The following is a 221,510-nucleotide window of genomic DNA, read 5'->3' as shown; positions in this document are numbered from 1 at the left end:
CGCTTGACCAGCTCCAGGGCACGCTCGCGAATACCGTGGCCGCGCCAGAACCAGGCGGCGATGGCGGCACACAACAGCAGCAGGGTCAGATCGGTCAGGCTCAGCATGACAACTCCAGCGTTAACCCAGGCAGCTTAACCGATCCTGTTGATCGCGCTCAGCCCAGCTTGCGATCAGCGGTGTTGTTGGTTAGCGTCCGCGCAGTGCTGAGACGAGGGTGGATATGCGGGTGATCAAGTGGCTGTGCGGGCTATGCCTGGTGCTGGGCTGTGCCGGTGGTGCCTACCTCTGGTTGCGCGACGAGCCGCCCAGTGCCGAAGTGCAGCAATGGTTGGAGCAGGCGCGCAGCCAGCCGACACAGAGCGCCGCCTATGTGTTCCTGGCCGGGCTGGATGCACCGTTGCGGCATTCGCCGGCAGCCCTGGGCGCGGCCCGGCTGCAGGCCTACGAACAGTGGCTGGCGAGCCATGGCCCGGTGCAGGGCTTCAAGCCTGCGGCGCAAGCCAGCTTGATCCTGCCTGCTGGTGCCGAGTTCTGTTCGATCGAGGCGCCCAGCTGCTTTACCAGCCTGCTGCAACGTCAGGAGCGCTTGCCCCAGGTACTGGCCGAACACGCGGCATTGCTAAGCCGCTATCGCTATTTTCTGCGCTTGCAGGACTACCGCACGCTCAGTTCGCCAGGGCTGGCCGAACCATTGCCGCCGCTGCTGTACCTGGCGCGCGCCCAGCAGCTGCTGAGCTTGCAGGCCCTGCAGCTGGCGTTGGCTGGTGAGGGCAAGGTTGCGCTGGCCTTGCTGGAGGAGGATCAGGCGGGCATACGCCGCCAACTGGGCAAGGCCGATCAGCTGGTCATGAAGATGACCCTGGTGGCCATGCTCAACCGCAACCTGGAGTGGCTGGTGCGCCTGCATCGCGCGGAGCTGGTGCCGCAGCCCACCCCGTTGGTTAAGTTGAGGCCGGCCGAGCGTTCTCTGGTCCTGGCCATGCAGCGCGAGTTTCTGCTCGGTGCGGTGATGCTGGAGAACCTGCGCGAGGAGGATATTCCGTCGCTGCTGGAAGAGGCTTCGCTGTGGCTCGACTACAAACCGCAGATGACTATCAATGCCAGCCTGCTGCCCCATCGCCAGGTGATCCAGTTGTCACGCACCGAACCCGCGGTCTTCGCCGCACTGGTGAAAAAAAGACCTCAGCTGCCAGTGCCCAATACCGGTCTGCGCAACCGTGTCGGCAATATCCTGCTGGATATTGCCGGTGCCGACTTCGTCGAATATGTCGGCCGGGTGCAGGACCTCGACAGCAAGATCAAGCTGGTCAACCTGAGTCTGCAACTGCCGTCCGGGCCCGTGACGGCAGCACAGCTGGCTGCGCTGCGGCACCGCGGCAATCCGTATTACGCCAAGCAGCCGCCGCGCCTCGATGAGCAGAACCGTCTGTGTTTCGACGGGCCGTTGCCACAGAAGGATTTTGGGCGCTGCGTGCAGCTCTGATGGCCGGTAGCCTTTCCTTGGCTATGCTTCTGCCCGCACTGCTGCTGGTTTAGCATGGCGCCACTTTCTCCCCCGGCCAGCCGAGTAACCCGTTGACCCACTGCAGACCTACAGGCTCCGGCATCCGCCTCGCCCTGCTGGCCATGTTCCTGCTGGCATTCGGCCCGTTGTTGTCGCAGGCGCTGGTGCCGGCGGAGCAGGGCGCCGTGCCGGGCTGGATGAGCGAGCTGAGTTGCGCGGCCGAGGATGGCAGTTCGCACGCGGCCGGCGACCACGATGCGCTGTGGGCCAAGTGTGGTTACTGCACCCTGCTGTTCACCTCGCCGGCGCTGACCTCCAGCCTGCCACCGGCGCTGGCCCGCGCCCCGCTGGCCGCCGTGCCTGTGGTGCAGCGCCAAGTCGCGGTGCCGCACGCCGCACCGCCTTTTCCCGCCTCTCATCCACGCGCGCCGCCCGTTCTGTCGAGCTGATTCGCTTGTGTCCCGCCCGCGTGCCCCGCTTCTGCATGGCCGTTGGCGTACCGTGCCGCCGCCCCGTCCAGCGGGCGCTGGCGCCGAAGCTGTTCGATACGAGGCAACTGCTCCATGACTGTACGCACCCCGTCTTTCTACAACCTGGCCTGGCGCTGGCACTTCTATGCTGGCCTGTTCGTCATCCCGTTCATGCTGATGCTTGCGCTGACCGGCATCGTCTACCTGTTCAAGCCGCAGCTCGACCAGCTGATGTACCCCGAGCTGCTCAACGTGCAGCCGGGCGGCGCGGCGCTGTCCGCCGATGCGCAGTTGCAGCGCCTGCAGCAGGCCTACCCGCAGGCGCAGGTCAGCCAGTACCTGCCAGCGCCCGCCGCCGATCGCAGCGCGCAGTTCGTTGCCACCCTGGATGGGCGCAAACTCAACCTGTTCCTCGATCCCTACAGTGGCGCCGTACTCGGCACGCAGGATGCCCAGGACAACCTGCAGGCCATCGCCCGCGCCCTGCACGGTGAGCTGCTGATCGGCACTGTCGGTGATCGGCTGATCGAGCTGGCCGCCGGCTGGGGCGTGGTGCTGGTGGTGTCCGGCCTGTACCTCTGGTGGCCACGCGGCCAGGGTGGCGCCGGTGTCTTGTGGCCGCGCCTGTCTGCCCGTGGGCGTCTGCTGTGGCGCGACCTGCATGCGGTCAGTGGCTTCTGGGGCAGCGCCCTGTTGTTGTTCATGTTGCTCACCGGGATGACCTGGACCGGTTTCTGGGGCGAGAAATTCGCCGGCGCCTGGAACCACTTCCCGGCGGCGATGTGGACCGATGTGCCGACCTCGACCGTGCAGGCACGCAGCCTCAACAGTGCGGCGGATCAGACCGTGGCCTGGGCGGTGGAAAACACCCCGCTGCCGGTTTCCACCGGCCATGCTGCGCACCACGCCGAGGCTGGCGTGGCGCCGGCGGCCAGTGGACGCATCGCCCTGCAACAGGTGGTCGACACAGCCAATCGCCTCGGCGTGGCCCCCGGCTACAGTGTGACCCTGCCGGCAGATGAAACCGGTGTGTTCACCGTCGCTCTGTTCGCCGACGACCCGCGGCATGACGCCACCCTGCATCTCGATCAGTACAGCGGCCAGGTGCTGGCCGATATCCGCTGGGCCGACTACGGCCTGGTGGCGCGCACGGTGGAGAGCGGGGCAATGCTGCACGAGGGCAAGCTGTTCGGCCTGGCCAACCAGTTGGTCATGCTCGGCGTTTGCCTGCTGATCCTGCTGGGCTCGCTCAGCGGATTGGTGATGTGGTGGAAGCGACGTCCGCAGGGGCGTTTCGGTGTGCCGCCGCTGCGGCATGACCTGCCGCTGTGGAAAGGCGGGGTGGCGATAATGCTGCTGCTCGGCGTGCTGTTCCCGCTGGTAGGTGCTTCGCTGCTGCTGATCTGGGCGCTGGAGTGGCTGTGGTCGCTGCGCCGGCAGGCCGAGGTGGTGCCGGGTTGAGGGGGTGCGCCCCGGCATTGCGCCGGGGGCAGCCTACGCGATCGCAGTCGCTATCTAGCCTTCGGCGTTCAGTACCCGATAGCGCTGCTCCAGCTCTTCGCGGATGGCCCGGCGTTGCTGGGCTTGGGCGAACCGGCGCTGCTCGTCGGCCGTCGCCGGCTGCAGGGTCGGTACCATCTGCGACTGGCCGTTGTCGTCCACGGCGATCATGGTGAAGAAGCAACTGTTGGTGTGGCGCACCGAGCGTTCGCGGATGTTCTCGGTGATCACCTTGATGCCGATCTCCATCGAGGTGCGCCCGGTGTAGTTGACCGAGGCGAGGAAGGTCACCAGCTCGCCGACATTGATCGGTTCGCGGAAGATCACCTGATCCACCGACAGGGTCACCACGTAGCTGCCGGCATAGCGGCTGGCGCAGGCATAGGCGACCTGGTCGAGGTACTTGAGCAGGGTGCCGCCGTGGACTTTCCCGGAAAAATTGGCCATATCCGGGGTCATCAGCACTGTCATCGACAGTTTGTTGGTTCCAAGTTCCATGCGTTTCTCATAGGCAGATAAGGTATGTGCTGGCGCATGCAGTCCTGCGGGGGTCTGCTTGTTGTTATAGGTGCTGCTCTCGATCTTCGCCGCACCAGCGCGGCTGGGCATGCAAGTTTGTGGCCGCCGGGCTGGCTGCATGCCGGGGGCACGCGCCACCCGCTAAGCTGGGCCGTTGCCCTTTCAGGAGGTTGACCTCATGTTCATCCTGCGCTGTTACGGTTTGCTGGTGTTGCTCCCTTTCGGCGCTCTGTGCACTGCGGCAGAGCAGGCGTGCGACAGCGCTGCCCAATGCAACCAGGCCGGCAGCGCCGCCTACCAGGCGGGACGCTACAGCGAGGCCATTGCGGCATTCGAACGGCAACTGCGACGTTCCGAGGAGGGTGACGCGGCACAGCAGGAGCTGGCACTGAACAATCTGCTGCTGGCCAACCTCAAGGCCGGCGATCCCGGCATGGCCCGCGCCTGGCTGGAAGTGGCGCTGGACAATGGCCTGCAGGGGCCGGCGACGCGGCACAATATGGGCAAGCTCGCCGCTGCCTTGGACTACCCGGCGCTGGCCGCGACGGTCGAGGGGCACTACCTGCGCTATGCCGGCCAGGGGGCGTGGAGCAGCCTGGATATCCAGCGCCAGGGCAATGGCTACCGGGTGTTCTTCAGCCCCTTGCGGGCCGGTGCGCAGATCGAGGAATACGGCCCGGCAGCCATCGGCGAGCTGAATGGCAGCATCAGCGGCACAGGCCCGCACTTCAGCCTGAATGAAGCCGGGCTGGCGGCGGGGTGCGCGGTGGAGCTGCTGTGGAATGGCGCCGACATGCGCGTGCTGGAGGCCTTTGGCGAGGAGTGCCAGGCCTATGGCGGCGCCGGTATCAGCGTCGCCGGGCGCTACTACAAGACCAGCAGCGCGGCGAGGTTCTAGTCGCGGGCTTACTTGCCGGCCGACAGGCCCAGGTCGATGGCTAGGTCGGCGCCGGTGATGGCTGCCGCCGTGGGCTGGCAGAGAAAGTACACCAGTTCGGCTACCTCGCTGGGCTGGACGAAGCGTGCGGTCTCACCCTGGGGATACTTGGCCAGCAGGCTGCGGTAGTAGCCGAGCGGGTCGCCGTTGCCATATTGCTCGGCCTGGAAGGCCAGCATCGGCGTGTCGATATCGCCCGGCGATACGGTGTTGCAGCGCACACCGAAGGGCGCCAGGTCCAGCGCCAGGGTCTTGCCGAGCAAGGTCAGGCCGCCTTTGCTGGCGCAGTAGGCCGCAGCGTTCTGGTTGCCCTGGCGTCCGGCATCGCTGGAGATATTGACGATGGCGCCGCGGCTGTCCTTGAGATGGGGAATCGCCGCCGAGCACATGAAGAAGGGCGCCTTGAGGTTGACGGCCATGAGCAGGTCGAAATCCTCTTCGCTGAACTCGTCCACCGGCCCTTCGCGCCAGACGCCGGCGGCATTCACCAGAGCGTCCAGGCGGCCGCAGCGCCCGAGCACCCGGCTGACCACCTCGCGGCAGGCCTCAGCCGTGCGCAGGTCGGCGGTGATAGAACCTGCAAGTGGCAGCTCATGGCCGAGCTGGGCCAGGCCGGCGCCGTTCTGGTCGGTCACTGCGACCCGCCAGTTGCCTTGGTGGAAACGCTGGGCCAGGGCCCGGCCGACGCCCCCGGCGGCGCCACTGATCAGTACCACGGGTTGGCTCATTACAGACTCCGTTTGCACAAAGGGTTGGCTGCGCTTTGCGTAGGGTTAGGCGTGAGTGAGGTACCAGCGCCAGTCTTGCTCGCCGACTTCACCCATGAACTGGCGGAACTCGTTCCATTTGATCGCCAGGAACACCTTGAGGAAGTCCTCGCCCAGCGCTTCCCTGGCCCAGCTGGAGTTCTCCAGGGCGCGCAGGGCGGTCAGCCAGTCGGTCGGCAGGGTCTCGCGGGCCTGCTCGTAGCCGTTGCCGATGATTTCTTCGCCCGGATCGATCTGGTTTTTGATCCCGTGATGGATGCCGGAAAGAATCGCCGCTGCCGCCAGATAGGGGTTGGCGTCGGCGCCGCAGATGCGGTGTTCGACATGCCGGCTCTTGGCTGGGCCGCCCGGTACGCGGAACGACACGGTGCGGTTGTTCACCCCCCAGCTCTTGGCCAGTGGCGCGTAGCTGTTGGCCTGGAAGCGGCGGAACGAGTTGGCGTTGGGGCAGAAGATCGCCAGGGCGTCGTTGAGCGTGGCCATCATGCCGCCAATGGCGTGCTTGAGCAGCGGTGTGCCATGCGGGTCTTCGGATGCCATCAGGTTGTTGCCTGCGGCGTCGGCCAGGCTGACGTGCATGTGCAGGCCGCTGCCGGCCAGGTCGCCGAACGGCTTGGCCATGAAACAGGCCTGCAGCCCGTGCTTGTTCGCTACGCCCTTGACCAGGCGCTTGTAGCGCACGCCTTCGTCGATGGCCTGCAGCGCGTCGAAGCGGTGCTCCAGGGTCAACTCGACCTGGCCGGGCGCGTATTCGGAAATCGCCGTGCGCACCGGCAGACCCTGCACTTCGCAGGCGGCGTAGAGGTCGTCGAGGAACGGCTGCAGCTGCTCCAGCTCGTACACGCCATATACCTGCGGCGCCTGCGGGCGCACGCCATTGGCTTGCAGCGCGGGTTGCGGGCGGCCGTTGGCGTCGCGGGTTTTATCCAGCAGGTAGAACTCCAGCTCTACCGCCATCACCGGGTGGTAACCGTCGGCCTTGAGCCGGTCGATGGCGCGCACCAGCACATGCCGCGGATCGGCCGGTGCGGCCGGCAGGCCCTGGGTCGGGTGCATGCTCACCTGCAGCTGGCCGGTCGGTGTGGCGCGCCAGGGCTGCAGGGTCAGGCTGCCGGGCAGCGGGTAGGTCCAGCAGTCGGCGTCGGCGACTTCCCAGACCAGGCCGCTTTCTTCCACGTCCTCGCCCTGGATGGTCAGCGCCAGGATCGAGCTGGGCAGCGGCCGGCCGTTCTCGTAGATGGCCAGCAGCTCATCGCGGTGCAGCAGCTTGCCGCGCGGGATGCCGTTGGCGTCGATCAGCATCAGCTCGATGCTGCGCACTTCGGGATGCTTGGCGAGGAAGTCACGGGCTTCCTGGGGATTGGCGAATTGCATGGATACCTCATTGCGTTCGGTGACGCGTGATCTGTAGCCCGGATGTAATCCGGGAAGGGACCAACCCGGATTGCATCCGGGCTACGACGAACGTGAATTACTCGCGGGCGCCGGGAATGGCCAGCAGTTCGGTCAGGGCCTGGTCGAGCATGCTGATCAGCTTGTCCACATCGTTCGCCGTGGTGCTCGGGCAGCACAGGGTCATGTTGTGGAACGGGGTGATCAGGATGCCGCGGTTGATCAGGTACAGGTGCAGGGCCATCTGCAGTTCGTCGTGGAACGCCGCTTCGGCCTCGGCGCCGGTCTTCGGTGAGACCGGGCAGAACTGGAACTCGCTGCGCGCGCCCAGCTCGGTCACCGACCACTTCAGGTCGTGCTTGCCGATCAGGCTGCGGAAGCCGTCGGCCAGGCGCTTGGCCAGCGGCAGCATGTGGTCATAGGCGGCCTGCGTCATCACCTGTTCCAGGTTGGCACGCATGCAGTGCATGGCCAGCGCGTTGGCCGACAATGTGGTGCCCATGCCGCTGTGGCCGTGGCCGTGGCTTCCCTCGCTGGCGCGTTTGCGCGCGGCGGTCATGGCCTCGGCCATCGCCGCACTGCAGCCGAAGATGCCGCACGGCACGCCGCCGGCAATCGGCTTGCCGACCACGAAGAAGTCCGGCTCCAGATCCCAGAGTTTGGTGCAGCCACCCATATCGGTGGAGATGGTGTGGGTCTCGTCGATGATCAGCAGTGCGCCGTATTTACGGGTCAGCTCGCGGCACTTCTGCATGAAGCCCGGCTCGGGCAGGACCATGCCGATGTTGGTCATCGCCGGCTCACAGAGCAAGGCGCAGACGTCACCTTTCGCCAGCGCGGCTTCCAGTGCGGCCACGTCATTGAACGGCACCGAACGACTGTACTGGGTCAGGTCGTAGGCCTGGCCGACCAGGCCGGAGCGCGGTACGGTCTCGCCGTCGATGCAGCGCACCATCACATCATCCACGGTGCCGTGGTAGCAGCCGTCGAACACCAGCAGGGTCTTGCGCTGGGTAATCGCGCGGGCCCAGCGCAGCACATAGCGGTTGGAGTCGGTGGCGGTGGCGGTGACCTGCCAGAACGGCAGGCCGAAGCGCGCGGCCAGCAGTTCGCCGCAGACTACTGCGTCTTCGCCCGGCAGCATGGTGGTCAGGCCGTTGTTGCCCTGCTCGGCGATGGCCTTGGCGATCGGATCCGGCGAGTGGCCGAACATGGTGCCGGTGTCGCCCAGGCAGAAGTCGATGTACTCATGGCCGTCGACGTCATAGAAGCGCGCGCCCTTGGCTCGTTCGACGAACAGTGGCACCGGGGTCGACCAGTCAGCCATCCAGTGCATTGGCACGCCGCCGTAGAGAGAGTTGCGCGCACGTTCGGCCAGGGCCACGGATTTCGGGTTGCGCGCGATAAAATGCTCACGCTCGCGCTGGGCGAAGGCTTCTACGGCGGATGGACGGATACCACTGGCAGTCATGTTGAACACCTCGTTCGAATATCTGCACATGCTCATTTGTGATCACAAATAAGTCAATAGATGTCTTATGAGCGGTATTGAGGTAGATTTTCCTTAATTTGTGATCACAAGTGGTGGCAGGTATGGCAAATCTACAGCAAGTGGCCCTGGTCAGCGGTGCCGGCAGCGACAGCGGTATCGGCCTGGCCATCGCCCGACGCCTCGGCCAGCAGGGCGTGCGCGTGCTGCTCACCGCCAGCAGCGCGCGGGTCGAACAGCGCGCTGCCGAGTTGTGCGCTGAAGGTATTCAAGCACGTGCCCGCGCCGCCGACTTGACCGATGAGCAGCAGGTGGCCGAACTGGTCGACTGGGCGCAGGCGCAATGGGGGCAGATCGATATCCTGGTGAACAACGCCGGCATGGCCATGCAGGGTAGCCCGGAGCCGTTCGCCGAGCTGGCCGAGATGGACCTGGCTACCTGGAACCTGTCGCTCAACCGCAATCTGACCACCACCTTCCTGCTCACCCGTGGCGTGTTGCCGGGCATGCGTGCGCGCGGCTACGGACGTATCGTCAATATCAGCTCGACCACCGGCACCCGTGGCAGCAACCCGGGCGAGTCCGCCTACAGCGCGGCCAAGGCCGGCATGCTCGGCCTGTCCATGGGCCTGGCGCTGGAAGTGGCCAAGCAGGGCGTCACGGTCAACAGCGTGGCGCCGGGCTGGATTGCCACCGGCTCCAGTACCGAGGAGGAGCGGCATGCCGCCGAATACACGCCGATCGGCCGCGCCGGGCGCCCGGAAGAAGTGGCGGCAGCGGTGGCCTTTTTGGCCTCCCGCGAGGCCAGCTATATCACCGGCGAAGTGATTGTCGTCGATGGCGGTAACTGCCTAATCGAGAACAAGGCTCCGTGAGCCATTAGAATGCATTGCGCCGCTCTAGCGCGGCCTTCTTCAATATAAGGAATGTCCATGCGCAACTGCTCGCTGACCCTCGCCCAACTGCCCGCGCCACCGGCCAAGGGTGAATGACCATGGCCGACAATCTGCAGGAACAGCTCTACCAACGAATTCGTGAAGGCCTACTGGCCGGGCGCTTCCAGCCTGGCGAGCGGCTGAAGATCCGCGACCTGGCCGCCCAGTGGGGTTCCAGCCCGATGCCGGTGCGTGCCGCTCTGCAGCGCCTGGTGGCCGAAGGCGCGCTGGAAGGCGAGCCGCAGCGCTCGGTGCGCGTGCCGGCGATGACCCGCGAGCGTTACCAGAACATCTTCCAGGTGCGCCTGGGCCTCGAAGGCCTGGCCGTGGAGCTGGCCACCCCGCGCCTGACCCCGGCCGACCTGGCTGTGCTGCGCGACTGCGTGGCACGCATGGACCTGGCCATCGAGCAGCGCCAGGTGCAGGCCTATCTGGATGCCAACAGCCAGTTCCACCTGCACCTCTACAGCGCCTGCGGCAACCCTGTGCTGCTGCGCTCAATCGAGTCGCTGTGGCTGCAGATCGGGCCGTTCTTCAACCGCCTGTTCACCGGTGCCGACCTGTCGCTGCGGCTCAACGATTTCCACGAAGAAGCCTTCACCGCCATCGAGGCCGGTGACGCCAAGGCGGCGCGCCAGTTCATGGAACAGGACCTGCTCTACTTCGCCCGTTTCCTCCTCAATCTGCTCGAACTGGAGGGCGCTCAGGCCCGCAGCGTCAGCCCTTGAGCCAGGCTGGATGGGCGTCTGAGAGAAACGCGCTGGGTAATTCTGCGGATCGACAAGGGTGGCGTTTCCTGTCTTACACTCAAGCAATCGATTCTCCGGCCCCAAGGATTGCCCGATGGCGGACTACAGCAACACGCGCTTCCTGATCGTCGATGACTTCTCCGACTTCCGCAGCTCGGTCAAGGCCATGCTGCGCGATATCGGCGCGCGCGACGTGGACACCGCCGACCGCGGCGAGGAAGCCCTGGCCCTGTGCCGGCAGAAGCGCTACGACATCATCCTGCACGACTACAACCTGGGCACCGGCAAGAACGGCCAGCAGGTACTCGAGGAGCTGATCGCCGGCAAGCTGATCAGCCACCAGTGCATTTTCGTCATGGTCACTGCCGAGAGCAGCCAGGCCATGGTGCTCAGTGCGCTGGAGCACGAACCGGACGCCTACCTGACCAAGCCGTTCAACCGCGCCAGCCTGGCCCAGCGCCTGGACAAGCTGGTCGAGCGCAAGACCCTGCTCAAGCCTGTCCTGCAGGCGCTCGACAAGCAGGAGCCAGCCGCCGTGCTGGCCGCCTGCGACAGCCTCAGCCGCCAGGACAAGCGCCTGGTGCCGCTGTGCCAGCGCTACCAGGCCGGCGCCCTGCGCGAGCTGAACCGGCATGCCGAGCTGGAGAAGCTGCTCACTGGCGTACTGGCCGACCGCGCCTTGCCCTGGGCCTATATCGCGCTCGGTAGTCTGCTGCAGACGCGCAATGAGCTGGCACGTGCCCAGGAACTCTACGAGCAGGCCCTGCAGACCTTCCCCATGCTGCCGGCGCTTTACGACGGCCTGGCCGCTGTGCTGGCCGCACGCGGTGAGAGCAAGCGTGCCCAGGAAATCCTCGAGGACGCGGTGAAGCTGTCGCCCCTGGCCATCCGCCGGCAGATGCAACTGGGCAAGCTGGCGCTGGACAACGAAGACTTCGGCAGTGCTTCCAAGGCCTATCGCCAGGCCATGGAACAGGGCCGCAATTCGCGCTTCAAGAGCCCGGAGAGCTACCTGGGCATGGCCCAGGCGCTGATCGCCGAATCCGGTGAGGAGAACCTCGACAAGCGGGCCCAGGCCGATATCGCCCAGGCCATGGGCGAACTAGACAAGCACTATGGCGAGGACAAGGCCCTGCAGGTACGCGCCACTCTGATGCAGGCCAAGAGCCTGCAGAAGTCCGGTGATCCGGCGCGCGCCGCCAAACTGACCGAAGAGGCGGTGGCGCGCATGGCCGATCTGCCGCAATTCTTTTCCGCCGATGCGGCACTGCTGGTGGCCAGCCAGCTGCGCGAGCTGGGCCAGGCGGCGGCCAGCGAGACGTTGCTGAAGAGCTGCGTGGAGATCTACGGTGACGACCCGACGGTGATGCAGAACGTCGCCAAGCAGACCGACGACCCGCAGATCCTCGCCGGTGGCCAGGAGGCCGTCGACTTCAACCGCCAGGGTATCCGCGTCTACCAGCTGGGCCGCTTCGCCGATGCCCTGGAGCTGTTCCGTCGCGGCCTGGCGTTGCAGCCAAAGAACATCAGCATCGCCCTCAACACGGCGCAGTCCCTGCTGCGCCTGGGCGGCGACAAACCAGAGCCGGATCTGCTCGACGAGTGCCGCCGGTGCCTGGACGCGGTGAGCATGATTCCCTCCAGCGACCCGCGCTACGAGCGCTACCAGCAGCTGCGCCGGCGGGCCTTCGAACAATGAGCGACGCCCGCGAAGGTCTGGATTTCTCCACGGTGATCGCCTCCACCGTGCACGACATGAAGAACTCCCTGGCCATGCTGATGCAGGCCCATGGCCAGTGGCAGGGGCAACTGCCGGCGGAGCTGGCCCACAACAGTGCGCAGGGGGTGATCGAGTACGAGTTCGCCCGCCTCAACGGCATGCTGGTGCAGTTGCTCGGCCTCTACAAACTGGGGGTCAACCAGCTGCCGCTGCGCCCGGCCTACCATGAGCTGGAAGACTTCATCGAAGCGCAGCTGGCGCGTCATCACGAAGTGCTGGAGAGTCGCCATATCGCCGCCCGTTGCGAGGTCGAGGACTTCCAGCTGCTGGGTTTCTTCGATCAGGAACTGCTCGGCTCGGTGGTCGCCAACATCATCACCAACTCCATCCGCTATGCGCGCAGTGCGCTGCTGGTGCGTGCCTGGCAGGAGCCGGGGCAGCTGGTGCTGTCGATTTGCGACGATGGCCAGGGCTACCCGCCGGCCATGCTCGCCGAGCAGTCCAACTACGTGCTCAGCCTCAACCACAGTACCGGCAGCACCGGCCTCGGCCTGTACTTTGCCGGGCGCATTGCCGAGCTGCACGAGCGCAATGGCGTGCGTGGGCATATCCAGATCAGCAACGGCGGCCCGCTGGGCGGCGGCGAGTTTCGTATTTATCTGCCCTGATGCAGATGGCCGGCGATGGCAGTGCTATCGGGCCAGTTAGCTTCTTTTGCCGCCTCTATCCCGAATCAATATAAGGGTGTTTCTGGCCTTCCTCGCGCTATGTACTAGCGTGCCTCTTGTGCCTTTCGTCCCTGTTTACCGGCCGGACTCAGTGGATCATCGCGACGCATGGATGCATCTGGCAGTTGCCCGTGCTCGTACAACAAGAACAAGACGAGGACATGTCCATGAAACCTTTCTTCCTGGCCTGCTGCATTGCTGCTACGTCGCTGCTTCTGGTTACCCCGGCTCATGCCGAGCTGGGGGACTACAGTTTCTGGAAGACCCTGCTCAACCTGACCCTGCCGCCAGCAGCGGACAACAAGGTCACCGCCGAGCAAAGCGTCGGCCCCTACCCGCTGCTGAACAACCCCGGCGGCTTCAATGCCGGTTTCAAGCCCAACCTCTACTACGCCTGGCAGACCGTGCAAATGGCGCCGCAGACCGGCGCGGTGTGCGGCAACGGTTCGCCCTACAAGTTCTTCGTCAACCGCGTACCCAACACCAGCAATACCATCATCTACCTGGAAGGCGGCGGCGCCTGCTGGGACTACGCCAGTTGCACCGGGCAGACCGGTATTCGCGGGGCGCGCAACCCCGATGGCATACCCGACGACTACATGAGCCTGCTCAACCCCGGCGCCAGCCTGGTTAGCCCGCTGGTCGTGCGCCTGCACCCCTGGACGCGGACCAAGACGCAGAACTGGAACATGATCTACGTGCCCTACTGCACCGGCGACATCTATTCCGGTGACAAGGTGGCGGTGTACGAAGACCCGCAGAATCAGAAGCCGCCGCTGGTCTGGCATCACAACGGCCTGCGCAACACACGGGCGGTGGTGGCCTGGCTGAAGAACAACCTGCAGCGCCCGGCGCAGTTGCTTACCACCGGCTGCAGCGCGGGTGGCGCCGGCAGCCTGACCAACTATGTGGGCATCCGCCAGGACATGGCGCCGACCCGCGGTTTTCTGCTCAACGACTCCGGTCCGGTATTCAGCGCGCCGCTGGGCAGCGACAGCGCGCAGTACCCCTCGCGCCTGCTGCAGGATCAGATTCGCGCGGCCTGGGGTTTGAACGACGGCCCTGTGCCCTATCTGCAGAGCCGCCTGCCGGGGCTCAATGCCAGCGACCTGGGCAGCCTGTATCCGGCGTTGGCGAGCAACTTGCCGGGCGACCGCATGGGCCACACCCACTTCTGGAAGGATCTCAACTACTCGTCCTATTCCTATGAGCGTTTCTACCCGGACATCATCAATGCGCCGGACGCCGCCACCAAGGAGGCATTGATCCACGCCAAGTGGGATGTGGACACCGGCCGCCTGCGCGACCAGTTGGCCAACCTGGACAACTTCGGCGGCTACTTCCCGCAGTTCCGCGCGGTCAACGAGAGCCACTGCACCAGCATCATTGAGTTCGCCAACTCGGACATTCAGGAGCAGAACCTGGAGCTCGATGATTTCGTTAACAACCTGCTCGATGGTAGCGGCGCGGTACTCTCGGCCTCGGAGAGCAGCGACGCGGCCGACCGGGCCAAGCCGTTCAATCTGCTCTACTACATCCTCGACCAGCTGCTTTAGGCGGCGGGCTGCGAATCGGCAAAGGGGGTTGGAGAAACCCCCTGTTTCTAGCGTTTTACTGGTAGGTCTGCTCCCGCGCCTCCTGCAGGCGCTGGCGCAGGTACTGGTCGCGGCTCAGACCGTCGGGAATGCTGTCCAGCGCCATCACTTCATCGACGATGCGTTTCTCCTCGGATTTGTAGCGACTGAAGCGCGCGTCGGGGGCTTTCGCCTGCGCCTCGCGCGCGGCGCTGAGTGCCTGGTAGCGTGCCAGCAGTGCATCGGCGCGGGCCTTCTGCGCTGCCTCGTCGCCACCCTCGGCCTGGACTAGCCCCACCTGCATCAGCAGCGCCTCGCTCAGTGCCAGCTCACCGGCGGCCTCGCGCCGTTCTATTTCGCGGGCCAGGGCGGCGGCGCGCTGGCGGCGCTCCTCCTCGCTCAGGGCGGCGGCGCCCTTGATGAAGATCTGGTAATCGCCGGCAAACTTCAGGCGGGCCTGGTAGTCCAGCACCTCAGGCGTCTGCAACAGTGCGGCCCGCTTGACGTCGTCGGCCAGGCTGCCGGCGCTTTGGGAATGGGCGCCATCCGGCAGCGCTGCATCGGCGGCGGACGGGAGCGGGCCAGGTTCCTCGGCGGAACCGCCCAGACCCAACCACAGGCCGCCGCCGATCGCCAGGCCGGCGAGGGCGGTGAGGGGTAGCCAGCGGGTGATCTTGGCCATGTTGGCGGCGCTCCGAAACGGATCTGGTTGCCAGTTAAGCTCAGTGCCTGGCGTGCTGCTAGCGGAGCCTCAGCTTTCCAGCCAGACGTCGCGCACCCAGTGCCACACCGAGTCCCAGCTTTCGTCGGTCAGTTCGCCTTCGTCGCCGTCCCACAGCCAGACGGTGCCTTCTACGTCCACGGCGTAGTAGTCGCGGCCGTCCTGGCACAGCGGCACCAGGTCACGCGGCAGGCCGAGGTCCCAGGCCACCGAGGCGACTTCTGGCAGATAGGTGTGCGAGTGCGGGTCGGCGGCGGTTACCGGCTCCAGGCGGCCGTAGACCACGTCGCTGACCTTGAGCAGGAATTCGCGCAGTTCGAAGGGCAGGTGGATGAGGATCTGTTCCTGGATTTCCACCAGGGTTTCCTCTTCCGGCAGCTCCAGCGGTACCGGAACTGGCTCGTTGAGTTCACGCAGCTGTTCGATGACTTCTTCCACGGGGCTTCTCCAGGCAGTGCGGCGGTCGGCTAGAGGGTAGCCGATCGGACGCGCGTTTTACCCTGTTGCGGCGCTGAGCGGAAGTAGCCCGGAGGTAATCCGGTGGGCGGGGGCTTCCCGGATTGCATCCGGGCTACGAATGTCGATCTGCCCACACCTGTTGGGGCGTGCGGGGTGGCCACCCTCTCCCCCGGCCCCTCTCCCATGAATGGGAGAGGGGAGGAAGCGGCATCTACCTGGGGAAGTCGCTGTGCGACTTACATCAGCCGTTTGCCATCTTCGCGGCTGATTACCACGGTGGCCGAGCGGGGGCGGCGGCCGGGGCCGTCGGGCCAGGTGCTGAGCAGGTTGCCCGGAGTCGAGCCTTCGCCGGGGTGCTGGATGTTGACGAACAGGGTGCGGAAGTCTGGCGTGGCGCTGATGCCGGTGACTTCGGCGCCGATCGGGCCGACCAGGAAGCGTTTGATCTCACCCGTGCGCGGCTCGGCCACCAGCATCTGGTTGTTGCCGAACGGGCCGCTGGCCAGTTGGCTGCCGCTCATGTCGGTCTGGATCCACAGGCGGCCGTCCGGGTCGAACCACAGGCCGTCGGGGCTGGCCAGGATGTTGCGCTCATCCAGTGCCGCACCGCTCGGCCCCTGGCTGTCGCCCTGCGGGCCGGCGAGCAGGAAGATGTCCCAGTTGAAGCCCTTGCCGGCGTGGTCGCGGCGGTTTTCGCGCCAGCGGATGATGTGCCCGTAGGGGTTGGCTGCACGCGGGTTGGCGGCATCGGCGCTGGCGCGCGAGCTGTTGTTGGTGAGGGTGAAGTAGACCTCGCCGTTGTCCGGATTGACCGCGCCCCATTCCGGACGGTCCATCTTGGTGGCGCCGACGATGTCGGCAGCCAGACGGGTGTTGATCAGCACTTCGCCCTGGTCGGCGAAGCTCACCCCGGCGGCCGTGCAGGCAGCCTGGAAGGCCGGGTCATTGAGGTCGAGGGCCAGCCAGTTACCGCTGCCGTCGGCATTGAAGCGCGCCACGTACAGGGTGCCTTCATCGAGCAGACGGCCCGGCTTGCGCAGCCAGGGCAGGTATTTGCCGCGGCTGACGTATTTGTAGATGTACTCGTTCTGCGAGTCGTCGCCGGAGTAGCACACCAGCGGCTTGCCGGCCTGCACCGGGGCGAAGATCAGGCCTTCGTGAGCGAAGCGGCCGAGGGCGCTGTGCTTGACCGGCTGCGAGTCGGGGTCGAAGGGGTCGATCTCGACGATCCAGCCGAAGTGGTTGGGTTCGTTGCGGTAGTCGCCTTCGGCGCTTGCAGCCTTGCGCGTGGCGTCGAAGCGCTGGAATTCGTCGCCGGGCAGGGTGTCCCAGCCGAAGCGGCTGGTGGCGCGCAGGCCGTAGCGCTTGAGCTCGCGCGGCAGGTCGGCATCGCGGGTGGCGAAGTAGCCGGCCCAGTTTTCTTCGCAGGTCAGGTAGGTGCCCCAGGGCGTTACGCCATGCGCGCAGTTGTTCTGCGTGCCACGGCTGGCGGTGCCGTCCGGGCTGTGCAGGGTCTTGAGCAGGGCGTGGCCGCGCGCTGGACCGGCCATCTGCATCGGCGTAGCGGCCGTGATGCGGCGGTTGAGGTAGCCGGGCACCACTTGCCATTCACCACCCTGACCACGGCGCACTTCGATGATGGTGACGCCGTGGGCGTTGATCTCCTTGCGCACTTCCTCGGCGCTGGTGCGCTGGCCATTGACCGTGGTCGGGCCGTTGGGGTGCAGCAGCGGGGCGTCGACGTATTCGTTGTTGAACACCAGCAGGCCGTGGTTGGAGCGTTTGCCGGCACCGCGCTGGGCGTCGGCCGGGAAGAAGTGCATGCCATCGTGGTGCATGCCGACCTGTTCGGCCTGGTCCTGGGCGCTGTTGCTGGCATCTTCGAGGAAGGCCGGGAAGCGCCCGCTGATCGGCGTGCCCCAGGGCACGAACACGCTGGCGCGATAGCCGGCGGGCACCGTGATGGCGTCGGCGCGGCTGATGGCGACGGCGTCGAAGGGCAGGCGGTTGCGTTTCTTCAACGCCACGCCTTTGCCCGCCTGCTCGGCCGCTTCCACCGCCTGCGGCAGCACGCCGAGAAAGCCCAGGGCACCGACCGCACCGGCGCCGGCGATGATCTGCCGCCGACGCTGGTCGATCAGCTCGCTCAGGTGCGGGTTGCTGGAGTGGTTGCTGGGGCGCTCATCGCCATTGCCAAACAGCACGTCGTTCTGATCATCACGGCTCACGGTTCGTTTCCTTCTGTTGAGGGTTCGACGGAGACATGACGCTAACGGGGTAAGGCGACGGCGGAATGACGCTTGTATGGCGAGTTGGTGTCGGTTGTGCGACTGCCCGGCAGGCACGTGTTGGGCTGGCGGGGTTGGCGTGCGGTACTGGGCGAGCGCCGAATCGCGCTGATCAGCGCTTGGCCGCGCGGCTCATCAGGCGCGCATCGAGCAGGGCGTGGTGGGGAATGGCGGCTTCGTCGAGGTCGCTGAGCAGGCTGACGTCCTCGCGGCAGCTGACGTGGGTGGGCAGGCCGTTGCGGCCGAGCAGGTCGAGCAGCAGCGGCCAGTCCCAGGCCAGGGCGTCGCTGACGACTTCCACTGCGCTGTAGCCCTGCAGGAATTGCTGCAGGGCGGCGCGGGCTTCGCTACGGCTGTGGCCGTGGCGGGCCAGATCGAGTTGAGGCAGAACGATCTCCTGGACGAATTCGGAGCAGTCGGCCGCGGCCCAGCCGTCGCTGAGTTCTACATAGAACTCGGCGCCGTCCGGGTCGACCAGGGCCAGGCTGATCAGCCGGTAGTCGGCTGTCAGGCGGGTGAACTCGGTATCCAGGTAGAGCGTGTGCATGTGCGCCGGCATTAGCCCATGTGGAAGAAGGCCAGCTTGTGGCCGTCCAGATCGCGGAAGTAGCCGGCGTAGAAGCCTGGCATGCGCTCACCGGGAGCGCCTTCGTCGCTGGCACCGAGGCTGATGGCCTTGGCATACAGCTTGTCGACGTTGTCCCGCGAGCCGGCAGGTAGGGCGATCATGCTGCCATTGCCGACGCTGACCGGTTGCTTGTCGTAGGGCAGGCACACACCGAGCATCGGTTGATTCATGGCCTTGCCATAGAACGCCGCGCGGCCAACATCCATGACCACTTTGGCGCCCAGTTCGGCGAGCAGTTCGCCGTAGAAGGCTTTGGCTTTGTCCAGGTCGGCGGTGCCGATCATTGAGTATCCGATCATGACGATGTCCTCGTTGGGGGTGGGCAGAATCTAGCGTAAGCGGGGGCAAGTACAAGCTTGAGCGCTGCTGGATCGGGGTCGGCATAAAAAACCCGGGCCAGGCCCGGGTTTTTCGTGGTGCGGGTGGATCAGCCGTTCTGGCGGATACCGGCCACCAGCCAGGGCTGGTTCTCGCCGTTGACCCGCTCCATGCGCCAGCTTTCGCTGAACGGCTCGCCCTGGTCGAAGCGCGAGGTCTTGGCCACGCCACGGAAGGTCAGAGTGGCGACGGTCTTGTCGGCCAGTTCGTCGATACCGTCGAGCTGGGCGTCGAGGTCGTCGATGTAGGTGGACTGGAAACCATCACCCAGGCTGGCGCGCTCTTCCGTGAGGAAGCTGAGCATCTGCGGGGTGACGAATTCGGCGATCTTGTCCATCTCGCCGGCGTCCCAATGCTGCTGCAGGGACAGGAAGTGCTCGCGGCCGGCGGCGATGAAGCGCTGCTCGTCGAACCAGGCCGGGGCATTGATCACCGGGCGGGCGGCTGCGCTGCTACCGAAGACCGGCGCCTGCTGCGGCATCTGCCGCTGCATGCCACCGGCCATCGCCGGCTGGCCCTGAGCCTGACGGCGCGAGGCGATCAGGCGGAAGATGACGAAAGCGACCAGGCCGAGCAGGAGGATGTCGAGGAACTGGATACCTTCGAAGCCGTCGCCCATGAACATCGAGGCGAGCAGGCCACCGGCGGCGATGCCAGCCAGTGGGCCGAGCCAGCGCGAAGCACCGCTGGCGGCCGGCGCGGTACGCCCAGCGGTGGCGGCAGCGCCGGTAGCAGCCGCAGGTGCGGCGGCTGGCGCATCGGCCTGACGGGTCTGGTGGGTCGGCGCGGAGCCGAAGGTCTTGCCGCCACCCATGCGCTTGGCACTGGCGTCGAGGCTGAGAGTCAGGCCCAGGCACAGAGCCAGGGCGATGCTGAGAAAGCGCTGCATGAAGGTATCCCGGTTAATGAGGTGGTACGCGCATCATCCTGCCCAGTCCGGCGAGCAAAGGCCAGCCCAGTGTGTTTCCGGATTTATGTACAACTGTGTCTGTTCGCTCTGTCGGTCGTGCGGTACATCTGTGCTTTGCACGTTTGCCCGAGGTGTCTGCATGTATATCCCCAAGGCGTTTGCCGTCAGCGAGCTGGCCGAACTGCACGGTTTGATCGAGCACAGTGGCGTGGCCACGCTGGTCTGCCAGGGCGAGCAGGGCCTGCAGGCCAGCCATCTGCCACTGCTGCTGGTGCCCGGCGAGGGCGAGTTCGGCACTCTGTACGGCCACTTTGCCCGGGCCAACCCGCAATGGCGTGCCCTGGCTGACGGGGCCGAGGTGCTGGTGGTGTTCCAGGGTGCCGAGGCCTATATCAGCCCGAGCTTCTACCCGGCCAAGGCCGAGCACGGCAAGGTGGTGCCGACCTGGAACTACCAGGCGGTGCATGCCCATGGCCGCGCCGAGGTGTTCGACGAGCGCGAGCGCCTGCTGGCGCTGGTCAGTGCGCTGAGCGATAAGCACGAACGGAGTCGCGAACGGCCGTGGGCGGTAAGCGATGCGCCGAGCGAGTACATCGATAGCATGCTGCGCGCCATTGTCGGCTTCGCCCTGCCGATCAGCCGTATCGAGGGCAGCTTCAAGCTCAGCCAGAATAAGGATGCCGCGAACTTCGCTGGGGTGCGCGATGGATTGGCTGCGTCGCCGCGGGAGGGCGAGCGACGCCTGGCCGAGTGCATGCAGCGCTTGCCCTAGTTCGCCTCCGAGCAGAAGCATGGGGTGATTCTCTTGTAGGAGCGGGGTGCCTACCTGAGCAGCCAGCGCAGAGGGCCGCTGCGCAACTGCTGGCGCAGCAGGGCGCGCACTTCGGCTTCGCCCTCCTTGGGGTGGCGCAGCCAGTGCACGAAGGTGCGCAGGTAAACGGCGGTCAGCAGGCTCTCCTCGGCGATACGGTAGAGGTGCAGGTTCTGCCGCAGCGCGGCCTCGCGCCACCACTGCACGGTGCGGCTGATGCGCAGCAGGCCGCCGAGCTGCAGGTGGATGTGCCCCGGCTCCAGCTTGTAGAGCAGCATCTGCCCGGTCACCGCGCGATGCGTGGCGAGGCAGGCCAGCCAGGCCACCAGCAGTTCCTCCAGGCGTTTTTCCGCACTCAGGCCGGGCAGGTCAGCGCCTTTGGCGCGGGCCAGCAGGGCCTGGTCGGCGCGGTCGAACCAGGCTTCGACCAGCTCGTCCTTCTGTCGGTAGTGGCGGGCAATGGCGGCCAGGTCGCTGTCCAGCTCGGCGGCGACCTCGTGCAGGTGCAGGCGCTCCCAGCCGCAGCGGTCGGCCAGGTGCAGGGCGCAGTCAAGAATCTTGTCGGCGGAAGGGTTCGAGCGGGGCATGGGGATTACCTCCGCTCGACAGTATGGTCAGCCTGTCAGGTCAATTGCGTCGGGCTGACAGGCGGATTACCCGTGCAGGGCACGTTGCCCATTTAGTGGCGTAGGGTGCGCCGGGTTCACGAAGCGTATGTCGTACCCCGAACAGTGATTACAGCGCCTCCAACTTGGCGTAGCCGAGCATCAGCCACTTGCTGCCTTCGGCCTCGAAGTTGACCTGCACCCGCGCCTGGGCGCCGCTGCCTTCGAAGTTGAGGATCACCCCGTCGCCGAACAGTGCGTGGCGCACGTGCTGGCCGAGGCGAAAGCCGGTGTCCGGCACTTCGGCATTGGCGAACATGCCCATGCTGCTGGTGCTGCCGCTGCTCGAACTGCTGCTGCCGTAGGGGCGGCTGACGCTGTTGGACAGGCGCACTTCCTGGATCAGCGCCGGCGGAATCTCGCGGACGAAGCGCGACACCTTGTTGTAGGTCTCGCTGCCGTACAGGCGGCGGGTCTCGGCATAGGTCAGCACCAGGTGCTGCATGGCGCGGGTCACGCCGACATAGGCCAGGCGGCGTTCCTCCTCCAGGCGGCCGGGTTCTTCCAGGCTCATCTTGTGCGGGAACAGGCCTTCTTCCATGCCGACCAGGAACACCATGGGGAATTCCAGGCCCTTGGCGCTGTGCAGGGTCATCAGCTGGATGCTTTCCTCGTGCTCGTCGGCCTGGGTGTCGCCGGCCTCCAGGGAGGCGTGGGTGAGGAAGGCCGCCAGCGGGCTCATCTCCTCTTCCTCGTTGTTCTCGAAGTTGCGCGCGGCGCTGACCAGTTCCTCGAGGTTTTCCACTCGCGCCTGGGCTTTTTCGCCCTTCTCGGCCTTGTGCCAGGCGATCAGCCCGCTCTGCTCGATGACCGTCTGTGCCATCAGGTGCAGGGGCATATCCAGCACTTTCGCGGCCAAATTCTCGATCAGCTCGACGAAGGCGGCCAGGGCGCCGGCGGCGCGGCCCGGCAGGGCCTTGTTGGCGATCAGCTGCTGCATCGCCGCCCACATCGACAGCTCGCTGTGGCGGGCGTGCTCGCGGATCGCCTCGATGGTTTTCTCGCCGACGCCACGGGTCGGCACGTTAATCACCCGCTCCAGCGCGGCATCGTTGTGCCGGCCGTCGAGCAGGCGCAAGTAGGCCACCGCGTTCTTGATCTCGGCGCGCTCGAAGAAGCGCTGGCCGCCGTAGATGCGGTAGGGAATCTTCTCGCGCAGCAGGGCTTCTTCGAGCACCCGCGACTGGGCGTTGGAGCGATAGAGGATGGCGATTTCGCTGCGCGACAGGCCAGTCTTCAGGGCGCGCTCGATGCTTTCCACCACGTAGCGCGCTTCGTCGTGCTCGTTAAAGGCGGCGTACAGGCACAGTGGCTCGCCGTCGTCGCCGTCGGTCCACAGCTCCTTGCCCAGGCGCCCGTTGTTGTTGGCGATCAGGGCGTTGGCGGCCTTGAGGATGCCGGCGGTGGAGCGGTAGTTCTGCTCCAGGCGGATCATCTGTGCGTCGGGGAAGTCGCTGCTGTACTGCTGGATGTTCTCGATCTTGGCGCCGCGCCAGCCGTAGATTGACTGGTCGTCGTCGCCCACCACCATCAGGCTCTCGCCGCCCTTGGCGAGGAAGCGCAGCCAGGCGTACTGCACGGCGTTGGTGTCCTGGAACTCGTCGACCAGGATGTGCTTGAAGCGCTGCTGGTAGTGCGCCAGCAGGCCCGGGTTGTCGCGCCACAGGTCGAGGGCACGCAGCAGCAGCTCGGCGAAGTCGATCACCCCGGTGCGCGCGCAGGCTGCTTCGTAGGCCTCGTAGATCTTCAGCATGGTGGCGAGGAACAGGTCGCCGCCGGCCTGGATGTTCTTCGGCCGCAGGCCTTCGTCTTTCTGCCCGTTGATGAACCACTGGGCCTGCTTGGCCGGCCAGCGCTGTTCATCCAGGCCCAGCTCGCGGATCACCCGCTTGACCAGGCGCTGCTGGTCGTCGGAATCGAGAATCTGGAAGTTCTCGGCCAGCCCGGCTTCCTGCCAGTGCGCCCGCAGGATGCGATGCGCCAGGCCGTGGAAGGTGCCGACCCACATGCCGTTGGGATTCAGGCCGAGCATCTGCTCGATGCGGTGGCGCATCTCGGCCGCAGCCTTGTTGGTGAAGGTCACCGACAGGATGCTGTAGGGCGAGGCGTTGACGATCTGGATCAGCCAGGCGATGCGGTGGACCAGCACGCGGGTCTTGCCCGAGCCGGCGCCGGCCAGCACCAGCTGGCGGCCGAGCGGGGCGGCCACGGCCTGGCACTGCGCATCGTTGAGGGAAGCGAGGAGGAGTTCGGGGTCGAAACGGGCGGGATCATTTTGCATCGCGGCATTCTACGGGCCGGGGCAGGGGGCGGCAAACCGTGACCAGACTGAACTGTTCAGTCAGTGAACAACTGTGCGCCATTGGTCGATGATGGCTGTTAAAAAGCCACTATCAGGCTTGGGCGGGCGCTCTAGCTCGGGTATGCTCGGGAAAAGTCGGGCAAACCATTACAAGAAAATCGCCTATGACCACCCCCGTAACGCCTGCGGCGGCCCCTGTGTCGCCGCTTGATTCGCGCGCCATTCGCCAGCAGTTCGCCACCGAGATCGCGGTCGAGCGAACCCGTCTGCTCTATCAAGGTTCCCAGGTTCCGACCCTGTTCATGCTGCTCAACGGCCTGGCCTGTGCCGCGTTGTTGTGGGGTGGCGAGCAAAGCCTGCTGCTCGGTGGCTGGCTGATCTGGCTGGTGCTGCTGGCGGTATTGCGGCTGATCCAGATGGCAGCCTTCAACGCCGCCCTGCCATCGCGCCAGGCCAGCCCACAATGGCGGCGCATGTTCCTGCTGGGGGCCGGTCTATCCGGGCTGACCCTGGGCTTTGCCGCGATCTATCTGGTGCCGCCCGACCGCTTCGTGCTGCAGGCGCTGGTCTATGGCCTGATCGCCGCCGCGATCTTGTCTGCCAGCGTGGCCTATGCGGTCAGCCGCGCGGCATTTCTGGTGTTTGCCCTGCCGTGTCTGGTGCCACCCATCATCTTTCTGCTGCTCAGTGACAGCAGCCGTCAACAGGGCTGGGGCATGCTCGGCCTGATCCTGCTGCTGAGCCTGTGCGTGGTGGCCTGGCAGGTCAATCGCCTGGTCCTGCGCAGCCTGCTGCAGCGTTTCCAGAACCAGGCGCTGATCAGCGGCCTGGAACATGCGCGGGAAAGTGCCGAAGGGTTGAACCAGGAACTGGCGCGCGAGGTGGAACAGCGCCGCCGCGCCGAGCGCGAGCTGCGCAAGGCCCACGACGAGCTGGAAATCCGCGTGGCCCAGCGCACTCTGGAGCTGGATGATGCCAGCCATGCCCTGGGCAAGAGCGAAGCGCGCCTGGGCCTGGCCCTGGAGGCCAGCGAGCTGGGGCTGTGGGACTGGAACCTGCAGACCGACGAGGTGCACCACAGCCATCTGGAAAGCATCTTCGGCATCAGCCAGGACGAGGTGAAAGGCGTGCTCAGCCACCTCAAGCCGCGCCTGCATCCGGACGACCTGCCGCTGTTGCGCCGCGCCCTGGTCGAACACCTCAAGGGGCGCACCGACGGCTATACCGTTGAATACCGCGTGCGCCATGCCGATGGCCGCTGGCGCTGGGTCGAGGACCGCGGCCGTGCGGTGGAGCGCGACGCGCAGGGCCAGGTGCTGCGCATGCTCGGCACCCGCCGCGACATCACCGGGCGCAAGCAGCGCGAAGAACAGCAGCGCCTGGCGGCCACGGTATTCGAGGCGGCCAGCGAGGGCATCGTGATTCTCGATGCCGACTATATGTTGCTGTCGGTCAACGAAGCGTTCAGCCAGGTTACTGGCTACCGCAAGGAAGAAGTGCTCGGGCGCAGCGTGGCGACCCTGATCAGCAGCCGCGAGACCCGCCGCCACTACCACCTGATCCGCCAGGACCTGGAGCAGCATGGCAGCTGGCGCGGCGAGCTGGTGGAGACGCGCAAGAACGGCGAACTGTACCCGCAGTGGCTGCAACTCAACGTGGTGCGCGATGCCCGTGGCCAGGTCAGCCATATCGTCGGTTTCTTCTCCGACCTGTCGTCGCGCCGGCAGACCGAGGAGCGCCTGCGCTACCTCTCGCACTACGACGAGCTGACCGGGCTGGCCAACCGCACGCTGTTCCGCGAGCGCCTGCACGAGGCCGGTGAAGCCTCGCGGCAGCATGGCCGCGGCCTGGCCCTGCTGCATATCGACCTGGACCGCTTCAAGCTGCTCAACGACAGTCTCGGCCATGAAGTGGCCGACCAGTTGCTGCGGCAGATGGCCCGTCGCCTGACCCAGGCGGCGTCCGAGGCCAACACCATCGCGCGGCTGTCTGGCGACGAATTCGCCATCCTTCTCGACGACTACGGCAGCCTCTCGGCCCTGGCGCGCACTGCCAGCCGCCTGCTCGGCAAGCTGCGTACGCCGATGGATGTCGGCGGCCACGAACTGGTGGTCAGTGCCTCCATCGGCATCAGCCTGCTACCGGACAACGCGCGAGAAATCTCCGCGCTGATCAGCCAGGCCAACATGGCCATGCAGCACGCCAAACACCTGGGCGGCAACACCTTCCAGTTCTACACCGACAACCTGCAGGCCTGCACCCTGGAGCGTCTGCAGCTCGAGAACCAGTTGCGCAAGGGCATCCAGGAAGGCCAACTGGAAGTCTTCTACCAGCCCAAGCTATGTCTGGCCGACGACAGCCTGAATGCCGCCGAAGCCCTGGTGCGTTGGCGTCACCCGGAGCTGGGCCTGGTGCCGCCGGGGGATTTCATTCCGCTGGCCGAGGAGACCGGGCTGATCGCCCCGCTCGGCGAGTTCGTTCTGCGTCAGGCCTGCCTGCAGGCTCGCGAGTGGCAGGTGCAGGGGCTGGTCGAGCTGCGCGTGTCGGTCAACCTGTCGGTGCACCAGCTGCGCCAGGGCAATCTGGTCAGCCTGGTGCGCCAGGTGCTCGACGAGACTGATCTGCCCGCCCATATGCTCGAGCTGGAACTGACTGAAAGCCACCTGCTGGACAATGTCGAGAACGTCATCGCCACCTTCCAGCAACTGCGCGATTTGGGCGTCAAACTGGCGATCGACGACTTCGGTACCGGCTATTCCTCGCTCAGCTACCTCAAGCGCTTCCCGGTGGACTACGTGAAGATCGACCAGACCTTCATCCGCGACCTGTCGGTGGGTGGCGAGGATGCGGCGATTACCCGCGCGATCATCGCCATGGCTCACAGCCTGGATCTCAAGGTGGTGGCCGAGGGAGTGGAAACCCAGGCGCAGATGGACTTCCTCAAGGCCCAGCGCTGCGACGAACTGCAGGGCTTCCTGATCAGCCAGCCGTTGCCGGCCGAGCAGTTCGCCGAGCTGCTGCGCAGCCATGCCGAGATGTGCTGATCAGTCCAGATAGCGCATCAGCAGGGCATAACGCAGCTCGATATCTGCAGGCAGCTCTAGATAGAGGGTATGGCCGTCGCCTGGCGCCACGTCGGTGGCTTCGCCAGTGCCTTTGTATAGCGCCTGCAGGGTGAAGCTGTGGTTGCCGCGCGGCGTCATCAGCTGCAGGCGATCACCGACGCTGAAGCGGTTCTTCACCTTGATCTCGACCAACTTGCCCCGCCGCTCGCCGGTCAGCTCGCCAACGAACTGCTGGCGCTCGGAGAACGAGTTGCCGCGCTGGTAGTTCTGGTACTCGTCATGCACGTGGCGGCGCAGGAAGCCCTCGGTATAGCCGCGGTTGGCCAGCGACTCCAGGTCGTCCATCAGGGCCCGATCGAACGGCCGCCCAGCCACGGCGTCGTCGATGGCCTGGCGGTACACCTGAGCGGTGCGCGCCACGTAGTAGTGACTCTTGGTGCGACCTTCGATCTTCAGCGAATGCACGCCCAGCTGCACCAGGCGCTCGACATGCTGCACGGCGCGCAGATCCTTGGAATTCATGATGTAGGTGCCGTGCTCATCCTCGAAGGCCTCCATCAGCTCGCCGGGGCGGCTGCCGTCTTCGAGCAGGAATAGCCGTTCGGTACTCGCGCCTTCCCCCAGGGTTGGCGCGGCGGGGCTGCACTGGCGCACGATCTCGCCCAGTTCATTCTGCTGCCCCTCGTGAGCCTGGTACTGCCAGCGGCAGGCATTGGTGCAGCTGCCCTGGTTGGGGTCGCGCTTGTTGATGTAGCCGGACAGCAGGCAGCGCCCGGAGTAGGCCATGCACAGCGCGCCGTGGACGAACACTTCCAGCTCCATCTGCGGCACCTGCTGGCGGATCTCGCCGATCTCCTCCAGCGACAGCTCGCGCGAGAGGATCACCCGACTCAGCCCTTGCCGGCGCCAGAACTCGACGCTGGCCCAGTTCACCGCGTTGGCCTGCACCGACAGGTGGATCGGCATCTGCGGGAAGTGCTCGCGCACCAGCATGATCAGCCCCGGATCGGACATGATCAGCGCATCCGGGCCCATCGCCACCACCGGCGCCAGATCCTTGAGGAAAGTCTTCAGCTTGGCATTGTGCGGCGCGATATTGACCACCACGTAGAACTGCTTGCCCTGGGCATGGGCCTCGTTGATGCCGATGGCCAGGTTGGCGTGGTCGAACTCGTTGTTGCGCACCCGCAGGCTGTAGCGCGGCTGCCCGGCATACACCGCATCGGCGCCATAGGCGAAGGCATAGCGCATGGCCTTGAGGGTGCCGGCGGGGCAGAGCAGTTCGGGTTTGGCAAGTGTGGGCATGGCGGTAATCGACGGCTGTTGAAACGGCCGTCGATTCTAGGGAGGCGTGAGGCGTGGGGTATTGATATGGGTCTATGGCTTGGCCGGGATGCTGACGCTGGGCAGCGCGTCTTCGCTGGCTAGCTGTTCGGGGCTGCTCGGTGCGGGCGCCTGCAATTCAAAGGTGAACTCGTTGGTCGCTTTGGCCAGAAACAGGGTGGTGATACCGACGGCTGTGGCAATCACGGAGGTCATCAACTGAGTATCGCCACGAATCACCCCCAGCCACTTCAGCGCAATGGCCACCACCACGGTGACGGCGCTGAGCGTGATCACCAACATGAACACCATGCCGGTGCTGCCGAGCCGCTCGAAGCGCTTTAGCTGATCCTCACAGGCCAGGATCATCGGGCCAGCGCATTGCTCGCAGTTGATTGGAGTTTTCTTGAGCACGTGCTGCAGCTGAAACGCATCGAGCGGGCCGGTGTGCTGGCAATAAGGGCAGGTGGCTCGGGTGGAGGTGCTGGTGTTGTCTTCACTCATGTCGATTCATCCGTGAGGTTTATAGAAATAGGTTTTGCCTCATTCATTGTCCCTGAAGGGTTCCTATGCATGGGCTGTCCGATGTGGTTAGTTCGGCTTCGCGCTCGGCGATGTCCTGTGCCAGCTCGGGAGAGCGTCTGGCCCATTGCTCGGGCGGCAGGGGCTTGGACCACTCGATGGCTTCGGGGATGGTGAGGTCGGGAAGTACGGCGAGCTTTTTGCGGGCGATATGAGCGTAGGTGAGGATGTTGAAAATTAGGAAATGGACAAGGCCGGTTACAAATACCGCATACCCCCAGCCCTTTTCCTTACCCGCTTCGATAAACGAGCGAGCCACGGCTCCCCAGAAGCTTCCCTCCCAGTCTGGGCTGGGACTTGGCTCCGGCACAGAGCCAGGCCCCACTTCCATAAAGCTGCGGATGCATTCCCATTGAGCCATGGCCGAGGCACCGGGGCCGGGGTTGGTCATGAACACATAACCTTCCTTGTTCTCATGATAGGGCTCGTGTTCCTCGCCCTTGAGTGGCAGCCAGATGATCAGAGCACCGTTCTGCATGGCGCCGTAGGTGCCGAGATTGGTGACGCTGGGGGCGATGGCATGCACGCACTCCCAGGGCACGAACCAGGAGGTGCCGTCTGCCTCGGTGACGCAGACCTCGCGGCGCTGGCGATTGAAGCGCAGCGGCGGGCGCAGCGGCTTTTTCCAGTCGCGAATAAACAGATACCAGAGCGGGCCCATGATCATTAGACCGGGAACAGGGCCAATCAGATGAAACAACCAATCTATATTTCCTTGAATATTTTCGGGGGCACTCAAAGAAATACAAAGCGAGCTTATTAAAAAAACAAATGTCATTGCATGAAGTGTTATCCAGCCGGCACTCATGGCAAAGCTGCCTATATCCAGATAGATCTCATTCTTGCGCCAGATCAGATTGAGCAGGTCCTGGGCTGACTGGCCGGTGGGAATGGCCGGAGGGGCCAGATGCTGCTGTTTCCAAAGCAACCCCTGACGCGTTTCCATGGGCGGCTGGGTCATGTCGTCTTGTCCTTAAATGCTGCGGCCAGATTCATTGGCTTGGCTGGGATGCTGTCGCTAGGCAGTGCACCTTCGTTGGAGACGTGTTCGGTGATGTTGCTGCCGTCGATCAGGAAGCGCAGTCCCCACTTGCCACCGATCACGAGGTTGTCAGGATTCAGGGTACCGGCCAGCATGCCGGCGGGGGCGTAGTAGAGCACCCGCACTTGCCAGTGGCTACCCTGAGGCAGCAGGGGTACTGGACCGCTGAGTTTGAGCCCCATGCCTTGTTCGGCTGGTATCCAGTCGGCTTCGGCCTGGTTCAGCCAGTGGAGGGTAAAGTCTTCAGCCCGACCTGCCTGGTCGACCGCTGCCAGTGCCAGATGCAACTGGCTTTGTGGTGTTGCGCTGGGCAGGAGCAGGTGTAGGCGGCTGGTGCAGCTGTCGATAAGGATGTTGTTACCACTGTTGCCGATTTGGCGGCTGGACAGGGTGCTTTCCACGGCTATGCGTGGGCGAAGCAGTAGGCTCAGTAGAGCCTGCAGCTCGCGGTTCTGTCCTTCGGGGGTAGTGCCCCAGCGCGGCTCGTTGCCCCAACAGCATTCATCCAGGTAGTTCTGCAGTTCGGTGTCCTTGAACCAGTGGTTCCAGATAAAGTACGCCGCCTCGACCAGTAAAATCAGCCAACTGACTGGCACCATGCGCAGCACGAACCAGCTAATTGCCTTCTGGGTGGTCCAGCGATTGGTCAGGGCCATCCAGGTGGCGTAGCCACCCAAGCCAGCTTGGGTGCCGGTCAGGCCAAGCATGCCGCCATCGTGGGCGAGGCGGACCCAATGCTCGCTGCGCCAGTAGGCGCCATCACGCTGCATATCAAATGCAAGCTTGGCGAGTTCTGCCGCGCTGGCGAGAGCTGCTAATCCGCCGGTTAGCCCGCCAAATAGCGTGATGATGGGTGCCTTGAACGTAATTTTGAGCGGGGAAGAGCTACCTGATATTTCTAACTTGCCAGTAGAAGACCAGGCATTGCCAATTACCGCCGCTAAGGCCGCGCCTACTTTGAGCGTTTCTGCTGTCTGCTCTGCACCGCGTACGCCATCGTTCTGCCGATGGGCATCGCGCTGCAGCAGGTCGGCCAGGTTGAATAGGTGCAGTACCAAGGCTGCCAGGGGCAGTGCTCCGCCGTAGGTGTTCAGGCCCTTGAGACCGTTGGCCAAGGGGGTGAGGCCGCGTTGCAGCAGTTGTCCGCCCTGCTGGCCCCAGTCCCAGAGGGCCTGGCCCGCCGGTCCAGTCATGCGGAAACCAGCCTGGCCGGTTTCTATGATGAAGTTACCGGACAGCTTCATGCTCAGCATGTAAGCCTTGACTGACCAGGGGAAGCGCTGAATAGGATTGTTCGGTTTGACACCAGCCGGCACGGGTGCCAGATGCTCGCGGCTGAGCTCTAGAAAAGCCGCGCTCAGGCGGGATACGGCCAGGCCCCAGGTCTTGTCTTCTCCTCCCAGGCCGCTCAACCAGGCCAGTTTGCCAGCACCGACCAACTTGCCCACTAGCGCGCCAACAGCCTGCTGGTTTTCTGCCTCGAAGGCGCCGAGGAGGTCGTTGGCGCGGTCGGCGCTGTCGACGAAGTTCGCCAGTTCAGGGGAGAATCCAGCTGGTAGCAGGCTGAAGGGCTCGCTCGGGTTCGGCGCGCGCAGCAGGTCGGCGGCAATCCTCACCCCTTCTGGGGTGCTGCAAAGCTCGCTGAGGCTGTTGAGGCTCAGTTCGGCCAGCCAGTTGCAGTGATCCAGATTCAGGTAGTCGGCATACCACAGGCTCTTGGTCTGGCGGGCGAACAGGCTTTTGCTATCACTTAGCAGGTGGTCGCGACGGCTGGTCAGCCACTCGCGATGAGGTTCGGCGACGTTGTCGATCCAGATTTGCATCAGGTCCAGGCGCACGCGCTGGGCTACCTGGGCGCCACTCTTGCTGTCGGTCATGTTGCGGGCTTTTTCGGCCCGGTAGTGCATGACAACATCCTGCAGCTGCCCGTGCAGCTCGATAGGAATGAAGGTGCGGGTGGGGGCCAGCACCTGTTCTTCCCGGCGCTTGATGTCGTCAATACGAGCGTCGGCAGCAGGGTGACCAATGCGGTGGCGTTGGTGAACGTTGACCTCGGTTTCCTCGTCCAGCAGCGGTTTCAGTTCGCGCTGGGCCTGCAGGAGTGTCTCGCCTTCTTCGGGCGAGAGCAGGATGTCGCGCTCGCGATAGCGGTAGTTGATCTGGCCGGCCAGCTCGGCGCCGTCTTCCTTGATCAGGCTGTTGATAAAGCCTGCTATCAGTCCCTTGAAGGCGTTCTGTTGGTCCCATTCCTCCTCACGCTCGCTGGCCTTGGCCTGGGCGTGGTTGAGGTCGCGCAGCATGCCAGGGTCGTCGTCGAGGGCGGCGAACACAGTGTGCAGTTCGGCAGCCTGGGTTCTGGCTTTGCTCAGCCAGGCTTCGGCTGCGGTGACGCTCCACGCCTCGGCGCTCCAGTCTCCCGGCGGACGATCACGGTACTCAGGGTATTGGTGCGCTGCTTGAGCGAGCCCCCCGATCCAGTTGCAGGCGCTGATATGGGCGGACTGCAGTGCTTGTTGTGTTTCCAGGTCGGGCTCATTTGACATACGCCGGCCGAGCTCGTCCGTGGCTTTCTGGTATTCCTCGCCATTCTGGCCATAGTCGTAGGCCATGGCTTTTTGCCGGGCTTGTGGTGTCAGTTCGGCAATGACTTTGTCCGCTTCCGTCAGTGCGGGACAGTGATCGGACTCAAGGCGTCGTGCCACCTCGGTCAGGCCGATCCTCTGCATGCGGTGGCGTCGGATTCTGCTGTCAGCGAGGGTATCCATTGCCGCCTGAGAGAGCGGTGCTTCGCTGTGCATCAGCCAGGCATCATGGTTTTTATCGAGCGCCAGCCCTGCCAGTTCACCCTGCTGAAGTTTTAACACTTTTTGATCGAGCGCCTGCTCGACGAGCAGTCCGTCCTGAGCAACGGCGAAGCGTCTCAGTGGTCCGTCTCCGTGCCACAGATAGAGGTAGCCCTGACGCAGTTTGCGCAGTGCGGTTGGCTGGCTCTTGGTGCTGATTGGCGGACTCAGTGACGAGTGGGTTATGGCTTCTTCGCCGAGGGCATAGCGGGCCGGTACGATGAAAATTTCCGCCTGACGTGCAGGGCAGTTGCTCACTGCGCTTTTGGCATCAGCAGTGTTGCAGCTGGCTGGGCTTGGGGTATTAGGCATCGGGTTTCCTTTCCAACGTCGGGGCTCGGCCTTGAGCTATTTCTACTGCCTTGTGGAGTCGTTGCGAGGGCGTCTTGGTCGAGCGCTGCTCCAGTAGTTGGGCGATATCCGGGTGCGCTTCCAGGGCTTTTGAGCCGAGCAGTCCAAAGATCTTGGCGTAGAGAAAAATCTCTTCTTCGCTGCAGAAGCCTTTCGCGTAGACATCGTCCGCCAGGTTTTTCAGGTTGGTTCTGCGGTTGGCTCGATCCCAGCCTGAGCCGTATGCGGGGAATTGCGCCTGCATATATAGATCCAGTTTGCCTGTGACGTTGCGGAAGTTGACCTCGCCCAGTCGCGTCAGTTGCTCGTCGCTGAGTGTGTAGGGGGCGCTTTGAGACGTTTGCCGTCCTGGGGGCTGTCTATGTTTGTGCCATATCCCTTCCAGGGCATCCGGCATGACGGCAAGTTCGAAGGGGCCCATCAGAGGGGCAGTTGCTGCCTCGCTTGAGTCGGCCAGAAGCGCACGAAACACGGCAGGATCCGCCAGGCGCAGCAGCAGTTCCTCACCATGGGGAGCGTGCACCCGGCTAAGCCAGCGCATGTGCTGCACCTGCTCCTGCCATGTGGCGCGGCTAAAGAGCATGAAGCCGCATTCTTCCCCCGTATGGTCGAGGTAGTGACGCAGTAAGGGATCGCTACTGCCGCTCAGGCGAACCAGGCAAGGTGATAGGTCAAGCAGCGCTTCGTAGTCTGTACCCAGGTAGAGCGGTTCAAACTCGGGTTGTGGGTGCCATTCGTAGAGCTTGCGGGGCAGGTTGGGCAGGCTGACGCCGTCCAGAATCAGTACAGCCTGCATCGACCAAGGTAGATCAGTTGGTAAGGTCTCAAGCTTTTGCACGAGCCGCCTCCGACTGAGCCGCCATGCAGATGGCACACAGCGGTTTCTTCTGCATCAGCGCCTGGCGCTGTGCTTGGATCAGTAGCTCGCCGGCTTTATCGCTGTCCGCGGCCTTCACCTTGCCCGGCAATAGCGGCGCCGCTCCCGAGCCACTTCCAGGCCCGCCGCCGGAGTTGATCTTCACCACCGCGCCGCTGAGGGTGATGCCGCTGGCGTCTAGTTTGACGAAGCTTCCGCCTGCCTTGAAGGTGAGTTCGGCGCCGGCTTCGAGGACGACTTTCAGGCCGCTGGACAGGTGGATTTCGTTGCCGGCTTCGACGAACTGGCCGGTGCCGATCTTCACGTGCTGGTTGTTGGCCACAGTGAGGTGGTCGTTGGCGCGGATTTCCACCTTGCGGTCGGCGTGGGTGGTGCGGTGTTCCTCGGCTTTCAGTTCGGTGTAGCTGTTGGCTTCGACCGTGTCGTGGCGTTCGTGGCCGATGCGGATTCTCTGGTCGTTTTCGACGTTTTCGTCCCAGTCTTTCTGCGCGTGCAGGTAGATCTGTTCCTGACCCTTACGGTCTTCGATGCGCAGTTCGTTGTAGCCGCCGCCACCCGGCGAGCTGAGGGTTTTGAAGACTATGCGGGTCTTGTTCGCCGGCAGGTCGTAGGGCACCACGTGCTCGGCGTGGTACAGACAGCCGGTGAGCAGTGGCTGGTCGGGGTCGCCTTCGAGGAAGGTGATCAGCGCTTCCATGCCGACCCGCGGGATGGCGATGCCGCCGTAGCGGTCGCCGGCCCAGCTGCTGGAGACGCGCAGCCAGCAGCTGGTCTTGTCGTCGGCCTGGCCCTCGCGGTCCCAGTGGAACTGCACTTTTACCCGGCCATACTGATCGCAGTGGATTTCCTCGCCCTTGGGGCCGGTGACCACGGCGCTCTGGTTGCCGAGGATGCGTGGCTTGGGGTGGGTCAGCGGCGGGCGGTAGGGGATGTCCCAGGGGGTGGCGCTGAAGTGGTTGCGGTAACCCTGCTGGAAGGATTCGGTGTTGCCGGTCAAACCCTCACCCCCGGCCCCTCTCCCATGAATGGGAGAGGGGAGCGAGCCGCCGAGAAAGTCGGTGACCGACTCTTCCAGCACCTGCGGCTGCTTGCCCTCGTGATGGATTTCATTGAGCAGCCACAGCTGGTTCCAGTCGGCGCGCGGGTGGGCGGTCAGTTCGAGGAAGTGGCCGCTGAGCAGTAGGGGCTGATCACTCTGGCCTTCGGCCAGTTGGTAGTCGCTGCGGTGGCGTTCCAAGGCGCGTTGGGACAGGTGCTTGCCGCGGCTGCGGTCGGTGAAGCGGCCGGGGTAGTCGTAGTCTTCCAGGTCCGGTTTGGCATCACCTTTATGTGCCGCCTCCAGTTGCAGGCGTGGCTTCTCGAAGTCGTAGTCGCGGCGCGTGACGCGGCTGGTGCGGGTGGCCAGGCGCAGGCCGAAGCGCTTGATCAACGGGTCATCGGCGACCAGGCCGGAGTCCTGCTGGTAGGCCACCGGGGCCAGGCGCGGGAAGGCGGTCTGGTCGTCGGCGAAGATCAGCACATGGCCGTCCTGGCTGTGCTGGAAGTGGTAGTGGATGCCCTCTTCCTCGCACAGGCGCTGGATGAAGTGCAGGTCGCTCTCGTCGTACTGCACGCAGTAGTCGCGCTGGGGGTAGCTGGCGCCGAGCTGGAATTTGTAGGCGCCCTGCACGATGCCGTGCTCTTCCAGAATGCTGGCGATAATCTCGGCCACGCTGAGCTGCTGGAAGATGCGCTGGTTGGTACGGTGTGCCAGGTAGGCCAGTTGTGGGCGCAGCACCAACTGGTAGCGGGTCAAGCGCTTGCCGGATTCGCCACGGCCGGCCTGGTGGATGTAAGCGTGGATGCCATTGCCCTGGCTGGACAAGGCGAGAAAGGCGCGCTGATGCAGCAGGCCTTGGAGATCGAGGTCGGGCTGTTCGCTGACCAATTCCAGGGTGAAGACGAAGGGCTGGCTGAGGGCCTCGAAGCCCTTGAATTCGAGCACTTGCAGGTCGTGCGCGACGCCGTCGATGCTCAGGCTGAAATGGGTCTGATTGGCTGGGGCGAACATCCGTTGTTCCTTCTGCCGAAATGGCATCGGCCAGGAGACCTGGCCGATGCGGGTAGTGCGGTCTGCGTTCCTGCAGGCCTGTACATTGTCCGGGATGCGCCACGGGCGTGCCGTGACGCGGGGGGCAAAAATGCCCCTCTCCCTGGCTCAGGTTCAACCCGAGCGGAGCACTGCTTTAGGCGGAGATCGGCGAACGCCAGTCATCCGAGCCGGAAGTGCCGGACACTTCATGGGTCCAGACGATCTTGCGGTAGGTGAAGTAGACGTCTTCCAGGTGGGTGAAGTGGGCCATGCCCGGATCCTGGCAGTTCGGCATGCGCGACTGCACGTCGACGATCACCGCGTCTTCCAGTTCGATGGTGTAGTAGTGCTCCTGGGTGCCGGTGGCGGAGGTGCGGTACCACTCGATGCGGCACTTGTTCAGGCGCTCGCCGGAGGTCAGCGAGTTGAAGATCAGCGGCGAGGACTTGTCGAACACCTTGGTGATCATCAGCGGCTTGTGTACGCGCTGGCCGGTCGGTTGGCCGGACTGCGGGTCACGCGGGATGATGACCTGGTGGTTGAAGGCCTGTACCAGCACCTGGTCTTCATGACCTTCCTGGAAAATGTTGCCGACCGAATCCTCGGTGAAGGTGCCAGCGGTGATCAGACCTTGTTTGGTGCCTTCGAGGGTCATATACGCGGGTGTTGGCATGAGTGCGCTCCTTGCCTGGGTCATGGACCTATCTGGTCCGGGAGCCAAAGAGTTATCAAGAGCTGTGCCAGTATTTAAATTCTGTTTAAAAACAATAAGTTAAATTGTTTTAGAGAGGGCGCGAAAGACGCCTTGCCAAGCGCCGCACAAAAAGCTGCGCAACAGTTTGCGCAGGTCTGTGCAGAAAGCGGCGCAGTGGGCGCAGGGCCAGGCGGGGCAGGCGCTCTAGCGCAGTGAGCGGGTGCTGGCTGCGCGGCGCCTGTGCAAAAAGTGGCGCAGTCAGTCCTGCCAGAAACGCCCTTGCAGTTCCAGCAGGCTCTGCGCCTGTTCCGGGCCGTCGGTGCCGGCCGGGTAGGGGCGTGGATTCTGGTAGTACTCCAGCCAGCCCTTGAGGATCGGGTCGACCCAGGCCCAGGCTGCTTCCACTTCGTCGCGGCGCATGAACAGCGTCGAGTCGCCTTCGATCACATCCAGCAGCAGGCGCTCGTAGGCGTCCCAACGGCGTTTCTGCGGGAACACCTGGGCCAGGTTGAGATCCAGCTCCATGGGCGTCAGGCGCATGCCCTTGCCCGGCGTCTTGCCCATCAATTGCAGGCTGATGCGCTCCTCCGGTTGCAGGCGGATGACCAGGCGATTGGCCTGGCTGACCTCGAATAGGCGGTGCGGCACCGGCTTGAACTGGATGACGATCTCCGAGCTCTTCTTGGCCATGCGCTTGCCGGTGCGCAGGTAGAACGGCACGCCGGCCCAGCGCCAGTTGTCGACCTCGACCTGCAGGGCGACGAAGGTCTCGGTATCGCTGTCGTTATCGACCTGTTTCTCGAAGTAGTACGCCGGCACTTCCTGCCCGCCGATCTTGCCGGCGGCATAGGTGCCACGCACGGTCTTGTCCTGTACGTCGAGGCCGCTGATGGGCTTCAGCGCTTCGAGAATCTTCACCTTTTCGTTGCGCACCGCTTCGGCGTCGAAGCGCACCGGCGCCTCCATGGCCACCAGGCAGAGCAGCTGTAGCAGGTGGTTCTGCACCATGTCGCGCATGGCGCCGGCATGGTCGTAATAGGCGCCGCGGTTTTCCACGCCGAGGGTTTCGTTGACGCTGATCTGCACGTGGTCGATATGCCCGGCGCGCCAGATCGGCTCGAACAGGGCATTGGCGAAGCGCAGCGCCATCAGGTTCTGCACCGTCTCCTTGCCCAGGTAGTGGTCGATGCGAAACACCTGCGCTTCGCTGAACACCGCACCGATCGCCGCGTTGATCTCCTGGGCCGATTCCAGCGAATGGCCGATTGGCTTTTCTAGGACGATCCGCGTGTTGTCGCCGGCCAGGCGGGCGATGGCCAGGTTCTCGGCAATCGGTTCAAACAGATTGGGTGCGGTGGCCAGGTAATAGATGCGCCCGCGCTGGCAGGTACCGGCGTCGAGGAACTTGGCCAGGCGGCCGAATTCGGCGCTCTGCGAGGCATCCATGGCGAAGTAATCGAGGCGCGCGGCGAAGCTGGCCCAGGTGTCGTTGTCGAAGTCGTGGCGCGCCACCTGGGCGCGGCAGCGGCGTTCGGCCAGGGCCTGGTAGGCGCTGCGCGTGAGCACATTGCGCGCCACCGCAAGGATGCGCATGTCCGGGGCCAGGCGGCCGTCGCGGTGCAGGTGGTAGAGCGCCGGCAGCAGCTTGTGCAGGGCCAGGTCGCCAGTGCCGCCAAAAACCAGCATGTCGCAGGGGGTGTTCAACAGGATGACTCCGGGTTTGCCTGTGCGGTACAAGCGTTCATGTAGTATAACTACAAGGCCACTACAGCCTGATCATAACCGAGTCCCGCCCGTGAATCTGTTGCAGCACATTGCCCAGTCCCGCCATCTGCTTCGCAAGTCCGAACTCAAGGTCGCCGACTACGTCCTGCAGGACCCCTCGGCGGTGATGCACAGCTCCATGGCCGACCTGGCCCACGAGGTCGGCATCAGCGAGCCAACCATCGTACGCTTCTGCCGTGCCATTGGTTGCACCGGTTTCCAGGACCTCAAGCTGCGCCTGGCGCAGAGCCTGGCGGCGGGGGCCAGCTTCGGCCAGTTCGCGATCCAGGAGGATGACTCGGTCACCGAGTTCAGCCTGAAGATCTTCGACACCACCCTGCATACCCTGATGGAAGTGCGCGAGCGCCTCGACACCCAGGCCCTGCAGAAGGCGATCAACGCCATCGCCAATGCCAAGCGCATCGAGTTCTACGGTTTTGGCGCTTCCGGCGCCGTGGCGGCGGATGCCCAGCACAAGTTCTTCCGTCTGCTACTGACGGCTGCCGCGTATTCGGACCCGCACATGCAGGCGATGAGCGCAGTGACCCTCAAGCCTAGCGATGTGGCCATCTGTATTTCCCAGTCCGGGCGCTCCAAAGACCTGCTGATCACCGCCAACCTGGTGCGCGAGTCCGGCGCCACGCTGATCACCCTGTGCCCAGGGCAAACGCCGCTGGCCGACCTGGCCGACGTCAACCTGGCCATCGACGTGCAGGAAGACACCGAAATCTACACCCCGCTGACCTCGCGCATCGCCCACCTGGTGGTGATCGATGTGCTGGCCATGGGCGTGGCCATGGCCCGTGGCCCGGACCTGGTCAATCACCTGAAGAGCGTCAAGCGCAGCCTGCGCAGCTTGCGGTTGTCGCCCAAGTCGGTGCGTGCCGCCGAGGATTGAGGCGCACTTGGTGGAAAACGCTGCACGGTTTTCCACCATACGTAGGCTCCGAGCATTTGTAGATACTGTTATTCCGCACAAGCTTTTGTAGGAGCCAGCTTGCTGGCGATCAGCGGGACGCTGTCTGCCTATCGCCAGCAAGCTGGCTCCTACAGGATCAGGCCTCAGGCTTCACCCGATCTTCACCATCCTGTCGGCAAACCGTCATGGCTCCCCCGCATGCTGATGCTCTCCGCATCCGCACTGGAGTCGTGCCATGTCCCGCCATCACGCTGACCAGCAACATTCCGCCAGCCGCACCCGTCGCCAGCAGGAAGACCTGCGCCGCATGCAGTTTCGCCGGGCGATCGAGGATTATTCGGAGCAGCGCCGCCTCAGCCAGGAGGTCGCCGATTTTCCCGAGCTGATCGCCGCCAACTACCTGACTACGCTGCAGTCGGCGCAGCCGCGAAGCGCTCGCCCAGGGCGCTGATCTGCAGGCGCTCGACGCGGATAAAGTCGAGAAACGCCTGCGCCACCGGTGACAGGCGTTTGCCACGGTTGTGCACCACACACCAGCTGCGCAGCAGCGGCAATTCTTCCACTGGCAGCTCGCGCAATAGGCCGGCGGCCAGTTCCAGGCGCACCGCGTGACGCGGCAGCAGGGCCAGGCCGAGGCCGGCGATCACCGCTTCCACCTGGGATTCGCTGGAGCCGATCTCGATCAACTGGGCGAAGTGCGCGCGCTTCTGGTGGCAGTATTCCTCGCAGGCTTTGCGCGTGCCCGAGCCAGGCTCGCGCACCAGCAGGGGGAACTCACTGAGATCGCTCAGGCGCAGGCGCTCCACTGAACACAGGGGATGCGTCGGCGGCGCCACGGCAACGATCGGGTTGTTGAAGAACGGAAAGAAATCCAGCGCCAGCTCGCTGGGTACCTGCGACATGATCAGCAGGTCGTCGCGGCTCGCCGACAGGCGTCTGACCGCCATGGCATGGTTGACCACCACCAGCTGCAGGCTGACTTCCGGGTGCTGGGCGCGGAAGGCGGCGAACAGGTGCGGCACCAGGTACTTGGCGCTGGACTCGACCGCCAGGCTGAGCTGGCCCTGCAGCGAGCCCTGCAGGTCGGAGAGCTGCATGTCGAGGCTCTCCAGGCGGCCGAAGACGTCTTCGCTGGCTTTCAGCAGCGCCTCGGCGGCCGGCGTCAGGTAGAGCTTTTTGGCCACGTAGTCGAACAGCGGCTGGTCGATCAGCTCTTCCAGTTGGCGAATCTGCAGGCTCACGGCCGGCTGGGTGAGGGCCATTTCCTCGGCTGCGCGGCTGTAGGAACGGCTTTCGCAAACTGCCCGAAAAATCTGCAGCTGTCGAAATGTCATGCGCATCAGCGACTTACGCATTGCTGTGGTTCGCCAGAAAGGTTGATGCGTTCAACTATAAGTCTTTGCTAATGACTAACCCAACAAATATTGATTTTGGTTAATCGGCGTGCCGGCGTAGGGTAAAGCCAAGACCGCTACAAGGCGTACGGTCACCCGTCGACCGCTCTGCAGCGGCCGTTTGCTCACGTGATCGAGGAACCAGGCTCGTGATCAAGAAAATCCTCATAGCCAACCGTGGCGAGATTGCCGTCCGTATCGTGCGCGCCTGCGCCGAGATGGGCATCCGCTCGGTGGCGGTCTACTCCGAAGCGGATCGCATGGCGCTGCACGTCAAGCGCGCCGACGAAGCCCACAGCATCGGTGACGACCCGCTGGCCGGCTACCTCAACCCGCGCAAGCTGGTGAACCTGGCGGTGGAGACCGGCTGCGACGCCCTCCATCCGGGCTACGGCTTCCTTTCCGAGAACGCCGAGCTGGCCGATATCTGTGCCGAACGCGGGATCAAGTTCATCGGTCCGTCTGCCGAAGTGATCCGCCGCATGGGTGACAAGACCGAGGCACGGCGCAGCATGATCGCCGCCGGCGTGCCCTGCACGCCCGGTACCGAGGGCAACGTGGCGGATATCGACGAAGCCCTGCGCGAAGGCGACCGCATTGGCTACCCGGTGATGCTCAAGGCCACCAACGGTGGCGGCGGGCGTGGTATCCGTCGCTGCAACAGCCGTGAGGAGCTGGAACAGGCCTACCCACGGGTGATCTCCGAGGCGACCAAGGCGTTCGGCCGCGCCGAAGTCTTTCTGGAAAAATGCATCGTTAACCCCAAGCACATCGAGGCGCAGATCCTCGCCGACAGCTTCGGCAACACTGTGCACCTGTACGAACGCGACTGCTCGATCCAGCGGCGCAACCAGAAGCTGATCGAGATCGCCCCCAGCCCGCAGCTGACCCCCGAGCAGCGCGCCTATATCGGCGACCTGGCCGTGCGCGCGGCCAAGGCAGTGGGCTACGAGAACGCCGGTACCGTGGAGTTCCTGCTCGCCGAGGGCGAGGTGTACTTCATGGAGATGAACACCCGGGTGCAGGTGGAACACACCATCACCGAGGAAATCACCGGCATCGACATCGTCCGCGAGCAGATCCGCATCGCCTCGGGCCTGGAGCTGTCGATCAAGCAGGAAGACATCCAGTACCGCGGCTTCGCCCTGCAGTTCCGCATCAACGCCGAAGACCCGAAGAACAACTTCCTGCCCTCATTCGGCAAGATCACCCGCTACTACGCCCCCGGCGGCCCTGGCGTGCGCACCGATACGGCGATCTACACCGGCTACACCATTCCGCCGTACTACGACTCCATGTGCCTCAAGCTGATCGTCTGGGCACTGACCTGGGAAGAGGCAATGGACCGCGGCCTGCGCGCGCTGGACGACATGCGCCTGCAGGGGGTGAAGACCACCGCCGCCTACTACCAGGAAATCCTGCGCAACCCTGAGTTCCGCAGCGGCCAGTTCAACACCAGTTTCGTCGAAGCTCACCCGGAACTGACCAACTATTCGATCAAGCGCAAACCGGACGAGCTGGCCCTGGCCATCGCTGCCGCCATCGCCGCCCACGCCGGCCTGTGAGGAACTGAACCATGGCTAAGACCCCAGTTACTAAAAAGATCACCGTTACCGACACCATCCTGCGCGACGCCCACCAGTCGATCATCGCCACCCGGATGCGCACCGAAGACATGCTGCCGATCTGCGACAAGCTCGACAAAGTCGGCTACTGGTCGCTGGAAGTCTGGGGCGGCGCGACCTTCGACGCCTGCGTGCGCTTCCTCAAGGAAGACCCCTGGGAGCGCCTGCGCAAGCTCAAGGCCGCGCTGCCCAACACCCGCCTGCAGATGCTCCTGCGCGGGCAGAACCTGCTCGGTTACCGCCACTACAGCGACGACGTGGTGCGGGCCTTCGTGGCCAAGGCCGCGGTCAACGGCATCGACGTGTTCCGCATCTTCGACGCGATGAACGACGTGCGTAACCTGCGCGTCTCCATTGAGGCGGTGAAGGCCGCCGGCAAGCACGCCCAGGGCACCATCAGCTACACCACCAGCCCGGTGCACACGGTCGAGGCGTTCGTCGCCCAGGCCAAGGCCATGCAGGCGATGGGCATCGACTCCATCGCGATCAAGGACATGGCCGGGCTGCTCACCCCGTTCGCTACCGCCGAGCTGGTCAAGGCGCTGAAGGCCGCAGTCGACCTGCCGGTATTCATCCATAGCCACGACACCGCCGGCATGGGCTCGATGTGTCAGCTCAAGGCGATTGAAGCCGGTGCCGACCATATCGACACCGCCATCTCCAGCTTCGCCTGGGGCACCAGCCATCCGGGCACCGAGTCGATGGTCGCCGCCCTGCGTGGCAGCGAATACGATACCGGTCTGGACCTGTCGCTGATCCAGGAGATCGGCATGTACTTCCACGCCGTGCGCAAGAAGTACCACCAGTTCGAAAGCGAGTTCACCGCCGTGGACACCCGCGTGCAGGTCAACCAGGTGCCGGGCGGGATGATGTCCAACTTGGCCAACCAGCTGAAAGAACAGGGCGCACTTAACCGCATCAACGAAGTGTTCGCCGAGATCCCGCGAGTGCGCGAAGACCTCGGCTTCCCGCCGCTGGTGACGCCGACCTCGCAGATCGTCGGCACCCAGGCGGTGTTCAACGTGCTGGCCGGCGAGCGCTACAAGACCATCACCAACGAGGTGAAGCTCTACCTGCAGGGGCGTTACGGCCTGGCGCCGGGCAAGATCAACGAGCAACTGCGCAAGCAGGCGATCGGCAGCGAGGACGTCATTGATGTGCGCCCCGCCGACCTGATCCCGCCGGAGCTGGCCAAGCTGCGTGCCGAAGTCGGCGCCCTGGCCAAGTCCGAGGAAGACGTGCTGACCTATGCGATGTTCCCCGACATCGGCCGCAAGTTCCTCGAGGAGCGCGCTGCCGGCACCCTGACCCCGGAAGTGCTGCTGCCGATTCCGGAAGCCGGCGGTGTCGCGGCGGTGGGCGGCGAAGGCGTGCCGACCGAGTTCATCATCGATGTGCACGGCGAGAGCTACCGCGTCGACATCACCGGCGTCGGCGTGAAGGGCGACGGCAAGCGCCACTTCTACCTGTCGATCGACGGCATGCCCGAAGAGGTGGTGTTCGAGCCGCTCAACGACTTCGTCGGCGGTGGCGGCAGCAAGCGCAAGCAGGCCAGCGCGCCGGGCGATGTGTCCACCACCATGCCGGGCAATATCGTCGACGTGCTGGTTAAAGAGGGCGATCAGGTGAAAGCCGGCCAGGCCGTACTGATTACCGAGGCGATGAAGATGGAAACCGAAGTGCAGGCGCCGATCGCCGGTACGGTGAAAACCATCCACGTGGCCAAGGGGGATCGGGTTACCCCCGGTGAAGTGTTGGTAGAGATCGAAGGTTGAGTCCCAGGGGCGCGTAAGCGCCCCTTTTTTTGTCTGCAGAAAGGAGGTGTGAGGTGGATCCGGTGGTGCTGTTCTTCGTCTTCGGCCTGGTCGCCGGGCTTTTGAAGAGTGAGCTGAAGTTACCGGCGGCGTTGTACGAGACGCTGTCGATCATCCTGCTCCTGGCCATTGGTCTGCATGGCGGCGTGGAGTTGGCCGAACAGGCCAGCCTGCAGCTGTTGGGCCAGGCTGGGCTGGTACTGGGGCTGGGTGTCGGCTTGCCGTTGCTGGCCTTCGTCCTGTTGCGCGGGCTGCGCTTCGACCGGGTCAACGCGGCGGCGGTGGCGGCGCATTATGGTTCGGTGAGCGCGGGTACCTTCGCCGTGGTGGTGGCTTATCTGGTGTCGCGCGAGATCTACTTCGAGAGCTACATGCCGCTGTTCGTGGCGATCCTGGAGATTCCGGCGATTCTGGTCGGCATCGTGCTAGCCAAGGGCGTTAGCCGCGGCACCGACTGGAGAGAGCTGGGCCGCGAGATCTTCCTCGGCAAGAGCATCATGCTGCTGCTCGGCGGCCTGGTGATCGGTGCCATCGCCGGCAAAGAAGCGATCAAGCCGCTGGAGCCCCTGTACACCAGCATGTTCAAGCCAGTGCTGGCGTTCTTCCTGCTGGAGATGGGCCTGATCGCATCCGGCCAGCTGGGTGCGCTGAAGCAGTTCGGCCTGCGCCTGGCGACCTTCGCCCTGCTCATGCCGTTGCTCGGCGCGCTGATTGGCGCCTTGCTGGCGCGGGGCATGGACCTGAGCCTGGGCGGCACGGCGATGCTCGCCACCCTGGCCGCCTCGGCGTCCTATATCGCCGTGCCGGCCGCTCTGCGTCTGGCACTGCCCGAGGCCAATCCCTCGCTGTCACTGACGGCTTCGCTGGGCATTACCTTCCCGTTCAATATCCTGGTCGGCATACCGCTCTATCTGGCGCTGGCCGAACAGTTGATCGCCTGGGGGCTTTGAAATGAACGTACATACTCGCACCCTGCTCACCGTGATCGGCGAAGCGGCGCTGGAGAAGAAGTTGCTGGCCGACCTGGAAACGCTCGGCGCGCCGGGCTGGACCATTTCTGATGCGCGTGGCCGTGGCGGCCGCGGTGTGCGCAGCGCCGGTTGGGACACCGAAGGCAACATCCGCCTGGAGGTGATCTGTGCGCGCGAGCTGGCCGAGCGCATCGCCGAGCACCTGCAGCAGCGCTATTACGCCAACTACGCGATGGTCTGCTATCTGTCCGATGTGCAGGTGCTGCGCCCGGAGAAGTTCTAGCAGCCGTTGCAGGGCAATTCGCATGAGCAAGAAAAAGGGGAGCCTAGGCTCCCCTTTGTTCGTAGCGGGCAGACTCAGCGCCAGAATGGCTTGCTGATCTCGGCCTGGCGCTCATACAGGCTGATGCCGGCGTCGGCCAGCAGGCGTTCATCCAGGCGGGCCAGCTGGTGGCGGCTGATGATGCGGCGTTTCCACAGCAGCAGCGTGGCAATGATCTGCAGCGGCAGGTTGCCACGTACAGTCGAGGAGCTGTCTTGAAAGAGCGAGTCGGAACTGAGGGTACGTTCCATGGTGGTGCTTCCTTCCGCTTGTGGCGGGGTGAGAGTGTGTTCGTCTGGTAAGTATTTTCCTGACTAAATGGTCGATTTTGTAGGCACAGCTGGATTAAATTGCAGGGCTATTCGTTAGTCGGCTTGGTAACTGTTCCGGTCCTGTGTACGCAACTGTACTGGTCATAAGTGAAAAATCTGGGGCGCTGCCTTAATACAGGACTTTTATCTGTCGATGATGGGCCTTGCGATAGATTCATGCAGGTACAGTTTTTCCGCTGCCCAGTATTCATTCGATCTGTTATTGCCGGCTGACGTTGTGTTTTTACCCGGGCATGGGTGTGGCGTTTCGGCATAAGGTCGCGTCTTGTTCCATGCTTGTGCCCGTATGTTCAGCAAGGAAATCGTCATGCCTGACCAGACCCAACAATTCGCCAGCGACAACTATTCCGGCATCTGTCCGGAAGCCTGGGCCGCCATGGCCGAGGCCAACCAGGGCCATCAGCGTGCCTACGGCGAGGACCAGTGGACGGCACGCGCCGCCGATCAGTTCCGTCAGCTGTTCGAGACCGATTGCGAAGTGTTCTTCGCCTTCAACGGCACGGCGGCCAACTCCCTGGCGCTGTCCAGCCTGTGCCAGAGCTACCACAGCGTGATCTGCTCGGAGACCGCCCACGTCGAGACCGACGAGTGCGGTGCGCCGGAGTTCTTTTCCAATGGTTCCAAGCTACTCACCGCGCGTACCGAACAGGGCAAGCTGACGCCCGATTCGATCCGCGAAGTGGCGCTCAAGCGCCAGGACATTCACTACCCGAAACCGCGGGTGGTGACCCTGACCCAGGCCACCGAGGTCGGCACCGTCTACAGCCCGGATGAAGTGCGGGCGATCAGCCAGGTGTGCAAGGAACTCGGCCTCAACCTGCACATGGACGGCGCGCGCTTCTCCAACGCCTGTGCCTTCCTCGGTTGCAGTCCGGCCGAGCTGACCTGGCAGGCCGGCGTCGACGTGCTGTGCTTCGGCGGCACCAAGAACGGCATGGCGGTCGGCGAGGCCATCCTGTTCTTCAACAAGGCCCTGGCCGAAGACTTCGATTACCGCTGCAAGCAGGCTGGCCAGCTGGCCTCGAAGATGCGCTACCTATCCGCCCCCTGGGTTGGCCTGCTGCAGGACGACGCCTGGTTGCGCTACGCCCACCACGCCAACTGCTGCGCACGCCTGCTGGCCGAGCTGGTGGCGGATGTGCCGGGCGTCAGCCTGATGTTCCCGGTGCAGGCCAACGGCGTATTCCTGCAGCTCAGCGAGCCGGCCATCGAGCGCCTGCGCGCATGGGGCTGGCGCTTCTACACCTTCATCGGTGCCGGTGGCGCGCGCTTTATGTGCAGCTGGGATACCGAGGAGGCGCGGGTGCGCGAGTTGGCGGCGGATATTCGCCGGGCCATGGCCTGAGCATCGCGGCTTACTGCTGCTCGTCTGGCTGGGTTGGCTGCGCGGTTTCTGCTGCCGGGTCTTCCTGCGTTTCCTCGCAGATGCCATTGGCGCCCTGCTTGCCGGTGTAGGACACCGTTGGCGTGCCACTGGCAGTGAGGCTGACGGAGACGGTCATGCCTTCGCCCTTGGCCTCGAAGTACTGCTCGCTGAACTTGTGCAGGGTGGCCTGCTGGTCGTTGATATACACCGGGCCACCGGCCTCGGCGCGCACGCTGATATCGGTCGGGCAGGTGACGTTGAAGGCGGGCAGGTTGGCGGCATTGGCCACCGTGCTGGTGACGAGTAGGGCGGCGAGCAACAGGCTTTTCATCGGATGGCTCCTAGAGTCGGCAGAGGACGCCAGAGCCATGGCCGGCCGGCGGCGTTCCTGATTGTTCACCTAAGCAGCCGCTATCGGGCTTGTCCAACGACTGCCGAGCTTGCCGATAAGCTGCAGGTCGAAATGCAGAACCGGCCCTGAGGCCGGTTCTATTTCAACTGTTGAGTCGCGGCTCAGTTACCCGTCTTGATCTTGCTCCAGGTGCGAGTGCGCACGCGCTCGATCTTCTGCGGCAGCGGTTGCAGCACGTAGAGGGTCTTCTGCGCTTCGGCGGTCGGGGTCAGGTTGGGGTTGTCGCGAATTTCGGCACCGACCAGTGGCGTGGCGGCCAGGTTGGGGTTGGGGTAGCCGAGGAAGTCGCTGATCGGCGCCACCACTTTCGGGTCGAGCAGGTTGTTGAGGAATTCATGCGCCTCGGCGACGTTCTTCGCGCTGTTCGGGATGGCGAAGGAGTCGTACCACAGCGGCGCGCCTTCCTTGGGCAGGCGCCAGTCGACCACCACGCCGTTGCCGGCTTCCTTGGCGCGGTTGGCGAACTGGTAGAAGCTGCCCGAGTAGCCGATGGCCACGCAGATGTCGCCGTTGGCGATGTCGGTCATGTACTTGGCCGAGTGGAAGTAGGCGACATAGGGACGGATCTTCAGCATCAGTTCGGCGGCCTTGTCATAGTCGTCGGGCTGCGCGCTGTTCGGGTCCAGGCCCAGGTGGTGCAGGGCGATCGGCAGGATGTCGCCGGGCGAGTCGAGCATGGCCACGCCGCACTGCTTGAGCTTGCTGATGTTCTCTTCCTTGAAGATCAGGTCCCAGCTGTCCACTGGCGCGTTCTCGCCGAGCACGGCCTTGACCTTGGCCGGGTTGAAGCCAATCAGCACGGTGCCGTACATGTAGGGCACTGCGTACTGGTTGCCGGGGTCGTTGGCGCTCATCAGCTTGAGCAGGCCGGGGTCGAGGTTCTGCCAGTTGGGTAGCTTGGCCTTGTCCAGTTTCTGGTAGACGCCGGCCTTGATCTGGGTGTCGAGGAAGGTGTTGCTCGGCACCACCAGGTCATAGCCGGAGTTACCGGCCAGTAGCTTGGCTTCGAGGGCTTCGTTGGACTCGTAGGTATCCCAGGTCAGCTGGATGCCGGTCTTCTGCTGAAACTCCTTGGGCACCGACGGCAGCATGTAGTCGGCCCAGTTGTACACGCGCAGTTCGCGCTGTTCTGCCGCCTGCACCGCGCCGGTCAGCAGAGCGCTGCCGCAGAGGGTGGCACCGATCAGTTGCTGGAGTTTGTTCATCTTGTTCTCCTCATTGATGGCGCCTCAGGCGCCCTGGAAACCTTCGAGTACGTTGACCGCGTTGATACCGATTTCTGCCACCGCATAACCCCCTTCCATGACGAACAAGGTTGGTTTGCCGAGCGCGGCGATGCGTTGGCCCATGCGCAGGTAATCCGGGCTGTCGAGCTTGAAGCTGGAGATCGGATCGTCCTTGTAGGTGTCGACGCCGAGCGACACCAACACCACGTCGGGCGCGTAGTCGGCGATGCGTTGGCAGGCGCTATCCAGGGCCGCGCCCCAGACATCCCAGGCGCTGCCGGCTGCCAGTGGCAGGTTGAGGTTGTAGCCTTCGCCGGCACCCGCGCCGGTCTCGTCGGCATAGCCGAGAAAGTGCGGGTACTCGAAGCTCGGGCTGCCGTGGATATTGGCGACGAACACGTCGGCGCGCTCATAGAAGATCGACTGGGTGCCGTTGCCGTGGTGGTAGTCGACATCGAGGATAGCCACCCGCGCAGCGCCCTGGTCGAGAAAGGCCTGGGCGGCGATGGCCACGTTGTTCAGGTAGCAGTAACCGCCCATCACATCGCTGCTGGCGTGGTGGCCCGGCGGACGGCACAGGGCAAAGGCACTGCGCGCGCCGGTGGCGACTTCGCGCTGGGCAGTGAGGGCGACCTGGGCCGAGGTGTAGACGGCCTGCCAGGTGCCGGCGGTGATTGGCGCGAAGCAGTCGAAGCTGTGGAACCCATACTGGCCGTAGAGATCGTCCGGGCGCTTGGCGCGCATATGCCGGGCCGGGAACACGCCGGGCAGGAAGTCGGCGCTGTTGCCCTGGGCGGCCCAGCCGGCCCAGGCCTTTTGCAGGAACTCCAGGTAATCGGCGCTGTGGATGCGCGCGATCGGCGCCAGGCCGAAATCCTGCGGTGCGCGGATTTCGCCGAGCTGCTGCGCCTGCACGCGGGCCAGCACATGGTCGGCGCGCGCCGGCATCTCGAAGCAGGGCTGGAATTCGCCGCCGACCATCTCGCCCTGGGCGTGGTGCAGGCGGTGGTCGTCGCTGTAGATGGTCAGCATCTTGTGATTCTCCTCGTGCTTGCTGGGCGCATTGTTGGCGCCGTGGCCGAGCCGGGAGAACGATAACCCCGGCCAACAAAGGGATAATTCCGGCCATTGTGGCGGTGAGCGTGGCCACCACGGGTTGGCCACGGCCAGCCCGGCACTGTGATTGCGCGTGGCCGGCGGGCGTCTATTTCGGCACCCGTACAGGCAAGAGGTCGAGCATGCAGGCGTTGTTGAACGAGATTCTGGATCAGGTACGACCGCTGCTCGGCCAGGGCCAGGTCGCCGACTACATTCCGGCGCTGGCCGAGGTGCCGGCCAACCAGCTGGGCATCGCCGTGTATGGCGTCGATGGCAGCCTGCACACCGCCGGTGACGCCACCACGGCGTTCTCCATCCAGAGCATTTCCAAGGTGTTCAGCCTGGTCCAGGCGATCCAGCATTCCGGTGAGGACATCTGGCAGCGCCTCGGCCACGAGCCCTCCGGCCAGCCGTTCAATTCCCTGGTACAGCTGGAGTTCGAGCGCGGCCGGCCGCGCAACCCGTTCATCAATGCCGGCGCTTTGGTGATCTGCGATATCAACCAGTCGCGCTTCGCCGCCCCGGCACTGTCGATGCGCGACTTCGCCCGCCGCCTGTCCGGCAATGCCCATGTGGTGGCGGACATGAAGGTGGCCGAGTCGGAGTACCAGCACCGCGCGCGCAACGCCGCGGCGGCCTACCTGATGCAGGCCTTCGGCAATTTCCACAACGATGTCGAGACGGTGCTGCGCAGCTATTTCCACCACTGCGCGCTGGCGATGAACTGTGTCGACCTGGCGCGCGCCTGCGGTTTCCTGGCCAACCAGGGGTTGTGCACACACAGCGGCGAACAACTGCTGACGCCGCGGCAGACCCAGCAGGTCAACGCGATCATGGCCACCAGCGGCTTGTACGACGAGGCCGGCAACTTCGCCTACCGCGTCGGCCTGCCGGGCAAGAGCGGGGTTGGTGGCGGCATCGTCGCGGTGGTGCCGGGGCGCTTCAGCGTGTGTGTGTGGTCGCCGGAACTGAACCCGGCCGGCAACTCGCTGGCTGGCATGGCGGCGCTGGAGCTGCTTAGCGAGCGGATCGGCGGGTCGGTGTTTTCACCGCTGAATCGCTGAGTGCCGCCCCTCTCCCGTAAACGGGAGAGGGGACGGTTCGCAGTGGGTCTGACGCCTTGTGCTTACTCGGCCAGCTCGCCGCACAAGTCGAGGGCGAACAGGCGCTCCACCTCGGCCTGGGGCAGACCGGCACCGAGCAGGCTGAACAACTTGCCCAGCGCCGCCTCGCGGCTCATGCCGCCGCCGCTGACCAGGCCGGTCTGCGCCAGGGCGCTGCCGGCGGCATATACGCCGAATTCGACATGGCCCTGGGCGCACTGGCTGATCGCTGCCAGCACCACGCCGCGGGCATGCGCTTCGCGCAGCGCGGCGAGAATCTCGGGATTGTCCGACGGCCCGGTGCCGCTGCCATAGCATTCCAGCAGCAGCGCCTCGGCGCCGCTGGCCAGCAGCGCACGCATTTGCGTGGCGCTCAGGCCGGGGAACAGCGGTTGCACGGCCAGCGCCACCGGGCGGCGCGGCTGGCGGTAGTGCAGGGCGCTCGGCAGTGCGTCGACGGCCTGGCCGTGGCGCGGCCGGCGGGTGTCCTGGAAGGCGTCGAAGGCCTCGCTCTTCAGCTTGCTGGCGCGCGCGCCGTGCAGCAGCTGGCCGTTGAAATACAGGTGCACGCCAGGCGCTACACCGTCGGCGAGCAGGGCCAGGGCGCCGAACAGGTTCGGCCAGGCATCGCTGCCGGGCGCGCCGGCCGGTTGCATCGAGCCGGTCAGCAGCACCGGCACATCCATGCCGAGCAGTAGAAAGCTCAGCGCCGCCGCGCTGTAAGCCAGGGTGTCGGTGCCGTGCAGCAGCAGCACGGCATCACAGCCGTCCTCGTCCACCGCGCGGACGATGGCGTCGCGCATGGCCAGCCAGTTGGCCTGGGTCATGTTGGCGCTGTCCAGCGGCGGCAGCAGCTCGGCGAACTGCCAGGCCGGTGCCGGGCGTTCGGGGTGGGCGGCCTGTTCGGCGCGCAAGCGTGCTTCGAAGCCCGAGGCCGGGGCCAGCCCGGCGGCGCTCATCTGCATGCCGATGGTGCCGCCGGTATACAGCACCAGCAGCTTTTGGGTCGGATTCATGGGGTCAACCAAACAAGTGACGGTATTGGATAAAGCCGGAGCGGCTGGCGATCCGGTCGTAGAGCAGGCGCGCCTGGGCGTTGTCTTCCTGGGTCAGCCAGTGCACGCGGCTGGCGCCGGCAGCCTGGGCGGCGGCATACACATGCTCGATCAGCGCGCGGCCATGACCACCGCCGCGCACGCCTTCGGCGACGAACAGGTCCTGCAGGTAGCAGTAGTCACCGACCGTCCAGCAGGAGCGGTGGAAGATCCAGTGCACCAGGCCGATGGCTACGTCGTCCTGCCAGGCCAGCGCGGCGTGCATCGGCTCGCTCGGGTCGAGGAAGCGCTGCCAGGTCACGGCGCTGACCTCGGCTGGAATCTCGGCCTGGTAGAAGCGCTGGTAACCCTGCCACAGCGGCAGCCAGGCGGCGTGATCGGCGGCGGTGACGGGGCGGATTTGCAGAGACATCGGCGGCTCCTTGCGCGGGGTTTCGCCCGAGTGTAACGGCGAAACGGCGGCGATTGGGCAAGAAAAAGGGGGCCTAAGCCCCCTCATCCTTGAGTGCGCAGACTCAGCGCTGGTGCGCGGTGTGAGCCAGCTCGGCGCGGGCGTCGGCGCTTTCGCTCTTGGCCTTGCTCGGCCAGGCGGCCGGGTCCAGGTCGAGGTCGGCATAGGCCTTCGGATCCAGTACCGGCGACTGCACGCCAGCCTTGCGCTGGTTGTCGTAGTCGCGCATCAGGCGCAGGCCGGTCTTGAACAGCAGGGTCACGGCGGCCAGGTTGACCAGTGCCAGCAGGCCCATGGTCACGTCAGCGAAGCCGAACACGGTCGACAGGTCCTGCATCGAGCCCCACATCACCAGGGCGATGACCAGCACGCGATAGACCTGCAGCAGGGCACGCTTGCTGCTGAAGAAGCCCAGGGCGTTCTCACCCAGGTAGTAGTTGTACACCAGGGTGGTGAAGACGAAGAGCAGCAGGGCGGTGCTGACGAAGATGCGGCCCCACTCGCCGACTTCGGCGGCCAGCGCGTTCTGGGTCAGCACGACACCGGCCATCTCGCTGCCCGGCTGGTAGACGCCGGAGAGCAGGATGATCAGCGCGGTGCTGGTGCACACCAGGATGGTGTCGATGAACACGCTGAGCGACTGCACGATGCCCTGGGCGGCCGGGTGCTTGACCTCGGCCACGGCGGCGACGTTCGGCGCACTGCCCAGACCCGCTTCGTTGGAGAACAGGCCGCGCTTCACGCCCATCAGGATGGCCGCGCCGATACCACCGGCGAAGGCCGGCTCCAGGCCGAAGGCGCTCTTGACGATCAGGGTCAGTACCGCCGGTACTTCGCTGACGTTCATGCCGATCACCACCAGCGCCATGCCGATGTAGGAGAACGCCATGATCGGTACCAGCACGTCAGCCATGCTGGCGATGCGCTTGATGCCGCCGAAGATGATCAGGCCGATCACCCCGACCAGTGCCAGGCCGCTGGCCCAGGTGGGCACGCCGAAGGTGTCGTGCAGCGAGGTGGCCACGGTGTAGGACTGTACGGCGTTGAAGCCGAAGCCGAAGGTCACCAGCAGCAGGATCGAGAAGATCACTGCCAGCCAGCGCTGACCCAGGCCATGCAGGATGTAGAAGGCCGGGCCGCCACGGTAGGTGCCGTCGGCCTCGCGGCGCTTGTACAGCTGCGCCAGGGAGCATTCGAAATAGCTGGTGGCCATGCCGACCAGCGCCACCAGCCACATCCAGAACACGGCGCCTGGGCCGCCGAGCATGATCGCCACCGCCACACCGGCGATGTTGCCGGCACCGACGCGGCCGGCTACGGAGAGCATCAGCGCCTGGAACGAGCTGAGCTGGCCCGGCTGGCGCTGGAAGGCTTCGGCGAAGATGCTGAACATGTCGCTGAAGTAACGGAATTGGACGAAACGCGAGGCGATGGTGAAGTACAGGCCGAGACCGACCAGGGCGACGATGAGGACCTTGCTCCAGAGCAGGTCGTTAAGAAGATCGAGCATGATGAGGTTGTCTCTCTTGTTGTTCTGGATGGGCGAGGCCGCGCCACCGTGCGGCCCCGGCATGGTTGGCCAAGGGCGGCGCCGAGGCAATTTCGCGGGTCGCGGCGAATTGACGCGAGTTGATGCTAGAATCGCGTCACTCGCATCACCCGCAATCTCATCATCAGGAGGGGCGCCATGGCGGAACATCTCGGCGACAACCTCAAGCTGCTGTGCAGCCACTACCGCTCGATTGCCGAGGTTTGCCGCAAGCTGGCGATCAATCGCGCCCAGTTCAACAAATACCTCAACGGCCAGAGCCGCCCGACGCCCTACAATCTCAAGCGCATCTGCGACTTCTTCGGGGTCGAGGAATACGAGCTGGGCCAGCCGCCGGAGCAGTTCGCCCGCCTGATCGGTGCCCGTGGCACCACGCCAGGCAAGGCCAGCGAAGGCGATCCGTTGCTGGAGTTGCTGCAGCCGCTGCGCGACAACGCCGGCAACCTCAGTCGCTACTGCGGCTACTACTTCGAATACTCCAACTGCATGTCGGTACCGGGCTTCATCCTGCTGTCGCTGGTGCACCTGCGCGAGGAGCGCGGCACCTTCCTGTTCGAGCGTCAGGAACGCCAGGAGCGCACGCGGGCCGGCGAGGCCGAGGACTGGGTGCGCTGCCGTTACCTGGGCGCGGCCTTCGCCCTGCAGGACCGGCTGTTCCTGCTGGACTACGAGTCACTGACCGTCAACGAGATGAGCCAGACCATCCTCATTCCCAGCTTCAAGAGTCGCATCACCCGCCTCAACGGTTTGAAGACCGGCGTCTCCAGCGCCGACGGGCGCAACCCGGCCTGCACCCGGGTGGTCTGGGAGTTTATGGGGGCGGAGATCAACCGGGTCAACGCCTACCGGCAGATCGGTCTGTACCGCCCGGACGACCCGCGCATCGATGCCGACATCCGCCAGCGGCTGACGGTGGAACCGCTGAAAAACGGCCTGTTCGAGATCGAGTAGGCTCGGCGAATCTATTGCAGCGGCCGAGGTCGAACGGCGACCCAAGCCCGCCATGATCATCACGGAGCGATACCACTTGCACCACCTTCTCGCAGCCAGGACGCCGCGGGCGATCCTGCGGCTCAGCGCTACTTTGTTGGTCGGCCTGGCCCTGGCCGGTTGCAGCAGTCTCTCGGGCAAGGGCTACCTGTTCACCGAGAACAGCCAGCCGCTGCAGCTGACGGATGAGGTGGTGCTCAAGCAGGGGCACATGCGTCTGCAGTTTGCCCCGGACCCCTGGTTGATCGGTCGGCTCAAGCTGCATGACGCTACGTCCGGCTTCAGTGCCTGGGTAACGGCCGGGGACTATGCCGGCAACTCCTTCTTCATCGACAGCGTGGACAGTGGCCTGGCCTACGACATCCAGGCCCGCTGGCGCGAAGTGCAGGCGGAAACCAGTGAGCACACTGGTCATGAGAGTTGTAGCGCTGCCGGTTTCTGCAGCAAGAGCGTGCAGCGTCTGGATTGTGGCCGCAGGAGTTATCGGCAAGGTACGGAGCGTTACGAGGAGCACGAGGACGACGCCAACTGCGAGGAGGAGTCCGCCGTCGTGCGCGATCACTTCCCCGACTGCCCTGGCTTTCGCCAGTCGCGCAAGCGCTACCAGGTGTTCAAGCTGATGGTCACCCTCGATTTCCTCGAACCCTACGCGCAGAAGGAGCCGGTCGCGGTATTCGACGGTGAATCGCAGTATCGCGAGCGCCTGCTGGAAACTCTTGAAGAGGGTGAGTGCTTGGTGCAGTGAGTTGGCTAGGTGCGCGCGGCATCGCGCGTAGCCCGGATGCAATCCGGGACTTGGAGCCGCCTGCTTCCCCCGGATTGCATCCGGGCTACGTCATCTGGACGCAGTACTTTTCCGCGGACAAAAAAAGGGATGGCCGGAGCCATCCCTGAGGGCAAGAGGCGAGGGAGCCTCTCGGTCGATGTTTGCAGCGAATACTCAGGCTTTCAGCGGCACCAGGCGCGGGGCGATCATGTTCTCGGGGCGCAGGATGTCGGCCAGGGTGGCGTCGTCCAGCAACTTCTCCTCGCGCACCAGTTCCAGCACGCCGCGCCCGCTTTCCAGAGCGACTTTGGCGATGCGCGTGGCGTTCTCGTAGCCGATGTAGGGGTTCAGCGCGGTGACCAGGCCAATGGAGTTTTCCATCAGCTGGCGGCAATGCGCTTCGTTGGCGGTGATGCCGTCGATGCACAGCTCACGCAGCATATCCATGGAGCGGGTCAGCAGGCGGATCGAGTCGAGGATCTTGTAGGCGATCAGCGGCTCCATCACGTTCAGCTGCAGTTGGCCACCTTCGGCGGCGATGGTCAGGGCCAGGTCGTTGCCGATCACTTCGAAGGCCACCTGGTTGACCGCTTCCGGAATCACCGGATTGACCTTGCCCGGCATGATCGAGCTGCCCGGCTGGCGCGCCGGCAGGTTGATTTCATTGATGCCGGTACGCGGGCCGCTGGAGAGCAGGCGCAGGTCGTTGCAGATCTTCGACAGCTTGACCGCGGTGCGCTTGAGCATGCCGGAGAACAGCACGAAGGCACCCATGTCCGAGGTGGCTTCGATCAGGTCGGCGGCCGGCTTGACCGGGTGGCCACTGATGATCGCCAGGCGCTCGACGGCCAGGTGCTGGTAGGCCGGGTCGGCGTTGATCCCGGTGCCGATCGCGGTGCCGCCCAGGTTGACCTCGGTGAGCAATGCTGGGGCAAGCATCTTCAGGTGTTGCAGGTCTTCGCCGAGGGTCACGGCGAAGGCGCGGAATTCCTGGCCGAGGGTCATCGGCACAGCGTCCTGCAGCTGGGTGCGGCCCATCTTGAGGATGTGGCCGAACTCCAGGCCCTTGGCGGCGAACGACTGGATCAGCTTGTCCAGCGCGGTGAGCAGGTAGTCATGGCCGAGCAGCAGGCCGACGCGGATGGCGGTGGGGTAGGCGTCGTTGGTCGACTGCGCCATGTTCACGTCGTTGTTCGGGTGCAGGTACTGGTACTCGCCCTTCTCGTGGCCCATGGCTTCCAGGGCGATGTTGGCGATCACCTCGTTGGCGTTCATGTTGGTCGAGGTGCCGGCGCCGCCCTGGATCATGTCGACCACGAACTGCTCGTGGAACTCGCCCTGGATGATGCGCGCACAGGCGGTGCTGATGGCGGTGTGCTTGGCGGCGGACAGGTGGCCCAGCTCGCGGTTGGCGTCGGCGGCGGCCTGCTTGACCATGGCCAGGGCGACTACCAGTTTCGGGTAATGCGACAGCGGTACACCGGAAAGACGAAAATTCTGCACAGCACGCAGGGTCTGGATGCCGTAATAGGCATCGGCGGGGACTTCCAGTTTGCCGAGCAGGTCTTTTTCGACGCGGGTGGATGCAGCAGCGGACATGATGAGATTTATCTCTGGTAGATACGGCGATTGCCGCGATGCCCAATAGACTAGGCCTGAGTCCGTTTGTCGGCTAATGCTGTTAAACGCTATGGTATGCACAATCGGCATAATGTCGCGGTGACCTAGGGTGAATGTCGCGCGTGCATAATTTCAAACGACTGCCTGGGGTGAAAATGCGTAGCCCGGATGTGATCGTTCTCACGCTCCGCGTGGGAATGCAGCCTCAGGCGCTCCGCGCCGGAGTGACGCGGAGCGTCACGGGCGTGCAGCTCCCACGCAGAGCGTGGGAGCTATCGAAACATTTCCCGGATTGCATCCGGGCTACGGAGATTCGATGAACCTGGAAACCAAGTGGCTGGAGGACTTCGTCACCCTGGCCGCCACCCGCAGTTTTTCCCAGGCCGCGGAAAAGCGCTTCGTCACCCAGCCAGCCTTCAGTAGGCGCATCCGCAGCCTGGAGGCGGCGTTGGGGCTGACCCTGGTCAACCGCTCGCGCACGCCGGTGGAACTGACCGAATCCGGCCAGCTGTTCCTGGTCACCGCGCGCAGCATGGTCGAACAACTGGGCGAGGTGGTGCGCCACCTGCACAACGTCGAAGGCCAGCAGGGCGAAGTGCTACAGATCGCCGCCGCGCACTCGCTGACCCTGGGCTTCTTCCCGGAGTGGATCGCCCGCCTGCGCCGCGAGGGCTTGCCGCTGAACACGCGGCTGGTGGCCAGCAACGTCGGCGAGGCGATCCACGCCCTGCGCGAGGGCGCCTGCGACCTGATCCTTGCCTACTACGACCCGGATGCGGCGCTGCAGCTGGCGCCGGAAATTTTCCCCTCGCTGCACCTGGGCGCCACCTCGATGCTGCCGGTATGCGCGGTGGACGAAGCCGGCGTGCCGCTGTTCGACCTCGACAGCGGGCAGAGTGTGCCGCTGCTGGCCTACAGCGCCGGCGCCTTCCTTGGTCGCTCGGTTAACCTGTTGCTGCGCCAGCGTGCCCTGCGCTCCAGTACGGTGTACGAAACGGCGATGGCCGACAGCCTGAAGAGCATGGCCATGCAGGGCCTGGGCGTGGCCTGGGTGCCACGCCTGTCGGTGACCGCCGAACTGGCGCGCGGCGAGCTGGCCATTTGCGGCGGCGAACACTGGCAGGTGCCGCTGGAGATCCGCCTGTACCGCTGCGAGCTGTCGCGCAAGGCGGCGGTGCGTTTACTCTGGCGCAAACTCAAGGAAGGCGTGGGTGTCGGCGTGGATGGCTGACGCAGCCTACGCTCGCCGCGACAGCCTACCCAGCTCCGCTCTGGGGCTTGTCGTGGCGTAGCCCGGATGCAATCCGGGGGCTCTGCACAACGCGTCCCGGTTGCTTGCGATAGCGCTGCACTGGGTCGAGCTATTGCAGCCCGTACTTTTTCACCTTGTCGAACAGCGTGGTCTTGGCCATGCCCAGGGCCTGGGCGGCCTGGCTGAGGTTGCCGGCGTGGCGTTCCAGGGTGGTGCCGAGCAGGTTGCGCTCGAACACTTCCACCGCCTCGGCGAAGCTCGGTTCGTGGCCGTCCGGTGCCGCGCCGCTGCCTTTGAACACCGGCAGACCTAGGGCGAAGCGCTCGGCGACGTTGCGCAGCTCGCGCACGTTGCCTGGCCAGTCGTGGGCCAGCAGAGCGGCGCTGGTGCTGCGGTCGAGCACCGGCGAGGCACGGTCGAAGCGCAGGGCGGCGAGCTGCAGGAAGTGCTCGAACAGCAGCAGGATGTCCTCGCGCCTGTCGCGCAGCGGCGGCAGCTCCAGGGTCACCACGTTGAGCCGGTAGTAGAGGTCGCTGCGGAACTCGCCGCGCTTGCCCAGCTCGTTCAGGTCGGCCTTGGTCGCGGCGATCACTCGGCAATCCACGGCAATTGGCTGGTTCGAGCCGAGGCGCTCCAGGCTGTGCTCCTGCAGCACGCGCAGCAGCTTGATCTGCAGGGCCAGCGGCATGCTCTCGATCTCGTCGAGGAACAGGCTGCCGCCGTCGGCATGTTCGATCTTGCCGATCCGCCGTTTGCTGGCGCCGGTGAAGGCATGCGCCTCGTGGCCGAAGATCTCGCTCTCGAACAGACTCTCCGGCAGGCCGCCGCAGTTGAGGGCGACGAACTGCTTGCTATGGCGCCGGCTGAAGTCGTGCAGGCAACGCGCCACCAGCTCCTTGCCGGTGCCGGTCTCGCCTTCGATGATCACGTTGGCGCCGGTGTCGGCGACATTGGCGATCAGCTCGCGCAGTTGCTGGATGGCCGGCGAGCGGCCGATCAGGCGCTGCTCCAGGGCCTGGCGCCCGGTCAGCTGGCGGCGCAGGGCGCTGACCTCACGGGCCAGGCTGCGTTGCTCCAACGCGCGGCGTACCACCTCGACCAGGCGCTCGGGCGAGAAGGGTTTCTCGATGAAGTCGTAGGCGCCGTCGCGCATGGCGCCGACCGCCATGCCGATGTCGCCGTGGCCGGTGATCAGCACCACCGGCAGGCTCGGGTCGCGCTGCTTGAGCTCGCCGAGCAGGGTCAGGCCGTCTTTGCCGGGCAGGCGGATATCGCTGACCACGATGCCGGGGAAATCCGCGCCGACCCGTGCCAGCGCTTCCTCGGCGCTGCCCACGCCGATGCTGGCGATATCCTCCAGCTGCAGGGCCTGCTGGCAGCCGAGCAGCACGTGGGGGTCGTCTTCGACGATCAGGACGCTCAGCGTTTCAGTCATGGCGGTGATTTCCCTCGCGCAGGGTCGGCAGGCTGAGGATAAAGGCGCTGCCGCCTTCCTCCGGGTGGCGCACAGCCAGGCTGCCGCCGGCGGCCGCGGCCAGGCTGGCGGACAGGGTCAGGCCGAGGCCTAGGCCCTTCTCGCCGGGTTTGGTGGTGAAGAACGGCTCGAACAGGTGGGCGCGCACGTCCGGGGCGATGCCGGCGCCGCTGTCGCGTACCTCCAGCTGGTAGCTGTCGCCCTCGACCGCGCCGCTCAGCCACAGTTCGCGGCGTGGCTGCTCGCGCAGGGCGTCGAGGGCGTTGCTGATCAGGTTGACCAGGATCTGCTCCAGGCGGGTCTGGTCGATGGCCAGGCGCGCCTCGGCGAACTGCCGCTGCAAGCTCGGCCGCTCCTGCTCGATGCGGCTGTGCAGGAGGAACAGCGCGGCGTCCACCGCCTGCTCCAGGCTGGCCTGGCCGCGGTCGTCGGAGCGCCGGGCGAAGGCGCGCAGGCTGGCGGTGATGCGGCCCATGCGGTCGACCAGCTCGCCGATCGCCTGCAGGTTGCTGCCGGCGGTATCTAGCGCGCCACGTTCGAGAAAGCGCGCGGCATTCGCCGACAGGGTGCGCAGCGCCGCCAGCGGCTGGTTCAATTCGTGGGCGATGCTGGTCGACATCTGTCCGATCACCGCCAGCTTGCCGGCCTGCACCAGACCGTCCTGGGCCTGGCGCAGGGTGGCCTCGGTCTGCTGGCGCTCGCGTACTTCGTCCTGCAGGCGGGTGTTGCTGGCCTGCAGGTCGGCGGTGCGTTCGGCGATCTTGCGTTCCAGCTCGCTGTTGGCCCGCTCCAGCGCCTCGCGCGCGGCCAGGCGGGTGGCAATCACCTTGCGCCGCTGGTTCAGCGCCAGGGCCAGGAGCAACAACAGGGCGCAGGCCACGGCGGCGAGCATGGCGTGGCTGCTGGCGGCGCGGCGCTGTTCGGCCAGCGGGGTGAGCAGGGTCAGGTGCCAGGGGCTGTCGGCCAGCGGCCGGCTCTGCCGCAGGTAGTCGCGCGGCTGACCGTCGGCGGCCAGCAGGCGCACTTCCTCGAGGCCATGACCGAGCTCGCGGCGCGCCAGCGGCTGCAGTTCCTCCAGGGCTGCCCAGTGGTACTGCAGGCTGCGCGCCAGGCGCTCGCGGGTGGCGTCGTCCAGGGGATGCACGGCCTTGAGCCGGCGCGCCGGGTCGCTGGCGAGGATGATGATGCCGTTCTCGTCGCTGACATAGGCCTCCACGCGCGCGTCGGCCCAGCGCTTCTCCAGGGCATCCAGGCGCACTTTGACCACTGCTACGCCGATCACTCGACCGTTGCCGCGCAGGCCGTGGGCCAGGTAGTAGCCGGGTTCGCCGGTGGTGCTGCCGATGCCGTAGAAGCGCCCCGGGCGGCCGCGCACGGCGTCCTGGAAATAGGCGCGGAAGGACAGGTCTTCGCCCAGGTAACTATCCGCCTGGTTCCAGTTGCTGCTGGCGACTACCCGGCCGTCGAGGTCCAGCACATAGGTGGCCAGGCTGCCGCTGCGGCGGTTGAGGCCTTCCAGGTAATCGTTGAGACGCTGGCGGTGCTGGCTGGCAGGGGTCAGCAGCAGGCGGCTGACGGCGCTTTCCAGCTCCAGCAGGCTGGGCAGGTAGGTGTAGCGGTTGATCTCACTCTCTACCGCGCGGGCGTTGAGCTCGAGCTGGCGTTCGCCGTTACCGGTCAGGGTCTGGATGCCGCTGGCTTCGCTGAGGCGATAGCCGGCGTAGCCGCAGGTGCCGATCAGCAGGAGCGCCAGCAGGGTCAGCAGCAGTTGGCGGAACAGGCGTGGTTTGACCATGAGGGCGGGCGGCAGGGCGCGGACGCTGGGGGAGAGACATTGCATCACAGTCGTCCGGGGCTGGCCAGTTGGCGCCCAGGGCCGGAACCCCGGGCGCCCGCCCTTAATGTTGCAGGATCTTGTTGAGGAACTGCTGGGCCCGCTCGGAGCGGGCGTTGATGTCGCCGAAGAACTCATCCTTGGCGCAGTCTTCGACGATCTGCCCGCGGTCCATGAAGATCACCCGGTCGGCGACCTTGCGTGCGAAGCCCATCTCGTGGGTCACGCACATCATGGTCATGCCTTCGTTGGCCAGCTGCACCATGACGTCGAGCACCTCGTTGACCATCTCCGGGTCGAGGGCCGAGGTCGGTTCGTCGAACAGCATCACCACCGGGTCCATGGCCAGCGCACGGGCGATCGCCACGCGCTGCTGCTGGCCACCGGAGAGCTGGCCGGGGTGCTTGTGCGCGTGGGCGGCGAGGCCGACGCGGTCGAGCAGCTTGAGGCCCTTCGCGGTGGCTTCTTCCTTGCTGCGACCGAGCACTTTGATCTGGGCGATGGTCAGGTTCTCGACGATGGTCAGGTGCGGGAACAGCTCGAAGTGCTGGAACACCATGCCGACCCGCGAGCGCAGCTTGGGCAGGTTGGTGCCCTTGGCGGCGATGGAGGTGCCGTCGACCACGATGTCGCCCTTCTGGAAGGCTTCCAGGGCGTTGACGCACTTGATCAGGGTCGACTTGCCCGAGCCGGACGGCCCGCAGACCACGACCACTTCGCCCTTCGTCACCTCGGTGCTGCAGTCGGTCAGCACCTGGAAGTCCCCGTACCACTTGTTGACGTTCTGGATGGAAATCATACGGCTAACCTTTTCTGCAGGAGCTTGACCAGCTGCGAGGCGGCGAAGCTGAGGATGAAGTACATGAGGCCGGCGAAGATCAGGAATTCGTGCGGCTGGCCGAGGATGTCGCCGCGCGAGCGGGCGGCGTTGAGGAAGTCCATCAGGCCCACGGTGTAGACCAGCGAGGTGTCCTGGAACAGGATGATGCTTTGCTGCAGCAGCAGCGGCGTCATCTTGCGGAAGGCCTGCGGCAGGATGATCAGGCGCATGCTCTGCGCGTAGCTCATGCCCAGCGCCGAGGCCGCACCCATCTGGCCCTTGGGGATGGCCTGGATGCCGGCGCGGACGATCTCGCAGAAGTAGGCCGCCTCGAACATCACGAAGGCCACCAGGCACGAGGTGAAGGCGCCTACCGGGGTGTCTTCGCCGGTGATCCAGCGCAGCAGGAAGGGCACCATGAAGTAGAACCAGGTGATCACCAGCAGCAGCGGGATGGAGCGGAAGTAGTTGACGTAGGTGGCGGCGGCGTTGGCCAGCAGCTTGTTGTGCGACAGCCGCGCGATGGCCAGCAGGGTGCCCAGCAGCACGCCGCCGAGCACGCCCAGCACCATCAGCTGCAGGGTCATCAGCATGCCGTTCCACAGGCCCGGCAAGGCCGGGACGATAGCGCTGAAATCCATTATTTGCCTCCCACGGCGATCAGGCCGGGCACCGCGACCTTCTTCTCGATCAGGCGCATCAGCAGCATCAGGCTCATGTTCAGGGTGAAGTAGATCAGCGTGGCCAGGGTGAAGGCCTCGAACAGGTTGGCGCTGAACTCGGCGGTCTGCTTGGTCTGCGCCAGCAGCTCCATGAGGCCGATCAGCGAGGCCACCGAGGAGTTCTTGAAGATGTTGAGGAACTCGCTGGTCAGCGGCGGAATGATGATGCGGAAGGCCTGCGGCAGCAGCACGTTGGCGTAGATCTGCGGCAGGCCAAAGCCCAGCGCATAGCCGGCGGCCAACTGGCCCTTGGGCAGCGCCTGGATGCCGGTGCGTACCTGCTCGCAGACGCGCGCGGCGGTGAACAGGCCGAGGCACACGACCACGCTGATGAAGGCCGAGGTGGCGGGGTTGAGGTCCTGCTTGAACCACAGCTCCAGCGGCTCGGGCAGCAGGTCCGGCACCAGGAAGTACCAGAGGAACAGCTGCACCAGCAGCGGTACGTTACGAAACAGCTCCACGTAGCAGGTGGCGAAGCCGCTGATCCAGCGGTTCGGCACGGTGCGCAGCACGCCGAGCAGCGAGCCCAGCAGCAGGGCGATCAGCCAGCCGGCGAGGGCGATGGCGACGGTCCAGCCCAGGCCGGTGACGAACCAGTCCAGGTAGATCTCGCTGCCGATGCCGGTGGACTTGAAGAACACGCTCCAGTCCCAGTTGTAATTCATGTGGGTTTCCCCTCGGATGAAGCCAATGCAAGGCCCAGGCGGACCGGTGGCCGTGCACTCGCGTGCCCCCGTCGCGGGTAGCGACGGTGCCCCTGTCCTCTCTGGCGAAGGCGGGGGCGGTCGCCCCCTGGTTCCCGCCACCGCGCCCCTTGTGGAGGCGCGGTGTCACCGCGTCAGAGCTGCTCGGCAGCCTTGTCGGTGGGGTTGGCAACCAGCTTTTTCAGCTCGTCGCTCATCGGGAAGTTCAGGTTGAGGCCCTTGGGCGGGACCGGGTTGAGGAACCACTTGTCGTAGATGGCGTTGACTTCGCCAGACTTGAAGGTGGCCACCAGCGCCTCGTCGACCACTGCCTTGAACGCCGGGTCACCCTTGCGCACCATGCAGCCGTAGATCTCGTAGGACTGCGGGGTGCCGACCACGTGCCAGTCGGCCGGCTGCTTGGCCTTGGCCATTTCGCCGGCGAGCAGGGCGTCGTCCATCATGAAGGCCACGGCGCGGCCGGACTCCAGCATCAGGAACGACTCGCCGTGATCCTTGGCCGAGATGATGTTCATGCCCATCTGCTTCTCGGCGTTCATCGCCTTGAGCAGGCGCTCGGAGGTGGTGCCGGCGGTGGTCACCACGTTCTTGCCCTTGAGGTCGGGGAAGTCGGTGACGCCGGAGGTGGTCTTGGTCAGCAGGCGGGTGCCCACTTCGAAGATGCCGACGGAGAAGTCGACCTGCTGCTGGCGCTCGACGTTGTTGGTGGTGGAGCCGCACTCCAGGTCCACGGTGCCGTTTTGCACCAGCGGAATGCGCGTCTGCGAGGTCACCAGGTTGTAGCGCACCTTGAGGTCGGGCATGCCCAGCTTCTGCTTGAGCGCCTCGACCGCCTTCATCTGCAGGTCGTGGGAGTAGCCTTCCGGCTGTTGCGGGTCGCTGCCGAAGTAGGAGAAGGGAATCGAAGAGTCGCGGTGGCCGAGGACGATGGTGCCGCTGTCCTTGATCTTCTTCAGGGTGCCAGTCAGTTCTTCGGCCAGGGCTGGGGTGCTACAAAGGGTGGCAGCCAGGGCGATGCCGATGGCGCGGGAGAGAATGCTCTTGGTCATGCTGATGCTCGCTGTTGTTGTTGTCCGGGGCGTGCCCCGTTGGCGTATGGGATGCAGACCATCCCTGCGAGGATCTAGAGCAGGTACTGTGCCAGGCGCCTTCTTATCTTCTAACTGATTGAAATTAAAAGATTAATTATTATTTACGATAGCGCGAAGTGATCGTTGCTGTTCGGTTCTTCGAACAATCAACGGGGGCGCGTTCGGGAAACCGAATGCAGGCGCCCCTTAGGCGTGGCAGGGTGGCGGGGTTCTCGGTTTGTCGCGTGCCGGTATCCGTTGGTCATCCAAGGGGCTGCGGGCTCGGTGAAACTACCCCCAGGCATCAGCGATGTTCTTGTGTCGAGTCAGGTAATCGATTGGATGCACGTTCGCACCTTGGCTCCTACAGTTAAGCGATTCCCTCCAACCTCCCTGCGAGGTGCCGCCATGTCCGTTAGCAAGCTGCATGTGCTGGTCCTGCTGCTGGCCTTGCTGGCGGGGCGGGGCGTGCAGGCCGACGCGTTCATGGTCTACGGTACCCACGATGGCTACCCCAAGTACTACGAAGAAGCGGGCCAGGCCAAAGGCATCGTGGTCGACATCAGCAGGCTCTGCCTGGATGAAATGCAGGTGCCCTACCAGATCAAACTGATGCCCTGGGCGCGTGCCTACACCTTGGCAGAACGCGGCGGCGGCGGAGTCATCGGCTTGTCGATGAGTGAGGAGCGGCGGCTGTTGTTCGATTTCTCCGAGCCGATCTTTACCGAGCACATCGTGCTGATCGTGAAGAAGGGCCGAGAGTTCGCCTACGAGAAGATCGGCGACCTGCAGGGCAAGCTGGTCGGCGTGTCCATCGGTACCAGTTATGGCACCGCCTTTGACGAGGCCGTCGCCAACGGCAGCCTGACCATCGTTGGTTTCAACGACAGTCGCAGCGGCCTGGCCATGCTCCAGCGCGAGCGTATCGATGCCATCCTGATGGGCTCCAGCGTGGATATCGGCAAACTCGTCGAGGGCAGCCCGGCCTTGCAGGGCGATAGCTTTGTGGCCCTGCCCGTGCCGTTCAAGTCCGACAGCAAGCACATGGGCATTGCCAAGGAGCTGAAGATGGGCTGGTTTCTGCAGCAGTTCAATCAGTGCCTGAGGCGCGGGCATGACGCGGGTGCCTTTGATTCGATCATCTACGAGTACAGCAACTGATTGGCTGTTTCTGTCGCGTCACCATAAAAAGACTACCGGCATACAGTTCTGCAGAGCTGCATGAAATGAAAGGAAGCGTTAGGGTTTATCTTGAATTGTGAAAAGTGGTATCTGCGTCCGCAATAATCTGGCTGATGATGCAGGTGCTCTATTAACTACTTCGAATAAGACATGGATAGTATGGCGAAGAAGATAGTGTTGATCGGTGCGTTGGGTGCAGTCTTGGGTGTGATTGGTGCGCTATACGTTAGCCAAAGTTTTGCGATGGATAATTCGTTGCGGCCCAAACGAGGGTTGAAAGAGGCGGACTTGGTGGTTTCCTGGCCGGAAAATGCAGGGGGTCGCAATCCGGCTATTACTTTTCGTGTTCCCGGTGAGTATCTATATCGAAGCACAACCTGGGTTGAAAAGGATGGCTCAATAACCTCCTTTTCCGTCATGTTCGAACTACCTGGTCCTATCCCTCCCAAAGAGCGGCCATGGCTCAGAGGAAAGCGAGGCACGCCTGAATACGAAGAATTTATGAAAACCTGGCAGGGTAAGTTTTCTGCGGACGTCGGGCGCAATGCTGCTGGCGGTTTTGGTAAGCGAGAGATGATGAGAAAAAGGGCTTTGTCTTCCTCAAGACTTATTCGTGATGTTGATTACGCCGGGTTGGAGCGCTATTCACGGGTAGTTTGTTACGAGGATTCGTATTTGGCATTGCATGTGAAAGCAAGAGAATTTCTGGCTGGTAAAGAAGGTGATGGTAGGTCTCCTAGTAACTGTCGATTGGATCGACGCATTGTGTCTTTGATGAGTCCTCCAGAAGTCACTGCTGATGAAGAAGGTGTCGCTATAGATTGTCTTAGTACTGGCTGTAAAGCCTATTTCGAGGTGAAGGGGCGCGGTGTCTCCATGGGTATAGCGCACAGGGATATAGAGAACTGGTCTCGTATAGTCGAGCCGGCTCGTCATTTAATTGGTTCTTTCGTAGTTAGAAGCAATTATAAATAAGTAATCAGGTGTATTGGTGCGTGGTATTCAGTGCGGCATTGGTTGGACAGGAAGACTGAGTGCCGCATGTTGCGGTGATTAAATAGCCCATCACCTTGTACTGGTACAGGCTGACGGTATTAGTGCCACTCCCGCAGCCCCTAACCGCCCCCGCTGACAAACGGTCACCCCAGGGGCGCGACACCCGACGCTTTCCGGTATACTGCGCCGCCTCCAGGCCCCATGCGGTCTGGCCCGCACATAACAAGCCACGCCCGATGCGTGGCTTGTTGGTTTTTGTCGCGCCGACAGGCGCCCGAGTCAGAGGCAAAACGATGAGCGCACTGGTTGGCGTGATCATGGGCTCCAAGTCCGATTGGAGCACCCTCAGTCACACCGCAGACATGCTGGACAAGCTGGGCATTCCCTATGAAGTGCAGGTGGTTTCCGCCCACCGCACGCCGGACCTGCTGTTCCAGTACGCCGAACAGGCTGACAGCCGTGGCATCCAGGTGATCATCGCCGGTGCCGGTGGCGCGGCGCACCTGCCGGGCATGTGTGCGGCCAAGACCCACCTGCCGGTTCTCGGCGTGCCGGTGCAGTCGGCCGTGCTGTCGGGCGTCGACTCGCTGCTGTCGATCGTGCAGATGCCGGCCGGCATTCCGGTCGCCACCCTGGCCATCGGCAAGGCCGGGGCGATCAACGCCGCATTGCTGGCGGCGAGCATCCTCGGTCACCAGCACCCGCAGTTCCACGCGGCGCTGAAGCAGTTCCGTACCGAGCAGACCGAAGCCGTGCTGGAAAACCCGGATCCGCGTTCCTGATAGGGGCTCAGAAGCTATGAAGATCGGTGTCATTGGTGGCGGCCAGCTGGGCCGCATGCTGGCTCTGGCGGGCACCCCGCTGGGGATGAGTTTCGCTTTTCTCGACCCGGCGCCGGACGCCTGTTCCCAGGCCCTGGGCGAGCACCTGCGCGGCGATTACAACGACCACGAGCACCTGCGCCGCTTGGCGGATGACGTCGACCTGGTGACCTTCGAGTTCGAGAGCGTGCCGGCCGAGACCGTGGCCTTCCTCTCCCAGTTCGTGCCGGTGTACCCGAGCGCCGAAGCGCTGCGCATCGCCCGCGACCGCTGGTTCGAGAAGTCGATGTTCAAGGACCTCGGCATCCCCACCCCGGATTTCGCCGATATCCAGTCGCAAGCCGACCTCGACGCCGCCGTGGCCGCCATCGGCCTGCCGGCGGTGTTGAAGACCCGCACCCTGGGCTACGACGGTAAGGGCCAGAAGGTGCTGCGCCAGGCGCAGGACGTAGTCGGCGCCTTTGCCGAGCTGGGCAGCGTGCCGTGCCTGCTCGAAGGTTTCGTGCCGTTCACTGGCGAAGTGTCGCTGGTGGCCGTGCGCGGTCGCGACGGCGAGACGCGCTTCTACCCGCTGGTGCACAACCGTCATGACAGCGGCGTGCTGGCCCTGTCCATCGCCAGCACCGATCACCCGTTGCAGGCGCTGGCCGAGGACTATGTCGGTCGCGTGCTCAAGCAGCTGGATTATGTCGGCGTGCTGGCCTTCGAGTTCTTCGAAGTCGATGGCGGCCTCAAGGCCAACGAGATCGCCCCGCGTGTACACAACTCCGGGCACTGGACCATTGAAGGCGCCGAATGCAGCCAGTTCGAGAACCACCTGCGTGCCGTCACCGGCCTGCCGCTGGGCTCCACGGCCAAGGTCGGCGAGAGCGCCATGCTCAACTTCCTCGGCAGCGTGCCGGATGTGAGCAAGGTCGCGGCGATTGCCGATTGCCACCTGCACCACTACGGCAAGGCCTTCAAGGCCGGACGCAAGGTCGGCCACGCCACCCTGCGCAGCAAGGACATGGCCACGCTCAAGGCTCGTATTGCCGAAGTCGAAGCGCTGATCAACGCCTGAGAACCTGTTTACGATCTGCTGCGCGTCGGCCATGCGTCGTTAAAAACAGGCTCGGAATGCTCATTTACCACTTGTAAACTGCGCTTCCTCGCCTGTTTTGACCAGCCGGAGGCTGTTACTGGCGTAGCGCCTAGCCTAGCCTGGCTCTAGCTCGCGAGATCGTAAACAGGTTCTGAGGCCGGCGGGGCGGCGGAAACTTCGCCGTCCCGTCACCGGTCTACCGCTTACCTTCATACCGGGAACCCTCATGCGCCGACTACTGCTTGCCCTGCTCTTAATACCGTTGCTGGCGCATGCCGAACCACGGGAAACCGACTGGCTGGAACTGATGCCGCGCGAGGACCAGCTGGCCCTCGAAGCCATGCCGGAAATCAGCCACGAGACTCCGGAGTCGGCTGGTACTTTCGGGCAGCAAGGCGGCCTCAAGCAGCAGAAGAGTGATCTGCCGGCGGTGATGTATTCGAGCAAGACCGTGGCCCATCTGAATGGCAAGACGGTGCGCCTGGGCGGCTATCCGGTGCCCCTGGAAAGTGACGCCGAGGGCCGCAGCACGCTGTTCTTCCTGGTGCCGTACCCTGGCGCCTGCATCCATGTGCCGCCACCGCCGCCGAACCAGATCGTGCTGGTGCGCTACCCCAAGGGCATCCTGCTCGAAGACATCTATGCCCCGCTGTGGGTCGAGGGGCCGCTGCAGATTGAGACGGTCAGCAATGACCTGGCCGATGCGGCCTATGCCCTTAAGGCCAGTTCGGTGCGGGTGGTGGAAGAGGCTGATCTGTGACGCCGCTCGGCGTCACGTCACGCTAGAGCGGTACAACCCGCGTCGAGCTGCGCGGGTTTCACCCACCCTAAAGGGGTTCGCTGCTCAGGCTCAGGCACAGACTGTGGCTGGCGCCTGGCGCCAGCGTCACGCAGTCGTCCCAGATATTCGCGGTTTCGATGCACAGCATGCGCTGCCAGGCGTCTTCGGCGAACTGCGAGAGGCGTTTGGCCTTGTCGATCCACGGATTCCACAGCACGGCCGAGCGTGAGCCCCGGGCATCCAGAAGGATGCGCCGTTGCCAGCCCGGATCGACGATGCTCAGCCGCGTCGGCGTGTCCAGGTAGATGCGATCGGTCTCGCCGGTAAAGCCCAGCGCGCCCTGTTGCTGGCGCTCCTGCCAGTCTTCCAGGGTTTCGATATAGCGGCAGCCGTCCAGGCCGTGCACGCGGACATCGCGGATATCGCTGACGGCGAAGTAGGTGTGCAGCGCTTGGCTCAGCACCAGTGGCTGAGTGCCCAGGTTACGGCTGCGCAGTTCCAGGTGCAGCTGCTGATCCAGGCGTATATCCAGTTGCAGTTCGGCCGCATGCGGCCAGTCCGGCAGTGGATGCTTGCGGCTGTCGAAGGCGAATTGCAGGGTTACGGCGCCGTCGTGCTGGTCGATGCCCAGCAGCTGCCAGTCGAGGCCGCGCACATTGCCATGGGCTGGCGCGCTGGCCGGGTTGCTGTGCATGGCCTGCACCGCCGCTGGATTGCGCGTCAGGCCGCCGAACCAGGGCCAGCACACCGGTGCGCCGCCACGTACCGACTGGCCACGCTGGTAGCGGGCCTGCTCGCTGAGCCAGATGATCGGCGCTTGTGTGCCTTGCTGGTAATGCAGGATCTGCGCGCCCTGCTGGGCGACCAGCAGGGTGCCGTCGCCGACCTGCACACGCCAGCACACCAGTTCATCCAGTTCGATCCGTTCGACGCTAGGGGGAAGAGCGCTCATCTGGGCATCCGCACGCTAAAAACAGAGATGTACCGCAGACCCCGGTGAAAGGCCAGTGCCGGAGCGCCGGGTCCACTCCAGGGGAGTCGGCCCGGTGCTTAGATCTCGACCTGTGTGCCCAGCTCGATCACCCGGTTGGTCGGTAGCTGGAAGTAGCGCAGGTTGCTGTTGGCATTCTTCAACAGGAAGGCGAACAGCGACTCGCGCCAGGCCATCATGCCGATGCGCTTGGTCGGGATGATGGTTTCGCGGCTGAGGAAGTAGGTGGTGCTCAACGGGGTGAAGTCGATGAAGTCGTGGGGGTTCTTTTCCAGTGCTGCCGGCACGTTGGGCTCGTCCATGTAGCCGAAATGCAGGACCACCCGATAGAAACCCTCACCGAAGCTATCGACTTCAAAACGCTTGGCCAGCGGTACATGCGGATGGTCGGCGATGGCCACTGTGAGCATGACGATCTGCTGGTGCAGCACCTGGTTGTGCAGCAGGTTGTGCAGCAGCGCATGCGGTACCGCATCGGCGCGGGCGCAGAGGAATACGGCGGTGCCGCGCACCCGGTGCGGCGGCTGGATGGCGATGCTGGAGACGAACACCGGCAGCGGCATGGCGGTTTCGTCGAGGCGATCGACCAGCAGCTCGCGGCCGCGCTTCCAGGTGGTCATGAGCATGAACAGGGCGATCCCGGCGATAACCGGGAATGCGCCGCCCTGGAGAATCTTGGGAATGTTGGCGGCGAAGAACAGTGTGTCGACCACCAGGAAGCACAGCAGCAGGGGGATCGCCAGCCAGCGCGGGCTTTTCCAGAGCAGCAGGGCGACGGCGGCGATCAGCAGGGTGTCGATCAGCATGGTGCCGGTCACGGCCACGCCGTAGGCGGCGGCCAGGGCGCCGGAGCTTTCGAAGCCGATCACCAGCAGGATCACCCCGACCATCAGCGCCCAGTTGACCACGCCGATGTAGATCTGCCCCTCGGCATCGCTGGAGGTGTGCTGGATGTGCATGCGCGGCACGAAGCCGAGCTGGATGGCCTGACGGGTCAGGGAGAAGGCGCCGGAGATCACCGCCTGCGAGGCGATGATGGTGGACAGGGTGGCCAGGCCGATCAGCGGGATCAGTGCCCAGCCCGGGGCCAGCAGGTAGAAGGGGTTGCGCGCAGCCTGCGGGTTGTCCAGCAGCAGGGCGCCTTGGCCGAAGTAGTTCAGCACCAGGCCGGGCAGCACCAGGGCGAACCAGGCGCGGGCAATCGGCTTGCGGCCGAAGTGGCCCATGTCCGCATACAGCGCTTCGGCCCCGGTCAGCGCCAGCACCACGGCGGCGAGGATGGTGATGCCGATGCCAGGGTGGCTGACAAAGAAGTTGATTGCCCACCAGGGGTTGAGCGCTTGCAGCACTTCCGGGTGGCGGACGATGCCGTAGATGCCGAGCACGCCGAGGGTGGTGAACCACAGGCCCATAACCGGGCCGAACAGTACGCCGATGCGTGCGGTGCCGTGCTTCTGGATCAGGAACAGGCCGATCAGCAGGGCCACGGTGATGGGTACCACCCAGTGGCCGATGCCCGGCAGGGCGACGTCCAGGCCTTCCACCGCGGAGAGCACCGAGATGGCCGGGGTGATCATGCTGTCGCCGTAGAACAGCGCGGTGCCAGCCAGGCCGGCCAGTACCAGCAGCCGCGACAGCCGCGGATAGGCCTGAGTGGCGCGGCGGGCGAGGGCGGTCAGGGCCATCACACCACCTTCGCCTTCGTTGTCGGCACGCAGGATGACCAGCACGTACTTCAGCGTCACCACCCACATCAGCGACCAGAAGATCAGCGAGAGGATGCCGTAGACCCCGGCCGGGTCGACGTTGACCCCATGGTGGCCGGCGAAGACTTCCTTGAGGGTGTAAAGCGGGCTGGTGCCGATATCGCCATAGACCACGCCGAGCGCGGCGACGGTCAGGCTCAGTTTGCTGGTGCTGGATTGGCTCATGGCCGGGCCTTGGTAGTCAGAGGCGGCGCATGCTGCGCCAGTTGCTGAGTCTAGGCAAGGTTATGGGCGGCGACACCACAGCGCGGGCTGTGGGGCATTTCGTCGCGGTCGTAAGCCGCCGGATCGGGTGCGCCTGGAGGGCAGACGCACCCGCGGGGCTTAACCGCGGCGTGGCGGTACCGGGCGAGTGCGGCCGCTGCCGTCGATGGCGACGAAGACGAACACCGCCTCGGTGACTTTGCGCCACTCGCTGGACAGCGGGTCGTCGCTCCACACCTCGACCAGCATCTGGATCGAGCTGCGGCCGATTTCCAGGGCCTGGGTATAGAAGGACAGCTGCGCCCCGACCGCCACCGGCACCAGGAAGGCCATGCGGTCGATGGCCACGGTGGCCACTCGGCCGCCGGCGACCTTGCTGGCCATGGCGGTGCCGGCCAGGTCCATCTGCGACACCAGCCAGCCGCCGAAGATATCGCCGAAACCGTTGGTTTCGCGCGGTAGCGCGGTCAGCTGCAGGGCCAGATCGCCTTGCGGTATGGGATCTTCCTGTTCGAGCTCGATCATGGTGGTGGGGCCCCGGTGCCGATTTTCTTATGTTTGGAGTGGTGTGGGAGGTTCTGCCAAGACTTTGCCGACGGCCAAGGCTTGGCACAATCCCCCGTGGCCCAGCGGGCCGCGCGCGCAGTATATCGGGCGGCGCGTCAGGCGACGACCGCCCGGTTCTGCATTTGTGGGCTGGCACGGCTGCCGGCCTGCGATGCAATTTGCTATCGTGCGGCGGCTGCCATCAGCGCCAGCCATCCCTACTCTTATAAAAGAAGCTGTCGACCATGTCTTCCGTGCCCCCCAGCGCTGCGCCCGCGGCGCGCCCGTTGAACCGTAGCGATTACAAGACCCTGTCGCTGTCCGCCCTCGGCGGCGCGCTGGAGTTCTACGACTTCATCATCTTCGTGTTCTTCACGGCGGTGCTCAGCAAGCTGTTCTTCCCCGCCGACATGCCTGAGTGGCTGCGCCAGCTGCAGACCTTCGGCATTTTCGCTGCCGGCTACCTGGCGCGGCCGCTGGGCGGCATCGTCCTGGCGCACTTCGGCGATCTGCTCGGGCGCAAGCGCATGTTCACCCTGAGCATCTTCCTGATGGCCGTGCCGACCCTGCTCATGGGGCTGCTGCCGACCTATGCGCAGATCGGCATCTGGGCGCCGCTGGCGCTGCTGGTGCTGCGTGTGGTGCAGGGCGCGGCGATTGGCGGCGAGGTGCCGGGGGCTTGGGTGTTCGTCGCCGAACATGTGCCGCCGCGGCATATCGGCTTCGCCTGCAGCACCCTAACCGCCGGGCTGACCGTGGGCATTTTGCTCGGTTCGCTGACCGCCAGCCTGATCAACCGGGTGTTCACGCCAGAGGAACTCACGGCCTATGCCTGGCGCATTCCGTTTCTGGTCGGTGGCCTGTTCGGGCTGATTGCCATGTACCTGCGTCGCTGGCTGCACGAGACCCCGGTGTTCGCCGAAATGCAGCTGCGCCAGACCCTGGCCGCCGAGCTGCCGCTGAAGACCGTGGTGCGTGAGCATCGCCCGGCGGTGATCCTGTGCATGCTGCTGACCTGGGTGCTGTCGGCCGGCATAGTCGTGGTGATCCTGATGACCCCGACCCTGCTGCAGACCCTGCATGGCTTCAAGCCGGCCGAGGCGCTGCAGGCCAACAGCCTGGCCATCGTCTGCCTGAGCATCGGCTGCATCCTGGCCGGTTGGCTAGCGGATCGCCTCGGCGCCGGGCGTGTGTTCGTCGGCGGTGGCCTGTTGCTGCTGCTCAGCTCCTGGACCTTCTACAACAGCCTGGCCAGCCACCCCGAGCTACTGCTGCCGCTGTATGCCCTGGCTGGCCTGTGCGTGGGCATGATCGGCGCGATTCCGCTGGTGATGGTTCGCGCTTTCCCGGCGCTGGTGCGTTTCTCCGGGCTGTCGTTCTCCTACAACCTGGCCTACGCCATCTTCGGCGGGCTGACGCCGATCTTGGTCAGCCTGCTGCTCAAGTGGAGCCCGCTGGGCCCGGCCTACTATGTTGGCGCCCTGTGCCTGCTGTTCATCCTGATCGGTGGCTGGCTTTGGCAGCGCCAGCCACAGGCGGTTGCCGGCTGAAGTTTTAGCCTGGGTAGGGCGTGCCAGTGATCGAAAAGGCCTGCTTGCAGGCCTTTTTAGTTTTTTCCGCGCTTTAATCTAATTGTCACAATCCATTCATAGAGTGTTCATGCGGCCTGCAGATACTTGGCCCCGTTCAAACCAACACTAGTTTTCCAGGAGCAAGGCATGAAACTGAAGCGTTTGATGGCGGCCATGACTTTCGTCGCCGCTGGCGTAACCACTGCCACTGCGGTTGCCGCTGTTGATCCGGCTCTGCCGAGCTACACCAAGACTTCCGGCGTATCGGGCAACCTGTCCAGCGTCGGTTCCGACTCCCTGGCCAACCTGATGACCCTGTGGGCCGAAGAGTTCAAAAAGGAATACCCGAACGTCAACATCCAGATCCAGGCCGCCGGTTCCTCCACCGCGCCGCCCGCTCTGACTGAAGGCACCGCCAGCATGGGCCCGATGAGCCGTGCAATGAAGGATGTCGAGATCCAGGCGTTCGAAGAGAAATACGGTTATAAGCCGACTGCCGTACCGGTGGCCATCGATGCCCTGGCGGTGTTCGTGCACAAGGACAACCCGATCAAGTCCCTGGACATGGCTCAGGTTGACGCGATCTTCTCCAGCACCCGTCTGTGTGGCGGCGCTACCGATATCAAAACCTGGGGCGACCTGGGCATGACTGGCGAGTGGGCGGCCAAGCCGATTCAGCTGTTCGGCCGTAACTCGGTATCCGGCACCTACGGTTACTTCAAGGAAGAAGCCCTGTGCAAAGGCGACTTCAAGGCTAACGTCAACGAGCAGCCGGGTTCGGCTTCCGTGGTGCAGTCGATCTCCAGCACCATCAACGCCATCGGTTACTCGGGCATCGGCTACAAGACTTCCAGCGTGAAGACCGTGCCGCTGTCGAAGAAAGGCGGCGAAGCCTTTGATGCCAACGAAGCCAACGCCCTGGCTGGCAAGTTCCCCCTGGCGCGCTTCTTCTACGTGTACGTGAACAAGGCGCCGAACAAGCCGCTGAGCCCGCTGGACGCCGAGTTCGTCAAGCTGGTGCTGTCCAAGCAGGGCCAGGAAGTTGTCGTGAAAGACGGCTACATCCCGCTGCCGCTCAAAGTGGTCGAGAAGACCATGAAGGAACTGGGTCTGTAAGGATCGCCTGACTGGCAAGGACGCCTCAGTAAGTCGCATGCCCGCCTTCGTTTACGACAGGCGGGCTTTGCTTTGTCAAAGCGCTGTAACTTTTCTGTCATACAGTGCGGTTAGAGTTGGCCGCGCAGATAGCGACAGAACTCATTATGGCGCGCTCATGGCTGCGCAGAGACGCTCTTACCTATGAATGACTTGGCTAGTGAAACCATGACCGCCACCTCCAAATCCCTTGGCCTGGACTTCAACACCCCGGCCCTGCAGCGCAAGCGGCGCATCCGCGCGCTGAAAGATCGTCTCGCACGCTGGGCGGTTTCCGTCGGCGGCATGGCGGTACTCGGTGCCATCACCCTGATCTTCTTCTACCTGGCCTACGTAGTGCTGCCGATGTTCCAGGGCGCCAGCCTGGACAGCCGCCAGCCGGTGCAGGCCGCCTGGCTCAAGGAAGCCGCTGCGCCACTGCTAATGACCCTGGAAGAGCAGAACCAGATGGCCATGCGCCTGGATCGCAGCGGTCAGGTGCAGTTCTTCGACGCGAAGAAGATGCAGCCGCTGAACAGCGTACAGCTGCCGATTCCGGCCGATGTGCAGATCGCTTCGGTGGGTCAGGATCAGCCAGGCAGCAACCGCGTTGCCCTGGGCCTGTCCAACGGCCAGGTCCTGGTGTTCCAGCATGTCTACAAGCTCAGCTACCCGAATGATGTGCAAACCATCACGCCGAGCATCGAATACCCCTTCGGCGAAGCGCCGATCGGACTCGATCCGCAGGGTCGTGCCCTGGATCACGTCGGCATTAGCCTGAACAGCGGCACCCTGATGCTCACGGGCTCCACCAGCAGCGAGCTGCATGTGCTGAGCCTGGGCCGCGAAGAGAACATGATGACCGGCGAGGTGACCCTCAGCGAAGAGCGCATCGCCCTGCCGCAGATCGCCGAGCCGATCAAGGCGCTGATCATCGATCCGCGTCACCTGTGGCTGTATGTGGTCAACGGCCGCGCCACCGCGGATGTCTTCGACATGCGCAGCAAGACCCTGAATGGCCGCTACAAGCTGCTGGAAGACGGCAAGCTGGAAGTCAGCAACGCCACTTCGCTGCTCGGTGGCATCTCCCTGATGATCGGTGACAGCGGCGGTGGTATCGCCCAATGGTTCATGGTGCGCCAGGACGATGGCAAGGCGGTGCTGAAGTCGATCCGCAGCTTCCAGCTGAGCGACAGCCCGATCATCCAGATTCTCCCGGAAGAGCGCCGCAAGGGTTTCTTCGCCCTGGATGCCAAAGGCAACCTGGGTATCTTCCACAGCACCGCACACCGCACCCTGCTGGTTGAGCCGGTCGCCGAGGGCCAGGCGCTGATCGCCCTGTCGCCGCGCGCCAACCGCGTGCTGGTGGAGAGCGAGGGCCAGCTGCAACGCCTGGTCATCGATAACCCGCACCCGGAGATTTCCTGGAGCTCGCTGTGGGGCAAGGTCTGGTACGAGAACTACGATGACCCCGGCTACGTCTGGCAGTCCACCTCCGCCAGCACGGACAACGAACCCAAGCTGAGCCTCGCGCCGCTGACGTTCGGCACGCTGAAGGCGGCGTTCTACGCCATGCTCCTGGCCGCCCCGCTGGCCATCGCCGCCGCGATCTATACCGCTTACTTCATGGCCCCGGCCATGCGCCGCAAGGTCAAGCCGGTGATCGAGCTGATGGAGGCGCTGCCGACGGTAATCCTCGGCTTCTTCGCCGGCCTGTTCCTCGCGCCATATGTGGAAGGCCACCTGCCGGGCATCTTCAGTCTGCTGCTGCTCACGCCGATCGGTATTCTGCTGGCGGCCTATGCCTGGAGCCGCCTGCCGGAGCGCATCCGCCTGGTGATTCCGGATGGCTGGGAAGCTGCGCTGCTGATCCCGGTAATCCTGCTGGTCGGTGCCGGTTCGCTGGGCATGAGCGGCCACCTGGAGAACTGGTTCTTCGGCGGCGACATGCGCCTGTGGATCAGCAATGACCTAGGTATCGCCTTCGACCAGCGCAACGCCCTGGTGGTTGGCCTGGCCATGGGCTTTGCGGTAATCCCGAACATCTACTCGATCGCCGAAGACGCCATTTTCAGCGTGCCGAAGAGCCTGACCTTTGGCTCTCTGGCCCTGGGTGCCACGCCGTGGCAGACCCTGACTCGCGTGGTGATCCTCACTGCCAGCCCAGGCATCTTCTCGGCGTTGATGATCGGTATGGGCCGCGCCGTTGGCGAGACCATGATCGTGCTGATGGCTACCGGCAACACCGCAATCATGGACATGAACATCTTTGAAGGCCTGCGTACCCTGGCCGCCAACGTGGCGGTGGAAATGCCCGAGTCGGAAGTCGGCGGTACCCACTACCGCGTGCTGTTCCTCTCGGCGCTGGTGCTGCTCAGCTTCACCTTTGTCATGAATACCGTAGCGGAGCTGGTGCGCCAGCGTCTGCGCGTCAAGTACGCCTCGCTCTAAGGCTTGGGAAGGTATATGTCCGTGAAACAGAACAACCTGAAATCCTGGTTCAAGAGCGGTACGCCGTGGATCTGGATGAATGCCGGCGCGGTGTCGATCGCGGTGATCATGACCCTGGGCCTGCTGTTGCTTATCGCCGTGCGTGGTCTCGGTCACTTCTGGCCGGCGGATATCGTCGAAGCCGATTACCAGATTCCGGGGCAGGAAGCCCGGGTGATGGCGGGTGAGATCACCCAGGTCGAAGAAGTGCCGCGCGCGCGCCTGGCCGCTTCCGGTTTGCCGGTGACCGCCGAGGGTGGCGAGTTCATGACCCGCGAACTGTTCAAGGTGGGTAACCGCGACCTCTATGGTGCGGACTTCACCTGGGTGGTTGGCGAATGGCTGAGTAACCCGCGCACCCCGGAAAACCTCACCGCCTTCGAGCGTCGCGAGTGGGGCAACTTCTATGGCTACCTGGTCAACGTCAAGGAAAACGGCCAGTTGGTGGCCGAGGGCGACGCCAGCTGGCCGGCACTGCAGGAGCGCATCGAGCGCGTCGAGCAGCTGCACAAGCAACTGGTGCGTCTGGAGAAGAAGGACATCGGCCGAATCAACGCCGGCCTGGAGCGCGTGCGTCTGCAAACCCGCAAGCTGGAGCTGCAAGGCAAGCTGGACGCGGTCGCCCAGGCTGAGCTGGATGCCGAGCGGGCGCAGTGGGATGCCGAGTACAAGGTGCTGGAAACCGAGCTGATCGCGCTGAATCAGGCGTTCAACCGTGACAGCGTGACCGTGCGCAGTGTCGACGGGCGCGAAGTGATCCTGAGCCTGGGCAAGGTGGTGCGTGCCTTCCAGCCCAACGCCATGGGTACCGGCGAGAAGATCGCCTTCTACTTCGCCAAGCTGTGGGAGTTCGTCAGCGACGACCCGCGTGAGGCCAACACCGAAGGCGGCATCTTCCCGGCGATCTTCGGTACCGTGATGATGACCCTGATCATGGCGGTGATCGTCACCCCGTTCGGCGTAGTCGCGGCCATCTATCTGCGTGAGTATGCCAAGCAGGGCCCGCTGACCCGAGTGATCCGCATTGCGGTGAACAACCTGGCTGGCGTCCCGGCGATCGTCTACGGTGTGTTCGGCCTGGGCTTCTTCGTCTACGTGCTGGGCGGCTCGCTCGACAGCCTGTTCTTCCCGGAAGCGGCACCGGCACCGACCTTCGGTACGCCGGGCCTGCTGTGGGCCTCGCTGACCCTGGCGATCCTCGCCGTGCCGGTGGTGATTGTCGCCACCGAAGAAGGTCTGGCGCGGATTCCGCGGGCCGTACGCGAAGGCTCCCTGGCCCTCGGTGCGACCAAGGTGGAAACCCTCTGGCGTGTGGTACTGCCGATGGCCAGCCCGGCGATGATGACCGGCCTGATCCTCGCCGTTGCCCGCGCCGCCGGTGAAGTGGCACCGTTGATGCTGGTGGGGGTGGTCAAGCTGGCCCCGAGCCTGCCGGTAGACGGCAACTACCCGTACCTGCACCTCGATCAGAAGATCATGCACCTGGGCTTCCACATCTACGACGTCGGCTTCCAGAGCCCCAACGTCGAGGCCGCGCGGCCACTGGTGTACGCCACTGCGCTGTTGCTGGTGCTGGTGATCGCGACGCTCAACCTTTCTGCCGTGTACCTGCGCAATCACCTGCGTGAGAAGTACAAGGCGCTGGATCATTAATCAATTGCGCCGCCCAGGTTCGCGCCGGGCGGCAGAATGAATTTGTTAGCGTAGGGAGCATCCCATGCAGCACGAAGCACACAGTCACGGTATCGACATCTCGGCCCTGGGTCGCGACAAGCAAAGCCTCAACCTGGCGGCGGAAACCGTCGCCATCGATGTTCCAGGCCTGAACCTGTACTACGGCGACAAGCAGGCCTTGTTCGACGTCAAGTTGACCATCCCCAAGCAGCGGGTCACTGCCTTCATCGGCCCGTCCGGTTGCGGCAAGTCGACCCTGCTGCGTACCTTCAACCGGATGAACGACCTGGTTGACGGCTGCCGCGTGGATGGCGAAATCAACATCGACGGCAAGAATATCTACCGCAAGGGCGAAGACGTTGCCGAGCTGCGTCGCCGCGTTGGCATGGTGTTCCAGAAGCCCAACCCGTTCCCCAAGAGCATCTACGAGAACGTGGTGTACGGCCTGCGCATCCAGGGCATCAACCAGAAGCGTGTGCTCGACGAAGCCGTGGAGTGGGCGCTGAAAAGCGCGGCGCTGTGGGATGAGGTGAAGGACCGTCTGCACGACTCGGCCCTCGGCCTGTCCGGCGGCCAGCAGCAGCGCCTGGTGATCGCCCGTACCGTGGCGGTGCAGCCGGAAGTGCTGCTGCTCGACGAACCCTGCTCGGCACTGGATCCGATCTCCACCCTCAAGGTGGAAGAGCTGATCTACGAGCTGAAGAGCAAGTACACCATCGTCATCGTCACCCACAACATGCAGCAGGCCGCGCGCGTTTCCGACTACACGGCGTTCATGTACATGGGCAAACTGATCGAATTCGGCGACACCGATACCCTGTTCACCAACCCGGCCAAAAAACAGACCGAAGATTACATCACCGGTCGCTACGGCTAGTCCGCCGGCTATGGCAAATCGCGCTGCGCTTCGTCGGCGGCGCTTGCCGTACTAGCTGTACTGTCTGCGCGCCGCCTCCTCGCTCAGCACGATTTTCCAAAGGCCGGCACGTTTCGCTAAGACCTTCACTCAGTTTCGCAAGGGCTCGACCATGATCAACAAAGACAGCCTCACCCATCACATCTCCCAGCAGTTCAACGCCGAGCTGGAGGAAGTGCGCAGCCACCTCCTGGCGATGGGCGGCCTGGTCGAGAAGCAGGTCAACGACGCAGTCACCGCGCTGATCGACGCCGACTCGGGCCTGGCCCAGCAGGTGCGCGAGATCGATGACCAGATCAACCAGATGGAGCGCAACATCGACGAGGAATGCCTGCGCATTCTCGCCCGCCGCCAGCCGGCCGCTTCCGACCTGCGCCTGATCATCAGCATCTCCAAGTCGGTGATCGACCTGGAGCGCATCGGCGACGAGTCGTCGAAGATCGCCAAGCGCGCCATCCTGCTGTGCGAGGAAGGCGAAGCGCCGCGTGGCTACGTCGAAGTGCGGCATATCGGTGACCAGGTGCGGCGCATGGTGCAGGAGGCGCTGGACGCCTTCGCCCGCTTCGACGCAGACCTGGCCCTGTCGGTGGCGCAGTACGACAAGACCATCGACCGCGAGTACAAGACCGCCCTGCGCGAACTGGTCACCTACATGATGGAAGACCCGCGCTCGATCACCCGCGTACTCAACGTGATCTGGGTGCTGCGCTCGCTGGAACGCATCGGCGACCACGCGCGCAACATCGCCGAACTGGTGATCTACCTGGTGCGCGGTACCGACGTACGGCACATGGGTCTGGCACGCATGCAGGAAGAAGTGCAGGGCAAACCGGCCGAATAAGTGGCCGGACAGGGCCCGGCGGTCACTCGGGAAATCCCTGAGTGATCGCGGTTGGCCTTGGGCCATCATCCGCAGCTATGCTTGTGAGCATTGTCGCAGGAGTGGCCGATGAGCAAAGTCAGTGTGCTGGTGGTGGACGACGCAACCTTTATCCGTGACCTGGTGAAGAAGGGGCTGCGCGACCATTTCCCCGGTATCCAGATCGAGGAAGCGATCAACGGACGCAAGGCCCAGCAGATGCTGAGCCGGCAACCGGTCGACCTGATCCTCTGTGACTGGGAAATGCCCGAGCTCTCGGGCCTCGAGCTGCTTACCTGGTGCCGCGAGCAGGACAGCCTGAAGATCGTGCCCTTCATCATGGTCACCAGCCGGGGTGACAAGGAAAACGTCGTGCAGGCGATCCAGGCCGGCGTCTCCGATTTCATCGGCAAACCGTTTTCCAACGAACAACTGATCACCAAGGTGAAGAAGGCCCTGCACCGCGCCGGCAAGCTGCAGGCGCTGATGTCCAGTGCACCGCCGAAGATGCTCAGCACAGGCAGCTTCGCCAATGACTCGCTGGCCGCCCTGACCGGTGGCAACGCCGCAGTGGTCAAACCGGCGGCCAAGGCTGCTGCGCCGGTTGCCGCCGCCGGCTTCGCCAAACCCGCCGCTGCTGCCAAACCGGCTGCCAGCGCACCAGGCGGCCGTGGCCAGGGCCAGCTGCGTCTGCCCGGCGGTAACATGGACTGCGTGATCAAGGCCCTGAGCCTCAAGGAAGCGCTGCTGGTGGTTCGGCGTGGCGAGGTTCTGCCGCAGGTGCTGGAAAGTGCGGTGCTCGACCTGGAGCAGGGCGAGGCCGCCGAAACGGCGCGTCTCAACGGCTACCTGCACGCGGTGGCGGCGCTGGAGCCGAAACCGGACAGCGAATGGCTGCAGGTCACCTTCAAGTTCGTCGACCGCGACCCGCAGAAGCTCGACTACCTGTCGCGCCTGATCGCCCGCGGCTCCGCGCAGAAGCACTTCAGCCCCGGCGCGTAGCCCGGATGTAATCCGGGAGAGTTGGCGTGGCCTGGCCCCGGATTGCATCCGGGCTACAGGTCGCCGCGACCGGCGGCGGTGAGCCCGGTCACAGCACGACCCTTCGCGGCTCGCACGTGCTGGCCGGCGCTGCTAGTCTTGCTAACCCCGGATAGCCAAAAACCACTCGATCCGTGACAGTCATGCTAGGGCGTTCATTTCTCTTCTGCGCAGCGTTGCTGGCGGCTACCCCGGCCAGCGCACTGACCATCTACAAGTACGTCGATGCCAACGGCGTGGTTACCTATAGCGACAAGGCCGTGGCCGGCGCCCAGGTGTTCGTGTTCCGCGATCGCATGATCGAGCGCCTGGACAACCTGGTGAAGCTGGAAACCAAGAAGCATGACGCCGGCGAAACCCTGCTGATCCGCAATGACCTCTACGCTCCGGTCGAGATCGAGCTGAGCCTGAACAAGGTGGTCAATGCCAGCGGTGCGCCGGAGCAGCCGATCCGCTGGGTGCTGCCGCCACGCAGCAAGATCCGCCTGGCCACCCTGGCGCCCCTCGATGCTGCCAAACCGATGAGCTACAAGCCGCGCCTGCGCTATGCCATGGGTGATCCACGGCTGCAGCCCCAGCTCTACCGCTACCCGCTGCCCTGGCGTGGCGGGCCGTTCAAGCTGACCCAGGGCGCCAACGGCAAGTACAGCCACTTCACTCCGCGCGGGCGCTACGCCCTGGACATCGCCATGCCGCAGGGCACGCCGATCGTCGCTGCACGTGGTGGGGTGGTGGTGAAGACCGAGAACAATCAGAGTGGGCGCGGTAACAATCCGTCCGGCAACTTCGTGCGCATCCTGCATGACGACGGCACCATGGGCGTCTACCTGCACCTGCTGCGCGGCTCGGTGAGCGTGCAGGAAGGTCAGCGCGTCGAGGTCGGCAGTCGCCTGGCCAGCTCCGGCAACACCGGCAACAGCACCGGCCCGCACCTGCACTTCGTGGTGCAGCGCAATGTCGGCCTGGCCCTGGAATCGATTCCGTTCAACTTCGCCCAACCGGTCGACAGCCTGCCCAACTTTGCCGTCGGCGGCGAGTGAGCAACGCCGGGCTGCCGGCTGTCGTTTCGCAGTGAGCAGGTTCTAGGCACAGTCTTCTCGACCCCGCCATGGGGCATCCTGCGTCCGTGCATTGCCCCAGCTGTTCGCTCACTCAGCCAGCGACCCTGACAGCCGGAATTAGCCGCTGCCCGTCGCAGCGAGCGGGCAGCGGCTGTTGCCCCCTGGCCCTAATTCAGCTTGCGCAGGATGAAGTTGGTCAGGCTTTCCTCGGTGGTGGCGATCTTCAGCGCCGGCACTATGACCCCCGCCTTCAGCCCGACTGCCCGGGCCTGATCACGCAGGGTGCGGGCATGGTAGGGATGGTGATAGAGGATGCCGGTGATGGTCGGTGCCCTGACCGGCACGCCGTCGGTGGCGACCCAGATTTCCGGGTCGGCGGCGTCCATCATATTGAGGAAGTCCACTTCCTGGCGGTAGGCCACGGTGCTGGAGCGGTACAGATCGGCACTGCTGCGCACGCCGTAGAAGTTTGGCGCGCTACTGCCCATATCCTCCACTGACCAGTTGTACTCGGCGAACACCCGCTCCCAACCGACGACGTCCAGGGTGGACTGAGTCTGGCTTGCCGCTGCGCCGCGAACGCGGGTGGACTGCTGCTCCACCGGGTCGGCACTGCTGAGGTTGGCCATGTCGTCGTGGAAGGCCAGCCACAGCGCGATGCTGGCACCGGCGGAGCTGCCGAGCAGTACCACGCGCTGCGGATCGATGTTGTAGCGCGTGTCCTGCTTCAGGTACTGCAGGGCACGCTGGGCGCCGCGCAGGGACTTGATCAGGCCCACCGTCTCGCCGCTCTTGCTGATTAGCGGGTAGTTGATGCTGGCGAACGCGGCGCCTTTGGCCAGCAGAGCCTTGATCAGCTTCTGGTTGCTACTGCTGTAGGCGTCTTCCTTGGCGCCGGAGGAGAAACCGCCGCCGTGAATGAAGATTGCCAGCGGCGTGCGCGTCTTGCTGTTGTAGGCGCTCTTGGGCAGGAAGATGTCGAAGCGGTGACGGGCATCTGCACCGTAGGCTGCGTTCTTCACGAAGTAGGCGTTGTCGCCGTCCAAGGTGAAGGGCGGGGTGCTGGTTGGCAGGGTGCTGCTGGACGAGCTCGATACGCTGGGCGCTTCGGCGGGCGGCGGGCTGTCTGCAGTGTCCCGGTTCAGGCGTTCTTCCAGAAGCTCGCGCAGGCGCTGGGAGGTGTCGGATGCGGCATGGGACGAAGGCGTGGCGAGGGTTGCGCTGAGCAGGGTGATCAGTGCGACACCGGCGGCGCGGCGAAGGGGGGGCGAAGCGTGTAGGGCAGTGTGGGTCATGACGGTCTCGGTACTCTGAGAACCGCTCGATCGAGGTACATCTCTTCCACGAGTTGCTACGGCATCCAGGCTGATACATCGAAGCGGCTGGGCTGAGGGAGCGTCCGGCGAGGCCGGACGGGGCGCAGTGTGGGTGTATCGGCGGGCGAAGAAAAGGACGCAATTCGCAGATTGTTAGCGTCAAAATTCAGCTGTTTCGCGGCTTTTAGCCCCGAAAGTGCCACTACTGGCGCATTGCCGGCAGAGCGCAGCGACTGCCGCTTCGACTTATGCCAAATGGTTATGGGTGTTTTGGCGGCATAAATTTGACGAGATCGGAATTCCACCTCCGTTCTGCCTGCTTCTTGTACAGGTAGCTAACGGACAGGCGGTAGTCAATGCAAGGCCATACCGCTGCCCGGCGGCATGCTCAATGGCTCGAGCTGCCGCCGTTTGACCTCGCGCCGTGGCGGCGCTCAGTCCAGTTTCAGCACTTTGGCGAGGACGATCTTCGGTCCCTTCATCTTCTTGACGATGATGCGCAGGCCCTCGGTTTCCAGCACCTCTTCCTCTTCCGGCACGCGGTTGAGGCTCTCGTAGACCAACCCGGCCAGGGTCTCGGCCTCGATGTGGTCGAGGTCGATGCCGAGCAGGCGCTCGATCTTGAACAGTGGGGTGTCGCCGCGCACCAGCAGCTTGCCCGGCTGGTAGGCAAGGATGCCGCGCTCGGCCTTGTGGTGTTCATCCTGGATATCGCCGACCAGGGCTTCCAGCACGTCTTCCATGGTCAGGAAGCCGATCACCTTGCCATCGGCCTCCTCGACCAAGGCGAAGTGCGCGCCGCCCTGGCGGAATTGCTCCAGCAGGCTGGACAGCGGCATGTGCTTGGTCACCCGCTCCAGCGGGTGCAGCAGTTCGCTGAGCTTGAACTTGGACGGCAGCATTTCCAGCAACGACAACTGCAGCAGCAGGTCCTTGATGTGCAGCAGGCCGATGAAGTGGCCGGCTTCCTCGTCGTATACCGGGAAGCGGCTGTATTTGTGACGGCGGAACAGGCTGAACACTTCATCCAGCTTGGCGTCGCTGTTGAGGAAGACCAGATCCTCACGCGAGTTGGCCCAGTCGACCACTTCCAGTTCGCCCATTTCCACGGCCGAAGCCAGCACGCGCATATCCTGGTCGCTGGGGTCGCTGGCGCGGCTGGAGTGGAGGATCAGCTTGAGTTCGTCGCGGCTGTAGTGGTGCTCGTGGTGCGGCCCCGGCTCGCCCTGGCCGGCGAAGCGCAGGATGGCGTTGGCGCTGGCGTTGAGCAGGAAGATCGCCGGGTACATGGCCCAGTAGAACAGGTACAGCGGCACGGCTGTCCACAGCGACAGCAGTTCCGGCTTGCGGATCGCCCAGGACTTCGGGGCCAGCTCGCCGACCACGATGTGCAGGTAGGAGATGATGAAGAAGGCAATGAAGAAGGCGATGCCGTGCAGCAGCTTCGGCGAGTCGATACCGACGTAGGCCAGCAGCGGTTCGAGCAGGTGGGCGAAGGCCGGTTCGCCGACCCAGCCGAGGCCCAGCGAGGCCAGGGTGATACCCAGCTGGCAGGCCGACAGGTAAGCGTCGAGCTGGTTGTGTACGGTGCGCAGGATATGTCCGCGCCAGCCGTTCTGCTCGGCCAGGGCTTCGACCTTGGTCGAGCGCAGCTTGACCATGGCGAACTCGGCGGCGACGAAGAAGCCGTTGAGCAGAACGAGAAACAGGGCAAACAGGACAAGGCCGAAATCGGCGAAATAGCTGGTGGCGGTATAACTAGAAGAAGGGTCCATGGGGGCTTTGGTTGGCGAATGACCGCTAAAGGGTGGGGGCTGCCGCCGCCGATTGCAAGTCGGCGGGGCATGTCAGCTGCGGCGAATGACCTGCTGCGCCGGGAAGTGACAGGTGAAGGTGCTGCCTTTGCCGGGCGTGCTGGCAATGTCCAGGCGCGCGCGATGGCGCAGCAGCACGTGCTTGACGATGGCCAGGCCGATGCCGGTGCCGCCGGTGTTGCTGGCCCGGCTGGAGTCGACCCGGTAGAAACGCTCGGTCAGGCGGGGCAGGTGTTTGGCCTCGATGCCGGGGCCGTTGTCGGCCACGCTGAAGTGCCCGCCCTGTTCATCGCCCCACCAGCGAATACGGATCTCGCCTTCGGCCGGGGTGTATTTCACCGCGTTGAATACCAGGTTGGAGAAGGCGCTGCGCAGCTCCGTCTCGCTGCCCTTGAGCTTGAGGTGGGCGTCGGCTTCCAGGCTGATCCGGTGATGTTTGGCTGCGGAGAGCGCCTGGGCGTCGTTCTTGATGCTCAGCAGTAGCAGGTCGATGGCTATCGGCTGGTTGTCCGAGGGGTAGTCGGTGGCCTCCAGCTTGGCCAGCAACAGCAGATCGTTCAGCAGGTTCTGCATGCGTGCGCCTTGCTGCTGCATCTGCTGCAGGGCGCGCAGCCAGCGCGGATTGACCTCCTCGACGTTGTCCAGCAGGGTTTCCAGGTAGCCGGCGATCACTGTCAGCGGGGTGCGCAGCTCATGGGAGACGTTGGCGACGAAGTCCTTGCGCATCTGTTCCAGCTGATACAGGCGGGTGACATCGCGTACCAGCATCAGGTGTTCGTGGTTGCCGTACTGGGTGATTTGCAGCTGCAGGCGCAGGTGATCGTTGATCGGCGAGGGCAGCTCCAGGGCTTCCTGGTAATTGCCTTGCTCGAAGTATTCCTTGAAGCGCGGGTGGCGCAGCAGGTTGCTGATCGACTGGCCGCTATCCTGCGGTGTCTTCAGGCCGAGCAGGGTTTCCGCGGCACGGTTCCACCACTCCAGGTTGCCGTCGCGGTCGAGCATGATCACTGCATCACGCAGGGCGGCAGTGGACTCCTGCACGCGGTCGATCACCGCTTGCAGACGGCCGCGCACGCGCTGGTCGCGGCGTTGCAGGTGATAGATGTTGTCGAATACCTCGCCCCACAGGCCATAGCCTTCGGGCGGTGCCTCGTCCGGTTGGCGATGGCGCAGCCAGTGGTGCAGACGCAGCAGCTGCTTGACGTGCCAGGCCAGGTAGGCGCCGAGGCCGAGCACCAGGGCCCAGGCATACTCGCCGCTGATCAGCCCGAGCAGGGCACAGCAGACCACTAGCAACAACAGGTGGCGCACTACGGCACCACGCCAGTTCTGGTTCACCTATCGCATCCTTTCCGTTACTGCAGCACAGCCGGTTTCAGCTCTTGGTGGAGAAACGATAACCCGTGCCGCGTACCGTTTGAACGAGATTTTCGTAGACCTCGCCCAGGGCCTTGCGCAGGCGGCGGATGTGCACATCGACGGTGCGCTCTTCCACATACACGTTGCCGCCCCAGACCTGGTCGAGCAACTGGCCGCGGGTGTAGGCGCGCTCCTGGTGGGTCATGAAGAACTGCAGCAGGCGGTATTCGGTGGGGCCCATCTCGGCCGGCTTGCCGTCGATGGTGACGCGGTGGCTGATCGGGTCGAGCAGCAGGCCGCCGACTTCGATCGGCGACTCGCCGTCATTCGGCGCGGCGCGGCGCAGCACGGCCTTGAGCCGGGCTACCAGCTCGCGCGGCGAGAAGGGCTTGGTGATGTAGTCGTCGGCACCGACTTCCAGACCCTGGATCTTGTTGTCCTCTTCGCCCTTGGCGGTGAGCATGATGATCGGGATGTCGTCGGTCAGCTCGTCGCGCTTGAGTCGGCGCGCCAGCTCGATGCCGCTGGTGCCGGGCAGCATCCAGTCGAGCAGGATCAGGTCGGGCTTGCGGTCGACGATCAGGGCGTGAGCCTGCTGGGTGTTTTCCGCTTCCATGCAGTCGTAGCCAGCCATTTCCAGCGCCACTGCGATCATCTCGCGGATCGGCGCTTCGTCGTCAACGATCAGGATGTTCTTGCCAACCATGGGGTCCTGCCTCGGTTCATCTGTCTTGCGCCGCATTAGATAACGGAATTATTGCAGCGATGTGACAGCCAGGAGTCCCAGGCTAGCGCAATGCGTAATCCAGCACGATGCCCAGCAGGATAGCCAGTCCGGCCCAGTGGTTGTGCAGGAAGGCGGCGAAGCAGGCCTGCGGCTCACGCTTGCGGGTGTTCCAGAACTCCCAGGCGAAGCAGGCGGCAGCGCCGAACAGGCCGAACACGAACCAGATGCCCAGGCTGAAGCGCGCCCCGGCCATGGCCAGGCACAGCAGGGCCAGACCCTGCAGGGTGAGGATGATCACCCGGTCGGCCTCGCCGAACAGAATGGCGGTGGATTTGACGCCGATCTTCAGGTCGTCGTCGCGGTCGGTCATCGCGTAGTAGGTGTCGTAGGCCACCGTCCACAGCAGGTTGGCCAGGTACAGCAGCCAGGCATGGGCAGGCGGCAGCTCGCCGGTGACCGCACTGAAGGCCATCGGCATGCCCCAGGAGAAGGCCGCGCCGAGCACCACCTGCGGGTAGAAGGTGTAGCGCTTCATGAACGGGTAGCAGGCGGCCAGGGCCAGGCCACCGAACGAGAGAAGGATGGTGGTCAGGTTGGTGAACAGCACCAGGATGAAGCTCAAGGCCACCAGAACGGCAAACAGGCTCAGCGCTTCGCGCACGCTGATCTTGCCGCTGGCCAGCGGGCGCGCCTGGGTGCGGGCGACGTGGCCATCGAAGTGGCGGTCGGCATAGTCATTGATCACGCAGCCGGCGGCTCGCATCAGCAGCACGCCGACCACGAAAATGAACAGCAGCTTGAAGTCCGGAACCCCTTTGCTCGCCACCCACAGGGCCCAGAGGGTCGGCCACAGTAGCAGGTAGATGCCGATCGGCTTGTCCAGGCGCATCAGCTGGATGAAGTCCCAGACGCGTGGGTGCAGGCGGTTCAGCGATTGCAGCAGGGTGGTGTACATCGACGGCTCTCCGGGCGAAGTGGGCCGATTATACGGGTGGCCGGCCATCAGGAGCGTGCACTGCTCGCGAACCGGATGCGGCGCAAGAGTTGCGGGCAGAGCATGCCTAGGACTGGCTGGCATGTTCCCAGAATGCAGGCAGGAACACTTCGGCGACCAGCACGCCGAGGCCGTCGCGCCAGAAGCACGAGCGGCGCCCCCACAGGCGTTCCTCGCGCACGCTTTCCGGTAGCCAGGCCTGCGGATAGCGACAGACCTGCAACTCGCCGCGAGCGAAGGCGCGGTCACTGAACAACAGCTCGCCGAGGGAGCGGCTGCCTAGCTTGCCGAGATCGAAGCCTGAGCCTTCTAGGGCGCTGCGCGCCGCCACGCTGCGGGCGAACACCCAAGGCTGCTCGGCGCCGCGCAGGAAAACTTCGCGCACCCAGCCCTGGCTGCCGCTAGGCACCTGCAGGGCGGCGCATTCGTCGTTGCGCAGCACCTGCCAGCCCTGCTGCAGCGGCAGTACACTGAATTGCTGGTGGCTGAGGTCACTGAGGCGGCGGGTCAGCGAGCCTTGGTCGAACAGCCAGTCGCGCTGCAGCGGCGCTGGCGCGGGGTGCAACTGGGCGTTATTGAGCCAGCGAGGCGGGTGGGCAAGCGAGGCTGGGGGCACGGCAACGGCTTCGGCAAGGAGGAAAGGCCGCGAGCTTAGCATGAGCCCGGCGCGGCGTAGACCGTCGGCGGGGGCTTGCGCCGCGGCGCGCGGGCCAGTACAAAGCCTGCTGTTTTTTTGATCAGGTGCCCTGTGTTAGAACCTGTTTACGATCTTTTGGACTAGAGCCAGGCAAGGCAAAAACAGCCGAGGAAGCGGAGTTTACGAGCTGTAAATGAGCATTCCGAGGCTGTTTTTAACGCCGTATGGCCGACGGCCAGGAGATCGTAAACTGGTTCTTAGAGGCAGGCCCTGAAGCCCGAACGATGAGGTGTGTTGATGAAGAAGTGGCAATGTGTGGTCTGTGGCCTGGTCTATGACGAGAGCCTGGGTTGGCCGGACGATGACATCGCCCCCGGTACGCGCTGGGAAGATGTGCCCGCCGACTGGTTGTGCCCGGACTGCGGCGTGGGCAAGGCTGACTTCGAGATGATCGAAATCGGCTGATCGATTGCCCCCGTAGCGATGAAACGGCGGCCCCAGGGTCGCCGTTTGCGTTTCTGCAGGGCGGGCTGTGGCGGTACGTGCGTACCGGATCGGCGGAACGGAACTGGGAATTTCTCAGCCTTTTGGCGTAAATGCCGGGCGTTCTGTCAAAAACGCCTTGCTATTGGTAGCCTAAAACGCCGGCCAGTACTGGCGCAGTGCCGGATGGCGTGCCATTCTCCCTCGGTCTGCCGCAGCGCAGAGCTGTTGCGGCGCCTTGGGCGCTGTTCCGGACGGACAGCACGGACACAAAAACAACAAACCGTCAAAGAGGCATTTATGCGTAAACCCGAACTCGCCGCGGCCATCGCCGAAAAGGCTGACCTGACCAAAGACCAGGCCAATCGTGTACTCAACGCCGTTCTCGAAGAGATCACTGGCGCGCTGAACCGCAAGGACAGTGTGACTCTGGTTGGCTTCGGCACCTTCCTGCAGCGCCATCGTGGCGCGCGTACCGGGAAAAACCCGCAAACCGGCCAGCCGGTGAAGATCAAGGCCAGCAACACCGTGGCTTTCAAGCCGGGCAAGTCGCTGAAAGACGCCGTCAACTAAGCACCCCCGCAGCCGGGGTCGCCAGGCCCCGGATTGCTTTGCCCCCTCCTGCAGTGCGGGATGTAGTCCGCCACGCAAATCGCTACAATGCGCCGCCGATTCCACCCCATTCGAGGCTGCGCCATGAAATTCCGCTTTCTTCTCTGGATGCTGGGCCGTTTGATGGCCAAGGCCAGCCGCACCAATCCCGAGTTCCAGCAGCAGCTGGCCGGCAAAGAGCTGGTGTTCCAGCTGCACACCCTGGACGGCAAGGTTTCCCGTCAGTTCATCATCAAGAATCAGCGCGTCAGCAGCCGCGCCGGCAAGGCCGCTGAGCCGGCCTTCGCCATCGGCTTCAAGGATGCCGCCTTCGGCTTTGCCACCATGCAGGCGAAGAACAAGCAGCTGGCCTTCATGCAGGGTATCCAGAACAAGGACATCCAGATCCAGGGCAACCCGGCGCTGGTGATCTGGTTCCAGGGCCTGTTCAAGTACATCATGCCGAAGAAGAAAAAGACCGACGTCAAGAAAGCCGCCTGAGTCCGGGCGGTTCTCGACGACTGATTACGGAAGTTGTGGCCATGCGTCTGCTGACCCTGTTTGCCCTGCTGTTGACCCTGGGCTTGCCTGCGCAAGCCGCTCCACTCGATCCGACACTCAAACGCGCTCTTGAATTGGCTGGCGTGCAGCTGCTCTGCGAGCAGACCCCCGCACTGCTGCAGCGCGGTATGTCGGCGGCGCAGCAGAAGCAGCTGGCCAAGACCTTTGCCGCCGAGCCGCTGTGCGCCGATCTGGCCAAGCGGGTGGCCGCCGAGCTGCCCAAGGCGCAGTTGAGCGAGGCCGTGGCGCTGCTCGACAGCCCGCTGGCCAAGCACTTCACCGAGGCCGAACGGGCCGTAGGAGCCGATGGCGGCCTGGCGGCTTATCGCACGCAACTGGCAGAGCGTCCGCCGCGTGGCGAGCGTCTGCAGCTGGTGCAGCGTCTGGACAAGGCCGCCCACACCAGCGAGCTGGCCACCCTGTTGCGCTATGAGGTGGGCAAGACCCAGGCCCTGCTGGCCTTGCGTGCCCGTGGCGAAAATCTTGATGAGAAGACCCTGAGCGAGCAGACCGCAGTACAGATCGCGCCGATTCGTGCTTCCAGCGCCAGCGGTGTCGAGGCGTTCATGCTCTACGCCTATCGCCAGTCGCCCAGCGCGCAGCTGGCCGAATATGCGGAGCTGTACGAACAGCCGGCGGTGCGCGCGGTGCTGGAAGAAAGCGCGCGCCAACTGCCCAAGGTATTTGCCGCGCGGCGGGCCCAGCTCAAATAGCGGTGGCGAATGCAGCTATGAAAAAGGGGCCATCAGGCCCCTTTTTCTTAGCTGCGCAACTCAGTGCGGGTGGTTGAACTGGGCGGCCAGTTCGCGCAGCGCCACTTCGGCCTGCAGCACCTTGTTCAGTGCATCCTCGGCCTTGTCGCGGCTGATGCCGAGGCGCTCGAACAGTGCTTGCGGGATTTCGCTCTGCGGACCGCTGCCGATGCCGCGGTTACGCAGCAGGCTGACAGCCAGGCAAACCAGATTCGGGTAGGCGCTGTGGGCGCCGTCGTAGTCTGGGTCGTGCTGGAAGCGCAGGGCGGTGGCCAGTTCTTCCGGCATGTCCCAGAAGCGCATCAGCCAGGCGCCGATCTGCTCGCGGCTGATACCCAGCAGGTGCTGCTCGATGTAGCCGGCCGGCAGGTGCGGGTTGACCTCCAGATGCCGGCAGATCAGCGAGAAGTGCGGCGGGAACACGTGGGCCAGGACCAGGTAGCCGAAGTTGTGCAGCAGCCCGGCGAGGTAGGTCAGCCCGGCTTCCGGGCGCTGTGCACGCGGCATGGCGCGGGTCAGGCCTTCGATCACGGCGGCGCTGTAGATCGCCTGCTGCCAGTAGGGTGTGGTCTGCTGCGGGTGATCCTTGGGCAGGGACAGGGTCTTGCCCAGGGCCAGGCCTAGGGCCAGGTTGATCACCAGGTCGAAGCCCAGCACGCGGACGATGGCGTCTTCCACCGAGCGGATCTTGCCGGGCGCGGCGTAGTAGGGCGAGGCTGCCCAGCTGACCACCTGGGCAGCCAGGGCCGGGTCGGTCTCGACCACGCCAGTGATGTCGTCCACCGTGGCGTCCGGGTCGACCCGCAGCTTGATGATCTTCTGCGCGGTTTCCGGCAGCGGTGGAATCTCGATGGTCTCTTCCAGGCGCTGCTGGATGCGCCGGGCGGTGAAAGCCTGCACCGCCTGGGTGATTTCCGCGCGGTCATCGTCGGGGCGATCGAGGTTGAGCTTGATACTGGCCACCGGTTCGCCGAAGCGGGCGGCGCTGGCCTTGGCCAGGAGGATGTTCTTGTACGAGTCGCTGGCGATCTCCAGCAGCACGCCGGGCGTCCCGGACTCGATCAGCAGGCTGTCGACGCGCAGCAGGCGCTCGTCATACAGGCAGGGCGAGCTGGTCAGCGGCGGCAGGCCGGGCAACAGGCCGAGGCTGTGCTTGGCCAGCATGCGTTCCAGGCGTTCGGGTTTGACCGCCGCCAGTTTGCGCCCGGTCAGTTCGGCCAGACGATTGAGGTCGAGCAGTTGATCCTGGGGGAACAGCACCAGCAAGGCGCCGACGGCGTCGTCGAGCAGTGCCGCTTGCACCCGGCGTTCGGCTGGCAGGGCGGCGTGTTCGAGGCGAACCGTGCAGCTCACGCCGAGCTTTTCCAGAAGCTGAAGAATCACCGCCGGCGGGCGCGGCGCAGAGTCGGGGGCGAGAGCAACTTCGGTCATGGTCTACATCCGGCTAGGGAACTACTGGCAAGGAGTATAACCAGCCACCCGTGGGCACGTAGGCGCCGCCTGACAGGTGACCAGTGGCGCTTTGTCGACTGGCTCACACTTGGCCATATTGCTGGCCATGCCGCAGCCAGCGTTCGAGCAGTGGGCTGACGTGCTGCGGCCAGTGCTGCAGCAGGCTCTGCGCGGCGTCGCGCACGGCGGGGAGCAGGTCGGCGTCACGCATCAGGTCGGCCACCTTGAACTGCAGTAGGCCGGTCTGGCGGGTGCCGAGCATCTCGCCGGGGCCTCTGAGCTCCAGATCTTTTTCGGCGATCACGAAGCCGTCGCAGGTCTCGCGCATGATCGCCAGGCGCTCGCGGCCCATCTGCGACAACGGCGCGTGATAGAGCAGCACGCAATGACTGGCCGCGCTACCGCGGCCGACCCGCCCGCGCAGCTGGTGCAGCTGAGCCAGGCCTAGGCGCTCGGGGTTTTCGATGATCATCAGGCTGGCGTTGGGGACGTCGACACCGACCTCGATCACCGTGGTCGCCACCAGCAGCTGCAGGTGGCCCTGTTTGAATTGATCCATCACCGCGGCCTTCTCGGCCGGCTTCATCCGCCCGTGGATCAGGCCGACACGCAGCTCGCCCAGCGCACTGGACAGCTCCTCGAAGCTGGTCTCGGCGGCCTGGCAGGTGAGTTCCTCGGATTCCTCGATCAGCGTGCACACCCAGTAGGCCTGGCGCCCCTCGCGGCAGGCGGCGCGCACCCGCTCGACCACTTCGATGCGGCGGCTGTCGGCGATCACCAGGGTGTTCACCGGGGTACGGCCGGGCGGCAACTCGTCGAGGATCGAGGTATCGAGGTCGGCGTAGGCGCTCATCGCCAGGGTCCGCGGGATCGGCGTGGCGGTCATGATCAGCTGGTGCAGGCACAGGCGCCCGTCGATGCCTTTCTGCCGCAGGGCCAGGCGCTGCTGCACGCCGAAGCGGTGCTGCTCGTCGATGATCGCCAGGGCCAGGCGCTGGAAGCGCACTTCGTCCTGGAACAGCGCGTGGGTGCCGACCACCATCGGCGTGCCTGTGGCGATCTGCTCCAGCGCGCTAGCGCGTGCCTTGCCCTTGAGCTTGCCGGCCAGCCAGGCCACTTCGATGCCCAGCGGCGCTAGCCAGCGCGAGAAATTGAGGAAATGCTGCTCGGCAAGAATCTCGGTGGGCGCCATCAGCGCCACCTGGTAGCCGGCCTCCAGCGCCTGCAGGGCGGCCAGGGCGGCGACCACGGTCTTGCCGGCGCCGACGTCGCCCTGCACCAGGCGCAGCATCGGCTCGTCCTGGCTCAGGTCGTAGGCGATCTCCGCGCCGACCCGCTGCTGCGCGCCGGTGGGGGCGAAGCCGAGGTTTTGCAGAAACAGCTGCGGTAGGCGCTTGGCCACCGGCAGGCGCGGCGCCTGCTGGGCGCGTACCTGCTCGCGCAGGCGCTGCAGCGACAGCTGATGGGTGAGCAGTTCTTCGAAGGCCAGGCGGTGCTGGGCCCAGTGGCGGCCCTCGGCCAGCTCTTCCAGGTCGGCATCCGGCGGTGGTCGGTGCAGGTAGCGAATCGCCTCGTCCAGTGGGCCGAGGCGGTAGTCGCGAGCCAGTTCGGCCGGCAGCCAGTCCGGCAGGCTATGCGGGCCGAGACGGGCCAGGGCCAGCTGGCTGAGGCTGCGCAGGCGCTGCTGGGTGAGGCCTTCGGTAGTCGGGTAGATGGGCGTCAGGGTCTGCTCGACCGGCGCCACCTCATCGGCGCCGAGGGCGCGGTACTCCGGGTGATAGATCTCCAGCCCGGAGGCGCCGGGGCGGGCCTCGCCGTAGCAGCGCACGTGGGTGCCGCGCTTGAGACCGTCCTTCTGCGCCTGGCTGAAATGGTAGAAACGAAGGCTGAGGGTGCCGCTGCCGTCCTGCAGGCGCACCAAGAGGCTACGTCTTTTGCCCATGACGATATCGGCACCGGCCACCACGCCTTCGATCACCGCATCCTGGCCGGGGCGCAGGGCGCCGATCGGCACCACGCGGGTACGGTCCTGGTAACGCAGGGGCAGGTGGAACAGCACGTCCTGCAGGGTTTCCAGGCCGACCTTGGCGAGTTTTTCTGCCAGCGCCGCGCCCACGCCCTTGAGTGCGGTGACCGGGACCTGAGCCAGCTCGGTCATGCCGGCTGCGCTTCACCATGCGGGCGAGCGGCGACCGAGCAAAGGCGGATCGAGTCGGCGAGGATCTCGATGGCCTTCGGCCGCGGGAAGCTGGCGCGCCAGGCGATGGCCACGGTGCGGTAGGGCACTGGCGGGCTCAGCGGGCGCACTTCGATGATGCCGGGGGCATAGTGGTGGCTGTCCACTGCGGTGAACGGCAGGATCGAAATACCCAGGCCCGAGGCGACCATGTGGCGGATGGTTTCCAGCGAGCTGGATTCGATGGTGGTGTGCTTGTTCTCGTCGGTCTTGCGCGTGGCCGGGCAGGCCTCCAGTACCTGGTCGCGGAAGCAGTGGCCTTCGCCGAGCAACAGCAGGCTCTTGTCATTCAGCAGGCTGGCGTCGATGTGCTTCTTGGCGGTCCAGGGGTGGCCGGCGGGCATCAGCACGTAGAACGGCTCATCGTACAGCGCCTTGGTCAGTACATCGGCTTCCTGGAACGGCAGGGCGATGATGATTGCGTCCAGCTCGCCGGTGCGCAGCTTGTCGCGCAGGATGTGGGTGAAGTTCTCTTCGATATACAGCGGCATGTCCGGGGCGACCCGGTGCAGCTGCGGGATCAGGTGCGGGAACAGGTAAGGTCCGATGGTGTAGATGGCGCCGATCTTCAGCGGCGCGGTCAGCTGGTTCTTGCCGGCCTGGGCCAGTTCGCGGATGCCCTGGGCCTGCTCCAGCACCTTCTGTGCCTGGGTGACGATGCCTTCACCGACCGGGGTCAGGCGCACCGCGCTCTTGCTGCGCTCGAAGATCAGCACGCCGAGCTCATCCTCGAGCTTCTTCACCCCCACCGACAGAGTCGGCTGGCTGACATGGCAACGCTCGGCGGCGCGGCCGAAGTGTTGTTCCTGGGCGAGGGTGACGATGTAGCGCAGTTCGGTGAGGGTCATAGTCTGAGTCCATTGATATGCGGCCAAGCATAGCCGCTGTATTCAATGGAACCAACTGCTCCCATCGCAGGAGTCGTTCGCAGGGTGGATGACGCGTTTCTCATCCACCATGGTGCCGCTCGGTGGATCGATGAGGCGCGATCCACCCTACGAGAGATGGTGAACGAACGCTTAGCGGCGGTCTAGGGAGTAGACGAAGGGCGCGACGATCTCCAGCTGGCCGTTCTGCAGCATCTCTGGCGGTGGTGGCGGCAGTGGCTGAGCGCGGCGGATCATCTCCAGGGTGGCGCGATCCAGCGAGGCGCTGCCGGAGCGGCCGGCCAGGGCGTAGGAGAGCACCTTGCCCTTGCCGTCGAGCACGAAGCGCAGGCGCACCGTGCCTTCGAAGCCGCGGCGGCGGGCGTCTTCCGGGTAGCGCTTGTAGCGGCTCAGGTGGCTAAGCAGTTTGCTCTGCCAACTGATCTCGGCCTTGCTTGGTGCGCTCACGGTGGCCTGTTGTGGCGCGGCCGGCTTGGCATCGGCCGCGGCGATCGGTGCCGGTGGGGTTTCCTGCGGCGGGTTGTCCGCGGGCTTGGCCTGCGGTTTGGGCGCGACCGGTTGGGGCGGACGTGGCTTGGGTTTGGGTTTGGGTGGTGCGATGGCCAGCTTGGGCTTCGGCGCTTCGACCAGCTTGGGTTGCGGTTCAGGCTCCTCCGGCTGGATCTCTGGCGGAGGTGGCGGAGCCGGCTTGGGTGCGGCGGCCAGCGGTTCCAGCTCGATCAGCATGGCAGCCGGTGGCAGCTCCAGCGGTATGGCCGCCGGGCGCCAGTACAGGGCCCAGATGAACAGGCCGGCATGCAAGGCGAGCACGATAATCAGGCTGACGCTCCACAGCGGCAGCTTGCGAACGCTGTTGCTCATTGGCCGCCGACCGTTTCCAGACCGACCAGGCCGATCTTCAGGTAGCCGGCGCCGCGCAGGTTATCCATCACGCCCATCAACTCGGCGTAATCCACACCCTTGTCGCCGCGGACGAAGATGGTCTTGTCCTTGTCGGCCTGGGTCAGCTTGTCCAGAGCGCTGCCGAGTTGTGCCGCCTCGATCTGCTGGTTGTCCAGGTACAGGCTGTTGTCTGCCTTGATGCTGAGGTAAATCGGCTTGTCCGGGCGTGGTGCCGGTTTGGCGCTGGAGGCCGGCAAGTCGATTTTCACATCGACGGTGGCCAGCGGTGCGGCAACCATGAAGATGATCAGCAGCACCAGCATCACGTCGATAAAGGGGGTGACGTTGATCTCGTGGTTTTCCTGGAGATCGTCGCCACCTTCGTTCAGATGCAGGCCCATGGCGTCAGACTGCCTTGACCATATGCGGTTGCGCGCTGCGCTCGTTGACCTGAGGCAGGTCGAGGTCGCGGCTGACCAGCAGCAGCACCTGGGCCGAGGCATCGGCGACCTGGGCCTTGTAGCTGGCGATGGAGCGGGCGAAGACGTTGTAGATGATCACCGCAGGAATCGCCGCGACCAGGCCCAGGGCAGTGGCCAGCAGGGCTTCGGCGATGCCCGGGGCGACCACGGCGAGGTTGGTGGTCTGCGATTTGGCGATGCCGATGAAGCTGTTCATGATGCCCCAGACGGTGCCAAACAGACCGACGAAGGGCGCGGTGGAGCCAATGGTGGCGAGCACGCCGGTGCCCTTGCTCATCTCCCGGCCGCAGGCGGCGACCAGGCGTTCGAGGCGGAAGCTGACGCGCTCCTTGATGCCGTCCTTCTCCTTGCTGCCGGCGGAGAGCTTGAGCTCCTCGCGGGCGTCGTCGATCAGCAGGGCGCTGAAGCTGTGCTTGGCGCGGGCTTGCTCGGCCGCCTGGTTGAGGTTGCGCGCGCCCTTGAGGTCGAGCAGCTCGCGTTGCAGGCGGCGGCGCGCGGTGACCAGCTCGATGCTCTTGGCCACCCACACGGTCCAGGTCAGGATCGAGGCGAGGATCAGGCCGATCATCACGCTTTTCACCACGATATCGGCGTTCTGGTACATGCCCCAGGGCGACAGGTCGTGGACCAGGCCTTCTTCTTCGGCGGCGGCCATTGCCTGGCCAAGCGCGTCCAGTTCCTGCAGGGTGCTGACCAGTTTCTGCGCGTCTTTAGTGGCGACACCGTTCTCTACCATAAACTGCTGTTGCACCGCGCCGATCTGCTCGGGGGTGGCTTGCTCGCCGAGAGCGGCGATCTTCTCGCGCAGGGCCGTCAGGCTCACATCTTCGGTGGCTGCCGGCGTGCTGGTGACGGCCTGCGCACTGGCCGCGTCGTTTGCCGGCGCCGGCTCTTCGGCAAAACCGAGGGTTGGCAGCAGGCTGAACAACAGTGCCATGCACAGGCGCAGGGCGCGTGCGACGGTTGGCTGAGCGGAGTGGGCGAATGAGTTCATGCTGGCCGGACCTGAAGAGGGAAAGAGCGTTAACGGCCACCGACGGGCTGGGAGCGGTGGAGAAAAACTGCCGACATTATTGCAAGTAATTCTTGTTAACAAAAGAGTAATTCGCATTTACATCTTGGGCGCTTGGCCGGCGAGGGCTCTGCCGCTAGGCTGGGCGTCCTCTTCGACGGAGTTGTGCCATGTCTGCCCATCCTTCCTTGCTGATCGCCGGCTGCGGTGATGTCGGTGGCCGTCTGGCACAACGACTGATTATGGCCGCTTGGACGGTGTATGGCTTGCGGCGCGATGTCACACAATTGCCCGCGGCTGTTCTGCCGGTCGCCGCTGACCTGCAGCTTGCCGCCTGCCCGGCGACCTGGCCCCAGGGCGCTCTGGACTATCTGGTGTATTGCGCCACGCCCAGCCAGCACGACGAAGCGGGCTACCGCGCGGCCTATGTGGAGGGTTTGCGTCATGTGCTGGGCTGGCTGGCCGAGCATGGCCAGCGACCCAAGCGCCTGCTGTTCGTCTCCAGCAGCGGGGTGTATGGCCAGCAGGATGGCGAGTGGGTTGACGAGCGTTCGCCGGCCGAGGCGCAAAGCTACTCGGCGCGGATCATGCGCGAGGCCGAGCAGTTGGCGCTGGCCAGCGGCCTGCCGGCGACCGCTGTGCGTTTGACCGGCATCTACGGTCCGGGGCGCAACTGGCTGCTGAAACAGGCGCGCGAGGGTTATCGAGTGGTCAGCGAGCCGCCGCTGTATGGCAACCGCATCCATGCCGACGATGCTGGCGGGCTGCTGGCCTTCCTGCTGCAGGCGGATGCCAACGGCGTGGCGCTTGCGGAGTGCTATATCGGCGTCGACGACGAACCGGCGCCGCTGCACGAGGTGATCGGCTGGTTGCGTGCGCAGCTGGGTGTCAGTCACTGGTCCGAGCAGAGTACGGTGCGCCGCTCCGGCAGTAAGCGCTGCAGCAATGCGCGGGCGCGGGCACTGGGCTGGGTGCCGCAGTACCCCAGCTATCGCGAAGGCTATGCGGCGTTGCTCAAGGGCGAGTAAGGCTACGCGTCTGAGAGAGGAGATTGCCCGCCGTCTTCGACTGAGTGCTACCGCGCAGCAAACTTCGTAGGAGCCAGCTTGCTGGCGATGCTTTTGACTTGCCAAGATCGCCAGCAAGCTGACTCCTGCAAGTACGGCAGGGTGCCGCTCAGTCGCGCTCCAGCAACCAGACCTGCTGCCCAGGGTGATATTCCGGCACTTCATCCACCTGGGCGCGGTTGATGGCTTCGAGGATGCGCAGTTGCTCGCCGTCGCGCTGGAACAGCCACGGACTGCCTTGCTGGCCGAGTTGCAGCCACAGGCTGTCGTGCTCACCGCTCATCGATGCGCAGTCGCCAGCCAGGCACAGGGCGTAACGCTCGGCGCCGGGCAGGCCTTCGATACGGCCATCCGCGTGGAACAGTACCAGGCCGCCTTTGCCGAGGCCTTCGCGGATCTTCCAGCTGCCGCCCAGGTAGGCCTGGTATAGCGCAGCCTCGAAGCTGCTGCCGAGTGGCGCGCCGGCCACAGCGGCGTTCTGCGGCTTGCTGAAGCGCTGTTCCGGGCCATTGCTGTTGGCCTGCTGTACCAAGTCCTGGTCGTCCAGGCTGAGCAACTCATGGTAGTCACCCTGGTAGTCGACCCGCCAGTGGCCCGGTTCCAGCGCCACCAGTTGGCCTTCGCCCAGCTCGAAACCGTTGCTGTAGGTGGCCATGCCGCGCTGGCTGTCGACCTGCCATTCCAGGTTAGGCCCATAGGCCAGCAGCGCTTCGCGCAGCGGGCCGCCTTCGCGGGCGGCATCGATCAACGGCTGGTTGATCCAGATACCGTCCGGGCTGGCGGCCTGGCCGGCGCAACCGGTGAGCAGGCTGAGGCAGCAGGTGAGGGCAAGCAGGCGACGCATGGCGGGATTCCTTCGTGGGGCGGGATCAGTCGATGACCAGGATGCCGTCCATTTCCACCAGCGCACCGCGTGGCAGGGCGGCCACGCCGATGGCGGCACGGGCCGGGTAAGGCTGCTGGAAGTAGCGGCCCATGACTTCGTTGACCTTGGCAAAATGGCTGAGGTCGGTGAGGAAGATGTTCAGCTTGACCACGTCCTGGAACGAGCCGCCGGCGGCTTCGATCACTGCCTTGAGGTTCTCGAACACCTGCACGGTCTGTTCTTCGAAGCCCTGCACCAGCTCCATGGTTTTCGGATCCAGGGGGATCTGCCCGGACAGGTACACGGTGTTGCCGGCCTTGATCGCCTGGGAGTAGGTGCCGATGGCCGCCGGGGCCTTGTCGCTGCTGATGACGCTCTTGCTCATGGTGAGCTCCTTGTTATTGAGAGAGTGGCGCGCCGGTCTGGCGCGGCAAAAAGGGGTCAGGCGCGCATGCGGGTGATGCGGATCACGCCGGTCAGGGCGCGCAATTTCTTGATCACGCGGGCCAGATGCACGCGGTCGTGCACGCTGACCACCAGCTGGACCACGCTGATGCGGCCATCGCGCTCGTCCATGCTGATCTTCTCGATATTGCCGTCGGCGGCGTTGACGCTGCTGGCCAGCAGCGCGATCAGGCCGCGCTGGTGCTCCAGCTCGACGCGCAGTTCGACGTTGAATTCGCCGGTGACATCCTTGGCCCAGTTGAGCTGGATGCATTTTTCCGGGTTGTGGCGGATCTCGCTGATGTTCTTGCAGCTGTCCAGGTGCACTACCATGCCCTTGCCTGCCGACAGGTAGCCGACGATCGGGTCGCCGGGGATCGGCGTGCAGCACTTGGCGTAGCTCAGCACCAGGCCTTCGGTGCCGCGAATCGCCAGCGGGCCTTCGGCGCTCGGCAACTGATCGTTGCCTTCGCTGAGCAGGCGGCGCGCCACCACGTAGGCCATGCGGTTGCCCAGGCCGATGTCTTCCAGCAGGTCTTCGATGATTTCCAGGCGGTATTCGCCGAGTACCGCCTGCACGCGTTCGGCCGGCACCTTGTCCAGGTGGCTGGCGAAGCTGGTGAGCACCTTGTTCAGCAGGCGCTCGCCGAGGTTGATCGATTCCGAACGGCGCTGCAGCTTGAGCGCGTGGCGGATATGCGTGCGCGCCTTGCCGGTGACCACGAAGTTGAGCCAGGCAGGGTTCGGTCGGGCGCCGGGTGCGGTGACGATTTCCACCGTCGAGCCGCTTTCCAGGGCCTGCGACAGTGGCGCCAGGCGGCGGTTGATGCGGCAGGCGATGCAGCTGTTGCCGACGTCGGTGTGTACCGCGTAGGCGAAGTCGACCGCGGTGGAGCCCTTCGGCAGCTCCATGATGCGACCCTTGGGCGTGAACACGTAGACCTCATCCGGGAACAGGTCGATCTTCACGCTCTCGATAAATTCCAGCGAGTTGCCGGCGCGCTGCTGCAGCTCGAGGATGCCCTTGACCCACTGGCGTGCGCGGGCGTGGCTGCCCTTGGGCTGCTCGTCCTCGCTGGATTTATACAGCCAGTGGGCGGCGATGCCGTTGTTGGCCAGCTCTTCCATCTCGCGGGTACGGATCTGGATCTCGATCGGTACGCCGTGCATGCCGAAAAGCGTGGTGTGCAGCGACTGGTAGCCATTGGCCTTGGGGATCGCGATGTAATCCTTGAAGCGGCCGGGCAGGGGCTTGTACAGGTTGTGCACGGCACCGAGCACGCGGTAGCAGGTGTCGACCTTGTCGACGATGATGCGGAAGGCATAGACGTCCATGATCTCGTTGAACGCCCGGCGCTTGCCGCGCATCTTCTGGTAGATGCTGTAGAGGTGCTTCTCGCGGCCGATCACCACGCCCTGCATGCCTTCGCGTTCGAGGCAGTGGGTGATCGATTCCTCGATCTTGTTGACGATTTCCTTGCGGTTGCCGCGCGCGCGCTTGACCGCGGTGCGGATGCGCTCGGAACGCATCGGGTGCATGGCCTTGAAGCCGAGGTCCTCGAATTCCACGCGCATGCTGTGCATGCCCAGCCGGTTGGCGATGGGCGCGTAGATTTCCAGGGTTTCCTTGGCGATGCGCCGGCGCTTCTCGCCGGACAGCACTTCCAGGGTGCGCATGTTGTGCAGGCGGTCGGCCAGCTTGACCAGGATCACGCGGATGTCGCGGGCCATGGCCATGGCCATCTTCTGAAAGTTCTCGGCCTGGGCCTCGGCCTTGGTCTCGAAGTTCATCTGGGTCAGCTTGCTGACCCCGTCGACCAGTTCGGAAACGGTCTCGCCAAACTGCGAAGTGAGCGCTTCCTTGGCGATGCCGGTGTCCTCGATCACGTCATGCAGCATCGCGGCCATCAGGCTCTGATGGTCCATGTGCATGTCAGCGAGAATATTGGCGACGGCGAGCGGGTGGGTAACGTAGGCCTCACCGCTGCGGCGGCGCTGACCATCGTGGGCTTGCTCGGCGTAGAAGTAGGCGCGGCGGACCAGGTTGACCTGATCCGGGCCGAGGTAGGTCGAAAGGCGTTCGGCGAGTGAGTCTATGCTCGGCAAGGTAGCACCCCTTGCCGCACGGGCTGACTGCGAGTCGCGCGACTTCGACCCATGCTCTTACAGAGGCTCGTTGGCCTCGTCCTCGAGAGCAGCGAAGAACGGCTCTTCCTCGACCAGGTCGTCCTGGGCGATGACGTCATAGTCGACCAGGCCGGCAGCGATTTCGCGCAGGGCGACTACGGTCGGCTTGTCGTTTTCCCATGCCACTTTCGGCTCTTTGCCGCCGGTGGCCAGCTGACGCGAGCGCTTGGTGGCGAGCATGACCAGCTCGAAGCGGTTATCGACGTTGTCCAGGCAATCTTCAACGGTAACGCGGGCCATGGTGTTCCTCGTAGCAAATGCAGATAAAGAGCTGGGCCCAAATGGGCGAGCGGACTGAATAGTCTAAAAAATCACCAGCATTAAGGGAAGCACTGATTTCCCCGGTCAGACCAGCAGTTCGCTGAGCAGGCCGGCGTGACGCTGTTGCTGGACGTGCTGGAGCAGCTGATTGGCGCGGAAGATCGCCTTCAGGTCGGTCAGTGCATGGGCGAAGTCGTCGTTGATCAGGATGTAGTCGTACTCGACATAGTGGCTCATCTCGCTGACGGCCTCGTGCATGCGTCGCTCGATGATCTCGCCGCTGTCCTGGCCGCGGTTGGTCAGGCGGTGGCGCAGGGCCTCCTGGGTCGGCGGCAGGATGAAGATGGACTTGGCCTGGGGCATCAGCCGGCGTACCTGCTGGGCGCCTTGCCAGTCGATCTCGAGGATCAGGTCGTAGCCATCGGCGAGGGTCTGCTCGACCCACTTCTGCGAGGTGCCGTAGAGGTTGTCGAAGACCTGGGCGTGCTCAAGGAAGTCGCTGTGCTCAAGCATGGCGGTGAACTGTTCGCGGCTGACGAAGTGGTAGTTGACCCCGTCCACCTCGCCTGGGCGCATGGCGCGTGTGGTGTGCGAGACGGAGACGCGGATCTGCGCCTCGCTGTCGACCAGTGCCTTGACCAGGCTGGTCTTGCCGGCGCCGGAGGGCGCGGAAATGATGTAGAGGGTGCCGGTGGTGACGGTCATGGATGCATCCTGAAAAGCGTTTATGCCAAGCCTAGGCGAGTTATTCGATGTTCTGTACCTGTTCGCGCATCTGCTCGATCAGGACTTTCAAGTTCACTGCCGCCTGGGTGCTGCGCGGGTCGAAGGCCTTGGAGCCGAGGGTGTTGGCCTCGCGGTTGAGTTCCTGCATGAGGAAATCCAGGCGCCGACCGGCGGCGCCGCCGGCCTTGAGCACGCGGCGCACTTCGCTGACGTGGGTGGTCAGGCGATCCAGCTCCTCAGCCACGTCACTCTTCTGGGCCAGCATTACCAGCTCCTGCTCCAGGCGCTGCGGATCCAGTTCGGCCTGCATCTCGGCAAAGCGCGTCTCGATTTTCTGCCGCTGGTTGGCCAGCATCTGCGGCACCAGCTCGCGCAGGGCGACGACTTCGGAGCTCATGGCGTCCAGGCGTTCATTGAGCAGTCTGGCCAGCTCGGCGCCTTCGCGGCCCCGGCCGTTCTTCAGCTCGGCCAGAGCCTGGTTGAACAGATCCAGGGCGGCGGCATTCAGTGCCTGCGGGTCGGCGGCATCGGCCACCAGCACGCCGGGCCAGGCCAGCACTTCCAGGGGATTTAGCGGAGCCGGCTGTTTGATCAGGGCGGCCACTTCCTCGGCGGCGCTGATCAGTTGCTGGGCGCGCTGGCTGTCGACCTGCAGGCGCTTGCCGGTGTTTTCCTCGGCAAAACGCAGGGTGCATTCCACCTTGCCACGCGACAGGCCCTGGCGCAGGGCATCGCGCACCGCCCCTTCGAGGTCGCGGAAGGCATCCGGCAGGCGCAGGTGCGGTTCCAGGTAGCGGTGGTTGACCGAGCGCAGTTCCCAGCTCAGGGTGCCGTGGGCGCCGGCCCCTTCGACGCGGGCGAAGGCGGTCATGCTATGCACCATGGGAATACCTCTAGGATCGGGAACAAGGGCGCGGGATTGTAACGCAGAGCGACCGCCGGCCCAATCGGGCGTGTCGCATGGCCGGTGGCGGCCCTATAATGCCGGCAGATCCCCGCTCCTTATCAGGTATTAGCAGATGAAACGTCCCAGTGGCCGTGCCCCCTCCCAGTTGCGCAACGTACGCATCACCCGCAACTACACCAAGCATGCCGAGGGCTCGGTACTGGTCGAGTTCGGCGACACCAAGGTCATCTGCACCGCCAGCGTCGAATCCGGCGTGCCGCGCTTCCTCAAGGGCCAGGGCCAGGGCTGGCTGACCGCCGAATACGGCATGCTGCCGCGCGCCACCGGTGACCGTAATCAGCGCGAGGCCAGCCGTGGCAAGCAGGGCGGGCGTACCCTGGAAATCCAGCGCCTGATCGGCCGCTCGCTGCGCGCTGCGCTGGATATGAGCAAGCTGGGCGAGAACACCATCTATATCGACTGCGATGTGATCCAGGCCGATGGCGGTACCCGTACCGCGTCCATCACCGGCGCCATGGTCGCCTTGGTCGATGCGCTGAAGCTGCTGAAAAAGCGCGGCGCGCTCAAAGGCGAGCCGCTCAAGCAGATGATCGCCGCAGTTTCCGTGGGCATCTACCAGGGTGAGCCGGTGCTCGACCTCGACTACCTGGAAGACTCTGCCGCCGAGACGGACCTCAACGTGGTGATGACCAGCGCTGGTGGTTTCATTGAAGTGCAGGGCACCGCCGAAGGCGCGCCCTTCCAGCCGGAAGAGTTGAATGCCATGCTCGCCCTGGCCCAGCAGGGCATGCGCGAGTTGTTCGAGTTGCAACAGGCGGCACTGGCCGACTGATTCCTTCCCCCGTCAGGAGACGAAGCATGGATGAGCAGAATATTTCCCCCGCACCGAGCCAGGAAGCCCGCCAGTGGGCGATGTTCTGCCACTTTGCAGCCTTCATCGGCCTGCTGATTCCCTTTGGCAATCTGCTCGGCCCGCTGATTGTCTGGCAGCTCAAGCGTGATCTCGATCCCTTCGTTGATGACCAGGGCAAGGAAGCGCTGAATTTCCATATCACCGTGTCCATCGCCGCGCTGATATGCATGCTGCTGGCCGTGGTGGTAATCGGTTTCCTGCTGCTGCCGCTGCTCGGTCTGGCCGCCCTGGTGCTGACTATCATCGGTGGGATCAAGGCCAATGAAGGCAAGGTCTATCGCTATCCGCTGTGCTGGCGCCTGGTCAAATAGACTGGTGTGCCGTGCCGGCTCCGCTCGGGGCCGGTTGTTTCATTTCCCCCTCTGTTAAGTAAGGAAACCTGACGTGGCTGGAGCCAACCTGTTAACCCTGCTCGATGATATTGCCAGCGTGCTGGACGATGTGTCGGTGATGACCAAGGTCGCGGTGAAGAAGACCGCCGGCGTGCTGGGCGATGACCTGGCACTGAATGCCCAGCAGGTCACCGGGGTCAAGGCCGATCGCGAGTTGCCGGTGGTCTGGGCGGTGGCCAAGGGCTCGCTGATCAACAAGCTGATCCTGGTGCCCGCGGCCCTGCTGATCAGTGCTTTCGCGCCCTGGGCGGTGACGCCGCTGCTGATGCTTGGCGGGGCTTTCCTGTGTTTCGAGGGCTTCGAGAAGCTGGCGCACAAGTTTCTGCATAGCCCGGCGGAGGACGCCAGTCACCATGCCGAGCATGTGCAGGCCCTGGCCGACCCAGCGGTGGATATGCAGGCCTTCGAGAAGGACAAGATCAAGGGCGCGGTGCGTACCGACTTCATTCTCTCGGCGGAAATCATCGCCATCACCCTCGGGGTGGTGGCCAGCCAGCCCTTCGTGCAGCAGGTCACGGTACTGTCCGGTATCGCCCTGCTGATGACCGTGGGTGTCTATGGCCTGGTCGCCGGTATCGTCAAGCTGGACGATGCCGGGTTGTACCTCAGCCAGCGCGCCAGTGCGGCGCTGCAAGCCTTTGGTCGCGGCATCCTGTGGCTGGCGCCGTGGCTGATGAAGCTGCTGTCGGTGGTGGGCACCGCGGCCATGTTCATGGTCGGTGGCGGCATCCTCACCCATGGCATTCCCGGCGCCCATGCGCTGATTCACCACTGGGTCGAGGCGGTGGCTGGCATTGCGGCTATCGGCGGGGTCTTGGCTGTCCTCACGCCTACCCTGATCGACGCGCTGTTCGGCGTGCTGGTCGGTGCCTTGGTATTGGGCCTAGTCAGCCTGGCTGGCAAGGCCTGGGGTGCGCTGCGCGGCGGTGCTACCGGCTAGGGCGTTGCGCTCCTGCCTAGGCTGCGCCGTACCGGACTCTCGTGGTTGCGGGTGCGCGCGCACCCTGCAGCAGGGCGTGAAGCCTGTTTAGACGCTGAGCAGCCAGTCGTAATCGACGATCAGCGGCGCATGCTGAGAAAAGCGTGGCTGGCGCGGCAGCTTGGCGTTGCGCACGGAGCGGCGCATGCCGGGGGTCAGTAGCTGGTAGTCGAAGCGCCAGCCGAGGTTGAGCATGTCCGCCTGTTCGCTGTCCGGCCACCAGCTGTACTGCTCGCCTTCGCGGCTGACTTCGCGCAGCGCGTCGACATAGCCCATGGTGCCGATCACTTCATCCAGCCAGGCCCGTTCCGGGGCCAGGAAGCCAGGCAGCTGCTGGCAGTCGCGCCAGTTCTTCACGTCGAGTTTCTGGTGGGCGACATACAGTGAGCCGCAGTAGATGTACTCGCGGCGCTTGCGGCGTTGCTTGTCCAGGTAGCTGGTGAAGTCGTCGATGAACTTGAACTTCTGGTTGAGGCTCTCGTCACCGCCCTGACCGGACGGCAGCAGCACAGTGGCGATGCTGACCTTGTCGAAGTCCGCCTGCAGGTAGCGTCCGTAGCGATCCGCCATCTCGAAACCGAGACCGTGGATCACCGCCTTCGGTTGCAGGCGTGAATACAGTGCCACGCCACCCAGCTCGGGAATTTCGCCATCGGCGGCGTAAAGGAAGTAACCATCCAGCTGAAACGCTGGATCGTCCAGTTCGACGGAGGAGGCACGGGTATCCTGCAGGCAGATCACGTCGGCATTCTGGGCTTGCAGCCAGCTGAGCAAACCGCGCTCGACCGCCCCCTGAATGCCATTCACGTTGACACTGATGATCCGCATAAATAGCCCCCAAAAACACCTGCGTGTATGATACCTGAGCTCATTCCCAATTAGCCAAATTCATAGCTACAACCGTGTCGTTCGGGGCTTTTCATGCAGGCGTACCAGCGCGAATTCATCCGTTTTGCCATCGAACGCGGCGTGCTGCGTTTCGGTGAGTTCACCCTCAAATCCGGGCGTACCAGCCCCTATTTCTTCAATGCCGGCCTGTTCAGCAGTGGTCTGGCATTGGCCAAGCTAGGGCGTTTCTATGCCTCGGCGCTGGTCGACAGCGGCATCGACTTCGATGTGCTGTTCGGCCCGGCCTACAAGGGCATCCCGCTGGCAGCGGCGACTGCGGTGGCCCTGGCCGAGCAGCATGATCGCGACCTGCCCTGGTGCTTCAATCGCAAGGAAGCCAAGGATCACGGCGAGGGTGGCACCTTGGTCGGCGCACCGCTCAATGGGCGGGTAATGATTGTCGACGATGTGATCACGGCCGGTACAGCGATCCGCGAAGTGATGCAGATTATCCAGGCCCAGGGTGCCCAGGCCGCTGGCGTACTGATTGCGCTGAACCGCCAGGAGCGTGGTCAGGGCGAGCTGTCGGCAATTCAGGAAGTCGAACGCGACTATGGCATGCCGGTAGTCAGCATTGTTTCGCTGGAGCAGGTGCTGGACTATCTGGCGGGTGATGCTGAGTTGAAGAAGCACCTGCCAGCCGTAGAGGCCTATCGCGCGCAATACGGAATTTAGCCTCAAACAACTACAACAAGGGTCTGTCATGCTCAAACCCGCGGTGCTGTGCTGGACGTTGTGCTGGGCTCTTTGGTCGTCGCTTGTTGCGGCCACGGAAATGTATCGCTACGTCGACGAGCGCGGCGTGACCGTGATCGATCGCCTTGGCGTGCCGCCCGAACATGTGGCCAGGGGTTATGAGGTGCTCAACGAGCAGGGGCGGGTGATTAAGGTCGTGCCTCCGGCTCCGAGCGCCGAAGAGCGTCAGCGGCTGGCGGAGGAGAAGGCCAAGGCGTCCTCCGATGCCCAGTTGCTGCGCATCTACTCCGAAGTCGGCGATGTCGATCGCGCCCGCGATCGCAAGTTGGCTGAGCTGGACGGCGCGATCAGTGTGGCGCAGAGCAACCTGCAGTCCCTGCGTACGCAGCAGGGCAGCCTGCAGGCCAAGGCGGCCGAGTTCGAGCGCGCCGGACGAAAGGTGCCCGAGCATCTGCTGGTACAGATCGAGAATCTGAAGATCGAGCAGAGCGGGGTGGAGAAGGATATCAGTCGCTACCGGGAAACCCGGGTCAGCGAAGAAGCGGCCTTTGCCGCCGACCGCGCTCGCCTGCAGGAGCTGCGCGGGCGCTGATGGCGTAGGCGGCCGGCAGATGCCGGCCGCGTTACAGGTTCTTAGCGGTGATGCTTGCGGTTGCTGATCAGGGTACCGACACCGCTGTCGGTGAAGATTTCCAGCAGTACCGCGTTGGGCACCCGACCGTCGATGATGTGCGCGCTGGTCACGCCACCTTGCACGGCCTCCAGGGCGCAACGGATCTTCGGTAGCATGCCACCGTAGATGGTGCCGTCGGCGATCAGGCTGTCCACCTGCTCGGTGGTCAGACCTGTCAGCACTTCACCCTGCTTGTCCAGCAGGCCGGCGATGTTGGTCAGCAGCATCAGCTTCTCGGCTTTCAGCGCTTCGGCCACCTTGCCGGCGACCAGGTCGGCATTGATGTTGTACGACTCACCGTCGGCGCCGACGCCAATCGGCGCGATCACCGGGATGAAATCGCCCTTCACCAGCATGTTGAGCAGGTCGGTGTTAACCCCGACCACCTCGCCGACATGGCCGATGTCGATGATCTCCGGCTGGGTCATTTCTGGTGTCTTGCGGGTGACCTGCAGCTTCTTGGCGCGGATCAGCTCGGCGTCCTTGCCGGTCAGGCCGATGGCGCTGCCGCCATGACGGTTGATCAGGTTGACGATGCTCTTGTTGACCTGGCCGCCGAGGACCATTTCTACCACGTCCATGGTTGCGGTGTCGGTGACGCGCATGCCGTCGATGAAGTGGCTCTCGATCGATAGGCGCTTGAGCAGGTCGCCGATCTGCGGGCCGCCACCGTGGACGACCACCGGATTGATGCCCACCGCCTTCATCAGCACGATGTCGCGGGCGAAGCCTTCCTTGAGTTCTTCGCTTTCCATGGCGTTGCCGCCGTACTTGATCACCAGCGTCTTGCCGACGAAGCGACGGATATAGGGCAGCGCTTCGGACAGGACCTTGGCGACGTTGGTGGCGGCATCACGTTCGAGGGTCATTGCAGGCGGGGCTCCGGGGCAGATCAGAAAGGCAGGTTGAGTTCAGGGGCGACGGTGTAGAGCTGGGCGCGGAACACTTCCTTGATCCGTTCCAGTTCTTCCTGGGTTTCCGCTTCGAAGCGCAAGACCAGCACTGGCGTGGTGTTGGAGGCGCGGACCAGGCCCCAGCCCTTCTGGTAATCGACGCGGACGCCGTCCAGGGTGGTCAGGTTGGCGTCGCCCCACACGCCATCGCGCTGCAGGCGATCGATCAGGCGGAACTTGTTCTCGTCGGTGACGGTGATGTTGATCTCCGGTGTGGAGATATCCGCCGGGAAGGCGGCGAACACCTGTTCCGAATTGCGTTTTTCCTGGCTGAGGATTTCCAGCAGGCGCGCGGCACTGTAGATGCCGTCGTCGAAGCCGAACCAGCGCTCCTTGAAGAAAATGTGCCCGCTCATCTCGCCTGCCAGCAGGGCGCCGGTTTCCTTCATTTTCTTCTTGATCAGCGAGTGGCCGGTCTTCCACATCACCGGACGACCGCCGTAGCCACTGATCAGCGCGCCCAGGCGACGGGTGCATTTGACGTCATAGATGATGTCGGCGCCGGGGTTACGCGACACCACGTCCTTGGAGAACAGCATCATCAGGCGGTCGGGGAAGACCATGTTGCCGGCGTTGGTCACCACGCCGACACGGTCGCCGTCGCCGTCGAAAGCCAGACCCAGGTCGGCGCCTTCGGCTTTGACCCGGGCGATCAGGTCGACCAGGTTTTCTGGCTTGCCCGGATCCGGATGGTGGTTGGGGAAGTTGCCATCGACCTCGCAGAACAGCGGAATCACGGTGCAGCCCAGCGCTTCGATCAGCTGCGGGGCGATCACCCCGGCCACGCCGTTACCGCAATCGACCACCACCTTCATCGGCTTGGCCAGGGCGATATCGTCGCGAATCTGCTTGAAGTAGCGGTCGAGGATATCGAGCTGCTCGATGCTGCCGACGCCGCTGGCCAGGTCGTTGTTGTCGATACGGGTCTTCAGGGCCTGGATCTGTTCGTTGGCCTGGGTATCGCCAGCGATAACGATCTTGAAGCCGTTGTAGTCCGGCGGGTTGTGGCTGCCGGTGAGCATGACCCCGGACTTGCCTTCCAGCACGTTGGTGGCGAAGTACAGCACTGGCGTCGGCACCATGCCGATATCGGTGACCTGGCAACCGCAGTCGAGCAGACCTTGGATCAATTGCTGGACCAGCTGCGGGCCGGACAGGCGGCCGTCACGGCCGACGGCGACGTTGGGCTCGCCCTTGGCCAGGCTTTCCGAGCCGATGGCGCGACCGATCCAATAAGCCGCTTCAGTGGTCAGGGTATCGCCGACCACGCCACGGATGTCGTAGGCGCGGAAGATGCTGGCGGGCAGTTTCGGTGGGGTTTGGCGGGCGCTTGCCACAGGTGTTTGCTCCAATCCCAGGAGATCCTGGTCTTCGTCGAGAATGTCGATATCGAGAATATCGGTGTCTTGAAACAGCGGGTCGGCCAGTGGTGCTGGCTTGCTTGCCGTCTCTGCTTTGGCGGTGCTGGCACCGCCTGCCTCCGCAGAGGCACTTTCCTGCTTGCGGCGCGGCATGCGCGCCAGGGTCTGGGCCAGGCTATCGAGGGCCGGCAGGCTGAGGCTGAAGGCCTTGACCGACTTGCCGCTGGAGAGTTCCTGGATCATCTGACCCAGCTGGCGTACGTCATTGCGCAGACGGCCATGCAGCTGGTTCTGCACCAGGAACAGGCCGAGCAGCGCGCCACCTGCCGCCAGCAGCAGGGCGAGGCCGAGCAGCACGGGCGACAGCGCGGGTGCCTGCAGATTCGGCCCAGGCGTGAAGCTGAGCTTCCAGTTCGGGTTGCCGGTATCGAACAGCTTGGCGACACCTGCACCAGGCTCGCCGCGCGCGCTGAGGATCTGCTCGGCAGTGCTGCCGAATTGCTGGCTGAGCTGTACCTGGCCAATGCCGGCGGGCACGGTGGGCAGAGTGTTGAGCAGGCGCTCGAGGTCGACCACCAGCAACAGTGTCCCCGGCGAGCGGCCGCCATCGCTGCCAGCCAGTGTCGCCGCGCTATACACCAGCCAGCGCTCGCCGACCTTGTAGGCCTCAGGCGCAGGGGCCTGGCCACTTTCCAGACGGCGCAGCAGGTCGAGGGCGGCGAAGTTCATCGGCCCGCTGCGACCGACATCCAGCGAGGCACGACCGGTGGCGTTGAGGTGAACGTCAACTACACCCTGCCAGTGCTGCTGGCTGCGCTCGGCGGCGCCAATGATGCTTTTGTCGTCGCTCTGCAAGGCGACCAGCAGGGTCGGATTGGCGGCGGCAGCCTGGGTATCGGCCTGCAGTTGTTGCAGGGCCTGCTGCACGGCGCTGGCCTGGTTGTTGCCCCAGGCGTCGATCAGTTGCTGTTGTTGCAGCTGATCACGACTCACCAGGCTGAACCACAGCAGCAGGCTGCCGACCAGCAATCCCGCGAGGGCGGCAATCGCGCCTGGTAGCAGGGCCTTGTGCTCATTGCCGCGCGGGGCGGCGGTGGCGATAACCTCGACGCTGACCGGAACGGTGCTGTCGTTGTCCTTGGCGGTGCGCTTGAAGAGTTTCACCAAACGTCTCCTGGGCAATTCATCCTGAAATTAATCGGCTCAATGGCTGCCGGAATGGCCGAAGCCGCCGGCGCCGCGCTGGCTTTCATCGAACTGTTCGACCAGTTCGAAGTGCGCCTGCACGACGGGGACCAGCATCAGCTGTGCAATACGCTCGCCAACGGCGATGGTGAAGGGGGTCTGCCCACGGTTCCAGCAGGACACCATCAGCTCGCCCTGGTAGTCGGAGTCGATCAGACCGACCAGGTTGCCGAGCACGATGCCGTGCTTATGGCCGAGGCCCGAGCGAGGCAGGATCAGCGCCGCCAGGCCCGGATCGCCGATGTAGATCGACAGGCCGGTGGGGATCAGCAGGGTCTGCCCAGGCTCTAGCACTGTGTCCTGCTTGAGCATGGCGCGCAGGTCGAGGCCTGCCGAGCCAGGGGTAGCGTACTGCGGCAGGGGAAAGTCACTGCCCAGGCGCGGGTCGAGAATCTTGGCTTGCAAAGCGTGCATGTCAGGCCCTGTGAACGGTCGGAGGTGGGTCAGGCGCGGTTGAGGCGTTCGGCAATGAAGGCTACCAGCTGACGGGCGATCTTGCCTTTGCTGGTCTGGGCAAAACTGCTGGCCTGCAATTCGCGGTCGATGATGGTGATGGCATTTTCCTCGCTGTTGAAGCCAATCGTGGGGTTGGCCACGTCATTGGCGACGATCAGGTCGAGGTTCTTGTCCTTCAGCTTGCGCGCTGCGTAGCCGAGCAGGTTCTCGGTCTCGGCGGCAAAACCCACGCTGAACGGGCGATCGGCGCGGCTGGTGAGTGTGGCAAGGACATCCGGGTTGCGCACCAGTTGCAGGAGCAGGCCATCGCCGGTAGTGGGATCTTTCTTCAGCTTGTGCTGGGCGACCACTTCCGGGCGGTAGTCGGCGACTGCGGCAGAGGCGATCAGCAGGTCGCAGGGCATGGCGGCTTCGCAGGCAGCGAGCATGTCGCGGGCGCTGACCACGTCGATACGCGAGACCCGGTCCGGGGTGGGTAGGTGCACCGGGCCGGTGATCAGGGTCACCTTGGCGCCGGCTTCCACCGCGGCTTCGGCCAGGGCGAAGCCCATCTTGCCGGAGCTGTGGTTGGTGATGTAACGCACCGGGTCGATGTTTTCCTGGGTCGGCCCGGCGGTGATCAGCACGTGCTTGCCGCTCAGGCTCTGGCGCTGGAAGCAGTCGGCGGCGCGCTGCGCCAGCTCATCCGCTTCGAGCATGCGGCCGGGGCCGACATCGCCGCAGGCCTGGCTGCCGGCAGCTGGGCCAAACAGGCGCAGGCCACGACTTTCCAGTAGTTGCGCATTGGCCTGAGTGGCCGGATCGCGCCACATGGCCTGGTTCATCGCCGGGGCGAGGGCCACGGCGGCATCGGTGGCCAGTACCAGGGTAGTCAGCAGGTCATCGGCCACGCCCTGGGCCAGGCGTGCCATCAGATCGGCAGTGGCCGGGGCGATCAGTACCAGATCGGCCCATTTAGCCAGCTCGATATGGCCCATGGCCGCCTCGGCTTCCGGGTCGAGCAGATCGAGATGTACAGGGTGGCCAGACAGCGCCTGCAGGGTCAACGGGGTGATGAACTCGCGGCCGCCGCGGGTCATTACCACCCGCACTTCGGCGCCCTGGTCGCGCAGCCGACGAACCAGCTCGGCACTCTTGTAGGCGGCAATGCCACCACCGACGCCCAGGACGATGCGTTTCCGATACAGCCGCTGCATAGGCCTGCCTTAATAATGTGGTGTGGATAGCAACGCGACGACGACACCTCCCCAGGCCGGTCACCGCGCCAAAAAGCCGGGCTAAGATAGCACAGGGCCCGCGCCGGAACAGCGGGCCGCCTGACAGGGAGATGTCATGAGTATTCGCGATTGGCCCGCGGCGGAGCGCCCGCGGGAGAAGCTGCTGGAGATGGGGGCGGGCGCCCTGAGCGACGCCGAACTGCTGGCGATCTTCCTGCGTACCGGGGTGGCCGGGCAGAGCGCGGTAGACCTGGCGCGTCACCTGCTGGGGGATTTCGGCAGCCTGCGCGCGCTGCTCGAGGCTGATCTGCCGTCCTTCAGCCAGCGCCTGGGTCTGGGGCCGGCCAAGTTCGCCCAGTTGCAGGCGGTGCTGGAGATGGGGCGGCGCCATCTGGCTGAGCGACTCAAGCGCGATTCCGCTCTGGAAAGCCCGCAGGCGGTGCGCGATTACCTCAAAGCGCGCCTGCGCCATGAGCCCCACGAGGTGTTTGGCTGCCTGTTTCTCGATGCCAAGCACCGGGTCATCGAGTTCGAGGCCCTGTTTCACGGCAGCATCGATGGCGCCAGCGTCTACCCGCGGCAGGTGGTCAAGCGCGCCCTGGCGCATAACGCCGCAGCTGCGATCCTGGTGCATAACCACCCGTCGGGGGTTGCCGAGCCCAGCCAGGCCGATCGCGTGCTGACCGAGCGCCTCAAGGAGGCGCTGGCGCTGATCGAGGTGCGCGTGCTCGATCACTTCATCGTCGGCGATGGTGAGCCGCTGTCCATGGCCGAGTTCGGTTGGGTCTAGGTCTTACTTGAGCTGCACCTTGGCAAAATCCTGGCGACCAAACGGGTTGACCTGATAGCCCTGCACATTGTTGCGCAGCAGGGCGAAGGCGGTCGGGTGGGCCAGTGGTAGCCACAGTGCCTGCTGCTGGATGATCGCCTGGGCCTGCTGATACAGGCCACTACGCACGGTCTGTTCGGCGCTGAGCTTGCCGTCGGCGATCAGCTTATCCAGTTGCGGGTCGCAGAACCGCGCGAAGTTCAGCCCGGACTGCAGCGAAGCGCAGGAAAATTGCGGGGTAAGGAAGTTGTCCGGATCGCCATTGTCGCCTGCCCAGCCCATGAACAGCAGATCATGTTCGCCGGCCTTGGCGCGCTTGATCAGCTCGCCCCATTCGATCACCCGGATCTCCGCGCGGATGCCGACTTCGGCCAGGTCGGCCTGCAGCAGCTGCGCGCCGAGGCTGGGGTTGGGGTTGAGCAGGCTGCCCGAGGGGCGGGTCCAGATCGTGGTGCTGAAACCGTCCGCCAGCCCGGCCTCTTCCAGCATTGCCTTGGCTTTGACCGGGTCGTGTGCGTAGCCGGGCAGCTCCTTGGCGTAGCTCCAGGTGGTCGGGGGGTAGGGACTGCTGGCGGCTGTGGCGCTGCCCTCGAACACCGCTTGCAGATAGCTGGCCCTGTCGAAGGCCAGGTTGATCGCCTGGCGCACTTGGGGCTTGTCCAGCGGCGGGTGCTGGCTGTTGAGGGCGACGAAGGCGGTCATGAAGGCCGGCGTTTCACTGATGCGCAAGGACGGCGCCTGGCGCGCCGCCTGCACATCCAGCGGCTTGGGTGACAGGGCGATCTGGCATTCATTGCGGCGCAGCTTCTGCAGGCGCACGTTGGTATCCGGGGTGATGGCGAAGATCAGACCGTCCAGCGCGGGCTTGCCGGCAAAATAGTCGGGGTTGGCCGTGTAACGGATGGCTGCGTCCTTTTGGAAGCGCTTGAGGATGAACGGGCCGGTGCCAACCGGGGCACTGTTGAGCTTTTCCGGCGTGCCGGCCTGCAGCAGTTGCGCGGCGTATTCGGCCGAATAGATCGAGGCGAAACCCATGCTCAGGGTGGCGAGGAATGTGGCGTCCGGACGATTGAGGGTGAAACGCACCTGTTGTGCGCCCACTGACTCGATGCTCTTGATCAGCGCCGGCAGCTGCATCGACTGAGCATGCGGATAACCGCCGGGCGCACTCTTGTGCCAGGGATGGGTGGGGTCGAGCATGCGCTGGAAACTGAACAGCACGTCATCGGCATTCAGCTCGCGGCTCGGGTTGAACCACTCGGTGCGTTGGAATTTCACCCCAGGTCGTAGCTGGAAGTCCCACACCAGGCCGTCGTCCGATACCGACCAGCTTTGCGCCAGACTCGGTTGCAGTTGGCCGCTGGCGGCATCGAACTCGACCAGGCGGTTCATCAGTACGTCGGCCGAGGCGTTGGTGGTGGTCAGTGCGTTGTACTGCACCACGTCGAAACCATCCGGGCTGGCCTCGGTGCACACGCTGAGGATAGCGGCCTGGCTCAGTAGCGGGGCGAACAGCAGGGGCAGGGCGGCAAGGCGCATGGGTATCTCCAGAGTGGCGACAGACGGCAAGGGTCTAACCCTAGACCAAGGCGCGGGGCGGGACAATCGGCAGGTTGCGACGAGTGGTAGGCCTGTCGGTGCCGGCGCAACCCGGCAAAGTAGAGGGTTTGCGCCTTTGCGGCGCAGTTAACAAGGCACAGTTCGCCTTGCGACTGCTAGGGTGTTCTGGTATAAAGCAGCGCTCTTTTCTAGGGGCCCGCCTCCTGCGCAAGCAGACAAGCGCGGTAAGACCCCCGAGAAACGTGGCGCTGAGCGCCAAATGACTATTGAGTTCAAGCGGCCAACCCATGCCGGGTTGGGCATGTGGTTTTAGAGGGCTGAGGCATGTCGAGAGTCTGTCAAGTTACTGGTAAGGGTCCAGTAACCGGGAACAAGGTTTCCCACGCAAACAACAAAACCCGTCGTCGTTTCCTGCCGAACCTGCAGCATCACCGCTTCTGGGTCGAGTCCGAGAAGCGTTTTGTGCGTCTGCGCGTTTCTGCCAAAGGCATGCGTATCATCGACAAGCGCGGCATTGACGTAATTCTGTCCGAGCTGCGCGCTCGCGGCGAAAAGGTTTAAGGAGCAAGTCATGCGTGAACTGATCCGTTTGGTGTCCAGCGCCGGTACCGGCCACTTCTACACCACCGACAAGAACAAGCGCACTACCCCGGATAAGATCGAAATGAAAAAATTCGATCCGACCATCCGTAAGCACGTGATGTACAAGGAAGCCAAGATCAAGTAATTGATCCGGCTTCTGTAAAAAGAACCCGCCTTAATCGGCGGGTTTTTTTTGCCCGCAGAAAAGGCCAGACGAAAAAAAGCCCGCGGGACGCGGGCGCAAGTTGCACAGGGTAAAAACGTTTGCCTGGCGAGACGCGACGGTCTCGCCAGCAGGGTCAGGCCTTCTGCTCGAACATCACATAGACCTTGCGGCACGGCTCCAGCACTTCCCAGGTGCCGGAGAAGCCGGCCGGGATGACGAAGCGATCGCCGGCGCGTACGGTCTTGGCGGTGCCGTGCTGGTCGCGCAGCACCGAGACGCCCTGGAGGATTTCGCAGTATTCGTGTTCGGTGTAGTTGACTGTCCAGTGGCCAATCGCGCCTTCCCAGATGCCGGCATGGAACTGGCTGCAGGGGCTGCTGTAATGATTGCGTACGCTCTGCTCGGGATCACCCTTGAGAATCTTCTCGGCGGCGGGGCGGTAGTGCTCGGGCGCGGTGGTTGCGCTGGCGAAGTCGATGATCTGCTCGGTGTTCACGGGCGTGTCCATGTGTTGTGGGTTGTGGAATGAGCGATTGATCGCAGTCTATGTTTGATAAAACGAACATTGCAAGGCGCCTGGCGGCCTTCTGTCAAAAATATTGAAAAGGTACGGGGCTCTGGTTTAGTGTTACGGGCACAAAGGCCGGCAATCGGCCTGGCAGAATAATTGACAGTGCGTGTTGTCGATTTGCGACACGCTTTCACCGAGGACTCCCGCATGACTACCCTGACCCGTGCCGACTGGGAACAGCGCGCCAAGAACCTGAAGATCGAGGGCCGCGCCCTGATCCATGGCGAACTCTGCGAAGCTGTTTCCGCCGCCACCTTTGAATGCGTGAGCCCGGTGGACGGTCGCCTGCTGGGCCTGGTGGCCAGCTGTGATGCAGCGGATGCCGAGCTGGCAGTGGCCGACGCCCGCGCTACCTTCGAGTCTGGCGTGTGGTCGCGGCTCAAGCCGGTCGAGCGCAAGAAAATCATGGTGCGCTTCGCCGACCTGATGGATGCCCACGCCGAAGAACTGGCCCTGCTGGAAACCCTCGACATGGGTAAGCCGATCAGCGATGCCCTGAGCGTCGACGTGCCGGGCGCCTCGCGGGCGATCCGCTGGAGTGGCGAGGCAATCGACAAGATCTACGACGAAGTGGCGGCCACTCCGCACGACGAACTGGGCCTGATCACCCGTGAGCCGGTGGGCGTGGTCGCGGCCATCGTGCCGTGGAACTTCCCGCTGATCATGACCTGCTGGAAGCTCGGCCCGGCTCTGTCGACCGGTAACTCGGTGATCGTCAAACCGTCCGAGAAGTCGCCGCTGACTGCCATTCGCCTGGCTCAGTTGGCCCTCGAAGCCGGTATCCCGGCCGGCGTACTCAACGTCCTGCCAGGCTTCGGTCACACCGTGGGCAAGGCCCTGGCCCTGCACATGGACGTCGACACCCTGGTGTTCACCGGCTCGACCAAGATCGCCAAGCAACTGATGATCTACGCTGGCGAATCGAACATGAAGCGCGTGTGGCTGGAGGCCGGTGGCAAGAGCGCCAACATCGTCTTCGCCGATGCGCCGTGCCTGAAAGCCGCTGCCGAGGCTGCCGCTGCGGCGATCTGCTTCAACCAGGGTGAGATGTGCACTGCGGGCTCGCGTCTGCTGATCGAGCGCTCGGTGAAAGATGAGTTCATGGCCCTGTTGCTGGAAGCTATGAAGGGCTGGAAAGCCGGTCACGCCCTCGACCCGGCCACCAACGTTGGCGCCTTGGTCGACAGCGGTCACCTCAACAGTGTGCTGTCCTATATCGAAGCCGGCCATGCCGAAAACGCCAAGCTGCTGTGTGGCGGCAAGCGCACGCTGGAGGAAACCGGCGGCGTGTATGTCGAGCCGACCATCTTCGACAACGTCACCAACAGCATGCGTATCGCCGCTGAAGAAATCTTTGGCCCGGTACTCTCGGTGATCACCTTCGACACCACCGAGGAAGCCATCCAGATCGCCAACGACAGCATCTATGGTCTGGCCGCAGCGATCTGGACCAGCAACCTGTCCAAGGCCCACCTGGCGGCCAAGGCGCTGCGCGTCGGCAGCATGTGGGTCAACCAGTACGACGGCGGCGACATGACTGCGCCGTTCGGTGGCTACAAGCAGTCCGGCAACGGCCGCGACAAGTCGCTGCATGCCTTCGACAAGTACACCGAGCTGAAAGCCACCTGGATCAAGCTGTAAGTACGCGGGACGATCTCCTGGTCGTCGGCCATACGGCGTGGCGTCCTCGCTTTTAATGCTCACGTACTGCAGTACGCTGCGCTTAAAAGCTGCGGGGCGCCTTGTCTGACCTTAGCCCAGAAGATCTTTTCCGGTGTTGGGCTCGGTCGAGGTAGGGCCGAGCTCTAAGTTGAAAGGTCCGCCCTTCGGGGCCGGCTCTAGTGAGCCACACCTGCGGCCGGGTTTCCTAGGAAACCCGGCCGTTTTGCATTTCAGCACGGCCAGAAAAAGGGAGAGGAGTGGCTATGCGTTGGGGAACCTATTTCGCCGTTACCTCGGCGGTGATCATCGTCGGTCTTGCCCTCGGCGTGACCCTGCCGCTGGTCTCGTTGCGCCTGGAAAGCTGGGGCTACGGGCCGTTTGCGATTGGCGTGATGGCGGGTATGCCGGCCATCGGCGTGCTGCTTGGTGCGCGCCTGACCGGGCGGCTAGCCGGCTGGCTGGGCACGCCGCGCACCCTGCGCCTGTGCCTGCTGGCCAGTGCGGTGTCGGTCGGCATGCTGGCGCTGCTGCCCAGTTATCCACTGTGGCTGGTGCTGCGCTTGCTGATCGGGATTTCCCTGACTGTGGTCTTCGTCCTCGGCGAGAGCTGGATCAACCAACTGGTCGAAGAGCGTCTGCGTGGGCGCCTGGTGGCGCTGTATGGCACCGGCTTCGCTCTCAGCCAACTGTCTGGTCCGCTGCTGCTGACCCTGATTGGCAGTGAGGGCGATCTGGGCTTCTGGCTGTCCGCCGGCTTACTGGTGGCCGGTTGCAGCGTGCTCTTTGGCCACAGCGGCGCACCCCGGGTGGACGCGCACAGTGCCGCCGGGCGTGGGCTGCTGGTGTTCTGCCGCAAGCTGCCGGCGATTGCCTGGGCCGTGGTGCTGTTTGCCGCCTTCGAGGCCATGGTGCTGACCCTGCTACCGGTGTACCTGCTGCGCGAAGGCTTCGATCAGAAAACCGCGTTGCTGATGGCTAGCGTGGTGGTGGTCGGCGATGCCCTGTTGCAGTTGCCCATCGGCCTGCTCGCCGACCGGGTGCCGCGCGAGTTGCTGTTCCGCATCTGTGGCGTGGTCTTGCTGCTGTCCAGCCTGGCCATCCCGCCGCTATTGCATACGCCGCTGATCTGGCCGCTGCTGGTGCTGTTCGGTGCATCCGCCGGGGGCCTCTACACCCTGTCGTTGATCCTGGTCGGGCAGTTCTACCGCGACGATGCGCTGGTCCGTGCCAATGCCCACATCGCCCTGCTCTGGGGTGTCGGCTGCCTGCTCGGGCCGCTGTCCACCGGTGCCGCCAGCCAGTGGCTGAGCGGCCATGCGCTACCCCTGCTGATGGCGGCTGGTGCGGCGCTGTTCGTCTACCTGGCCTGGCAGCGCGGTGCGTTCCGCGCCCCGCAAACCCTTACCGGCGACTAGGCGCCGGCCAACTCGGCCTGTAGCGTGCAGGCCGTCTCGCCGACCGTGCGCACGGCCTGCTCGATCAGGCTGGTGTTGGTGGTCGAGAAGTTCATGCGCAGGCAGTTGCGGTACTTGCCTGCGGCGGAAAAGATGCTGCCGGGGGCGATCTGCACCTTGTGTGGCAGCAGCAGGCGGTTCAGGCGCTGGCTGTCGAAGTTCTGCTCCAGCTCGACCCAGAGCATGAAACCACCCTGCGGCTGACTGGCCCGCGTGCCTGCCGGGAAATGCTGGCTGACCCAGCCGGTCATCAGCTCGCGGCCGCGCGCGTACTGGCTGCGCATGCGCCGTAGGTGCGGCTCGTAGTGGCCGCCGGCGATGAACTCGGCCAGCGCCAGTTGCGGTAGCTGGGCGCTCATGCCGGTGCTCATGTACTTCATGTGCAGCACCCGCTGCAGGTAGCGCCCCGGGGCGATCCAGCCGATACGCAGGCCTGGCGCCAGGGTCTTGGAGAAGGAGCTGCAGAGCAGCACGCGGCCGTCTTCGTCGAACGACTTGATGGTGCGCGGGCGCGGGTACTTGTAGGCCAGCTCACCGTAGATATCGTCCTCGATGATCGCCACGTCGTAGCGTTGGGCCAGCGTTAGCAGTGCGCGCTTGTTGGCTTCCGGCATGATGTAGCCGAGTGGGTTGTTGCAGGTCGGGGTGAGCTGGATGGCTTTGATCGGCCATTGCTCGAGAGCCAGTTCGAGGGCTTCCAGGCTGATCCCGCTGACCGGGTCGGTGGGCAGTTCCAGGGCCTTCATGCCGAAGCCCTTGAGCGCCTGCATCACGCCGTGGAAGCTCGGCGAATCCACTGCGACGATGTCGCCCGGCTCGCACACGGCGCGGATCGCCGTGGACAGCGCCTCGTGGCAGCCGGTGGTGATGACGATGTCCTCGGGCGGGATCTGGCAGCCGGAGTCCAGCACCAGGCGCGCCACCTGCTCGCGCAGGCCGGGGTCACCCAGCACGCTGCCGTAGCTCAGTTCACGAATGCCCTGCCGCCGGCTGAGGCGCGACAGCGAGCGCAGCAGCGGCTTGAGGGTCGGCGCGGCGATATCCGGGATGCCGCGACCGAGCTGCACCAGCTCGCCGCCGGGCGGGGTGCTGATCAGCTCCAGCACCTGATCCCACTGCGACACTTCCACCGGGCGCTGGGCGGCGCGGCTGACCATCGGCAACGCCGGGCGCTGGCGGGCCTGCGGTACGAAGTAGCCCGACTTCGGTCGCGGCTCCACCAGGCCGTCGTCCTCCAGCTGGCGGTAGGCCTGCTGCACGGTGCTCAGGCTCACCCCGTGTTCCTGGCTGAGCGCGCGCACCGAGGGCAGGCGGTCGCCGGGGCGGTACAGGCCCTGTTCGATGCGGGTGCCGAGCAATTCGGCCAGGTTCATGTAGAGCGTCATGACAGATGGGCTCCTGCGCAGCAGGCCAGACAATACAGATGGGGCAAGAATAGACCATTCAGTTACGCGTGGTGGCTATCTGTATGTATTTAAAACTGTCTTTTTGAATCTGTATTGCCGTGGCTCGAGCGCCGATCATGGTCTCCCAAGGGCGGACCAGGCTGCGGAGGACAGGGTCATGCGCGAATTGAGCGATCTGTATGTAAGTGTGCGTGAGCGTGAGGAGCAAAGTGGGCGTCTGCCGCTGCGCGAGGTGGCTAGCCGCTGGCAGCTGTTCTGCCGCCGTCTGCATACGCGCCGTCAGTTATTGCAACTGGATGCCCGTCAGCTGGCCGATATCGGCCTGACCTCCGAGCAGGCACGCAAGGAAGCGACCCGGCCATTCTGGCAGTTGCTGCGCTAGTTGAATCGGCCGTGTCCCGGCGGTGGAAACTGCTTCGCAGTTTTCCACCCTACGCGGACTGGCATGCTGTGTAGGGTGGATAACGCTGTGCTTATCCACCAGCGTGCCAGCCGCAGAGGGTTCAGGGAAAGCGGGGGAGCAGGGCTTAAACCAGGCCGACTGCTTCCTTGAGTCGATACCAGGCCATGCCCAGCGCCAGCAGTGGCGAGCGCAGGTGCTTGCCGCCAGGGAAGGTCATGTGCGGCACCTTGTCGAACAGCTCGAAGCCGCCGCCCTGTTGGCCACTGATGGCCTCGGCGAGCAGTTGGCCGGCCAGGTGGGTGGCATTCACGCCGTGGCCGGCATAGGCCTGGGCGTAGAACACGTTGGGCTGGTCCTTGAGCCGGCCGATCTGTGGCAGGCGGTTGGCGCCGATGCCGATCATGCCGCCCCACTGGTAGTCGATTTTCACGTCTTTCAGGTGCGGGAACACCTGCAGCATCTTCGGTCGCATGTAGGCGGCGATATCCGCCGGGTCACGGCCCGAGTAGTGGCAGGCGCCGCCGAACAGCAGGCGGTTGTCGGCGGACAAGCGGAAGTAATCCACGGTCACGCGCTGGTCGCACAGCGCCATGTTTTGCGGGATCAGGTTGCGCGCCTGGGCCGGCGACAGCGGCTCGGTGGCGATCACGTAGCTACCAGCCGGCAGTACCTTGCCACCGAGCTTGCCATTCAGGCCATTGAGGTAGGCGTTACAGGCCAGCACCAGAGTCTTGGCGCGCACGCTGCCCTGGGCGGTGTGTACTTTCACTTCACTGCCGTAGTCGATGCGGGTGACTGCCGAGTGCTCGAACAGTTTGACGCCGAGCGAGGCGGCCGCGGCTGCCTCGCCCAGGGCCAGGTTGAGCGGGTGCAGGTGGCCGGAACCCATGTCGATCATGCCGCCGGCGTAGCGGTCGGAGCCGACTACCTGGTGCATCTGCTCGGGCTGCAGCAGGCGCAGTTCGTGGCGGTAGCCAAGGCTTTCCAGCTCGGCCTTGTCCTCGGCGAAGCCGTCCAGGTGCGCCGGCTTGTTGGCCAGGTCGCAGTAACCCCAGGTCAGGTCGCAGTTGATGTTGAACTGCTCGACCCGGCGGCGGACGATTTCCACCGCTTCCAGGCCCATCAATTTCAGGTTGCGCACGCCTTCCTGACCGATCACCGAGGCGAACTGCTCGACGCCGTGCCCGACGCCGCGGATCAGCTGTCCGCCATTGCGCCCGCTGGCGCCCCAGCCAACCTGGTGCGCCTCCACGAGCACCACCGAGAAGCCCTTCTGGGCCAGCTCGATCGCAGTATTCAGGCCGGAGAACCCGCCACCGACAATGCACACATCAGCCAGCTCCTCACCCGCCAGCGGCGGATAGGCCAGCTGCTGGTTGGCAGTGGCGGCGTAGTAGGAGGATGCGTGCTGGTCACTGTGCACGGCTGGTTGTTGTGGCTGGTGAACGCGGGCGTTCATGTGCGAAATCCTGTTTGAGGTGTTGTTAAAATTTGACGCAGGATAAGCGCGGGACTTGCCGCTAGCCAAGAGGGGTGGCGGTAAAAACTGTTTTTCCCCGTAGCCGGTCGTCGCTCGGCGGCGCAGGGCAGGGGCTGGCGGTTAAGATGCGCGGGTCTTTTGCCGAGCGCTGCCGATGAGCTGTACCAACCGCAAGATCGATCACCTGCGCCGGCAGATCCCGTCTTTCGCCTGCGTGCCCGGCTGCCACGATTGCTGTGGCCCGGTGACGGCTTCGTCCGAGGAGCTGGCGCGCCTGCCGGTGAAGAGCGACGCCGAACACGACGCCGCGCTGGCCGAGTTCAACTGCGTGCACCTCGGCCCGCAGGGTTGCACGGTGTATGACCAGCGCCCGCTGATTTGCCGCCTGTTCGGCACCACGCCGAGCCTGCCATGCCCGCGCGGGCAGGCGCCGGAAACGCCGATCGAACCGGCGGTCGAGCGCCAAGTCCATCAGCTGATCGCCAGCACCCGCCAGCGCTTGGTATGAGGATTTGCTGCGCGTCGGCGATACGGCGTTAAAAATGGCCTCGCACTAGCTAGCTCGCGAGATCCTCAAGCTTTGTGTCACTCCGGCACCGGCAGGCTTAGGCTCTCCTTGACCTCTTCCATGACGATGTAGGACTTCGATTCGCGCACATGCGGCAGCTTGAGCAGGATGTCGCCAAGCAGCTTGCGGTAGCTGGCCATCTCGTTGATCCGCGCCTTCACCAGGTAGTCGAAGTCGCCGCTGACCAGGTGGCATTCCAGCACGTGGGGCAGCTTGAGCACGGCGCGGCGGAAATCCTCGAAGGTGTCGCCGGACTTGTAGTCCAGGCTGATCTCGACGAATACCAGCAGGCTGGCCTTGAGCTGCTGCGGGTTGAGCCGCGCGTGGTAGCCCATGATGATCCCCTCGCGCTCCAGGCGGCGTACGCGTTCGGTGCAGGGGGTGGTCGACAGGCCGACCCGCTCGCCCAGCTCGGTGAAGCTGATACGCCCGTCCTCCTGCAGGATGCGCAAGATATTGCGGTCGATCTTGTCCAGCTCGCGCCGGCTCTGGTGTTGGGTTCTCATGGGGGGATATCTCTGTGAAAGCCGCGATAGTTCCAGTATTCGTCGGCAAATATAGCGACGAACCCAGCGGAAAACACTGGCCAGGCGAAACGCCTTGATCTTGTCGGGGGCGCCCGCCACCCTGAGCGGCAATGGATTTCGTCGAGGTTTTGCGCCATGCCGTCGCGCCACAAGGGACGCCGCTTACTGGGCAGGTTGCTGCTGGCACTGCTGTTGCTGGTGGCGCTGCTGTGGCTGGCCTGGCGCTGGCTGTTGGCGGCGCAGGGCATCAGCCAGCTGGACTGGCAGGGCCTGCAGCTGTCGGGCGCCGGGCTGCAGGTGGACAGCCTGCTGCTGGTGCGTGACGGTAGCGACGGTAGCCGTGTGCAAATGAGCGCCAGCGCGCTGCAGCTGGCCTGGCCGCAACGGCTGCAACAGCGCCTGTATCTACCTGAACTGCGCAGTCAGGCGCTGCAGCTGAGCTGGCAGGCTGGGCAGGGTGAGAGCGCGGCAGGCAGTGATCCGCAGGCGTTGCTCGACAGTCTGGCCTGGTTGCCTCGGCAGCTGGCAGTCGACCAGCTGAGCCTGGAATTGCCCTGTGCCACGGGCCGCTGCGTGCTGCTTGGCAGCCTGCAATTGCAGCATGGTGGCGCCCTGCAACAGCCGGCCGAGTTGCGCCTGCAGCTGCAGACGGGCGCGCGCAGTCTTGAGCTGCAGGCGCACCTGGAGCAGCGCGAGGGGCAGTGGCAGTTGCGTGCCGATGCCCAGCTCGACAGCCAACCGCTGCTGACGCTGCGCAGCGCATTGCGCGAGGAGGCCGCCGTCAGCCACTGGCAAGGCGAGCTGGAACTGGTGCAGCTGGCCGATAGCCGCGGCCTGTTTGTCTGGCTGCAGCAATGGCAGACCACCGACCAGCGTCTGCTCGATACCCAGGCCTCTCTGCGTTTGCAGGCCAGCTGGCAGCTGGCGCTGGCGCCCGGCGCGAGCCTGCTGGATAGGCAGCGCTTGCGCGACGGCAGCGGTACTTTCAGTGCCGCGCTGCAGCTGCAAAGCCCGTTGCTGCAGTACCAGAACCTGCGCGCCGAAGGCCTGGCGCTGACGCTCAAGCTGAATGGAAAACTTGCCGAGCAGCAGTTGCAGGTCAGCCTGCTGCCTTCGTCCAGCCTGCAGGCCAAGCGCCTGCAGCTCGCCGAGGGTCTGCGTGTGCAGCAGCTGCAGGCCAAGCTGGCCGGCTTGTCCATGCAGATGGGCGCCAGCCCGAGCCTGAGCGGCCCGCTGCAGCTGAACGTGAGCCAGTTGGAACAGGCCGAGCTGCTGGCGCAGGCCTGGCAGTTCGACGGCCAGCTGCAGGTCAGTGCCCAGCAGCAGCGCCTGCACGGCGCCTTGAGCAATGCAGCAGGGCTCAACCTGAGCGTCGACGGCGCGCGTGATGCCCAGGGCACGCTGCAGCTGTCCGCCAACCTAGCCGAGCTGTTCTTTCGCGCCGGCAATCCGCTGAGCCAGACTTTTCGCGCCTGGCCGGCGCTGCTGCAGATCGGCAACGGCCGTCTGCTCGGCCAGGTCAGCCTGCAGTTGCCGGTCGGCAAACCGCGGCTGCTGGATCTGGCCCTGCAGTTTCAGGGGCTTGCCGGCATCTACGACCGCAGCGAGCTGACGGGGCTGGATGGCGAGCTGAAGGGGCAGCTGCGCGGCGACCAGCTGAGCCTGGAGCTGCCGCAGCTGAGCCTGCAGCAGCTTAACGCCGGCGTGGCGGTCGGCCCGCTGCAGCTGCAGGGGCGCTACGTCGCCCGTCTCGGTCAGCCGTTGCAGGGCCAGTTGTCCTGGCAGACGGCGCAGACTGCAGTGCTCCAGGGTCAGGCCTGGTTGCCCGCCGGGCAGCTGGACCTGGCCCAGCCCAGCCAGCGTCTGCAATTGCAGTTCAAGGATGTGCAACTGGAGGAGATTTTTCGGGTCTACCCTGCAGAGGGGCTGGCCGGGCGCGGCAGCTTGCGCGGCGAGTTGCCGCTGCTGCTGGACGCCGCCGGCCTGCGCATCGAACAGGGCCAGATGGCTGCCCAGGCGCCGGGTTACCTGCAGTTCCGCTCGGAGAAGATGCGTGCCCTGGGCCGCAGCAATCCTGGGATGCAGCTGGTGGTGGACGCCCTCGACGATTTCCACTTCGAACTGCTCGACAGTGCCGTCAGCTATGCTGCCGACGGCAAGTTGCAACTGGCCCTGCGCCTGCAAGGGCGCAACCCGGATGTGGAGAAGGGCCGGCCGATCAACCTCAACGTCAATCTTGAAGAGGACATTCCGGCCTTGCTGACCAGCTTGCAGCTCACCGACCGGGTGAGCGAAACCATCCGCCAGCGTGTGCAGCAACGCCTGCGGCAACGCAATGATCCGCAGAAGGAGAACTGACCATGCGCCTGCGCGCTCTGCTGGTCGCCCCGCTGCTCGCTGGCCTGAGCGCCGCCTGCACCCCCACGGTGCAGCTGGCGATGCCCAGCGAGCCGATCAACATCAACCTCAACGTGAAGATCGAGCACGAGATCTACATCAAGGTCGACAAGGCCCTGGACTCGATCATCAACGAAGACAGCGGCCTGTTCTGAGCCCCTGCAAGGAGCCATTCATGAAACTGCAACGCACCCTGGCCTGTGGCCTGCTGGCCCTGAGCCTCAGCCTGCCGGCCCTGGCGATGAACCTCAACGAGGCGATGAGTGCCTTGGGCGCGGCCAAGAGCGGCGGCCAGCTGGGCGAGCAACCCAACGGCTACCTCGGCGTGGTCAGTCCCGGCGGTTCGGCCGAGGAGATCGCCAAGCTGATCAACCAGGCGCGCCAGGCCGAATACCAGCGCCTGGCCAAGGAAAACGGATTGCAGTTGGGTGATGTGGAAGCCCTGGCTGGGCAGAAGGCGCTGGAGAAGACCCCGTCCGGGCAGTACATCCAGCTCAACGGCAAGTGGCTGCGCAAGTAGCAGGGAACGGGCGCCCGCCGGCGCCTGTCAATTATTCCGCTGCGAGAGTTTTACCTGTTGTTTTAGCGCTAAAGCCCATTAGAAGGTTGCCTGGCCCTCCGTAAAAGGCTTATTTGCCGGAAATTATCGCCAAATAAGCCCTTCTAAACAGTGAATAACACTGCTGCTGTCTTCCTATACTGCGCTCAATCGTGCTCAGTAAAACAAACGCCAGCGAAAGCTCGCGACGAGGGAGACAATCATGCGTGTTCTGGTTCTTGGCAGCGGTGTGATCGGTACCGCCAGCGCCTACTACCTGGCTCGTGCCGGCTTTGAAGTGGTAGTGGTCGACCGCCAGAACGGCCCGGCCCTGGAAACCAGTTTCGCCAACGCCGGCCAGGTCTCCCCCGGTTACGCCTCGCCCTGGGCCGCCCCGGGCGTGCCGCTGAAAGCCATCAAGTGGCTGCTGCAACAGCACGCGCCGCTGGCGATCAAGGCCACCGCCGATATCGACCAGTACCTGTGGATGGCGCAGATGCTGCGCAACTGCACGGCCAGCCGTTATGCGGTGAACAAGGAGCGCATGGTGCGCCTGTCCGAGTACAGCCGCGACTGCCTCGACGAGCTGCGCGCCGAGACCGGCATCAGCTACGAAGGTCGCCAACTGGGCACCACCCAGCTGTTCCGCACCCAGGCGCAACTGGACAACGCGGCCAAGGACATCGCCGTGCTGGAAGCCTCCGGCGTGCCCTACGAGCTGCTCGACCGCGATGCCATCGCCCGCGTCGAACCGGCCCTGGCCGGGGTCAAGCACAAGCTGGCCGGCGCCCTGCGCCTGCCCAACGACCAGACCGGCGACTGCCAGATGTTCACTCGCCAGCTGGCCGAGATGGCCGTGGCGCTGGGCGTGCAGTTCCGTTTCGGCTGCAATATTGAGCGCCTGGACCATGCCGGTGACCGCATCAATGGCGTGTGGGTCGACGGCAAGCTGGAAACCGCCGACCGCTACGTGCTGGCGCTGGGCAGCTACAGCCCGCAGCTGCTCAAGCCGTTGGGCATCCGTGCGCCGGTCTACCCGCTGAAGGGCTATTCGCTGACCGTACCGATCACCAATGCGGCGATGGCCCCGGCGTCGACCATCCTCGACGAGACCTACAAGGTCGCCATCACCCGTTTCGACAACCGCATCCGCGTCGGCGGCATGGCCGAGATCGCCGGTTTCGACCTGAGCCTCAACCCACGCCGCCGCGAAACCCTGGAAATGATCACTGCCGATCTGTACCCGCAGGGCGGCGATCTGCGCCAGGCCGAATTCTGGACCGGCCTGCGCCCGGCGACTCCGGACGGCACGCCGATTGTTGGCGCCACGGCCTATCGCAACCTGTTCCTCAACACCGGACACGGTACCCTTGGCTGGACCATGGCCTGCGGCTCCGGTCGCTTCCTCGCCGACCTGATGGCGAACAAGCGCCCGCAAATCAGCGCCGAAGGCCTGGATATTTCCCGCTATAGCAAGTCCAAGGAGAGCCACAAGCATGTCCATCCAGCGCCTGCGCACTGAAAAGCGCTACAGCGAAATCGTTATCCACAACGGTACCGTCTACCTGGCGGGCCAGTTGGCTGACGACTACGCCGGCGATATCCGTGAGCAGACCCGCCAGACCCTGGCCAATATCGACCGTTTCCTCGCCGAGGCAGGCAGCGACAAGGCGAAGATTCTCTCGGTGACCATCTACCTCAAGGACATGGCCGACTATGCCGGCATGAACGAGGTCTACGACGCCTGGGTCGCCGAGGGCGCCGCCCCCGGTCGCGCCTGCGTCGAGGCCAAACTGTACGACTCGCGCGTGCTGGTCGAGATGATGGTGATCGCCGCGCAATCCTGAACATCCCTTTAGCCCGGCGTCCCCCCGCCGGGCTTTTTTTAATCTGAAGAAGTTCCAGCCATGCGTCCCGCCCGTGCCCTGATCGATCTGCAAGCCCTGCGCAACAACTACCAATTGGCCCGCGAAGTCAGTGGCGCGAAAGCCCTGGCGGTGGTCAAGGCCGATGCCTATGGGCATGGCGCGGTGCGCTGCGCCCAGGCCCTGGCGAGCGAAGTCGACGGCTTTTCCGTGGCCTGCATCGAGGAAGCACTGGAGCTGCGTGCAGCGGGTATCAGCCAACCGATCCTGCTGCTGGAAGGCTTCTTCGAGGCCGACGAGCTGGCGCTGATCGAACAGCATGCACTGTGGTGCGTGGTGCATTCGAGCTGGCAGCTCGAAGCCATCGAGCGCACGCCGCTGCAGCGCCCGCTGACTGTCTGGCTCAAACTCGATTCGGGCATGCACCGGGTCGGCCTGCATCCGGCCGAGTACCGCGATGCGCATCAGCGCCTGCTGGCCAGTGGCAAGGTGGCGAAGGTGGTGCTGATGAGTCACTTCGCCCGCGCCGACGAGCTGGACTGCCCGCGCAGCAGTGAGCAGCTGGCGCTATTCCATGAAGCGCGCAACGGCCTGCAGGCTGAAATCAGCCTGCGCAACTCGCCGGCCATTCTCGGCTGGCCAAGTATTCCCAGCGACTGGGTGCGCCCGGGCATCATGCTGTATGGCGCCACTCCGTTCGAACAGGCGCAGGAACTAGCCGCGCGTTTGCAACCGGTGATGACCCTGGAATCGAAAATCATCAGCGTGCGCGAACTGCCGGCCGGCGAGCCGGTCGGTTATGGCGCGCGCTTCGTCAGCGAGCGGCCGACCCGCGTCGGCGTGGTCGCCATGGGCTATGCCGACGGCTACCCACGCCATGCGCCGACCGGCACGCCGGTCATGGTCGATGGCCAGCTGACCCGCCTGATCGGCCGCGTGTCGATGGACATGCTCACCGTCGACCTCACTGACCTGCCGCAGGCCGGGCTCGGCAGCCGGGTCGAGCTGTGGGGGCGTAATGTGCTCGCCAGCGACGTGGCGCAGGCCGCAGGCAGCATTCCCTACCAGCTGTTCTGTAACCTGAAACGAGTGCCAAGGCTCTATTCCGGGAGCTAGTTGACAGCACGCGAAGGATTTGCAAACACAGTGTTGTAAATACTGAACACTGTTGCCATGATACGGCCAACTTTCCGTATCTGCTCCTCAAGGAGGACTCCAGCATTGGACGTCGGTGTTCGACTGCAATCCATTCGCAAACTCAAAGGCCTTTCCCAGCGTGAACTCGCCAAGCGGGCAGGCGTCACCAACAGCACCATTTCGATGATCGAGAAGAACAGCGTGAGCCCCTCGATCAGCTCGTTGAAAAAGGTGCTCGGTGGCATTCCCATGTCGCTGGTGGAGTTCTTCTCCCTCGATGTGGAGCAGGACAACCACACCCAGGTGGTGTACCGGGCCGACGAACTCACCGATCTTTCCAGCGGCGCCGTGACCATGAAGCTGATCGGCAAGGCGCATCCCAGCCGGGCCATCACCTTCCTCGACGAGACCTATCCGCCAGGCTCCGATACCGGCGACGAGATGCTCAACCATGACGGCGAAGAAGCCGGCATGCTGGTGGAAGGGCGCCTGGAGCTGACCGTTGGCGCCGAGGTGTTCGTCCTCGAACCGGGCGACAGCTACTACTTCGACAGCACCAAGCCGCACCGCTTCCGCAATCCGTACGATCGCCCGGCACGACTGGTCAGTGCGACCACGCCAGCGAACTTCTGAGTGCGTACAGAGCTTGCGGTGTGAGCCGCAAGCCTAATACCCCTGCGACAACATGGGTTGTTCCGGCCGGCTGACCTAACCGTTATACTGCGCGGGCTCGCGTAACCGTGGCCGCGAGCGTGACTAGCCACAATGAGGGTGTACCGTGAACCTGATCAAGAAGATGCTGGCGGCACAAGCTGCCGTATTGGCCCTGTGGGCTGTGAGCGCTCAGGCTGCGACCAATGACGAAATCGCCGAGCGCCTCAAGCCGGTGGGTGAAGTCTGCGTCCAGGGCGAAGAATGCAAAGGTGTGGGTGCTGTTGCCAGCGCAGCGGCCAGCAGTGGCCCGCGCAGCGGTGATGACGTGATTGCTGCCCATTGTGGCGCTTGCCATGGTGCCGCCGCCGCGGCCATGGGCGCGCCAGGTATTGGCGATGCCGCTGCCTGGAAGACCCGTGCCAGCGCCAAAGGCGGCATCGACGGCCTGCTGAAATCGGCGATTGCCGGTATCAACGCCATGCCGCCGAAAGGCACCTGCGCCACCTGCTCGGATGACGAGCTGAAGGCTGCAATTGCCAAGATGTCTGGCCTGTAACAGTCCGGCATCGCAAAAAACCGCCCTCTGGGCGGTTTTTTTATGCCTGCGATTGGCGCGCTGGGCGAAGTACGGCAGGTTGTCGGTGCCCTGATCTAGGGGCGCGGCACGCCCCATGGGCCATCTGCGGGCCCTGTAGTGCGCATGGCGCAGCCTACGGAGGAGCCGAGGCAGGCGCTTACTGCTTGCCGAATAGCCGGCTCAGCAGGTCGGGTTTCTTCTGCTGTCGGAGCAGCTCTTCGGCCAGCTCGCGAGCCCCCGGTACATCAGACTCCACAGCCTTCTGCAGCCAGCCCAGCGCTTCCTCCTGGCTGGACTCGTCGTGTAGCAGCAGCTCGGCCATATCCAGATAGGCGTCTTCGCGCTCCAGCTCGCAAGCGTTCTGCAGGTGCTCGCGGGCCTTGCCCGGATTGACCGCGCGACCCAGGCCGTACAGGTGCATGCGCCCCATCCGCCAGTGCGCGTAGCTGTCGCCGAGGCCGATGGCATGCTGGTAATAGCGCTGGGCCTGGGCATAGTCCTCGCGCTGCTCGTGCAGCCAGCCCAGATAGTTGGCGCTCTCGTCCTTGTCGCCATGGCGCCAGGCCGCCTGGTAGTGCTGCAGGGCCAGGTCATGGTCGGACTCCTGCTCGAACAGCAGCTGTGCCAGCTCCAGGTGCGCCGGGCGATGGCCGCGTTCGGTGGCCAGTTGCAGGTAGTGGCACGCCTGCACGGGGTCATGTGTACAACCCCGACCCTGCCGGTAGCAGTCGCCCAGGTTGCGCGCGGCCAGGGCCGAGCCGGCATCGCTGGCGCGCTGGAAATAGACGAGGGCGCCGGCGTAGTCCTGGTCGGCCTTGTCCAACAGGCAGCCGAGGTCGTTGAGCGCATCGTCGTTACCCAGCTCGACCGCACGCAGCAACAGTGGGCGGGCCTTTTCGTAGTCCTGTGCTTCTAGGGCGGCCAGGCCGCGGCGATGGCTGTCCAGGGCTTGCCATAGATCGCCCGCACTGTTTTGCAGACAGGTCTGCTGCACCTCGCTGAGGCCGAACTGGGCGTAGCGGTCGACGACCTGCAGGGCGCGCTCGGCGGCCAGTGGCTGGCAGCTGCCGTCTTCCTGCAGGAGCCAGGTGCGCTCGCCTTGGAACACCAGCGCCAGCGCATCGCCCTGCACGAAGCGGCGATCGGCGGGGGCCTGGTCGAGCGGTTCGCGCAGCCACTGGCCCTGGCTGTCGAGGATGCCCCAGCGGCCGTCCTGGCAGGCGTTGAAATAGCCGTCGTGCAGGTTCGTCAGGTGCTCGAAGCGCGGTTCCAGCGTCCAGCCGGCCTGCGCGCCGCCGCGGTACAGGCCCCAGCGCTTGTTCTCCTGCACCAGGCAGTAGTGGCTGCCGTCGGCGCCCCAACAACCCTGCTGCAGCTCGATCCGGGCATAGGCGCACGGCAGCAGCCAGCGTCCGGCCTGGTGGCGATAGAGGCCGTACTGGCGGTTGTCGCGCACCCGCCAGGCCTGCATCTCGTGCAGGTAGTCGAGCGCCTGGTACTCGCCGGGTAGCAGGGCCTGACCCTGCTCGTCGAGGGCGCGCCACAGCCACTGCTTACCCTCGCGGCGGCGGATCACATAGGCCTCGCCGCTCTCGCCCAGGCTGACGCTGTTGATATTGTCCAGGCCGATGGCACCGAGGTCGTGGAAGCGAGTGGTGAACAGGTGCTGCGGGCCCTTTGTCGGCTTCGCGCTGTAGTAGCCCTCGTAGGCGTGGATCTGCTGGTACTGCGCCGCCAGCATCCAGCGGCCATTGGAGTCGATGACTCCCCATAGCTCATTTTGTTGCACGCTCCAGTAGGCGCCTGTGTAATCCAGCGCCTCGCCACCGTCGAACTGGCAGGGCACCGTCACCCGCCCCCGGCGATCGATCAGGCCGTAGCGGCCACCTTCGGCGATCAGCGCATGCTCACCGACGAAGTCGAAGGCCTCTTCGAACTGGCAGGCAATCACTTCGCGGCCCTGGCGGTCGACATAGCCGAAGCGCTGCTCGTGTTGCACGCAGGCCAGCCCGCTGTGCCAGTCGAAGTCATAGAAGTCTTGATAGTGCGGTTCGATCAGCATCTTGCCGTCTGCGGTGCGCAGGCCATAGCGCCCGTTCTCGCAGAAGATCTGCGGCTCGTCCTCGTCCTGGCTCGGCAGCAGCGAGCCGAGTGGCTCCCAGCCGTAGTCGTAGTTGTCCAGATTGAGCACGGCGCGGAAGGTGCCAGCCCAGGGTTTGTCGACACCGGGGCAGTTGTCCAGCAGCAGCGGGTTGTCGCACTCGATGGCCTCGCGGATACAGGCGTTGGCGCGGGCGATCTCCTCCAGCAGCGCTTCGGCCTGGGCGCGCCGGTCCTCGTCGTTCATGTTGAACACGTCCCAGGCGTCCAGATGGAACCAGGCGTGGCCGGCGCGCTTGTCGAGCAGCTGGAAGATCTTCTGCCGAGCCGTGCGGAAGGCCTCGACATCATCCAGCAGGCTGCCGGCGTGGCGCTCGATGAAGTCGTAGAAGTCGCGCAGGGCCTGGATGCCGGCCTTGGCCTCGGCGTACAGGCCTTCTTCGCTGCCGGGGCTGTTGTAGCAGTTGGCGCCGACGAAGGGCGCCGCGCTGAACAGCGGTTGTAACAGCAGCGGCAGTTCGTAGCCCCATTCCATCAGGAGCAGGCTGGCGTCATCGTCGCTGCCGACGACGGCCTTGTTGTACAGGTACATGCGATGGGACATGGCGCGCTTCCTTGCGATACGGCGAAAGCGCGCAGTCTAGCCAAGCCGCCGCCGCGCGGCTGTGCGTTCCGTCAGCGCTTGAGCATGGCGCGCATGTTGGCCAGGGCATCGTTGCCGCGCGCGGCCTTGACCTCCACCGGCGCATCTTCCTGGCCTTCCCAGACCAGGTCTTCCGGCGGCAGCTCGTCGAGGAAGCGGCTCGGCGAGCAGTCGATGATCTCACCGTACTGCTTGCGCTTGGCGGCGAAGGTCAGCGTCAGGTTGCGCTTGGCGCGGGTGATGCCGACATAGGCCAGGCGGCGTTCTTCCTCGATGGTGTCGGACTCGATGCTGGAGCGGTGCGGGAGGATTTCCTCCTCGAAGCCGATGATGTACACCGAGGGGAATTCCAGGCCCTTGGAGGCGTGCATGGTCATCATCTGCACGCCCTCGGCGCCGTCTTCCTCCTCCTGCTGGCGCTCCAGCATGTCGCGCAGCACCAGTTTGCCGATGGCGTCCTCGACGGTCATATCGCCGTCTTCGTCCTTGTCCAGGGTGTTCTTCAGCGCCTCGACGAGGAACCAGACGTTGCCCATGCGCGCTTCGGCGACCTTGTCGCTGGAGGCGTTCTGGCGTAGCCAGTTCTCGTAGTCGATATCCATCACCATGCTGCGGATCGCGCCGATCGGGTCGTTGCCGGCACACAGCTCGCGGATCTTGTCCATGTAGCGTTTGAAGCGCGCCAGGCGCTCGGTGTAGCGGCTGTCGAGATGCTCGGCCAGGCCAATCTCGTCGCTGGCGGCGTACATACTGATCTTGCGCTCGGTGGCGTAGTTGCCGAGCTTTTCCAGGGTGGTCGAGCCGATCTCCCGGCGCGGCACGTTGATCACCCGCAGGAAGGCGTTGTCGTCGTCCGGATTGACCAGCAGACGGAAGTAGCTCATCAGGTCCTTCACCTCCTGGCGGGCGAAGAAGCTGGTGCCGCCGGACAGGCGATAGGGAATCTGATGATGCTGCAGCTTCAGCTCCATCAACTTGGCCTGGTAGTTGCCGCGGTAGAGGATGGCGAAGTCGCTGTACGGGCGCTGGGTGCGCAGGTGCTCGGTGAGGATTTCCAGAGCGACCCGCTCGCACTCGGCATCTTCGTTGCGGGTGCGGATCACACGAATCTCGTCACCTACGCCCATGTCCGACCACAGCTGCTTCTCGAACACATGCGGGTTGTTGGCGATCAGGGTGTTGGCGCACTTGAGGATGCGGCTGGTGGAGCGGTAGTTCTGCTCCAGCATCACCACCTTCAGCGACGGGTAATCCTCCTTCAGCAGCATCAGGTTTTCCGGGCGCGCGCCGCGCCAGGCGTAGATCGACTGGTCATCGTCGCCGACTACGGTGATCTGGTTGCGCATGCCCACCAGCAGCTTCACCAGCAGGTACTGGCTGGAGTTGGTGTCCTGGTATTCGTCGACCAGCAGGTAGCGGATGCGGTTCTGCCACTTTTCCAGGATGTCTTTGTGCTCCTGGAACAGCTTCACCGGCAGCAGGATCAGGTCGTTGAAGTCCACCGCGTTGTACGCCTTGAGCGTGCGCTGGTAGTGCAGGTAGACGATGGCGGCGGTCTGCTCCTTGGGCCCGCGCGCGTTGGCCAGGGCTTCCTCGGGCAGGATCAGGTCGTTTTTCCAGCTGTCGATGTAGTTCTTGATCTCGTCGGCGCCATCATCGCCGGCGTATTCCTTCTGCATGATGTCGGTCAGCAGGGCCTTGATGTCGCCGTCGTCGAAGATCGAGAAGCCCGGCTTGTAGCCCAGCGCCGCGTATTCCTTGCGGATGATGTTCATGCCCAGGTTGTGGAAGGTCGACACGGTCAGGCCGCGTGCCTCGGCGCCCTTGAGCAGCGTGCCGACGCGCTCCTTCATTTCGCGCGCGGCCTTGTTGGTGAAGGTCATGGCGACGATATGGCGGGCCTGGATGCCGCATTTCTGTACCAGGTGCGCGATCTTGCGGGTGATCACGCTGGTCTTGCCGGAACCGGCACCGGCGAGCACCAGAAGGGGACCGCCGACGTAGTTCACGGCTTCTTGCTGCCGGGGATTGAGTCGGGACATGGCGAAGGTATCAACGAGGGGAAAACCAGGCGCGCATTCTAGCAGGCCGGGCATGGCGCCGGGCTGCTGGCCGATGACGCGCCTGGCCGGGCTTCGCTCTAAATAAAAAGCTTCAATAGTGTGCGTTAAGTCTCTATTTCTAAAGATCAAGTACGTTTGTTCCGATTGCTGGCGGTTGCCCCTGCTATGCCTTTGCCGCAGGATGCGCAGAAAGCTGCACAGGGATGCGCAAACACGAGACGCCGAATACGGCGCACCCAGACGAGGTAAGTCTGTCTTCTGACCCCGGGGAGGTCGTTTGTCCGCGCTTGTCGAACCTTTGCGCCTGGTCCTGCTGGCTGAACAGCCGGAATGGGCCACCCTGCTGCGCAGCCGACTGGAAGCGTTGGGCAGCGGTTACCCGCTGATTACTGCGCCGACCTGGGAGGCGGCCAGCAGCCTGTTCGACGACCCCGGCACGGGCCTGTTGCTGACCACCCCCGCCTGCCTGCCCGAACCCGGACGATGCCCCCTGCCCATCGTGCTGCTGCTCGACAGCGAGCCCCAGCAGGCGCCTGAGGACGTCTACGACTGGCTGGTGCGCGACAACCTGAGTGTCGACATGCTGCGTCGTTGCCTGCGCTACGCGCGCGAACGCAGCCAGCTGCAGAACACCCTGCAGCGCCTGGCCGAACAGGATCCGCTGACCGGCATCGCCAACCGCCTGGGCTTCCATACCCTGCTGGCGGCGCACCTGGCCGAGTCCCGTGGTCGCGGCCTGGCCCTCGGTCATCTCGATCTGGACAACTTCCGCCATGCCAACGACGCCCTCGGCCACCAGGCCGGCGACCGCCTGATCCTGCAGGTGGTGGCGCGGCTCAAGAGCCAGCTGGAAGCAGGTGATCGCGTGGCGCGTTTGGGCAGCGACGAATTTGCCCTGCTGATCGATACCCGGCGCGATCCTCTGCGCGCGGAAAAGATTGCTGAACGCATCACCGAAGCCCTCGCCGAACCCTATTGGGTGGATGGCGAGAGCCTGCTGATCGGCTGCAGCCTGGGCATCGCCCATGCCCGCGCGGATGCCGGTGCCGACCCGCTGATGTGGCACGCGCACATCGCCATGCAGCAGGCCAAGGCATCCCAGGGTTGCACTTTTCATGTCTTCGACGAGCGCACCAATCGCGGTGCGCGCAGCCAGGCCGATCTGGAAAGCGAGCTGCGCCGAGCCCTGCGCCGCGACGAGCTGGAGCTGCATTACCAGCCGCGCCTGTGTCTGCAGAGCGGGCGCATCCTCGGCCTGGAGGCGCTGGTGCGCTGGCGCCATGCCGAACGCGGCCTGCTCGGCCCGGACGAGTTCGTGCCGCTGGCCGAGGAAAGCGGGCTGATCGTGCCGCTGGGTTACTGGGTGATCTCGCGTGCCCTGCGCGACATGCAGTGGCTGCGTGGGCGTGGCCTGCCGGCGCTGCACATGGCGGTCAACCTGTCATTTCGTCAGTTCCAGGACAGCCAGCTGCTGGACACCCTGCAGCGTTTGATCGAGGAGCGTGGGGTCGACGCCCAGTGGCTCGAATTCGAGCTGACCGAGACCGCCGTGATGCGCCGCAGCGACCAGGTGCAGCAGACCATGCAGGCCCTCGGCCGGCTAGGCGTGCGCTTCTCCCTGGACGACTTCGGCACCGGCTTCTCCTCCTTCGTGCACCTGAACAACTTGCCGATCACTCTGCTGAAAATCGACAAGAGTTTCGTCGGCGGCATGGGCGAGCGCGCGGAGAATCGTCAGCTGGTGCGGGCGATGATCAACCTGGCGCACAACCTCCATCTGGAAGTGGTTGCCGAAGGCGTGGAAAACGCGGAGCAACTGGCCCTGCTGCGCCAGTTCGGTTGCGACCAGGTGCAGGGTTATCTGATCAGCAAGGCCCTGCCCCTGGCCGACTTGGCGCGCTTCCTGGTGTTTGGTGTGCGCCAGCCGCTGCTCTCCGGTTTGCCTTCCTGACCTTGTAGGGTGCGTCGTGCGTACCTGAACGTAGCCCGGATGCAATCCGGGAAAGCCGGCAGCTCTGTCCCCCGGATTGCATCCGGGCTACGACAGGCAGGTCTCTGCGATGGCCGGTTGTGGCCGTAACAGGCGCGCAGTCTTCCACTCGAAACCCAGGGTCAGGCCAATCGCCGCGCAGGCCAGGCCGCCCGCCAGGCCCCACCACACCCCTTCGGCGCCCCAACCCAGGGGAAAGGCCAGCGCCCAGGCCAGCGGCGCACCGATCGCCCAATAGCAACCTAGGCCGACCCAGAAGGTGGTCTTGCCGTCCTTGAGGCCGCGGATGGCTCCCATGGCGATGGTCTGGATGCCGTCGAACAATTCGAACCAGGCCGCCACCGCCAGCAGGCTGACGGCCAGGGCGATGATCTCGGCGAAGTCCGGGTTGTCGAGGTCGAGGAACATGCCCACCACCCACTGCGGTGCCAGCCAGAACAGCAGAGCGAAGCCGAGCATGCAGCAGGCGCCCAGGGCGATGCCCAGGCGTCCGGCGCGGCGGGCATCAATCAGGCGTCCAGCGCCGAAGTGCTGGCCGATGCGGAAGGTGGTGGCGTAGGAAATCCCCACTGGCACCATGAAGGCCACGTACACCGACATGATTGCTACCTGGTGCGCAGCCAGCGCCTGGCTGCCGATGGCGCCCATGCTCAGGGCGGCGAAGGCGAACAGGCCGGACTCCACCGCGTAGGTGCCGCCAATCGGCAGGCCCAGTCGCAGCAGCTCCTTGAATTCTGCCAGGCAGGGTTTGAGCAGGCCGCGGCGCAGCGGATAGGCAGCGTAGGCCGCATGCCCGGTGAGGTGCCAGGCCAGCAGCAGGGCCATGGCGCTGCTGACCAGCGCGGTGACCAGGCCGATGCCGGCCAGGCCCAGCGGCGGCAGGCCGAACCAGCCGTGGATCAGCGCATAGTTGAGGGCGAAGTTGGCCACGGCACCGCCGATGCTGATGGCCATGACCGGGCCCGGCCGGCCGATGGCGGCGGTGAAACCGCGCAGGGCCATGAAGCTGAGGTAACCGGGCAGGGCGAACACCAGGGTCGAGAGAAACTGCTGGGCGCCGGCGATGTTGTGTGGCTCCTGGCCGAAATGTGCCAGGAGCGGGCCGAGGTTCCACAGCAGCAGGCCGGCACCCAGGGCCAGGCCCCAGGCCAGCCACAGACCGGTCTGGGTCAGGCGGGTGACGCCGAGGTTGTCCTCGGCGCCATGGCGGATGGCGACCAGGTTGCCCACCGCGGCCAGTACACCGACGCAGAAGATCGAGATGAACGAGTAGCTGGCCGCGCCGAGGCCGCCGGCGGCCAGTTCGGCCGGGCCGAGCCAGCCCATCATCAGGGTGTCGGTGAACACCATCAGCACATGCGCCAGCTGCGCGGCAATCAGCGGGCCGGCCAGGCGGACGAGGGCAAGGAGTTCCAGGCGGGCGGCGGATGACATGATTCTGACTCAGGTAGATGGCTTGCCGGACAAATCCAGGACGGCAGAGAATGTCGCCATTCTCCTGAGCCAAGCGAGTTGGCACAAAATGAAAAAGCAGATGCTATGCATGACTAAAACTCATGGATTTTGCCGATGAGCCGGCGCTTGCCGCCGCTCTATGCCCTGCGCGCCTTCGAAGCGGCGGCGCGGCATGCCTCCTTCACCCGCGCGGCCGAGGAGCTGGCGATCACCCAGAGCGCGGTGAGCCGGCATGTCCGCACTCTGGAAGAATACTTCGCCTGTCGCCTGTTCGAGCGCAAGGGCCGCAACCTTCAGCTCAGCGAGACCGGACGGACCCTGCTGCCCGGTGTGCGCGATGGCTTCGATGCGCTGGAGCGGGCCTGCACTGCCCTGCGTGCGGATGACGCGACCCTGCGCCTGAAGGCACCGTCGACCCTGACCATGCGCTGGCTGCTGGCGCGGCTGTCGCGCTTTCGCCTGCTCAATGCCGATATCGAAGTGCAGCTGACCAGCGCCTGGATGGACGTGGACAAGGTCGACTTCCACCATGAGCCATTCGACTGCGCGGTCCTGCTCAACAGTGGCGTGGCTTTTCCCGAGGAGTGGGAGGCGGTCGAGCTGTTCGCCGAGTGGCTGATCCCGGTGTGCGCGGTGGATGCGCTGACCGAACAGCCCTGGGACCTGGCGCGGCTGCAGGCCAGCGAGCTGCTGCACCCGACCCCGGATCGCCGCGACTGGCGCCAGTGGCTGCAGGCCATGGGCCTGGCCGAGCAGGTGCCGCTCAAGGGCGGCCAGGTGTTCGACACCCTGGAGCTGGGCATGGTCGCCGCCGCCCGCGGCTATGGCGTGTCGATCGGCGATCTGGTGATGATCGCCGAGGATGTCGCCCAGGGTCGCCTCGGCCTGCCCTGGCCCAGCGCGGTGCCCAGCGGCTGCAGCTACTACCTGGTGTGGCCGCGTGGCCGCCGGGGTGAAGAGCGCCTGCGCCGGTTGCGCGATTTCCTGGTGGCCGAAGTGGCGGCGATGCAGCTGCCGCAGGTACAGCGCGTCATCCCGGCTTAGCCGGAGGCCGGGCGGTATTGCAGGGCTTCGGCCAGGTGCGCGCGGCTGATCTGTTCGGCTTGCTGCAGATCGGCCAGGGTGCGCGCCACCTTGAGCAGGCGGTGGGCGGCGCGTAGCGACAGGTTGAGGCGCTCGCAGGCGCTTTCCAGCCAGCGCTGGTCGTCGGCTTGCAGCGGGCAGTGCTGGCGCAAACCCGACAGATCGAGAAAGGCATTGGCGCAGCCTTGGCGGCGCATCTGCCGCTGCCGCGCACTGGCGACTTCGGTGGCGATGCTGGCGCTGTTCTGCCCGCTCTCGGGGTCGGCGTGCAGCGCGGTGCTTTCCCGGGCCACGGTAAGGTGCAAGTCGATGCGGTCGAGCAGCGGCCCGGACAGTTTGCCGCGGTAGCGCTGGATCTGTTCCGTGCTGCAGCGACAGCGCCCGCTGGGGTCGCCCAGATAACCGCAAGGGCAGGGATTCATTGCTGCCACCAGCTGGAAGCGGGCGGGAAAGCGTACCTTGTCGCGCGCCCGGGCAATCACGATCTGCCCGCTTTCCAGTGGCTCACGCAGCACCTCCAGTACCTTGCGATCGAATTCCGGCAGTTCGTCCAAGAATAAGACGCCCTGATGGGCCAGGGTAATTTCTCCCGGTTGCGGGCGACTGCCACCTGTTAGAAATCTAATTAATTGCGAACAGGCGGTATAAATGAACCCATTAAGTGCAAACAAAGCATCTTCCTTGGTCTCCGGGCCGGTTCGCCAGATAGGCGTTCAGAGCCGGAGCGTCACCGGCACGATGCCAAACGGCAACCGGTACGAGTCATCGCTGGAGCGAGACTTCATGATCCTGCTCCAGTTCGACTTCTCTGTGGACATCTACACCCCGCAGCCGGTGGTTGTGAAGTACCAAGACCAGGGGGGGAGTTGGTGCCGGTACACACCAGACGGTCTGATTGAGTGGAGAGCCGATCTGCGCCGGGATAGCCGACCTGTCTTGGTAGAGATTAAGTACCGCGAGGCTTTCCATGGCCAATGGCGCGTCTGGCGGGAGCGCATCAGGGCAGCCAAGCGGTATGCAGATGAGCGCGGCTGGCTCTTCGAGATGTACACCGAGCGTGAGATCCGAACCCCCTATCTCGATAATGCTCGCTTCCTTCTGCCATACCGAAACCGGTCATTCGACCCTATTGCAGAAGAGGCTGTAACAACCGCTATCAACGAACTTATCGAAACGACGCCAAGTGCTTTGGCTGCGTTCATCTCTCCCGATCGTTGGCGACAAGCCGAGATTCTTCCGACGATCTGGAAGCTCCTGGCTGAACGTCGAATCGGATTTGACCTGGTGCAGCCGCTTACCATGCAATCGCCTCTTTGGGCTCTAGGGGGCTGTGTATGAGCAAACTCGTTCCAGGTTGCCCTGTCTCATGGCGCGACCGTGATTGGATCCTTCTCGATATTCCCTCGATTGACCGCGTCTTGATCAAGGATTCAGAAAGCGGCCACATGGAGCTCGTACCTGCTACTGAACTCCGGGAAAAGATCTCTGCTGGCAGAGGTAAGCAGGGCCTCATGACCATTCCAGACGAGGCATGGAGCGAAGCTTGGAGTCGCTTCGAAGCCATACGTCCTTTGGTGGAGCGCGAGAATCGCAAGCGAACTCGCCAGGAGATCGACGAGGTTGCTGGCAAGTTCGGAAAGAACCGCGCCACTGTCTATCGCTGGATTGCTAAGTGGCATGAAAGCAAGACCGTTTCGGCGCTCGTGCGCAGCGGACGAAGCGACAATGGCAGGTCTCGATTGGCCTCAAACGTCGAAACCATCATCCAGGCAGAAATTGAGGCTTTCTACCTAACTAGAGAGCGCCCCACTGTTGTTGAGCTGTGGGAGCGTATTGCGCTTTCGTGCCGAGAAAAGCAGCTCGCTCCTCCCAACATCTCCACGATCCGCCGAAGGGTAGATGGGCTTCAGGATCGCTTGATCGTCGCCAAGCGGCACAGTTTCAAAGAAGCCAGAGAGAAGTACCAGCCGCTTCGAGGCTCTTTCCCCGGCGCTGATGTCCCCTTAGCCGTCTATCAGATCGATCATTCACCGATCGACATGTGCTTCGTAGATGAACAGTACCGACAGGAGATCGGTAGGGGCTATCTGACGATCGTCACGGATAGCTGCACGCGAATGCTTGCTGGTTTTTGCGCGTCGCTCGATCCTCCCGGTGCCCTTTCGACCGGCCTAGCACTGGCGCACGCGATCCTTCCGAAAGTGCAATGGTTGGCGGAGCGGTCTATCGACACGGGATGGCCGGTCTATGGGGTTCCTTCCAAGATTTACGCTGACAATGCATCAGAGTTCCGCGGAACCATGCTTGAGCGAGCATGCCGCGAATACAACATCGTGATGGAGAACCGGCCCAAGGGGTTACCGAACTACGGCGGCCACGTAGAGCGGCTGTTCCGCACGTTCATGCATCGTGTTCAGACGTTGCCTGGTACGACATTTTCGAACGTGGAGGAGCGAGGTGAGTACGACTCTCAGGGGCGCGCTGTGATGACCTTAGCCGAGTTCGAACACTGGTTCTCTATCTTCGTGTTGAAGGTCTATCACCAGAGACCACATCGTGGCATCGGCCGTGTCCCTCCGATCAAGTACTACGAGCAGTTTTTGCTTGGAACCAGCACGACCATAGGCATCGGGTTGCCTGAGCCCATCCGCGATGAGCGTAAGTTGCGGTTCGATTTCATGCCCTACGTAGAAAGAACGATCCAAGAATACGGCGTAGTAATCGACAACATTCACTATTACGCCGACGTGCTGCGGCCGTGGATTCATGCACGCGATCCGAAGAATGCAAAGCTCAAGCGGAAGTTCGTCTTCGTTCGTGATCCTCGCGATATCAGTGAGGTGTACTTCTTGGATCCAGAGACGAAAACCTACTTCGCCGTGCCCTATCGCAACATAACGCGGCCCAAGATCAGTGCCTGGGAATTGAACGCGATCTTGAAGCGCATCGCCTCCCAGCCCGAGCTGCAGCCAGATGAGGACACCATCTTCCAAGGCCTGGCGGAAATGGCGCGTATCGAGCGCGCCGCTGCAGAAAAATCACGAAGCGTTCGGCGCACCACCCAGCGACGCGCGGGCTGGCGTAAGAACGCCGTAGCAGCGGTACGCACACAATTTTCCGAGCCTGCGGCCGTTCCCGCTTGGGATGAGGATGTCCAGCCGTTCGATGACATCGAGGAAGCGCAATGAAGTATTCGCACCTTTCTGACACAGCCGCCTCAAAGGTAGAGCTCCCCGATCAGGAGCGAATCCAGCACATCAAGAAGCCGCGCTGGATTGGCTACAGCCGCGCCAAAGACATTCTCGAAAAACTGGAGGATTTGCTAGTTCATCCCGTACAACCTCGTATGCCCAACATGCTAATCGTTGGTGAAACAAATAACGGCAAGACAATGCTGGTCGAGAAATTTCGAGAGAGACATCCGGCTAGCGAGAACCCCAACGGCGAAGCAGTCAAGATTCCTGTTCTTTACATACAGGCACCACCAGGCCCCGACGAGCGCGGAATCTATAACGCTATTCTCAATCGCCTCTTCGAGGCGAATCCGCGAAGCGAGTCGGTCGATGCTAAGCGTGATCGGGTCGTTGCAATTCTGAAGCGTGTAAGCCTCGGGTTCGTGATGATTGACGAGATCCACCACTTGATGGCGGGCGCGTACGTTAAACAACGCAACGCTCTCAACGTACTGAAGTACCTAGGCAATGAGCTGCGTGTTCCGATAGTTGGTATCGGCACGGCAGAGGCTGTACGCGCCGTGCAGACGGACCCACAGCTAGCAAACCGCTTCACCCCTGAGGTTCTTCCGAAGTGGACCCGGAACGCCGAGCTGGCACGCCTAATGTCGAGCTTTGAACGCGTGCTTCCGTTGAAGGAGGCATCTCAGCTGTCAGCATCGCCTTTGATTGATCGCGTTCTCGACATGAGCTCGGGAACCATAGGAGAGATGTCTACGTTGCTCAATATGGCGGCAATTCACGCCATTAAGACTGGTGAAGAGCGAATCACGGTATCGACGTTGGAGGGCTGCCAGTACGTACCACCCGCTCAACGGAAACAGGCTGCAGCGCTAATGTGAGTCGGAGCGATGGCCGGTCCCGCATGGCCTATTCATCCTCATCCACTGCCTGATGAACTGCTGTCGTCGTGGATGATTCGGATCGCTCGCGGCAACGGCTATAAAGTCCAGAGCTTCTATGCCTCATACTTCGGCAGAGACCGGCAAATATGGAACCGTGACATCGATCATCACGCTCCAGACTGGCTGATAGAAGCTTTGTCCGAACGTACGACCATTCGCATCGAGCGAATCAGGAGAATGACCCTTCGTGCCTATGAAGGTACGGTCTTTGAAGAATTCCAAGACCGTGCAGTGACCAGGTTCGTAATGTCGCTGAGTATTTATCACCGTACTCATCGCGCGTTTGGGCAGCAGTTCTGTCCGATATGCCTGAACGAGGATCAGCAGCCCTACTTGCGTCGATGCTGGCGGCTTGCCTTGCTGACGGTGTGCACTAAGCACCAGGTCGTGCTCCAAGATCGTTGCGGGCAGTGTGGCAAACCGGTCGTCCCTCATCGTGTAGACATGTCGACTCGCCACAGCTTTCCAGCGAGGATCGACATGCGGACATGCGGCTTTTGTAGAAGACGCATTGCGGCGCAGCCAGAGGTTGCTGACGGCGAGGATGTTCTTATGCAGCGTTCGCTCGAAGAAGTCCTTGAAAGCGGATACGTAAGCATCGGCAACAACCCGAATCTCTACGCGCATCTTTACTTCAATGGGCTCCGTGCTGTGATGCATGGCATTCGTCGCTTAGGGGTCGTCACGCCCTCGCATCACAACTTTGATTGTTGTGATGTTGTAAGTCGGCTTGCTCTGATGCGGGAGGCGGCAAAGCTTCTACAGGACTGGCCAGACCATTTCCTGAGGTTTTGCGACCACGTACGCCAGCCTTACACAACGTTCTGTCGCGATGGTTATTTGCCGTACTGGCTCTACAGCGTGATGCGGGCAAATTTCTGGCAAGCGGGGGCATCAAGTCCAACATTACAGAGCACCATGAAAAGGGCTCGTTCGGCAGTAGTACGTAACTCTGTACTGACTTGACATCCGCTTGCGGGGGCAAGCGAGCTGTTGCATTGACCAGTTGAATCTACAGCCAAGCCACTGATGGCGGGCGAAATGAACGGTCGGCTCAATCGGCTATGCGAGTGCTGGTGAGGCTGGCTGGCCCTGCCGTAGGGAAGGATGAAATGCTAGGTGCATGATCAACTTTTTCGGAGCTATAGTGCTGGTCAAGAGACAGCAGCGATGAAGTGGTAATGGAAGACCTGGCAACGAAGATCATCCCTCTAGTGCAGATGCTTATACCAGGGTTCATCACCACGATGATCTTCTACTGGCTGGCTGACGTGAAAAAACCGGGCCAGTTTGAGCGCACAGTTCAGGCACTGATCGGTACCGGTATTATCACGCTGGTGGTATCGGGAATTGAGCTCTTGGTGAAGTACATCGGGGCACATTGGTTTGTGTTGGGACCATGGACATCTCAGGCGGAAAGCGCTTGGGGAGTCGGTCTGGCGATTCTGTTGGGACTCGGCCTCGCATTCGCCTCAAATCACGATTATCTCTACAGAGTCGCCAGAAAATGGGGGCTAACCTCTCGAGCCTCCTACCCTGAATGGATCTATGCCTTCCGTAAACGCGAAGGACAGTCTGTCGTGCTGACTTTGCTCGATGGGCGGCGGCTATTCGGTTACCCGGCAGTGTGGCCAACCGATCCGAGCGATGGTCATTTTCTAATCACGCAGCCTTGCTGGATGGATGAACAAAATGAGTGGGTGGAGATGCCTGGCATTGAGAGCTATCTAATCTCCAACGTAGATGTTTATTTGGTCGAATTTCTTGAACGAGAGGAGTAGTCATATGACCACTGATCACGGCAAAGAGCGGGAACGCATGGTGGATCATCGGGTTCGCGAAGATGGGATGAATGTAAGCCCTCCGGCCCCGTCTAATGTAAGGCCTTCAACTCCACCGCCTGCTCCGCCGAAAGCCCCCAACCGCTAGGAAATAACTTCATGTACGAGGAAAGAGGCATATCACCACCACCGCCTAGCTCTGGTGGCAAGGGGGGGCAGCAGATGCCACAGCGACCGGCAACCCCGCCGAAAGCTCCGCCGCCTCCTACACGCAGAGGAGGCATCAATGAGTGACAAGAAGCCGGCAGGCAAAAAGCCTAGTGGTGTTCCTGTATACGATGGAGTAAGCCCTGGTGGAAAGATCGTTGTCACGCGACCGACAACTCCTCCTCCGGCGCCACCGCCTGCAAGTAAGAAGTGAGGTTTCAATGTCAGAGAAAACCAATAGTCAGTCAGGTTCGCCCGTCAAAGGTGGAGTGAGCAAAGAGACGACAAGTCAGCGTCCTGCAAGCCCACCTAAGGCCCCACCTCCCGCTCCAAGTAAGGGCTAAAGTCGACTAACGGCCGGTTTGTCATCAGCCAATTTGCCCCATCGCGCTCTGGACACTCTACCCAGATTAATATGCGAAACAATGACCATGTGCCGTCTTAAAGTACTATAAAGGAATTTTTATGGCCTATAGGAATGGAAATTACTGTGCGTTCTATGTTTCGGAACCGTTTAGCACCAGCACACTTGGCGCATATGTGACCAAAGATTTCGTTTACTACAACACCCTAAAGGCTTGGAAAGGGCAAGACGCATCGTTTCCCTTTATCGACTCTCATGAAAAGACATATAGCGTTCGGGATGGCAGCAATTGGGAGAGCACGCTAAAGCCGAGGCTTCAGGAGCGCCTTAGAAGTTCTAAGAATATTATTCTGTTTCTAAGCTCTAGAACCAAGAACTCTCAAGCACTTAGAGAGGAGATTAGGTACGGAATTGAAGAGCAGTCCCTGCCTGTAATTGTTATATACCCGGATTACGATACTAAAGAAAGCTTGTTGCTTAACGGCGTGTTGAAGCCACAGGTTATATCTCTGTGGGATAATCTGCCTGTTTTTCGCGATTCCATGAAAAAAGTTCCGACACTTCACATTCCAATGAATAAAGATCTGATCAGACAGTCACTGCAAGATACAGGCTTTACCGTGAGCACCCCCAATAAAATAGATGTATACCGGTTTAAGTAGTAAGAAATACGCTCTGCTACATACACCACTTCCGGGGAGGATAAATGCCAAAAGTTGGTTTTTTTGATCGGAGAGTCATAAGGCAGTTCCTGGAGTACATATCAGCAATATCGACAGCGCTCTCGCTGTTCCTGATATTTGTTGATATTCCTGATGGGGCAAAAATCCTTCTTGGGGTGATATTTGTTCTTGGGCTGGTTATTGGATATATCACGCTATGGGTTCACTCTTCGACTCTTGAAAATATCGATCTTGATATCGAAGGCAGTACTGTCACGATTAAGACTGGCGACATATTTAAGGAGTCTGGCTTTAAGGCCATTGCCTTTAATGAGTATTTTGACACTCTTGTTGACAATAAGGTGATATCCGACGAATCCCTTAATGGAATATTTATAAATAAATTTTTCTCGAGTTCAGTCCAGGTGCTGGATGATCACATTTCTTCCTATAATTTTGAGGAGGGTGATGTCGTTTGCGACAATGTTGAGCGGAAGTATGGTAAGAGTCGTAGATATAGCATAGGCACGGTATGCGTCTATGGGGAGTACATTCTTGCGGCTTTTTCAAAGTTCGACGACAGCAATCGTGCCATGCTCACTATGCCGGAATTCTTGGAGTTTCTAATTAAATTCTGGGACAAGGTAAACAAGGTTTATGCTCAAAAGAACGTGTCAGTTCCTATTTTTGGGTCTGGGATAACCCGCATTAAAGAGCATAGAAATATTTCTGACGAAGAGCTTCTCAAAATTATGCTATGGACTTTTAGGATTAGTGAAATGCGGTTTAAATACCCCGCAAAGCTCACCATCGTAATTCATGAGAGCAAGATCAATCAGATTAATCTCTTGGATATAAAATCTGCTAAAAATGGAATTTGATTGGCGTTTAATCATTTTCCTACATGAGTCGCCCCGGCTTTCCTAGACACTCCCCAAGCTCTGGAAAAAGCGCCTTTCAAACTCAACAAGCGCGTAGTCTTGAGGGCACGCTGCGACTAGCCGCTCCTCGTGATACTCTCTAGCAATGACCAGTTCGCGAGGTTGCCTAGATGAGCAGGTATTACCAGTCTGATAGTAGCTTTGACGAGATTCTTGAGGGCAAAGCCCGCAGGCGCGAAGAGCTGATGAATGCCATCCGAGCGGCAGACCCTGCAGTCTTAGCTGAAGCCGCTGAGCGCCTCAGAGAGGCGATGCGCAAAAGAGATCCTAGCCAGCGACGCCAGCGGCTTGGCCGTCCAGCCTGCTGCAAGTAATCCGGCGCCGCCAGTCAGCCCAAGTTCTCTCAATCGACTTGGACGAGTGGTATAGGGTCACCCACTAACACAGCTGCACCCTCATCACCATTGCAGCTGGTCTCCGCTCCTTGGCTCCATTCAAGTCGGGCCTGTTTGCCGCGCAGATCTACTAAAAGATGTCGACTCAGGCAGTCCATGGCTCGCTCGGCAACTGCCATAACCTCGGTGTCAGACCAAGCCTGGATGGTGTAATCGAACACCTGAGCCTCCAGATCCTCGCCCTCGGTGTGGTGGAGAATCGAGGCATAAGCCTCAGTGCAACGACCGCTTACGCGCTCGCAGCGGATCTCGATAGCGTTGGTGCCTGGGGCTTCATAACCCTGCTGGGTTTTCCACCCACCCCAAATCAGCAGTTTCCCGTCGCTCTGCTCGACTGTCAGCGGTGGGCGTACAACGGAATGCGGAGCTTCAGCGGTAGCCGGTGCAGCATACCAGAGGGCTGTGTAGGCGGAGAGCAAGGCGGAAGCAAGGGCAACGACGAGGTACTTGATATAGCTCATGTTCGAACTCCATTCGAGGAAAGCCATCCTGGCGTTGAGAGTCTAGAACATAGTGAGCGGGCTGCTGAGTAACGGTCTGCATTTTTAAACCGCCCTGCGCGGCCAACAGAGCTTAGATCAAGGCATCATCCCAAAGATCCTCAAGATCTACGTCGTCACTGCTAGGGCGGTGTTCCTTAATTAGCGGGTCAACTTTTATTATCATCGGAAGGTCAAACGCTGTCCCTGTTACAACACAGCATCCCTTGGCAAGAGTTGGAATAAGTGCTCGAGATGAGGTATCCAGAGTGCTAATGGTGTTGTCTAGCAGCTTAAGGTCACGATCATTGACAAGCCGGTGAATAAAAAAGTTGTGAACTTGGGAGACTACGGTCGGTGATATATCGGCTGGTCGCTGACTTGAGAGCGTTAAGTATGCACCGTACTTCCGGCCTTCTTTTATGATTTCTTCAAAAAGCTCAAGCCTGTAGTCCTTCCAGACCTCGTGCTCTCTTGCCGACTGCTCTGACAGTATATTGTGAGCCTCATCAATGATCAAATGAAGGGTCTTATTTGGAGGGCTTTTTACAGTGTCCTTATGTTTTGCATAGATGCTTTTTGCGATCAAAAGCGGAAGGATTTTCTTCATATCGCTTTTACACCGCTTTAGCGAGATTACATGCAGTAAATCCGATGGGGGGTGCCCGCCGGTCAGCTCAACCACCTTTCGTAGTTCTGTAACCGAGGCCTTGGCGCGAGTAAGCACTGGCTGAATATGTTCATATTGTGCATAGCCCAATACCACATCAGAGCATAGCTGTAGATAAGCCCTTAAAAGAAATTCATCAAACTGATCTAAATAGTCCAGGTCTATGTGTTGCAATATAGGCAGTATGCTTTCCGTAAAGCCTGCCCCGTCAGAGTTATACCAAGGCCCGTTATTGCTTTTGAATGAACGATTGGCAAAAATGTACTTAATCTCTTTAAGGTGATTCTGCAAAGCCTGTGAGTCGACTATTCGAGCAATTTCTCTGCTTAATTCTAAGGCATCTGGCTTTGCTTCGCCCGAACTGAATGCTCTCTCAAATGTTTTCAAAAAGAAGTTCTTGAGAGAATCAGGGTTGGATTTAAATCTCTCCCTGCCATTAACAATTCTGCGGATGAACGGCTGCTGTGTATTTGTTGTGGCCTGAAAAAGTAAGCTAAGGGTTTCAACATCCCAGAAGTGGGATGATGACAGTTTAAGTTTATCGCGTGGCTTCTTCTGGTTTAGTATTGTTACTCGCTTTTCGTTGAAGGGGAGTATTTGGTCTTCGGTGTACTCGCCATTGAAGTCAACTATTATAAAGCTGCTTTTATCTTTAAGAATCTCATGCTTTTGCTTAAATAATGTTGTGTATAGCTTTGCTAGCGTATTAGATTTTCCGCTGCCCGTATTTCCAAAAATCCCTAGATGTCCATTAAATATTCGAGCCCAAGACAAGTTGACTGCAACATCTTCCTTTAGCATCACACCAATAGAAAAGTCTCCGCGCCCTTCTTTTCCATATATCCTAGCAACCGCAGGCTCACTGAGCAGTGAAGCCACATCGCGGATCATAGGCATGTACTTCACGCCCTCTTGAAAAATGCCATCAACAATGAATCCAATTGGCCTTACATCGACCCTTCTTGTATAGATTGTCCTTCCACTCTCAGCGTCAACATTCCTCTCGTCTAAAAACTCACCCTCTACCAAGCAGACAATATCTATAAATCCGCGCTGGATAGATATGTGCTCCCGGATTGAAATTCCGCGATATTTTACTCCATTGTAAAAAATGGACTCTTGGTTGGAGTCTTCAAATATCCTCAACGATATCTTTATGCCGGAAACTGCAGTGACCTCGCCGACAACCAGGCTCATAAAGCCTCCGCGGCGTCAGGGGCGGTATATGTCTCGGGTTTTAGTGAGAATATATACTTATTAAAATTGGTGAAGGTGAGGCTTTCACCATCAGGAGGGCCGATTACGTCTACGTTATTCCAGGCCTTAAAGTCGCCGGCCAACTTCTTGGCGCTTGAGGCACTATAGCAGCAGACATATGCCTTCAAAGTTGGATTGGTGAGCGAGCGTTGCACCAGTTTTAAAATGTGCTCGTCAGCGAAAGAGAATCCAAAGGTGATCAAGATAGAGTTAGGCTTTTCAAGCTCGTAGCTTAGAAGTCGGAGCATCTGATAGTAATGCTCTTCGAAAACCGTTTCGTGGAACTTCCATTTGGTTGGGTTTACGATGGGCAGTGCATTGTAGCTATCCCAGAAATTACTAATCTCTCCCGGGGTTAGCTGCACAGATGGGATTTCCTCCGTCGTTCCCCCTTTAGTGACGAGATACTCTGAATAGTCTTCAAGCTTGCTGAGGGTTCTTGCAGTTAAGAAGTTGGAGTGGCGTGCGTCGTAATCGACTTTAATTTTATCTGCATCTTTTTCCCAATATACTGAGCCATGCAGATTCATTAGATTTATTTGTGGTATTCCATAGTTGTGGCGTTCAAAGGCACTCGCCTGGCATTGGAAACGGTGGAAGTTTTTTATATGGAGATGTTTTGTTCGAAATCCAGCAGAGCCATCGTTCACAGTAAACTGATGTGTGTCATCAGTCAGTATTGAGTCGGCGGCAAAGGGCAAGCAGCCATCGTAGTTTGTTGTAAATACATTTACCTTGCGGTTGAGATCCTTTCGTTTTTCAAGCAATCCAATGATGGTCTTTATTAAGTTCTGGTAGTTCCTGATGTTTTCTTTTTTCTTTCTGCTGCGAATGATGTCAGGATTGTAACTCTGGACCGGGCTTATGCAGGTGTTGTAGTAGTGCATAAAGAGGGCTGTCTTCTTTTTAATATCGCCCTCATATTTCGTCGCCAATGTTTCAATGGTCTCCCACTCGGATCGGCTATTGGTTATAGCTAGCCCTAGAGTGGGAAACAAGTCAGCGGAAGCCCCAGACCCAATAAGAAGGTTTATGTTCTTGTTGTATATGTCGACAGGTGGGATTGATATGAACATGCAATGCTCCGTTGCGATGTCGACCCTTGAGTTTTTCGTGCCATCTATGCGGGTCTGATATTTATTATGCGAGTATTAAACGACTAAGCCTACTTGCTGGCCGACAATTCGAGTCCCAAGGGAGAGTGCTTCCGAAACCAGCATGCGTGCAATTTCTTTACCGCCTCTAGCTGCGGTATCCCCCAGCCGCTCTCCAATTGACGCTTTCCCCTGCAGACTCGAAGGCATTGCACGCAAAACCTCCAGCCCTTTGCTGGTAAGGACAGCCTCGGCGACGTAGAAACCATTCTCTGCTTTTGCAGTGATATATCCTGAGCCTTCAAGCCAACGGATACATGCAAAGAAAAACTCTGCATCTTCAGATGGTACATCGGACCCGAGGTGTTCATTGAATACGGTTGCGCTAGCAACGTAGTCGGCAGCTCGAAGCAAACATGGTACGGGAAAGTTCAGATAAAGCTTGGCGAACACTTCTCCAGTTATTTCGTCGAACCGCTCAATATTACTCAATGACATTCGATTCTCACCATTATTGATAAAGTGCGGCTCATATTGACTTGTTGGGCGGCTCAAGGTGAAACGCTGCGCCAGTCAGCTCATCGTAGAAGTGGTTGCCTCCCTTGAGCACTTTGTCGAAGAGAAGACTCGTAAAGATCGCTTCATCCTTTGTCCCACTGCGATGCCACCGGTAAGGTGTCCAGCCTTTTTTTCGGATGTATTCCAGACGTCGCTTAAAGGAGCCAGGCAACATGTTTTCAATGTGCTGCCGACTGTAATTTCTATGCTTGTCTTCGCGAGCATCCACGAGCTGTCTAACGGAGTCATAAACGATTCTCATGCTTTCAGCCAATGAGCATTCATCCAAAATCTGTCGGAGATTTTGCTCTATCAATGGACTCCAGCGCTTGCATGAGAAACCGTATCGGTCCAGCTGTTTATCAAGGAGCTTTCGAAGTTCAGAGAGGCAGACTGAGTACCAGACCTCACGCCAGTCGCTTAGCGCTGCTTGTTCCAGTGTGCTCTCAAGAGATAGCAATACTTGGGTAAAGGGTAGGTGGTCGCTATCCGGTGCTAGTGTCCAATTCACCAGGCTTGTGTCGTACTCCACGACTCCGTCTGCATTGAGCCTCAATGCCCAGCGACGAGTTTGGGCCGGTACGATCCACCCAGCCTCGTGCAACAGCTGATAGACAGCAACGGTGTCATTCGGGTGCGCGAACAGTGCAGTCCTATGATTGGACCACGCCTCCAGTTTGCCCTGTGTCCAAAGGTCACCCGATGCAGAGAAGAGTCCATACAGGAGGTATGCGTCTCGAAATGGCGCTGCTCTATAGCTTCTGGGCCTTAGCTGTTCTGCCCATGTTTGAATCTGTTGCTGAATGGCCCTTTCTTCGGTTGCGTGCTGCTCCTCTTGTTGACGTTGCTTTTCTTTATACAACTCTTCGACGCATACGGCGCATTGCCATTGCGGATCTACTTTCCTTCTGCTGAAGACTCTGCGCTGTAGATCCTGAAACCCCGTACGCGATGTTGCAACGAGCCGGCGACCGCAACCACATCGGACGGTCGTAACCGCTTTGCAAGCTTGATTCACAACCTTAAGAAGCCCAGCTTGGGTACGGCCGTGTCGTCGTGCGAGATCCGCTATTGTTCCGCATGCCCAGCTATCGTTTTCGCCTCGTTGCCAATAATCGACCGACAGCTGAATAAGTTGCTCATCGTCCGTAGTAAAGCAAAGGTAGAGCATTGCGACTCCGTTAGAGCTGCTTGATGATGTCCAGGGCGAAGGTTTCCGCGCCTTTCTTCGGACGATGTTTGATAGGAGTACAGACCCACTTCTTGATGTGGTCTTTGGCGCCCCAGCCGTTCTCGCGCGCAACTTCGAGCATGAACTGTGCAAGTTCGGGCGTTTCGATTCGTTGGCCCGAGTGATGTCGAACGTAGAGGAGTGCGAGGGCTTCGGCACCTTTTCGCTGGATCTCGATGAGATAGCGCCACACGCCGCCATGACACAGTTCGGCAACTACGTAGCCACGCGGGGGAGCGCTTGAGCTATCGGAGGACAGGTGCCAACTGCGTACCTTGTTGATGTGCCAAGGCAAGAAATTCACAACGCCAGTGTTGTCAGGCTGCTGGCGAAAGGACGACGAAACAGGAATAGTTCGGAATGGATATCCCGCATCGACTACAAAGGCCAGAGTTTTGAAGAACTCATTGAGAGTGACCGGAATTTCAGGCGTTTGGATAGTCTTTACATTCAACTCCGTTGTTGAGCCGTTTCCTGATGGATCGCCGGGCGATGCAGTGCCATCGGGGTCTCCGGTGCCGTGAGGCGCGCGCGGCCGAGAGCGGTACTTTTGCACCAGTTTCGGGTCGTCTATCAGCTCAAGGGAAAGATCAAGAATGTTCCCCGAAGCTTCGACACAGGCTGCCTCGAGATGATCTGCCGGCTCCTCCTTCGATGTGAGAACAAGCATATCCAGCTCGACAGGGGAGCGACTCCGCCCACCATACGATGGTATGAGATCAGGGTCGTTTGCGTTCAGGCCCTTCTTCGCACTGTTCTTACGGTCAATAATCAGTCGATCAAAGCAAAGGCGGGTTTGTAGGTCCGTGATTTCTGTTGCGAGGAAGCCCCACTCGGTGCTTTCCGTCTTGCCTCGCTGCACCCTGAAAGGCATGAACTTGCCGTTGGCTTTGAGCTGAACCGGGTTCGTAAAGGGGAGATTGAGCTTGATGTGAGCGGCTGGTTGCCCGTGCTCTCGATGATTCACACTTTCTGTGGTGAGCGACTGGCGAAACCGGGCGTACTCCTTGGAAGCAATAGGATCGGCGATAAGGTTCGCGAGCGCAGGGCCTTCCAGATCGCGGAAGTCCTTGAACAAGATCATGTAGAACGTATTTGGCTTGTCCAGAAGGGAACCAGAGGAAGGGTCAACGATCTTGTCGAGTTGCCCATAGACGAGCTGCCGAACAGCTTTCGGAGATGTGGCGAGCGCCTGCTGGAACAAGATCGTCGCAGGTATGACCATTAGGCGAAGCGCTGGTGTTGGATCGTAGATAACCACGACCCACGAGCTGCTGCTCTCGATTAGGGCGTCACGGCCAATCCGATATCGATTTGGAGCGAATATCGGCTCCTGGCTATCACCTATTCGTACCTTGTCATCGAAGCGAACCAGATGGCATTTCTCGTGCGCCAGGGTGCACTCGATATTCTTGGACTGCACCGGCACCCGTACGCCATTAAGCCAAACAGACCCTATCTTCAGAAGTGCGATGAGGCCGACCTTGACCGAGACCTGCTGGTACTTCGGTGGTTCGGGCTGGGATTTGGCCGACAGCGGGTCGCTAAAGCCCGGTAGAAGCTCGGCGAGGTGGACGGTGATACGAGGCTCAGTGCTCGACGAAGGAGGATAAATGATGCGTCCGAGCCAGGTAATGCACCAAGGCTTGTCGTTGAACCTGAATTCTTCGATCTGGATGGTCATTAAGTGCGATACGGATCAATATTCGCACTTAATTTGCCTTATTCGCGCGGAATTGTGAACGGCCGCAAATAGCGAGAAGTTTTACACCACCCCCGACCAGGGCCGGGCCGGAGGCGCTGTGGTGCGGCTGGCGAAACGGCCGTTGCGGCCAGCTGGTCAGCGGCGCCTGGCTGGCCACCGAGTGGATGGCGGCCACCTGCAGCGCTTCTTCTTCGTCGAGTGGTGGCAACAGGCCGGGCAGGCGGCTGGCCAGCAGGGTCTTGCCGGTGCCAGGTGGCCCGGTAAACAGCAGATTATGGCCGCCACTGGCGGCGATCAGCAGGGCGCGTTTGGCGGCCAGCTGGCCTTGCACTTCGGCCAGGTCCGGGTAGGGCGTGCAGGTGCGCAGCAGGCCACCAGCCTGGTAAGGCGCCAGCGGGGTATGGCCATTGAGGTGGGCGGCGAGCTGCAACAGGTGCTCGACGGCTAGCACGCTCAGGCCGGAGGCCAGGCAGGCTTCCTCGGCATTGGCACTTGGCACCACTAAGGTGCGCCCGGCCGCGCGCGCAGCCAGGGCGGCGGGCAATACGCCCTGAACCGGGCGCACGGCACCGGACAGCGCCAGTTCGCCGAGGCATTCCAGGCTGGCCAGGCTGGCGGCAGGCACCTGGCCGCTGGCAGCCAGCACGCCGAGGGCGATGGCCAGGTCGAAACGTCCGCCATCCTTGGGTAGATCGGCCGGTGCCAGGTTCAGGGTGATACGCCGAGGCGGGAATTCGAAGCCGGAGTTGAGGATGGCGCTGCGCACGCGGTCCTTGCTTTCCTTCACCGCCGTTTCCGGCAGGCCAACCAGCGCCATGCTCGGCAGGCCGTTGGCCAGATGGGCCTCGACGGTAACGGCCGGCGCTTCGACGCCGACCTGGGCACGGCTGTGGACTATGGCCTGGGACATGATCACTCCTTGATCAGGTCGCCGGCCGCTGATCGTCGATCAGTCGGCGGGCGGGTTTGGCTGCGCTTCCATGGCGGCCACCTTGGCCTCCAGTGCTTCCAGACGGGCGCGGGTGCGCGCCAGAACAACCATCTGGCTGTCGAATTCGTCACGGCTGACCAAGTCCAGTTTGCTGAACGCACTCTGCAGCAGCACCTTGAATTGCGCCTCGAATTCGCTGCGTGGCAGCGGCGTATCGCCGTTGAACAGGCGCGAGGCGTGGCTGGTCAGGGCGTCGAGCAGAGCTTTGGGCGGCAGCATGATGGGGGTTCCGAAGTCAGACGGGCGGCAGTGTAGCACGCAGCCCCTGGCGCCACGGTGCAGGGCATGACTGCACGGTTTTTGACCACTGCTGGCGTTTGCTGTGCACCGTTTGCGTGCAATGACTCGCCGGTCGAAAACTTGGTAAATCCGTTTTGTTGGGCTAACTCCATGAAAACAAGGCATTTGTCATAGCTGGCAAGCTTTCTGCTAAGTGACCTGTGACGTGTGCACCGATGCAGTACCGGTGCACGGAGTGAGGCGGGGGGAATGCTTCACTGCATGCGGTTGGTTGGCACTGGAAAGGTTGCAGTCATGGCCTACGGTGCGTTTCAAAAGCCAGACACTGCGCTTAGACTTGAGCCGGGTTTGTTCTTCCTGGGGCAAGTCCACCAAATACGGGAGAGAGTTAATGAAGCTAGTCACTGCCATCATCAAGCCATTCAAGCTGGACGACGTGCGCGAGTCGCTGTCGGAGATCGGCGTGCAGGGCATCACCGTCACCGAAGTCAAAGGCTTCGGTCGGCAGAAGGGCCACACCGAGTTGTACCGTGGCGCTGAATACGTGGTGGATTTCCTGCCCAAGGTGAAGATCGACGTAGCCATCGCCGACGACCAGCTGGATCGGGTTATCGAGGCGATCACCAAGGCGGCCAACACCGGCAAGATCGGTGACGGCAAGATTTTCGTCGTCAATCTGGAACAGGCCATCCGCATCCGTACCGGCGAAACCGGCACCGACGCAGTTTAAGCCTCAGAACCTCACACGCCCCAGGAGAAAACAATATGACTCTGCGTAAAATCGCAGGGCTAGGAGCCCTCGTGTCCCTCTTTACCCCTGGCCTGGCCATGGCTGAAGAGGTTGTCCTCAACTCCGGCGACACCGCCTGGATGCTGACCGCCACCGTACTGGTGCTGTTCATGACCATCCCCGGCCTGGCGCTGTTCTACGGCGGCATGGTTCGCTCGAAGAACATCCTCTCGATAATGATGCAGTGCTTTGCCATCACCGGTCTGATCAGCATCCTCTGGGTTGCTTACGGCTACAGCATGGCGTTCGATACCACCGGCATGGAGAAGGGTGTTCTTAACTTCAACTCCTTCGTTGGCGGTCTGAACAAAGCCTTCCTCAGCGGCTTGACCCCGGACAGCCTGATCGGTGCCTTCCCGGAGAGCGTGTTCATCGTCTTCCAGATGACCTTCGCCATCATCACCCCGGCTCTGATCGTCGGTGCTTTCGCCGAGCGCATGAAGTTCTCCGCGATGCTGATCTTCATGGCCGTGTGGTTCACCCTGGTCTACGCCCCGATGTGCCACATGGTCTGGTCCGGTGACGGCGCCTTCCTGTGGGACGCTGGCGTGCTGGACTTCGCCGGTGGCACCGTGGTGCACATCAACGCCGGTATCGCTGGCCTGGTGGCCTGCCTGGTGCTCGGCAAGCGCAAAGGCTTCCCGACCACCGCCATGGCCCCGCACAACCTGGGCTACACCCTGATGGGTGCCGCCATGCTGTGGATCGGCTGGTTCGGCTTCAACGCCGGTTCCGCCATCGCCGCCAACGGCACTGCCGGTATGGCCATGCTGGTCACCCAGATCGCCACCGCCGCTGCTGCTCTGGGCTGGATGTTCGCCGAGTGGATCACCCACGGTAAGCCGAGCGCCCTGGGCATCGCGTCCGGTGTGGTTGCCGGTCTGGTTGCCATCACCCCGGCTGCCGGTACCGCTGGCCCGATGGGCGCGCTGGTAATCGGTCTGTCCGCTGGCGTGATCTGCTTCTTCTGCGCCACCAGCCTCAAGCGCAAGCTGGGCTACGACGACTCCCTGGACGCGTTCGGCGTACACGGTATCGGCGGTATCGTCGGTGCGATCCTCACTGGTGTGTTTGCTGCACCGGCTCTGGGTGGCTTCGGCACCGTCGAAGACATCGGCGCTCAGGTCTGGATTCAGATCGAAGGTGTACTGGTCACTGTGATCTACACCGCCGTGGTCACCTTCGTGATCCTGAAAGTGCTGGATATGGTCATGGGCCTGCGTGTCAGCGAAGAAGCCGAGACCGTCGGTCTCGACCTCTCCGAGCACAACGAGCGCGGCTACAACCTGTAAGCCCTGCTGATGTGCAAAACGCCCGGTTCGCCGGGCGTTTTTTTGTCCGCGCCAACGGCGGCGCGATGGCTCACGGTACAACGGAGTACTCGATGGAAAGCACAGCCCTGATTCCCCTGCAGTATGCGCTGGATACCTTCTATTTCCTGATCTGTGGTGCGCTGGTGATGTGGATGGCGGCAGGCTTCGCCATGCTCGAATCCGGCCTGGTGCGGGCGAAGAACACCACGGAAATCCTCACCAAGAACATCGTGCTCTACGCCCTGGCGTGCGTGATGTACCTGCTGTTCGGCTACTACCTGATGTACAGCGGCGACGCCGGTGGTGTGCTGCCCAATTTCGGTTTCCTGATCGGCGATGAGCATGCGGTTGAAACCGTCGCCGCCGGTGGCGAGGGCGCGCCCTACTACGCCAAGCGTGCCGACTTCTTCTTCCAGGTGGTGTTCGTCGCCACGGCCATGTCGATCGTCTCCGGTGCGGTGGCCGAGCGCATGAAGCTGTGGGCCTTCCTGGCTTTTGCCGTGGTCATGTGCGGCGTGATCTATCCGGTGGAAGGCTACTGGACTTGGGGCGGTGGTTTCCTCAAGGAAGCCGGCTTCAAGGACTTCGCCGGTTCCGGCATCGTTCACCTGGCGGGCGCCACCGCGGCCCTGGCCGGGGTGATTCTGCTCGGCGCGCGCAAGGGCAAGTACGGCAGCAATGGCCAGATCAACGCGATCCCCGGCGCCAACCTGCCGCTGGCGACCCTGGGCACTTTCATCCTGTGGTTCGGCTGGTTCGGCTTCAACGGCGGTTCGCAGCTGAAGATGAGTACCATCAGCGATGCCAACGCGGTGGCTTCGGTATTCGTCAACACCAACCTGGCCGCGGCCGGTGGCCTGCTGGCGGCACTGGTGGTGGCGCGCATCCTGTTCGGCAAGGCCGACCTGACCATGATCCTCAACGGTGCTCTTGCTGGTCTGGTGGCGATCACTGCCGAGCCGTCCACGCCGACCGGTGTGCAGGCGGCGCTGATCGGTGCAGTCGGCGGTGTGCTGGTGGTGTTCAGCATCCTGCTGCTGGATAAGCTGCGTATCGATGACCCGGTCGGCGCCATCTCGGTGCACGGTGTCAGTGGCATCTGGGGTGTGCTTGCCGTACCGCTGACCAACAGCGGCGCCAGTTTCGCCGCCCAGCTGCTGGGCGTGGCCTGCATCTTCGCCTGGGTGTTCGTTGCCAGCCTGCTGGCCTGGGGCCTGATCAAGCTGGTCATGGGCCTGCGCGTTAGCGAGGAAGACGAGTATGAAGGCGTCGACATCGTCGAGTGCGGCATGGAGTCCTACCCGGAGTTCACCCGCAAGTAAGCGCAAGCGTTGCATTGCAAGGGGCGCTACGGCGCCCTTTGTCTTTTCTGGCTTCTGCGCAGGGCGGGGCGCGGCGTCACTAAAGTTGCAATTAACTGTATTTGTTCTGCTGCGCCTAGGTGAAATACGCGCGGACAGGCCCTAAAATGCGCCCGCAACGGGATCTGCAGGTACGCCGACGATGTGGCTGCAACGAGTGATCACCCTGGGTGCCAGGGCACGCGGTTTCCACCTGGTGACGGATGAGCTTCTTGCCGGATTGCCTGAGCTGCGCACTTGTCGAGTTGGCCTGCTGCACCTGTGGCTGCAGCACACCTCGGCCTCGCTGACCGTCAACGAGAATGCCGATGGTGCGGTGCGACGTGACTTCGAGCGCTTCTTCAATCGTCTTGTGCCCCAGGGCGCAGACGGCTATGAACACGACTACGAAGGGCCGGACGATCTGCCGGCACATTTCAAGTCCAGTCTGCTGGGCTGTCAGCTAAGCCTGCCGATAACCTCGGGGGAGCTGGCGCTGGGTACCTGGCAAGGGATTTACCTCGGTGAACACCGGGATCGGGGTGGCGCCCGCCGTGTGCTTGCGACGCTCCAGGGTGAGCTCGCATGAGTCACGGGCAATGGCCCATGAATTTTTTCTGGCGGCGTTTGCAATGCACGCGGCTGGGCTATAACTAACCTGCTTTGCGTAAGTCATGAGGTAGAACATGAGCGACGAAGAACTGGAACAAGACGAACTCGAAGCTGGCGACGAGGACGAAGGCGAGGAGCTGGAAGCGGCCGACGACGATGTCGCGGACGATAGCGAAGACAGCGGCTCCGACGTCCCCAGCGCCAAACCTGGCAAGAAAGCCAAGGCGGCGGTGGATGTCGAAGAACTGCCGAGCATCGAAGCCAAGCAGAAGGAACGCGACGCCCTGGCCAAGGCCATGGAAGAGTTCCTCTCGCGTGGTGGCAAGGTGCAGGAAGTCGAGGCCAACGTCGTGGCCGATCCGCCCAAGAAGCCGGACAGCAAATACGGCAGCCGCCCCATCTGAGGCTGCTGTCGTGATGAAAAAGCCCGCCAATCGGCGGGCTTTTTCATGTCTGCCTGGCGGCGGGTTCGGTCACCAGTGCTGCTCGGCACATTCGCGCCACTACCAGCGTTCCAGCAGCGCCGGCAACTCGGCCAGGCTGGTGATTTGTGCATCCGGCAGCTCATCGCCTTGCCAGGCCTTGCCCTGCGGGTTGAACCAGATCGCACGCATGCCGGCGGCGCGTGCCCCGGCAATGTCGTCGCTGGGATGGTCGCCGATATGCACGGCCTGCGCAGCCGCCACCCCGGCGCGCTGCAGGGCGGTCTGGAACGGGTGCGGGTCGGGTTTGCCGATACCCAGTTCCTCGGCGCACAGGGCGAACTGGAAGTAGTCGGCCAGGCCCAGGCGGCGCACGTCGGCATTGCCATTGGTGATCACTCCCAGGCTGAAGCGCAGGGCCAGGCGCTCCAGGGTCGGGTGCACTTCGGGGAACAATTCGACCCGGTGGCGGGCGGCGAGAAACACCTGGAAGCCCTGTTCGGCCAGTTCGCGTGATTCGGCCTCGGCGTAACCGGCGTCCTCCAGGGCGTGGAACAGGATGCGTCGGCGCAGCTCGCTGAGGCGGTGCTTGAGCATCGGCTCGGCGCCCAGCAGGCGGCTGCGGATTGCCCACAGGTGCTCGATCGGCACCGGCCCCAGGCGTGGCGCCTGCACGGCCAGCCAGTCACGCAGGCTGGCCTCGGCACCGTGCATCACCGGCGCCACATCCCACAGGGTGTCATCGAGGTCGAAGGTGATCAGGCGCAGGCTCATTCATCGTTTCCCGTACTGCTGTTGGCGTTTGCAGACGCGCGGGCCGCGTCATGTTCGGTGCTGGCGCTACTGCGTTTGGCCCGCGGATGGGCCTGGTCATAGACCGCCGCCAGGTGCTGGAAATCCAGGTGGGTGTAGATCTGCGTGGTGCTGATATCGGCATGCCCGAGCAGTTCCTGCACCGCACGCAGATCCTGGGATGACTCCAGCATATGGCTGGCGAAGCTGTGGCGCAGCATGTGCGGGTGCAGGTTCTGCCCCAGCTCCCGCACCCCGGCCTGGCGCACGCGCAGCTGCACGGCGCGGGCGCCGAGGCGACGGCCCTGCTGGCTGACGAACACGGCACCGTCGGCCGGGTTGCTCAGCAGGCGCAACTCCAGCCAGGCCTGCAGCGCTTCGCGGGCCTTGCTGCCAACCGGCAGCTCGCGTGTCTTGTTGCCCTTGCCGACTACCCGCACCAGCCCGCCTGGCAGGTCGAGGCCGCTCAGGTCGAGGCCGACCAGCTCGGACAGGCGCAGGCCGGATGAATAGAAGAGCTCGAGCATGGCCTGGTCGCGGCGGGCGATGAAATCGTCCTCCACTGCGCCGTCCAGCAGCTGCACGGTGCGGTCGGCGTCGAGGGTGCGCGGTAGGCGTCGTTCGCCCTTGGGCGGGCTGAGGCCGGTAGCCGGATCATGCCGGCACAGGCCTTCGCGGTTGAGGTACTGATAGAGGCCGCGCACCGCCGAGAGCAGGCGGGCCAGCGAGCGACTGGACTGGCCCTGGGCGTGCAGACGGGCAATGAAACTGCGCAGGCTGCGGCCGTCGAGGTCGTTCCAGTGGGCGATGGTGTTTTTCTCGCAGAGGGCGAGGACTTTCAGCAGGTCACGCCGATAGCCGTCGAGGGTGTGCGGCGACACCTGGCGCTCGCGGCGCAGGTGTTCGAGATAGGCGTCGAGGTGATCCTGCATGGATGGCTCCAGGCGCGGGGATGCGGGTAGGAGCGAGCTCTGCTCGCGAAACGATCCGCAAAAGCTTCGCGAGCAGAGCTCGCTCCTACGGGAGTCAGCGTACCGAACGCAGCGGCGCGGCGAAGCGCGGTAGCACGCGGGCTAGGACTTCGGCGACGTAGCCGAGGAACAGGGTGCCGAGGCTGCTCTTGTAGTGCTGCGGGTCCGGGCTGCCGATGGCCAGCACGCCATGCAGGCCCTGGTGGCTGAGGCTGACCACGGCGGCCGAGCCGACCTGGGCGAACTCATCGGCACCGAAGAGAAATTCCAGTTCGTTGGGGCGCAGTACGCCGCAGGTGGTCTTGCCGCCGGCCAGCAGGCTACCGATGGCCTGGTGCGCCTCGGCGCTGGTCACCGCGCGGCCGACGCCCAGTGGCGTTTCGCTGAACAGGATGAGGCTGACGAAGGGCACCTGGAACTCGTGGCGCAGGCTGTCTTCGCTGGCGCTGATGACTTCTTCCAGGCTGCTGGCATCGAGCAGGGCGAGGATCAGGCGACGGGTCTTGTCGAACAGGCGGTCATTGTCGCGGGCCACGTCCATCAGTTGCGACAGGCGGTGACGCATCTCGATATTGCGCTCGCGCAGCAGTTTCACCTGACGCTCGACCAACGACACGGTGTCGCCGCGCTGGTGCGGAATGCGCAGCTCGGGAATCAGCTCGTCGTGGTCGATAAAGAACTCTGGATGCTGCCGCAGGTAGGCGGCGACTGCCTCCGCGTCGAGCTGAACGGGCTGATCCTGGCTGTCACTCATAGACGGACTTGTCCTTCGTACACGCGAACGGCGGGTCCGGTCATCATAACCGGCTGGCCCGGGCCTGCCCACTCGATGCACAGCTTGCCGCCGGGCAAATCCAGCTGCAGCGGTGAATCCATCCATCCCTGGCGAATCGCCGCCACGGCTGCGGCGCAGGCACCGGTGCCACAGGCCTGGGTCTCGCCGGCGCCGCGCTCCCACACACGCAGGCGCGCATGCTGGCGATCGAGCACCTGGAGGAAACCGACATTGACCCGCTGCGGGAAGCGCGGGTGATGTTCCAGCTTCGGCCCGAGGCTGTGCACCGGGGCGTTGTCTAGGTCAGCGACGCGCAGCACCGCATGCGGGTTGCCCATGGACACGGCGGCCAGCTCGACGCTCTGCCCGTCGACCTCGACCGCATAGCTCAGCGCCTCGGCCTCGGCCTGGAACGGGATGACCTTGGGGTCGAGGCGCGGCGGGCCCATGTCGACGGTGATCTGGCCATCGGGGCGCAGGTTCAGCTCGATGACGCCGCCCTTGGTCTCGACGCGGATCTGCTTCTTCACGGTCAGGCGCTTGTCGATGACGAAGCGGGCGAAGCAGCGTGCACCGTTGCCGCACTGCTCCACTTCCGAGCCATCGGCGTTGAAGATGCGGTAGCGGAAGTCGACATCCGGGTTGCTCGGCGCCTCAACCAGCAGCAGCTGGTCGAAGCCGACGCCGGTGTGGCGATCACCCCAGGCCTTGGCATGCTTGGGCTGGATATGCGCGTGCTGGCTGATCAGGTCGAGGACCATGAAGTCGTTGCCGAGGCCGTGCATCTTGGTAAAGCGCAGCAGCATGGTCGCTTACTCCGGCAGCAGGCTTTCGCCGGCGTAGAGTTCGGCCAGGGGTTCGCGGCGGCGCACTTCGAAGGCCTGCGCACCATCCACCAGCACCTCGGCGGCGCGGCCGCGGGTGTTGTAGTTGGAGCTCATGACGAAGCCATAGGCACCGGCCGAGCGCACGGCCAGCAGGTCGCCTTCGGCCAGGGCCAATTCGCGGTTCTTGGCCAGGAAGTCGCCGGTCTCGCAGATCGGTCCGACCAGGTCGTAGTTGCGCGTCGCGCCTTCACGCGGCTGCACCGGGGTAACGTCCATCCAGGCCTGGTACAGCGCCGGGCGGATCAGGTCGTTCATCGCCGCATCGACGATGGCGAAATCCTTGTGCTCGGTGTGCTTGAGGTATTCCACGCGGGTCAGCAGCACGCCGGCGTTGGCGACGATTGAGCGGCCCGGCTCGAATACCAAGGCCAGGTCGCGGCCCTTGATGCGCTCGCGCACGGCGGCGATGTAGTCACCGGCCAACGGTGGTTGCTCGTCGCGGTACTGCACACCGAGACCGCCGCCGAGGTCCAGATGCTTGATCCGGATGCCTTGCGCGGCGAGCAGGTCGATCAGCGCCAGCAGGCGCTCCAGGGCATCGAGGAAGGGCGGCAGGCTGGTCAGCTGCGAACCGATGTGGCAGTCGACCCCAACTACTTCCAGGTTCGGCAGCGCGGCGGCGCGAGCGTAGACAGCCGGCGCCTGCTCGATGTCGATGCCGAACTTGTTTTCCTTGAGGCCGGTGGAGATGTACGGGTGGGTGCCGGCATCCACGTCCGGGTTGACTCGCAGCGAGATGGCCGCGGTCTTGCCCAGCTCGGCGGCAACCAATTGCAGGCGCTCAAGCTCGTCCACCGATTCGACGTTGAAGCAGTGCACGCCGACTTCGAGGGCGCGGCGCATGTCGTCGCGGCTCTTGCCGACGCCGGAGAAGACGATCTTGGCCGGTTCGCCACCGGCGGCCAGCACGCGCTCCAGCTCACCGCGGGAGACGATGTCGAAGCCGGCGCCGAGGCGCGCCAGCACGTTCAGCACGCCGAGGTTGGAGTTGGCCTTGACGGCGAAACAGACCAGATGCGGCATACCCGCCAGGGCATCGGCATAGGCACGGTATTGCGCCTCGATGTGGGCGCGCGAGTAGACGTAGGTCGGCGTGCCGAAGCGCTCGGCGATGGCGGACAGGGCCACGCCCTCCGCGAACAGTTGCCCGTCGCGGTTGGTAAAGGCTTGCATGGAACCCCCTTAGAGGAAAACGTCTTTGTCGCGATCTTGCGTGGTTTTCTCATCATCCGGGTGGTAAAGCGGGCCTTTCTGGCCGCAGCCGGCGAGGGCAGCAGTAACGACGACGAGCGCGATGAAGGGCAGCAGCAGGCGCTTCATGGTGAATTCCTTTGCGAAATCGAGATTGCTCGGGAGTATACCGGCCCCCCGACAGCTTGCCTATGCGCTGGAATTCCCGCCCGGCGGGCTCTGTAAACCCCAGTCAATGGCGCGTTTGGCTTGCCTGCCTGGGCAGGTTTGCGGCTAGCATGGCGAATAAAAAACGGAGTCCCGATGGAAAGCCCAGCCTCTCTCGCCAGCTCGGTCTCGGTCGCCTACCTGCAAGGCCTGCTCGATTACCTGGAACGCCAGGGCTTCGCCAGTGCCGATCTGCTGGCCAAGGTGCAGCTGAGCCCGAGCCTGCTCGGCCAGCGTGATCAACGCGTGGCAGCCAGCGCCTACCTGGAGCTGCTCGCCGAAGGCGTGCGCCTGACCGGCGACCAGCAGCTTGGCCTGCACCTCGGCGAAGCGATCCGCCCCGGCTACTACGGCGTGCTTGGCTACCTGATCATGAGTTGCGCGACCCTCTCCGATGCCCTGCACCGGCAGGCGCGCTATGCCAGCCTGGTCGGCAACCTCGGCCGCGTCGAGCTGGACGAGGAGCCGCCGCGCCCGGGCCTGGAGCCGCAGGTGGTGCACAGCTGGCACCCGTCACTGCCGCAGCATCAGAGGCTGCACGCCGAGGAGACGCTGGCCGGCTGGGTGACCTTCGGCCACTGGATCAGCGGTCTGACGGTGCCACCCACCGAAGTGCGCTTCCAGTACCCGGCGCCGGCCGATACCTCCGAGTACCAGCGCATCTTCCGCTGCCCGGTGCTGTTCGAGCAGGCCGACAATGCCCTGGTGTTCCCCAAGCGCCTGCTAGCCACGCCACTGGGCCAGGCCGATGCACAATTACGTCAGCTACTCGACGCGCATGCCGATCGCCTGCTCGGCCAGCTCAAGCAAGGCCATAGCGTGCTCGACCGGGCGCGCCACGAGCTGGCCCTGCAATTGCCGGAGCAGGGCGCCGATCTGGAGTTGCTGGCGCAGACCCTGCAGCTCAGTCCGCGTACTTTGCAGCGGCGTTTGCGCGAGGCCGGGTTATCCTTTAGCCAGTTGCTCGACGAGACGCGCGAGCAACTGGTACTGCATTATCTGCGCGACCCGGCGTTGGAACTGGCGGAAATCGCCTTCCTCGTCGGTTTCAGCGAGGCCGGTTCCCTGGCCCGTGCCTTCCGCCGCTGGACCGGGCAGAGCCCCGGCGCCTACCGGCAGAACCTGGCCGACCCCGCATCCCTTCCCTGAGGTAGTTGTAATGAGTTTGAGCGAAGCCCGTTTCCATGATCTGGTCGATGCCGTGCAAGAGGCCGTGGAAGATATTTTCGACGACAGCGACATGGACATCGATCTGGAAAACTCCGCCGGCGTGCTGACCGTGCGTTTCGAGAACGGTACTCAGCTGATCCTCAGCCGCCAGGAACCGATCCGCCAGCTGTGGGTGGCGGCGCGTTCCGGTGGTTTCCACTTCGACTACGACGAAGAGCAGAGCCTGTGGATCTGCGATACCAGCGAAGAGCCGCTGGGCGAGTTACTGGCGCGGGTGACCCTGGAGCAGTCCGGTGAGCAGCTCGAATTCGAAGAGCTCTGATTTACAGAGCGCCGATCCGGCCCGCGTAGAAGCGGTCGAGTCGCCCTGCCGTCGCCAGTGCTGCCTGGATGATCACGATGAGTGCCTGGGCTGTGGTCGCACCCTGGCCGAGATCCTCGAATGGGGCAAGGCAGATGGCGCGCGGCGCCGGCAAATCTGCCAGGCCGCACAACAAAGACTGCGCCCGCCACTGCGTGGATGACCATGCAGTCGCTTTTGTCGGTAGGCTTGTGCTAGGTTGAATTCTGACTTGTCGATCAAAACCCCGCCTTCGGGCGGGGTTTTGTCATTTCTAGCATCAAGGAGATTCAACGCAGCCATGAGCAGCACCCCAGCCATCACCATCACCCGTCTCGATCTGCAACGTCTGGAGCGCCTGCTCGACACGCTGGAGGACTTCGGCCCGGCCGCGGCTGCCCTGGAAACAGAGCTGGCGCGGGCCCAGGTGGTGGGCCATGCGGAAGTGCCGGCGGGGGTGGTGACGATGAACTCGCGGGTGCATTGCCGCGAGGAGAGCAGCGGCAAGGATTACCACCTGACTCTGGTCTATCCGCAGGATGCCGGAGCCGAAGGCACGGTATCGATCCTCGCGCCGGTGGGCTGTGCACTGCTCGGCCTGTCGGTCGGCCAGCACATCGACTGGCCGGCACCTGGCGGCAAGCTGCTCAAGCTGACCCTGCTGGCGGTGGAATATCAGCCGGAAGCGGCGGGCGAATACAGCCGCTGAGTCAGGCGGCCTGGCAATCCAGGCCACTCAGGTCGAAGGTGCTGGCAAGCGCCTCGCGCCGCTTGTCCGGCGGGTTTCCGGGCAGGCGCTTGAGCTGCTCGTCGAGTTCCAGGTTGCGCGCCAGGGTCTGGTTGCATTCGATGGTGCGGGCGATGCCGCCCCCCACCACCTTGCCATTGCCCGCCAGGGCCGGGGCGTTGCTGAGGGTGAGGAAGACTGCCAGCAGCAGCGCCTGTTGGGCGGAAATCTGCATGATCTCAGTGACCGCTGCGCAGGCTGGACAGCAAGCTGTGGGCTATCTCCGGCAGTGCCGCCTGGTCATTACCGTGGCTGCCGGGCAGCTCACGCAACAGGCCGGCGCCCAGGCTCAGCAGCACGCAGAAGACGATGCCGAACAGCCCCAGGCCGGCCAGGTTGCCGCTGTCGTGGTGTTGCGGGGTTGGTCTGGCCATGTCGAGTCTCCTGCGCCGTATGGGTGGGTGGCGCTAGAGTCGCTCAAGGTTGTTCGATTGAATAATGCAGGTTTGGCGTAGTAACTATCAGTTGAATTGATCGTTAGCTGTCCGGCGTGGAACGATCCCGGCATTTGTCAGTCAGTGGACTAGAGTGACAAAGCCACACGCCGGCAAGGAGGCCCCGTATGTCCAGCCTGCCCCTGTATTTCCCCCGTGAGTTTTCCCTCGACCGTGCCCTGCTGTGCGCGCGCCTGGTCGATCAGGCCTACGGGCAATATCGTCAGTGGCTGGCTCAGCGTCAGCCGCATCGCCCCGAGGATTTCCACTGGACCCCGCCGGACATGCCGGGCTGGCGCTTTTCCGCGCCGGTGTGGAGCATTCTCAGCGAGCTGCATTTTCTCAACGAGTCCGAGCCGTTCGGCTTCGCCGCCGCCAATGACCAGGGTGAAACCTATCTGGTGCTGCGTGGCACCGAGTCCGTAAACGACTGGCTGGATGACCTGGATGCCGACCAGCGTGCCTGGCCCTGGAGCGATGGCGCCGGTCCGGTACACCATGGCTTCCTCAAACTCTATGCCTCGCTGCGCGACCTGGCCCTGGCGGCCCTCGACAGCTTGCAGCCGCGCGGGCCGATCTGGGTCTGCGGGCACAGCCTGGGCTGTGCGCTGAGCAGCATGGCAGTGCTCGACCTGCACGAGCGCTGGCCTGATCAGCCCTTGCAGCATTACAACTTCGCCAGTCCGCGTCTGGCCTCGCCGCAGTTCGCTGCATGCTACAACGGCCTGGGCATCCCGACCTACCGGATGGTCAATGACAGCGACCTGGTGCCGGAGATACCGCCGGCGGTAACCGGCGACTTCTTCTACCAGCACCTGGGCCTGGCGGTGAGCTTTACCGCCAGCTATGCCAGCGTGGCAGCCAATCACAGCCTGGAAGGCAGCTATCTGTATGCCCTGCAGCACCCGCAGGCGCCGATGAGCAGCTGAGAACCTGTTTAGGATCTCTTGATCGTCGGCCATGCTGCGTTGCAATTGGGCTCGGCAAGCCGCTTGCGGCTAACGCGCTTGAGCGCGGCCCGAAGGGCGAGCGAAGCGAGTACTGCTCATTTACACCTCGTAAACTCCGCGTCCTCGCCCAATTGCGCCTTGCCTGGCTCTAGCTCAAAAGATCCTAAACAGGTTCTGCGAGTTTCAGTCGCCGCCCCCGCCTCCGCAGCCACCCCCGCAACCACCGCCATCGCCGCCTCCGTCGCTGCCGCTTGCGGATGAGCCGCTGTCGCCGCCGCAACCGCTGGCACAACCCGAGCCGCAGCCGATATGGCTGGCACAGTAGGCATCGCCGCAGCGATAACTGCCGGGATTGGCGCCGCAGTCCAGGCGATAGTGGAAGCCATCGGCGATCCCCAGCTGGGCGTCCAGGGCGAACAGCAGCGGCAGGCGCGCGGGTGCCCGTGGGTCGAGGTTCTCGCGCAGGCAGGCCAGGCGCCAGGCACGGCGGATACCTTCGCTGGCGCTGCGCTGACTGGGCATCGCATCGTTCGGTACATGGTGCAGGAAACGGCCCAGGCCCTTGCGGCAGAAGGCCCGGTACTGGCGGGTGTAGAGGATGAATTCGTGCCAGGCCAGATCCACCGCCTGCGAGGGCATGGCGACCATCTGCCGGTTGGCCAGGCGACACAGTTGGAAGTATTCGCGCAGGCCGCGCAGCACCTCGCCGGTCTGGGTCGGCGTGAGGTGCGGGTAACGCTCCTGCAGCTTGCTACGCAGGCGCTCGGGAAAGGCGAAACCGGCGATGAACGCATCACGTCGCTGGCGGCGCAGTTTGCGCCAGAACCAGTAGCCGCTGCCGAGGGCGGCGGCGCCGAACAGTGTGGTGGTAAGGGTCATCGCGGCATCCTTGTCCGGTTTTGAGCGGATTATCAGGCGTTTTGCAGGGCGTTGTTCAGCGCCGTTTCCAGTTCGCTCTTGTAGCGCAGGTAGTGAATGGTCTGCGCCTGGCCGTCACCGAGAATGCGCGACAGATCCAGGTCGGTGATGTAGCAGGGGTAGCGCTCGCTGGTGCGGCGCTGGGCGAGGATGTGCCGGGCCACCGCGGCGAACAGGTCGGCGCCATATTCCAGCTCGGAAAACTCGCGATGGTTGCAGTACAGGGTGACGTGCACGTGGGCCTGGTCGGCTGGCTCGACGATCGCCTGCACGTCATAGAACGGGTGGCTCACCGGCGCCTCTGGCGGCGTGCGCCGTTCAAGATGGCGGGCGCGTTGTGGCGGCGCGGGTAGCACTTCGTAATACAGCACTTCCAGCGCTGCCGCGGGCAGTGGATTGTCCAGTGGCAGCAGGGCGTTGCGCCTATACAGTACCGACTGCAGGAAGCGCTGCAGCGGGGTGAGCAGGCTTTGCTCATCGCGATACGGCAGGCGCTGGCGCCACAGCGCGTTGTGCTCGTCGAGCACGCTGAGTTCGGCCTGCGCACCGTCCAGGCGATAGAACACCTGGATGCATTCGGGTCGGCCAAGCGGCAGGATCAACGCCAGGTCTTCGCCTTCCAGGGCGAAACGATCGACCTGCAGCGGGCTGTACTCCGCATGTTCCTCGCCGAGGTGCTCGATCAGCGCCGGTAGATCGGCCAGGGTACTGTGGCTGACCTGGCCCGGATGCAGCTCGAGGACGTGATAGTGCTGCTGCACTTGCAGCAGGTAACGGCTATGGCGATGGCTGCCGAGGCTGGCCAGAACATCGCGGAACAGTTCCTCGACGCGTTGGGCGATGGCGGCGGCGCGGTTGCGACAGAAGCAGCGGACCTGCAGGCGCGGGCGGCGGCCGTCGGCCGGCAGACTGTTGCTGTAGTCGCGCAGGCAGTCGAGCAGGGCATTCGGGCCGTCGTAGCGACTGACCAGCAGTTCGTTCCAGCTGTTCAGGCTGACCTGGTCGAGGGTCACCACCAGGTTTTCGCGTACCCCCGAATAGCCCAGCGAGTCGGTGCGGCCGGTGGTCATGTGCACGTTGAGCTGGCTGTGTGCCTTCAGCGGGTCGAGGCCAACATTCACCAGCAGCAGCACCTCGGCCGGTTCGGCGCCGTGCAGCAGGGCTTCTTCCGCCACCGGCGGCATGGGCAGCGGCAGGGTCTGTTGCAGGCTGCTGAGCAGGTTGGACAACTCGAATTCGCTCAGGTCGCTGCTGCCGGGGTGCAGCGACAGGCGCGTGCTGCTGTCGATCACGCCGTTGCGGTGACACCAAGCGAGCAGTTCGATCAGCTCGCGGGCTCGCTTCAGCGGGGCGAAGTCCGGCCATTCCTGGCCGTTCAGGCTGCCGTTGTACAGCGCCCACTGGGTTTCTCCACCGGCCTCGGCGTTGGTGCTGTGGACCAGGGTCAGGGTGTCTTCGGCCAGATCCGGGGCGATCCCCGGGTTGATGAATTCGATCTTCCCGGCCTTGCGCTCGAACGCCGCATACAGACGCCGGCCGAGCACGCCGAGATCCCGGCTGTTGAGCTGGCTGCCGGTCTGCTCGCTGCGGGCGAACTGGGAGAGAAAGCGATAGCTGTAGGTCAGCTCGTTGACCAGCGCGCGGCGCTCGGCGCTGACCTGGCGCACCTTCCACTGGCTGCGGCTGTCGAGCATTGCCAGCTCGCGCTGGCTCCAGTGCCACTCGCTGGTCAGGCGCTCGAACAGCAGGCGCTGCCAGCTCTTGGCACGGTTTCGCGGCGGGCTGCTGAGCTTCTTGTTGACCTTGAGGTACAGGCAGCGACGGATCAGCTCCAGGCGCTCCAGCTCACCGCGCCCGGTGAGGTATTCCTCCAGGCGGCGGTAGACCACGATGTAGGGGTCCAGCTCGTCGAGATCGAGGCGGTTGGCGAACACCGCCTGCTTGTAGCGCAGGCTCAGGCACTCCACCCGCGGGTGTTCGCTGGCGTAGACCTCGGTGAGCAACAGCTTGAGCACCGACTTGTAGGGTGACTCGATGCCCTTGAACAGCTGCCACATGCCAGCGCCGATGAACTCGCCCGGCGGAATGCGCGCCAGGTGGCCGAGGTCGAGCACCTCTTCGGCGCGGATGAAGCGCTTGCTCAGCAGGGCGTGGGTGTAGGCGGCGTAGTTGGCCTCTTCGTAGACCGGCACCAGCCACCACAGTGGCGTGCGCCCGCCGAGCCAGATCGCCGTGCGGTAGAACTCGTCGAGCAGCAGATAGTGCTGGGTGGTGCCGCAGTCGTCGGAGGTCAACTGGGCGTCCTCGCGGTCGCCGGCGGTGAAGCGCGCCGGGTCGACCAGGAAGAAATGCGCCTCGGCACCCTGGGTAGCGGCCCAGGCTTCGAGCAGGTCGCACTTTTTGCGCAGCTCGTGCAGGGCTTTGCCGTCCAGACTCGGTGCGTGGCAGACCCACAGGTCCATGTCGCTCTGTTCGGCCTGGGCCACGGTGCCCAGGCTGCCCATCAGGAACAGGCCATGGATCGGCAGCGGCGGATTACCGCGGCGTGGCTTGTAGGTGAAGGAGCGGGTCAGGCGGGTGGCTTCGGCAAGCAGCTCGTCACTCGGCTCGAAGCCGCACAACCCGGCCGGGGCGGTGCCGGAAACATAGCCGGGGAGCAGTGGGTGATTCACATGCAGCAGCAGCGGCAACAGCTTGAGCACCAGTTGCTGGCGTGTCGACAGCGCTTGCATGGCCCGCGCCAGGCGTCCGCTGTTGACCTTGAGAAAGCGCGCGCGCAGTTGCGCCAGCACCTTGCGGTCGATGCCGTCGTTGATGTCCGGGCGGATTTCCTGGGTGCGCGTCATGTACTGCTCGAGCCGGGGATTACGGCAAGCCTACCAGTCGTCGCGACGACGTGGCAGGGTCCTTGTCGTTGTATCGGCAGGCCCTTGGCTGCGCTGTAGGGCAAGCAGAACCCTGGCGCTGCGGGCTTGGCTGACCCGCAGCGTGAGCCGGATCAGGCGTGTTGCGGGGTGAGGATGGTCAGCAGGGCCTGGGCGTGTTCGGCGGCATCCAGGCCGAGGCTGGTCAGGTAGCCACCGTCTGCCTGGGTGACCAGGCCTTTCTCGTGCAGGCGGGTGATGGCTGCCTGGGCTTTGTTGGCGGCGTTGTTATGCACCTTGATGCCTTCCTGCACGTTGTCCAGGTTGTACAGGGCGAGGATTTCCATCTCGGCGATCAGTTCGGGGGTGTAGGCCATAAGGACTCCGGGTTCTTGTTATGGGGCTAGGGTCTGTTGACGTTTCGGCGCGCCCGCGACCAGTTTTCAGTGTAGCGGGCGCGGCTCAGTCTGCCGCCTGTTGATGCTGCCATTGGGCAAGTATCTGCTGGTAGCGGCCGTTGCTTCTGATGGTGCGCATGCCCTGGTCAAAGCGCTGCTGCAGGGCTTCGGCCTGCGGGTGGTAGCGGGAAAAACTCAGGTAGAGCTTGGCCTGCTGCAGAGTAGCTACCGGTCTGAACGCGTCGCGCAGCTCCGGCTCCTCGCGAAACAGTGCCTGTGCGGTGCCACGGTAGGCGGCGGTGAACTCGACCCGGCCGTGCTGCAGCATGCGAAAACCATTGCGATCACGGCGCACCGGCACTCGCAGCAGTTCGTGGTTATTGTCGAAGGCGCTGCCGTACTCGTAACCGATGGTCACCGCGACCTTGCGTCCGGCCAGCTGCTTGAGGTCGGTGATGGGTGCCGCCTGGCTGCTATTGGCCCAGAGCAGGATGTCATCGCTGAACAGCGCTTCTTCGGGCAGGCGGAACTCGGAGGCGATGCGGGCATCCGGCGCGGTATTGAAGCAGGCGGCGAGCTGCCCGATACGGGTCAGCTCCATGCAGCGCGAATAAGGATAGGGCTGCAATTCGATGCGGGTGTTGCTGGCGGCGAAGGCGGCACGCACGATGTCGACCGACATGCCCTGCACCTGGCCGTCGCGCAGGGCGGTGTAGGGATACCAGTCGTCTTCGGCACCAATGCGCATTATCTCGTCTGCCACGCCCAAGCCCTGCATGCATAAGCAGCACAGGGCCATTAGCAGGCACTGGCGAAGGCGATAAGTGGAGCAATCCAACACAGGTATGCATCCCGGCCAGAGTATGACTTCACCTTAGCAGTCTGGGGGCGGGGTGAAACAGACGGAGCTCAACACAGTCCCTGAGCTTTTATGCTCGTGTTCAGTCCTCGTTTGGCAATTCGGGCAGGGCGCGCAGGGCCTGTTCGTACCAGGCCATGTCGAAGGCGCGGTCGTCACGCAACATTGCGCCGATCTCGTGGGCCAGCACCAGGGCCATGAGCTGGAGGATTTCCTCGCGCTCGTAGCCGACCAAGGTCAGCTTGTTCAGGGTGGCCTTGGCGGCGGGTGGGCTGTCCGCTTCGAGCTGGTTCTCGATGGCCTGGATCAGGGTTTCTTCGGCGAAGGCTTCTTCTTCGCTGTCGTCATGCTCGCTCATGGGCGGCTCCTCGGTATCAGGCGCGCAGTGTGCCATGTCTGGGGTATTCAACGCTCCGTTACGGCTGCTGCGCCAGCCTGCCGGACTAAGGCTGGTTTGCTTGCGTCGATCAGGGGCAGGGTTTGCCGACACCCTTCAAGTCGAGCTTGAAGAACTGCAGGCGATAGCCGGCAGCCTTGGCCTGGCTGCACAGCTTGCTGTTGTAGGGTCGGTAGTCGGCAATGAACACCGGCTTGCCCTGGCTGCGTAGCAAGCTGTAGCCAGCACATTCGTTGTACTGGTAGCAGCTCTCGTTGACGGCGAAGTCGAAGTGGCTGGCTAGTTGCGGCAGTAGGTCGACGGCATTCTTCAGGCCGACGCTGAGGTTGCGCTTGTGCGCTTCCTTGGCCAGCCAGCGGTTGAAGTCGATCTGCTGGGCCTTGGTCAACTTGAGGCCATTGGTGTTGCTGTAGCCGTCCACGTTATCCGGGTCGACGCCATGGCAGCCCTTGTTGCGTGCCAGGTCCAGGCGCTTGGCCAGCAGCGCACGCACGTCGCTGCGACGAAAGTCCAGCCAGCGCTCGCCGGGCCAGTCAGGCAGCGGCTTGCCCAGGGCGGCCTTGGGGTAGAGCTTGGCGTCGCTGCGCCAGTCCTCCCAGGTGCCGGCGCTGAAATAGCAGATGACGATGCGCCCCTGGGCCTTGAGATTGCCAATGGTCTGCTTGGGCGTGTCGTACAGGTCGATATCGTAGACGTGCCGGTTGGGTGTTTGCAGCGCGCCATTGAGCTGCAGGTGCCAGCTGCTGCTGGCGGGGATGGGCAGCGGCGTGGCCCAGGTTGGGTTGCCGAGCAGCAGCAAGGCGAGCGTGGCGAGCAGGCGCATGTTGAGTCTCCAAGTTAGCCGGCGGCGAAGTCCAGCAGCGCCTGGCCAGTCAGACGGTAGCTGATCCAGTCAATCTTGGGTCGGGCGCCGAAGGCTTCGTAGAACTCCATGGCCGGGGTGTTCCAGTCCAGCACCGCCCACTCCATGCGCCCGCAGCCCTTGGCCACGGCCAGCTGGGCCAGATGCCGCAGCAGGGCCTTGCCAGCACCGTGCTTGCGGTACTCGGGGGCGACGTAGAGGTCTTCCAAGTAAATGCCGTGCTTGCCCAGCCAGGTCGAGTAGCTGAAGAAGTACACGGCGAAGCCGACGGGCACACCATCCAGCTCGCAGATCAGGCCGTGGGTGGTGCTGTCGGCGCCAAACAGGCTATCGCGGATACCGGCCACATCGGTCTTCACCTCGTGCTCGGCCTTCTCGTAGATGGCCAGGTCGGTGATGAACCGCAGGATCAGCGCGGCGTCGTCAATGGTGGCGGGGCGAATATGCAGGCTCATGCGAATGCTCTCGAAGTGTTCAACCGTAGAGAAAGACCAGGGTGGCCAGCGGCATGCCGACCAGGCAGAGGAAGCCGAAGGCAGCAATCCAGCTGCTGCGCGAGTTGATGGGGTCGGACACGCGTAGCGGCAGGCGTGGATAGCGGCCCAGAGTCAGCAGGCGCAGTGCCAGCCAGCCCGCGCTATAGAAGAGGTAGCTGAAGATCAGCTCCAAGACGGCCTCGCCCAGGAAAAGCAGGCCGCGTAACAACAGTTCGAACATGGGAAGTCCCTTTCCCTTGTCTGGCGATCAGCGTGTCGCCAGCAGCTCCTTGCCCCGCGCCACAGCGGCGCGCACCTGGTTTGGTGCGGTGCCACCGATATGGTCGCGGGCGTTGACCGAGCCTTCCAGGGTCAGCACGGCGAACACGTCGTCGCCGATCTGTTCGCTGAACTGGCGCAGCTCGTCCAGGCTCATCTCGGCTAGGTCCTTGCCGCTGTCGACGCCGTACTTCACCGCGTGGCCGACGATTTCGTGGCAGTCGCGGAACGGCAGGCCCTTGCGCACCAGGTAGTCAGCCAGGTCGGTGGCGGTGGAGAAGCCGCGGCGGGCCGCTTCGCGCATGACTTCGCGCTTGGGCTTGATGGCCGGAACCATGTCGGCGAAGGCACGCAGCGAGTCGCGCAGGGTGTCGGCGGCGTCGAACAGCGGTTCCTTGTCTTCCTGGTTGTCCTTGTTGTAGGCCAGTGGCTGGCCTTTCATCAGGGTCAGCAGGCCGGTCAGGGCGCCGAACACGCGGCCGGTCTTGCCGCGTACCAGTTCCGGTACGTCCGGGTTCTTCTTCTGCGGCATGATCGAGGAGCCGGTGCAGAAGCGATCGGGCAGGTCGATGAATTGGAACTGCGCCGAGGTCCACAGCACCAGTTCTTCGGAGAAGCGCGACAGGTGCATCATCGCCAGCGAGGCGGCGGCGCAGAATTCGATGGCGAAATCGCGATCGGACACGCCATCCAGCGAGTTGCCGCCAACGGCGTCGAAACCCAGCAGTTCTGCAGTGATCTCGCGGGCAATTGGGTAGGTGGTGCCGGCCAGGGCCGCCGAGCCCAGCGGCATGCGATTGACCCGTTTGCGGCAGTCGACCAGGCGCTCGTAGTCACGGCTGAGCATCTCGAACCAGGCCAGCAGGTGGTGGCCGAAGGTGACCGGTTGGGCAGTCTGCAGATGGGTGAAGCCGGGCATGATGGTGTCGGCTTCGGCTTCCGCCAGACCGAGCAGGCCCTGCTGCAGGCGGGTGATTTCGGCGAGGATCAGGTCGATCTCGTCACGCAGCCACAGGCGGATGTCGGTGGCCACCTGGTCATTGCGGCTACGACCGGTGTGCAGCTTCTTGCCGGTGACGCCGATGCGGTCGGTCAGGCGCGCCTCGATGTTCATGTGCACGTCTTCCAGATCGATGCGCCAGTCGAACTGGCCGGCTTCGATTTCCGCCTGGATCTGCTTGAGCCCGGCCTCGATGCTGTCGCGCTCTGCGTCGGTCAGCACGCCGACCTTGGCCAGCATGGTCGCGTGGGCGATCGAGCCCATGATGTCGTGGCGATACAGGCGTTTGTCGAACTCGACGGAGGCGGTGAAACGGGCAACAAAAGCGTCGACCGGCTCGCTGAAGCGGCCGCCCCAGGACTGGTTGGTTTTCTCGGTGCTCATGGCAGAACTCGCGGGAAAGGCAGGCGCGGTGCCTGCGAAAAGGAAAAAGTGTGCCGATAATAACAGCCTTGCCGGGAAAACCGAGGCTCTAGGCTCTTGTTGAGAAAATGTCGCCGCGCTCACAGTTCTGCGCTCGCGGCGACACTTGGGTGCCTTATTTCGCCCATCCGCAGCGCTCTGGCTTGCCGCCCGAGGGGCGCACAAGGAAACTGCCGGGATGCAAATCAAATGGTTCAACCAAGGGCGCAGTCTCGGCCCTGACGACGACTTCTTCCTGCCGGAGCTGTGCCTGCCCGAGGCGCTGCTGAGCATGGTTCTGCTCGCCGAGCTGCTGGTGCTGGTGCTGGTGCTGTCCGAGCCGATGCAGCCGGGCTTCAACTGGGTGCGCCTGGCGCTGACCTCGCTGTTTGTGCAGTGGATCGTGCTGCTCTCGGCTGCCTTGCTGTGTCGCCTGCGTCCGTTGCTGGCGCGCCTGCGCGCGGCGCTGGCCGGGACGTTGTGCTGCACCATCGTGGTCGGTCTGGCCTTGGCTTGCACCGGCGTGGCGGATTACTTCGAGCTGGGCGGGCCGTTGCCGCGCAGTGGCGAGGTCAACCTATACCTGCGCCATGGCCTGATCAGCCTGATCATGTCGGCGCTGTTGTTGCGCTACTTTTATCTGCAGAGCCAGTGGCGTCGGCAGCAGCAGGCGGAGCTGCGCGCGCGGATCGAGGCCTTGCAGGCGCGTATCCGCCCGCACTTCCTGTTCAACAGCCTGAACAGCATCGCCAGCCTGGTGGTGATCGACCCGTACAAGGCCGAACAGGCGGTACTCGATCTGTCCGACCTGTTCCGCGCCAGTCTGGCCAAGCCCGGCACGCTGGTGCCCTGGCACGATGAACTGGAGCTGGCGCGAAGATATTTGTCGATCGAGCAATATCGGCTCGGCGACAGGCTACAGTTGGATTGGCAGGTGGACGCAGTACCGGATGATTTGCCGATCCCGCAACTGACCTTGCAACCGCTGCTGGAAAATGCCCTGATCTATGGCATCCAGCCGCGCATCGAAGGAGGGCTGGTGCGGGTGGAGGCGCAGTATGAAGACGGGGTGTTCCAGCTCTGTGTGAGCAACCCCTATGAGGAAGGTGTCGAGCAGCAGCCATCGCGCGGCACCCATCAGGCGTTGGTGAATATAGATGCGCGCTTGGCGGCACTTTTCGGGCCGCGCGCAAGTCTCAGCGTGGATCGCCGTGACGGGCGCCACTTCACCTGTCTACGCTATCCATGTGAGAGACTCACGCAGGAAGCCAGAGCAATATGAATGTGCTGATCGTCGATGACGAACCCCTTGCCCGCGAGCGCCTGAGCCGATTGGTTGGCGACCTCGAGGGTTGTCGTGTCCTCGAACCCGCGGCAAGCAATGGCGAAGAGGCCTTGGCCCTGATCGACAGCCTGAAGCCCGACGTGGTGCTGCTGGATATCCGCATGCCCGGCCTCGATGGTCTGCAGGTGGCGGCCAAGCTGTGCGAGCGCGAGGCGCCGCCGGCGGTGATCTTCTGCACCGCCCATGACGAATTCGCTCTCGAGGCCTTCCAGGTCAGTGCCGTTGGCTATCTGGTCAAACCGGTGCGCCCTGAGGCCCTGGCCGAGGCGCTGAAGAAGGCCGAGCGGCCCAATCGGGTGCAGCTCGCCGCGCTGACCCGCCCGGCTGGCGCCAACGGTGCCGGCCCGCGCAGCCACATCAGTGCGCGCACGCGCAAAGGCATCGAGCTGATCCCGCTGGAACATGTGATCTTCTTCATCGCCGATCACAAGTACGTGACCTTGCGCCACGAAGGTGGCGAGGTACTGCTGGATGAGCCGCTGAAGGCGCTGGAAGACGAATTCGGCGAGCGCTTCGTGCGTATCCACCGTAATGCCCTGGTTTCGCGCGAGCGTATCGAGCGCTTGCAGCGTACGCCGCTGGGGCACTTCCAGCTGTACCTCAAGGGCCTGGGTGGCGATGCCCTGACCGTCAGCCGACGGCATGTGGCTGGGGTGCGCAAGTTGATGAACAACCTCTAACCGGCTGTGGCCGCACGGATTGTTGCTGACCGCGGCAATCCGGCGCCGACCTCGGCCGAGCCAGCCTGTTATCATTCCCGGCAGTTCAGCTTCCGGAAGTGATCATGTCCCGCGAAATCCGTATTGCCACTCGCAAGAGTGCCCTGGCCCTGTGGCAGGCCGAACACGTCAAGGCGCGCCTGGAACAGGCCCACCCTGGCCTCAAGGTCAGCCTGGTGCCGATGGTCAGCCGTGGCGACAAGCTGCTCGATGCGCCGTTGGCGAAGATCGGCGGCAAAGGCCTGTTCGTCAAGGAACTGGAAACCGCCCTGCTGGAGAACGAAGCCGACATCGCCGTGCATTCGATGAAGGATGTGCCGATGGATTTTCCCACCGGCCTCGGCCTGTTCTGTATTTGCGAACGGGAAGACCCGCGCGACGCCTTCGTCTCCAACACCTACGCCAATTTCGCTGAGCTGCCAGCCGGTAGCGTGGTCGGCACTTCCAGCCTGCGCCGTCAGGCCCAGCTGCTGGCGCGCCGGCCCGACCTGAAAATCCAGTTCCTGCGTGGCAACGTCAACACCCGCCTGGCCAAGCTGGATGCCGGCGAGTACGACGCCATCATCCTCGCCGCCGCCGGACTGATTCGCCTCGGTTTCGAGAGCCGCATCCGTGCTTCGATCAGCGCCGAGGACAGCCTGCCGGCTGGCGGCCAGGGCGCGGTGGGGATCGAGTGCCGCACCGCCGATAGCGAGATCCACGCCCTGCTGGCGCCGCTGCACCATGCCGATACCGCCGACCGGGTGAATGCCGAGCGGGCGCTGAACAAGCACCTCAATGGCGGCTGCCAGGTGCCAATCGCCTGCTATGCCCTGCTCGAGGGTGAGCAGCTGTGGTTGCGCGGCCTGGTCGGCCAGCCGGATGGCGGTCTGCTGTTGCGTGCCGAGGCTCGTGCGCCTCGCGCGGCTGCCGAGCAGCTGGGCGTGCAGGTGGCTGAGCAACTGCTGGCGCAGGGCGCGGCGCAAATCCTCAAGGCTGTCTATGGCGAGGCCGCTGTCGAGTGACGGGCTGGCGCCTGCTGCTGACCCGTCCTGCTGCCGAGAGCGCAGCCCTGGCCGCGACTCTGGCCGAGGCTGGGGTCTACAGCTGCAGCCTGCCGTTACTGGATATCCAGGCGCTGGCGGAAACCAGCGAGCAGCGCATGACTATCGATGAGCTGGGGCGCTACAGTGCATTGATCGTGGTCAGCAAGCCGGCTGCGCGGCTGGGACTGCAACTGATCGAGCGCTACTGGCCAAAGCCGCCAGTCAATCAGCACTGGTTCAGTGTCGGCGCAGCCACTGCGCAGATCCTCGACGCGTACCTCGATCCCCATGGCCAGCGGGCTATCTGCCCGGCTACTGGTGACGACAGCGAAGCCCTGTTGGCGCTACCTGAGTTGCAGCAGGCACTGGCTACGCCGGAGCCGCGGGTGCTGATCCTGCGCGGCGAGGGCGGGCGTGAACTGCTCGCCGAGACCCTGCGCGAACGTGGTGTGACGGTCGATTATCTGGAACTCTATCGCCGCGTGCTGCCGGATTATCCGCCTGGTTGCCTGTTGCAGCGCGTGCGTGGGGAACGTCTCAACGCCCTGTTGGTCAGCAGTGCTCAGGGCCTCGAACATCTGCAGCACCTGGCCGGGGCTGACTGGCCCGAGCTGGCTCGGCTACCCTTGTTGGTGCCCAGCCCACGGGTCGCCGAGCTGGCCCGTGCCGCCGGGGCCCTGCACCCAATCGATTGTCGCGGCGCCAATGCTGCGGCTGTTCTGGCGGCCTTGCGTGCAAGCGCGCCACCCCTCTGATGCAAAGGATGGACACGTGAGCGAGACAGCCCCGCAGATCAGCGAACCGACCCAGGACACTCTGGCCAAGGCTCAGCCGCCCGCCGTTGCGCCGCCCAAAGCCAAGGGCCGTGGCCTCGCCGCAGTGGCGTTGCTGATCGGCGCCGCCGGCTTGGCTGCCGGTGGCTGGAGCAGCTGGCAGCTGTACCTGCAGCAGGACCAGGCGGCGCAGCAGCTGGCCCGCTTCAACGAGAGCAGTGCAGCGGCGCAGCAACAGCTGCAGGCCAGTGAACAGCGCATCGCCCAGCGCCTGGCCGGGCTGCCGACAGCGGCCGATCTGGGCGCCCAGCGCGACCTGCTGGTGAGCCTGCAGGGCGATCAGCAGCGCCTGGCACAAAGCCTCTCCGGGCTGCTCGGCAAGAGCCGCGAAGACTGGCGCCTGGCCGAGGCCGAGCACTTGCTGCGCCTGGCGATGCTGCGTCTCAGCGCGTTGCAGGACGTCAACAGCGCCACCGCGTTGGTGCAGGGTGCCGACAGCATTCTGCAGGCGCAGGATGATCCTCAGGCCTTCGCCGCGCGCGGCGAGCTGATCAAGGTGCTGGAGGCACTGCAAAGCCTGCCGCAGGTCGATCGCAGTGGTCTGTTCCTGCAGCTGGCGGCTTTGCGCGGGCAGGTCGATCAGCTGCAGATGCTCGCCCCCGAATACATCCTGCCGAGCGAAGTGCCGACGGCCGCCAGTGCCAGTGACAGCAGTCGCTGGGCCGAGCTGTGGGCGCAGCTGTCGCGCTATGTGCGCCTCGATCTGCAGGCCGATCAGGATGTGCGCCCGCTGCTGGCCGGGCAGAGCCTGGCGCAGGTTCGCCTGACCCTGGCACTGGCCCTGGAGCAGGCGCAATGGGGCGCGTTGAATGGCCAGCCGGAGGTCTATCGGCAGGCCCTGAAGGCGGCGCATGAGGTGCTCGACAACTACTTCGATCGTGACAATCAGGCGGTCAAGGCCATGCAGCAACGCATCGGCGAGCTGGGCGAGCAGGCTGTCGTGGCCAAGCTGCCTAGCCTGGACCCGGCGCTGAATACCCTGCAGGCCTACCTCAAACTGCGCGAGGCCCGTGAGCTGATGCCGGAAGCGGTGGACGCAGTGGAAACCGAGGAGGGCGGGCAATGATCCGCGCCATCCTCCTGTTGCTTCTGGTGGTCGCAGCCACCACCCTGCTCGGTCTGGCCATCGCCGAACACAGCGGCTATGTGCTGATCGCCTGGAAGAGCTTTCGCTATGAATCCAGCCTGTGGGTGTTCCTGCTCCTGGTGACACTGGCCTGGCTATTGGTCTGGGGCGTGCGCTGGCTATGGCGGCTGTTCGTGGTGTCCGGTGGTCTGCTCAATCCCTGGTCGCGGCGCAATCATGGCAAGCGTCAGCAACTGGCTGCCGATAAAGGCCTGCTGGATCTCGCCGAAGGGCGCTGGGAGCGTGCAGTGCGCCATCTGCAGCAGGCCGCCGAAGGTGAGCGCCAGCCGCTGATGCACTACCTGGGCGCAGCCCGGGCGGCGCAGCAACTGGGTAATTACGAGCAGAGCGATAGCTTTCTCGAACGCGCCCTGCTGCGTCAGCCGCAGGCCGAGCTGGCCATCGCCCTGGCCCATGCCGAACTGCAGCAGGCGCGTGGCGAAAGCGCCGCGGCCCAGGAAACCTTGCAGGTAATGCGCCAGCGTCACCCGCGCCACCGCCAGGTACTGCGTCAGCTGCAGAGCCTGCTGCTGGCCCGTGCGGACTGGTCGGCCCTGCTCGATCTGTTGCCCGAGCTGCGCAAGGGTAAGGTACTCAGCAATGAGGAGCTGGCAACCCTGGAACGCCAGGTCTGGCAGGGTCGCCTGCTGGCCGCCGGGCAGGCTGGATTGAATCAGGGTGAGGCCGCGTTGCAGCCGCTGACCGCGGCCTGGCAGCAGTTGTCCTCGACCCAGCGCAGCGAGCCGGAGTTGCTGCTCGCCTATGCTGGTCAGCTGCAGCGCCTGGGTGCTCCGGAAGAAGCCGAGGAGGTTCTGCGCAAGGGCCTCAAACAGGCTTACGACAGCCGCCTGGTGCGGCTCTATGGTGTGCTGCGCGGGCGTGATCCGGCGCGCCAGCTGCAGACGGCCGAAGCCCTGCTCAAGCAGCATCCGCAGGATCCCGTACTGCTGCTCAGTCTCGGCCGTCTGTGTCTGCAGAACAGTCTGTGGGGCAAGGCCCGTGAGTACTTCGAGATCAGCATGGAGTTTTCCCGCAGCGCGGAAACCTGTGCCGAGCTGGCCCGTCTGCTGGCCCATCTGGGCGAGCTGGAAAAGAGCAATCAGCTGTTCCAGGAAGGCCTTGGCCTGCTCGATCAGCAACTGCCGAACCTGCCACTGCCGGCGCGCGCCTGAGTGCCTGACTAGACGTGCGGCGCCTGGTCACGGACGAGGTGTCGCACGTTGCCTTGAAAGCCTGACCGGCTTTCCTCTACCGTAACCGCCTTTCCCGTCTGCTTCGGAGTTCTCATGGCCTTGGCCAATCCGCGTACCCTGTTTCTCCTCGCTTTTCTCGGTTGCCTTGGCCTGATGGGCGGTGCGTTGTTCCTCGAACACTACGTCGGGCTGGAACCGTGCCCGATGTGCATCGTGCAGCGCGTCTGCGTGATCCTCTTCGCGTTGGTCTGCCTGATCGCCGCCATCCATGGCCCGGCGCGCCTGGGGCGGCGGTTGTATGCGCTGCTGGCCCTGCTGTTCGCGGCGCTGGGTGCCGGCACCGCCGGGCGCCAGGTGTGGCTGCAGGGCGTGCCGCCGGATCAGCTCGAGGCCTGCCTGCCGAGCCTGGAATTCATGCTCGATGCCCTGCCGCTGCAAGAGATCGTGCGCCTGGTGTTTCACGGCACCGCCGATTGCGCGGAAGTGAGCTGGACCCTGTTTGGCATGAGCGTGCCGGAGTGGAGCCTGCTGGCGTTCGCCGGCATGATTCTGTTCAGCCTGTTCCAGTTGTTGCGTCGCAGCTGATCCGGCAACAGCTGGTAACGGCTGGCGATTGCCCACGGTCCGCGCGCGCTGCATAGTCCTGGTCTACCTGCGACTGTCGGAGTCTCATCATGCGTGCCTTGATCGTCTTGCTGTTCGCCCTGTCCATGGCCGGTTGTACGGGCCCGGATATCCGCCAGTACGCCGCCGAGCAGCCGGCGCTTGAGCTATCCGACTACCTGAACGGCGAGCTGGAAGCCTGGGGCATGTTCCAGAACCGCTCCGGTGAAGTGGTCAAACGCTTTCACGTAGCCATGACCGGCACCTGGCAAGGCGATGTCGGTACCCTCGACGAACGCTTCACCTACAGCGATGGCAGTACCGAGCGGCGCGTCTGGACCTTGCGCCGGCAGGCTGATGGCAGCTGGCGCGGAACCGCCGGCGATGTCGTCGGCGAGGCCATCGGTGAGGTCTCCGGCAATGCCCTGCACTGGCGCTACCAGCTGTTGCTCAAGGTCGATGGCGAACAGTATGTAGTCGATTTCGATGACTGGATGTTCCTCATGGATCAGCGCGTGATGCTTAACCGGGCGCGCATGTCCAAGTGGGGTATCGACCTCGGACAGGTGACCCTGAGCTTCTACAAACCGGTGAAATGACCCGGGTCAGCAATTTCCTGATCAAGGTGACTTGATGACGGAAGCCGGCGGGCATACTCTGGCCCAACGCCTCGTCAGTAATCCGGCACTTCGCCGGTTATTTCTTCGGGGCTGCCCAAGTTGCCAAATAATCGGCTCGGGGCTGCGCTACACCAGCATTCACCTGTAGGGAAGTGAGGACATCATGCTCGAGAGCTGCCAGAACGCCCAGGAACGTTGGGGTGGAGTACACCAGCTGATCGACCGCTGGCTTCAGGAACGTCATGAGCTGGTTCGTGCCTATGACCTCCTCAGTGACAAGCCTCAGGCACCTGCAGCCAATGCTCAGGATCTGCAGCGCTTCTGCGAGATTCTGGTCGACTATGTTTCGGCCGGACACTTCGAGGTCTACGAACAACTGACCGGCGAGGCCAAGGCCTTCGGCGACCAGCGCGGCCTCGAACTGGCCAAGCAGATCTACCCGCGTATCGAAGCGATCACCGAAGTGGCGTTGGCTTTCAATGACCGTTGCGACAACGGTGACTGCCGCGATACCGCGTCACTGAGCGCCGAATTGAAACGCCTTGGGCAACTGCTGCATGAGCGCTTCGAGCTGGAAGATTGCCTGATCGAAGTGCTGCACAACGCACACGAGCAGCAGGGCGTAGCCTCGGTCTGAGTGGCTGCTGGACGCCGACTGCTAGTCGGCGACATCCAGCAACTCCAGCTCGAACACCAGTGGTGCATCCGGCGGAATCAGATCGCCGGCGCCAGCCTGGCCATAGGCCTGCGCCGCTGGAATCACCACCCGCCATTTGGCCCCTACCGGCATCGCCCGAAGGGCGGTCTGCCAGCCGCTGATCAGGCTTTTGAGGCGGAACCACTGCGGGTCTTCGCTCTGGTCGAACAGGCTGCCATCGGCCAGTTCGCCGCGATAGCGTACCTGCACCCGTGCAGCATTTCCCGCTTGCCCCGTCCCGGGACGCAGCTCATGAACCAGTACGCCACCGGCCAATTCACGAACCCCCGGCTTGGCTTTTTCCGCCGCCAGAAAGCGCTGTTCCGTAGCCCGCGCCTGTTCGTGACGGACGGCCGCTGCACGCAGGGCGAGGCGCTCCTCGTGCTCATCCAGCAGGGTGTCGATGCGCTCTGGCGACAGCCGCAAAGGCTCCGCGCGATAGGCCTGGCGCATGCCTTCCAGCAAGGCTTCCAGCTGCAGGTCAGGTACTTCGCTGCGCAGCCGCTCACCCAGTCTGGCGCCCAGGCTATAGGCCAGATCATCCTCTGACGTGGCGGCTGCAAGCAGTGCAGGCGAGAGGCAGAGCAGGAGCAATAAACAGCGCAGCATCGGGGGAAATCTCGGGGTGAATGTGTGGGCGATTATGCCAGTGCTTGCCATCGTCACAATGTGCAGCTAGCGACTGGAGAATCTGGCGTCTAGTATGGGGTCACCAACGTCCGTTAGGAGGCACGTCATGCCGACCAACAATAAGAAGTCCGTTACCACTCCGTTGCACCTGCTTCAGCAACTCTCCCACAGCCTGCTCGAACATCTGGAAAAGGCCTGCTCGCAGGCTCTCGGCGAAGCCGAAGAAATGCTGACCAAACTGGAAAAGCAGCGCGGCAAGGCCCAGGAAAAGCTGCATGAAGCGCGCAGCAAATTGCAGGATGCGGCCAAGGCCGGCAAGGCCAAGGCGCAGGACAAAGCCAAGTCGTTGATCAGCGAACTGGAAGAGTTGCTCGACAACCTCAAGACCCGCCAGACCGAAACCCGTAACTACATTCTGCAGCTCAAGCGCGATGCCCAGGAAAGCCTGAAACTGGCCCAGGGCGTAGGCAAGGTGCGCGAGGCGGCCAATAAGGCCCTGAGCAGCCGTACTGCCGCCAAACCAGTGGCCAAGGCTGCAGCGAAACCTGCCGCCAAACCAGCAGTAGCGAAGAAGCCGGCTGCCAAGCCTGCAGCAGCCAAGGCGCCGGTCAAGGCCGTCGCCAAGCCGGTCGCGAAACCCGCGGCCAAGCCAGCCGCCAAACCGACAGTGGCGAAAAAGCCTGCTGCCAGCGCCGCCAAGCCTGCGGCAGCCAAAGCACCGGTTAAGGCTGCGGCCAAGCCGGCCGCGAAGCCGGCCGCGAAGCCTGCAGCCAAGCCAGCAGCCAAACCGGCAGTGGTGAAAAAGCCTGCAGCTAGCGCTGCCAAGCCAGCGGCAGCGAAGGCGCCGGTCAAGGTCGCCGCGAAGCCGGCTGCGAAACCCGCAGCCAAGCCTGCCGCTAAACCGACAGTGGCGAAGAAGCCAGCAGTCAGTGCTGCCAAACCGGCTGCTGCCAAGGCACCGGCCAAGCCGGCGGCAAAACCTGCAGCCAAGCCCGCAGCTAAGGCGCCAGCGGCCAGCGTGGTCAAGCCTGCTGCAGCCAAGGCTCCGGTCAAGGCTGCGGCCAAGCCCGCCGCGAAACCGGCGGCAAAACCTGCGGCTAAACCAGCCGTGAAGAAAGCCCCGGCCGCCAAGCCGGTCGCTGCCAAGCCGGCCACTGCTCCGGCTGCCGCTCCTGCGGCCACCCCGGCCGCCGCTGCACCTGCCACCAGCAATGGCAGCACCCCACCGACCGGCGCTTAAGTCCGGTTTGCCACGGCGCGCAGCACCTGCAGCGCGTCGTGGTGCTGTTCTCCTGCACTGGTGGCCAGAGCCTCAAGCCAGGCCGCCGGTTGCGTTTGCTGCGGCCAGGCGCCCGCCAGGCTTTCCAGGCGTCGTAACAGCTCGCGCTCGGCTTCCAGTTCCAACGCCTTGACCTGCTCGCGCAGGCGCAGCTGTGCCGTATCGAGTTGGGCCGCCTCTCGCCAGTTCTGGCGTAACTCACGCAAGGGTTGCACGACCTGGCGCTGCCAGGGTTCGCTGAGTGCCTGCAATGCGCTCAGGCGTTCCCTGCTGCACGCCACACCGCGTTGTTCCAGCCACGCGCCGCACAGCAGCAGACACACGTCCGCCCCTGCCGCCTGCAGGCGCAGGCAGGCGGCCTCGACGCCGGGGCGGGCGTAGCAGTGGCTGGCAAAGGTCCACAGGTCAGACGGCATGAGGCTCTCCGGGCGAGGGTGGGGCGAAACTGATAGACTGCGCCGCCTTTGGGCGTGCTCACACTACAGCGGCGCGTCCGCTCGATACAGTGTGAATGCGCGCGATGATCCGACTTCAGAACCTTACCTTACAACGTGGCCCGCAACGCCTGCTCGAAGGCGCCGAGATGACCCTGCATGCCGGCCACAAAGCCGGCCTGATCGGTGCCAACGGTGCGGGCAAGTCCAGCCTGTTCGCCCTGCTGCGTGGCGAGCTCGGACCGGATGCCGGCGATTGCCACCTGCCGCCGGATTGGCGCATCGCCCACATGCGCCAGGAGGTCGACGACCTCGAACGCCTGGCCGTGGACTATGTGCTGGATGGCGACATCCACCTGCGCCAGGTACAGCGCGACCTGGCCGCAGCCGAAGCGGCCCACGACGGCACGGCAATCGCCCGTCTGCACAGTGAGCTGGACAACGCCGACGGCTACACCGCCGATGCTCGCGCGCGCAAGCTGCTGGCTGGCCTTGGCTTCAGCAACGAGCAGATGGACAAGCGCGTCGGCGACTTCTCCGGTGGCTGGCGCATGCGCCTGAACCTGGCCCAGGCGCTGATGTGCCCGTCCGACCTGCTGCTGCTCGACGAACCGACCAACCACCTCGACCTCGACGCCATCCTCTGGCTGGAAGAGTGGCTGAAAAGCTATCCCGGCACCCTATTGCTGATCTCCCACGACCGCGACTTCCTCGATGCCGTGGTCGACCATGTGGCGCACCTCGAGCAGCAGAAACTGACGCTCTACCGTGGCGGCTACTCGGCCTTCGAACGCACCCGCGCCGAACGTCTGGCGCAGCAGCAGCAGGCGTACGAGAAGCAGCAGGCGCAGCGCGAGCATATGGAAAAGTACATCGCCCGCTTCAAGGCCCAGGCGACCAAAGCACGCCAGGCACAGAGCCGGATCAAGGCGCTGGAACGTTTGGAAGAGCTGGCGCCGGCGCATGTCGATTCGCCGTTCGATTTCGTCTTCCGCGAGGCCGACAAGATCTCCAGTCCGCTGCTGGACATGGCCGAGGTGCAGCTCGGCTATGGCGACAAGGCGGTGCTGCAGCAGGTCAAGCTGCAGCTGGTTCCGGGCGCACGCATCGGCCTGCTCGGCCCCAACGGCGCCGGCAAGTCGACCCTGATCAAGACCCTCTCCGGCGAGCTCACGCCGCTCTCCGGGCGCCTGGCCCGTGGCGAAAACCTGTCGATCGGCTACTTCGCCCAGCACCAGCTCGACTCGCTGGATGCCAAGGCCAGCCCGCTGCTACACCTGCAGCGTATCGCCCCGAGCGAACGCGAGCAGACCCTGCGCGACTTCCTCGGCGGCTTCGATTTCCGCGGCCCGCGTTGTGATGAAGCGGTGCAGAATTTCTCCGGTGGCGAGAAGGCACGCCTGGCCCTGGCGCTGATCGCCTGGGGCAAACCCAACCTATTGTTGCTCGACGAACCGACCAACCACCTCGACCTGGAAATGCGCCTGGCGCTGACCATGGCCCTGCAGGAGTTTTCCGGCGCGGTGCTGGTGGTGTCCCACGATCGGCACTTGCTGAAAAGCACCACCGACGAATTCCTTCTGGTTGCCGATGGCCGCATCCAGCCCTTCGATGGCGACCTCGAAGACTATGCGCGCTGGCTGGTCGACTTCCGCGCCCGCCAGCAGCCGCAAACGCCTGCAGCGCCGGCCGCCGACAAGACCGACAAGCGCGCCCAGCGCCAGGTCGCCGCCGCCCTGCGTCAGCAGCTGGCGCCACACAAGCGCGAGGCGGACAAGCTGGAAAAGGAACTGAGCAAGCTGCATGAGCAGCTGGCCAAGGTCGAACAGCGTCTGGGCGACAGTGACATCTACGAGGCCGCGCGCAAGGACGAGCTGCGCGAATTGCTGGCCGAACAGGCGCGCCTGAAAAGCCGCGAAGGCGAACTGGAAGAAAGCTGGATGGCCGCTCTGGAGCAGCTGGAAGCGCTGGAGCAGCAGCTGGCGCAAGCCGACTAAGCCGGTCGTTAAGAGGGCCGACATAGACTGTTTGTGCCGGCTTTCGCTGAGTGCACGTCCGCTGGGCGTCGTGCAGGCAAGCGCGTAGGCTAGAGGGCTACCGGACGCTCAGTCGCCCCGCCATTCATTGCAATCACTGAGGTATTCGCCATGGCTATCGAGACCTGGCTCGCTTTCTTCGTTGCCTGCTGGGTGATCAGCCTGTCGCCGGGTGCCGGTGCCATCGCCTCGATGAGCGCCGGCCTGCAGTACGGTTTCTGGCGTGGCTACTGGAACGCCCTTGGCCTGCAACTGGCGTTGCTGATGCAGATCGCCGTGGTTGCTGCCGGCCTCGGTGCGGTACTGGCCACCTCGGAACTGGCCTTCAACCTGATCAAGTGGTTTGGTGTGGCCTACCTGGTCTATCTCGGCTGGAAACAGTGGGTCGCCTTGCCCGGCGAGATCTCCGCGGGCGAGGGCGAGCGGCCTCTGGGGCGCCCGCTGACCCTGGTGCTGCGCGGCTTTCTGGTCAACGCCAGCAACCCCAAGGCGATCATCTTCATCCTCGCCGTGCTGCCGCAGTTTCTCGATCTGCAGGGCTCGCTGCTGGCCCAGTACACGGTGATGGCGGCCACCATGGTGGCGGTCGATCTGGTGGTCATGGCCGGTTACACCGGCCTGGCCGCGCGCGTCCTGCGGGCGCTGCGCTCACCGCGCCAGCAGCGCATTCTCAACCGCACCTTTGGCGGTCTGTTCATGGCTGCCGCCGGCCTGCTGGCCATGGTGCGACGTACCGCCTGAAGGCTGCTCAAGGGCGTCTAGCTCTTGGCTGCTGACTTATTAGGGCGACTTTCCCGTGGAGTACCCCACGCAATGCGAGTCTGGATCGATGCCGACGCCTGCCCCCGGGCGGCGCGGGATCAGGTGGTGAAGTTCGCCCTCAAGCGTGGCTTCGAGGTGGTGCTGGTGGCTGGGCAGCCAGTGGCGCGGCCGGGCTTCACCTGCGTGCGGTTGATCGTGGTGCCCAGTGGTCCGGATGCGGCGGATGATTATCTGGTCGAGCATGCCGTGCCCGGCGAGCTGGTGATCTGCAGCGATGTACCGCTGGCCGATCGCCTGGTGAAGAAGGGCGTCAGTGCCCTCGATCCGCGCGGGCGCGAGTTCGACGAGCGCAACATGGGGGAGCGCCTGGCGGTGCGCAACCTGTTCACCGAACTGCGTGAGCAGGGCCAGATGGGTGGCGGCCAGGCCGCCTATGGCGAGAAGGATCGGCAGGCCTTCGCCAACGCGCTGGATCGTATCCTCACCCGCCTGATGAAGTAGCCCGGATGCAATCCGGGTCGGAGTTGTCTGCTTCCCGGATTGCATCCGGGCTACGGGTTGGCACATGCGCCTTACCGACGATTCGTTGCGGCTCTCAGCCGCACAGATAGGTGCCGGTGCCCACCGCCACCAGGCTGCCGTCGTCGCTGTGCAGCTCGCTGCGCACCACCGCCACCTTGTTGCCCGACCGCAGTAGCACGGCCGTGGCGGTGAACAGCTGGCCGCGGCCGGGGCGCAGGTAGTCGACGCGCAGGTCGATGGTGCCAAGCTTGGACAGGCGCGCCATGCGTTCGCTGCTGGACAGGTGCTGGTGCTTGTCGAAGGCGCCGATAAGCGCCATGGCGCCGCCGGCGACGTCGAGCAGCGAGGAAATCACCCCGCCATGCAGGATGCCGTGGACGAAGTTGCCGATCAGCTCGGGCTTCATCGGCAGTTCCATCACCACCTTGTCGAGGGACAGTTCGACCAGCTGGATGCCCAGCACCTGGTTGAACGGAATGCGCTGGAAGAAACCGGCGACGGCGTCGCGCAGTTCGGCAGTGAGTTCGAAAGCGGGCTTGGTCATGGGGCGCGAGATCTGCGGCAAGAGCGAAGGGCCCTACGCTGCCGCAGTTCGGCCTGCTTGACCAGTGGCACGGCGGAGCTGCGGCGTGGAATGGCTCTTATGCCCCTCTCGCGGTTCGCCAGGTTTTCCCGGCGGCTCTCAGTGCGGGTGTGCCAGTTCCAGCACCCGATCAACCAGTTTGTTGATTCCGGAAGCCGCCTCGGCAATCGACTGAGCGAGCATGTAGGCCGGGGTGCTGACCAGCTTGTGCGCGCTGTCCTCGACTATGTCTTCCACCGCACAGGCCTGGTGGCTGCCGCCCATGGCCTGCAGGGCCTCGGCAGCCGGGTCTTCGGCGCTGCCCAGGGTGCAGGTGACGCCCGCGCCGAAGATCTTCACCGCCAGGGCCGGGGCGATGCAGATCAGGCCGATCGGCTTGCCGGCCTTGGCGAAGGCCTGGGCTGCGGCGAGCACATCGGCCTGCACCGTACAGTCGGCGCCCTGCAGGGCAAAGTCGGAGAGGTTCTTGGCCACGCCAAAGCCGCCCGGCAGGATCAGCGCGTCGAAGTGCTCGACGTGCAGTTCGCGCACATCCTCGACATTACCGCGGGCGATGCGCGCCGCTTCGATCAGCACATTGCGGCTTTCCGCCATTTCCTCGCCGGTCAGGTGGTTGATCACGTGCATCTGCGCCACGTTCGGCGCGAAGCACTGCACCTGGGCGCCGCGTTGGTCGAGGCGCAGCAGGGTGATCACGCTTTCATGGATTTCTGCGCCGTCGTAGACGCCGCAACCGGAGAGGATGACGGCTACCTTTTTGCTCATGGTGTGCTCCTGATCGGGGAAACAGCGGGTGTCGCCAAATGCCGGTCAGCCTGGCATGCCCGGTACTCGGTGGGCGCGGGTGCGTGGCTTAGCATGGCAACAGATAGGGCAATCCTAGCCCGCGATCCGCCGCAACGATATGGGTGACCCGTGAATTACATCCTCTATGCCGTGCCCGTGTTCTTTCTGCTGATCGGTCTGGAGCTGCTTGCCGACCGCTGGCGCGGTCTGCGTACCTATCGTCTGGCCGACTCCCTGAACAGTCTCAGCGCTGGCGTGCTGTCGACCACCAGCGGCTTGCTGACCAAAGCCATTGGCCTGCTGACCTACGCCTTTGCCTGGCAGCAGCTGGCATTGTTCGAGCTGTCGGCCGACAGCCTGTGGGTCTGGTTGCTGGCGTTCGTCTTCTACGACTTCTGCTACTACTGGCTGCACCGCATGGGGCACGAGCGCAGCATCCTCTGGGCGGCCCATTCGGTGCATCACCAGAGCGAGGAGTACAACCTCTCCACCGCTCTGCGCCAGACCAGCACCGGCTTCATCTTCGGCTGGATCTTCTACCTGCCGATGGCCATCGCCGGGGTGCCGCCGTTGGTGTTTCTCACGGTTGGCGCGCTCAACCTGCTCTATCAGTTCTGGGTGCATACCCGGCACATCCCCAAGCTGGGCTGGTTCGAGTGGTTCTTCGTCAGCCCGTCCAACCACCGCGTACACCATGCGCAGAACCCGGTGTACATGGATCGCAACTACGGTGGCGTGTTCATTCTCTGGGATCGCCTGTTCGGCACCTTCCAGGAGGAGCTGGACGAGGAACCGGTGGTGTTTGGCGTGACCACCCCGCTGCGCAGCTGGAACCCGCTGTGGGCCAACCTGCAGGTGTATGCCGCGCTGTGGCAGGACGCGGTGCACGCCGAGTCCTGGTGGGACAAGCTGCGTATCTGGTTCATGCGCACCGGCTGGCGTCCGGCGGATGTCGCCGCGCGCTTCCCGCACAGCAAAGCCGACCTCAGCCAGTTCCGCCGCTTCGAAGTACCTCTGGCGCGGCCACGGCAGCTGTATGCGCTGCTGCAGTTCGTGCTCTACGTGCTGGGTGGCACCTGGCTGCTCGGGCAGGAGGAGCTGCTGCCGTTGTCGATACTGCTGCTTGGCTGCGCCTGGGTGACCTTCGGCCTGTACGCCATTGGCACCTGGCTGGAGAATCGTGCCTGGGCCGGGCGCCTGGAACTGCTGCGTCTCCTGCTGAACCTGCCACTGCTCGGGCTGGCGCCGCAGCTGGGCCTGCTCGCCGCGCCGGCCAATGCCTGGGCGCTGCTGGCCGGCTACACGCTGGTCAGCCTGCTGGCGCTGATCCTGCTGCAGCGGCAATGGGTCGCGCCGCTGCGCGCCTGATTCCTTGTCGCGACGCTGTCGCGTCGTCATCAATTGGTCATAATGGGGGCTTATAACCGTCACACTGAGCCCGCGCGCGTGGGCCCCGGAGTCTGCCGTGAGCTTTACCCCCGCCAATCGCTTGTTCCCCGCCACCCGCCTGCGCCGCAACCGTCGCGATGATTTCTCCCGCCGCCTGGTGCGCGAAAATCGCCTGAGTGTCGACGACCTGATCCTGCCAGTGTTCGTCCTCGACGGTGAAAACCGCCGCGAAGCGATCCCCTCGATGCCGGGCGTCGAGCGCTTGTCCATCGACCTGCTGCTCAAGGAAGCGGAAGAGTGGGTGGCCCTGGGTATTCCGGCGCTGGCGCTGTTCCCGGTGACGCCGCTGGAGAAGAAGTCGCTGCTCGGTGAGGAAGCCTGGAACCCGGACGGCATCGCCCAGCGCGCCATCCGCGCCCTGCGTGCGAAGTTCCCCGAGCTGGGGGTGATCAGCGACGTGGCCCTCGACCCCTTTACCACCCACGGCCAGGACGGCATCCTCGACGACAGTGGCTACGTGCAGAACGACATCACCGTCGATGCGCTGGTCAAGCAGGCGCTGTCGCATGCCGCTGCGGGTGCCCAGGTGGTGGCGCCGTCGGACATGATGGATGGGCGCATTCAGGCGATCCGCGAGGCCCTGGAGCTGGCGGATCACAGCAACGTGCGCATCATGGCCTACTCGGCCAAGTACGCCAGCGCCTACTACGGCCCGTTCCGCGATGCGGTCGGTTCGGCGGCCAACCTGGGCAAGGCCAACAAGGCCAGCTACCAGATGGACCCGGCCAACGGTGACGAGGCGCTGCACGAAGTGGCGGCCGACCTGGCCGAAGGCGCTGACATGGTCATGGTCAAGCCGGGCATGCCGTACCTGGATATCGTGCATCGGGTGAAAACGGAATTCCGCGTGCCGACCTTCGTCTATCAGGTCAGTGGCGAGTACGCCATGCATATGGCGGCGATCCAGAATGGCTGGCTCAGTGAAGCGGTCATCCTCGAGTCGCTGACGGCTTTCAAACGTGCAGGTGCCGATGGCATCCTCACTTACTTCGCCAAGCGGGCGGCAGAATTGATCAAGGCGGGGCAGTAAGCCCCCTGGGAAGTGATGGCATGAACACCGAGGGATTGAGCAATAACGCGGCGCTGGATGCACAACCGAGCAACGAGAGCGTGGTCGAGCAGGCCGTGGCCGAGGTCGTCGAGGCGGTCGTGGTCCCGCCCGCACCTGTCGTAGCGCCCTTCGTGGTACCGGGGCTGGATGACAGCAGCCTGTACATTCACCGCGAGCTGTCCCAGCTGAAGTTCAACATCCGCGTACTGGAACAGGCACTGGATGAATCCTATCCGCTGCTCGAACGCTTGAAGTTCCTGCTGATCTTCTCCAGCAACCTCGATGAGTTCTTCGAGATCCGCGTGGCCGGTCTGAAGAAGCAGATCAACTTCGCCCGCGAACAGGCCGGTGCCGACGGCCTGCAGCCGCACCAGGCGCTGGCGCGGATTTCCGAGCTGGTGCATGAACAGGTCGAGCGTCAGTACGCCATTCTCAACGACACCCTGTTTCCGGCGCTGGCCAAGCACAACGTCAACTTCATCCGCCGGCGCTTCTGGAACACCAAGCTAAAGGCCTGGGTGCGCCGCTATTTCCGCGACGAGATCGCGCCGATCATCACCCCTATCGGCCTTGACCCGACTCACCCGTTCCCGCTGCTGGTGAACAAGAGCCTGAACTTCATCGTCGAGCTGGAGGGCATCGATGCCTTCGGCCGCGACTCCGGTCTGGCGATCATCCCGGCGCCGCGCCTGCTGCCGCGCATCATCAAGGTGCCGGAAGAGGTCGGCGGCCCCGGCGACAACTACGTGTTCCTCTCCTCGATGATCCATGCGCATGCCGACGACCTGTTCCAGGGCATGAAGGTCAAGGGCTGCTACCAGTTCCGCCTGACCCGCAACGCCGACCTGTCGGTGGACACCGAGGACGTCGAAGACCTGGCCCGCGCCCTGCGCGGCGAGCTGTTCGCACGGCGTTATGGCGACGCGGTGCGCCTGGAAGTGGCCGACACCTGTCCGAAGCAGCTGTCCGACTACCTGCTCAAGCAATTCAGCCTGAGCGAGAGCGAGCTTTACCAGGTCAATGGCCCGGTCAACCTGACCCGCCTGTTCGCCATCACCGGGCTGGCCAGCCACCCGGAGCTGCAGTACGCGCCGTTCACCCCAGTGATCCCCAAGCTGCTGCAGAACGCCGAGAACATCTTCAGCGTGATCAGCAAGCAGGACATCCTCCTGCTGCATCCTTTCGAGTCCTTCACCCCGGTGGTCGACCTGCTGCGCCAGGCGGCGAAAGATCCGCACGTGCTGGCGATCAAGCAGACCCTGTACCGTTCGGGAGCCAACTCGGAAATCGTCGACGCGCTGGTCGAGGCAGCGCGCAATGGCAAGGAAGTCACCGCGGTGATCGAGCTGCGCGCACGCTTCGACGAAGAGTCCAACCTGCAACTGGCCAGCCGCCTGCAGGCTGCCGGTGCGGTGGTGATCTATGGCGTGGTCGGCTACAAGACCCACGCCAAGATGATGCTGATCCTGCGCCGCGAGAACGGCGAGATCGTCCGCTACGCGCACCTCGGCACCGGCAACTACCACGCCGGCAACGCCCGTCTGTACACTGACTACAGCCTGCTCACCGCCGACGTGGCGTTGGGCGAGGACGTGTCCAAGCTGTTCAGCCAGTTGATCGGCATGGGTAAGACCCTGCGCATGAAGAAGCTGCTGCATGCGCCCTTCACCCTGAAGAAGACCCTGCTCGACATGATCGCCTTCGAGACCCAGCAGGCCAGCGAGGGCAAACCGGCGCACATCATTGCCAAGTTCAATTCGCTGACCGATCCGAAGATCATCCGCGCGCTGTACAAAGCCAGCCAGACCGGGGTGAAGATCGATCTGGTGGTGCGCGGCATGTGCTGCCTGCGTCCTGGTGTGCCCGGGGTGTCGCACAACATCCAGGTGCGTTCGATCATCGGCCGCTTCCTCGAGCACACCCGGGTGTTCTACTTCCTCAATGGCGGCGAGGAGAAGATCTACCTGTCCAGTGCCGACTGGATGGAGCGCAACCTCGACAAGCGCGTGGAGACTTGCTTCCCGGTGGAAGGTCGCAAGCTGATCGTGCGGGTGAAGAAGGAGCTGGAAGCCTATCTGACCGACAACACCCAGGCCTGGGCGCTACAGCCGGATGGGCGCTACGTGCGCATCACGCCGAGCGGCAACGCCAACCTGCGCAGTGCCCAGGCCAGCCTGCTGGAGAAGCTGACCAGCCCGCTGGCGCGCTGAGAACCTGTTTACGATCTCCTGACTCGCGGCCATACGGCGTTAAAAACGGCCTCGGGAAGCGGCTTGCGGCTAACGCGCTTTAGCGCGACCCGAAGGGCGAGTGAAACGAGTCATGCTCATTTACAGCTCGTAAACTGCGCTTCCTCGGCGTTTTGACCAGCCGAAGGCTGTTACTGGCGTAGCGCCTTGTCTGGCTCTAATTCAGAAGATCGTAAATAGGTTCTGAGTCCGTTGCCCACAAAAAAGCCCCGCAGCGCAGGCTGCGGGGCTTTTTTCGTTGCGGGCCCGGAGCCCGGTTCTCAGCGAATGGTCAGGGTGAAGCCGATGCGCTTCAGCCATTCGGCTTCCTGGGCGAAGTCGGCCTGGGTCAGCGGGTTGAGCTCCAGCCAGCCCGCCGGGAAGGTCAGATCCAGGCTCTGCGGCCCGCCTTCCAGTTGCACCTTGGGCATTTCCTGGGCGCCGCGGATGTGGTGGAAGAGGATGGCGAAGCGCAGCAGGACGCACAGGCGCAACAGCTTGATGCCTTCCTCGCCGAACTCGGCGAAGCGGTCCTTGGGGATGTTGCGCCGGTGGCCGCGTACCAGCAGGGCCAGCATCAGCTGGTCCTGGCGCGAGAAACCGGGCAGGTCGGAATGCTCGATCAGGTAGGCACCGTGCTTGTGGTACTGGTAGTGGGCGATATCCAGGCCTATCTCGTGCACCCGTGAGGCCCACTGCAGCAGGTCGCGGTGCCAGTCGTCATCCAGTTGCCAGGCGGTGGTGACTTGTTCCAGCGCCGACAGCGCCTTGGCTTCGACCCGGGCCGCCTGCTGCAGGTCGACGTGGTAGCGCTCCATGAGGGCGCTGAGGGTGCGCTCGCGCACGTCCTCATGGTGATGGCGGCCGAGCAGGTCGTAGAGCACGCCTTCGCGCAGGGCGCCTTCGGAATGATCCATGCGTTGCAGGTCGAGGGCGTCGAAGATCGCTTCGGCGATGGCCAGGCCGGCCGGGAAGATCTGCCGCCGATCCGGTTTGATGCCATCCAGATCCAGCTTGTCGACCTCGCCCAGCTTGAGCAGCTTGCGCTTGAGCCAGGCCAGGCCTTCGGGGTTGATCTCGCCATTGCCCAGACCACCGGCCTTGATTGCCAGCCCGACGGCGCGCAGGGTGCCGGAAGCGCCCACGGCTTCCTGCCAGCCCAGGCGTTGCAGGCCCTGTTCGATGGTCATCAGCTCCAGGCGTGCGGCGGTGTAGGCCTGGGCATAGCGCGCGGCGGTGATCTTGCCGTCCTTGAAGTAGCGCTGGGTGAAACTGACGCAGCCCATCTGCAGGCTTTCGCGCAGCAGTGGCTCGAAGCGCTGACCGACGATGAACTCGGTGCTGCCGCCGCCGATATCGGCGACCAGGCGTTTGCCCGGGGTGTCGGCGATGCTGTGGGAAACGCCAAGGTAGATCAGGCGCGCTTCTTCACGACCGGAGATGACTTCCACCTGATGGCCGAGCAGGGCTTCTGCGCGGCGGATGAATTCAGCCCGGTTGCGCGCTTCGCGCAAAGCGTTGGTGCCGACGATGCGCACCGCACCCTGCGGCAGGCCCTGGATCAGCTGGGCAAAACGGCTCAGGCAGTCGAGGCCGCGCAGCATGGCTTCTTCGCTGAGCAGGCGCTCCTCGTCGATGCCGGCGGCCAGCTGCACCTTCTCGCCGAGGCGCTCGAGAATGCGCACCTCACCATGTTCGGCCTTGGCCAGCACCATATGGAAGCTGTTCGAGCCGAGGTCGATGGCGGCGATCAAGGAAAACGACTTGGGAGCGGCTTGCGGCATGGTCAGGGGTCTCGATGCTGAACGGAGGCATCCTGCCGCGATCGGGCAGTCGGTTCAATGAGGTGCATGTTACCCTCCCAGACCACGCCTGCCTCACTCTTTCATCAGCTTATTGCTGCATATCAATAGTTAGGCTCAATCGACTTCGGCTTTCGGTGAGGTCAAAGCCGGGCTATGATGGCGCCACTTTTTGCTTCAGAACCTGGAGACTATCCATGAGCGATTTCATCACCAACGTCAGCGACGCCAGCTTCGAAGACGACGTGATCAAGGCCGACGGCCCGGTCCTGGTCGACTATTGGGCCGAATGGTGCGGTCCGTGCAAGATGATCGCCCCGGTTCTCGACGAAATCGCCCAGACCTACCAGGGCAAACTGAAGGTCTGCAAGCTGAACATCGACGAGAACCAGGACACCCCGCCAAAGTACGGCGTGCGCGGCATCCCGACTCTGATGCTGTTCAAGAACGGCAACGTCGAAGCGACCAAGGTCGGCGCCCTGTCGAAGTCGCAACTGGCGGCCTTCCTCGACGCCAACATCTGATTGCACGCGAACCTGCCGTCCAGTCAGCTGCTGTGAAAAGCCCCGCACCTTGCGGGGCTTTTTCTTGGGCAGGCTAGACGCATCATCAGGCCGGTGTTACATTCGGCCGGTCAGCGGTTCCTCCGCTGCCCTCCAAGCCGTCGCCGACGCATCCTAATTCGATAATATCGAGCGATTCAGTCGCCTTCTCGCGGCGCGGCTTCCAAAGCCCAGTGCTTTCATCCCCCTTCCTCAAAGCTACGTCATTCCTATGAATCTGACCGAACTCAAGCAAAAGCCGATTGCCGATCTGCTCGAAATGTCTGAACAGATGGGCCTGGAAAACATGGCCCGTTCGCGCAAGCAGGACATCATCTTCGCCCTGCTGAAAAAGCACGCTAAAAGTGGTGAAGAGATCTCCGGCGACGGCGTGCTGGAGATCCTCCAGGACGGCTTCGGCTTCCTGCGCTCCGCGGACTCCTCGTACCTGGCCGGCCCGGACGACATCTATGTCTCGCCCAGCCAGATCCGCCGCTTCAACCTGCGTACCGGTGACACCATCATCGGCAAGATCCGTCCGCCGAAAGAAGGCGAGCGTTACTTTGCCCTGCTCAAGGTCGACTCGATCAACTTCGACCGTCCGGAAAACGCCAAGAACAAGATCCTGTTCGAGAACCTCACGCCGCTGTTCCCTAACGAGCGTCTGAAGATGGAAGCCGGCAACGGCTCCAAGGAAGACCTCACCGCGCGCGTGATCGATCTCTGCGCCCCGATCGGCAAGGGCCAGCGCGGCCTGATCGTCGCCCAGCCGAAGGCGGGTAAAACGATCATGCTGCAGAACATCGCGGCCAACATTACCCGCAACAACCCCGAGTGCCACCTGATCGTCCTGCTGATCGACGAGCGTCCGGAAGAAGTAACCGAGATGCAGCGCACCGTGCGCGGCGAAGTGGTTGCCTCGACCTTCGACGAGCCGCCGACCCGCCACGTGCAGGTCGCCGAAATGGTGATCGAGAAGGCCAAGCGCCTGGTCGAGCACAAGAAGGACGTGGTCATCCTGCTTGACTCCATCACCCGTCTGGCGCGTGCCTACAACACCGTGATCCCGAGCTCCGGCAAGGTCCTCACCGGTGGTGTCGACGCCCACGCCCTGGAGAAGCCGAAACGCTTCTTCGGCGCCGCGCGTAACATCGAGGAGGGCGGTTCGCTGACCATCATCGCTACCGCGCTGGTGGAAACCGGCTCGAAGATGGACGAAGTGATCTACGAAGAATTCAAGGGCACCGGCAACATGGAGCTGATCCTCGATCGCCGGGTTTCCGAGAAGCGCGTGTTCCCGGCCATCAATATCAACAAGTCCGGCACCCGCCGCGAAGAGTTGCTGACCGGCGAGGAAGAGCTGTCGCGCATGTGGATTCTGCGCAAGCTGCTGCACCCGATGGATGAAATCGCCGCCATCGAGTTCCTCCTCGACAAGCTGAAAGACAGCAAGACCAACGATGAATTCTTCTTGTCGATGAAGCGCAAGTAAGTTCAGCGTGACCAAAAAGGCCGGGGAAACCCGGCCTTTGCGTTTCTGCGGCCTTCTGAATAACCCAGTTCGGCGCTAAACTTTGCGCCCCGACCTGCGCGCCTATACGAGGCTCAAGCATGCAGTATCGCGACCTTCGCGACTTTATCCGCGGCCTGGAACAGCGCGGCGAACTCAAGCGCATCCAGACGCCGGTTTCCCCGGTGCTGGAAATGACCGAAATCTGCGACCGCGCCCTGCGCAAGGGTGGTCCGGCGCTGCTGTTCGAGAACCCCACGGGCTTTGACATGCCGGTGCTCGGCAACCTGTTCGGCACGCCCAAGCGCGTGGCGCTGGGCATGGGTGCCGAGGAAGTCAGCGAGCTGCGCGAAATCGGCAAGCTGCTGGCCTTCCTCAAGGAGCCGGAGCCGCCGAAAGGCCTGAAGGATGCCTGGAGCAAGCTGCCGATCTTCAAGAAGGTCCTGAGCATGGCGCCCAAGGTGCTCAAGGATGCACCGTGCCAGGAAGTGATCGAGGAGGGCGACGACGTCGACCTGACCAAGCTGCCGGTGCAGACCTGCTGGCCGGGCGATGTCGGCCCGCTGATCACCTGGGGCCTGACCATCACCAAGGGCCCGAACAAGGACCGGCAGAACCTCGGCATCTACCGCCAGCAGGTGATCGGTCGCAACAAGCTGATCATGCGCTGGCTCAGTCACCGTGGCGGCGCCCTGGACTTTCGCGACTGGTGCGAGAAGTTTCCCGGCCAGCCCTACCCGGTGGCCGTGGCCCTCGGTGCCGACCCGGCGACCATTCTCGGCGCGGTCACCCCGGTACCGGACAGTCTCTCCGAGTACGCCTTCGCCGGTTTGCTGCGCGGCAACAAGACCGAGCTGGTCAAGGCTCGCGGCAGTGACCTGCAGGTGCCGGCCAGCGCCGAGATCGTCCTCGAAGGGGTGATCCATCCCGGCGAGATGGCCGATGAAGGTCCCTACGGCGACCACACCGGCTACTACAACGAGGTCGACCGCTTCCCGGTGTTCACCGTCGAGCGCATCACCCGCCGGCAGAAGCCGATCTACCACAGCACCTACACCGGCCGCCCGCCGGATGAGCCGGCGATCCTCGGCGTGGCGCTGAACGAAGTGTTCGTGCCGATCCTGCAGAAGCAGTTCCCGGAAATCACCGACTTCTACCTGCCGCCGGAAGGCTGTTCGTACCGCATGGCGGTGGTGACCATGAAGAAGCAGTACCCCGGCCACGCCAAGCGGGTGATGCTCGGTGTGTGGTCGTTCCTGCGACAGTTCATGTACACCAAGTTCGTTATCGTCACCGACGACGATATCAATGCACGGGACTGGAACGACGTGATCTGGGCGATTACCACGCGCATGGACCCCAAGCGCGACACGGTGCTGATCGACAACACGCCGATCGACTACCTCGACTTTGCCTCGCCGATCTCCGGCCTGGGCTCGAAGATGGGCCTCGACGCCACCCACAAGTGGCCGGGCGAGACCAATCGCGAGTGGGGTCGCGCCATCGTCCAGGACGAGGCGGTCAAGCAGCGGGTGGATGAGCTGTGGGGCCAACTCGGAATCGATTGATGAAAGTTACCCTGCAACCCTCCGGTGCGGTACTTGAGGTCGAGGCCGGCGAGCGCATCCTCGACGCTGCCCGGCGCCTCGGCTACGACTGCCCGCAGAGCTGTCGCAATGGCAACTGCCATATCTGCTCGGCCCTGCTGGTCGAGGGTCGGATACGCCAGAGTGGTGAAGAGCGCGACCATGGTGAGCTGTACACCTGTCTGGCCGAACCGCTGCAGGACTGCGTGCTGCACTGGGATGGCGTGCTGGCGCCCGGCGAACTGCCGTTGTGCGAACTGAACTGTCAGTTGCTCGAATGCACCGAGGTGGGTGGCGACGTGTTCCGCGTGCGCTTGCGCACCCCGGCCGGCAGGCTGCCGCGTTACCACGCCGGGCAATACCTGCTGGTGCAGCGTGAGGATGGCGAGTATTCCGCTTTCTCCCTGGCCTCGGCGCCGCACAGCGGGCGAGAGCTGGAGCTGCATGTGCTGGCCCGCGAAGAAAGCGCCAGCGAGTTGCTGGCGTTCCTGCGTCGCCAGGGTTTTGCCAGGGTGCAGCTGCCCTTCGGCGACACCCACCTGGCCGAACTGCCTGCCGGGCCGCTGGTGCTGATCGCCGCCGGTACCGGCATGGCGCAGATGCACAGCCTGATCGAGCATTGCCGCGCTGCCGGCTTTCAGCACCCTGTGCATCTGTACTGGGGCGTGCGCCACGCCGAGGACTTCTACCAGCTGCCGCACTGGGCCGATTGGCAGCAGACCCCCGGTCTGTACCTGCATCGGGTGGTCAGTGAGCAGGGGGAGTGGTCCGGGCGCTGTGGCCTGCTGCACGAGGCGGTGTGCGAGGACTTCGCCGACCTCAAGGCGCTGCACGTCTATGCCAGCGGCTCGCCAGCGATGGTCTACGGCACCCTCGATGCGTTGGTCGAGGCCGGCATGGATGCCCACCAGATGCGCGCCGACGTGTTTGCCTACGCGCCACGCGACTAACTGTCACCACACCCAACAAAAAGCCGCCCGAGGGCGGCTTTTTCAATGGTGCAGAAAGGACCCAGCCCGTAGCCCGGATTGCATCGGGCTACCCGCTTTTCGATGTTGGGCCTGGAGCCTGCGAGCTAGAGGCAGGCTAGGCACAACGACCAGCGGGAGTAACTGCCGAAGGGGGAGCGCACTTTTAACAACGCCTGACCGACGCGCAGCCGGCTCTAAATACTCAGCGCACCTGCACCACCACCTTGCCGACTGCCTTGCGCTGGCCGAGGGCATTGATCGCCGCGGCGGCCTGCTCCAGCGGGAAGACCTGCGACACCAGCGGCTTGAGCTTGCCCTCGGCATGCCAGGCGAACAGCTGCTTGAAGTTGGCGGCGTTGTCCTGCGGCTGGCGCTGGGCGAATGAACCCCAGAACACCCCGACCACCGCCGCGCCCTTGAGCAGGCAGAGGTTGACCGGCAGTTCGGGGATGCGCCCGCTGGCGAAACCGACCACCAGCAGACGGCCGTTCCAGGCGATGGCGCGGATGGCTTCGTCGAACAGGTCGCCACCGACCGGGTCGTAGATCACGTCTGCGCCCTGGCCGCCGGTGAGCTTCTTCACTTCTTCCTTGAGGCTCGACTCGCTGTAGTTGATCAGGTGGTCGGCGCCGGCGGCCTTGGCCACGGCCAGCTTCTCCGTGCTGCTGGTGGCGGCGATCACGGTGGCGCCCATGGCCTTGCCGATCTCCACCGCGGCCAGGCCGACGCCGCCTGAGGCGCCGAGCACCAGCAGGGTTTCGCCCGGCTGCAGATTGGCGCGCTGCTTGAGGGCGTGCATCGAGGTGCCGTATGTCATGCCGAAGGCGGCAGCGGCATTGAAGTCGAGGCCGCGCGGAATCGGCATGACGTTGTAGCCGGGCACCGCCACCTGTTCGGCGAAGCTGCCCCAGCCGGTCAGCGCCATCACCCGGTCACCGGCCTTGACGTGCTCGACCTTCTCACCGACTTCCAGCACCACCCCGGCCGCTTCGCCGCCCGGGGAGAAGGGGAAGGGCGGCTTGAACTGATACTTGCCTTCGATGATCAGGGTGTCAGGGAAGTTGACTCCGGCGGCATGCACCTCAAGGAGGATCTCGTTCTTCTTGATCGCGGGGCTGGCAACTTCTTCCAGAACCAGGGTTTCGGCCGGGCCGAAGGCTTTGCACAGAACGGCTTTCATCACGAGATTTCCTCAACGGGTTGATGGTCTGGCAGTGTAGGTGGCAAGTCCGGCTGGTCAACGAGCATGCCCTGGCCTGATGCTGGTGTATAAGCGTTGGGCTTGGGTGCGGGCCCGGCAATGGCTATGCTAGCGCCACACCTTCTTGAGGAACTGCCGTCGTGAAAATCTGGATCGCTCTGCTGTTGGCTCTGTCGTTGCCATTTACCGCTCTTGCCAGCGGTGGTGCAGAGGAAGAGAAGGAAGGCGAGAACGCGGTGCCCAAGGTGGCCTACTACAGTCTGGTCCCCGCCCTGGTTGGCAACTTCGGCGCTGGTCCGAAGCTGAAATTCTTCAAGGCCGATATCGCCCTGCGGGTGACCGGCACCGAGGCGGAAGAAAAGGTCGAGCACCATGAGCCGCTGATCCGCAACCAGCTGGTGATGCTGTTCTCCCAGCAGACAGAAGCCAGCATGGGCAGCCAGGACGCCAAGGAAAAACTGCGCCTGGAAGCGCTCAAGCAGGTACAGGACGCGCTCAACCAGGAAGAAGGCAAGCCCTACGTCGAGGACCTTTTGTTCAACAACCTGATCATCCAGTAAGAACCTATTTAGGATCTCTTGATCGTCGGCCAGGCTGTGTTGAAACGGGGCTCGGGCTGCTCATTTACAGCTCGTAAACTCCGCGCCCTCGTCCCGTTTCGCCTTGCCTGGCTCTAGCTCAAAAGTTCCTAAACAGGTTCTCACGCCAGCTCAGGCCATCTGCGCCAGGGTTTTACGGAAGCGCGTCATGGCGCCGAGGAAGAACAGCGTGCCGATCCCGGCTATGGCCAGCAGCTGCGGCCAGACGATTGAGAGCCCGGCACCGCGGTAGAGGATGGCTTGGGCCAGGTCGACGAAGTGGGTGGTCGGCGCCACCAGCATGATCTGTTGCACCAGCTCGGGCATGCTCTCGCGCGGCGTGGTGCCGCCGGAGAGGATCTCCAGCGGGATCAGCACGATGATGATCAGCAGGCCCAGCTGCGGCATCGAGCGCGCCACGGTGCCGAAGAAAATGCCCATCGAGGTGGTGGCGAACAGGTGCAGCGCGGCGCCGCCGAGAAACAGCGCCAGCGAGCCCTGGATCGGCACCTGCAGCCAACCTTGAACCACCAGCAGCAGCGACAGAGTCGTCGCCACCAATACCACTAGTCCCATCGACCAGACCTTGGCCAGCATGATTTCCAGCGGCGTCACCGGCATCACCAGCAGGTGTTCGATGGTGCCGTGTTCGCGCTCGCGGATCAGCGCGGCGCCGGTGAGGATGATCGACAGCATGGTGATCTGGTTGATCACCTCCATCACCGAGCCGAACCAGGTGCGCGTCAGGTTAGGGTTGAACGCCACCCGCACGGCCAGCCCGGCCTGCTGCGGCAGGTCGGCGCGGTAGCGGCGGACGAATTCGGCCACCTCGTTGATGCCTATATTCTGGATATAACCGGCGCCGGTGAAGGCCTGGCTGACTTGGGTGGCATCCACGTTGAGCTGAATCGCCGGGCTGCGGCCGGCCAAAACGTCGCGCTGGAAGTCCGGCGGGATGTTCAGGGTGAAGGTGTAGCGGCCGGCATCCATGCCACGGTCCATCTGGCTCAGGTCGATGCGTTCAGGGGTACGGAAGTAGGGTGGCTGAAAGGCCTGGATCAGCCGTTCGGAAAGCTGCGAGCGGTCTTCGTCGACCACCGCGATGGAGGCATGGTGCAGGCTCTCCGGCATGCTGGTGGCCGCCGAGTAGATGCCCAGGCTGAAGGCCCAGATGATCAGCAGCACCAGTGCGATATCGCGTTGCAGGCTGCGCAGTTCCTTGAGGCCGAGGTGGAAGATGTTCGCCAAACGTTCCATCTCAGACCTCCTGCTTCTTCAGGAAGGCCGCGCACAGCCCCAACAGCACGGGAATGGTGATCAGCAAGGGCAGGAAATAGGCGGACAGGTCGGCGAAGCCGAGCGCCTTGGAGAACACCCCGCGCGAGATCACCAGGAAATGCGAGGTCGGGTAGAGCTGGCCGATGAAGGCGCCGATACCTTCCAGCGAGGACACCGGGTAGATCAGCCCGGAGAACTGGATGGCCGGCAGCAGGGTAGCGATGGCCGTGCCGAACACTGCGGCGATCTGGCTCTTGGTGAAGGTCGACATAAGCAGGCCGAGGGCCGTGGAACAGCCCAGGTAGAGCAGCCCGCCGACCAACAGGGTCAGCGGGCTGCCCTTGAGCGGCACGTCGAACACGCTGATTGCCAGCAGCACCAGCAGGGTGAAGTTGAGCATGCCCAGGCCGATGTAGGGCAGCTGTTTGCCAAGGAGGAATTCCAGGCGCGTCACCGGGGTCACGTAGAGGTTGATGATCGAGCCCAGTTCCTTCTCGCGTACCACGCCGAGGGCGGTGAGCATGGCCGGGATCAACATCAGCAGCAGCGGGATCATCGCCGGTACCATGGCCTGGCGGCTCTCCACGTCCGGGTTGTAGCGGTAGCGCACTTCCAGCTCGGCCAGACTGGCAGCCTGTGTTTGTGCGGAGCGCTGCGCCAGGCTCTGCAGGTAGTCCTGGTGCAGGCCCTGGACGTAGCCCTTGATGGTTTCCGCGCGGGTCGGCATGGCGCCGTCGATCCACATACCGATCTGCGGGCTGTCGCCGCGCTTGAGGTCGCGGCCGAAGTGCGGCGGGATCTCCACCGCCAGGCTGATCTCGCCGCTGCGCATGCGCCGTTCCAGCTCGGCGTAGTCGTGCAGCGGTGCCTGTTCGAGGAAGTAGCGCGAGCCGGCCAGGTTCAGGTGGTACTCCTGGCTGGTGGTGGTCTGGTCGCGGTCGAGCACGGCGAAGGTCAGGTCTTCCACGTCCAGGCTGATGCCGTAGCCGATGATGAACAGCAGCAGCACGGTGCCGAGCAGCGCCATGCCACCGCGGAGCGGGTCGCGGCGCAGCTCCAGGGTCTCTCGGTGGGCATAGCTGAATAGCCGGCGCAGACTGAAACGCTGGCGCGGCGCCGGGCGCGGCGGCGAAGCCGGCGCTGGGGCCGGCGGCTCGGCCGGGCTCGGCTGGCCCTGGCCCTGGCCGACGGCATCCTCCAGGTAGGCGATGAAGGTCGCCTCCAGGGTCGGCAGGCCGCGTTTGGTCATCAACCCCTGTGGCGTGTCGCTGTCGAGCACCTTGCCGGCGTGCATCAGCGAGATGCGGTCGCAGCGTTGCGCTTCGTTCATGAAATGGGTTGAGATGAAAATGGTCACTCCGTCCTGACGCGACAGGTCGAGCATCAGCTGCCAGAAGCCGTCGCGCGCCACCGGGTCGACACCCGAGGTGGGCTCGTCGAGGATCAGGATCTCCGGTTTGTGGATCACCGCCACGGCCAGCGACAGGCGTTGGCGAATGCCCAGCGGCAGGCGCTCGGGGAGCATGTCCATGACCGCATCCAGCGAGAAACGGCTGGCCATCTCGGCTACCCGCGCCTCGATCTGCGCGGCGGGCACATGGAACAGCTGGGCGTGCAGCACCAGGTTCTGCCACACCGTCAGCTCGCCATACAGGGAGAACGACTGCGACATGTAGCCGACCCGCTTGCGCGTGGCCATGTCCTTGGCCTGGATCTGCTGGCCGAACAGCAGCGCCTCGCCCTCACTGGCCGGCAGCAGGCCGGTGAGCATCTTCATGGTGGTGCTTTTGCCGCAGCCGTTGGAGCCGAGGAAGCCGAAGATCTCGCCGCGCTCGATGCGAAAATCCACCCGGTCGACCGCGACGAAATCGCCGAAACGCATGCTCAGGCCGCGCGCCTCGATGGCGATTTCCTGCTGCCCCGCTGCGCGCGGCGGGATGACCAGGGCGCGGTGGTCCTTGCGCCTGTCTTCCGGCAGTAGCGCAATGAATGCCTGCTCCAGGCTGGCGCAGGCGGTGCGCTCGCGCAGTTGCTGCGGGCTGCCGGTGGCGAGGATGCGCCCGCCGTCCATGGCCACCAGGTGGTCGAAGCGTTCGGCTTCTTCCATGTAGGCGGTGGCCACCAGCACGCTCATCTGTGGGCGCTGGGCGCGGATGCGGCCGATCAGCTCCCAGAACTGGTTGCGCGACAGCGGGTCGACCCCGGTGGTCGGCTCGTCGAGGATCAGCAGGTCGGGGTCGTGGATCAGCGCGCAGCACAGTCCCAACTTCTGCTTCATGCCGCCGGACAGCTTGCCCGCCGGGCGCTCGCGGAAGGGCGTCAGGCCGGTGCTGCGCAGCAGCTCATCGATGCGTTGGGCGCGCTCGGCCGGGCCCTGGCCGAACAGGCGGCCGAAGAAGTCGAGGTTCTCGAATACCGACAGGGTTGGGTAGAGGTTCTTGCCCAGGCCCTGGGGCATGTAGGCGATATGCGGGCAGGTGCGCCGGCGATGGCCGCGGCTGGCCATGTCGCCGCCGAGCACCTCGATCTGCCCGCTCTGCATTTCGCGGGCGCCGGCCAGCAGCGCCAGCAGGCTGGACTTGCCGACGCCGTCCGGGCCGATCAGGCCGACCATGCGCTGCGCCGGGATTTCCAGGCTCAGTGCATCCAGCGCGCAGGTCTTGCCGTAGCGCAGGCTGACGTCGATCAGCCGGGCTACCGGGGGCGTGCTCATTGCGGAACCTTGACCGCCAGGTGTTCAGGCCATTCGATGGCCGGGTCCAGGCGCAGATAAGCCATGCCGGGGACGCCGGTCTTGACGTGCTCCAGATGGCGCTGCAGAAGGTCGGGGTCGATGCGCGCCTTGATGCGAAACATCAGCTTTTCCCGCTCGCTGGCGGTTTCCACGGTCTTCGGGGTGAACTGGGCAACGCTGGCCACATAGCTGACCTTGGCCGGGATCACGTACTGCGGCGCGGCATCGATCACCAGGCGTACTTCGCTGCCGAGGGCAACCAGACCGGCCTGGCGCTCGGGGAGGAAGAAGGTCATGTAGACATCGCCCAGGTCGACCAGATTGAGTAGCTTGCCGCCGGCACCGATCACCTCGCCGGGCTGGCTTACCCGGTACTGCACGCGACCGGCGCGCGGTGCCTTGAGCAGGCTGTCGTCGATGTCCACCTGCAGGCGGGTGACGCTGGCCTTGGCCGCCTCCACCGCCGATTGCGCTTCGATCACCTGGGACTGTGCAGCGACGATGCCGGCCGCCGCCGAGTTGACCTGCGAACGCGCCGCGGCCAGGGCCGCTTCGGCGCTTTGCAGGTGCGCCAGGTCATCATCCAGTTGCTGGCGGGCCATGGCGTCGCGCTTGACCAGCACGGCGGTGCGCGCGTGGCGTTTCTGTGCGGCGGAGAGTTCGGCCTGGCGCTGGCGCACCACGGCCTCGGCGGTGACCTTCTCGCTTTCACGCAGGGTGACCTGGGCGCTGGCTGTCAGCTGGCTGTTTTCGGCCTGGCGCATTTGCGCCTGGGCCTGGGCCAACTGGGCTTCGAGTACCTGAGTGTCCATGCGTGCAACGATCTGCTGGGCCTGGACAAAATCGCCTTCGTCGACCGCGATGCTGGCGATGCGTCCGCCGAGCTTGGCGGCCACGTCGACTTCGGTGGCTTCGATGCGGCCGTTGCCGCTGGCAAAGCCCTCGCCCAGGCCTCTGGGATAGAGCTCGTACCAAGTCAGTGCGGCTATGACGGCAAGACTGGTAATGATTGTGCCGCGGACGATCCAGGGGTTACGCGTGGCCATGTTCATCCTTGTCTCGGTTGGCGTGGCAATAACGCAGCGCTGCCATTGAGGCAGGACGCGCAAGCGGTTATCTGTGCTGCGAGCCATTCTGCGCGGATTGCTCTGGCCCGCGCTTGATACAGGTCAAGCCCGTCCTCAGGTGACGGGTGGTTCTGACGGGCTATAGCTGGAGGCTTGTGCGGCATTCCAGATGCGGGTCTGGTTGCGGCCGCCGTGTTTGGCCTGGTACAGCGCCTGGTCGCTGCGGGCTATCAGGCTGCCGGGGTTTTCCTCATTGGCCGGTTCGGCGACGGCCAGGCCAATGCTCAGGGTCAGGTACTGCTGCGGGCTGCCGGGGTGGGGGATGGCCAGGTTGGCGATCAGTTCGTGAACCCGCGCGGCCACATGCTCGCCACCCTCCAGGCCGGTGTTGGTGAGAATGATGGAGAACTCCTCGCCGCCGTAGCGACAGGCCACGTCGCCCTCGCGTTGCAGGCATTCCTGCAGCACGTTGGCGACCTTGCGCAGCACATCGTCACCGGCCAGGTGGCCGAGCGCATCGTTGTAGGCCTTGAAGTGGTCGATATCGATCATTAGCAGGGTCATCGGTGCGCCGATCCGCCGTAGGCGCCGCCATTCGGCCTGCAGCTGCTGATCGAAGAAGCGTCGGTTGTACAGACCGGTCAGGCCATCCAGCTGCGACAGGCGTTGCAGTCGCGCCTCCAGGGCCAGGCGCTCGCGGTTATCGCGGGACACGGCGATCAGGTATTCGCGCTCATGCAATTGCACCAGCTGGGTATTGATCTCGGCGGCCTGGCTGCTGCCGTCGCGGCGGCGCATCTCGCGCTGGAAGATGCGCGGTTGGTTGTCCTGCTGGGCGCTGCGGGCCTGTTTCAGCCATGTGTGGAAGCCTGGCAGCAGCTGTTCGGGGTCATTGCGCAGCAGCTGGGCGAAGTGCTCGGCACGGTAACCAAGGCTGGCATAAGTGGCCTGGTTCATGTGCAGCAGCTCGCGGCTTTCGGTATCGAAGATGAACAGGCTGTCCTGGCAGGAGTCGGTGAGGTCGAGCACCAGTTGCAGGCGCTCGCGGCTGTCGCGCAGGCGACGTTCGACGGCTTCGCGGCGGGTGGCCTCGATTTTCAGCAGGCGATTGCTCACCTGCAGGGCCTCGGCGCGCCGGGCATTTTCCAAGGCCAGGGCCAGGGCGGCGACCAGCAGCAGGCTGATGGCCAGGCTGGCGCCCAGCACCACCTGTGGCAGTGGTGAGTTGAGACGCTGCAGGAGCGCCTGGGTTGGATTCAGCTGCAGGCTGAAGGTGTGGTTGTTGAGCAGTTTCAATGCCACGCGCTGGGGCATCTGCGCCAGGCTACCCTGCGCCTGGTGGCTGTACAGGGGTCTGTCGTTTTCCAGCAGCTGCACGCTGAATTCGTCGCTGTCGAGGCCGTCGAGCAACTGCTTCATCAGCGGCTCGACGCGAAACACGCCCTGCAGGAAACCGTCGAACTGGCGCTGGCCCTGGGCATCCTTGAGAAACAGGGGCGTATAGAGGACGAAACCGCGGCCGCCCTGAACCAGCTGAAAACTGTTGGAGAAGCGTTGTTCACCAGTGTTTTTGGCCTGCATGGCCAGGGGGTAGTTGGGGTGATCGGCAGTCAGGCGAAAATTCTGCGCCGCCTCGTTGCCCGCCAGCGGCAGCAGCCAGCGCATGCGCAGATCGGCGCCGACCCACTGGATCGACTGATAGGCTGAAAAGCCCTGCAGGGCCATGTTCGCTTCGTGTGCCCATTCGGCCTGTTGTAGGCGGCCCAGGTTGTTCCACAGGCGGGCGATGCGCTCGAGGCTTTCCACCTCGATGCTCAGGTTGTTTTCCAATTGCCGGGCGAGGGTGCGTGCCTGGTAGCCGACGTGTTCCTCCAGGCGCTTGTGCTGGTCGCTTTCCAGCAGGCGCCAGAGCAGCAGGCTGGCACTACACAGCACCAGCAGGAGGAAGGCCAGCGCCAGTCTTGCCGGCCAGACCGAGCGTGCGCGCATGAGGAGACTCCAGGAGCGTCCTGATCCTGATAGCACAGTGCCGTGCGAGACTCAACGCATGGTCAGGATTGCCGCCCATTGCTCGCTGCTGACCGGCATCACCGATAGCCGGCTACCGCGTTGCACCAGGGCCAGTTCGCTCAGTTCACTAGCGGCTTTCAACTGAGCCAGTGGCAGCACGCGCGGGAAGGCTTCGACGAACTCCACGTCGATGGCACTCCACGGGTTCTTCTCGTAACTGGCCTTGGCGTCGAAGTAGTGGCTGGCGGGGTCCAGGGCGGTTGGGTCGGGGTAGGTGGCTCCGACGATGCAGGCAATCCCGGCGATGCCCGGTTCGGGACAGCTGGAGTGGTAAAAGAAGAACTCATCGCCCGCCTGCATGCTGCGCAGGAAGTTGCGCGCCTGGTAATTACGCACCCCATCCCAGCGCGCGCGACCGAGGCGCTGCAGGTCATGGATCGACAGTTCGTCGGGTTCGGATTTCATCAGCCATTTAGGCATGAACTTTGCTCCTGTTTGCCGGTCTTCGATGGCGTAGTTCAAATCGTTCTCGCTATCGACAGCTATAAGGTGCCAGCAGTGGTTAGGTCCAAAGTGCTCCGCAGAGAGCAGAAGGCCAGCCTGGCGCCTCGCATGACCAATAAGAACACCACCACCGGTCAGTCGATGCAGTGTGCCTGGAAAGGGGGAGGCAACCAATGAAGCGTAAAAAGCCGGATCTATTGTGGGTACTGGTGATCCTGTTCAGTCTGGGCATGGTTACCACGGGTTACACCCAGAATCTCTGGGAGCGTCAGGGCGAACAGGCGATTAGCCAGTCTCAGCCGTAAACGCAAGACGAATGAGCGCCGCAGGGATCGCGGTGCCATCGTTGTCTCTCGCCAGTAGGCGTTCAGTCGTACCAGCCGCCATCCGTCACTACCGCCTGTAGCCGCACGTCCCAGCTGGCCAGTTTCAGCCTGTCCACTTTCTGGCATTCATGGGCCAGTCCCAACAGTGTCGGCTTGTGCCAATTTTTGCGCAGCTGGCGATAGGCCAGTTGCCGATCATAGAAACCACCGCCCATGCCCAGGCGCCCGCCCTGCTCGTCGAAACCGACCAGCGGTAGCAGGATCAGGTCCAGGGTCCAGGCGCGGCGTTGGCGCTTGGGGTTCGTTCGTGGCTCGGCGATGCGAAAGCGATTAGCTGCCATTTGATCGTGCAACTGCAGGCGCTGGAAACGCATTCTGGTGCGTGGCCAACGGCTGAGCACCGGCAGGTAGACAGCCTTGCCGCGAGCCTGGGCGGTACGCAGCAGCGGTCGCGGATCGATCTCGCCATCAGTGGGCAGGTACAGGGCGATATGGCGGGCGCGGCGAAACAGCGGATGCTGGGCCAACTGCCGATAGAGCGCGCGGGCGGCCTGTTTCTGTTGCACGGGGGAGAGGTTGCGGCGCGCCTGGCGCAGCTGGCGGCGCAGAACCGGGCGGGATAAATTGCCGGCTTCAAGCATGGAAATGAGGACTCCCCGGTTATGCCGCTGTCGGGTTAGCCCTTGAACCCGAAAGTTCAAGGTGGAGATTGCAGGAGGCGTTCAGGCTTTCCGTCAGGCGGACATGCACACCGGCCCCACTTGCAACCCCCGTGGTTGTGCGTATCGGCTCAGGGACATCACCGACTGGCAAACACACCAGGGAGCTGGCGCGAGTATACCCCAATCGCCCGCTCTGCAATCAGATGCCGAGGCCATCCTGATCGGTGGCCAGGGCGCTGTCGACACGGCTGAGCAGATCGCGCACCCGCTCGCGGGTGTGGTCGGCTTCCTGATCCAGGCGCTGCTGCTTGTGCAGCAGGTCGTGGGTGATGTTCAGCGCGGCCATCACGGCAATGCGGTCGGCGCCGATGACTTTGCCGCCGGAGCGGATCTCGCGCATCTTGCCGTCCAGATAGCGCGCAGCGCTTTCCAGGTTGCTGCGTTCGTCTGGCGGGCAGGCGATGCAGTATTCCTTGTCGAGGATGTGTACGGTGACGGTGTTCGGCTGGGTCATGTGTCCTGCTCCAGGGCTTTCAGGCGCGAAATCATCGATTCGACCTTGTGCCGGGCCAGTTCGTTCTTTTCGATCAGATGGGCGCGTTCCTCGCGCCAGGCCTTCTCACTGGCCAGCAGGGCACGGTTCTGCGACTTGAGCTGCTCCACGCGCTGGATCAACAGCTCCAGCTTGCGTGTAAGGGCTTGCAGTTCGAGGTCTTCCATGGGCTCCCTACCTGGGTGATGAGTGGCGGAACTATAAAGGATTGCCGGGCTTGAGATGCGACCGTATCGCGATTCTCGCTGGCTGGCCGCGGCCCGCTGACGCAGGGCTTCGATGGTCTTGCCGCGCCTGCCGGTGCTAGGATACGAAGCCTCCATTCTAGACATTGCGCTGCCTAGCGCCTAGCTGCCCATGACCTCTTCGAATTCGCCGTACTCCGCTTTCGCCGCCCTGCTCGCCAGCAGCGGCAAACCCGTTTCCCCCGCCGAGCTGCATGGCCTGCTGCTCGGTCGCAGCTGCGCCGGTGCCGGCTTCGAACCCGAGGCCTGGATTCAGGACGCCGCCGAGCTGCTCGGCGACGAGCCGGCCGACAACGTGCGCCAGGCACTGATCGGCCTGCAGGAAATGGTCAAGGGCGAGCTGACCGGCAGCGACATCACCGTGGTCCTGCTGCTGCCCGCCGACGATGCGCCGCTGGTCGAGCGCGCCCAGGCCCTGGGTCAGTGGTGCCAGGGCTTCCTCGACGGCTTCGGCATGATCCTCGGCAGCACCGCGCTGAGCGGCGAGGCCATGGAAGTGCTGCAGGACCTGTCCGCCATCGCTCAGGTGCAGAGCGCCCTGGAAGAGTCCGAAGACGGCGAGAACGATTACATGGAAGTGATGGAATACCTGCGTGTTGCCCCGCTGCTGCTGTTCACCGAGTGCGCCAAGCTGGCGCCGGTGGCGGCGGCCAAACCTTCCCTGCATTAAGGTCGGATATCGCCATGGTCAGCATCCCCAAGTCGGAATACGCCCGGCGGCGCAAGGCGCTGATGGCGCAGATGGAACCCAACAGCATCGCCATCCTGCCGGCGGCGCCGGTGTACATCCGCAACCGCGATGTCGAGCATGTCTACCGCCAGGACAGCGACTTCCAGTACCTCAGCGGCTTCCCCGAGCCGGAAGCGGTGCTGGTGCTGATCCCCGGACGGGCCCATGGCGAATACGTGATGTTCTGCCGCGAGCGTGACCCGGAGCGCGAGCTGTGGGACGGTCTGCGCGCCGGCCAGGACGGGGCGATCAGCCAGTTCGGCGCCGACGATGCCTTCCCCATCGGCGATATCGACGACATCCTGCCCGGCCTGATCGAAGGCCGCGAGCGCGTCTACTACGGTATCGGGCGTAATCAGGAGTTCGACCACCGGTTGATGGAGTGGGTCAACGTGATCCGTTCCAAGGCCCGCCAGGGCGCCACCCCGCCCAACGAATTTGTCGCCCTCGACCATGTGTTGCACGACATGCGCCTGTACAAGTCGGCCAATGAAGTGAAGGTGATGAGGGAAGCCGCCGAGATCAGCTCGCGTGCACACATCCGCGCCATGCAGGCCAGCCGTGCCGGCCTGGCCGAGTACCACCTGGAAGCCGAGCTGGACTACGAGTTCCGCAAGGGCGGGGCGAAGATGCCGGCCTACGGCTCGATCGTTGCTGCCGGCAAAAACGCCTGCATCCTGCACTACCGCGAGAACGATGCGCCGCTCAAGGATGGCGATCTGGTGCTGATCGACGCCGGCTGCGAGATCGACTGCTACGCCAGCGACATCACCCGCACCTTTCCGGTCAGCGGCAAATTCTCGCCCGAGCAAAAGGCCATCTACGAGCTGGTGCTGAAGGCCAACGAGGAGGCGTTCAAGCACATCGCCCCTGGCAAGCACTGGAACGAAGCCCACGAGGCTACCGTCCGGGTCATCACCGCCGGCCTGGTCGAGCTGGGCCTGCTCGAAGG

At 63.7% G+C, this 221,510-nt stretch carries 211 protein-coding genes, 1 other RNA gene and 2 pseudogenes (2 of these 214 only partly in view); 103 read left to right on the top strand and 111 right to left on the bottom strand.

Going from position 1 to position 221,510, the window contains the following annotated elements; all coding sequences use genetic code 11:
* Positions 1-107, bottom strand: the 5' end (the start) of a protein-coding gene (locus H3H45_RS04645; RefSeq protein ID WP_182832550.1) for a DUF3301 domain-containing protein. It extends 298 nt beyond the left edge of the window; only the first 107 of its 405 coding nucleotides appear in the window; its start codon is at positions 105-107; the stop codon falls past the left edge of the window.
* Positions 108-223: 116 nt separating this feature from the next.
* Between H3H45_RS04645 and H3H45_RS04640 the strand changes: the two genes are divergently transcribed.
* The 3 genes from H3H45_RS04640 (at position 224) to H3H45_RS04630 (ending at position 3,438) form a co-directional block, all read left to right on the top strand.
* Positions 224-1,486: a hypothetical protein gene (locus tag H3H45_RS04640; RefSeq protein WP_182832549.1), complete on the top strand. Its 1,263-nt coding sequence runs from the start codon at positions 224-226 to the stop codon at positions 1,484-1,486.
* 92 nt (positions 1,487-1,578) lie between these two features.
* Positions 1,579-1,956, top strand: a complete 378-nt coding sequence (locus H3H45_RS04635) for a DUF2946 domain-containing protein (protein ID WP_182832548.1) — start codon at positions 1,579-1,581, stop codon at positions 1,954-1,956.
* Positions 1,957-2,070: 114 nt separating this feature from the next.
* The gene (locus tag H3H45_RS04630) at positions 2,071-3,438 is read left to right on the top strand and encodes a PepSY-associated TM helix domain-containing protein (protein WP_182832547.1); all 1,368 of its coding nucleotides are present in this window, start codon (positions 2,071-2,073) and stop codon (positions 3,436-3,438) included.
* Positions 3,439-3,492: 54 nt separating this feature from the next.
* Here the strand turns inward: H3H45_RS04630 and H3H45_RS04625 are convergent, their stop codons facing one another.
* Entirely contained in the window at positions 3,493-3,975 is a 483-nt protein-coding gene (locus tag H3H45_RS04625) for an acyl-CoA thioesterase (RefSeq protein WP_182832546.1), read from the bottom strand.
* 199 nt (positions 3,976-4,174) lie between these two features.
* On the opposite strand from H3H45_RS04625, the gene H3H45_RS04620 reads away from it, so the two are divergent.
* Entirely contained in the window at positions 4,175-4,894 is a 720-nt protein-coding gene (locus tag H3H45_RS04620) for a tetratricopeptide repeat protein (RefSeq protein WP_235983347.1), read from the top strand.
* An 8-nt stretch (positions 4,895-4,902) separates the two neighbouring features.
* On the opposite strand, the gene H3H45_RS04615 is transcribed toward H3H45_RS04620, so the two are convergent.
* From H3H45_RS04615 to H3H45_RS04605, 3 genes are all read right to left on the bottom strand, one after another.
* On the bottom strand, positions 4,903-5,661 hold the full coding sequence (locus H3H45_RS04615) for an SDR family NAD(P)-dependent oxidoreductase (RefSeq protein ID WP_182832545.1): 759 nt from the start codon (positions 5,659-5,661) through the stop codon (positions 4,903-4,905).
* Positions 5,662-5,706: 45 nt separating this feature from the next.
* On the bottom strand, positions 5,707-7,074 hold the full coding sequence (locus tag H3H45_RS04610; RefSeq protein WP_182832544.1) for a glutamine synthetase family protein: 1,368 nt from the start codon (positions 7,072-7,074) through the stop codon (positions 5,707-5,709).
* Positions 7,075-7,171: 97 nt separating this feature from the next.
* The gene (locus H3H45_RS04605) at positions 7,172-8,563 is read right to left on the bottom strand and encodes an aspartate aminotransferase family protein (protein WP_182832543.1); all 1,392 of its coding nucleotides are present in this window, start codon (positions 8,561-8,563) and stop codon (positions 7,172-7,174) included.
* A gap of 122 nt (positions 8,564-8,685) precedes the next feature.
* Between H3H45_RS04605 and H3H45_RS04600 the strand changes: the two genes are divergently transcribed.
* From H3H45_RS04600 to H3H45_RS04580, 5 genes are all read left to right on the top strand, one after another.
* On the top strand, positions 8,686-9,456 hold the full coding sequence (locus H3H45_RS04600) for an SDR family NAD(P)-dependent oxidoreductase (protein ID WP_182832542.1): 771 nt from the start codon (positions 8,686-8,688) through the stop codon (positions 9,454-9,456).
* 119 nt (positions 9,457-9,575) lie between these two features.
* The gene (locus H3H45_RS04595) at positions 9,576-10,244 is read left to right on the top strand and encodes a GntR family transcriptional regulator (RefSeq protein ID WP_182832541.1); all 669 of its coding nucleotides are present in this window, start codon (positions 9,576-9,578) and stop codon (positions 10,242-10,244) included.
* 115 nt (positions 10,245-10,359) lie between these two features.
* On the top strand, positions 10,360-11,964 hold the full coding sequence (locus H3H45_RS04590; protein WP_182832540.1) for a tetratricopeptide repeat-containing response regulator: 1,605 nt from the start codon (positions 10,360-10,362) through the stop codon (positions 11,962-11,964).
* Positions 11,961-12,653 carry a sensor histidine kinase gene (locus tag H3H45_RS04585; protein WP_182832539.1) on the top strand — a complete coding sequence of 231 codons (693 nt, stop codon included), beginning with the start codon at positions 11,961-11,963 and terminating at the stop codon, positions 12,651-12,653. Before H3H45_RS04590 ends, H3H45_RS04585 begins: the two co-directional genes overlap by 4 nt.
* A 227-nt stretch (positions 12,654-12,880) precedes the next feature.
* Positions 12,881-14,269 carry a pectin acetylesterase-family hydrolase gene (locus tag H3H45_RS04580; protein WP_182832538.1) on the top strand — a complete coding sequence of 463 codons (1,389 nt, stop codon included), beginning with the start codon at positions 12,881-12,883 and terminating at the stop codon, positions 14,267-14,269.
* A 55-nt stretch (positions 14,270-14,324) separates the two neighbouring features.
* Here H3H45_RS04580 and H3H45_RS04575 read toward each other — a convergent pair whose 3' ends face one another.
* The 6 genes from H3H45_RS04575 to H3H45_RS04550 form a co-directional block, all read right to left on the bottom strand.
* Positions 14,325-14,969, bottom strand: a complete 645-nt coding sequence (locus H3H45_RS04575; RefSeq protein WP_182832537.1) for a hypothetical protein — start codon at positions 14,967-14,969, stop codon at positions 14,325-14,327.
* Between the two features lie 69 nt (positions 14,970-15,038).
* Complete coding sequence (locus tag H3H45_RS04570; RefSeq protein ID WP_160487957.1) at positions 15,039-15,446, bottom strand: SMI1/KNR4 family protein; 408 nt, start codon at positions 15,444-15,446, stop codon at positions 15,039-15,041.
* A 257-nt stretch (positions 15,447-15,703) separates the two neighbouring features.
* Positions 15,704-17,695 (bottom strand): PhoX family protein, encoded by a 1,992-nt coding sequence (locus H3H45_RS04565; protein WP_182832536.1) that lies wholly within the window; start codon positions 17,693-17,695, stop codon positions 15,704-15,706.
* A gap of 172 nt (positions 17,696-17,867) precedes the next feature.
* Complete coding sequence (locus tag H3H45_RS04560) at positions 17,868-18,302, bottom strand: 3'-5' exoribonuclease (RefSeq protein ID WP_182832535.1); 435 nt, start codon at positions 18,300-18,302, stop codon at positions 17,868-17,870.
* A gap of 11 nt (positions 18,303-18,313) precedes the next feature.
* Positions 18,314-18,682, bottom strand: coding sequence for a VOC family protein (locus tag H3H45_RS04555; RefSeq protein ID WP_182832534.1), 369 nt, complete (start codon positions 18,680-18,682; stop codon positions 18,314-18,316).
* A 128-nt stretch (positions 18,683-18,810) separates the two neighbouring features.
* Positions 18,811-19,650, bottom strand: a complete 840-nt coding sequence (locus tag H3H45_RS04550; RefSeq protein ID WP_182832533.1) for a Tim44 domain-containing protein — start codon at positions 19,648-19,650, stop codon at positions 18,811-18,813.
* Positions 19,651-19,810: 160 nt separating this feature from the next.
* On the opposite strand from H3H45_RS04550, the gene H3H45_RS04545 reads away from it, so the two are divergent.
* Positions 19,811-20,443 carry an FMN-binding negative transcriptional regulator gene (locus tag H3H45_RS04545; RefSeq protein WP_182832532.1) on the top strand — a complete coding sequence of 211 codons (633 nt, stop codon included), beginning with the start codon at positions 19,811-19,813 and terminating at the stop codon, positions 20,441-20,443.
* Positions 20,444-20,493: 50 nt separating this feature from the next.
* Here the strand turns inward: H3H45_RS04545 and H3H45_RS04540 are convergent, their stop codons facing one another.
* Together H3H45_RS04540 and uvrD are read right to left on the bottom strand one after the other, a co-directional pair.
* Complete coding sequence (locus tag H3H45_RS04540; RefSeq protein ID WP_182832531.1) at positions 20,494-21,069, bottom strand: TetR/AcrR family transcriptional regulator; 576 nt, start codon at positions 21,067-21,069, stop codon at positions 20,494-20,496.
* 148 nt (positions 21,070-21,217) lie between these two features.
* Positions 21,218-23,428, bottom strand: a complete 2,211-nt coding sequence (gene uvrD, locus H3H45_RS04535; protein ID WP_182832530.1) for a DNA helicase II — start codon at positions 23,426-23,428, stop codon at positions 21,218-21,220.
* Between the two features lie 185 nt (positions 23,429-23,613).
* Here uvrD and H3H45_RS04530 point away from each other — a divergent pair, with 185 nt between their 5' ends.
* Positions 23,614-26,493 (top strand): GGDEF domain-containing phosphodiesterase, encoded by a 2,880-nt coding sequence (locus H3H45_RS04530; RefSeq protein ID WP_182832529.1) that lies wholly within the window; start codon positions 23,614-23,616, stop codon positions 26,491-26,493.
* On the opposite strand, the gene trhP is transcribed toward H3H45_RS04530, so the two are convergent.
* The 8 genes from trhP to zwf form a co-directional block, all read right to left on the bottom strand.
* The gene (gene trhP / locus H3H45_RS04525; RefSeq protein ID WP_220494125.1) at positions 26,494-27,819 is read right to left on the bottom strand and encodes a prephenate-dependent tRNA uridine(34) hydroxylase TrhP; all 1,326 of its coding nucleotides are present in this window, start codon (positions 27,817-27,819) and stop codon (positions 26,494-26,496) included.
* Between the two features lie 72 nt (positions 27,820-27,891).
* The gene (locus H3H45_RS04520; RefSeq protein WP_182832528.1) at positions 27,892-28,341 is read right to left on the bottom strand and encodes a hypothetical protein; all 450 of its coding nucleotides are present in this window, start codon (positions 28,339-28,341) and stop codon (positions 27,892-27,894) included.
* Positions 28,342-28,384: 43 nt separating this feature from the next.
* Complete coding sequence (locus tag H3H45_RS04515; protein WP_182832527.1) at positions 28,385-29,380, bottom strand: hypothetical protein; 996 nt, start codon at positions 29,378-29,380, stop codon at positions 28,385-28,387.
* Complete coding sequence (locus H3H45_RS04510; RefSeq protein ID WP_182832526.1) at positions 29,377-32,616, bottom strand: toxin VasX; 3,240 nt, start codon at positions 32,614-32,616, stop codon at positions 29,377-29,379. Before H3H45_RS04510 ends, H3H45_RS04515 begins: the two co-directional genes overlap by 4 nt.
* Entirely contained in the window at positions 32,609-33,493 is an 885-nt protein-coding gene (locus H3H45_RS04505; protein ID WP_182832525.1) for a DUF4123 domain-containing protein, read from the bottom strand. Before H3H45_RS04505 ends, H3H45_RS04510 begins: the two co-directional genes overlap by 8 nt.
* Positions 33,480-35,582: a type VI secretion system Vgr family protein gene (tssI, locus tag H3H45_RS04500; RefSeq protein WP_182832524.1), complete on the bottom strand. Its 2,103-nt coding sequence runs from the start codon at positions 35,580-35,582 to the stop codon at positions 33,480-33,482. Before tssI ends, H3H45_RS04505 begins: the two co-directional genes overlap by 14 nt.
* Before the next feature lie 175 nt (positions 35,583-35,757).
* Positions 35,758-36,276, bottom strand: a complete 519-nt coding sequence (locus H3H45_RS04495) for an Hcp family type VI secretion system effector (protein WP_160077581.1) — start codon at positions 36,274-36,276, stop codon at positions 35,758-35,760.
* Between the two features lie 279 nt (positions 36,277-36,555).
* Positions 36,556-37,983: a glucose-6-phosphate dehydrogenase gene (zwf, locus tag H3H45_RS04490; RefSeq protein WP_220494187.1), complete on the bottom strand. Its 1,428-nt coding sequence runs from the start codon at positions 37,981-37,983 to the stop codon at positions 36,556-36,558.
* A 109-nt stretch (positions 37,984-38,092) separates the two neighbouring features.
* On the opposite strand from zwf, the gene hexR reads away from it, so the two are divergent.
* Positions 38,093-38,959: a transcriptional regulator HexR gene (gene hexR / locus H3H45_RS04485; RefSeq protein WP_182832522.1), complete on the top strand. Its 867-nt coding sequence runs from the start codon at positions 38,093-38,095 to the stop codon at positions 38,957-38,959.
* Positions 38,960-39,215: 256 nt separating this feature from the next.
* Positions 39,216-39,431 carry a PA3496 family putative envelope integrity protein gene (locus H3H45_RS04480; RefSeq protein WP_182832521.1) on the top strand — a complete coding sequence of 72 codons (216 nt, stop codon included), beginning with the start codon at positions 39,216-39,218 and terminating at the stop codon, positions 39,429-39,431.
* On the opposite strand, the gene H3H45_RS04475 is transcribed toward H3H45_RS04480, so the two are convergent.
* Complete coding sequence (locus H3H45_RS04475) at positions 39,385-40,335, bottom strand: LysR family transcriptional regulator (RefSeq protein WP_182832520.1); 951 nt, start codon at positions 40,333-40,335, stop codon at positions 39,385-39,387. The two genes, H3H45_RS04480 and H3H45_RS04475, sit on opposite strands and share 47 nt — an antisense overlap.
* Positions 40,336-40,523: 188 nt before the next feature.
* Between H3H45_RS04475 and H3H45_RS04470 the strand changes: the two genes are divergently transcribed.
* Genes H3H45_RS04470 through H3H45_RS04455 form a run of 4 tightly spaced genes read left to right on the top strand, consistent with a single transcriptional unit; the run spans position 40,524 to position 45,067 of the window.
* Positions 40,524-41,939: an acetyl-CoA carboxylase biotin carboxylase subunit gene (locus H3H45_RS04470; protein WP_182832519.1), complete on the top strand. Its 1,416-nt coding sequence runs from the start codon at positions 40,524-40,526 to the stop codon at positions 41,937-41,939.
* Between the two features lie 11 nt (positions 41,940-41,950).
* The gene (gene oadA, locus H3H45_RS04465) at positions 41,951-43,774 is read left to right on the top strand and encodes a sodium-extruding oxaloacetate decarboxylase subunit alpha (protein WP_182832518.1); all 1,824 of its coding nucleotides are present in this window, start codon (positions 41,951-41,953) and stop codon (positions 43,772-43,774) included.
* 53 nt (positions 43,775-43,827) lie between these two features.
* Complete coding sequence (locus H3H45_RS04460; RefSeq protein WP_182832517.1) at positions 43,828-44,763, top strand: sodium-dependent bicarbonate transport family permease; 936 nt, start codon at positions 43,828-43,830, stop codon at positions 44,761-44,763.
* Between the two features lies 1 nt (position 44,764).
* A complete protein-coding gene (locus H3H45_RS04455; protein ID WP_182832516.1) occupies positions 44,765-45,067 on the top strand; it encodes a P-II family nitrogen regulator in 303 nt (100 codons plus the stop codon).
* Positions 45,068-45,141: 74 nt separating this feature from the next.
* Here H3H45_RS04455 and H3H45_RS04450 read toward each other — a convergent pair whose 3' ends face one another.
* Positions 45,142-45,357, bottom strand: coding sequence for a DUF1127 domain-containing protein (locus H3H45_RS04450; RefSeq protein WP_182832515.1), 216 nt, complete (start codon positions 45,355-45,357; stop codon positions 45,142-45,144).
* 388 nt (positions 45,358-45,745) lie between these two features.
* Here H3H45_RS04450 and H3H45_RS04445 point away from each other — a divergent pair, with 388 nt between their 5' ends.
* Entirely contained in the window at positions 45,746-46,783 is a 1,038-nt protein-coding gene (locus H3H45_RS04445; RefSeq protein ID WP_182832514.1) for a threonine aldolase family protein, read from the top strand.
* A gap of 10 nt (positions 46,784-46,793) precedes the next feature.
* On the opposite strand, the gene H3H45_RS04440 is transcribed toward H3H45_RS04445, so the two are convergent.
* The 3 genes from H3H45_RS04440 to H3H45_RS04430 all read right to left on the bottom strand — a co-directional run bounded on the left by H3H45_RS04440 (position 46,794) and on the right by H3H45_RS04430 (position 49,474).
* The gene (locus H3H45_RS04440; RefSeq protein WP_182832513.1) at positions 46,794-47,135 is read right to left on the bottom strand and encodes a hypothetical protein; all 342 of its coding nucleotides are present in this window, start codon (positions 47,133-47,135) and stop codon (positions 46,794-46,796) included.
* Between the two features lie 182 nt (positions 47,136-47,317).
* Complete coding sequence (locus tag H3H45_RS04435) at positions 47,318-48,421, bottom strand: polyamine ABC transporter substrate-binding protein (protein WP_182832512.1); 1,104 nt, start codon at positions 48,419-48,421, stop codon at positions 47,318-47,320.
* A gap of 24 nt (positions 48,422-48,445) precedes the next feature.
* Positions 48,446-49,474, bottom strand: coding sequence for a histone deacetylase family protein (locus H3H45_RS04430; RefSeq protein WP_182832511.1), 1,029 nt, complete (start codon positions 49,472-49,474; stop codon positions 48,446-48,448).
* A gap of 206 nt (positions 49,475-49,680) precedes the next feature.
* Between H3H45_RS04430 and glsB the strand changes: the two genes are divergently transcribed.
* Positions 49,681-50,604 carry a glutaminase B gene (gene glsB / locus H3H45_RS04425; protein ID WP_182832510.1) on the top strand — a complete coding sequence of 308 codons (924 nt, stop codon included), beginning with the start codon at positions 49,681-49,683 and terminating at the stop codon, positions 50,602-50,604.
* Between the two features lie 62 nt (positions 50,605-50,666).
* On the opposite strand, the gene H3H45_RS04420 is transcribed toward glsB, so the two are convergent.
* From H3H45_RS04420 to H3H45_RS04410, 3 genes are all read right to left on the bottom strand, one after another.
* Complete coding sequence (locus H3H45_RS04420; RefSeq protein ID WP_182832509.1) at positions 50,667-51,659, bottom strand: asparaginase; 993 nt, start codon at positions 51,657-51,659, stop codon at positions 50,667-50,669.
* Positions 51,660-51,663: 4 nt separating this feature from the next.
* Entirely contained in the window at positions 51,664-52,110 is a 447-nt protein-coding gene (locus tag H3H45_RS04415; protein WP_182832508.1) for a GNAT family N-acetyltransferase, read from the bottom strand.
* Between the two features lie 103 nt (positions 52,111-52,213).
* A complete protein-coding gene (locus H3H45_RS04410; protein ID WP_182832507.1) occupies positions 52,214-53,659 on the bottom strand; it encodes an alanine/glycine:cation symporter family protein in 1,446 nt (481 codons plus the stop codon).
* A 177-nt stretch (positions 53,660-53,836) separates the two neighbouring features.
* Between H3H45_RS04410 and H3H45_RS04405 the strand changes: the two genes are divergently transcribed.
* On the top strand, positions 53,837-54,649 hold the full coding sequence (locus H3H45_RS04405; RefSeq protein WP_182832506.1) for a helix-turn-helix domain-containing protein: 813 nt from the start codon (positions 53,837-53,839) through the stop codon (positions 54,647-54,649).
* A 76-nt stretch (positions 54,650-54,725) separates the two neighbouring features.
* Positions 54,726-55,433 carry a hypothetical protein gene (locus H3H45_RS04400; RefSeq protein WP_182832505.1) on the top strand — a complete coding sequence of 236 codons (708 nt, stop codon included), beginning with the start codon at positions 54,726-54,728 and terminating at the stop codon, positions 55,431-55,433.
* A 195-nt stretch (positions 55,434-55,628) separates the two neighbouring features.
* Here the strand turns inward: H3H45_RS04400 and H3H45_RS04395 are convergent, their stop codons facing one another.
* Positions 55,629-57,053, bottom strand: coding sequence for an aspartate ammonia-lyase (locus H3H45_RS04395; protein ID WP_182832504.1), 1,425 nt, complete (start codon positions 57,051-57,053; stop codon positions 55,629-55,631).
* Positions 57,054-57,390: 337 nt separating this feature from the next.
* Between H3H45_RS04395 and H3H45_RS04390 the strand changes: the two genes are divergently transcribed.
* Positions 57,391-58,305 carry a LysR substrate-binding domain-containing protein gene (locus H3H45_RS04390; protein WP_182832503.1) on the top strand — a complete coding sequence of 305 codons (915 nt, stop codon included), beginning with the start codon at positions 57,391-57,393 and terminating at the stop codon, positions 58,303-58,305.
* A gap of 130 nt (positions 58,306-58,435) precedes the next feature.
* Here H3H45_RS04390 and aauR read toward each other — a convergent pair whose 3' ends face one another.
* The 6 genes from aauR to H3H45_RS04360 all read right to left on the bottom strand — a co-directional run bounded on the left by aauR (position 58,436) and on the right by H3H45_RS04360 (position 64,929).
* The gene (aauR, locus tag H3H45_RS04385) at positions 58,436-59,761 is read right to left on the bottom strand and encodes a two-component response regulator AauR (RefSeq protein ID WP_182832502.1); all 1,326 of its coding nucleotides are present in this window, start codon (positions 59,759-59,761) and stop codon (positions 58,436-58,438) included.
* Positions 59,754-61,640, bottom strand: coding sequence for a sensor histidine kinase (locus tag H3H45_RS04380; RefSeq protein WP_182832501.1), 1,887 nt, complete (start codon positions 61,638-61,640; stop codon positions 59,754-59,756). The genes aauR and H3H45_RS04380 overlap by 8 nt, the downstream gene beginning before the upstream one ends.
* 58 nt (positions 61,641-61,698) lie before the next feature.
* Positions 61,699-62,433 (bottom strand): amino acid ABC transporter ATP-binding protein, encoded by a 735-nt coding sequence (locus H3H45_RS04375; protein ID WP_182832500.1) that lies wholly within the window; start codon positions 62,431-62,433, stop codon positions 61,699-61,701.
* Positions 62,430-63,098 (bottom strand): amino acid ABC transporter permease, encoded by a 669-nt coding sequence (locus H3H45_RS04370; RefSeq protein WP_182833127.1) that lies wholly within the window; start codon positions 63,096-63,098, stop codon positions 62,430-62,432. The genes H3H45_RS04375 and H3H45_RS04370 overlap by 4 nt, the downstream gene beginning before the upstream one ends.
* Positions 63,095-63,841 (bottom strand): amino acid ABC transporter permease, encoded by a 747-nt coding sequence (locus H3H45_RS04365; protein WP_182832499.1) that lies wholly within the window; start codon positions 63,839-63,841, stop codon positions 63,095-63,097. The genes H3H45_RS04370 and H3H45_RS04365 overlap by 4 nt, the downstream gene beginning before the upstream one ends.
* Positions 63,842-64,014: 173 nt before the next feature.
* A complete protein-coding gene (locus H3H45_RS04360) occupies positions 64,015-64,929 on the bottom strand; it encodes a glutamate/aspartate ABC transporter substrate-binding protein (protein WP_220494122.1) in 915 nt (304 codons plus the stop codon).
* 429 nt (positions 64,930-65,358) lie between these two features.
* Here H3H45_RS04360 and H3H45_RS04355 point away from each other — a divergent pair, with 429 nt between their 5' ends.
* The 5 genes from H3H45_RS04355 to H3H45_RS04335 all read left to right on the top strand — a co-directional run bounded on the left by H3H45_RS04355 (position 65,359) and on the right by H3H45_RS04335 (position 69,790).
* Positions 65,359-66,111 (top strand): substrate-binding periplasmic protein, encoded by a 753-nt coding sequence (locus H3H45_RS04355; RefSeq protein ID WP_182832498.1) that lies wholly within the window; start codon positions 65,359-65,361, stop codon positions 66,109-66,111.
* Positions 66,112-66,282: 171 nt separating this feature from the next.
* Positions 66,283-67,107, top strand: coding sequence for a hypothetical protein (locus H3H45_RS04350; protein ID WP_182832497.1), 825 nt, complete (start codon positions 66,283-66,285; stop codon positions 67,105-67,107).
* Positions 67,108-67,421: 314 nt separating this feature from the next.
* Positions 67,422-67,910 (top strand): 5-(carboxyamino)imidazole ribonucleotide mutase, encoded by a 489-nt coding sequence (gene purE, locus H3H45_RS04345; protein WP_182832496.1) that lies wholly within the window; start codon positions 67,422-67,424, stop codon positions 67,908-67,910.
* A gap of 16 nt (positions 67,911-67,926) precedes the next feature.
* The gene (locus H3H45_RS04340) at positions 67,927-69,009 is read left to right on the top strand and encodes a 5-(carboxyamino)imidazole ribonucleotide synthase (RefSeq protein WP_182832495.1); all 1,083 of its coding nucleotides are present in this window, start codon (positions 67,927-67,929) and stop codon (positions 69,007-69,009) included.
* 247 nt (positions 69,010-69,256) lie between these two features.
* Entirely contained in the window at positions 69,257-69,790 is a 534-nt protein-coding gene (locus H3H45_RS04335) for a DUF3299 domain-containing protein (RefSeq protein ID WP_182832494.1), read from the top strand.
* A gap of 67 nt (positions 69,791-69,857) precedes the next feature.
* Here the strand turns inward: H3H45_RS04335 and H3H45_RS04330 are convergent, their stop codons facing one another.
* The 3 genes from H3H45_RS04330 to H3H45_RS04320 form a co-directional block, all read right to left on the bottom strand.
* Entirely contained in the window at positions 69,858-70,763 is a 906-nt protein-coding gene (locus tag H3H45_RS04330) for a D-hexose-6-phosphate mutarotase (protein ID WP_182832493.1), read from the bottom strand.
* 98 nt (positions 70,764-70,861) lie between these two features.
* On the bottom strand, positions 70,862-72,733 hold the full coding sequence (locus tag H3H45_RS04325; RefSeq protein ID WP_182832492.1) for a potassium transporter Kup: 1,872 nt from the start codon (positions 72,731-72,733) through the stop codon (positions 70,862-70,864).
* Between the two features lie 159 nt (positions 72,734-72,892).
* Positions 72,893-73,297 (bottom strand): acyl-CoA thioesterase, encoded by a 405-nt coding sequence (locus tag H3H45_RS04320; protein ID WP_160077719.1) that lies wholly within the window; start codon positions 73,295-73,297, stop codon positions 72,893-72,895.
* Between the two features lie 266 nt (positions 73,298-73,563).
* Here H3H45_RS04320 and H3H45_RS04315 point away from each other — a divergent pair, with 266 nt between their 5' ends.
* The 8 genes from H3H45_RS04315 to H3H45_RS04280 all read left to right on the top strand — a co-directional run bounded on the left by H3H45_RS04315 (position 73,564) and on the right by H3H45_RS04280 (position 84,043).
* The gene (locus tag H3H45_RS04315; RefSeq protein ID WP_182832491.1) at positions 73,564-74,868 is read left to right on the top strand and encodes an MFS transporter; all 1,305 of its coding nucleotides are present in this window, start codon (positions 73,564-73,566) and stop codon (positions 74,866-74,868) included.
* Between the two features lie 168 nt (positions 74,869-75,036).
* Positions 75,037-76,005, top strand: coding sequence for a PstS family phosphate ABC transporter substrate-binding protein (locus H3H45_RS04310; protein ID WP_182832490.1), 969 nt, complete (start codon positions 75,037-75,039; stop codon positions 76,003-76,005).
* Positions 76,006-76,188: 183 nt separating this feature from the next.
* A complete protein-coding gene (locus H3H45_RS04305) occupies positions 76,189-78,474 on the top strand; it encodes an ABC transporter permease subunit (protein WP_182832489.1) in 2,286 nt (761 codons plus the stop codon).
* A 21-nt stretch (positions 78,475-78,495) separates the two neighbouring features.
* Positions 78,496-80,166, top strand: a complete 1,671-nt coding sequence (gene pstA, locus H3H45_RS04300; RefSeq protein WP_407926681.1) for a phosphate ABC transporter permease PstA — start codon at positions 78,496-78,498, stop codon at positions 80,164-80,166.
* 64 nt (positions 80,167-80,230) lie between these two features.
* Positions 80,231-81,064, top strand: a complete 834-nt coding sequence (pstB, locus tag H3H45_RS04295) for a phosphate ABC transporter ATP-binding protein PstB (RefSeq protein WP_182832487.1) — start codon at positions 80,231-80,233, stop codon at positions 81,062-81,064.
* A 151-nt stretch (positions 81,065-81,215) separates the two neighbouring features.
* Positions 81,216-81,944, top strand: coding sequence for a phosphate signaling complex protein PhoU (gene phoU / locus H3H45_RS04290; protein WP_182832486.1), 729 nt, complete (start codon positions 81,216-81,218; stop codon positions 81,942-81,944).
* 108 nt (positions 81,945-82,052) lie between these two features.
* Positions 82,053-82,964, top strand: a complete 912-nt coding sequence (locus H3H45_RS04285) for a response regulator (protein WP_182832485.1) — start codon at positions 82,053-82,055, stop codon at positions 82,962-82,964.
* Positions 82,965-83,146: 182 nt separating this feature from the next.
* Positions 83,147-84,043, top strand: coding sequence for a peptidoglycan DD-metalloendopeptidase family protein (locus H3H45_RS04280; protein ID WP_182832484.1), 897 nt, complete (start codon positions 83,147-83,149; stop codon positions 84,041-84,043).
* A gap of 188 nt (positions 84,044-84,231) precedes the next feature.
* On the opposite strand, the gene H3H45_RS04275 is transcribed toward H3H45_RS04280, so the two are convergent.
* The 6 genes from H3H45_RS04275 to H3H45_RS04250 form a co-directional block, all read right to left on the bottom strand.
* Positions 84,232-85,359: an alpha/beta hydrolase gene (locus H3H45_RS04275; RefSeq protein WP_182832483.1), complete on the bottom strand. Its 1,128-nt coding sequence runs from the start codon at positions 85,357-85,359 to the stop codon at positions 84,232-84,234.
* Positions 85,360-85,814: 455 nt separating this feature from the next.
* Entirely contained in the window at positions 85,815-87,155 is a 1,341-nt protein-coding gene (locus tag H3H45_RS04270; RefSeq protein WP_182832482.1) for a hemolysin family protein, read from the bottom strand.
* Between the two features lie 72 nt (positions 87,156-87,227).
* On the bottom strand, positions 87,228-88,532 hold the full coding sequence (gene phoR / locus H3H45_RS04265; RefSeq protein ID WP_182832481.1) for a phosphate regulon sensor histidine kinase PhoR: 1,305 nt from the start codon (positions 88,530-88,532) through the stop codon (positions 87,228-87,230).
* Positions 88,533-88,569: 37 nt separating this feature from the next.
* Positions 88,570-89,259, bottom strand: a complete 690-nt coding sequence (phoB, locus tag H3H45_RS04260; protein WP_182832480.1) for a phosphate regulon transcriptional regulator PhoB — start codon at positions 89,257-89,259, stop codon at positions 88,570-88,572.
* An 82-nt stretch (positions 89,260-89,341) separates the two neighbouring features.
* Entirely contained in the window at positions 89,342-90,235 is an 894-nt protein-coding gene (ubiA, locus tag H3H45_RS04255; RefSeq protein WP_182832479.1) for a 4-hydroxybenzoate octaprenyltransferase, read from the bottom strand.
* Positions 90,236-90,341: 106 nt separating this feature from the next.
* Positions 90,342-90,890: a chorismate--pyruvate lyase family protein gene (locus tag H3H45_RS04250; RefSeq protein WP_182832478.1), complete on the bottom strand. Its 549-nt coding sequence runs from the start codon at positions 90,888-90,890 to the stop codon at positions 90,342-90,344.
* Positions 90,891-91,208: 318 nt separating this feature from the next.
* On the opposite strand from H3H45_RS04250, the gene H3H45_RS04245 reads away from it, so the two are divergent.
* The 4 genes from H3H45_RS04245 to H3H45_RS04230 all read left to right on the top strand — a co-directional run bounded on the left by H3H45_RS04245 (position 91,209) and on the right by H3H45_RS04230 (position 93,259).
* Positions 91,209-91,376 (top strand): rubredoxin, encoded by a 168-nt coding sequence (locus H3H45_RS04245; RefSeq protein WP_173211045.1) that lies wholly within the window; start codon positions 91,209-91,211, stop codon positions 91,374-91,376.
* 318 nt (positions 91,377-91,694) lie between these two features.
* Entirely contained in the window at positions 91,695-91,967 is a 273-nt protein-coding gene (locus tag H3H45_RS04240) for an HU family DNA-binding protein (protein WP_160077751.1), read from the top strand.
* A gap of 123 nt (positions 91,968-92,090) precedes the next feature.
* On the top strand, positions 92,091-92,486 hold the full coding sequence (locus H3H45_RS04235) for an SCP2 sterol-binding domain-containing protein (protein WP_182832477.1): 396 nt from the start codon (positions 92,091-92,093) through the stop codon (positions 92,484-92,486).
* 41 nt (positions 92,487-92,527) lie between these two features.
* A complete protein-coding gene (locus H3H45_RS04230; protein WP_182832476.1) occupies positions 92,528-93,259 on the top strand; it encodes a hypothetical protein in 732 nt (243 codons plus the stop codon).
* A gap of 60 nt (positions 93,260-93,319) precedes the next feature.
* Here H3H45_RS04230 and H3H45_RS04225 read toward each other — a convergent pair whose 3' ends face one another.
* From H3H45_RS04225 to exbB, 6 genes are all read right to left on the bottom strand, one after another.
* Positions 93,320-94,729, bottom strand: coding sequence for an aminoacyl-tRNA deacylase and HDOD domain-containing protein (locus tag H3H45_RS04225; RefSeq protein WP_182832475.1), 1,410 nt, complete (start codon positions 94,727-94,729; stop codon positions 93,320-93,322).
* Positions 94,730-94,832: 103 nt separating this feature from the next.
* On the bottom strand, positions 94,833-96,908 hold the full coding sequence (gene recG / locus H3H45_RS04220; protein ID WP_182832474.1) for an ATP-dependent DNA helicase RecG: 2,076 nt from the start codon (positions 96,906-96,908) through the stop codon (positions 94,833-94,835).
* Positions 96,905-97,834 (bottom strand): hydrogen peroxide-inducible genes activator, encoded by a 930-nt coding sequence (locus H3H45_RS04215; RefSeq protein ID WP_182832473.1) that lies wholly within the window; start codon positions 97,832-97,834, stop codon positions 96,905-96,907. Before H3H45_RS04215 ends, recG begins: the two co-directional genes overlap by 4 nt.
* A 171-nt stretch (positions 97,835-98,005) precedes the next feature.
* On the bottom strand, positions 98,006-98,734 hold the full coding sequence (locus H3H45_RS04210; RefSeq protein ID WP_182832472.1) for an energy transducer TonB: 729 nt from the start codon (positions 98,732-98,734) through the stop codon (positions 98,006-98,008).
* Entirely contained in the window at positions 98,731-99,156 is a 426-nt protein-coding gene (gene exbD / locus H3H45_RS04205; RefSeq protein ID WP_182832471.1) for a TonB system transport protein ExbD, read from the bottom strand. Before exbD ends, H3H45_RS04210 begins: the two co-directional genes overlap by 4 nt.
* Positions 99,157-99,160: 4 nt before the next feature.
* On the bottom strand, positions 99,161-100,231 hold the full coding sequence (gene exbB, locus H3H45_RS04200) for a tonB-system energizer ExbB (protein WP_182832470.1): 1,071 nt from the start codon (positions 100,229-100,231) through the stop codon (positions 99,161-99,163).
* 188 nt (positions 100,232-100,419) lie between these two features.
* Here exbB and H3H45_RS04195 point away from each other — a divergent pair, with 188 nt between their 5' ends.
* Positions 100,420-101,277, top strand: a complete 858-nt coding sequence (locus H3H45_RS04195; protein WP_182832469.1) for an SDR family oxidoreductase — start codon at positions 100,420-100,422, stop codon at positions 101,275-101,277.
* 148 nt (positions 101,278-101,425) lie between these two features.
* On the opposite strand, the gene H3H45_RS04190 is transcribed toward H3H45_RS04195, so the two are convergent.
* From H3H45_RS04190 to H3H45_RS04165, 6 genes are all read right to left on the bottom strand, one after another.
* Entirely contained in the window at positions 101,426-102,160 is a 735-nt protein-coding gene (locus H3H45_RS04190) for a hypothetical protein (protein WP_182832468.1), read from the bottom strand.
* 25 nt (positions 102,161-102,185) lie between these two features.
* Complete coding sequence (locus H3H45_RS04185) at positions 102,186-102,566, bottom strand: RidA family protein (RefSeq protein WP_182832467.1); 381 nt, start codon at positions 102,564-102,566, stop codon at positions 102,186-102,188.
* Between the two features lie 56 nt (positions 102,567-102,622).
* Positions 102,623-104,731 carry a bifunctional GTP diphosphokinase/guanosine-3',5'-bis pyrophosphate 3'-pyrophosphohydrolase gene (spoT, locus tag H3H45_RS04180; protein WP_182832466.1) on the bottom strand — a complete coding sequence of 703 codons (2,109 nt, stop codon included), beginning with the start codon at positions 104,729-104,731 and terminating at the stop codon, positions 102,623-102,625.
* 57 nt (positions 104,732-104,788) lie between these two features.
* A complete protein-coding gene (gene rpoZ / locus H3H45_RS04175; protein WP_173211071.1) occupies positions 104,789-105,052 on the bottom strand; it encodes a DNA-directed RNA polymerase subunit omega in 264 nt (87 codons plus the stop codon).
* Between the two features lie 105 nt (positions 105,053-105,157).
* Positions 105,158-105,778 (bottom strand): guanylate kinase, encoded by a 621-nt coding sequence (gmk, locus tag H3H45_RS04170; RefSeq protein ID WP_182832465.1) that lies wholly within the window; start codon positions 105,776-105,778, stop codon positions 105,158-105,160.
* Between the two features lie 40 nt (positions 105,779-105,818).
* Positions 105,819-106,682: a YicC/YloC family endoribonuclease gene (locus H3H45_RS04165; protein WP_182832464.1), complete on the bottom strand. Its 864-nt coding sequence runs from the start codon at positions 106,680-106,682 to the stop codon at positions 105,819-105,821.
* A gap of 136 nt (positions 106,683-106,818) precedes the next feature.
* Between H3H45_RS04165 and rph the strand changes: the two genes are divergently transcribed.
* From rph to H3H45_RS04150, 3 genes are all read left to right on the top strand, one after another.
* Entirely contained in the window at positions 106,819-107,538 is a 720-nt protein-coding gene (rph, locus tag H3H45_RS04160; RefSeq protein WP_173211077.1) for a ribonuclease PH, read from the top strand.
* Positions 107,539-107,564: 26 nt separating this feature from the next.
* The gene (locus H3H45_RS04155) at positions 107,565-107,930 is read left to right on the top strand and encodes a DUF4870 domain-containing protein (protein WP_182832463.1); all 366 of its coding nucleotides are present in this window, start codon (positions 107,565-107,567) and stop codon (positions 107,928-107,930) included.
* A gap of 73 nt (positions 107,931-108,003) precedes the next feature.
* On the top strand, positions 108,004-108,951 hold the full coding sequence (locus tag H3H45_RS04150; RefSeq protein WP_182832462.1) for a DUF808 domain-containing protein: 948 nt from the start codon (positions 108,004-108,006) through the stop codon (positions 108,949-108,951).
* A gap of 87 nt (positions 108,952-109,038) precedes the next feature.
* On the opposite strand, the gene H3H45_RS04145 is transcribed toward H3H45_RS04150, so the two are convergent.
* A complete protein-coding gene (locus tag H3H45_RS04145; protein WP_182832461.1) occupies positions 109,039-109,818 on the bottom strand; it encodes an exodeoxyribonuclease III in 780 nt (259 codons plus the stop codon).
* Between the two features lie 93 nt (positions 109,819-109,911).
* Here H3H45_RS04145 and pyrE point away from each other — a divergent pair, with 93 nt between their 5' ends.
* On the top strand, positions 109,912-110,553 hold the full coding sequence (gene pyrE, locus H3H45_RS04140) for an orotate phosphoribosyltransferase (RefSeq protein WP_182832460.1): 642 nt from the start codon (positions 109,912-109,914) through the stop codon (positions 110,551-110,553).
* A 28-nt stretch (positions 110,554-110,581) separates the two neighbouring features.
* Positions 110,582-111,166, top strand: coding sequence for a DUF4124 domain-containing protein (locus H3H45_RS04135; protein WP_182832459.1), 585 nt, complete (start codon positions 110,582-110,584; stop codon positions 111,164-111,166).
* 41 nt (positions 111,167-111,207) lie between these two features.
* Here H3H45_RS04135 and argB read toward each other — a convergent pair whose 3' ends face one another.
* The 4 genes from argB to coaBC all read right to left on the bottom strand — a co-directional run bounded on the left by argB (position 111,208) and on the right by coaBC (position 116,458).
* On the bottom strand, positions 111,208-112,116 hold the full coding sequence (gene argB, locus H3H45_RS04130) for an acetylglutamate kinase (protein WP_173211089.1): 909 nt from the start codon (positions 112,114-112,116) through the stop codon (positions 111,208-111,210).
* 23 nt (positions 112,117-112,139) lie between these two features.
* Entirely contained in the window at positions 112,140-113,537 is a 1,398-nt protein-coding gene (gene algC, locus H3H45_RS20005; protein WP_407926680.1) for a phosphomannomutase/phosphoglucomutase, read from the bottom strand.
* Between the two features lie 1,227 nt (positions 113,538-114,764).
* The gene (gene dut, locus H3H45_RS04120; RefSeq protein ID WP_182832457.1) at positions 114,765-115,220 is read right to left on the bottom strand and encodes a dUTP diphosphatase; all 456 of its coding nucleotides are present in this window, start codon (positions 115,218-115,220) and stop codon (positions 114,765-114,767) included.
* A gap of 29 nt (positions 115,221-115,249) precedes the next feature.
* Positions 115,250-116,458 carry a bifunctional phosphopantothenoylcysteine decarboxylase/phosphopantothenate--cysteine ligase CoaBC gene (gene coaBC / locus H3H45_RS04115; protein WP_182832456.1) on the bottom strand — a complete coding sequence of 403 codons (1,209 nt, stop codon included), beginning with the start codon at positions 116,456-116,458 and terminating at the stop codon, positions 115,250-115,252.
* Between the two features lie 136 nt (positions 116,459-116,594).
* On the opposite strand from coaBC, the gene radC reads away from it, so the two are divergent.
* Positions 116,595-117,269: a RadC family protein gene (gene radC / locus H3H45_RS04110; RefSeq protein WP_173211097.1), complete on the top strand. Its 675-nt coding sequence runs from the start codon at positions 116,595-116,597 to the stop codon at positions 117,267-117,269.
* A gap of 3 nt (positions 117,270-117,272) precedes the next feature.
* On the opposite strand, the gene H3H45_RS04105 is transcribed toward radC, so the two are convergent.
* Positions 117,273-118,847 carry an ABC transporter substrate-binding protein gene (locus H3H45_RS04105; protein WP_182832455.1) on the bottom strand — a complete coding sequence of 525 codons (1,575 nt, stop codon included), beginning with the start codon at positions 118,845-118,847 and terminating at the stop codon, positions 117,273-117,275.
* Between the two features lie 345 nt (positions 118,848-119,192).
* On the opposite strand from H3H45_RS04105, the gene rpmB reads away from it, so the two are divergent.
* Both rpmB and rpmG read left to right on the top strand, forming a co-directional pair.
* Positions 119,193-119,429, top strand: a complete 237-nt coding sequence (gene rpmB / locus H3H45_RS04100) for a 50S ribosomal protein L28 (RefSeq protein ID WP_173211101.1) — start codon at positions 119,193-119,195, stop codon at positions 119,427-119,429.
* 10 nt (positions 119,430-119,439) lie between these two features.
* Positions 119,440-119,595 carry a 50S ribosomal protein L33 gene (rpmG, locus tag H3H45_RS04095; protein WP_173211103.1) on the top strand — a complete coding sequence of 52 codons (156 nt, stop codon included), beginning with the start codon at positions 119,440-119,442 and terminating at the stop codon, positions 119,593-119,595.
* 154 nt (positions 119,596-119,749) lie between these two features.
* Here the strand turns inward: rpmG and H3H45_RS04090 are convergent, their stop codons facing one another.
* Positions 119,750-120,112 carry a cupin domain-containing protein gene (locus tag H3H45_RS04090; protein ID WP_173211105.1) on the bottom strand — a complete coding sequence of 121 codons (363 nt, stop codon included), beginning with the start codon at positions 120,110-120,112 and terminating at the stop codon, positions 119,750-119,752.
* A gap of 222 nt (positions 120,113-120,334) precedes the next feature.
* Between H3H45_RS04090 and H3H45_RS04085 the strand changes: the two genes are divergently transcribed.
* Positions 120,335-121,828, top strand: a complete 1,494-nt coding sequence (locus tag H3H45_RS04085) for an aldehyde dehydrogenase (protein WP_182832454.1) — start codon at positions 120,335-120,337, stop codon at positions 121,826-121,828.
* A 284-nt stretch (positions 121,829-122,112) separates the two neighbouring features.
* Positions 122,113-123,264 (top strand): MFS transporter, encoded by a 1,152-nt coding sequence (locus tag H3H45_RS04080; RefSeq protein WP_182832453.1) that lies wholly within the window; start codon positions 122,113-122,115, stop codon positions 123,262-123,264.
* On the opposite strand, the gene H3H45_RS04075 is transcribed toward H3H45_RS04080, so the two are convergent.
* Entirely contained in the window at positions 123,261-124,688 is a 1,428-nt protein-coding gene (locus tag H3H45_RS04075) for an aminotransferase-like domain-containing protein (protein ID WP_182832452.1), read from the bottom strand. The two genes, H3H45_RS04080 and H3H45_RS04075, sit on opposite strands and share 4 nt — an antisense overlap.
* A gap of 178 nt (positions 124,689-124,866) precedes the next feature.
* Here H3H45_RS04075 and H3H45_RS04070 point away from each other — a divergent pair, with 178 nt between their 5' ends.
* Entirely contained in the window at positions 124,867-125,091 is a 225-nt protein-coding gene (locus H3H45_RS04070) for a DUF1127 domain-containing protein (protein ID WP_182832451.1), read from the top strand.
* A 145-nt stretch (positions 125,092-125,236) separates the two neighbouring features.
* On the opposite strand, the gene H3H45_RS04065 is transcribed toward H3H45_RS04070, so the two are convergent.
* Positions 125,237-126,571 (bottom strand): NAD(P)/FAD-dependent oxidoreductase, encoded by a 1,335-nt coding sequence (locus H3H45_RS04065; protein WP_182832450.1) that lies wholly within the window; start codon positions 126,569-126,571, stop codon positions 125,237-125,239.
* A gap of 175 nt (positions 126,572-126,746) precedes the next feature.
* Between H3H45_RS04065 and H3H45_RS04060 the strand changes: the two genes are divergently transcribed.
* Complete coding sequence (locus H3H45_RS04060; RefSeq protein WP_182832449.1) at positions 126,747-127,100, top strand: YkgJ family cysteine cluster protein; 354 nt, start codon at positions 126,747-126,749, stop codon at positions 127,098-127,100.
* A gap of 77 nt (positions 127,101-127,177) precedes the next feature.
* Here the strand turns inward: H3H45_RS04060 and dadR are convergent, their stop codons facing one another.
* A complete protein-coding gene (gene dadR / locus H3H45_RS04055; protein WP_173211121.1) occupies positions 127,178-127,666 on the bottom strand; it encodes a transcriptional regulator DadR in 489 nt (162 codons plus the stop codon).
* A gap of 156 nt (positions 127,667-127,822) precedes the next feature.
* On the opposite strand from dadR, the gene H3H45_RS04050 reads away from it, so the two are divergent.
* The 8 genes from H3H45_RS04050 (at position 127,823) to H3H45_RS04015 (ending at position 134,834) form a co-directional block, all read left to right on the top strand.
* The gene (locus tag H3H45_RS04050) at positions 127,823-130,045 is read left to right on the top strand and encodes a YdbH domain-containing protein (RefSeq protein WP_182832448.1); all 2,223 of its coding nucleotides are present in this window, start codon (positions 127,823-127,825) and stop codon (positions 130,043-130,045) included.
* Positions 130,046-130,047: 2 nt separating this feature from the next.
* Positions 130,048-130,239 carry a YnbE family lipoprotein gene (locus H3H45_RS04045; protein WP_182832447.1) on the top strand — a complete coding sequence of 64 codons (192 nt, stop codon included), beginning with the start codon at positions 130,048-130,050 and terminating at the stop codon, positions 130,237-130,239.
* Positions 130,240-130,259: 20 nt separating this feature from the next.
* Positions 130,260-130,604, top strand: a complete 345-nt coding sequence (locus H3H45_RS04040) for a YdbL family protein (RefSeq protein WP_182832446.1) — start codon at positions 130,260-130,262, stop codon at positions 130,602-130,604.
* 241 nt (positions 130,605-130,845) lie between these two features.
* Positions 130,846-132,144 carry a D-amino acid dehydrogenase gene (gene dadA / locus H3H45_RS04035; RefSeq protein ID WP_182832445.1) on the top strand — a complete coding sequence of 433 codons (1,299 nt, stop codon included), beginning with the start codon at positions 130,846-130,848 and terminating at the stop codon, positions 132,142-132,144.
* Complete coding sequence (locus H3H45_RS04030; RefSeq protein ID WP_182832444.1) at positions 132,119-132,469, top strand: RidA family protein; 351 nt, start codon at positions 132,119-132,121, stop codon at positions 132,467-132,469. The genes dadA and H3H45_RS04030 overlap by 26 nt, the downstream gene beginning before the upstream one ends.
* A 60-nt stretch (positions 132,470-132,529) precedes the next feature.
* Positions 132,530-133,603 (top strand): alanine racemase, encoded by a 1,074-nt coding sequence (gene alr / locus H3H45_RS04025; protein WP_182832443.1) that lies wholly within the window; start codon positions 132,530-132,532, stop codon positions 133,601-133,603.
* Positions 133,604-133,708: 105 nt separating this feature from the next.
* Entirely contained in the window at positions 133,709-134,257 is a 549-nt protein-coding gene (locus H3H45_RS04020; RefSeq protein ID WP_182832442.1) for a cupin domain-containing protein, read from the top strand.
* A gap of 145 nt (positions 134,258-134,402) precedes the next feature.
* Positions 134,403-134,834, top strand: a complete 432-nt coding sequence (locus H3H45_RS04015) for a c-type cytochrome (protein ID WP_182832441.1) — start codon at positions 134,403-134,405, stop codon at positions 134,832-134,834.
* Between the two features lie 178 nt (positions 134,835-135,012).
* Here H3H45_RS04015 and H3H45_RS04010 read toward each other — a convergent pair whose 3' ends face one another.
* A complete protein-coding gene (locus tag H3H45_RS04010; RefSeq protein WP_182832440.1) occupies positions 135,013-137,559 on the bottom strand; it encodes an SEL1-like repeat protein in 2,547 nt (848 codons plus the stop codon).
* A 71-nt stretch (positions 137,560-137,630) separates the two neighbouring features.
* Complete coding sequence (gene rep, locus H3H45_RS04005; RefSeq protein ID WP_182832439.1) at positions 137,631-139,640, bottom strand: DNA helicase Rep; 2,010 nt, start codon at positions 139,638-139,640, stop codon at positions 137,631-137,633.
* A gap of 298 nt (positions 139,641-139,938) precedes the next feature.
* Between rep and H3H45_RS04000 the strand changes: the two genes are divergently transcribed.
* A complete protein-coding gene (locus tag H3H45_RS04000; protein WP_182832438.1) occupies positions 139,939-141,612 on the top strand; it encodes a putative bifunctional diguanylate cyclase/phosphodiesterase in 1,674 nt (557 codons plus the stop codon).
* A gap of 87 nt (positions 141,613-141,699) precedes the next feature.
* Here the strand turns inward: H3H45_RS04000 and H3H45_RS03995 are convergent, their stop codons facing one another.
* Entirely contained in the window at positions 141,700-143,085 is a 1,386-nt protein-coding gene (locus H3H45_RS03995; protein ID WP_182832437.1) for a NorM family multidrug efflux MATE transporter, read from the bottom strand.
* Between the two features lie 135 nt (positions 143,086-143,220).
* Here H3H45_RS03995 and H3H45_RS03990 point away from each other — a divergent pair, with 135 nt between their 5' ends.
* Positions 143,221-144,150, top strand: coding sequence for a LysR substrate-binding domain-containing protein (locus tag H3H45_RS03990; RefSeq protein ID WP_182832436.1), 930 nt, complete (start codon positions 143,221-143,223; stop codon positions 144,148-144,150).
* Here H3H45_RS03990 and H3H45_RS03985 read toward each other — a convergent pair.
* Positions 144,147-144,800: pseudogene (locus H3H45_RS03985) on the bottom strand (ATP-binding protein); the annotation flags it as partial. The gene H3H45_RS03990 and the pseudogene H3H45_RS03985 overlap by 4 nt on opposite strands.
* Before the next feature lie 37 nt (positions 144,801-144,837).
* Here H3H45_RS03985 and H3H45_RS03980 point away from each other — a divergent pair.
* The 7 genes from H3H45_RS03980 to H3H45_RS03950 all read left to right on the top strand — a co-directional run bounded on the left by H3H45_RS03980 (position 144,838) and on the right by H3H45_RS03950 (position 152,222).
* A complete protein-coding gene (locus H3H45_RS03980; protein WP_235983344.1) occupies positions 144,838-145,527 on the top strand; it encodes a heteromeric transposase endonuclease subunit TnsA in 690 nt (229 codons plus the stop codon).
* Positions 145,524-147,377, top strand: a complete 1,854-nt coding sequence (locus tag H3H45_RS03975) for a Mu transposase C-terminal domain-containing protein (RefSeq protein ID WP_182832434.1) — start codon at positions 145,524-145,526, stop codon at positions 147,375-147,377. The genes H3H45_RS03980 and H3H45_RS03975 overlap by 4 nt, the downstream gene beginning before the upstream one ends.
* On the top strand, positions 147,374-148,264 hold the full coding sequence (locus tag H3H45_RS03970; protein ID WP_182832433.1) for a TniB family NTP-binding protein: 891 nt from the start codon (positions 147,374-147,376) through the stop codon (positions 148,262-148,264). The genes H3H45_RS03975 and H3H45_RS03970 overlap by 4 nt, the downstream gene beginning before the upstream one ends.
* A 9-nt stretch (positions 148,265-148,273) precedes the next feature.
* Positions 148,274-149,293: a TniQ family protein gene (locus H3H45_RS20380; protein WP_182832432.1), complete on the top strand. Its 1,020-nt coding sequence runs from the start codon at positions 148,274-148,276 to the stop codon at positions 149,291-149,293.
* A gap of 215 nt (positions 149,294-149,508) precedes the next feature.
* On the top strand, positions 149,509-150,108 hold the full coding sequence (locus H3H45_RS03960) for a DUF6338 family protein (RefSeq protein ID WP_182832431.1): 600 nt from the start codon (positions 149,509-149,511) through the stop codon (positions 150,106-150,108).
* 672 nt (positions 150,109-150,780) lie between these two features.
* Positions 150,781-151,341, top strand: coding sequence for a TIR domain-containing protein (locus H3H45_RS03955; RefSeq protein ID WP_182832430.1), 561 nt, complete (start codon positions 150,781-150,783; stop codon positions 151,339-151,341).
* Positions 151,342-151,385: 44 nt separating this feature from the next.
* A complete protein-coding gene (locus H3H45_RS03950; RefSeq protein WP_182832429.1) occupies positions 151,386-152,222 on the top strand; it encodes a macro domain-containing protein in 837 nt (278 codons plus the stop codon).
* Between the two features lie 403 nt (positions 152,223-152,625).
* On the opposite strand, the gene H3H45_RS03945 is transcribed toward H3H45_RS03950, so the two are convergent.
* From H3H45_RS03945 to H3H45_RS03910, 8 genes and pseudogenes are all read right to left on the bottom strand, one after another.
* On the bottom strand, positions 152,626-153,138 hold the full coding sequence (locus tag H3H45_RS03945; protein WP_182832428.1) for a hypothetical protein: 513 nt from the start codon (positions 153,136-153,138) through the stop codon (positions 152,626-152,628).
* A gap of 112 nt (positions 153,139-153,250) precedes the next feature.
* Complete coding sequence (locus H3H45_RS03940) at positions 153,251-155,023, bottom strand: ATP-binding protein (RefSeq protein ID WP_182832427.1); 1,773 nt, start codon at positions 155,021-155,023, stop codon at positions 153,251-153,253.
* Positions 155,020-156,159, bottom strand: coding sequence for an SIR2 family protein (locus tag H3H45_RS03935; protein ID WP_182832426.1), 1,140 nt, complete (start codon positions 156,157-156,159; stop codon positions 155,020-155,022). Before H3H45_RS03935 ends, H3H45_RS03940 begins: the two co-directional genes overlap by 4 nt.
* Before the next feature lie 75 nt (positions 156,160-156,234).
* Positions 156,235-156,675 (bottom strand): hypothetical protein, encoded by a 441-nt coding sequence (locus H3H45_RS03930; protein ID WP_182832425.1) that lies wholly within the window; start codon positions 156,673-156,675, stop codon positions 156,235-156,237.
* 31 nt (positions 156,676-156,706) lie between these two features.
* On the bottom strand, positions 156,707-157,906 hold the full coding sequence (locus H3H45_RS03925) for a hypothetical protein (protein WP_182832424.1): 1,200 nt from the start codon (positions 157,904-157,906) through the stop codon (positions 156,707-156,709).
* A 10-nt stretch (positions 157,907-157,916) separates the two neighbouring features.
* The gene (locus H3H45_RS03920) at positions 157,917-159,650 is read right to left on the bottom strand and encodes a hypothetical protein (protein WP_182832423.1); all 1,734 of its coding nucleotides are present in this window, start codon (positions 159,648-159,650) and stop codon (positions 157,917-157,919) included.
* Positions 159,651-159,735: 85 nt separating this feature from the next.
* Positions 159,736-160,581, bottom strand: a pseudogene (locus H3H45_RS03915) (YifB family Mg chelatase-like AAA ATPase); the annotation flags it as partial.
* A gap of 39 nt (positions 160,582-160,620) precedes the next feature.
* The gene (locus H3H45_RS03910) at positions 160,621-160,881 is read right to left on the bottom strand and encodes an accessory factor UbiK family protein (protein ID WP_173211153.1); all 261 of its coding nucleotides are present in this window, start codon (positions 160,879-160,881) and stop codon (positions 160,621-160,623) included.
* Positions 160,882-161,293: 412 nt separating this feature from the next.
* On the opposite strand from H3H45_RS03910, the gene glnK reads away from it, so the two are divergent.
* From glnK to sutA, 5 genes are all read left to right on the top strand, one after another.
* Positions 161,294-161,632 (top strand): P-II family nitrogen regulator, encoded by a 339-nt coding sequence (gene glnK, locus H3H45_RS03905; protein WP_021700071.1) that lies wholly within the window; start codon positions 161,294-161,296, stop codon positions 161,630-161,632.
* Positions 161,633-161,667: 35 nt separating this feature from the next.
* Positions 161,668-162,984 (top strand): ammonium transporter, encoded by a 1,317-nt coding sequence (locus H3H45_RS03900; protein ID WP_182832421.1) that lies wholly within the window; start codon positions 161,668-161,670, stop codon positions 162,982-162,984.
* Positions 162,985-163,076: 92 nt separating this feature from the next.
* Entirely contained in the window at positions 163,077-164,327 is a 1,251-nt protein-coding gene (locus H3H45_RS03895) for an ammonium transporter (protein ID WP_182832420.1), read from the top strand.
* Positions 164,328-164,508: 181 nt separating this feature from the next.
* A complete protein-coding gene (locus H3H45_RS03890; protein ID WP_182832419.1) occupies positions 164,509-164,934 on the top strand; it encodes a secondary thiamine-phosphate synthase enzyme YjbQ in 426 nt (141 codons plus the stop codon).
* Between the two features lie 97 nt (positions 164,935-165,031).
* Positions 165,032-165,361 carry a transcriptional regulator SutA gene (gene sutA / locus H3H45_RS03885; RefSeq protein ID WP_182832418.1) on the top strand — a complete coding sequence of 110 codons (330 nt, stop codon included), beginning with the start codon at positions 165,032-165,034 and terminating at the stop codon, positions 165,359-165,361.
* A gap of 99 nt (positions 165,362-165,460) precedes the next feature.
* Here sutA and H3H45_RS03880 read toward each other — a convergent pair whose 3' ends face one another.
* The 6 genes from H3H45_RS03880 to lptM form a co-directional block, all read right to left on the bottom strand.
* The gene (locus tag H3H45_RS03880; protein WP_182832417.1) at positions 165,461-166,153 is read right to left on the bottom strand and encodes an HAD family hydrolase; all 693 of its coding nucleotides are present in this window, start codon (positions 166,151-166,153) and stop codon (positions 165,461-165,463) included.
* A complete protein-coding gene (gene xerC / locus H3H45_RS03875) occupies positions 166,150-167,103 on the bottom strand; it encodes a tyrosine recombinase XerC (protein WP_182832416.1) in 954 nt (317 codons plus the stop codon). The genes H3H45_RS03880 and xerC overlap by 4 nt, the downstream gene beginning before the upstream one ends.
* A gap of 94 nt (positions 167,104-167,197) precedes the next feature.
* Complete coding sequence (locus tag H3H45_RS03870; RefSeq protein ID WP_182832415.1) at positions 167,198-167,896, bottom strand: DUF484 family protein; 699 nt, start codon at positions 167,894-167,896, stop codon at positions 167,198-167,200.
* On the bottom strand, positions 167,893-168,723 hold the full coding sequence (dapF, locus tag H3H45_RS03865; protein ID WP_182832414.1) for a diaminopimelate epimerase: 831 nt from the start codon (positions 168,721-168,723) through the stop codon (positions 167,893-167,895). The genes H3H45_RS03870 and dapF overlap by 4 nt, the downstream gene beginning before the upstream one ends.
* A 6-nt stretch (positions 168,724-168,729) precedes the next feature.
* Positions 168,730-169,977, bottom strand: a complete 1,248-nt coding sequence (gene lysA / locus H3H45_RS03860) for a diaminopimelate decarboxylase (protein ID WP_182832413.1) — start codon at positions 169,975-169,977, stop codon at positions 168,730-168,732.
* 9 nt (positions 169,978-169,986) lie between these two features.
* Complete coding sequence (lptM, locus tag H3H45_RS03855; RefSeq protein WP_068825142.1) at positions 169,987-170,124, bottom strand: LPS translocon maturation chaperone LptM; 138 nt, start codon at positions 170,122-170,124, stop codon at positions 169,987-169,989.
* Positions 170,125-170,298: 174 nt separating this feature from the next.
* Here lptM and H3H45_RS03850 point away from each other — a divergent pair, with 174 nt between their 5' ends.
* The 4 genes from H3H45_RS03850 to rnk all read left to right on the top strand — a co-directional run bounded on the left by H3H45_RS03850 (position 170,299) and on the right by rnk (position 172,421).
* A complete protein-coding gene (locus tag H3H45_RS03850; RefSeq protein ID WP_182832412.1) occupies positions 170,299-171,351 on the top strand; it encodes an AraC family transcriptional regulator in 1,053 nt (350 codons plus the stop codon).
* 10 nt (positions 171,352-171,361) lie between these two features.
* Positions 171,362-171,694 (top strand): iron donor protein CyaY, encoded by a 333-nt coding sequence (gene cyaY, locus H3H45_RS03845; RefSeq protein WP_173211179.1) that lies wholly within the window; start codon positions 171,362-171,364, stop codon positions 171,692-171,694.
* The gene (locus tag H3H45_RS20000) at positions 171,666-171,896 is read left to right on the top strand and encodes a DUF1289 domain-containing protein (protein WP_182832411.1); all 231 of its coding nucleotides are present in this window, start codon (positions 171,666-171,668) and stop codon (positions 171,894-171,896) included. Before cyaY ends, H3H45_RS20000 begins: the two co-directional genes overlap by 29 nt.
* Before the next feature lie 117 nt (positions 171,897-172,013).
* Positions 172,014-172,421: a nucleoside diphosphate kinase regulator gene (rnk, locus tag H3H45_RS03835; protein ID WP_182832410.1), complete on the top strand. Its 408-nt coding sequence runs from the start codon at positions 172,014-172,016 to the stop codon at positions 172,419-172,421.
* Between the two features lies 1 nt (position 172,422).
* On the opposite strand, the gene H3H45_RS03830 is transcribed toward rnk, so the two are convergent.
* Positions 172,423-172,674, bottom strand: coding sequence for a hypothetical protein (locus H3H45_RS03830; protein ID WP_182832409.1), 252 nt, complete (start codon positions 172,672-172,674; stop codon positions 172,423-172,425).
* Positions 172,675-172,678: 4 nt separating this feature from the next.
* The gene (locus H3H45_RS03825; protein WP_182832408.1) at positions 172,679-172,873 is read right to left on the bottom strand and encodes a hypothetical protein; all 195 of its coding nucleotides are present in this window, start codon (positions 172,871-172,873) and stop codon (positions 172,679-172,681) included.
* Positions 172,874-173,061: 188 nt separating this feature from the next.
* Between H3H45_RS03825 and H3H45_RS03820 the strand changes: the two genes are divergently transcribed.
* The gene (locus H3H45_RS03820; protein ID WP_182832407.1) at positions 173,062-173,862 is read left to right on the top strand and encodes a lipase family protein; all 801 of its coding nucleotides are present in this window, start codon (positions 173,062-173,064) and stop codon (positions 173,860-173,862) included.
* A 204-nt stretch (positions 173,863-174,066) separates the two neighbouring features.
* On the opposite strand, the gene H3H45_RS03815 is transcribed toward H3H45_RS03820, so the two are convergent.
* The 9 genes from H3H45_RS03815 to argH form a co-directional block, all read right to left on the bottom strand.
* Positions 174,067-174,762, bottom strand: a complete 696-nt coding sequence (locus tag H3H45_RS03815) for a glycine-rich domain-containing protein (RefSeq protein WP_182832406.1) — start codon at positions 174,760-174,762, stop codon at positions 174,067-174,069.
* 32 nt (positions 174,763-174,794) lie between these two features.
* Entirely contained in the window at positions 174,795-177,647 is a 2,853-nt protein-coding gene (locus H3H45_RS03810) for a class I adenylate cyclase (protein WP_182832405.1), read from the bottom strand.
* A gap of 152 nt (positions 177,648-177,799) precedes the next feature.
* Positions 177,800-178,042, bottom strand: a complete 243-nt coding sequence (locus H3H45_RS03805) for a TIGR02647 family protein (protein ID WP_182832404.1) — start codon at positions 178,040-178,042, stop codon at positions 177,800-177,802.
* Between the two features lie 85 nt (positions 178,043-178,127).
* On the bottom strand, positions 178,128-178,826 hold the full coding sequence (locus H3H45_RS03800; RefSeq protein ID WP_328822248.1) for a substrate-binding periplasmic protein: 699 nt from the start codon (positions 178,824-178,826) through the stop codon (positions 178,128-178,130).
* 178 nt (positions 178,827-179,004) lie between these two features.
* A complete protein-coding gene (locus tag H3H45_RS03795) occupies positions 179,005-179,280 on the bottom strand; it encodes a hypothetical protein (RefSeq protein WP_182832402.1) in 276 nt (91 codons plus the stop codon).
* Positions 179,281-179,389: 109 nt separating this feature from the next.
* On the bottom strand, positions 179,390-180,142 hold the full coding sequence (locus tag H3H45_RS03790) for an endo alpha-1,4 polygalactosaminidase (RefSeq protein ID WP_182832401.1): 753 nt from the start codon (positions 180,140-180,142) through the stop codon (positions 179,390-179,392).
* 14 nt (positions 180,143-180,156) lie between these two features.
* Positions 180,157-180,636: a GNAT family N-acetyltransferase gene (locus H3H45_RS03785; RefSeq protein WP_182832400.1), complete on the bottom strand. Its 480-nt coding sequence runs from the start codon at positions 180,634-180,636 to the stop codon at positions 180,157-180,159.
* Between the two features lie 19 nt (positions 180,637-180,655).
* Positions 180,656-180,898: a hypothetical protein gene (locus H3H45_RS03780; protein ID WP_182832399.1), complete on the bottom strand. Its 243-nt coding sequence runs from the start codon at positions 180,896-180,898 to the stop codon at positions 180,656-180,658.
* A 27-nt stretch (positions 180,899-180,925) separates the two neighbouring features.
* Positions 180,926-182,320, bottom strand: coding sequence for an argininosuccinate lyase (gene argH, locus H3H45_RS03775; protein WP_182832398.1), 1,395 nt, complete (start codon positions 182,318-182,320; stop codon positions 180,926-180,928).
* Positions 182,321-182,537: 217 nt separating this feature from the next.
* On the opposite strand from argH, the gene H3H45_RS03770 reads away from it, so the two are divergent.
* The 9 genes from H3H45_RS03770 to rsd all read left to right on the top strand — a co-directional run bounded on the left by H3H45_RS03770 (position 182,538) and on the right by rsd (position 190,439).
* On the top strand, positions 182,538-183,620 hold the full coding sequence (locus H3H45_RS03770) for a sensor histidine kinase (RefSeq protein WP_182832397.1): 1,083 nt from the start codon (positions 182,538-182,540) through the stop codon (positions 183,618-183,620).
* Entirely contained in the window at positions 183,617-184,363 is a 747-nt protein-coding gene (locus H3H45_RS03765) for a LytR/AlgR family response regulator transcription factor (protein WP_182832396.1), read from the top strand. The genes H3H45_RS03770 and H3H45_RS03765 overlap by 4 nt, the downstream gene beginning before the upstream one ends.
* Before the next feature lie 101 nt (positions 184,364-184,464).
* A complete protein-coding gene (gene hemC / locus H3H45_RS03760) occupies positions 184,465-185,406 on the top strand; it encodes a hydroxymethylbilane synthase (protein WP_182833125.1) in 942 nt (313 codons plus the stop codon).
* Positions 185,403-186,182 carry a uroporphyrinogen-III synthase gene (locus tag H3H45_RS03755; protein WP_182832395.1) on the top strand — a complete coding sequence of 260 codons (780 nt, stop codon included), beginning with the start codon at positions 185,403-185,405 and terminating at the stop codon, positions 186,180-186,182. The genes hemC and H3H45_RS03755 overlap by 4 nt, the downstream gene beginning before the upstream one ends.
* Before the next feature lie 16 nt (positions 186,183-186,198).
* A complete protein-coding gene (locus H3H45_RS20320) occupies positions 186,199-187,326 on the top strand; it encodes a uroporphyrinogen-III C-methyltransferase (protein WP_182832394.1) in 1,128 nt (375 codons plus the stop codon).
* Positions 187,323-188,558 (top strand): heme biosynthesis HemY N-terminal domain-containing protein, encoded by a 1,236-nt coding sequence (locus tag H3H45_RS03745; protein WP_182832393.1) that lies wholly within the window; start codon positions 187,323-187,325, stop codon positions 188,556-188,558. The genes H3H45_RS20320 and H3H45_RS03745 overlap by 4 nt, the downstream gene beginning before the upstream one ends.
* Positions 188,559-188,672: 114 nt before the next feature.
* The gene (locus tag H3H45_RS03740) at positions 188,673-189,164 is read left to right on the top strand and encodes a disulfide bond formation protein B (RefSeq protein WP_182832392.1); all 492 of its coding nucleotides are present in this window, start codon (positions 188,673-188,675) and stop codon (positions 189,162-189,164) included.
* 89 nt (positions 189,165-189,253) lie between these two features.
* The gene (locus tag H3H45_RS03735) at positions 189,254-189,781 is read left to right on the top strand and encodes a DUF3833 domain-containing protein (protein WP_182832391.1); all 528 of its coding nucleotides are present in this window, start codon (positions 189,254-189,256) and stop codon (positions 189,779-189,781) included.
* A gap of 184 nt (positions 189,782-189,965) precedes the next feature.
* The gene (gene rsd / locus H3H45_RS03730; RefSeq protein ID WP_182832390.1) at positions 189,966-190,439 is read left to right on the top strand and encodes a sigma D regulator; all 474 of its coding nucleotides are present in this window, start codon (positions 189,966-189,968) and stop codon (positions 190,437-190,439) included.
* A 21-nt stretch (positions 190,440-190,460) separates the two neighbouring features.
* Here rsd and H3H45_RS03725 read toward each other — a convergent pair whose 3' ends face one another.
* On the bottom strand, positions 190,461-191,108 hold the full coding sequence (locus H3H45_RS03725; RefSeq protein WP_182832389.1) for an FKBP-type peptidyl-prolyl cis-trans isomerase: 648 nt from the start codon (positions 191,106-191,108) through the stop codon (positions 190,461-190,463).
* 127 nt (positions 191,109-191,235) lie between these two features.
* On the opposite strand from H3H45_RS03725, the gene H3H45_RS03720 reads away from it, so the two are divergent.
* Positions 191,236-192,369, top strand: a complete 1,134-nt coding sequence (locus tag H3H45_RS03720) for an AlgP family protein (protein ID WP_182832388.1) — start codon at positions 191,236-191,238, stop codon at positions 192,367-192,369.
* Here the strand turns inward: H3H45_RS03720 and H3H45_RS03715 are convergent.
* Complete coding sequence (locus H3H45_RS03715) at positions 192,366-192,824, bottom strand: TIGR02444 family protein (protein WP_182832387.1); 459 nt, start codon at positions 192,822-192,824, stop codon at positions 192,366-192,368. The genes H3H45_RS03720 and H3H45_RS03715 overlap by 4 nt on opposite strands.
* A gap of 104 nt (positions 192,825-192,928) precedes the next feature.
* Here H3H45_RS03715 and H3H45_RS03710 point away from each other — a divergent pair, with 104 nt between their 5' ends.
* The 3 genes from H3H45_RS03710 to H3H45_RS03700 all read left to right on the top strand — a co-directional run bounded on the left by H3H45_RS03710 (position 192,929) and on the right by H3H45_RS03700 (position 196,141).
* Positions 192,929-194,839, top strand: coding sequence for an ATP-binding cassette domain-containing protein (locus H3H45_RS03710; RefSeq protein ID WP_182832386.1), 1,911 nt, complete (start codon positions 192,929-192,931; stop codon positions 194,837-194,839).
* A gap of 150 nt (positions 194,840-194,989) precedes the next feature.
* Positions 194,990-195,619, top strand: a complete 630-nt coding sequence (locus tag H3H45_RS03705; protein ID WP_182832385.1) for a LysE family transporter — start codon at positions 194,990-194,992, stop codon at positions 195,617-195,619.
* 72 nt (positions 195,620-195,691) lie between these two features.
* A complete protein-coding gene (locus tag H3H45_RS03700; protein ID WP_182832384.1) occupies positions 195,692-196,141 on the top strand; it encodes a YaiI/YqxD family protein in 450 nt (149 codons plus the stop codon).
* A gap of 94 nt (positions 196,142-196,235) precedes the next feature.
* On the opposite strand, the gene H3H45_RS03695 is transcribed toward H3H45_RS03700, so the two are convergent.
* Together H3H45_RS03695 and elbB are read right to left on the bottom strand one after the other, a co-directional pair.
* On the bottom strand, positions 196,236-196,706 hold the full coding sequence (locus tag H3H45_RS03695) for a thioesterase family protein (protein WP_182832383.1): 471 nt from the start codon (positions 196,704-196,706) through the stop codon (positions 196,236-196,238).
* Positions 196,707-196,844: 138 nt separating this feature from the next.
* Positions 196,845-197,510, bottom strand: coding sequence for an isoprenoid biosynthesis glyoxalase ElbB (gene elbB, locus H3H45_RS03690; RefSeq protein WP_182832382.1), 666 nt, complete (start codon positions 197,508-197,510; stop codon positions 196,845-196,847).
* A 150-nt stretch (positions 197,511-197,660) separates the two neighbouring features.
* Between elbB and H3H45_RS03685 the strand changes: the two genes are divergently transcribed.
* The 3 genes from H3H45_RS03685 (at position 197,661) to ppk1 (ending at position 202,241) form a co-directional block, all read left to right on the top strand.
* Positions 197,661-198,899, top strand: a complete 1,239-nt coding sequence (locus tag H3H45_RS03685) for a sterol desaturase family protein (protein WP_182832381.1) — start codon at positions 197,661-197,663, stop codon at positions 198,897-198,899.
* Positions 198,900-198,996: 97 nt separating this feature from the next.
* On the top strand, positions 198,997-200,010 hold the full coding sequence (hemB, locus tag H3H45_RS03680) for a porphobilinogen synthase (RefSeq protein WP_182832380.1): 1,014 nt from the start codon (positions 198,997-198,999) through the stop codon (positions 200,008-200,010).
* A 20-nt stretch (positions 200,011-200,030) separates the two neighbouring features.
* Positions 200,031-202,241 (top strand): polyphosphate kinase 1, encoded by a 2,211-nt coding sequence (ppk1, locus tag H3H45_RS03675; RefSeq protein WP_182832379.1) that lies wholly within the window; start codon positions 200,031-200,033, stop codon positions 202,239-202,241.
* A 299-nt stretch (positions 202,242-202,540) separates the two neighbouring features.
* On the opposite strand, the gene ppx is transcribed toward ppk1, so the two are convergent.
* Positions 202,541-204,043, bottom strand: coding sequence for an exopolyphosphatase (gene ppx, locus H3H45_RS03670; protein WP_182832378.1), 1,503 nt, complete (start codon positions 204,041-204,043; stop codon positions 202,541-202,543).
* 215 nt (positions 204,044-204,258) lie between these two features.
* Between ppx and trxA the strand changes: the two genes are divergently transcribed.
* From trxA to H3H45_RS03650, 4 genes are all read left to right on the top strand, one after another.
* Positions 204,259-204,585, top strand: coding sequence for a thioredoxin TrxA (gene trxA, locus H3H45_RS03665; protein WP_173210248.1), 327 nt, complete (start codon positions 204,259-204,261; stop codon positions 204,583-204,585).
* A 250-nt stretch (positions 204,586-204,835) separates the two neighbouring features.
* Positions 204,836-206,095 carry a transcription termination factor Rho gene (gene rho / locus H3H45_RS03660; RefSeq protein WP_173210246.1) on the top strand — a complete coding sequence of 420 codons (1,260 nt, stop codon included), beginning with the start codon at positions 204,836-204,838 and terminating at the stop codon, positions 206,093-206,095.
* A gap of 119 nt (positions 206,096-206,214) precedes the next feature.
* Positions 206,215-207,681 (top strand): 4-hydroxy-3-polyprenylbenzoate decarboxylase, encoded by a 1,467-nt coding sequence (gene ubiD, locus H3H45_RS03655; protein WP_182832377.1) that lies wholly within the window; start codon positions 206,215-206,217, stop codon positions 207,679-207,681.
* A complete protein-coding gene (locus tag H3H45_RS03650) occupies positions 207,681-208,649 on the top strand; it encodes a CDP-6-deoxy-delta-3,4-glucoseen reductase (protein ID WP_182832376.1) in 969 nt (322 codons plus the stop codon). Before ubiD ends, H3H45_RS03650 begins: the two co-directional genes overlap by 1 nt.
* A 223-nt stretch (positions 208,650-208,872) precedes the next feature.
* Here H3H45_RS03650 and H3H45_RS03645 read toward each other — a convergent pair whose 3' ends face one another.
* A complete protein-coding gene (locus H3H45_RS03645) occupies positions 208,873-209,850 on the bottom strand; it encodes an NADPH:quinone oxidoreductase family protein (RefSeq protein ID WP_182832375.1) in 978 nt (325 codons plus the stop codon).
* Between the two features lie 161 nt (positions 209,851-210,011).
* Here H3H45_RS03645 and H3H45_RS03640 point away from each other — a divergent pair, with 161 nt between their 5' ends.
* On the top strand, positions 210,012-210,431 hold the full coding sequence (locus tag H3H45_RS03640; protein WP_182832374.1) for a flagellar basal body-associated protein FliL: 420 nt from the start codon (positions 210,012-210,014) through the stop codon (positions 210,429-210,431).
* Positions 210,432-210,581: 150 nt separating this feature from the next.
* Here H3H45_RS03640 and H3H45_RS03635 read toward each other — a convergent pair whose 3' ends face one another.
* From H3H45_RS03635 to H3H45_RS03615, 5 genes are all read right to left on the bottom strand, one after another.
* Positions 210,582-211,706 carry an ABC transporter permease gene (locus H3H45_RS03635; RefSeq protein WP_182832373.1) on the bottom strand — a complete coding sequence of 375 codons (1,125 nt, stop codon included), beginning with the start codon at positions 211,704-211,706 and terminating at the stop codon, positions 210,582-210,584.
* Position 211,707: 1 nt separating this feature from the next.
* Entirely contained in the window at positions 211,708-214,440 is a 2,733-nt protein-coding gene (gene rbbA, locus H3H45_RS03630; RefSeq protein ID WP_182832372.1) for a ribosome-associated ATPase/putative transporter RbbA, read from the bottom strand.
* On the bottom strand, positions 214,437-215,507 hold the full coding sequence (locus H3H45_RS03625; protein ID WP_182832371.1) for an HlyD family secretion protein: 1,071 nt from the start codon (positions 215,505-215,507) through the stop codon (positions 214,437-214,439). The genes rbbA and H3H45_RS03625 overlap by 4 nt, the downstream gene beginning before the upstream one ends.
* A 135-nt stretch (positions 215,508-215,642) precedes the next feature.
* The gene (locus tag H3H45_RS03620; RefSeq protein WP_182832370.1) at positions 215,643-217,517 is read right to left on the bottom strand and encodes a sensor domain-containing diguanylate cyclase; all 1,875 of its coding nucleotides are present in this window, start codon (positions 217,515-217,517) and stop codon (positions 215,643-215,645) included.
* A gap of 51 nt (positions 217,518-217,568) precedes the next feature.
* Positions 217,569-218,018 carry an EVE domain-containing protein gene (locus tag H3H45_RS03615; protein ID WP_182832369.1) on the bottom strand — a complete coding sequence of 150 codons (450 nt, stop codon included), beginning with the start codon at positions 218,016-218,018 and terminating at the stop codon, positions 217,569-217,571.
* Between the two features lie 197 nt (positions 218,019-218,215).
* Here H3H45_RS03615 and H3H45_RS20265 point away from each other — a divergent pair, with 197 nt between their 5' ends.
* Positions 218,216-218,347, top strand: a complete 132-nt coding sequence (locus H3H45_RS20265) for a hypothetical protein (RefSeq protein ID WP_268939306.1) — start codon at positions 218,216-218,218, stop codon at positions 218,345-218,347.
* 62 nt (positions 218,348-218,409) lie between these two features.
* Here H3H45_RS20265 and H3H45_RS03610 read toward each other — a convergent pair whose 3' ends face one another.
* The 4 genes from H3H45_RS03610 to H3H45_RS03595 all read right to left on the bottom strand — a co-directional run bounded on the left by H3H45_RS03610 (position 218,410) and on the right by H3H45_RS03595 (position 219,750).
* Positions 218,410-219,009, bottom strand: a complete 600-nt coding sequence (locus H3H45_RS03610) for a 5-formyltetrahydrofolate cyclo-ligase (RefSeq protein WP_182832368.1) — start codon at positions 219,007-219,009, stop codon at positions 218,410-218,412.
* Positions 219,010-219,017: 8 nt separating this feature from the next.
* A non-coding RNA gene (gene ssrS, locus H3H45_RS03605) (6S RNA) lies at positions 219,018-219,196 on the bottom strand.
* A 33-nt stretch (positions 219,197-219,229) separates the two neighbouring features.
* Positions 219,230-219,544, bottom strand: coding sequence for a cell division protein ZapA (locus H3H45_RS03600; RefSeq protein ID WP_182832367.1), 315 nt, complete (start codon positions 219,542-219,544; stop codon positions 219,230-219,232).
* Positions 219,541-219,750 carry a TIGR02449 family protein gene (locus tag H3H45_RS03595; RefSeq protein ID WP_182832366.1) on the bottom strand — a complete coding sequence of 70 codons (210 nt, stop codon included), beginning with the start codon at positions 219,748-219,750 and terminating at the stop codon, positions 219,541-219,543. The genes H3H45_RS03600 and H3H45_RS03595 overlap by 4 nt, the downstream gene beginning before the upstream one ends.
* Before the next feature lie 190 nt (positions 219,751-219,940).
* Here H3H45_RS03595 and H3H45_RS03590 point away from each other — a divergent pair, with 190 nt between their 5' ends.
* The gene (locus H3H45_RS03590) at positions 219,941-220,498 is read left to right on the top strand and encodes a YecA/YgfB family protein (RefSeq protein WP_182832365.1); all 558 of its coding nucleotides are present in this window, start codon (positions 219,941-219,943) and stop codon (positions 220,496-220,498) included.
* A 14-nt stretch (positions 220,499-220,512) separates the two neighbouring features.
* Positions 220,513-221,510, top strand: partial view of a Xaa-Pro aminopeptidase gene (gene pepP, locus H3H45_RS03585; protein ID WP_182832364.1) — the 5' portion only. The gene runs 337 nt beyond the window's last position; the window shows 998 of its 1,335 coding nt (coding positions 1-998); the start codon lies at positions 220,513-220,515; its stop codon lies beyond the right edge, outside the window.

Source organism: Aquipseudomonas guryensis (genome assembly GCF_014164785.1).
Lineage (GTDB): Bacteria > Pseudomonadota > Gammaproteobacteria > Pseudomonadales > Pseudomonadaceae > Aquipseudomonas > Aquipseudomonas guryensis.
Note: the sequence above shows the minus strand (reverse complement) of the source record. Positions and strands in the feature narration are given on the sequence as shown.

Excerpts from the sequence above, each read along its gene's own strand:
- H3H45_RS04640 (WP_182832549.1), top strand. The coding sequence starts at position 224 with ATGCGGGTGATCAAGTGGCTGTGCGGGCTATGCCTGGTGCTGGGCTGT.
- H3H45_RS04630 (WP_182832547.1), top strand. The coding sequence starts at position 2,071 with ATGACTGTACGCACCCCGTCTTTCTACAACCTGGCCTGGCGCTGGCAC.
- H3H45_RS04625 (WP_182832546.1), bottom strand. The coding sequence starts at position 3,975 with ATGGAACTTGGAACCAACAAACTGTCGATGACAGTGCTGATGACCCCG.
- H3H45_RS04620 (WP_235983347.1), top strand. The coding sequence starts at position 4,175 with ATGTTCATCCTGCGCTGTTACGGTTTGCTGGTGTTGCTCCCTTTCGGC.
- H3H45_RS04615 (WP_182832545.1), bottom strand. The coding sequence starts at position 5,661 with ATGAGCCAACCCGTGGTACTGATCAGTGGCGCCGCCGGGGGCGTCGGC.
- H3H45_RS04610 (WP_182832544.1), bottom strand. The coding sequence starts at position 7,074 with ATGCAATTCGCCAATCCCCAGGAAGCCCGTGACTTCCTCGCCAAGCAT.
- H3H45_RS04605 (WP_182832543.1), bottom strand. The coding sequence starts at position 8,563 with ATGACTGCCAGTGGTATCCGTCCATCCGCCGTAGAAGCCTTCGCCCAG.
- H3H45_RS04600 (WP_182832542.1), top strand. The coding sequence starts at position 8,686 with ATGGCAAATCTACAGCAAGTGGCCCTGGTCAGCGGTGCCGGCAGCGAC.
- H3H45_RS04595 (WP_182832541.1), top strand. The coding sequence starts at position 9,576 with ATGGCCGACAATCTGCAGGAACAGCTCTACCAACGAATTCGTGAAGGC.
- H3H45_RS04590 (WP_182832540.1), top strand. The coding sequence starts at position 10,360 with ATGGCGGACTACAGCAACACGCGCTTCCTGATCGTCGATGACTTCTCC.
- H3H45_RS04585 (WP_182832539.1), top strand. The coding sequence starts at position 11,961 with ATGAGCGACGCCCGCGAAGGTCTGGATTTCTCCACGGTGATCGCCTCC.
- H3H45_RS04580 (WP_182832538.1), top strand. The coding sequence starts at position 12,881 with ATGAAACCTTTCTTCCTGGCCTGCTGCATTGCTGCTACGTCGCTGCTT.
- H3H45_RS04575 (WP_182832537.1), bottom strand. The coding sequence starts at position 14,969 with ATGGCCAAGATCACCCGCTGGCTACCCCTCACCGCCCTCGCCGGCCTG.
- H3H45_RS04560 (WP_182832535.1), bottom strand. The coding sequence starts at position 18,302 with ATGCACACGCTCTACCTGGATACCGAGTTCACCCGCCTGACAGCCGAC.
- H3H45_RS04555 (WP_182832534.1), bottom strand. The coding sequence starts at position 18,682 with ATGATCGGATACTCAATGATCGGCACCGCCGACCTGGACAAAGCCAAA.
- H3H45_RS04550 (WP_182832533.1), bottom strand. The coding sequence starts at position 19,650 with ATGCAGCGCTTTCTCAGCATCGCCCTGGCTCTGTGCCTGGGCCTGACT.
- H3H45_RS04545 (WP_182832532.1), top strand. The coding sequence starts at position 19,811 with ATGTATATCCCCAAGGCGTTTGCCGTCAGCGAGCTGGCCGAACTGCAC.
- H3H45_RS04540 (WP_182832531.1), bottom strand. The coding sequence starts at position 21,069 with ATGCCCCGCTCGAACCCTTCCGCCGACAAGATTCTTGACTGCGCCCTG.
- uvrD (WP_182832530.1), bottom strand. The coding sequence starts at position 23,428 with ATGCAAAATGATCCCGCCCGTTTCGACCCCGAACTCCTCCTCGCTTCC.
- H3H45_RS04530 (WP_182832529.1), top strand. The coding sequence starts at position 23,614 with ATGACCACCCCCGTAACGCCTGCGGCGGCCCCTGTGTCGCCGCTTGAT.
- trhP (WP_220494125.1), bottom strand. The coding sequence starts at position 27,819 with ATGCCCACACTTGCCAAACCCGAACTGCTCTGCCCCGCCGGCACCCTC.
- H3H45_RS04520 (WP_182832528.1), bottom strand. The coding sequence starts at position 28,341 with ATGAGTGAAGACAACACCAGCACCTCCACCCGAGCCACCTGCCCTTAT.
- H3H45_RS04515 (WP_182832527.1), bottom strand. The coding sequence starts at position 29,380 with ATGACCCAGCCGCCCATGGAAACGCGTCAGGGGTTGCTTTGGAAACAG.
- H3H45_RS04510 (WP_182832526.1), bottom strand. The coding sequence starts at position 32,616 with ATGCCTAATACCCCAAGCCCAGCCAGCTGCAACACTGCTGATGCCAAA.
- tssI (WP_182832524.1), bottom strand. The coding sequence starts at position 35,582 with ATGTTCGCCCCAGCCAATCAGACCCATTTCAGCCTGAGCATCGACGGC.
- H3H45_RS04495 (WP_160077581.1), bottom strand. The coding sequence starts at position 36,276 with ATGCCAACACCCGCGTATATGACCCTCGAAGGCACCAAACAAGGTCTG.
- zwf (WP_220494187.1), bottom strand. The coding sequence starts at position 37,983 with ATGCTGGTTTTTGGCGGCACTGGCGACCTGGCCCTGCACAAGCTGCTG.
- H3H45_RS04480 (WP_182832521.1), top strand. The coding sequence starts at position 39,216 with ATGTCCCGCCATCACGCTGACCAGCAACATTCCGCCAGCCGCACCCGT.
- H3H45_RS04475 (WP_182832520.1), bottom strand. The coding sequence starts at position 40,335 with ATGCGTAAGTCGCTGATGCGCATGACATTTCGACAGCTGCAGATTTTT.
- oadA (WP_182832518.1), top strand. The coding sequence starts at position 41,951 with ATGGCTAAGACCCCAGTTACTAAAAAGATCACCGTTACCGACACCATC.
- H3H45_RS04455 (WP_182832516.1), top strand. The coding sequence starts at position 44,765 with ATGAACGTACATACTCGCACCCTGCTCACCGTGATCGGCGAAGCGGCG.
- H3H45_RS04450 (WP_182832515.1), bottom strand. The coding sequence starts at position 45,357 with ATGGAACGTACCCTCAGTTCCGACTCGCTCTTTCAAGACAGCTCCTCG.
- H3H45_RS04445 (WP_182832514.1), top strand. The coding sequence starts at position 45,746 with ATGCCTGACCAGACCCAACAATTCGCCAGCGACAACTATTCCGGCATC.
- H3H45_RS04440 (WP_182832513.1), bottom strand. The coding sequence starts at position 47,135 with ATGAAAAGCCTGTTGCTCGCCGCCCTACTCGTCACCAGCACGGTGGCC.
- H3H45_RS04435 (WP_182832512.1), bottom strand. The coding sequence starts at position 48,421 with ATGAACAAACTCCAGCAACTGATCGGTGCCACCCTCTGCGGCAGCGCT.
- H3H45_RS04430 (WP_182832511.1), bottom strand. The coding sequence starts at position 49,474 with ATGCTGACCATCTACAGCGACGACCACCGCCTGCACCACGCCCAGGGC.
- glsB (WP_182832510.1), top strand. The coding sequence starts at position 49,681 with ATGCAGGCGTTGTTGAACGAGATTCTGGATCAGGTACGACCGCTGCTC.
- H3H45_RS04420 (WP_182832509.1), bottom strand. The coding sequence starts at position 51,659 with ATGAATCCGACCCAAAAGCTGCTGGTGCTGTATACCGGCGGCACCATC.
- H3H45_RS04415 (WP_182832508.1), bottom strand. The coding sequence starts at position 52,110 with ATGTCTCTGCAAATCCGCCCCGTCACCGCCGCCGATCACGCCGCCTGG.
- H3H45_RS04410 (WP_182832507.1), bottom strand. The coding sequence starts at position 53,659 with ATGCTCGATCTTCTTAACGACCTGCTCTGGAGCAAGGTCCTCATCGTC.
- H3H45_RS04405 (WP_182832506.1), top strand. The coding sequence starts at position 53,837 with ATGGCGGAACATCTCGGCGACAACCTCAAGCTGCTGTGCAGCCACTAC.
- H3H45_RS04395 (WP_182832504.1), bottom strand. The coding sequence starts at position 57,053 with ATGTCCGCTGCTGCATCCACCCGCGTCGAAAAAGACCTGCTCGGCAAA.
- H3H45_RS04390 (WP_182832503.1), top strand. The coding sequence starts at position 57,391 with ATGAACCTGGAAACCAAGTGGCTGGAGGACTTCGTCACCCTGGCCGCC.
- aauR (WP_182832502.1), bottom strand. The coding sequence starts at position 59,761 with ATGACTGAAACGCTGAGCGTCCTGATCGTCGAAGACGACCCCCACGTG.
- H3H45_RS04380 (WP_182832501.1), bottom strand. The coding sequence starts at position 61,640 with ATGCAATGTCTCTCCCCCAGCGTCCGCGCCCTGCCGCCCGCCCTCATG.
- H3H45_RS04375 (WP_182832500.1), bottom strand. The coding sequence starts at position 62,433 with ATGATTTCCATCCAGAACGTCAACAAGTGGTACGGGGACTTCCAGGTG.
- H3H45_RS04365 (WP_182832499.1), bottom strand. The coding sequence starts at position 63,841 with ATGAATTACAACTGGGACTGGAGCGTGTTCTTCAAGTCCACCGGCATC.
- H3H45_RS04360 (WP_220494122.1), bottom strand. The coding sequence starts at position 64,929 with ATGACCAAGAGCATTCTCTCCCGCGCCATCGGCATCGCCCTGGCTGCC.
- H3H45_RS04355 (WP_182832498.1), top strand. The coding sequence starts at position 65,359 with ATGTCCGTTAGCAAGCTGCATGTGCTGGTCCTGCTGCTGGCCTTGCTG.
- H3H45_RS04350 (WP_182832497.1), top strand. The coding sequence starts at position 66,283 with ATGGATAGTATGGCGAAGAAGATAGTGTTGATCGGTGCGTTGGGTGCA.
- purE (WP_182832496.1), top strand. The coding sequence starts at position 67,422 with ATGAGCGCACTGGTTGGCGTGATCATGGGCTCCAAGTCCGATTGGAGC.
- H3H45_RS04340 (WP_182832495.1), top strand. The coding sequence starts at position 67,927 with ATGAAGATCGGTGTCATTGGTGGCGGCCAGCTGGGCCGCATGCTGGCT.
- H3H45_RS04335 (WP_182832494.1), top strand. The coding sequence starts at position 69,257 with ATGCGCCGACTACTGCTTGCCCTGCTCTTAATACCGTTGCTGGCGCAT.
- H3H45_RS04330 (WP_182832493.1), bottom strand. The coding sequence starts at position 70,763 with ATGAGCGCTCTTCCCCCTAGCGTCGAACGGATCGAACTGGATGAACTG.
- H3H45_RS04325 (WP_182832492.1), bottom strand. The coding sequence starts at position 72,733 with ATGAGCCAATCCAGCACCAGCAAACTGAGCCTGACCGTCGCCGCGCTC.
- H3H45_RS04320 (WP_160077719.1), bottom strand. The coding sequence starts at position 73,297 with ATGATCGAGCTCGAACAGGAAGATCCCATACCGCAAGGCGATCTGGCC.
- H3H45_RS04315 (WP_182832491.1), top strand. The coding sequence starts at position 73,564 with ATGTCTTCCGTGCCCCCCAGCGCTGCGCCCGCGGCGCGCCCGTTGAAC.
- H3H45_RS04310 (WP_182832490.1), top strand. The coding sequence starts at position 75,037 with ATGAAACTGAAGCGTTTGATGGCGGCCATGACTTTCGTCGCCGCTGGC.
- H3H45_RS04305 (WP_182832489.1), top strand. The coding sequence starts at position 76,189 with ATGAATGACTTGGCTAGTGAAACCATGACCGCCACCTCCAAATCCCTT.
- pstB (WP_182832487.1), top strand. The coding sequence starts at position 80,231 with ATGCAGCACGAAGCACACAGTCACGGTATCGACATCTCGGCCCTGGGT.
- phoU (WP_182832486.1), top strand. The coding sequence starts at position 81,216 with ATGATCAACAAAGACAGCCTCACCCATCACATCTCCCAGCAGTTCAAC.
- H3H45_RS04285 (WP_182832485.1), top strand. The coding sequence starts at position 82,053 with ATGAGCAAAGTCAGTGTGCTGGTGGTGGACGACGCAACCTTTATCCGT.
- H3H45_RS04280 (WP_182832484.1), top strand. The coding sequence starts at position 83,147 with ATGCTAGGGCGTTCATTTCTCTTCTGCGCAGCGTTGCTGGCGGCTACC.
- H3H45_RS04275 (WP_182832483.1), bottom strand. The coding sequence starts at position 85,359 with ATGACCCACACTGCCCTACACGCTTCGCCCCCCCTTCGCCGCGCCGCC.
- H3H45_RS04270 (WP_182832482.1), bottom strand. The coding sequence starts at position 87,155 with ATGGACCCTTCTTCTAGTTATACCGCCACCAGCTATTTCGCCGATTTC.
- phoB (WP_182832480.1), bottom strand. The coding sequence starts at position 89,259 with ATGGTTGGCAAGAACATCCTGATCGTTGACGACGAAGCGCCGATCCGC.
- ubiA (WP_182832479.1), bottom strand. The coding sequence starts at position 90,235 with ATGTACACCACCCTGCTGCAATCGCTGAACCGCCTGCACCCACGCGTC.
- H3H45_RS04245 (WP_173211045.1), top strand. The coding sequence starts at position 91,209 with ATGAAGAAGTGGCAATGTGTGGTCTGTGGCCTGGTCTATGACGAGAGC.
- H3H45_RS04240 (WP_160077751.1), top strand. The coding sequence starts at position 91,695 with ATGCGTAAACCCGAACTCGCCGCGGCCATCGCCGAAAAGGCTGACCTG.
- H3H45_RS04235 (WP_182832477.1), top strand. The coding sequence starts at position 92,091 with ATGAAATTCCGCTTTCTTCTCTGGATGCTGGGCCGTTTGATGGCCAAG.
- H3H45_RS04230 (WP_182832476.1), top strand. The coding sequence starts at position 92,528 with ATGCGTCTGCTGACCCTGTTTGCCCTGCTGTTGACCCTGGGCTTGCCT.
- H3H45_RS04225 (WP_182832475.1), bottom strand. The coding sequence starts at position 94,729 with ATGACCGAAGTTGCTCTCGCCCCCGACTCTGCGCCGCGCCCGCCGGCG.
- recG (WP_182832474.1), bottom strand. The coding sequence starts at position 96,908 with ATGACCGAGCTGGCTCAGGTCCCGGTCACCGCACTCAAGGGCGTGGGC.
- H3H45_RS04215 (WP_182832473.1), bottom strand. The coding sequence starts at position 97,834 with ATGACCCTCACCGAACTGCGCTACATCGTCACCCTCGCCCAGGAACAA.
- H3H45_RS04210 (WP_182832472.1), bottom strand. The coding sequence starts at position 98,734 with ATGAGCAACAGCGTTCGCAAGCTGCCGCTGTGGAGCGTCAGCCTGATT.
- exbD (WP_182832471.1), bottom strand. The coding sequence starts at position 99,156 with ATGGGCCTGCATCTGAACGAAGGTGGCGACGATCTCCAGGAAAACCAC.
- exbB (WP_182832470.1), bottom strand. The coding sequence starts at position 100,231 with ATGAACTCATTCGCCCACTCCGCTCAGCCAACCGTCGCACGCGCCCTG.
- H3H45_RS04195 (WP_182832469.1), top strand. The coding sequence starts at position 100,420 with ATGTCTGCCCATCCTTCCTTGCTGATCGCCGGCTGCGGTGATGTCGGT.
- H3H45_RS04190 (WP_182832468.1), bottom strand. The coding sequence starts at position 102,160 with ATGCGTCGCCTGCTTGCCCTCACCTGCTGCCTCAGCCTGCTCACCGGT.
- H3H45_RS04185 (WP_182832467.1), bottom strand. The coding sequence starts at position 102,566 with ATGAGCAAGAGCGTCATCAGCAGCGACAAGGCCCCGGCGGCCATCGGC.
- rpoZ (WP_173211071.1), bottom strand. The coding sequence starts at position 105,052 with ATGGCCCGCGTTACCGTTGAAGATTGCCTGGACAACGTCGATAACCGC.
- gmk (WP_182832465.1), bottom strand. The coding sequence starts at position 105,778 with ATGACCGTCACCACCGGCACCCTCTACATCATTTCCGCGCCCTCCGGC.
- H3H45_RS04165 (WP_182832464.1), bottom strand. The coding sequence starts at position 106,682 with ATGGTGCATAGCATGACCGCCTTCGCCCGCGTCGAAGGGGCCGGCGCC.
- rph (WP_173211077.1), top strand. The coding sequence starts at position 106,819 with ATGAAACGTCCCAGTGGCCGTGCCCCCTCCCAGTTGCGCAACGTACGC.
- H3H45_RS04155 (WP_182832463.1), top strand. The coding sequence starts at position 107,565 with ATGGATGAGCAGAATATTTCCCCCGCACCGAGCCAGGAAGCCCGCCAG.
- H3H45_RS04145 (WP_182832461.1), bottom strand. The coding sequence starts at position 109,818 with ATGCGGATCATCAGTGTCAACGTGAATGGCATTCAGGGGGCGGTCGAG.
- pyrE (WP_182832460.1), top strand. The coding sequence starts at position 109,912 with ATGCAGGCGTACCAGCGCGAATTCATCCGTTTTGCCATCGAACGCGGC.
- H3H45_RS04135 (WP_182832459.1), top strand. The coding sequence starts at position 110,582 with ATGCTCAAACCCGCGGTGCTGTGCTGGACGTTGTGCTGGGCTCTTTGG.
- argB (WP_173211089.1), bottom strand. The coding sequence starts at position 112,116 with ATGACCCTCGAACGTGATGCCGCCACCAACGTCGCCAAGGTCCTGTCC.
- dut (WP_182832457.1), bottom strand. The coding sequence starts at position 115,220 with ATGCACGCTTTGCAAGCCAAGATTCTCGACCCGCGCCTGGGCAGTGAC.
- coaBC (WP_182832456.1), bottom strand. The coding sequence starts at position 116,458 with ATGCAGCGGCTGTATCGGAAACGCATCGTCCTGGGCGTCGGTGGTGGC.
- radC (WP_173211097.1), top strand. The coding sequence starts at position 116,595 with ATGAGTATTCGCGATTGGCCCGCGGCGGAGCGCCCGCGGGAGAAGCTG.
- H3H45_RS04105 (WP_182832455.1), bottom strand. The coding sequence starts at position 118,847 with ATGCGCCTTGCCGCCCTGCCCCTGCTGTTCGCCCCGCTACTGAGCCAG.
- rpmB (WP_173211101.1), top strand. The coding sequence starts at position 119,193 with ATGTCGAGAGTCTGTCAAGTTACTGGTAAGGGTCCAGTAACCGGGAAC.
- rpmG (WP_173211103.1), top strand. The coding sequence starts at position 119,440 with ATGCGTGAACTGATCCGTTTGGTGTCCAGCGCCGGTACCGGCCACTTC.
- H3H45_RS04085 (WP_182832454.1), top strand. The coding sequence starts at position 120,335 with ATGACTACCCTGACCCGTGCCGACTGGGAACAGCGCGCCAAGAACCTG.
- H3H45_RS04080 (WP_182832453.1), top strand. The coding sequence starts at position 122,113 with ATGCGTTGGGGAACCTATTTCGCCGTTACCTCGGCGGTGATCATCGTC.
- H3H45_RS04075 (WP_182832452.1), bottom strand. The coding sequence starts at position 124,688 with ATGACGCTCTACATGAACCTGGCCGAATTGCTCGGCACCCGCATCGAA.
- H3H45_RS04070 (WP_182832451.1), top strand. The coding sequence starts at position 124,867 with ATGCGCGAATTGAGCGATCTGTATGTAAGTGTGCGTGAGCGTGAGGAG.
- H3H45_RS04065 (WP_182832450.1), bottom strand. The coding sequence starts at position 126,571 with ATGAACGCCCGCGTTCACCAGCCACAACAACCAGCCGTGCACAGTGAC.
- H3H45_RS04060 (WP_182832449.1), top strand. The coding sequence starts at position 126,747 with ATGAGCTGTACCAACCGCAAGATCGATCACCTGCGCCGGCAGATCCCG.
- dadR (WP_173211121.1), bottom strand. The coding sequence starts at position 127,666 with ATGAGAACCCAACACCAGAGCCGGCGCGAGCTGGACAAGATCGACCGC.
- H3H45_RS04050 (WP_182832448.1), top strand. The coding sequence starts at position 127,823 with ATGCCGTCGCGCCACAAGGGACGCCGCTTACTGGGCAGGTTGCTGCTG.
- H3H45_RS04045 (WP_182832447.1), top strand. The coding sequence starts at position 130,048 with ATGCGCCTGCGCGCTCTGCTGGTCGCCCCGCTGCTCGCTGGCCTGAGC.
- H3H45_RS04040 (WP_182832446.1), top strand. The coding sequence starts at position 130,260 with ATGAAACTGCAACGCACCCTGGCCTGTGGCCTGCTGGCCCTGAGCCTC.
- dadA (WP_182832445.1), top strand. The coding sequence starts at position 130,846 with ATGCGTGTTCTGGTTCTTGGCAGCGGTGTGATCGGTACCGCCAGCGCC.
- H3H45_RS04030 (WP_182832444.1), top strand. The coding sequence starts at position 132,119 with ATGTCCATCCAGCGCCTGCGCACTGAAAAGCGCTACAGCGAAATCGTT.
- alr (WP_182832443.1), top strand. The coding sequence starts at position 132,530 with ATGCGTCCCGCCCGTGCCCTGATCGATCTGCAAGCCCTGCGCAACAAC.
- H3H45_RS04010 (WP_182832440.1), bottom strand. The coding sequence starts at position 137,559 with ATGTCCCATCGCATGTACCTGTACAACAAGGCCGTCGTCGGCAGCGAC.
- rep (WP_182832439.1), bottom strand. The coding sequence starts at position 139,640 with ATGTCCCGACTCAATCCCCGGCAGCAAGAAGCCGTGAACTACGTCGGC.
- H3H45_RS03995 (WP_182832437.1), bottom strand. The coding sequence starts at position 143,085 with ATGTCATCCGCCGCCCGCCTGGAACTCCTTGCCCTCGTCCGCCTGGCC.
- H3H45_RS03990 (WP_182832436.1), top strand. The coding sequence starts at position 143,221 with ATGAGCCGGCGCTTGCCGCCGCTCTATGCCCTGCGCGCCTTCGAAGCG.
- H3H45_RS03980 (WP_235983344.1), top strand. The coding sequence starts at position 144,838 with ATGAACCCATTAAGTGCAAACAAAGCATCTTCCTTGGTCTCCGGGCCG.
- H3H45_RS03975 (WP_182832434.1), top strand. The coding sequence starts at position 145,524 with ATGAGCAAACTCGTTCCAGGTTGCCCTGTCTCATGGCGCGACCGTGAT.
- H3H45_RS03970 (WP_182832433.1), top strand. The coding sequence starts at position 147,374 with ATGAAGTATTCGCACCTTTCTGACACAGCCGCCTCAAAGGTAGAGCTC.
- H3H45_RS20380 (WP_182832432.1), top strand. The coding sequence starts at position 148,274 with ATGGCCGGTCCCGCATGGCCTATTCATCCTCATCCACTGCCTGATGAA.
- H3H45_RS03960 (WP_182832431.1), top strand. The coding sequence starts at position 149,509 with ATGGAAGACCTGGCAACGAAGATCATCCCTCTAGTGCAGATGCTTATA.
- H3H45_RS03955 (WP_182832430.1), top strand. The coding sequence starts at position 150,781 with ATGGCCTATAGGAATGGAAATTACTGTGCGTTCTATGTTTCGGAACCG.
- H3H45_RS03950 (WP_182832429.1), top strand. The coding sequence starts at position 151,386 with ATGCCAAAAGTTGGTTTTTTTGATCGGAGAGTCATAAGGCAGTTCCTG.
- H3H45_RS03945 (WP_182832428.1), bottom strand. The coding sequence starts at position 153,138 with ATGAGCTATATCAAGTACCTCGTCGTTGCCCTTGCTTCCGCCTTGCTC.
- H3H45_RS03940 (WP_182832427.1), bottom strand. The coding sequence starts at position 155,023 with ATGAGCCTGGTTGTCGGCGAGGTCACTGCAGTTTCCGGCATAAAGATA.
- H3H45_RS03935 (WP_182832426.1), bottom strand. The coding sequence starts at position 156,159 with ATGTTCATATCAATCCCACCTGTCGACATATACAACAAGAACATAAAC.
- H3H45_RS03930 (WP_182832425.1), bottom strand. The coding sequence starts at position 156,675 with ATGTCATTGAGTAATATTGAGCGGTTCGACGAAATAACTGGAGAAGTG.
- H3H45_RS03925 (WP_182832424.1), bottom strand. The coding sequence starts at position 157,906 with ATGCTCTACCTTTGCTTTACTACGGACGATGAGCAACTTATTCAGCTG.
- H3H45_RS03920 (WP_182832423.1), bottom strand. The coding sequence starts at position 159,650 with ATGACCATCCAGATCGAAGAATTCAGGTTCAACGACAAGCCTTGGTGC.
- H3H45_RS03910 (WP_173211153.1), bottom strand. The coding sequence starts at position 160,881 with ATGCTGCCGCCCAAAGCTCTGCTCGACGCCCTGACCAGCCACGCCTCG.
- glnK (WP_021700071.1), top strand. The coding sequence starts at position 161,294 with ATGAAGCTAGTCACTGCCATCATCAAGCCATTCAAGCTGGACGACGTG.
- H3H45_RS03900 (WP_182832421.1), top strand. The coding sequence starts at position 161,668 with ATGACTCTGCGTAAAATCGCAGGGCTAGGAGCCCTCGTGTCCCTCTTT.
- H3H45_RS03895 (WP_182832420.1), top strand. The coding sequence starts at position 163,077 with ATGGAAAGCACAGCCCTGATTCCCCTGCAGTATGCGCTGGATACCTTC.
- H3H45_RS03890 (WP_182832419.1), top strand. The coding sequence starts at position 164,509 with ATGTGGCTGCAACGAGTGATCACCCTGGGTGCCAGGGCACGCGGTTTC.
- sutA (WP_182832418.1), top strand. The coding sequence starts at position 165,032 with ATGAGCGACGAAGAACTGGAACAAGACGAACTCGAAGCTGGCGACGAG.
- H3H45_RS03880 (WP_182832417.1), bottom strand. The coding sequence starts at position 166,153 with ATGAGCCTGCGCCTGATCACCTTCGACCTCGATGACACCCTGTGGGAT.
- xerC (WP_182832416.1), bottom strand. The coding sequence starts at position 167,103 with ATGCAGGATCACCTCGACGCCTATCTCGAACACCTGCGCCGCGAGCGC.
- H3H45_RS03870 (WP_182832415.1), bottom strand. The coding sequence starts at position 167,896 with ATGAGTGACAGCCAGGATCAGCCCGTTCAGCTCGACGCGGAGGCAGTC.
- dapF (WP_182832414.1), bottom strand. The coding sequence starts at position 168,723 with ATGCTGCTGCGCTTTACCAAGATGCACGGCCTCGGCAACGACTTCATG.
- lysA (WP_182832413.1), bottom strand. The coding sequence starts at position 169,977 with ATGCAAGCCTTTACCAACCGCGACGGGCAACTGTTCGCGGAGGGCGTG.
- lptM (WP_068825142.1), bottom strand. The coding sequence starts at position 170,124 with ATGAAGCGCCTGCTGCTGCCCTTCATCGCGCTCGTCGTCGTTACTGCT.
- H3H45_RS03850 (WP_182832412.1), top strand. The coding sequence starts at position 170,299 with ATGGAAAGCCCAGCCTCTCTCGCCAGCTCGGTCTCGGTCGCCTACCTG.
- cyaY (WP_173211179.1), top strand. The coding sequence starts at position 171,362 with ATGAGTTTGAGCGAAGCCCGTTTCCATGATCTGGTCGATGCCGTGCAA.
- rnk (WP_182832410.1), top strand. The coding sequence starts at position 172,014 with ATGAGCAGCACCCCAGCCATCACCATCACCCGTCTCGATCTGCAACGT.
- H3H45_RS03830 (WP_182832409.1), bottom strand. The coding sequence starts at position 172,674 with ATGCAGATTTCCGCCCAACAGGCGCTGCTGCTGGCAGTCTTCCTCACC.
- H3H45_RS03825 (WP_182832408.1), bottom strand. The coding sequence starts at position 172,873 with ATGGCCAGACCAACCCCGCAACACCACGACAGCGGCAACCTGGCCGGC.
- H3H45_RS03820 (WP_182832407.1), top strand. The coding sequence starts at position 173,062 with ATGTCCAGCCTGCCCCTGTATTTCCCCCGTGAGTTTTCCCTCGACCGT.
- H3H45_RS03815 (WP_182832406.1), bottom strand. The coding sequence starts at position 174,762 with ATGACCCTTACCACCACACTGTTCGGCGCCGCCGCCCTCGGCAGCGGC.
- H3H45_RS03810 (WP_182832405.1), bottom strand. The coding sequence starts at position 177,647 with ATGACGCGCACCCAGGAAATCCGCCCGGACATCAACGACGGCATCGAC.
- H3H45_RS03805 (WP_182832404.1), bottom strand. The coding sequence starts at position 178,042 with ATGGCCTACACCCCCGAACTGATCGCCGAGATGGAAATCCTCGCCCTG.
- H3H45_RS03795 (WP_182832402.1), bottom strand. The coding sequence starts at position 179,280 with ATGAGCGAGCATGACGACAGCGAAGAAGAAGCCTTCGCCGAAGAAACC.
- H3H45_RS03790 (WP_182832401.1), bottom strand. The coding sequence starts at position 180,142 with ATGCGCCTGCTCGCCACGCTCGCCTTGCTGCTGCTCGGCAACCCAACC.
- H3H45_RS03785 (WP_182832400.1), bottom strand. The coding sequence starts at position 180,636 with ATGAGCCTGCATATTCGCCCCGCCACCATTGACGACGCCGCGCTGATC.
- H3H45_RS03780 (WP_182832399.1), bottom strand. The coding sequence starts at position 180,898 with ATGTTCGAACTGTTGTTACGCGGCCTGCTTTTCCTGGGCGAGGCCGTC.
- argH (WP_182832398.1), bottom strand. The coding sequence starts at position 182,320 with ATGAGCACCGAGAAAACCAACCAGTCCTGGGGCGGCCGCTTCAGCGAG.
- H3H45_RS03770 (WP_182832397.1), top strand. The coding sequence starts at position 182,538 with ATGCAAATCAAATGGTTCAACCAAGGGCGCAGTCTCGGCCCTGACGAC.
- H3H45_RS03765 (WP_182832396.1), top strand. The coding sequence starts at position 183,617 with ATGAATGTGCTGATCGTCGATGACGAACCCCTTGCCCGCGAGCGCCTG.
- H3H45_RS03745 (WP_182832393.1), top strand. The coding sequence starts at position 187,323 with ATGATCCGCGCCATCCTCCTGTTGCTTCTGGTGGTCGCAGCCACCACC.
- H3H45_RS03740 (WP_182832392.1), top strand. The coding sequence starts at position 188,673 with ATGGCCTTGGCCAATCCGCGTACCCTGTTTCTCCTCGCTTTTCTCGGT.
- H3H45_RS03735 (WP_182832391.1), top strand. The coding sequence starts at position 189,254 with ATGCGTGCCTTGATCGTCTTGCTGTTCGCCCTGTCCATGGCCGGTTGT.
- rsd (WP_182832390.1), top strand. The coding sequence starts at position 189,966 with ATGCTCGAGAGCTGCCAGAACGCCCAGGAACGTTGGGGTGGAGTACAC.
- H3H45_RS03725 (WP_182832389.1), bottom strand. The coding sequence starts at position 191,108 with ATGCTGCGCTGTTTATTGCTCCTGCTCTGCCTCTCGCCTGCACTGCTT.
- H3H45_RS03720 (WP_182832388.1), top strand. The coding sequence starts at position 191,236 with ATGCCGACCAACAATAAGAAGTCCGTTACCACTCCGTTGCACCTGCTT.
- H3H45_RS03715 (WP_182832387.1), bottom strand. The coding sequence starts at position 192,824 with ATGCCGTCTGACCTGTGGACCTTTGCCAGCCACTGCTACGCCCGCCCC.
- H3H45_RS03710 (WP_182832386.1), top strand. The coding sequence starts at position 192,929 with ATGATCCGACTTCAGAACCTTACCTTACAACGTGGCCCGCAACGCCTG.
- H3H45_RS03705 (WP_182832385.1), top strand. The coding sequence starts at position 194,990 with ATGGCTATCGAGACCTGGCTCGCTTTCTTCGTTGCCTGCTGGGTGATC.
- H3H45_RS03700 (WP_182832384.1), top strand. The coding sequence starts at position 195,692 with ATGCGAGTCTGGATCGATGCCGACGCCTGCCCCCGGGCGGCGCGGGAT.
- H3H45_RS03695 (WP_182832383.1), bottom strand. The coding sequence starts at position 196,706 with ATGACCAAGCCCGCTTTCGAACTCACTGCCGAACTGCGCGACGCCGTC.
- elbB (WP_182832382.1), bottom strand. The coding sequence starts at position 197,510 with ATGAGCAAAAAGGTAGCCGTCATCCTCTCCGGTTGCGGCGTCTACGAC.
- ppk1 (WP_182832379.1), top strand. The coding sequence starts at position 200,031 with ATGAACACCGAGGGATTGAGCAATAACGCGGCGCTGGATGCACAACCG.
- ppx (WP_182832378.1), bottom strand. The coding sequence starts at position 204,043 with ATGCCGCAAGCCGCTCCCAAGTCGTTTTCCTTGATCGCCGCCATCGAC.
- trxA (WP_173210248.1), top strand. The coding sequence starts at position 204,259 with ATGAGCGATTTCATCACCAACGTCAGCGACGCCAGCTTCGAAGACGAC.
- rho (WP_173210246.1), top strand. The coding sequence starts at position 204,836 with ATGAATCTGACCGAACTCAAGCAAAAGCCGATTGCCGATCTGCTCGAA.
- ubiD (WP_182832377.1), top strand. The coding sequence starts at position 206,215 with ATGCAGTATCGCGACCTTCGCGACTTTATCCGCGGCCTGGAACAGCGC.
- H3H45_RS03650 (WP_182832376.1), top strand. The coding sequence starts at position 207,681 with ATGAAAGTTACCCTGCAACCCTCCGGTGCGGTACTTGAGGTCGAGGCC.
- H3H45_RS03645 (WP_182832375.1), bottom strand. The coding sequence starts at position 209,850 with ATGAAAGCCGTTCTGTGCAAAGCCTTCGGCCCGGCCGAAACCCTGGTT.
- H3H45_RS03635 (WP_182832373.1), bottom strand. The coding sequence starts at position 211,706 with ATGGAACGTTTGGCGAACATCTTCCACCTCGGCCTCAAGGAACTGCGC.
- rbbA (WP_182832372.1), bottom strand. The coding sequence starts at position 214,440 with ATGAGCACGCCCCCGGTAGCCCGGCTGATCGACGTCAGCCTGCGCTAC.
- H3H45_RS03625 (WP_182832371.1), bottom strand. The coding sequence starts at position 215,507 with ATGGCCACGCGTAACCCCTGGATCGTCCGCGGCACAATCATTACCAGT.
- H3H45_RS03620 (WP_182832370.1), bottom strand. The coding sequence starts at position 217,517 with ATGCGCGCACGCTCGGTCTGGCCGGCAAGACTGGCGCTGGCCTTCCTC.
- H3H45_RS03615 (WP_182832369.1), bottom strand. The coding sequence starts at position 218,018 with ATGCCTAAATGGCTGATGAAATCCGAACCCGACGAACTGTCGATCCAT.
- H3H45_RS20265 (WP_268939306.1), top strand. The coding sequence starts at position 218,216 with ATGAAGCGTAAAAAGCCGGATCTATTGTGGGTACTGGTGATCCTGTTC.
- H3H45_RS03610 (WP_182832368.1), bottom strand. The coding sequence starts at position 219,009 with ATGCTTGAAGCCGGCAATTTATCCCGCCCGGTTCTGCGCCGCCAGCTG.
- H3H45_RS03600 (WP_182832367.1), bottom strand. The coding sequence starts at position 219,544 with ATGACCCAGCCGAACACCGTCACCGTACACATCCTCGACAAGGAATAC.
- H3H45_RS03595 (WP_182832366.1), bottom strand. The coding sequence starts at position 219,750 with ATGGAAGACCTCGAACTGCAAGCCCTTACACGCAAGCTGGAGCTGTTG.
- H3H45_RS03590 (WP_182832365.1), top strand. The coding sequence starts at position 219,941 with ATGACCTCTTCGAATTCGCCGTACTCCGCTTTCGCCGCCCTGCTCGCC.